Source organism: Vibrio sp. J2-3(2022), from assembly GCF_021725735.1.
Classification (GTDB): Bacteria; Pseudomonadota; Gammaproteobacteria; order Enterobacterales; family Vibrionaceae; genus Vibrio; species Vibrio diabolicus.
In genome coordinates this window covers 1-230,686 of the sequence record NZ_JAKKCK010000001.1, presented here as the reverse complement: position 1 = coordinate 230,686, position 230,686 = coordinate 1, and the positions used below count along the sequence as shown (strand labels likewise).

Below are 230,686 nucleotides of genomic sequence, written 5' to 3'. Positions count from 1 at the left end.
TCGAGCGGAAGCGGAATACGCATCACCGATTCAGAAGGCATCGAGCTGATAGACGGCTTTGCCGGGTTGTATTGTGTGAACATTGGCTATGGCAGGACTGAAATGGCCGATGCTATTTATGAACAAGCCAAAGAGCTGGCGTACTACCATACTTACGTCGGTCATACCAACGAAGCACTAGTGACACTGTCAGATCGCATCATCAAAATGGCGCCTGAAGGCATGAGTAAAGTCTACTACGGCATGTCAGGCAGTGATGCGAACGAAACTCAACTTAAGTTGGTGTGGTATTACAACAATGCTCGTGGTCTACCAGAGAAGAAAAAAATTATCTCCCGTGATCGCGGCTACCATGGCTCAAGTATCGCTTCGGGCTCGATGACAGGGCTGCCTCTCTTCCACGCACATTTTGATTTACCGCTTGAGCGCATCAAGCACACCATGGCGCCGTATTACTATCGCCGTGAAGACGAGAGTATGTCTGAGCTTGAATTCTCTCAATATTGTGCGGATCAACTCGAAGCGATGATCTTGGAAGAAGGCCCAGAAACGGTCGCAGCGATGATTGCGGAACCAGTGCTCGGAACTGGCGGTATTGTGCCACCACCAGAAGGGTACTGGCAGGCGATTCGTAAAGTACTCGACAAATACGATGTACTCTTGATTGCGGATGAAGTGGTCTGCGGCTTTGGCCGCCTCGGCTCCGATTTTGGCTCGCTGCACTACGACATGAAACCGGATCTCATCACGGTAGCGAAAGGGTTAACCTCAGCGTATCAACCGCTGTCTGGCGTGATCGTCGGTGAACGAGTTTGGAGTGTGCTAGAAAACGGCACCGACCAATGGGGCGCTATCGGACACGGTTATACCTACTCCGGTCACCCAATGGGAGCGGCAGCCGCGAACTGCAACCTCGATATCATTGAGCGTGAAGGCTTGGTGCAAAACGCAGCCGAAGTCGGCGCTTACTTGCAGCAACGCATGGCGGAGACGTTTAACGATCATCCATTGGTCGGTGATACTCGTGGCGTTGGCTTGTTGCATGCGTTGGAGTTTTCTTCAGACAAACTCCGCCGAGCACACTTTGATCCAAACTTGAAAGTGGGTCCGCAAATCGCGGCAGCCTGTTTAGAGCAAGGCTTAATCGCTCGTGCCATGCCACATGGTGACATCCTCGGCTTTGCTCCACCGCTTATCGCGAACCGTAATGACATCGACACTATTGTCGACAAAGCGCACCAAGCGGTCAATAAAGTGATGGATAACCTCGTCACGTCTAAACAGTGGCAGCCAAAATAGCCGCGAATTAACCAACTCACAAACCTACCAACGATTACCGCCCTCTCTACCCAATTAGAGGGGGCGGTCCTAAGAGACGTACTACATGGAAACACAAGCAATCTTTGCCGCAAAGAAAGCGATTAACGGATTAGTCAGTCGCACACCATTACTTCACTCACCACTGTTATCGCAACAATATCAATGTGAAATTTGGTTAAAACTGGAAACACTACAACCTATTGGTGCTTTTAAATTGCGTGGAGCGACTCATGCCATGAACAAACTGAGTGAGGAACAAAAACAACATGGCGTCGTCACTTGCTCTACTGGTAATCACGGCCGTGCCGTGGCTTATGCTGGGCAACGACTAGGAGTCCGCACCGTGATTTGTATGTCCAATTTAGTGCCACAAAACAAAGTCGACGCAATTAAAGCATTAGGCGCAGAAGTTCGAATAGTTGGTCAAGCTCAAGACGACGCGGAGCGAGAAGCATTGAGGCTAACGGAAGAAGAGTCGATGACTTATCTCTCACCATTCGAACACCCAGACATCATCGCCGGACAAGGGACCATTGGGCTAGAAATCATTGAAGATCTTCCTGATGTCGACGTCATTTTCGCCGGGCTATCTGGCGGCGGATTGATTGGTGGTATTGGCTTAGCCGTAAAATCAAACAGCAGCAAAGTGAACGTGTATGGCGTTTCCATGGACAAAGGCGCTGCGATGGTAGAAAGCATTAAAGCAGGAAAACCAGTACAAGTGGAAGAGCACGAATCGTTTGCTGACAGCTTAGGTGGCGGCATAGGTTTAGACAATCGCTATACCTTCAAACTCGTGCAAGAAGTCATGGATAAAGCGTTTTTAGTCAGTGAACACAACATCGCCAAAGGCATGGCAGATATTTTCGATGCAGAAAAATTTGCCGTAGAAGGCGCGGCCGCAGTGGGGCTTGCCGCCATTCACCAGCATCAACTGGACTTACGCGGTAAGAAAGTCGTTTTGGTGCTCAGTGGAAAAAACGTCTCTTCAGACACTTTTGAGACGGCATTAAAAATTGGCCGCCAAGTCAAAGAATAACCGAGGTCGTGCGAATGAAAATCTATAATAAATCTCAGATAGAGCGAGTGACTCAGTTAGATCTTAATGCGTTAGCGGCCGTGGAAAATGGCTTCAAAGCACTTGGGCAAGGCAACGTCACCATGCCTCCGATTCTTAGTATGGCAATCGAAGAACATAACGGCGAAGTGGATGTAAAAACGGCGCATATCAAAGGCAATGAGCGCTTCGCGATAAAAATCAGCCCTGGTTTTTTTGATAACCCAAAACTGGGACTACCCAGCCTAAATGGTTTGATGGTGCTCTTTAGCGCGAAAACAGGGCTGGTTGATAGCGTATTGTTTGACGAAGGGTATCTAACCGATGTTCGTACTGCTCTCGCCGGCGCTATCTCCGCGAAATACCTGTCGAACTCAGAAGCATCCAAAATTACGGTTATTGGCAGTGGGCTTCAAGCAGAACTACAAGTCGCTGCAATAAAATTAGTTAGGCCAATCTCCCAAGTGAACATCTGGGCAAGAGACAACACAAAATCGCAGGCTTACAAACAACGTATGGAGCAACGATACGATCTATCCGTATCCGTACACTCCTCTATCCAGCAAGCATGCCAAGAAGCCGACATTATTGTCACGACAACACCATCAAAAGAACCTTTGCTGAATTGGGAAGATATCCCATCCGGAGCACACGTGATCGCTATGGGTTCAGACAGCCCTCATAAACGTGAGCTTGCCACCTCAGTCATCCTAAACGCTGAGCATCTGGTGGTTGATCGAATCAGTCAGTCAGAATCACTTGGCGAATTACGTGGTGTAGACAAACCGCTCACCCGCAGCCTAGTCGAACTTGGCGACATCATTTGCGGCAAGCACCCCTACTCAAGGCGTGTTGACGATGTTTCGGTATGTGATTTAACGGGAACTGGCGTTCAAGACACCGCAATCGCTGACTATACCGCTCAACAACTCACCAGCATTCAATCCACGATGTAACTTATTCCCTGTGACTTTGGCGGTGGGCAACCACCGCACTTTTTGAGGGCCGTAACATGCCAGAGCTCTGTACGTTTCAATCTTTAACCACTCAGTTTGAGTTTTCGGCGGATGTCTCCGCTTATCAACGTTCAATCGGACTCATTCAACTCGCGACCGATTATGTGCTAGAAAACGAATGGCGCGAGCATTTACCCGCAGATGTTCGCTTATACACTTCACGCTTTCTCACCACAGGTACTGTCGATCCTCTGCACTTAACAGACATGCAAAACAGTATCCGCGAGTGTGTACGCACCATCGTGCCAATGTGGCCAATCAACGTCATGGCGTTTGGCTGTACGTCAGCTAGTGTGCTCATTGGCTCCGATCAAATCACTGATTTAATTCGTCAAGAGAGACCCGAAGCCATAACAACTAACCCTTGGCAAGCCGCACTGAGAGCGCTTGAACACCATCAAGCTCAAAGAATCGTTATGCTGACGCCGTATACCAATGACGTCAATCACCCACTTTATGAGTCCATGACCGAACATGGCATTGACGTTCTGGCCTTTGGGTATTTCAATCTCGACTACGATCCCCATATCCCAACCATCGGAGGACAAGACGTAGAAAATGCCTTAGCGCAGCTGCTTGAGTCGATTGATTGCACTGTGGACGCGGTATTTATTTCATGCACGAACATGCGAGTCATGCATCTACTGCCTTATTTCTCAAGCCGCTTTGGTATTCCTGTACTAAGCTCCAACCAAGTGATGCTTTGGGACGCATTGCGTTTGCTTGAGTCCGATAATTTCTCCGACGTGTCATCATCGCCCTTTCCTTGCTGATAAGGACTCGCTAAAATGCACAAAATTGCGCACTAACTGGATGAAACATGGCAAAACTTACCCTTCAAGAACAAATGCTGAAAGCTGGCTTAGTTAATGAAAAGAAACTAAAGAAAGCGAAGAAAGGCTCTAAAAAATCACGCGTTCAAGCACGCGAAGTAAAAGCGGCGGTTGAAGAGAATAAACGCCAACAGTTAGAGCGTGATAAACAATTGAGCGAACAGCAAAATGCCGAGCGTTTGAATAAAGAGATCAAAGCGCAAATCAATCAATTGATTGAGATGAACAAGATCGACTTAAAAGATGGCGATATTAAGTACAACTTCACCCATGGCACCTTGGTTAAGTCACTGTATGTTGATGCTCTCATCCGTGAACAGTTGATTAAAGGCATTCTAGCCATTGCGATTGTCGGTGAAAGCTACGTTGTCATTCCACGCGGAGTAGCGAATAAAATTGCTCAACGTGATGAATCCGTCATCATCGAACAGAAAGAACCAGAATCGGACATTCCAGCAGAAGACGATCCATACGCAGATTTCGTCGTGCCAGATGACTTGATGTGGTAACAACAAACAATAGATGCATCAACGAAAAGAGCCGCTGATATAACATCAGCGGCTCTTTTTTTAATAGAAAAAATACGCTACAGAAATGATGTGCGTTATTGCTTACTTAGTAGCAAATTCACACCAGATGCGGCTAAAAACAGCGAACATCCGCGATTAAAACGTTTCGCCATCTTTGGATTTGAAAACCAATGTCTAAGGTACAAACCAAAAATCGCGTAAATTGAAATGGCGACCATTTCTAAAATCAAAAACGTGGAGCCAAGGGCAAAAAACTGCTCTTGAACGTTGGCGTTCACATCAACAAACTGCGGCAAAAACGCAGTAAAAATAAGAATCGCCTTCGGGTTACCGGCGGCAAGCGTAAACTCTTGTTTCGCAAGCCCTGCATAGTTGCGAGAGTTAGTTAACTCAGAGATCGGGCTCGATTCCGAACGCCAAAGGTTGAATGCAATCCACAATAGATACAACGCCCCCACCAGCTTTAACGCTAAAAACAGCATTTCTGATGTGTACAAAATCACTGCGAGCCCAGAGGCAGACAACGCGATCATGCCAGAAAATGCCGTAATACGACCTAAACTAGCGACAAACGCGGCACGAAAACCGTAACAACGCGCATTATTCATTGCCAATAAGTTGTTTGGGCCTGGAGTCATATTCAGAGCAAAGCAAGCGGGAATAAAAAGGAGGAGCTTCCAAATATCCATGATAAAAAATGGCCTTAATTTTTAGTAATAGCCCGCACCGTAACATTGGCTGCTAGAATGAGTAAATAAAAATTCTACGCTAGAGCATTTCCGCTTCAAACCGAGCTGATCTGGCTTGCGCAATCGTACAGTGCGTTTCTGTCATTAACTCCGCCAAGGTGATATTTGGTTTTTGCGCCACCAACCGAATCAGTTTTTCTTCCAACGGTTCCAGTTTGTCCTGATGAACGGATAACCCTTTCTCCAACTTATTCATCACAAACCTTAGCTCTTCACACTGCCCTGCTTTTAGCTGATCAAGTAACGCTTTTAAGTTCAAAGCTTCTCCAGAAACTTGCCAATGACGAGAGCGCCTAACTCGCTTAACGTCACACCCGCAATCCGCCGCAATGACTTTAATGCGTTTAGCATTCTCACCGCCAATGCGATGAATCAGAGAGGGAAGCGAAACAATAATGTCGTCATCTTTCATCCGTTACTCTCCCACCACTGACACATTCTCTCCAACCCAGGTGAGTAGCTGTTTGGCGGCTTTGGAGAGCACCTGATTTTGGCGCACAATGTAGCCGAAATCGGTGTTTGGAAAACTAGGCAAAGGCGTGACTTCTCGGGAAAGCATTAACCTCGGATCAAGAGAGAAATCCGGCACAATGGCGGTCCCAAATCCTGCTTCTGCCCAGTCGATTTGTGCTTCCACACTGCCCACTTCCATCACGCGATGCTTAGGCAGATTTAACTCAGGTAAAGACGCATCTATCAGCTCACGGGTTCGCGTGTCGTGCCCTAGCAGAATCAACGTCTGGCTCTCTTTTCGATTGTCCTGCCACTCAAAAATGTTATCGCCAAACGCACACCAGTGAATTTGCGTGAGAGGCGTAAAATGCAGCGGTTGACTCTCTTTTTGTGCGATAACAAAGCCGATATCGGCACGCGCACTTTTCACCAAATCCACCGCTTGAGAAGACGTGGTATTGAACAATGCCAAGTCGATACCCGGGTATTCACTTTTGAATTGCTGGAACGGTTTGATAAGCAGTAAACGTGAAACGATATCGCTCGCCGCAATAGAAAGCGTTCCTTGCGTAAGATCGTTGATGGCATTGAGATCCGATTGGCAAATTTGCAGCTCATTGAGCATTCGCTGAGCCGTATCTAACAAACGCTTCCCCGCTTGCGTCAACTGCACTGGATTTCGTTCAATCAATTTCGTGCGCGTGGCTTGCTCCAACTGCTTGATATGCAAACTTACGTTCGGCTGTGTCATGTGCAGTTCCGTCGCTGTTTTGCCGAAATGCTTTACCTCTGCAAGAGTTACGAAGGTTCGCAGCCAGTTCAAATCTAACATTGCCAATTCCGATATGAGATTCTTATCAAGTTAATGAGTATAATTAATTTCTCTTATTATGGCGAACGCCTTAAGATTTTTGCATCTGTTTTTGGAGATTAAATTATGTCGTCTATCGTTGTTGTGGGTGCAAACTGGGGTGATGAAGGCAAAGGCCGCATCGTTGACTTTTTGGCAGAGCAAGCTTCTGCGAGCATTCGTTTCCAAGGTGGTAACAACGCGGGTCACACCGTGGTTAACGACCTAGGTACGTTCAAGCTGCACCAGCTACCAAGTGGCGTTTTCAACCCAGACTGTTTGGCAGTATTAGGTCCGGGTATGGTTATCAGCCCTGCATTGCTGTCTCAGGAGATTGCGGAAGTTGAAGAAGCGGGCGTAAAAGTGAATATGTGCATCTCTGATCGCGCAACACTGTGTCTACCTCTACACGCACTAGAAGATACGCTAGAAGAACAACGTTTAGGCGACAAAGCATACGGTTCAACTCGTCAAGGTATTGCACCTGCGTACGGTGACCGCGTAATGAAGAAAGGCATTCTTGTTGGTTGGTTGAAGCAACCAGAAGTATTGGTTGAACGCCTTCAATTCATGATGGATTGGAAACTGCCGCAACTGCGTGCGCTTTACCCGACGTTCGAGTTCGAGCAAACCGCGGAAGAAATGGCGAACTGGTTGCTAGAGGTGTCTGCACCTTGGCGCGATTCAATTTGCAACGTAACGCTTCCTTTAAAAGAGCTACAAGCAAAAGACAAAACACTATTGTTCGAAGCGCAGCTTGGCGCGGGTCGTGACCTTGTTTACGGTGAGTACCCTTGGACAACATCTTCTAACGTTGTATCAATGTATGCGGGTATCGGCAGTGGTCTTCCGGCACTTCGTCCTGAACGCGTGATTGCGGTTGCAAAAGCATTCAGCTCATCAGTAGGTACTGGTACGTTGATCACTGCAATGGAAGAGCAAGACGCTTTCCGTGAACTTGCAGGCGAGTTCGGTGCAACTACAGGTCGTCCGCGCGATATGGGCTACTTCGACGCAGTCGCTACGAAGAATGGCGTTGAACTGCAAGCCGCAACTGAAATTGCACTAACGAAAGTAGACTGTTTGACTGGCCTTAACGATCTGAAAATCTGTGTTGGCTACGAAGGCGACCACAGCGAAAACCCAATCTGGCCTCAAACTGCATCTCTTGCGCCAATCTACGAGAAGATGGAAAGCTGGAGCGAGGACATCACAGGTTGTCGTAAGTTTGAAGAGCTTCCAGTAGCAGCACAGAAATACGTTCTACGCATTGAGGAACTGATGGGCGTACCAGTAAAAATGGTGTCTGTGGGTCCTGGTCGTGAACAAATGATTATGCGATAAGATGTGAATTAACACATCATTGGCAAGCGGCTTTTATCTGTTCCGGGGTAAAGCCGCTTTTTTTTACACTGTAAACTTTGAAGAAGTTGCACTTCTCCATTCGTGTTTAGTAACCTAATCGCGCCTCCCTTCCCTCTTTATTTATCAATCAATAGATTAGAGCATATAACGCATTGTGCACGTTATTAGTACATCTCACTTGTTAAAGAAGCACGTTATTTAAGTTAATTGTTTGAATTAATGTTCTTTAACTGATTGCTTGATCACGATCTTCATCTGCAATTTGTTGAACTAGCACTCAAAAAATCTAACCCGCTGTTTTTAGGATAGATGAGTTCCCCAACATCCAACCTAACAGCAGGTGATTCCTATGACGAAAAATCTTTTCCGCCTCAGTACGATAACTCTCGGTTTATGCATCAGTTCGTTCTCTTTTGCGCAATCCGATCTTCCGAACATTAAAATTCTTGCCACTGGCGGCACCATAGCAGGCGCAGGTCAATCTGCGACAGAGTCAAACTACACCGCAGGTAAAGTCGGTGTCGAATCATTGATTTCTGCGGTACCTAGCATGACCAACATTGCAGATATTTCCGGAGAGCAAGTGGTCAGTATTGGTTCACAAGATATGAATGATGAGGTATGGCTTAAATTAGCCAAACGCGTCAACGAACTGCTCGCTCAAGATGATGTTGACGGTATCGTCATTACTCATGGTACCGATACATTAGAAGAAACCGCTTACTTCCTTGATCTGACCGTCAAGAGCAAAAAGCCAGTTGTGATCGTCGGTGCAATGCGTCCTTCCACCGCAATGAGTGCTGATGGCCCAGTTAATTTATACAACGCCGTCGTGACAGCCACCGATGAAGATTCTGAAGGGCGCGGCGTGTTAGTCGCGATGAATGACACTATTTTCGATGCGCGAGACGTAACTAAAACAAACACCACTTCCGTCAGTACTTTCCAGTCACCTAACTTTGGTCCTATCGGTTACATTCATAATAGCGATGCCAAATATCAACGAAGCCCAGAGCGTAAACATACGACAGAAACCCCATTCGATGTATCAAAACTCAACACACTACCTAAAGTAGGCATTGTTTATAACTATGCAAATGCGTCGAGCTTACCAGTCAAAGCCTTTGTGGATGCCAAGTTTGACGGTATTGTAAGTGCTGGTGTGGGTAATGGTAACTTGTACCACACGGTCTTTGATGAGCTAGAAAAAGCGAGCAAAGATGGCATTGTTGTCGTCAGAAGCTCTCGCACGCCAACTGGCTCAACGACTTTGGACGCAGAAATTGATGATGATAAATACGGCTTTGTTGCATCAGGCACGCTAAACCCACAAAAAGCACGTATTTTGCTGATGTTGTCACTCACGCAAACGAAGAACTATCAAGACGTTCAGAAGATGTTCCAGTACTACTAAGGAACAATTATATAAGCTGATAATTGATAACCAGTAATACGTAAAGAGGAGGTTGATAGCAACCTCCTCTCATCCAAGTGACTAGCCGAACAAACGGCGTTTCATTCCGGCTCTCTCAAGAATGCGCGTTGAAATTTCTTCTACCGACAATGACGACGTGTTGATGTAAGGAATCGCTTCTCTTCTGAATAAAGCTTCAACCGTGTCCAACTCCAACTTGCATTGCTCTTCACTGGCATAGTCGCTGCCCGACAGGCGATTCTCACGAATCTCATTCAAACGTTCAGGCGTAATGGTTAAGCCAAACAGTTTGTGGCGATGCACCTCGAACTCTGGCAACAAACGCATCATCTTGACGTCTTCGGCAATAAACGGGTAGTTCACCACGCGCAAGCCAAACTGCATCGCCATGTACAAACTGGTTGGTGTTTTGCCGCTGCGCGATACACCAAGCAGAATGATATCAGCCTGTTCCAAGCCTTTCAGTGTAATGCCATCGTCGTGAGCCAAGGTGTATTCGATCGCCGCAATACGGTCAAAATAGGTATCGGAATCTTTCCCTACACTGCGAGAGCGCTGCAACTTCGGGGCGGGAGCCATCTGAATGTCGTCTTGCACCTTTTGTACAATGCTTTCAAGCACATCGTAGCTGTATGCCGGTGCTTCTAGCAGCATTTCGCGTACGTCTGGCACCACGATAGAGAAAAACACCAGAGGTTTGACGCCATTGCGTTGGTAGGAAGTTTCAATTTCTTTTACAACGTCAGCAACTTTGTCCTGGCTTTCTACGAACGGAAAGGTTTTTTCGTTAGGAATGAACGGAAATTGACCGAGAACAACATGTCCTAATGTCTCACATGTTATCGCCGTACCGTCAGAAACATAGAACACATCACGACTTTGGTTATTTATTTGCATTTCTGTTTAATTTTTCAAAATCTTTTGAGTAGGATGGTAAACATAATATTAATAAATCAGTTTGGCTTTCAGTTAGGTTCACCACAGCTTTAAAAATTCTTTTGAATTTTTTTCAGCCAGAACGTAATCGTTTGCCTTTGATATCAATCTAAATGAAGCAATGTATGGTCAAAGTGTAATAACAGCCAACATGCGATTGTTTAGAGCGATTTAAGTCCCCCTACTAAGCTGCAATGTTTCTGGAGAAAGACATGCAAAAGAACACCCTCTGGTTCAATGGCCTATCCATGGATGATGTCGACAAAGTCGGCGGTAAGAATGCTTCACTTGGCGAAATGGTTTCTAACCTAGCGAACGCAGGCGTTTCTGTACCAAATGGTTTTGCGACAACCTCATACGCGTTTAACCAATTCCTTGACCACGAAGGTTTGGATGAGCGTATTCACCAATTACTTGATGAACTAGACGTTGAGGATGTGGAAGCTCTGCGTAAGACAGGTGCAACCATCCGTCAATGGGTATTAGAGGCCCCTTTCCCTGCGGACCTTGAACAAGAAATCCGTGAAAACTACCAAGAACTGATTGAAGGCAACCCTGAGCTTTCAGTCGCAGTTCGTTCATCTGCTACGGCAGAAGACCTGCCTGATGCCTCTTTTGCTGGTCAGCAAGAAACGTTTTTGAACGTGAAAGGCATCGACGCAGTACTAGAAGCAACTAAGCACGTTTACGCTTCTCTATTTAACGACCGTGCGATCTCTTACCGTGTACACCAAGGTTTCGACCACCGTGGTATCTCGCTATCTGCGGGTATCCAACGTATGGTGCGTTCAGACAAAGCTTCTTCGGGTGTAATGTTTACGCTTGATACTGAGTCTGGTTTCGACCAAGTTGTCTTCATCACCTCTTCATGGGGCCTAGGTGAAATGGTCGTTCAAGGCGCAGTAAACCCTGATGAATTCTACGTTCATAAGCCAATGCTTGAAGCAGGTGAGCACCCGATCGTTAAGAAAACATTTGGTTCTAAGTTGATCAAAATGATCTACTCTGACAACCAAGAGATCGGCAAACAAGTTGATATCGTTGATACTTCTGATGAAGAGCGCAACACGTTTTCACTGAAAGACGAAGAGATCAAAGAGCTCGCCAAACAAGCGATGATCATCGAGAAGCACTACCAGCGTCCAATGGACATTGAGTGGGCAAAAGATGGCATCGACGGCAAGCTGTACATTGTTCAAGCGCGTCCTGAAACCGTATGTTCACAAACGGAACAAAACGTGATTGAGCGCTACGAGCTACAAAACAAAGCAGATGTTTTGATTGAAGGTCGTGCAATCGGTCAACGTATCGGTAAAGGTGCAGTGCGTTTGGTTGACTCTCTGGACCAAATGTCATTGGTTCAGGAAGGTGATGTGTTGGTTACAGACATGACTGACCCAGACTGGGAACCAGTGATGAAGAAAGCTTCTGCTATTGTTACCAACCGTGGCGGACGTACTTGTCACGCAGCAATCATTGCTCGTGAACTTGGTATTCCTGCAATCGTTGGCTGTGGCGATGCGACAAGCAAACTGACTGATGGCGCAACAGTGACAGTATCTTGTGCAGAAGGCGAAACGGGTTACGTTTACCAAGGTGAACTTGAGTTTGATGTAAAACGCTCTTCTGTTGATGAACTGCCACTGCTGCCGACCAAAGTGATGATGAATGTGGGCAACCCAGATCGCGCATTCGACTTTGCTCAGATTCCAAACGAAGGTGTTGGTCTTGCTCGTCTAGAGTTCATCATCAACAAGATGATCGGTATTCACCCGAAAGCATTACTTAACTTTGATGCGCAAAGCGATGAGCTAAAAGCAGAAATTAAACAGCGCATTCGTGGTTACAAAGATCCTATCGATTTCTACGTGAGCAAACTGACTGAAGGCATCGCGACTATCGCTTCTGCTTTCTGGCCAAAACGCGTCATCGTTCGTATGTCTGACTTTAAGTCGAACGAATACAGCAACTTGGTTGGTGGTAAAGCCTACGAACCGCATGAAGAAAACCCAATGCTCGGCTTCCGTGGTGCGTCTCGTTACATTTCTCCAGTGTTTGAAGATTGCTTCGAGTTAGAAACTCAAGCTATCAAGCGCGTTCGTAACGAAATGGGTCTGAAGAACGTTGAAATTATGATCCCATTCGTGCGTACACCAAGCGAAGCTGCATCAGTGATTGATTTGCTAGCGAAGTTTGATCTGCGCCGTGGCGACCAGGGCCTTAAAGTCATCATGATGTGTGAACTCCCATCCAACGCGGTACTTGCCGATGAGTTCTTGAAGTACTTTGACGGCTTCTCGATTGGTTCAAACGACATGACTCAGCTAACGCTTGGTCTGGACCGTGATTCTGGCGACGTGGCACATCTGTTTGATGAGCGTAACGCAGCAGTGAAAATCATGCTGAAAATGGCAATAGACGCAGCAACTAAAGCTGGCAAGTACGTGGGTATTTGTGGTCAGGGCCCATCAGATCATGAAGATTTGGCGGAATGGTTGATGGAGCAAGGCATCAGCTCTGTTTCACTAAACCCAGACACCGTTATCGATACTTGGTTACAGCTCGGTAAAGTTAGCAGCAAGTAACGCGCTAAAAACTCAAGCCCTCACACTCCCCTTGTGAGGGCTTTGTTATTCATACGTCATTTCGCAATCAGTTCGTGATTCCTCTCTCAAGATCGCCATTTAGTCAATTTCATTATCAAAGTCTGATGACCTAGAATGAATGATGTATCGACAACTCCAGAGAGAATTTGATGAAAAAGTCTATCGCACTCATTACCACATTGATGCTCCTAGCATCTCCCGCTTACGCAGATTGGGATGATATTTCCAACAAAATGTCTGAGCTAGGCGAAGCGGTTTCTGATACTGCGCAAGATGCTTGGGACGATACCAAAGCCTTTTCAAAACAAGCGTGGCAAGATTTCACGAACTGGTCCGAGGAAGCCATCAATACCGCGGGCGAGTGGACAGAAGCTAGTATCGAGAAAAGCAAAGAATGGATAGATGCAGCCGACAAGAAAATTGATGAACTGATGGAAGGCGACACGCCAGAAGAAGCTCGCCAAGCCGTAAACTTAATGGCGGATAGTGCTTTGCTCAAGTTGTTTAATGAAAAGCCGGAGGCCAAAGCCATTTACGACAACGCTTACGGCTACGCGGTCTTTGATTCTCGTAAATTGTCTTTGTTGTTTCACACCAACTCAGGGTCAGGTGTCGCAATAAATAAGGAAACAGAAAAACGCACTTATATGAATATGTTTGGTTTGGGCGTCGCACTTGGGGCTGGCGGCAAGTTTTACCAACAAGTGATTCTGTTTGAGAGCAAAGAAGACTTTGATACGTTCGTCAACGAAGGATGGGAAGCGACCAGTGAAGCCTCTGCTGTAGCTGGCGAAGACTCAGAGCAACTTTCAAAGCAATTTAACAGTGGCGTCGCCGTTTATCAGTTGAATGCAAAAGGCTTGCTCATCGATGCCAACGTGTCTGGTTCTAAATATTGGGTTAACGAAGAGCTCACCAACTCGCAGTAACGCATAGCAACTAATCGCTTAAACAGAACGGTTGTTATGCACCCTTATCAATAAGTTAACGCAGCTATGACTCCTCAAAACTGAGTACTTGTGCAACTTTCTCATGGGAAGTCACCAGAAGATGGTGACTTCCCTTTCTCGTTGGATGGCTTTTCGTTATGCTTGCCCAAAACCATCTGCGATTCGGTATCCCATGCCTGACAATAACTTTAATAATCTGCTGGCAGAAGCAATTTCTGCTCTTAATACGCCTAACTTTACTCCTAAGCTTATGCGTGTCATTCGCACTCTTTTTCATTTTGATTGCGCGGTTATTTTAGGTTATCGAGAAGGTAAACATCCTATCTATCTCTACGACTCGATTGAGAACGAGCGAGAGTTACTTTTTCAACGCTACCTTACTGACTCATTTCAAAATGACCCTTTTTTTCTCAAACTAAACGAGACAAAGCAACAAGGCGTATTTACGCTCAAAGACGTAGCACGCAAAGGCGTTGATTTTACTTCCTACTGCGAACAGTTCTACCATCAGACAGGGTGGAAAGACGAACTGAGCATGCTAGTCGAAGTCGAACCTGGCCGTTGGGTCATGTTGTACTTCGGGTATATGAATGATGGAAAATACTTTTCTCAACAGCAAATCAATAAATTAAAGCCCTACTTCCCGATAATTCAATCGCTTTGTCAGCAGCACTGGAAACAAACGGAGTTTACCTTTTCTGAGCCTGTTTTTGCCCAGAGTGCTTATTCTGGCAGTATGCGATTAGCCATTGAGCAAGCTTTAGCAACATTTGGCGTAGAATCACTCACTCGTCGCGAGCAAGAGGTGGCTTCACTTCTCGCTCAAGGGTTTGACACCAAAGAAATTGCCGCGCGGTTACACTTAGTTCAAGGCACGGTCAAAAATCATCGAAAACGCATTTACTCGCAGTTAAATGTGTCTTCATTGAGTGAGTTATTCCAGCTTTTCCTCAATCACCTTATTCTCCATTCAAGATAAAAAACTGTCCCTTAAGGGATATATGGAGAAAAGGTGTCGCGTTTTAGTCTGAATACAACAACCACCAAGACAGACAAAAAGAATGACGACACCATTACTGCAAGATTTACAAGATCGTGGCTTGATTGCACAAGCCAGCGATTTGGAAGAAATTCAGACACTTCTCTCACAGCCTCAAACCGTTTACTGCGGCTTCGATCCTACAGCAGGCAGCTTGCACATCGGCCACCTTGTGCCTTTGATTATGCTTAAGCGCTTTCAAGATGCGGGACACCAAGCTGTTGCCTTGATTGGCGGTGCAACGGGCATGATTGGCGACCCGAGCTTTAAAGCGACCGAGCGCAGCCTGAATTCTTCAGAAATCGTCTCAGGTTGGGTTAACGATCTTTCTAATCAAATTCAGCAGTTGATGAATCACCAACTGACCAAGCCAATGATCATGGTGAACAATGCTGACTGGATGAAAGCGATCAACGTCATCGACTTCTTCCGTGATGTAGGTAAGCACTTCTCGATCAATACTATGGTCAACCGAGAATCGGTAAAACAACGCCTGCAACGACCTGACCAAGGTATCTCCTTCACCGAATTTAGCTACGCCCTACTGCAATCGTACGATTTTGCCGAGCTAAACCGTCAATACGATTGTCGTTTGCAAATCGGTGGCAATGACCAATGGGGAAACATCGTCAGCGGGATCGATTTAACTCGTCGTCAAAATGGTGAGCAAGTATTTGGCTTAACTCTGCCACTGATCACCAAATCCGATGGTACCAAGTTTGGCAAAACCGAAGGCGGCGCAGTGTGGCTAGATCCTAGCAAAACCTCTCCTTACGCCTTCTACCAGTTCTGGCTTGGCGCAGAAGACGCCGACGTTTACCACTTCTTGCGTTACTACACGTTCTTGAGCTGCGAAGAAATTGCCAGCATTGAAGCGCAAGACCAAGCAAGCCAAGGCAAGCCACAAGCACAACGTATTCTCGCTGAAGAAATGACGCGATTTGTTCATGGCGAAGAAGGTCTAGCCAGTGCCGAACGCATCACGCAAGCTTTATTCAGCGGTAATGTGCAACAACTCAGTTTGGGTGAATTAAAACAATTGGAGTTGGATGGTTTACCAAGCATTGAGAGCGCACAACAAGATTTGGTTGAGCTGTTGATTGAGTCGGGCTTAGCAAGCTCAAAGCGTGTTGCACGCGAACACATTAGCAACAACGCCATCAGTGTAAACGGAGAAAAAGTGTCGGCTGATAACCCGAGCTTGAGCTTCCCACTGTTTGACCAATACTGGTTACTGCAACGCGGTAAAAAGCACTTCTGCCTCGTAAAGCGTGCCGCTTAACAAAGCATCGGAGTGACACCTCACAAGGCAAATTGATATAGCGAGTTAACTGACAAGACGGTATAAGGTTAGCTCGCTCTAGTATCGGCTGTGCATACCAAAATGATGAGACATTCCATCTTCCATTCGGCCGCCTTTCCAGCCACCAGTACCGAATAAATTAAGCACATCTTGAGCGGTATAATCGGCACCAGAAAAGAAGTCATTCGCCACATCAGAGCGGATGGCTTGCAACTCTGGTTGATTTTCCAAATCAAGATCTTGCGGATTCGCGTACAACGCCAACGCAATTTTTTGTTGGCACGTGCTTAACTCACTGGTGCTCGTCTTTACCTGACCGACGGAAAAGTACTCACGACTGCCGTATCCCACCACCAATCTGGTACTCATTAGCTTAATCACTTTCTTAATGCGGCGACGTTGTATAAATCTCAACATGTTGAAGCCCTTATTTATATTTCGATAATTAATAATAAGTTTTGTATACCACACATCAATACTCTAGAGTGTCAGGGTTTAGCACGGCGCTCAAAGAGTATGGAGTTCAAGAGTGAAAATTGACGATCTAAAACTGTTCACCAAAGTCGTCCAACTTGGCAGCTTTACAGCGGCAGCAAATGCTTTGGATTTGCCACGAGCAAATGTTAGCCGACGCATTGGAGAACTGGAACGTTACCTCGGAACGCAACTTTTTCACCGCACCACTCGCAGCCTTTCGCTGACAAACAAAGGCGATGCCTACTACCAAGATCTGCAAAAAGTGCTCACCTTGCTTGATTCGGCAAACCAGCAAGCCAGTAACGAAAGCATCGAAGTCAGAGGCAAAATCAAACTTGGCCTTCTGCCAGAAACCTATGAACCTCTTCAACCCATTTTGTTTGAATTTCAGGATCAATATCCGCAGGTTGAGCTCGACATTCGCAATATCAACAATGGCTTTATTGATATGTTTCAGCAGGGGTTGGACATCGCGCTGCACGGCGGCATGCTGTTTGATTCAGACATTGTCGCCAGAAAGATCTTAACGCTAGACCGATGTGTCGTTGCCTCACCGAACTATCTTCAAACTCACGGCACGCCCGCTACATTAGAAGAGTTGAGCGATCATCAGTGCATTTGTTTTCGTTGGCCAAATGGCAATGTCGACAACCTTTGGCACTTTCAGGAACAAAACGTAGCGCTCAAACCGAAACTCATTTCCAACAACATCGGCTTTATCAAAAGCTCCACAGTGCTAGACCGCGGCATCAGTTATATCCCAAAACTGTTGGTAAAAAATGAGCTCGAATCCGGTGCATTGGTGCAAGTATTGTCTCAATATGCCGTCACAGAAGAAACGGGGTGGTTGCTCTACCCTAAGCCGAAAACGCTGAACCAAGCTAGCCGGTTACTTATTGAACATTTGTGCAATAAAATTCCAAAACTTTTGTAGTTTACATTTATTGTCATAAAATTCGTGACATTGAATCATGCACACGCATGATTATCTGAACATCTCTGAATTATAAGATGGCGCCGAAATTATGGAGCCATCTTATGAATCATCAAATTAAAACCGCCGCGCTGAGCACTATCGCGCTCTCTCTACTCGGCTGTAATCAAGCTCAACCTCAGGTTGAGGAACCAAGCGCATCCAGACCCGTTCAAGTAATTGAAGTCAACGAAAGGAATGAAGAACTCAACAAATCATTCAGCGGGATCGTAAAAGCAAAAGAAACCGCGTCACTCTCTTTTCGTGTACCTGGCACCGTGGAAAGCGTGTTCGTAAATAAAGGCAGCGTGGTAGAAAAAGGCCAAGTCATTGCCACGCTGGACAAGCACGATTACCAAGTCTCACTAGAAGAATTACAAGCGCGCATGTTAGAAGCGCAATCAGCACACAAACTCGCGAAAGCCGAGTTAAAGCGCGTAAAACAAGCAACTTCTGATGATGCCATTGCCAGCGTAAACTTAGATCGAGCCATCAGCAGCTACGAACGTAGCGTCTCTGCCGTCAAAGTGGTTGAGAAAAACATCCAACGTGCAAAAGATGCCCTACGTTACACCACTCTACGTGCACCATTCCCTGGCATTGTTGCCGACGTTTCTATTGATCCACATGAGCAAACCTTGCCGGGCGGCAGTGTTGTGTCAATTCAGCAAGAAGGCAGCTGGGAAGTCGACATCGACGTGCCGGAAAATATGATTGCGCAATTCGCACTAGGTCAGCCAGCATCGTTGACTTGGTATGATTCGGAGCAATCCTACCGAGCAACCGTGGCAGAAATCGCGCCGAAAAAGCACCTGCTCAAACAAACCTATACCGTCACGCTAGACATCGATTCGATTTCCAGTGCGCTATTCAACGGTAAAGCAGTCACGGTAAACACCGCGCTCAACACCAGCAACTCAAGCCATTGCTTCCCTTATTCTGCAATTTTGGGGGAGAAACAAACTCTTCACGTGAATGTGGTTCGTGATGCGGTTATTCATTCAGAGCCGGTCAATCTTGACTCTATCGACGCATACCAAGCGTGTGTGACCGGAAGTTTTGAGCAAGGCGATTATGTGGTGATCAGCGGTAGCCATTATCTGAGCGAGGGCGATGCCGCCCCAAACCTGACTATCAAGACGTTGTAGGTGCGTATCCATGATCAATTTAGCTGAATTCGCGATTCGCCAACGTAAGTTCGTTCTGTTCTTTATCGTATTGAGCGTGATCGCTGGCATCTATTCTTACTTCGACTTAGGCAAGTTAGAAGACCCGAGCTTTACAGTAAAAACTGCGGTAGTCGTGACCCTTTATCCGGGTGCATCTGCCGAAGAAGTCGAACACCAAGTCACCGATACCGTGGAAACTAAATTGCAGGAAATGGCGGAGTTGGATCGCTTGCGCTCATTGTCTCGCCCCGGTTTGTCTATGGTCTTTGTTGACCTCAAAGAGAGCCTTAATTCCAAAGCACTTCCGCAGGAATGGGACTTATTGAGACGCAAAGTGGACGATGTAAAACTGCAGCTGCCTTCCAGTGCGCAGATCAGCGTAGTACAAGACGAGTTCTCTGAAGTCTACGGCATGCTTTTCTCTATCCACAGCACAGATGCTGCACCAGAAGAGTTGCGTCGCTACGCCGAAGAGCTGCAACGCCAAATCAAAGCCGTCGACGGCATCAAAAAGATCGAGCTACACGGCGTTCAACCTCGCGTTGTACACATCGATATGCCAGACGAGCGCTTGGCTCAATATGGTTTGTCGATCGCACAAGTTTGGAACCAACTGAGCACACAAAACAGCACGTTCGAAGCGGGAAAATTCGATGCCGGTACAGAGCGTATTCGTATTGCGCAAACCAGTGAGTTTCAGTCTCTAGAAGACATTCGCAATTTAATCATCAATGGTGGCACCGGCGAGTTTGGCTCGGGGTTGATTCGTCTTGGTGACATCGCCGACATCACCATGGGTTATCAAACACCAGCATTGGCAGAAAACCGCTACAACGGAGAGCCCGCTGTCACCTTGGCGGTGAGTCCAGTTCAAGGCATTAACGTGGTGTCACTTGGCGATACGATTCAAGACATCATCGCTAACTACCAAGCAACGCTGCCGCTGGGTGTCGACATCTCGACCGTTGCTTATCAACCTGAAGAAGTACAAAAGTCTATCGACGACTTTGTTGGCAACCTGCTTGAAAGTGTCGCGATTGTTTTTGTGGTGTTGTTGGTTTTCATGGGCTTTAAGAGTGCAACCATCGTTGGCGCAAGCTTGCTCCTGACTATTTTGCTCACGCTTGTATACATGAACATCGCCAGCATCGATTTGCACCGTGTCTCGCTAGGTACGTTTATCCTCGCACTGGGCATGTTGGTGGATAACGCCATTGTGATCACCGATATGATGATCGCCAAGCTCAACAAAGGTATCGAGCGAACTCGCGCCGCGATTGATTCCGTCAAAGAAACCGCTGTGCCACTTTTAGGCGCAACTGTCATCGCGATTATGGGCGCAAGCCCAGTGTTGTTCTCCAAAACCGACTCCGCCGAGTTTGCGAGCTCTGTGTTCTACATTGTGGCATCGTCACTGTTGCTTTCATGGCTCGTCGCGATGACGTTTACGGTATTAATGGCGTGGATGTTCATCAAGCCAAAAGCTAACAGCGAAGAGACCAAACCGAGCCGTTATAAACAGTTGGTATTCTGGACGGTGGACAACCCGCGTAAAGCATTAGCCGCTTTGGTTCCGTTGATTTTAATCACCGCCGTGGCAATCCCGTATGTGGCCGTGAACTTTATTCCTCAGTCGGATCGCTCAATTGTGTTTCTCGATTACTGGCTACCCAATGGTGCCAAGATTGAACAAACCTCGGCAGACATGCGCAAAGTTGAAGAATGGTTGGTCGCACAACCAGAAGTGGAAAGTATCTCTAGCTATGTCGGCACCAGTGCGCCTCGCTTCTCGGTAACGGTAGAGCCTGAACCGCTCGACCCTGCCTACGGCCAGATTCTGATCAACACCAAAGACTACGAGAGCATCAGTCACTTGGTAACGCGTGGTGATGATTGGCTGAAAGAGGCGTTTCCGGATGCCGAACCTCGCTTCCGAGCACTGAAGTTGGCAACCAAAGATAAGTTCGCGGTTGAGGTGCGTTTTTCTGGTCCGGATGAAACCGTATTGCATCAACTAGCGGCGGAAGCGAAAACGATTTTTGCTTCAAACCCTGATGCAAAATACATTCGCGATGATTGGCGCCAAGAAAGCAAAGTGCTCAAGCCGATTCTAAACCAAGACAAAATGCGTCAAGCAGGAATTAACCGCGCCGATGTCGCTTTCGCGCTAAAACGCGCATCAGACGGCATGCCGCTCGGACAAATGAACCTGAATGATGAGCTGATTCCAATTCAGTTACGTGGCACATCGCAAAACATGGCGTCACTAGAAACGCTACCTGTGCGCTCGCTACTTGGCTTTAACAGCGTTCCACTTGGTCAAGTGGTGGATGGATTCGAACTGGTCACCGAAGAGAGCATGATTTGGCGACGAGACCGCGTGAAAACCATCACGGTTCAAGCGGGTGTGAGCCGAGACTCCACACCAGCGAATGTAAGAAATGCCATTAAAGATCAGGTTGAAGCTATCCAACTTCCGGCGGGTTACAGCATGGAATGGGGAGGCGAATATTACGATGAAGACAAAGCGGTCACCGACATCATGAAGCAGCAACCAAAAGCAATGCTGATCATGGTGATCATTTTAGTCGCGATGTTCAACGGCTTTAAGCAACCAATCATCATCCTCGCAACGCTACCACTGGCAGCATCAGGGGCTGTGTTTGCTCTGCTTGGATTCGATAAACCATTTGGCTTTATGGCGCTGATCGGAGCTATCACACTAACCGGGATGATCATCAAAAATGGCATCGTACTAATGGATCAAATTGAGCTCGAACGCACAAATGGCAAGAGCTTGTCTGACGCGATCAAAGAAGCCACGGTCAACCGTACTATGGCCATTTCTATGGGTGCGTTAACGACCGCGCTCGGCATGATCCCGCTGCTGTCAGATCTGCTGTTTGACCAAATGGCGGCAACCATCATCGGAGGCTTGGCGGCCGCAACCATATTGTCACTGTTTGTCATGCCGGCACTGTATCGCCTTGCTTATAAAGAAAAAGCACCATCCATACAAACCAACGCTGAGCTAGAGGAGGCGTCATCGTGAAAAAATTCATTCTAACGCCTGTCGTTCTAGCCCTAAGTTTAGCGGGCTGTGCAGTGGGGCCAGACTACCAAGCACCGACCACCAGCATGGCAGAAACCTACTTGAACGCCGAAAATGCAGGGTTGAGTACCGATTCACAACACGTTGAGTTTTGGTGGACTAAGTTTCACGATCCGGTGTTGAATCAAATGGTTCAAGACATGCAGAGCCAAAACATTCCGCTGAAAGTGGCGGCCGAGCGGGTGAAAATGGCCAACAACTATAAAACCATGGTGGAGTCATTCAAGGTACCGACAATTAATCTCGGTGCGGGTTACATGAACTATCAGTTCAGTAAAAATGACTCTTCACTCGGTCCGATATTGAATCCACTCAGTGATGCCGTGCCGGGTCTACCACCTCAAATTGGTAACGTCACCCTAATGGATAATCAGCACGATGGTGTATTTGCAGGCGCGAGTATCGCTTGGGAAGTTGATCTGTTTGGGCGCATTGACCGCCAAGCGAACGCGGCGCATATTCGTCTCGAACAAGCTCAGATTTATCAAAGCGGCTTGAACACAGTGATCACGGCGGATTTGATTCACAACTACTTGCAATACCAAGGTGCAAGCGAGCGCCTTGAGTTGGCAAAGTCGAACTTAGAAGATCAACGACTTACACTCGACCTCGTCGAGAAAGTCGTGCGCAGCGGCTACGGTTCTGATCTCGATTTAGCCCAAGCAAAGGCCACGCTTGCGGCGATGGAATCGCTCGTTCCGCAGTTAGAGATTGCACAACAAGCGCACAAACATCGTTTAGCGGTACTGCTTGGCGAGCCGCTAACGCAAGTCGAAGTTCGCCTGTCAAAACAGCATCGTGTACCTGTCATGCAAGACATGGTGCCAGTCGGTTTACCTTCCGATTTGCTTAAACGTCGTACCGATATTCGCTTAGCAGAGCGAGAAATGGCCGCGCTCAATGAAGAGTTAGCGGCAAGCGTTGCTGATCAATATCCGAAGTTCTTTTTGACGGGCGCTCCGGGGTTGTCGGCGTCAAGCTTTGACGATCTCTTCAGTAGCGATTCTTTCGGTTGGATGGGTGCGGCTGGCGTAAGCTGGAACTTGTTCGATGGGGGGCGTGGCGAGGCGATTGAAGCCATCAACCAAGCGCGTTTTGATTCGGCGACATTGTCTTATCAACATACGGTAGAGGCAGCTTTGGCAGAAACCGAATCCTCGCTGTTTGCTTATGGTCGCAGCCAAGAAAATCAGCGCCGAATCGATGAGGCATTGAAAGCCACCAATAACGCCGTCAACAAAGCCAAGTCACTGTACCGCGCTGGCTTGATTGATCACTTATCGGTTTTGGATGCGCAACGTCAGCAGCGCATGATGCAAGATCAGCGAGTCGCAGCAAAGTTACAAACCGCACAAGCTACGATTGCGCTCTACAAATCGCTTGGTGGTGATTGGACGCTACAACCAGAAGCACAGCCCGAAACGAATGCCAAAGGTTAGGTTTCTTACAAGCCTTACACCTTTGCGTCATAACGGATGCCGTTAAATCGGTTAAAAAGAGGCCACTTAGATGGCCTCTTAGTTTGTGAGGCAAATATTTCTACCACCTATACCCTCTCTCGGTTGTATAATACAGGCTCTGAAATATTTTGTTACGTTACCTCGGTAACACCTGAGATTACAACATGAACAACAGCAGATGGGTCGGCTTTATAGGCGGCACGATTGTCTTACTTAGTACCTTTATCCTCTTCGGATCTTCCGTCCACGCTGCTTGGTACCGAATCCCTGCGGAAGCCATTCATGGTATCGCCTTCACTCTGGCTTTTGGTTTAGGGTTAAACAGCCTACTGGCGTACGCGACGGCAATGCTTACTCTCGCAGCGCTATTCTACATAGGTTTTGTTGTTGGCTACCGTATTCATCAGAAACTTAAATAACCTTCTGTCTCAACCTGAGCTTAATAACGGATACTTGATAACTAAAAAGGGAGCAAAGGCCCCCTTCTCAGATATCAGCATATAGATGCTCTATGCCCGTTTTAATCATTAAGGTGGTATACCCTCAACGACTGCTGCATGCCGAAAACATCATCACCTAAATACTCAACCGTCATTGGAACGTTGGTCAGCAGAGTAAAACTGGAGTCACTGAACCTGCCATCAACATCACTGTCCAAATGAACAAAAAACGTAGGCTTGTCAGCAATCAATGTAATTTGGCTTCCTTCAATAGAGACATCAATATTGGCTTTTGCCATAGGCAAAGTTTTCAGCTCATGAGTGCAAAACCATGTGTTGCTTATTCTGTCTTCACCGATTTGCGCTTCAACATAGAAGAAGCCTGACGTAAGTTCATCCTTCTCAACCGATTCATCCAATTGCCACAAAATCGTATTGCTGTCTGCTATGACCGTTTGTTCTAAGCTCCAACATTGCTTTTCTTCCCCTTGCCAATCTACCCACTTGAGCAGTGCGTTGACGCTTGCGGGCTCTTTGGCATCATTGAGCAAATGCAGACTCAACTTGCCTGTATGCTCGGAAAATACCAAATACTGCGGCGCAAAAAAGCGTTTTGCATGGTAGTGCAACTGCTTCCAACGACCACTGTATTCCAAGCTAGACCAAGAACTGACAGGCCAGTTGTCGTTGAGTTGCCAGTACAGCATGCCGCGACAAACTGGAGAAATGGCACGCCAATGATCGCACGCAGTTTTGATCGCGATTGCCTGCTGAACTTGGCTTAAATACAGCATGTTCTCGAATCCAGAGGGAAAACGGAAATAACGCGTGAACATCTCTGTGATGATACTGTTACCACGAGGATTCTTCTGATGTTGTTCAAAGGTTAGGGACGTGATATTCCAATCTTGCTCCGGGACAAACTGCTTAACTTCTGCAAAAGATGGCCAAGATTGAAAACCAAACTCAGAGCAAAAACGAGGATTCACGTCAAGGTAGGCATTGAATGATTTTCCTGAGTGCCAAACGTCCCAAAAGTGCATATCGCCTTTACTATCATCATGCCACGCGTCACCGAAATCCAGTTCACCATTACACGGGGAACTTGGCCAGAAACGACGAACGCTATCTTGTTCGGTAATCACCTGCTCAATCATGCGGTTGAGGCGATCGTAGTTAACCGTGTATTTGACTTTGTTGTGCTTGGATTCTTCATACCAACCAATAGCTCCAATCACTTCATTATCACCACACCAAAGTGCTATTGATGGGTGCTCTTTAAGCCTCGAGATTTGGTATCGAAGCTCACCTTCGACCTCTTTTAAGAAGTCATTATCAGATGGGTACAGTGAACATGCGAACATCATGTCTTGCCATACTAATAAGCCGAGCTCATCACACAGATTGTAAAAGATCTCGCTCTCGTACTGACCCCCCCCCCACACACGTATCATATTCATGTTGGCGTCAACCGCACTTTGCAAAAGGTTGCGATAACGTGTTTCGCATTCTCGCCCCGGCATTGCGTCAATAGGGATCCAGTTGGCACCTTTAGCATTAATCGGTACGCCATTGACGATAAATTCCATTGCAGAGCCGTGCTCATCAGCTTGGTTATTTAGGGTTAACTGACGCAAACCAATGTTGTGCGTTAACTTTTGCTCTCTGGAAGAAATGGTAATGGGGTAAAGATAAGCTTCGCCATAACCCGATGGCCACCAGCGTTGAGGCTCCGAAATGTGGAACTGGCAATGATAGTGACCACTTCCTTTTGTTTGAATGCATTGACGCTCACCATTAAATTCAACAATCAGTTCATGGCGTTGACTGTCCGTTTCCACTTCAACTAATACATCAAGAAACACACTCTCATCGGCTTGCCATTGCTGCTCTGTCGAAAAGCCTTTGAGCCAAAGCTCATTCACAATGTCGATTTGAATGGGGTCGTAAATACCCGATACCATCAAGCAAATGCCCCAATCCCATCCGGAATGACATTGCGTTTTTCGGATCAAATTCATATGCGGAATTTGATTATTTCCCATTGCGGAAGGGATTGGGAAAGGCAATTTTTTGGCGCGTTCCACACCTTCTATATCGACTCTGGCGAATTGAACAAGAACAGTATTTATGCCCTGTTTTAAATAAGGTTTGATATCAACTCGTTGTTGATTAAACATGTTGCTGCAAGTTAGTGCTAACTCACCATTAATATAGAAAGTTGCCAAGGTATCGACACGAGTTAGCGTCATCCACACTTGCTTGGCAGACAACGTAAACGCGTCGACTTCAAACTCACGCGAGATATGCCACTCACACTCTTCAATCCAACGAACTTTGTTTTCATTATCGGCAAAATAAGGATCCGGAATGCGCTCTGCTTGTAAAAGCGCCGAAATATTATCGCCCGGAATAGACATTGGAATTTCAATATCGGGACGCTGTGGCGAGGTAAGTAACCACAGTCCATTAAGTTCGAAGTGAGCCATTGAGTAAACCTCAGTTTGGAGAAAAAACATGCTTTCTCAATGTAATCCTGAGTAATCCATGCAAAAACAAGGGAAATGTTATTTACATACGAAATGCGGTGCACTTCACGTAAAAACACTTTCCTTTGATCTCTACCCAAAAATCAGCAACTTGGCTAACCTGTTAAAAATTAATCGAAATCTAAGGTTATATTTGCAACTTCGACATGTTAACATCATCGGCTTTTTGAACATCCTCACACTTTTCGTCGAAACGATGTGAGGGGAAATGCACGGCTTCATAGCCCTAAAAAGCGAAGTAATTATGTCAAATATGACGAATGCCGCCTCCCACACAGCGCCTATTCAGGATGCTGACTATTCTGCTATTCATCCCCCATCTCTGCTCAAGCGCCTCGAACTCACCAATCCTGTCTTTTGGTTAAGTGGTAGCTTCCTCACTCTATTCGTTTTACTTGCCCTAACGAATACCGACTCTCTAACCGCAATGGTTAACACCGGCTTCGGCTTTGCTACTAAATATTTCGGAGCTTACTGGCAAGTACTGCTTCTTCTGAATTTCCTTATTGGTTTGGCTCTTGCGTTTGGTCGCACTGGTTATGTGCGTCTAGGTGGTCTAGCGAAACCTGATATTGATAACTTTAAGTGGTTGTCAATTGTACTCTGTACCCTACTTGCAGGTGGTGGTGTGTTCTGGGCCGCTGCTGAGCCTATCGCGCACTTTGTGACTGCCCCACCTTTATACGGTGAAGCTTCACCGAAAACTGCCGCAATCAATGCTCTATCTCAGTCTTTTATGCACTGGGGCTTCTTAGCTTGGGCGATCCTTGGTGGTTTATCTTCCATTGTCTTAATGCACTTGCATTACGATAAAGGCCTGCCTCTTAAGCCGCGTACTCTGCTTTACCCTGTGTTTGGCGATAAAGCCATTAAAGGCTGGATTGGTGATGTTGCTGACGCATGTAGCATTATTGCCGTAGCAGCAGGAACAATCGGCCCTATCGGCTTCTTAGGTTTACAAATTAGCTACGCGCTAAACTCATTGTTTGGCCTGCCAGATACGTTCGTAACGCAAAGCATGGTTATCATGGCAGCGATCCTGATGTATACCCTTTCCGCACTAAGCGGTTTGAGCAAAGGTATTCAAATCGTCAGTCGTTACAACATTATTTTGTCTGTGCTGTTAATTGGTTACATCCTGTTCTTTGGACCGACAAGCTTTATTGTTGATGGCTACGTACAAGGCGTTGGTCGCATGGTAGATAACTTCTTCCCAATGGCGCTTTACCGTGGTGATACGGGCTGGCTAAGCTGGTGGACAGTATTCTTCTGGGGTTGGTTTATCGGTTATGGCCCAATGATGGCGATCTTTATTGCTCGTATCTCTCGTGGTCGTACAATTCGCCAATTGATCATGTCTATTAGCATCGCAGCACCGCTGATTACTTGCTTCTGGTTTAGTATCGTTGGCGGCAGTGGCCTTGCGTTTGAACTTGATAACCCTGGCTTGATTTCATCTGCGTTTGAAGGCTTTAACTTGCCTGCAGCACTGCTAGCGATTACGGGTGAATTACCTTATCCAATGATCATTTCGGTTCTGTTCCTGATCTTAACGACAACATTTATCGTGACGACGGGTGACTCAATGACTTACACAATCAGTGTAGTAATGACGGGCTCAACAGAACCAAACGCAGTGATTCGCTCATTCTGGGGCTTGATGATGGGTATTGTCGCTATTGCGCTTATCTCAATGGGCTCTGGTGGTATTTCTGCATTGCAGTCTTTCATTGTAATTACCGCCGTGCCTGTGTCTTTCATTTTGCTGCCAAGCATTTGGAAAGCGCCTGGCATCGCAAGTAAAATGGCAAAAGAGCAAGGACTAGTTTAAACCGCCTCTCTAACCAATATGCGAAAAAGAGCCCTTCATTGGGCTCTTTTTAATTCTGCACTTTATCCTACGCTATCAATGCGAATCATCACTGCATCTGGACGCCAATACTCGAATTCGCAGTCCATTAATTTGCCATCTTGTTTGTAGTTTACTCGACGAATTTTCAGAACCGGCTGTCCTTCAGCCAAGTTCAACGCTTTAGCGACATGAGCAGGTGCTGACGTTGGAATCACATCAAAACGAGAGCGCTTTGTCTCGTAACCATACTTCTCACGATAAATGCCCGTCAGCGACATGGTGAGGTTCTCGGACAATATGCCTTCAAACAGTGCCGCTTTGAGTACATTTTCAACAAACAATACCGCTCGCCCATCAATAAAACGCAACCGTTCAATCACATAAATTGGGGTAATTCGCTCAACCTCTAACGATTTTGCATATTCACCTGCAGCCATTTCACTTCGTACGTTGAGTAACTTGGTTTCTGCAATACGATGCTGCTCTCTAATCATTTGATGGAAGTGAGAACGAGACAACGGGTTGTAACAGATCCGCTCTGGAGATACGTACCAGCCACGACGCTCTTCTCGGTAGATCAGGCCTTCAGTTTCTAAAGACACCAATGCATCTTTGATAGTGATTCGAGTCGTAGAAAATAGTTCACTGAGCTCTCTTTCTGATGGCAATTTTTGTCCTTCCGACATGATGCCGGAAAGAATCTGCTGCTTTAAGCTGCTTCTAATTTTTCCTAATTGGGTACCAAATTGTCCGGTGCCTGTCGCTCTCATTCTGATCTAGTCCAACGATAATTTGATGAACAACATAAGGCGTGTAAGTAACAAAAATATGACATTAATCAACAGAACACATATTGAGCGTATGAAATATAAGTGCCATAGAAATTCATAAAAACTGTCAAATTACTTGCGCTAAATCGTCACATTCCATCCATAGCATACAAAGCGAACTTACTGACCTAGTCCAGAAGGATGGAGACAATGAAAACTTTGCTAAGTCGTTCAATTACTGCACCAGCGGCAATCATCGCGGTAACGCTTGCAGCACCAACAGTAGCGAAAGAAGCCGATATTGAGTCATTGGTTACCGCAGCACAAAAAGAAGGGGCGGTTTACAGTGTAGGTATGCCTGACAGTTGGGCGAACTGGAAAGACACTTGGGCTGATTTAAAGTCAAATTACAACCTTAAGCACCAAGACACGGATATGAGCTCGGCTCAAGAAATCGCAAAATTCGAAGCTGAGAAGAAAAACGCGACCGCAGACATTGGTGACGTAGGCTTTGCCTTCGCACGTGTAGCGGTTAAAAAAGGCGTCACTCAGCCATACAAACCAACAACTTGGAATGACATTCCAGATTGGGCAAAAGACGAAGATGGTCATTGGGCACTTGCTTACACTGGCACTATTTCTTTTATCTCCAACAATAACCTCGTAAAAGACGCGCCAAAAACGTGGGATGACCTATTAAAAGGCGACTACAAAGTGACCGTAGGTGACGTCGGCGTAGCAGCACAGGCAAACAACGCGGTTCTCGCCGCAGCGTTCGCCAACGGTGGGGACGAATCCAACCTCAAGCCTGCGCTCAAGTTCTTTTCTGAACTCGCGAAGCAAGGTCGTCTTTCATTTACTGATCCGAACATCGCCAACCTAGAAAAAGGCGAAGTTGAAGTGGCGATCATGTGGGACTTCAATGCGTTGAACTACCGCGACAAAATTGACCGCGACCGCTTTACAGTAAGCATTCCTCAAGATGGCTCTGTGATTTCTGGTTATACAACCATAATCAATAAATACGCGAAGAACCCTAATGCAGCAAAGCTTGCTCGTGAGTACATCTTCAGCGATCAAGGGCAAATCAACTTAGCAGAAGGTTATGCGCGTCCAATCCGCACCAACATCACACTGCCTCAAGCAGTGCAAGACAAGCTAATTGCTAATGATCAATACAGCAATGTTCACCCAGTGACTGACTTCTCAGCTTGGGAAAAGTCAGCACGTAAGCTGCCACGTCAATGGCAAGAAAGTGTCTTAATCCACCAGCAATAAGAGTGAGTCGTTATGAGCAATAAGGTCATCCTTGTTGTTCTAGATGGACTGAACTATCAGGTAGCCCGTGATTGCATGGGCTACCTCAATGGTCTTCTAGAACAAAGTCGTTCCCAACAAGAAACTCGCGCAACGCTTTATCCTGTGCAGTGTGAGCTGCCCTCTATGTCTCGCCCACTTTATGAGTGCATTTTAACGGGCGTTCGCCCTGTAGAAAGCGGCATCGTAAACAACAATATCGTTCGTCTATCCAAACACGATTCCATTTTCAGTTTGGCAAAAGCCCAAGGAAAAGTCACCGCTGCGGCTGCCTACCACTGGGTAAGTGAGCTTTATAATCGCGCGCCGTTTGAACCAGCTCGCGATCGTTTCACGCATGATGAAACCCTGAATATCCAGCACGGCTGCTTTTACCATTGGGATCATTATCCTGATGAAGCCTTGTTCCTGGACGCAGAGTATTTGCGTCGAAACTATCAACCTGATTTCTTACTGATCCATCCCATGAATATCGACGATACAGGACATAAATTTGGCCTAGACTCTCGCCAATACCGCAATTGTGCGCGAGGTGCAGACATTATTCTTTCCAACTACATCGAACAATGGCTTGCTGATGGGTATCAAATCATTGTGACCAGCGATCATGGCATGAACAACGATCTTTCTCACGGTGGGATTTTACCTGAAGAGCGAGAAGTTCCTCTGTTTGTCATTGGCGATAAGTTTACCCATCAGGATTGTCATATTAAGCAAACTGATATTTGTGGCACCGTTTGTCAATTGCTAAACCTTGACCACACGAAGCCATACACTCAGGAATTGTTAGCACTATGAGCAGTTCTGTCCTCTCCCCAAGCTCTAGCGAATCTCGCTCAAATTTGGCAAGTACTTGGTTAAAGCGCTTTAAGCCAGCCATTTGGTTAGTGCCTTTCGCGCTGTTTTTCTACCTATTTCAACTCGCACCGATGATTTGGGTACTGTTAAACAGCTTTATCTACGATGGCGAGTTTGCCTTAGATAACTACATTGAAGTGCTCGACTCTGCCTTTATGATGCAGGCGTTTGGCAATAGCTTGTGGTTAGCGGTGTGGTCGAGCATTTTTGGCTTAGCCATTGCGACTTTGTTGGTATCTTCTCTACGCAGAGTCGATTCTAAAGTCCGCGACGGTGTGATTGCGTTTACGAACATGAGCAGCAACTTTGCAGGCGTACCTCTGTCATTCGCTTTTATTATTATTTTAGGCACCAATGGGGCGATTACCCTTTTGCTCAAGCAGTATGGCTTACTCGGTGATTTCGACCTTTATGGTAAATGGGGCCTGCTGGCCATTTACATCTACTTCCAAATCCCGCTGGCGGTGTTGTTGCTCTACCCTGCGTTCGACGCGTTGAGTGATGATTGGCAAGCAGCTGCTGCGCTACTGGGAGCCAAAACATCACAGTATTGGGCGAAAATCGCGCTGCCAGTGCTCTCACCGGCCTTATTCGGTACCTTTATTATCTTAATAGCCAACGCAATCGGCGCATATGCGAGTGTTTATGCGTTGACCTCCGGTAACTATAACGTCATCACAATTCGAATTGCGAGTCTGGTATCGGGAGACCTGTTCCTTGAACCTAATCTCGCCGCCGCAATTTCGGTGATTCTAATGGCGTTACTTGCCTTTATCACAGTGATTAACCAATGGCTCATTTCGAAAAGCTATGCAGGTAGGAAGTAGTCATGCACAACGTTAATACTCGATTCCATAAAACGGTGGTTTATTCCATTGTTGGGATCATGCTCATCCCGATTTTAGCGACCTTTGTCTATTCGCTTTCATCACGCTGGGGCGCCACGGTGCTTCCGGATGGTTTCACTTTTGATTGGTACGTTAAATTGCTGACCGACCCACGTTTCTTGCAAGCGTTTGGGCGTTCGCTGTTTATTTGTATTGCTTCGCTAACCCTCAGTGTGCTTCTGGTTCTGCCAGCGATATTCGTGGTGTTTTACTACTTTCCGAAGCTCGATAAGCTCATGAACGTATTGATTTTGCTACCATTCGCTGTACCACCAGTCGTGTCGTCCGTCGGCTTGCTTCAACTTTATGCTGACAGTGAAATATCTCTTATCGGTACCCCTTGGATTTTAATAGGCACTTACTTCACCATCGCGTTACCGTTCATGTATCGTGCGATTTCCAATAGCTTCGAAGCAATTAACCTCAATGATTTAATGGACGCGGCACACTTACTAGGGGCAAGCACAACCAAAGCGTTCTTGATAGTCATTTTACCTAACCTCAAGAAAGGGCTGATGGCATCGCTTTTCCTTTCATTTTCATTTCTGTTGGGAGAGTTTGTGTTCGCCAATATTTTAGTTGGCACACGTTATGAAACCCTGCAAATCTACTTGTATAACATGCGTCAGACGAGCGGCCACTTTACGTCTGCCTTAGTGATGACCTACTTCCTATTTATTTTTTTCCTGACTTGGTTGGCAAGTCGTTTCAGCCGAGGAGTCAAACAATGAGCTACGTAACAGCGAAAAATCTGACTAAACGTTTTGGTGATAACACCGTATTTGAGGACATTCACTTTAACATCGAGCAAGGTGAATTCATTACGCTTTTGGGCCCTAGCGGTTGTGGTAAATCGACGCTACTTCGCAGCCTTGCAGGGCTTAACCCTGTCGATGGGGGCGAGATTTGGGTTAACGGAGAAGATATCACGCATCAAGTCCCGCAAGAGCGTGGTATTGGGATGGTCTTTCAATCGTATGCGCTGTTTCCCAATATGACCGTCGAAGGCAACATTGCATTTGGCTTAAAAATGAAAAAGCTTGCGAATGATGATATTCGACGTGAAGTGGCTAAAGTCATCAAACTGGTGGATCTGGCAGGTAAAGAAAAACACTATCCACATCAACTTTCTGGCGGTCAGCGCCAGCGTGTCGCTCTCGCCCGAGCGTTGGTGGTGAAACCTCGTATATTATTGCTTGATGAACCACTTTCTGCGCTTGATGCCAAAATCCGCAAACATCTTCGTCAGCAAATCCGAGATATTCAGAAAGAGATGAATCTCACCACTATCTTCGTAACTCATGACCAAGAAGAGGCGATGATTATGTCTGATCGTATCTTCCTAATGAGTAAAGGGGAAATTGTTCAAGCAGGAACACCTGAAGAAATTTATACTCATCCTGCTAACGAGTTTGTGGCCGGTTTCATGGGACACTACAACCTTGTAGAGGCCAATAAAGCCAAGCAACTCTTCAACATTGATACCGAATGGAAAGTAGCGATTCGCCCAGAGTCTATATATGTAAAAGAGCAAGGTCGTCAATATGATAGCCACATCTCAGCGCCACAAGTAGGTACGATCACCAACCACCAGCTTCTAGGTAATGTTATTCGCTACCAAGTGAACGTTGAAGAGTGTGAGCTCACTGTTGACTTGCTTAACCGCTCTTCAGAACGCTTACTAGCGAATGGCAGCCAACTAGAGCTACTCTTTAACCTAAACGAAATTCAACCAGTGAGAGCCTAAACATGTCCAAACCTTTGTATGTTTTTGATATGGATGAAACCCTAATAAACGCTGACTGCGCAATGATTTGGAACGAGTTTATGGTTGAGAGAGGCATCGCGACTGATCCTTTATTTATTAAGGAAGATCAGCGTCTAATGGCCTTATACTCTGAAGGCAAAATGGACATGGAAGATTACCTAGCATTCTCCATGAAGCCACTAGAAAACATGCCGATTGAAGAAGTAAACGCCTTGGTTGAAGAATGTGTTGAAAGCCATATTCTGGCTAAACAGTTTCCTCAAGCCAAAACCCTGATTGAGCAACTGTCTCGTGATGGTATAGATATGGTTATCATCTCTGCCAGCGTCACTTTTTTGGTGGAAGCCGTTGGTCGCCGTCTTAATATTCCAACCGCACTCGGCATCGATTTAATCGAGAAAGACAACCGTTATACTGCTGAAATCGACGGTGTCCCTAGTTATCGTGAAGGTAAAGTCACGCGCTTAAAACAGTGGCTAGAAAATCAGCCTGAGCCTTATTCTGAAATCCATTTCTATACCGATTCAATCAACGATTTACCGCTTTGTGAATACGCAGACTACGCTTACCTGGTAAATCCATGCCCACAACTAAAAGAACACGCGAATCGATCAAATTGGACGCTATTACATTGGAATTAGCCTTCAGTCTTTATAGCAATAAAGGGCAGATAACTGCTGCTCTTTTCCTTTAATTGTCTGGTTATACGTGAACTCAAATTTGAGACCATCGAAAAACAAACACACCAGTAACAAAATGGCGTAAGCCATGTCGAATTATTAAAAATAATGAAGATTTAGCAGTGTGATATGACAAGATTTATATAACCAAAATGGATAAAGAAATGGTCATCTATATCTCATGATGTATTCAAATTCGACAGTCAAGCATTCCAGGAACAATAGAACAACATATTCACAATCCAGACTAACGATAATGAAAACATTGATTTAAGAATTAACATTTTAACAATCATTGCAACAATGTTAACTTTAGCTCCGTTGGTCGCGCTGGTGGTAAGCCTCTCACCAAGCCTATTGTCAGTTTTATATGGACGTTCGACCACCTCCAAAATGAATAGACACCCAATTTGGTGCCCTTTATTACGCCCGCAGAGGAAATTCTTTGCGGGCTTTTTTCTTTAAGTTGAAAGTCAGAGCGCACAGGATCAATTCTATTTGGTCAATCTCTCTACCTTGGAGGTAGTATACGAATCAACAAGCGGAGACAACTCTAGTAACTCTAACACCTTTTTCTCAAAGGTTTCATCAGCACTTCTCACCCAATCTAAAAACTTTTTTTGAGCAAACATAGGCTCGATTTCGTATAAAAACTCGATACTAAAGTAAAACTCATTTTTGATATGCAAATTGTAAACTCTTCGATAGTCCCTCTTATACTCCAAGTTACCTTCTACGTATTTTGAGTACGTTTTCTCTCCAACATCAATAGCCTGGCATTTAATTGGGGGGTAGCTGCGAAGAAACTCTCCTACGAGAAACTCTTCTTTCGCTCTCTTTTTTTCTTCGTTTATCGGCTCTAATCCCCAGCGATGATTTGCGTAATCGTTAGCATCATTCATCATCTCTGTATGATCTCCTTTCTTAGATCCTTCAGGAGACTCTAGAGCATGATAAAACTCCACATACTCTTTTTCTATGAATGAAGATAATTGATTGACAGATCTAATATTCTCATTGGCAGACTTGATCCTTAGCCTAATATATAAACCACCTTGTTTATTTATAGGTAATAGAGGGTTTAATATTTTTTTTTGAAATGAGAAGTAAATAGAAGCCAATTTTATTAACTTTTCATGCCGTTCTTCTTTTGAGTCAACATCGAATTGTTTTAACTCCACAAGATCTTGGTATACATGCCCTTCATATATATTGTTCGGACACTCAAATGACAATACGAAGTCATCTATCTGGAATACATTATGTAGCAAGTTTGAAAAATCTGGCTTTCCTCGAAAGCCATCTTTACAAGTTTTAATAAGGCCCATATTTCTAACTCTTATTCTTTAAATATGCATCAATATCTTTTAAACGTTTACTAGCCATATTAGTACCAGACATCATCAGTTGTCGTCGATAGGATTCAACACCAAAATAGGGTAATGTATGTGGGCTCTCTGTGACCTCTCCATTCATCACCAATCCCAAGAATTTACAACAACGAACGAGACTACTTGCCGATAATGGAGTTTGTCTCGCAGCAATATTTGGGACAATATCAAAGGGATTCGTTCGGGTTTTATTGTAGTTTATCTTCAAACCAAGCTGCTGTGCGTTTTTTCCAATCTTCGTTGTATTGGCCCCTCCTGCGTGCACCACAACTTGTTGATTCAATAGTTTTAAGCTCGGATTCTTTTTCCTTACATATTCAAGCGCAGAGTTAAAAATAATGGCACCTTGACTATGTACTGTCCATTTCACTTGTTTACCCTGCTCTGCACATTGTTTCATTACTGCTGCTAGGTGTTGAGCATTGTGCGAAGTAAAACGAGTTTTGTCATAAACACATTCAATAAGATCCAGCTTCGCATTATCAGAAGGGTTGTGAAACAACGTATACTCTGTTGGCTTATCTTCTTTATATGCCACCTGCGTATGTACTCCCATCAGTGTCGCCGCTTTCTCATAATCATTCAGCATTCCATTTACCGTAGCATGAAGCGTATTGACTTGATGAGTTACTTGAGCTTTAGTGTGGTCCCACTCAGCCAACAATAACTTTGCTTCGTCATTGTTCTGCACCCCATTATACTCACCATTTTTACCTGTTTCTTTCTTCACATGATACATTTGGGTTCTTTGATGTGAATGCTTAAAAATAGACTTACCATGCAATTGTCGATCAAAAGCTATATCATGAATTACAACTTTCCCGTCTCTAAGGATACAAGTTAATAAATAATGATAGTTTTTGAAGGGATACCTAGTTCGAAATATTCGAAGCAATGGATTACGTTTGTGTCTAACTACAGACGGTGTGCTTGGGTTAGATGAAAGAAAATACATTTCTTTGACAACTTGCTTCTGATCATATTCATTCAGAGACGCAAGCATGATGAGGGATTGTCTTGATAAGTATAGTTTTTTATTGCTAAAGAGTGTAGCTGAAAGTCTCACTCTTCCATGTAAGAATTGTTCAATCTCATTAACCGACTTATTACTTAGCCCAATATAATCAAAAGCCTCTTTCCTTTCAATAAACTCCCAAGTCATTACGAATCCCTCTTCAAATAAAAGTGAGGCATATACTAAGGTATTATTAAGGTCAACAAGGAGACTAGATCTTTCTGAATTTCAAATATATAGCATCGCCTCCAATTTAATGAAATCAACAATTTTAAAAATTACATTCATCCCCATCTCGATGATAAATCACTAGATATATACACCTATTGATACGAAGGTTAAGTGCCTTAAGTCACGTTTGAAACAAGAGACATTTAATCATGAACTACCAATTATTGGGGGAACGTACCCATAGATACTAATTATACAGTATACCTTTAACAAAAAAGCCAGCCTTAAAAGGCTGGCAAGTAGAGCAACAAGGTCAGTGCTTACTGCTAACTAGCACTAAACTCGTATTGGATTCATTTTCGTCTGTTAGTCTCTTTATCGGCGGTTATGACTTGCTTGCTTTCTCTTTGTGGCACGTTACCTTTACTAACTGTTCTTGCTCATCTTTAATGTTTTTCACGATACGCTCATCGCGTGCGTGGATGGCATCCATATTCATTTGCTGAATATCTGCTACAGCTTCATGCTTCATTTCAGAAAAGTCCTGACGTAAATCTGAGCTCCACTCCTCTTTGTCTAAAGTGTTAGCAGCAGCGATTGGTGATGACATTACAACAATAAGACTTAGAGTAGATAGAAATACGCTTTTCATAATAAGCTCCTTGAGGATTAGCAGTTCGTTTTAGTTACAATTTATATATTGCACATACGATGCCAACTTTTATTTTGTTATTTTTCAATAACTTAAATAAATCCATATATTCATCATTATCTCCATCTGGTAAATTTCGCTAACCAAGTGTTAAATTAACCAAGAGAATTAAACACGAAAAAGCATTCATAAAAAGAATAGTTTATCAGGAGATTTTCTCGCTGTTCTTTCATCGAATAAATTACGTAACAACCCACTCTAGAACTGCTTTGAATCAAAATACAGAAATAAAAAAGCAGCCCGAAGGCTGCTCCTAATCGTTAACATCAAGCTTGTTAACTCTATATATTTACTTCAACGCTCGACGTCACTGGCGACTTTCTGAAACGATTGATAAAGCGATGAAGAAGCCCCTTAATCGATCTGAAAATATTTTTAATATCTTCAAGCATTAAATACAAACAAGGCACCAGCACTAAAGTCAGAACCGTTGCGTACAACACCGCAAAGCCCAAAGCTACAGCCATTGGTATGACAAAACGCGCCTGCAAGCTCGTTTCAAACATAATCGGCAATACACCCGCAAACGTCGTTATTGAGGTGAGCGTGATCGCTCGAAAGCGTGCACAGCCCGCTTCAACCACCGCTTGTTTGATGTTCATACCCTTTTCTCTCACTTGGTTTACGTAGTCTGTCATAACTAGAGAGTCGTTGATAACCACGCCAGCAGCGGCGATCAAACCAAATGTCGACATCATACTGATATCCAAACCTAGCCAGAAGTGGCCCCAAATCGCCCCCGTCAGACTAAATGGAATGACTGACATTACAATCAAAGGTTGGGTGTAACTTTTTAACGGTACGGCTAACAAGATGTAGACGATGATCATGCCTGCAATAAAGAACAGAATCTGTTCATTACGCTGCGCTGCCTGCTCTTCAATATCACCACCCAATTCCGTTTTCACACTCGGGAAGACTTGCTTCATGTCCGGTAAGATATTGTCGTCAATGACCTTCACGATTTCTTGAGGTTCAACCAATTCTTCGTCTATCGAACCATAGACATAAACGGTTTGATACCCGCCTTCACGTCGAATGCTACTCACGCCCGGCTGCTCGTTGATCTTCACCACATCACCCAGCATGACCTTCTTACCTGCTGGCGTGGTAATCACAGCGTAACGTAATGATGAAAATGCTTCACGTGTCAGTTGCGGGTAACGCACCATAACTTTGATTTCTTCACCATCACGAATAAGACGCTGTGCTTCACCACCGTAGAAGCTGCCACCCACTTGCTCTGCGATCATTGTGAGATCCAGTCCGAGATCGTACGCTACAGGCGCAAGAGAAAGGAGCACTTCTTTGCTTCCTGAATCAATAGAAGATGAAATATCGTATAACCCTTCTTCCTGCTGTAAACGCTCTATCAAGTAACGCCCAGCCTCGTTCAATTCATTAATATTAGAACCAAACAGCAAGTAACCAAACTCATCTCTGTCACCGCCACCCGCGCTCTGCTCGCGGATTTTGATGCTCTTCATTCCAGGAATAACTGGCATAGCTTCACGCCAACGTCGAGCAAGTTCAAATGTATTGAACGGGCGTAATTCCTCATCAACCAATGGCACCAAAACACGGCCTTCGGTGCGGCTTCTGTTGTACGAAAGCACATCACGAATCATGCCTTGACCATGTTCTGCGGTGGTCTCAGATTCAATTTTTTGCATCACTCGTTCGATGGTCTTAAGAGCACTGATTGTTTGCTCGCTTGAAACGGTATCGTTCATTTCAATAGTGATCGCAGGATAGTCAGTAGGCACTTTAGGGTTAGGGATCACCCGAACATAGTTCGAGTTGATCAAAGCCGCGCTGATCAGCAGTAAACCGCAAAACACAGCAAACACGGTCCAGCGCCAATGCGTACATGTCGTGACAAAGTTACGATACGTACCGTTTACAAAGCCAAAAAAACGTTGGTTAAATCGGTCACGCCAGCCACCAGGTTTAACTGGCTTAAAGTGAGTATGTGCGAGGTGAGCAGGAAGGATTAACTTCGATTCAATCAAACTGAAGATCAAACAAAGAATCACAACGCCCGCGATACCATAGAAGAAAGCACTGTCAATACCGCTAGACAACAAGAAAGGGGCAAACACGGCAATTGTGGTTAAAACGCCAAAAGTAGCTGGCGTGGCAACACGTTTGACACCGCGAACCACATTTTCGACGCCACCGCCTTTTTCTTCAATTTCGCTGTAGGCGCTCTCTCCCATCACGATGGCGTCATCGACCACAATACCGAGCACCATGATGAAGGCAAAAAGAGATACGATGTTTACCGTGATCCCTAATGCAGGCATCATCATCACCGCGCCAAGAAAACACACTGGCAGCCCAATCATTACCCACATTGCCAAGCGAAAGCGCAAGAAAATGGTCAGCATAATCGCCACTAGAGCAGCGCCTTGCAGCAAGTTTTTCAACATCATGTCGAGACGACCATTTAAATAATAGGTCGTATCCACTAAGACTTTGAGCTTAACGTCCTGCGGCAATGTCTTATTTTTTGCTTCGATATAATTACGAACAGACTCGGCAACAGGGATAATGTTCTGATCACGAGTCGCTTCAACAGACATGTAGATCGCATTTTGCCCTGAGTATTCAAAGTAGCGCTCTTCTTCCGTAAAGCCATCTTTGATCGTGGCGATATCTTGCAGTAAAACCTTCGCACCATTTGCGCCAAGCTTTACAGGAATATTCCTAAATTCATCACCACGATAGTACTGATTTTCAATCCTTACTGCGATCATCCCTGAGTTTGTTTTGACTTCACCCGCAGAAAAGTTGGCAGAATAACGACTGATCGCTCTGCTGATATCGCTCAACGTCAAGTCGTATTTACGAAGAACAAGTGGATCAACTTCAATCGCTATCTCTTCCTCTGGTGCACTCAAATACACCAACATGACATTTTTGAGTTGAAGTAATTCATCCTCGACTTGCTTAGCAATGGGTTTGAGCTCTTCAAGCGGTCGGTCCCCAACTAACCCCATTTCTATCACATCTTGACGCCACTCAACTTGGTAGACATTGATCGGTTCCATACCGGCAGGTAAGTTGGATAAAGTATCAATGCGTTGATTTACATCATCCAAGACACGCTTGATATCAGCATTAACGTCTACCTCGATAGAGACATACGCGCTACCTCTAGAGGCCGTTGAGACCGTTTTTTTAATCCCGGTGACATCTTTAATCGATTCCTCAACCTTAACGAGAATACTTTCTTCAATTTCTTGAGGTGAAGCGCCAGGATAAGTCGCACGAACATCAATGTAGTTCACCTCAATGTTCGGAAACATCTGCCTTTGAATAAAGAGAAAACTCACCACACCCATGATGATGATGAACACCATCAAAAGATTGGCAGCGACGGGGTTATTCGCAAAATAGGCAATTAAGCCCTTTTGTTTAGTATCTTCCATGACAAACTCCTACTTACTGTACGACGGTTTCGGAGTCGTCACTCTTTTTTGCGATTTGTACCGCCATGCCTTTTTGAGGGTACTCCGGCAAGGTAAGTACCAGCTTATCACTTTGCTCTAAGCCATCCCCCACGAGTAAAAACTCACCTTCTGCTCTCAAGACCGTTACCGTCCGAGGTTGAAGTTGATTCTCACCATTCACTACCCATACCGTGCGATTTTTGACTAATTCCTGTGGCAGGCGATAGATATGCTTTAGCTCCTTACCTGTGAAGCTCACTTCAACGTAGGAGCCAAATTTAATTGGAGGCTGCTGATTATCAATACCATATGGGTCAGCGATTTGAATGACCATGTTAATCATTCGGGTAGCGCTATCAATCATGCCTAAATCACGAACCACTCGACCTTCTCTAGTGGTAGAAAACACACCTTGCTGCGTTACTGTCGCAGTGAGCTCACCAATGGATTCGGGTAAAAATGCACTATCAAAACCGGCAATTGGTACATGCACCTCCGCCACTTCAATGTTATTTAGCGTTGCAACTCGAGAGCCAGATGTGACAAATTGACCAACACCAATGTCACGCTCAACAACCAGCGCATCGTAAGGTGCAACGACTTTGCAATTTTCTAAATCTCTTTTTGCTCGTTTGAGTGCCGCTTGAGCCGACTTCACTTGCGCTTGCGCGCTCAAAACCTGAGGCTTACGTAAATACAGGTCTGTCACTTGCTTATCGCTCAGTCTCTTGGCCTGGCGTTTTGCCACTTCCGCTTTGGCTTGCTCCTCAATCAAGCTCGCACGTGCGCTAGCTAAATTGGCTTCGGCTTGCAAAACCGACGCTTCGTAGTTGTCACTTTCAATCGTGAACAGCACTTCTCCTCGTTTCACGATCCCACCCGTTACAAAATTAGGGTGCCAACTTATCACTTCACCACTGACTTGCGCGGAAAGGTGTGTTTTTTCAAAAGGGACTAACTCACCATGGCTGGTTATCACCACTTTATGATCGGTAGGAAAAAGAGAAGAAGCCTGAACGGTAGGCTCTGTAATGGCATCTTTAGTTGACTCTTTTTCCGGAGCTGTCGCGGCGATTGCGGCATATCCTGCATAAGAGCCACCAACGACAACGAAAGGTAAAAGCCAACGTAATACGGGTTTTGCTAACATCGAAAATCCTTTTTTATTGTTGTTTTCATCACCATGCTTTTATTAAATCTTTGACTCCCTGTAAGCATGATGGTGAGGGAATTACATTTGAATAGACGTCAAAGCAGCGCGTACCTTGCTTTTTCGGTTGCTAACTACAGAGTTATTGCCAATTCAAAGTTAATAAAATTAACAAAAAATTAACCAACTTCGCAACTTGCCCTGACTTAACTCTTCTTTTAAATAGCAAGGGACGTGCCAGGCATTTATTTATTAAAATTCAAATAGTTATTATTACTCAACTATTTTAACCAGTGTGCTATTGGTCATAATCACCAGATATTAGTGATTATGACCAATTCAGACACAATCATAATTAAAATAAATGATTATCTGCGTTCAAAAAGGTGAACTTAATCCCGAGAACATGACAATTCATTGATTAATAGCCCGTTATCCAACCTTGTTGGATGCACGCTGCGGAAACTTAGGTCTATAATTTCTGATAAGTAACACTCTGTAAGACAAGGAAATGTACTTTGTTACATACACTCGCTAAGCTGCTCTTCCCTTCTTTATTCACAATTTTATCGGCATGTTCATCCGTGTCATTGAACGATCCCAGTGAAAAATCCACTAGCTTCCAACTTGGGTATCAAGGTGACTCTGTGCTTGCACAGTACTTTGAAGCTTACGGGAAAGACCCAAAGTCAATCACTGGCTTTTCTCCTTTAAATCAAGGACACGATGCCCTTCTTGCTCGCACCTCTCTAATCGAGTCCGCACAAAAAAGCCTTGATCTTCAATACTATATTTACCGTGGTGACGAAACGAGTCAGCTAATAACGTGGCGCTTGTATGAAGCTGCAAAGCGTGGAGTCCGAGTAAGGCTGTTGCTTGACGATATGCAAAAGCGAAACGATGACGTGATGGCTGCCCTCAATGCACATCCTAATATCGAAATCCGCTTATTCAATCCGCATCAGTATCGCGACTCCCGCTGGTTCGCACTTGCCAGTGACTTTGAACGTCTTAATCGCCGTATGCACAATAAATCTCTGATTGCAGACAGTGTTTCTGCCATTGTCGGGGGTAGGAATATCGGCAATGAATACTTTTCTTTCGAATCACAGGTCGAATTTGGTGATTTTGATCTACTGCTCTACGGTGAGGCGGTACAACAAACTGCAGATCAATTCGACCTCTATTGGAATAGCGCCTATGCGATACCAATGGAATGGATAACACCGGACTCACAACAAATTACCGACCTGGCGATTCAAAAGCAGGTCGACAAACTCCAGCTAGAGGAAAAGTTCTCAACCGGCCGTTATGACTTCACTAAACTGGATATGTACCAAGCTCTCAAACAAGGCAATCTCAAGCTCTACTGGGGAGAAGCAAAAGTATGGTTTGACTTACCCGATAAAGTTGCGACCCGAGAGAGCCAACTTATTGATAATTTAACGGAGCTGGTTAAAAGTGTTGAACATTCATTTGTTCTTATCTCCCCCTATTTCGTCCCAACCGAAGTCGGCACTCAAGCATTGAGTAACGCGGCCAAGCGAGGTGTTGATATCACGATAGTAACCAATAGTCTCGCCTCTAACGACGTGTTTGCCGTGCATGGTTGGTACGCAAAATATCGAACAGACCTACTCGAAGCTGGGGTCAAGCTATGGGAAGTAAAAGCGAGCGCGAAACTCAAAAGCAAGTGGAGCCTAACGGGGAGCAGCAGAGCAAGTTTACACGCAAAAGCAATGACGATTGATGACAAAACTCTGTTTGTTGGCTCGATGAACTGGGACCCACGTTCAGCCGCTTTGAATACCGAAATGGCCGTTGTTATCGAACAGCCAGAATATGTGCAAATGTTTCTAGAACAACTGCCGAATCAATTGTCGAATAACGCCTATGCCTTAACTCTACGCGACGGAGACATTGTCTGGACTGACATAAAAACAGGCAAAGAATATGATTCTGAACCAGAGGCCGGAGTATGGCGAAAAATGGGCGCTTGGTTCTCCGGCATATTGCCAATTGAAGATCAGCTATAACAATTGCCAATATTTCAAAACCTCCCCCGATAAAGCAATACAAGAATGGACACTAGATTTGGGGAAACACAATAAATACAAGGAAGTTCAATGTCAGCACAATGGAACGAGTACTATCAGAAAATTTTAAACCAACCTCACCGCCCAAACGTAGAAAATGCCGTAAACCTACTGAAACTCGAGAGCAAAGTCGCTCTTGATATTGGCTGCGGAATAGGTCGAGACAGTCATTTCCTCCTCGAACAGGGGTTTAACGTTCACGCATTTGATAGCCATGGAGATGCAGTAAAAACTTGTTTAACACGCTTTGAAGGCCAGAAGCGTTTCTCAATTTCACAGTGCTGTTTTACTGAGTTTGACTACCCTCAATGCAGCCTGGTTATCGCGAATGCCAGTTTGTTCTTTTGCCCGGACGAAGGCTTTGAGCAAGTTTGGACCAAAATAGACAGTGCCTTACAACCTGGCGGTATCTTTTGCGGTGATTTCTTAGGAGTAAAAGACTCCTGGGTTGCATCAGAAATGCATCCGAACATTACCGCATTAACGAAAAAGGAAGTGGAAAGTTTATTCGCGGATTACGAACTCATTTCATTGAATGAAAGAGATGAAGACGGAACCACAGTAGTCGGAAGCCCAAAACACTGGCACATGTTTAGTGTGACCGCTCGCAAGCGCTAAAAGCGGTCTCTCAAGAAAGCAGCACTTCAAATCAGTGCTGCTATCAGCGATTAATTGACTGGATACACCACTTCAAAACGTTCCAAAACTAGCGTACGTTTCTCATGCCAATCTATGTTCAACTCATCGCATTCAGCTTTAAAAAATGCAGTATGCGCGTCACGCCACCAGTTTAAGGTTCTATCACCTTCGCCTTCTGCGTAGGCAAACTCTGCGGTTACATCCTCATATTTGCATGTGCTGACATCAGTAATTCGTATTACACAAACGGGGTCCCCGTTCCAATTCATGACGACTTGTAAATGACCCACTTGTGGCATGCTTTCGCCATGCTCTCGATACCAAAGCTCCATACTGCAAGAGGCGGTTTTCTGTCCAATTCGAACCAAATCGGCGCATACGTTGGCGTTGTATTCATCGGCACAATAATAGTCAGCACTAACTGATGGTACGGCTGCTCTTTGTTCTGGTGATAATACTTTTAGATACTGCTCTAAGTAATCCTTAGCTCGCGCGTCCATGCTCACTCCATTAATCATAAATTCGCAAGGAGAATAAAAGATATCTCGACAAATAACCACAAGGAACAAACTGAAAAACAACAAGAATATGACTTTTACGTAGACGACAATTATTTCTTTTGTAATAACTTTGCTAAACGTTTGTGCTATTTGCTATTGTTGCATGGTCTATCTGTACTCTTCTCGTGAAAGGACGTTTTATGCGCTTATTTATTAGTATTTTTTTCTCGCTGATACTTGCCTTGCCGACAATGGCATCGGACGAAAAGTATTCAGAATCGGATCTGTTAGATAGACCATTAATGGAACGCTATATTTTAGATGAGCTAAAAGCACTGCGTCAGGACTATCAGAGCCTAGAAAAACGAATGATCACAGAGATCACCGATCGCGAGCTGACGGTTGCGGATAAATCGTTGAACTATGCCAACGTGACCGTAACCTACTTCTTCTACATCATCGCAGGTGTCGCATCGCTGATCGCCTTTGTAGGCTGGCAATCTCTGCGTGAGTTTAAACACAACACCAAAGAGATGGCGGATAAACGATTAGAAAAGATCGCCCAAGAATACGAGAAGAAATTTGTCGCCCTTGAGCGAGATTTAAAACGCAAAACTCGCATTATCAGTGAAAACAATAAAGAAATTGAGAAAATCAACGAGATCCATAACTTATGGTTGCGTGCGCAAAGCTCACAAACACCAGAGCAACGTATTGAAATCTATGATGAGATCTTGCTGATTCGCCCAGGTGATTTAGAAGCGTTGACTTACAAAGCAGACGCCGCGATGGAAATCAACGAATACCACTGGGCACTAAGCATCTGTAACCGCGTACTTGAAGTCGATTACACCAATGGTCCTGCACTGTATCAACGAGCTTGTGCATACTCTCGTCTTGGCATTGAAGAGCAAGCCATTGAAGACTTGGAACGCGCTATTGAATACAGCCCATCTATTCGTGACTTGCTTGCCGAAGAGCGAGACCTCGAATTGCTGCATGGTAACGAGCGCTTTGAAAAGCTCTTACACCTAGCAAACGAATAATGGAATGAGCAGCATGAGTAGTCACTTTAACTTAGAAGACGCCAGCCAAGTGTTGGTTGGCGCTTTTGCCCTCGCCGTACCCATCTCTTTTTCTGAAGAGGCGTGGCGACTGGGTGAAAGCTTGCCAATGGCAAACCTGCTCATGCTGTTAAGCCTTTCTGTCATTTTCCTCAGTTTTTTCGCCTATCAAAGCGTGTTCCAAAGCCACATCAAAAATCGCGTATCCATTTTTATTTTTCGTGTGGTTATCGCGTACCTCATTGCGGCCGTTGTGGTGGCGTTAGTTCTTTTCTGTCTTGATAAGCTGCCACTAATGAATGAGCCTTTGGTTGCGATAAAACGGGTCATCGTCATCACAATGCCGGCGTCAATGGGCGCGATCGTGGTGGACAGTTTCGACAAAGAATAGGAATAACACCTACTCTTCTAACGTTAAGTTAGAACCCGAGTGGTCTTTGCCTAACACATCTTCTGGGTTTCGCAGTGCGCAGGTTTCTAACGACAAACACCCGCAGCCAATGCATCCGCCCAAATCGTTTTGCAGGGCTTTGAGCTTTTGAATTTTTTGCTCCAACTGTTCATGCCAATGGCTCGCCATGACTTCCCATTGCTGTTTGTTTGGCGCTTGATGTTTCGGCAGCTCATCTAGCGCATGTTTGATTTCTTCTAACGACAACCCCACTTGCTGCGCCGCTTTAATCACCGCAACACGGCGCAAAACGCTGCGGTGGTAGCGGCGCTGATTACCTTGATTTCTCCAGCTCGAAATCAGTCCTTTTTGCTCGTAAAAATGTAGGGCAGATACTTTCACTCCAGAACGTTTTGCCACTTCTCCTACGCTGATTTCCATCCTTGACTCCCTGTGTATCAATTTTGTTAAAAAAATGCTTTACCTCAAGTTTACTTGACGTTTTAAAGTTGCACCATCTTAATTAACGCTAAACCCAGATGGTCTCGAAATAATGCGTTCGGAATGAACAAGTTGGTCGACAAACACAGCACCGTTATAAGTCAACGTTTTGAAATTCAAAGGGAACTTGAGGCAAACATAATGAAAAATAAAACTCAGCCGTACTTAGCTGGCCGCTTCTTTGACAGTATCTCATCTGGCTTGTTCATGATGGCACTGCCATGGGTCATGCTTTCCGAGCCCAAAATGGGCACATTCGTCGCTTTAGTTTCTCTGAGCTGCACCGCGATTTCTTTTCTGGCAACGCCTTTCTTTTCCACTTTAGTTGACCGACACTCACGCAAAGCACTCCTCGTACTCAATCAATGGATTCAATCGGGAATGGCTTTGGTGGTGTTCATTGCTTATTGGTTAGGGTTTGAGTCCCACTGGCTGCTGGCTTTTGCGCAATTGGTGTATTGGGTTTCGAGTAACTTTGCATGGACGACCAACAACGCCTTCACTCAAGAAAATTATCAGCATCACGAATACGCAAAAATTTCGGGTCAGCAAGAAATTGTAATGCAATCCACGACCCTAGGAGCTGGTGCGTTGGGTATTGTTTTGCTTGAAATGTGGGGAATGAAAGAGTTTGCTTTGTTTGCGGCCAGCGCATCCGCTTTAGCGGCGATGTTTTATATTCTGACGCCGTATACCCAACAATTAAGGGCATCAAAGTCCGTTGCTTTCATCGCACAACTCAAAGAGAGCAAACACATATTCCGTCTCGAACCCCGCTTTTATGGCTTTATTCTGCTCTCTTGCCTCTCTTATCCTGCATTGACGTATTTGAGCAAATTGGTGCCGATTTGGTTTTCTGAACAAGGCATCTCTGGCGATTGGTTTGCAGGATTCAACATCAGTTTTGGTCTCGGCTCGTTACTAACAGGTTTCATTGTCACCAAAGTGCTGAGTCGCGCCTCCCATAGCCACATTATGTTTGCTTCGATGGTCATGGTATCTCTAGCGTTTATCGGAATGAGTTTTGCGATAAGCCCGCTGACCATCTTATTGTTTACGGCTCTGTTTGGTGTGTTTAACGCGCTAAATCGCATTGCAAGAGTCAACTGGATGCATCACACCGTAGCGGTTCATCAACGAGGTCGCGTCGATGGCGGCATCAGCATGTTTGCCACCACCATTCAATCTCTCAGTTACGTGTTAATCGCGATGTTGAGTCATTACGAGCTAACACAATACGGTTTTGCAATAGCAGCTGTTGTCATGGTGTTAGCAGTGGTTTTGATGGGATTACTCAGCCGAGACGTCGAGCCGTTTAACGATCTGCCCGTTCATGCGGCTGCAAAGTAAAGCGGTATAAATAGAGATGACGAAAAGGAAGACGACCAACATCGTCTTCCTAATTTTCTACACCAGCACTTTTTTCCTCTATCGCTCATCAGCAAGGTTGGGTATTCTGAGGCGACCAACATGAGCAGAAGGAAATCGCAGTGAACTTAAGACAATTGGAAGTCTTTTACGCCGTTATGCAAGCAGGAACGGTGTCTGGTGCTGCTCGCTTACTGCACGTTTCCCAACCTAATGTCACTCGAGTTCTCGCCCATACAGAACAACAACTGAGCTTCGCTTTATTTGAGCGTGTAAAGGGGCGTCTCGTTCCCACTCAAGAAGCCAAAGCCTTATTGCCAGAGGCAGAAAAGGTCTATCAACAACTCGGACAATTTCGCTCTCTGACCAACAAAGTCAAACAGGGAACTCAACATTTACGAGTCGGTGCCCCGCCTGTTTTGGCCGCACACTTGTTAGCGCCGACTGTCGCGTTGTTGTCGAAAGAGCACGGCATCTCCTTTGAGCTCTTAACGGCCAATCGCGATGAGCTGTGCTCCGGGTTGCTGAAACATGAATTGGATGTCGCCATCGCGTTCGGTGAAGAAACACCACCAGCGATCATGGGGCACGTATTATTGAAAGAAAACTTAGCACTGATCGCTCCTAAAAGCGCAGCGATACCCGTAGAAAAGACCGTCATTTTAGAAGAACTCATCAGTCACGATTTACCCATTATCGGTTTAGATAGTCGAGACCCTCTGGGCTTGCTGTTGCATCAAACCTTGTCAGCGCGTGACGAGCATTATCAACATGCCATCACCGTACGCAGCTACTCCGCAGCGGCTGAACTGGTGAAACACCAAGCAGGATTCGCCATTGTCGATCCATGGACTGCAAAACAATATCGCCAAGATGATGCCGTCTCCGTGCATGCTTTGGAGCCAAACATGTCCTTCTCTGTCTCTATTTTATTTGCAGAGCACACTCCTCAATCCATTGCGACAAAGCAGTTTATCACCGCCCTAAAACAACAGATGGTTTAAAGGTATAACCTGAAGTTATATCTGCCTAACAAATAAGCATTCGGTTTCCTAAATCAGTCTGGCTACATTAATGAGCAATAACGATGACGAAGGGAACCATCATGCAAATTGCTCAACCTTACCTACTCTTTCTTGGCGATGTAACCGATCCACTCGCAGCAAAAACCGCGCGTGGCATATACCAATGGCGACCTGAGATTTGTCTTGGCCAAATCCGCCTGACGCCAGAAACCGTATCGCTTAGTTTAACCGACATGACACTGCAACAAGCGCAGCAGCAAGGAGCAAAAACACTGGTGCTCGGCACGGCAAATCCAGGAGGCGTCATTCCCGAAGCTTGGCAAGCAACCTTACTTGAAGCGGCAGAAATGGGATTTGAAATTGCATCGGGCATGCACCAACGTTTGGCGGAATTTGCTCCTCTTGCCGATCTAGAACAACGCGGATTAACCAAACTGTATGATGTTCGCCATTATGATGCCCCGCTCAAGGTCGGCAATGGCAAAGCTCGCGCAGGCAAGCGAGTACTTACTGTAGGAACAGATTGCTCCGTTGGCAAAATGTACTCTGCCCTCGCCATTGAACACACATTAAAGCGTAAAAACTGTCGCGCAGAGTTCAAAGCAACGGGTCAAACTGGAATTCTCATCGCAGGCAGTGGCATTTCGATTGATGCCGTAGTTGCCGATTTTATCTCCGGCGCAGTAGAAGCGATCAGCCCCGACTTCACCGACCACGATTGGGACATCATCGAAGGGCAAGGTTCGTTATTTAACCCTTCGTTTGCTGGCGTAAGTTTGGGCTTACTTCACGGCGCACAAGCGGACGCTCTGGTACTGTGCCATGAGATTGGTCGCCCGCACATCCGCAACTTACCACATGCGAGCTTGCCAACCATTGAACAAACGATAGAAGCGAATCTGGCCGCTGCTCGCCTAACAAATCCAAACGCTCAATTAGTGGGTATTTGCTTAAACACTTCGGCGATCAGCGAAGAAGATGCAGCCCAGTTATGCCAGGATTGGAGCGACAAACACCAAGTGCCCGTCACCGACCCTGTACGTTTTGGCGTTGATGCGGTTGCAGATAGGCTCCTTACAATTTAAGAAACATTTACGGTTTAGAAAATAACTGCGGTTTAGGGAAAACTAGTGAGATGAAAATTCATGTAGAACCCGTCACGATTGCTATGGCGACACCATTTCGCATCTCTCGCGGCAGTCGGACAGAGTGCCACGTAGTCCGCGTGACAATTGAACATCGAGGCATGATCGCCCAAGGAGAATGCACGCCATACCCTCGTTATGGTGAATCAGTTGAATCGGTAATTAAGGCGATTTCTCACGCCGCGCATGAACTGCAAAGTTTGTACGCCAAAGGTGACGCTGATGTGATGGCTCTCAAAAGCCAGCTTCAATCATTATTGCCCGCAGGAGCGGCAAGAAATGCGTTGGATTGCGCCCTTTGGCATCTTCTTGCGCTTTTGAGCCACAAGCAACAAGTTCACGACCTCTTTACGTTACCTGAGGCGATTGTGACGGCGATGACGGTTTCTATCGATACGCCGCAAGCGATGGCAAAACAGGCGCAAGCTTACCTTAGCCAAAGCGCAAAACTGCTTAAGGTAAAACTGGATGGTGAACACGTGATTGAGCGCGTTGCAGCAGTGCGTGACGCCGCACCGCACACGCAAATTGTCTTAGATGCGAATGAAGCATGGCAAAACCTCGACCTCGCTACGGTATTTGATCAACTCGAACCGTTTAATATCACCATGATCGAGCAACCGTTGCCACAAGACTGCGACGACGTACTCGCCAGCATTCCGCACCACATTCCACTTTGCGCCGATGAAAGTTGTCACACCAGAGAGCAATTGCATCAACTGGTTGGAAAATATGAAATGGTGAATATTAAGCTAGATAAAACGGGCGGGCTCAGTGAAGCATTATTGCTGGCCGACGATGCAAAAAAACTCGGTTTTAGCCTCATGTCCGGTTGTATGTTGGGGACGTCGCTTGCGATGCGTGCTGCGTTACCCATTGCTGCTCAGGCAAGCGTTGTCGATCTTGATGGCCCGGTGTTGCTCGGACAAGATGTAACGCCGAGCTTAGTTTATCGCGACGGCGAAATCGTTCTTTCCAAATAGCCTAAACAATCCAGAGGTTTTGATCGAAAAGTCAGAACCTCTGAGTTTATGATCTCGATTAAAAAACAATCAGCCCCATCATGAAATAAGTCACATAAATTATACGGTTATTACGGCATGCTAAGATTACAGTAGTCCAAGAAGGTGGTCTTATGCATCGAGTCATCCGGAAAATGACATGGAAGACGAATAGGCGGTAATCCCGCCCTACTCCAATGCAGTGCGTGGGTTTCTATAGCAACCCACTTCCTAGCAATTCGTAGGTTTTTCACGCCATCTTGCAAGGAGGCTCTATGCCTATCAACAAAATACGCAATATCGCTTTTGTCGGCCAAACCGGGACCGGTAAAACCACGCTGATAGAAAAACTGCTCTTCACCTGCGATGCCACGCACCATTTAGGCAGCGTAGAAAAAGGCGATACCGTTACCGACTTCGACCCTCAATCCATCCAATATCAACACAGTATTGAAGCAACGCCAGTCGCACTGCGCTGGAATAAACACCGGCTCAATATCATCGACACTCCGGGACAAAACGAGTTACTTGGCCGTACGATCAGCGTCTTTCCTGCCGTTGAAACATCCGCCCTTGTCATCGACCCTCAAACCCCACTAAACCAAACTTCCGATCGCTTATTTACCTTTGCTAAAGAGCAGCAAAAATGTCAGATGATCATCATCAATAAGCTCGATAACCACGGTCATCAGTTAGAGAGATTGATGGAGAACATCGTTGAGCATTTTGGTGACCACTGCTTACCGATCAACTTACCTTCGGCTGACGGGGAATCTGTAGTTGACTGCTATTTCGAACCAGAATTGGGACGAGAAACCTTACTTGCAACGGTAGATGAAGCTCATGAGACCTTGATTGACCAAGTTATCGAAGTCGATGAAGAACTGATGGAACTGTATCTGGAACAAGGTTCCGAACTCACCGCAGAGCAACTGCATGATCCGTTTGAAGAAGCACTGAGAACTGGACATGTGATTCCGGTCTGTTTTGTCTCTGCACAAACCGGCGCGGGCGTCGAGCTTCTGCTTCGTACCTTGGCGGAGATCATGCCCATGCCAAACGAAGGTAACCCTCCTCTATTGGAAAAGAACGGCAAAAAAATCAAAGTAAATTGCGAAACCTTAGAGCACACCGTCGCACACGTGTACAAAGTCAGCGTCGACCCATATATGGGAAAACTTGCCTACTTACGTGTGTATCAGGGTGAAATCAATGCGGGCAGCCAGCTTTATATTGGCGAAAGCAACAAGGCATTTAAAGTTGGGCACTTATATCAACTGCAGGGCAAAGATAGAACCGAGATCCCTCGTGCGCTTGCAGGCGACTTCTGCGTTTTAGCCAAAGTGGATGATCTCGAATTCGATTCAATCGTTCATGACTCTCACGAAGAAGATGGTGTTCAACTCAAAACGTTGGACCTTCCTGACTCCATGTATTCTTTGTGCTTGAAGCCTCTTAAGCGTGGAGATGAGCAAAAATTAGGAGATATGCTGAATAAAATTGCCAGTGAAGATCCTTCGCTGCGCATCGAACATCGCGCTCGCACCAACGAAACCATCATCAGCGGCCAAGGGGAGTTTCACCTCAAAGTCGCATTAGAAAAGATGGCGAACGTGTACAAGCTGGACGTCGAAACCTGCCAACCAAGCGTCGAATACTTTGAAACCATCACCAAACCTGCCGAAGGGCATTATCGACACAAAAAACAAAGTGGCGGTGCAGGCCAGTTTGGTGAAGTGCAATTGAAGGTTCGTCCACTCGAACGTGGCGCCGGATTTAAGTTCATCAACAAAGTGGTGGGTGGCGCCATTCCAACCGCGCTTATTCCCGCGATCGAAAAAGGTATTTTACAAGTACTCGAAGAAGGGGCGATTTCTGGCAACCCAATCAAGGATGTGGAAGTCACCGTTTATGACGGTAAATATCACTCTGTCGATTCAAAAGAAATTGCGTTTGTCATCGCAGGTAAGAAAGCCTTTTTAGACGCGATCAACAACGCTGATCCTATTGTGTTAGAGCCCATTGTCCAAATGGAGTTACACGTCCCAACCACAAACGTCGGTGACGTGTCTGGGGATTTGTCAGGTAATCGAGGATTAATAGAAGGCACCGAACCGATTGATAGCCAATTCACGTTGTTGAAAGCCAAATCGCCAGTAAACGAGTTGCAAGATTACGCTCGTCGATTGCGAGCTATCACGGGTGGTGAAGGCAGTTTTAGTATGACTTTAAGCCATTACGAGCCCGCGCCACCAGCAGTGCAAAAACAAGTCTGCCAAGGCAGTGCTCAACAAGATTAATTCCCTACGATTCAAATCAATCAAATAAAAAAGCGCCCTCAAAATGAGGGCGCTTTTAGGTAAATTAAAATTTATTTATCGAGAGACAAACCGATCTGACTGATTTTATTTTCAAACTCTTCGATGCTGTTCGCTTTGTAAGTCGGAGCACCGTTAAAGTAGCGCGGTTTCTCTGGCAGCATCGCATTTTTCAGCTCTTGTTCTTGATCGACATTGTCATGATAAACCGTTACACGATTTGGAATATCCTGCTTTATTACAGCCATATTGGTTCTCCTTGTTTAAATCGAATATTAAGCGTAGAACGTGGTTAACGATGCGTAAAAGCCACTGTGTAAAATTTAGACACTAGCGACAATTTTATACTCAAACCATTGCATTATTTTGTTTCAATGTTCTCTTTAAGTATTCTTGGAGCACACACCTTTCGCGTTTAAGGTAAGTGAAGGTTCCACCATCAAAAGACAGGATGTCTCATGTCAAAGCAAGAGCTTAACCAGATGGGCAGTGCCAAAGTTTATCTGGTAGAAAAACACGGCATTTCATTCATTGAAAAGCAACAGGTAGAACAGGTTGAGGTCGCTTTTTATCAACACCAGGCTAAACCATTCAATGAACTTGGCATTCTTGTACCTGAGCTCATTGATTACGATCACCAACAAAATACGTTACGAATCGAGTATATCTCGCACTCTGTCAATCAAGAATTCCTGCTTGAAGAGCCGCGCGTGATAGAACAACTAGCTAAAATACATAGACTATCTCCGACATCAAATGGTGTTTATCATCCTCATCAGTGGACACAACCAGCCACTTCCCAAGCTTTAAGCACGCTCAAACTAGACGCAAAAACAGAGCGGTTCTTTTATCAGCTACAAGAGCAATCCGGCCCGCTTTTCAACGCCAAAAATTTGATCTCTGGAGACACCAATGCCGGGAACTGGGGGCGACGAGATAATGGCGATTTGGTGCTGTTCGACTGGGAACGTTTTTCGACAGGGCATATCGCGATAGATTTAGCGCCACTAGTCAAGGGCATGGGCACATTCGAAGATTATCTTGGTGTGGCACATACCTATACCAAGACTGCAAATCAAGGCGATGCGAGTAATTTAGCAAGAACGATTGCAATAGCTAAAACGTGGATGGTGGTAGAAGTTGTGAACATACTGGTCTCGAGACAGAACCCGCAGACCAGTAAATACATTGACTGGTTTAAACAAACCTTACCGAAATGGGCAAAAGATCTTAGCGCTCAGATGACGAGTTAGGTTCGGATATTTGATACAAACGTCTTTCAGGCTCTGCACAAGAGGTTTCACAATTGCACACCTTATCAACACCGACATTATTCAATCCGCCACAACTCCCTTGAATACGCTTGTTGTGGAAAATGACGCCAAGCGACATCAACAAAATGATTGCGAGAAAACCAAGAAAGGTAAATAACCAAACCATATTAACCTGCCTTATTAGCCATCGTCTTTAGCCTAAGTATAGCAGGGCGAGATGTCACTTTAAGTAGCCCTGTTGGTGCTTTCGGTCTTGTCAGCAAGGAGGGTTTGGATTTTTTGCCACCACAACCACAGGAACCGCAACCGCCTTTTGGCTTGTGAGCATTTTTCTTATGATTGTTTGAGGGACGACCTTGAGACGGCTCAATGAGAGGCTCTCTTGGAACCGCAAGTACATCTTCCAATGAGCTACGGGTAGAAAGCCTGAATACTTGCGTGCCACTACGAAGTAATTTGGCTAATGCGCGTTCACCGATATTTCGTACAAGTACAGCATCCACATTGTACTCTTGCAGAGACTGAATTAACTGAGACTTCGCATTGCAACCTGCTTGTGGCATCGAAGCAATGTTCGCTAAGTTTTTTAGCATACCGTCAGTATCAGAATAAATAGCAATATATGGTGCTTTAACAAAGTGGTTTGCCACCCGCTCACCATCATTAGGAATAGCATAAATCATAAGTTTGACTCCTCATCCGGAAAAACTAATGCATGACCTTCAACTAAACTTTTTGCGACTTTCAATCTTGCACTTTTTACTGTGTTACCAAAAGTTTGTCTAGAGACGCCCATCTGTTCAGCAGCTTGCTGCTGGCTAAGACCCTCTAAATCGGCCAAACGCAGTGCTTCTAGCTCTTCTGGTAATATGGCGACTTGCTTCAACTGATGAAATGGCACGCCATTAGGTTTGAAACAATGGTGCGCAGCACGTCCGCATATTCGTCTTTCTATTTTTGGTCTTGCCATCATTATCCCTCGAAAACACAGGGTCAAATTACGCCTTAAACTGGCATATGCCAATAACATTTTTAGCATATGCCAATAAACTAAGTTTGCAAAAATCGACACGATAAATACGTAAGACATCAGGATTAATTAGACATCTAAAAATTTACAAACTTTGGTGACAAACGAGCAAAAAGATCAATTCTAATTATCTAGATAATAAAAACGTTAGTTTGCGCAGACTTTTCATACAAATACGCGCTAATGTATTCATTTTATTGGAGAAGAAAAACTATAATCCGATCAAATCATTCATTTGAACACTAATGATTATTTTATTAAAAGGGTGTCTACCTAAGTAACTATAAAGTGCAGGTCGACCGCATTGAAATGAGCCTAAAGGGTAAAACAATAGATGGAGGACCTATCGAACCACCAATCATTACTTGGTCTACGATCCCAGCTATTCTTGCTGAATCACATCTCTTGAGGGCACCTAGATATATCAGAAAAGGAAGTAAATATGTCTGACTCGAATTGGCTCAGCGAATTCCCAGAAATGGATCGCTCTGATCTTAGAGCGATTCGCAAAACACTCGATGGCGCCTACCGAGATTTCTCTCGTGAATATGGTGAACTTATCGAGTCTCTCTTTGATCCGCTCCTTTCATTTCTTGTCTGGTTTGAAAAACTGCTTATTTCAACACCTTGGGTCGTTGTTTTAGGCGTCTGCACCGCCCTCGTTTATGCCGCTAGTCGCTCTTGGAAACTGGCCATCGCATGTTTTGGCTCACTTATCCTGATTGGCTACTTCGGCATGTGGGAAGACACAATGCGCACGCTCAGTATTATCACGGTGTGTACCATGCTGGCAATCACACTCGGGATCCCTATCGGCATCGCCATGGCGCGCTCTAATCGTATTCAGTCTGTTGTGACGCCATTACTCGACGTCATGCAGACCATGCCGGCATTTGTGTACCTCATCCCAGTTGTGATGTTACTCGGGATCGGCAAAATTCCTGGCCTCATCGCAGTAGTAATCTACGCGATTCCACCTGTTATTCGTTTAACTAATTTGGGTATTCGTTTGGTGGATAAAGAAGTGTTGGAAGCCGCAACCGCATTTGGTGCCAGCAGTAAACAGCGGCTTTTTGGGGTCCAACTTCCGCTCGCAATGCCAACCATCATGGCGGGAATCAACCAAACGATAATGATGGCACTGTCGATGGTTGTCATCGCATCGATGATTGGGGTAAAAGGTTTGGGCCAGCCCGTTCTTAAGTCGATTACCAATCAATATTTCACTCTTGGTCTTTTAAATGGTCTAGCCATTGTCGCCCTAGCGATTCTTTTCGACCGCGCTTCACAAGCGTATGCGAAACGCACTCAAGCCCATCTAGGAGATTTAAAGCATGACTAGTCCACTTATCGAAATCAGCGGTCTGTATAAAATCTTCGGCCCCAAACCCAACAGCGTGATTGAGCGCGTCAAGTTGGGACATAGTAAAGAACACGTGTTGGCGGAAACGGGCCACACGGTCGGGCTAAAAGACATCAACCTCCAAATTAAAAAGGGCGAGATTTTCGTCATCATGGGATTATCCGGTTCAGGAAAGTCCACCATGATTCGCCACTTCAATCGCCTAATCGATCCAACCATGGGACAGATTTTGGTGGAAGGGGTAGATGTCATGCAGCTTTCTAACAAGGAGTTAGAGCAGTTTCGTCGTCATAAGATGTCGATGGTGTTTCAACGTTTTGGCTTATTGCCTCATCGCACTGTTATCGACAACATCGCTTACGGTTTGGAAATTCAAGGAATAAGTAAAGAAGCGCGCTTAGAAAAAGCAAACGAGTGGTTGGATACCGTTGGATTAACGGGTTATGAGAACCAATACCCCGCTCAGCTATCAGGTGGTCAGCAGCAACGCGTAGGCCTCGCGCGAGCGTTGGCAACCAATGCCGAAATACTATTAATGGACGAGGCATTTTCAGCGCTGGACCCACTGATTCGGAGCGAAATGCAGGATCAGCTGGTAGAGCTGCAACAGAAGCTGCACAAAACCATTATTTTCATTACTCATGATTTAGATGAAGCACTGCGCCTTGGCGATCGCATTGCGATCCTTAAAGACGGTGAGCTTGTGCAACAAGGTTCACCAGACGAAATATTGCTGCATCCTGCCGATGAGTACGTTGAAGCCTTTGTAAAAGACGTCAATAGAGCGCGAGCATTGACGGTTGAGACTGTGATGCAGCCACCTTCATATCGCATTGCCGCTAAAACCATTGAAGAAGCGCTCAGTGAGATGAAACGTGTAAAACGTGATTATGCTTATCATGTGACCGATGCAGGCTATCAAGGCGTGATAACGCAACAAGGGTTACTAGACGCGACGAAGTTAGCTCAAACCCCAAGCTGGGATGATGATATCTATGAAGAAGTGCCTATCATCTCTCCCCATTCAGCCATTGAGCAAATATTGACTGAAACCATGTCGTGCGAATACTCACTGCCCGTTGTCGATGAGCATGGTCATTTGAAAGGTGAATTAGAGCGTCGTACTGTTGCTGGTTTATTCGCTGATGAAGACAGCACAAAACGAAGCACCTCACGTTCAAACATCGATAAGGCCTCTTAACTGATTTAATAAAACAGCTCACAGCAATGTAGGCTGTTTTCACTATCTCTGCCCCCCTCTAGATATTTATTTGTAGACTCAAGCTTGATATCCCAATCAACATTTACATTGTTCTGATTTTCCTGACAATTTCATGCTCATATTCGGTTTTATTGACATAGATAGATCATTCTATTGCTTTTTGATGACGCAAATACCTGATAAATGTCTACTATTACTCTCATACAAAATCTTGATTTAAAGAGGGATAAAATGAAAAAAACAATGTTGGCACTAACAGGCGCGGTAATCATTCTTGCAGGCTGTCAAGATGAGAAACCTGCCGAAACAAGCGCAGTTGAAGTACCTCAAGCGACGGAAACTGAAGTCACTACTAGCGCAGAAGTTACTACAGAGACAATTGACACGCTGCCAGTAGCAGAAGAACAAGTCATCACTGAAGAAACATTTGTAGACTCTGAGCATAACGCACAAAATGCCCTGGACTGGAACGGCACATACAAAGGTACGCTTCCATGTGCGGATTGTTCAGGTATCGACATGACCATCACACTAAATCAAGATGGCACTTACGTACTTGAAGAAAGCTACCAAGACAAACAAGACGGTCAGTCAAAGTCTGAAGGCCAATTCACTTGGGATGCAAACGGCAGCATCGTAACGTTGACAAACGAAGATGCGCCAAACCAATACTTTGTTGGTGAAAATGTACTTATGAAGCTAGACATGAATGGCGAAAAAGTAACAGGTGACCTAGCACCGTTATACAACTTAACGAAACAACAATAAGTTCGTATCGATACCTGATAAATAATCTAAATCCGAGCTACCCCAGCTCGGATTTTTTCTTTCCATCGACGGCGGTTGCCTTTCTTATCTTCCTCCTCTGATCTTACATTCCGCTTCTTATCCTGATGGTTCATTACATTTCCATACGCTTTGCTGATAGAGGCTTACAACTTCATTTTGTACAGTGTTCAAAACAAATCAGAACAACTCGGAAAAATGATGAAAAAGACATTAATTGCACTACTAACTCTGACTGCTGCTGGTTCAGCGGTTGCTGGTGATACTTATATTCGTAACGGTAACATCTACAACAATGAAGGTGGCTGGAACGCGGAAGTCGGAGTGGCTCATGGCAGCGATCTTTTCAAAGATCAAAAATACAATACAGCTCCAATTCTAAATGGCGGTTACCATGGTGACGACTTTAACGCCGATCTAAGTGGCATTAACTACCGTTTCTTCGGTAACACCAATGAATTAATCAACATGAGTGCTTACCTTGTTGGCAGTGGTGTCATGCGTGACGGTGATATTGCAAAGAGCCTGAAAGGCACGGATAAACGTCGCTTTGCTGTCGATTTAGGTTTGAACACTGACTTTACGTTAGATCAACACAATGTGATTTCAACATACCTTCAACATGATATCAGTGGTGCTTACAAAGGTTACTTAGCGGGTGCGACTTACTTCCACATTATGAACTTCGGTAGTGTTGATTTTGTTCCTTTTGCTAACCTAACTTATCAAAGTGAAGACTACGTAGATTACTACTTTGGCGTAAAACAACGCGAAGCAAATGCAAACCGCAAAGCGTACAAAGGTGATTCAACAGTAAGCTATGGTTTAGGCTACAAGCTAGTCATGCCAATCAACGATAACTGGCAAGTGAGCCAAATGACACAATACACTCGCCTAGGCAGCGGTATCAGCGATTCCTCGATTGTTGATAGTGCAAACCAATGGGTTGTTGGCGCGAGTGTGTCGTACAACTTCTAACTCTACATTCCACATAAAGCCATCACTGCGATGGCTTTATGTATTCATACTCTGTGCTCACCGTGTCGAAATATGCTAGTTAAAGTGAGCTATCCAGAGACGATGCAAATCGCTATAACCCGTATTTTTCACCTGAACACCGCGCACTTGCTGTGTTTTTGTCACCTCTTCATAGCCAACAAATAAAGGCAAATAAAGATACTGCTCTCGTAACGCTTTTTCTACGCCTAAAAGAGATTGTAAAGATTGAGCATTTGTCATGGCTTCGCGAAGGTTTTCTCGATGGATCAACATCTGGCTTTGATCAAAACTAAAACGCAAACCTGTTGCTATCGATAGCCATTCAAATACGCCATACTCAAACGGCGCTTCCATGACTTCTTCAATTAGGAGCAAGTCCGCTCGATGTGATACGACTTCAGGAAAACTAATGTCATCAATAATGACGATCTCTAGCTCTAATCCCGTCGCCCGAATCACTCGGTGCAACCACTCAGAGTGACGAATTAAACTTGGTATCGTCCAGATTGGCTCAGCTAGCGCTACTTTACCTTGTAGCTTAGGCGTCACAACAGCCTCTGCGATTAGTAAATCTTGCTCTTGAGTCGCTAACTGAATGCTGTCAACGGCACTTTGCGCCTCATAGATTCTCTTTTGCGCATTGATGTAATCGGCGAGTTGATGCCAATCTTCTTTTGCGAGATTAGAGTCCGCGCGTTCACGATAGGTCAAATATGAAAATGCGCTGATTTTTTCCACTTCAACGTGATCAGAGGTTTGGTTAAAACTCAACATATTCAGGGTCTTAACATCACCATGAGACAGCGTAATTTGGTCTAACAATGCGCGCGCTGAAAAATATTCTTTGTGTGCTTGAAGAAGCATACTCTCTTGGTTCCAACCACTGATTTTAAATGGTCCGGTGCCTATGTGGTAAGAATAACCAGAACCGAAAGAAACAACATCTCGACAAAGAATAGAAGCGTGAGGAGTGGCTAGCATGTATGGAAAAAACATGTTCGGATGTTTCAATGTAATTTTTAAGCAGCTCGATGTTTCGGCAATCACACTGTCAATACACTGCCAGAGCTCGTGTACTGGTCCTTTTATTTCCTTAAGTCTTTCGATGCTCCAAACAACATCTTGTATGCTGAGAAGTTCGCCATCGTGACGATATATTCCAGGCCTCAACCATAACGTCATCACATTGCCTTCCATTTTCCACTCATGTGCTAGCGAAGGCTCAATGCCACCATTGGAATTTTGAGTCAGCAAAACATCATAAACACTTTTCGCCACATGCAGTTCAGTATGACGATAAGTATTCGCAGGATCGACCTTAGACACCCAAGGGTAAGAGGAGATCAAAATAGCGTTATTTGACTCATTCAACTGGTTCACTTTTTCAGAGGCAATCGTCAGCGCCCTGACAGCACTTTGGCCGAACCAATCGATAAGTTTTGTTATCGAGTTCATTCTTCCCCGGCCAAGCTCCTCAACCAAAAATTCGGTCATCGCTTGTTGAAGGGAAATAGTAATATTCAGACGACTGGCGTTACTTCTGCCAATTGCAGGTTTCCAATCTACCCAACCGTAAGAGGCAAGCTTTTTCATCACAATAGAAACATTGCGCCTTGACGTACAAATTACCACTTCAAGCTCCGACAGCGTAACGAAGTGATATTGATGAGGTTCAAAGTGCTTTAACAGTAGATCCAGATACCTAAGATTGACATCGTTCACAAAAATTCCTAAGAGTTATTCCAAAGCAAAAAAATAGCACAGGACGCTTAGCAACTAAACTTCCTGTGCTATATCTAAACAAATTCAAAGCTTGGACTCAGCTCGACCAACAGAAGTCAAAAACGTTTACTAAGCCAAGAGGTAACTTGAATAAGTATTCTTAGAAACGGTAGCTCATACCTACAGAGAACACGTTGATGTCAGCATCAACCGTTACTTTTTCATTGCCAAATTTCGCAATGTCTAGCTCAGGCATCATGTATTCCCATTCAACTTGTAGAGCAAAATTTTCTGTAATAGCGAACTCTGCACCTAAACCGTACATGCCTGTTACAGTGCTGTCAGAAATGGTGGTATGGCCTGCGCTACCGTCAATCACAGAGTTGCTAATTTTGAATTCCGCATTGAAGTAAGAAAGACCAGCTTTAGCAAAAAGGTTGAAACGATCACCAATAGGTAGAGTCGCTTTTGGTTGAATCGATAAATACTTCATATCACCAACAGTAACAACTTTGCCGTCTAAAGCATCGTAGCCACCAATGGCTGCCTCTAGAGAAATGTATTCGTTGAATTTGTAACCACCGAATACTTTGCCTGAAAGGCTTGAGTCATCTTCAAGTTTAAGCTTAGTGCTAGCGTTGGTACCACCGCCATTGATAGAGCCATTAACATCACCAAACGATGCTTGACCTACCGATGCACCAACGTAAGGAGCTGCGTTTGCAACAGAACATGTTGCTAGAAGGGCTGTCATTAGCCATGTTTTTTTAAACATTGTATTTCACTGCCTGTTAATTATTGAGGTTGTGTTTTGCCCATCCTTAAGCACGTCATGCTATCCATTTCACTCGGTTTCAAAACCAAGTTGATGTTAATGAATAAAAACTCAATAAAACATGAAATATTTAAACACAACTTTGCCACTTTATTTCTTAATTATGACAATTTAGTCATTTTACAAGCACTGTTGCTTCAACCAATTGGTGAGTTTGATGATTTCCGCCTGCTTGGCTCGGCTCTTTTTATGAATAAAATAAAAGCTGTCCCCCGTCTCTAATCCATGAGAAGGGATATACACCAAATCATGCGCTTTATCTCTTTCATTGAGCATAAAATCATTCGCAAATGCGATGCCTTGGTCATAACGTGCAGCCTCAATTGCCAACAACATATGACTAAAATGTTGAACATCGACATCTTTTGGCAAAGTGTAACCACCCGCTCTGCACCACTCTGCCCAGTCTTTTCCTCTCTCACGATAAATAGAATCTGTCGACAAAATAGGATATCGCCAAAGCGCTTCTGGAATGGGTTGATCTTGTAACTCTTTCCAAATTTTATGGCTGCATACCGGATACAGCGTTTCCGCGTATAACTTCACCGACATATAGTTGCGCTTTGGCTTCTCTACCGTGATAAAGCAATCACCAACGCTATCTGTCTGCTCAGGATCACCAACAACCATATTGAGTGTCAGATCGATTTCCGGATGTAACCGCTTAAAATCAGACAAACGCGGAATAAGCCACTTTACGGCAAGCGAGCTATAAATCGCTAAACGTATGCTGCCTTTGTCCCCTTCTCTCACCTTTTGGCTGGCCATCGCAATAGAGCTAATTGCCGGGCTAATATCCTCTAAATAACGAGCACCAGTATCCGATAAAGAGAGCTTTCTTCCTTGACGAATAAATAATGACTCGCCCAAATAATCTTCCAATAATCGTATCTGATGACTAACGGCACTTTGCGTCACATTGAGCTCTTCAGCCGCAAGCGAAAAGCTAGAGTTTCGAGCGACAGATTCAAAACAGTGAACCGCTCTGAGTGGTGGCAATTTCATTATCTAAAAATCTCATACTTAAACTAATAAATATCACTTCACTTCATCCTATGACATCACCTACTCTTTGGCAAAGAAAGAGGAGAGGAAATAAGTGAAAGTTACATCGGTCGGCGCAGCTATGCTGCTATTAATTGTTGGGAATCTCATTGCGGTGCTTTCGGACTCTTTAATTAAAAGTGTCGGAAATGAAGTGCCTATTTTTCAGTTTGTCTTTTTCCGACAAATTTCCGCAGTGCTTTTCCTACTGCCTGTCTGCTTGCTGACAAAAAAGACTCATTTTCTTGAAGGATTTAAATGGCATGCTGTACGCGCTCACGTGTGGTTGCTTGGTGCTATATTTATGGTTTTGGCGATTTCATCTTTACCGCTCGCAACTGCGAACGCAATCTTCTACGCCGCGCCATTAATCATGCTGCCGCTTGCCGCGATATTTTTTGGCGAACAGCTGTCTAAACAATCGGTCGCGGCTGCGATCATGGGCTTTGCTGGTGTGTTGGTCATCATTCGTCCAGATCAGATCGACTGGGCAGCGATTTCGGCTTTAGTTGTGGCTATTACCCTGGCAATCAATAACTTGCTCATTCGAAAACTGCCAAAAAATCAATCTGTCATGCAAACGTTATTGATGACAAACTTGGCAGGTATTCCCGTGGCTTTCTTACTTGTTCTGATCGAAGCGGAACCTTGGGACTGGAGTGCTTTCCCTGTCGCTGCTGGCTCAAGTTTGTTCATCATGATTTATGCGGCAACATGTGTGATCGCTTACCGCTCGATTGATAGCAACAAAATTGCCAGCGCTGAATACAGTGGCTTAATTGGTGCCGTGTTTGTGGGATTGATCTGGTTTGGAGAAGTGCCAGACATATTCATGGCGATAGGAACAATAATGATTGTTGTGCCGCTGGTTTGGCTTTCTAAACGAGAACGTCGCAAGAAAAAGCTGCAAGCTCAGCAAGAGCGAGAACAAAAAGAGGCGCACGTTACTTAAAATCGCGCTCTACCTCAAAGACTAAAAAAACCGAGTCGTAAGTGCTCGGTTTTTTTATGTAGCTCTAATCCATTCTGATGTAAGCGACCACATGAGATAAAAACTGCCTTGCAAAACGATCATTAAACCGGATGCGATATTCATGATCGGCTTCCGATACTAAACGCCAACCTTCAGCAAAGTACTCTTTTATATCATCGACCGCTTCTTCTTCATTTTTGATGTGTTTCGCGTTCCACTGATAAGTGCAAGAGACAACCATCAGCCCGCCAACCTTGGTGGCTTCTTTTAGAGCGTTGATCACGCTAAGTGGCGACTCACATTGATCAACCACGTTCAAACATACGACTAAATCAAAGCTAGACTGGAGAGTATCGTGCTCAAAAGGTTGGTTAATCAGCATCAAATCAACATGAGCACATTTTTGCACGATATCTCTATTCTCTACCTCTAAAGCGTTTAAGGTGTTCACATCGTGAAGATAAGTTAGCTCGACTCGTTGTTCTTCTATTAATAGTTGCTTCAAGCCATCCATCAACCTATTTGAAGGCTCAACCAGCGTCGCTTCTTTAAGGCTAGGTAAGCGTTGCACTAACTCATAATAGTTTCTTCCCAGGGCCGCCCCAACCTCAAGTAGGGAACACGGCTGAACGCCGCTCTCAAGTGCCGTCTTCGCAATAAAGTCAGCGACTTGGGAACAATGTGGTGATGACAAAAAAGAGAGTGGGACTTGTTTTGAGCGACTGGTTATCGTCTCAATCTGCTTATCTTCGATGAACTTGTCGAACCATTGCGCTTCGAAATAACCAGCTAAACCGCGATCGGTCAGGTAAAAATCTTCCATGTTTTTTCCGTTCGTACTTTTAGAAAAGTGATTGTATCGAACGCTGAAAATTAACTGGTAATTCTGGCTGCACATTCCCGCGGGAAAATAGATGAAAACACCGCTTATGTGAAAAAGCCCTTTCGTCTCAAAGATAAAAGGGCTTGTTAATTACTTCGGTTGAGGAGCTAGTTATTGCGGAAGAACAACTTTGCCATCTTGAATTGGGAACGTTTTTGTCGCTGGCTTGCTCGCTAAGCGAACCGTCGTTGGCGCACCTGAAACTTCATAAGTGACATCGTAACCCACTACTTTTTCAGATGTTGTGTATTCTGTGTGACACTGCTTTTTCGTCGTTGTCACTACATCGCCTTGTTGCACGTTCTCCTGAATCTTACGACCCGTTAATGCACCAGCAATCGTACCAGCTGCAGTTGCAATCACTTTACCTGAGCCGCCACCGATTTGGTTACCCAATGCCGCGCCAGCTGCTGCGCCGCCGACCGTACCAATTATTTTATTATCATCCGTAGGGGCAACTTGCTCCGTTACTACCACGTCTTTACATACTTGGTGTGGATTTTTCACAGTTTCAGTCACCGCTTCAACCAAAGTAATGTTTGCTTGGGTTGGAGCTGGTGGCGTTTTGTCTTTACAGCCTGCTAGTACAGCAACAACTGCCGTTGCAATTGCGATAGATTTCATATTCATGATTTACATCCCAGTATGGTTTGCTTTGATGAGCGGTATAGTAAATCGCAATTAGGAAATCACATCAGGCGAAAACAAACCCTCTGTCATTAACGAGTAAAGAAACACTGTTTTATAAAAGGTACGTCAAGAAACACTCAACAGAATGTCAACTGAGCTAAAACCGTATCATTACTGATTATGATTAGGCTTGATTAACCTATGAGGCTTATTTTTAAGCCAAGCTTAAAAACAGTTCGTCGTCGGTTAAATACTTATGACGGTGACTCAGGTTACGCACGTGCATAAACATAAAATCAGGAAAGCCAGGAGCAATAATGTTGTTTGGTTCCCAGCATACACCACCAACAAACACATATCGCCCTTGCTTGTCATCTTCGTGAAGGGGGTTATTAAGAGGAGAAGAAAACTCTGCGCGACAACCTTCAATCACACAAACAATTTGTCCTTTAAAAAGGCCGATCACGCGCTTAACAAGATTTGCCTTGATGCCACATTTCCATGCTTGACGAGTGGCCATCTCATAGCCATATTTTCGGATCGCTTTCTTTTGCAAATGTACTACTAGGTTCATTTTGACTCCTGATTCAAGCAATTACGCGAAGCCCAAAGTCATAAAAGCAGATAGACGTCTATACCCGAGTAACCTCATGGTACATGGGAATAAACTACGTGATTAGACTGAGTTTAGTGTCCGATGAAAATACACCTTCCACGATGCTGTAACGTATCGATTTACACCAATCATAGGCACATAGCACATCAAAAAAACAACCTCATTTTCGAGTGCTTTCCTACGCTGTATCTGGTTACTTCTGCGTATTACTATAACGAAATCACCCTCTACGTTTGTCTATATAAATTTGTCGTAACGATAGAGGGTGCTTATCAAGGATGGGAGGATAACGCCTACGCATCGATGAGATAGTTTTGACCTTCAGTTTCTAGACGATCAATCAGTTTACGACACTCATTTAAATCAAGAGGTTGCTCGAAGCGGCGCTTGAGGTTCATCAAAAAGAAGATATCTTCACACATGGCTTTCTCAGGTTCGTCACTGATTTTTGCGACTGGTGAACCATTGCACGTGACCATTTTGATCACGATAGAAAGTGGCTGGTAGGCTTCACCCTCTTTATTGACATAATCACCCATATCGTTCGCAAGAAAAGTACCGATACCAAAACTCACCTGAATACGTCCTTGGAAGTACTCGCAAATATCTAACGCTTGTTCGAAGTTAAGTCCGTCGGTAAACACCAGTGTTTTTGTTAATGGGTCTATATTAAGCGACTGGTAGTGTGCAATCATTTTTTCACCCCAGCTATAAGGGCAACCACTATCGTGACGTACACCGAAATACGCATTACTTAGCTCTTCATCAAAGTCTTTAAGGAAGGCATCAATACCAATCGTGTCGGTAAGTGCAATACCTAGTGCACCGTTAAACATTTTTTGCCAACGTTGCAAAGCCACTTTTTGCGAATCTCGCACATTCACCAGAGCTTGATGGCCCATAAACCATTCATGAGCAACGGTACCGATAGGCGTTAAATTCAGTTCTTTTGCTAAGTGGTAGTTGCTTGTTCCTGTCAAACATTCCGGCACTTCCTGGCACAAGAACTCCAACATGGTGCGCTGAGCTTGAAAGGAAAAACGTCGACGCGTCGACATATCAGAAAACTTAAAGTTAGTGATGTTACGACATTTTAGCTCGGATTTTAGGTACCGAATTTTCTCTTCTAAGACGGTGGTAAATTGCGCTACAGGGATATCTGACCAACGCTGACGGCTACGAACTTCAGACACGATACTCATTATGATCGTTTCGTACAAAATAGTATCTCGCCACAAACCATTAATAGTAATGCGTAACTGGCTTGAGCCATCAGCCATGGCTTTATTATGGAAAGAGACATCACTTTGCGGGTTAAACCGGAAATGGCGCAATGCATCAACAAAATCAGGATTCAGGTAAGGCGCGACACGCTTGATGTATTCGATTTCTTCTTGCGTAAATTGAATGTCTTGCAGTTTAAGAACTTCTGCTTTTACCTCTGGTAGCAGTTCAGAGAGATCTTCCTCGCTACGCACAATAAACTTGTATGACACCATCGCATCAGGGTAAAGCGCTGTTACTGCGCTCATCATATTGACTTTGTAGACATCAAAATCCAAAGCGCTTTGAATGATGCGGGAAGAAAATAGTTTGGTGGTCATTAGGTGCCCTTCTACACGCCCTTCCTGGGTATATAACTTTTTGTTACTAACTAATTTGCGTAAACAATAAACACCCATCTATAGTTTGTCAACTTTTGTTACTAACCACTCATTTTTATAAGGTTTTTCTGTCTAGAATTCGCACAAAGATTGTGAATAAGTCAGATTCATTCGTAGATTTATACTCAAGGCGTACTATGAAGCCCTACCGAAAACGTTTCGCACAACTCGTTACTTACCCATTGATTGACCACTTGTTATGCGCTAGATTACTTACAAATCAATATTAGGACCCAACCATGATCGTATCTGTCGACATTATTCCATTCAGGCTATCTGGCTGTGCCGATAAAGGACTGGAAGTGTTGTTGATTAAACGTTCAAATCCAAATCGGCCATACCATGGAGTCTGGGCACTACCGGGCGGATTTGTCTTTGATAAAGACTTAACCAGTGAAGGAGGACGCCCGGCCGATGAAAACTTTGAGGCGGCGCGCCGCCGAATTTGCCGCGAGAAAATCCATACTTACCCTCGTCACTTTAGTGAAGCTTTTATCGACGGTGATCCAAAGCGTGATCCAGAAGACTGGAGCTTAAACATTACGCACTACGCCTTGGTCGATCGTAACAATGTAGAGCAAATCAACAATGCAGGTGTACCAGAGTGCCAACTTAAATGGTTTTCGCTACAGTCTATACTCAATGGAGAAGAGACCCTCGCGTTTGACCATCAAAAAACCATTGAAAAAGCGTGGCAGAAGCTTCGTGCATCCATTGAATACACATCGGTTCTTTTGTTTGCATTAGACAAAGAGTTTTTGGTTGCCGACATCATTTCTGCTTATCAAGAGTTTGGTATTGATATTAGCCGAATGACGATTAAGCGCCGCTTGATAGATTCAGGCGTACTAAAACCCACCAATAAAGTCGCTTCTACCAACAAAGGCAAAGGTGGAAAACCCGCAATGGTATATACGCTGACCAGCGACGAAGTAACCTTTTTTCAAAACTGTTTGCGTGGATAAACGCAGGCAATCAGACAGACAAGGAGTCTGCCATGACTGTTCGAGTAAACTATCAAACTACAGCAGTGATCGACGTTGATCCAGAGAAAGGCTTTAGCGAGTTATGTCCAAATGAACTGCCCGTTGCAGGTGCGTTGGAAATCGTACCGGAGCTTCTGAGTAATCATGCCAAAGGCCGATTAAAACTGGTCAGTCGTGACTTACACCCACCAAAAGCAAAATGGGATGCCGAAACACCAGCCAACATGCTTGAACCCGTCGGTCTAACCAATGTGGATATAAAATGGAACCGCCATTGTGTACTTGGCACAACAGGTTCTGAACTTTTAGACGGTTTACCACCTGTTTTGGACTATGATTTTCAAGTTAATAAAGGCATGGATCCTGATGCGCATCCTTACGGTATTTTCTTCCATGATATTGCCGATACTAAAACGACAGGTGCACATGAATTTCTAAAATTCAACGGGATTGATACCCTAGTGATCGGTGGTCTTGCGCTAGATTTTTGTGTGAAGAAATCCGTCATGCAAGCACTGGATCTTGGCTACAATGTGGTGGTCAACCTTGCTTCAACTCGCGCAGTGCTGCCTGATAATGTTGAAAATGTGCTGACAGAGCTCAAGGATCAAGGCGCATTATTTGTCGAAAAAGCGGATGACATCATCGTAGAAAAATTCGCCTAGAGGCATGAAACAAATGGATAGGGATTTCACCATGCATCAACATGAAAAATTGAATTACGTTGAATTTGGTTCCACCAATATTAACGCTACAAAACAATTTTTTGAGCGTACCTTTGACTGGACCTTTATCGATTATGGTCCTGAATACTCTGCATTTTCAGGACAAGGGTTAGATGGCGGATTCTTCAAATCTGAGTTTGTAAACCAAACCGCAAATGGTGGCGCACTTTTAGTGTTTTATAGCTCAGATATTCAGGCCACGCAGATAAAAGTTGAGCAGCATGGTGGAAAAATTATCCGCCCTATTTTCGAATTTCCCGGCGGCTGTCGATTCCACTTCACCGAACCAAGTGGAAATGAATTCGCAGTATGGTCGGAGAGCCATTAGTACTTACCCCAACACCACTTCCACACCTAGCTTTTTGATTTGCTCAAGGTCGCTTTTCGGAGCGGCTTTGTCGGTTAACAACACCGATATTTCGTTGGTATTGCCAATTGAAGAAGGATAAATCTGTCCAAATTTACTGGAGTCCGTCAGTACGATGTTACGTCTATTCTTTGCCAGAATGGCCTCTGCGATGTCGGCACGCATCATGTCCCGGCTAGTAAAACCAGTGTCTTGGTGAAATCCGTCGATACCCAAGAAAGCCGTGCTGAAGTGAATGTTCTCAATACAGAGTTTGGTGAGCGGGCCAACGAGGCTCTCGCCTTGATGCTGATACACACCACCAAGCAAGATGATGTTGGCAGAGGTGTTACGGATGAGATGGGCGATGTACGCCGATGGGGTAATGATGGTCACATCGCCGCGTTCAGCTAAAGTGCGAGCCAAGAGCGCATTAGCACTGCCGCCCTCGATCAATACGGTTTCGTTTGGTGATACCAAGTCCGCCGCTTTATTTGCAAGTGATTGTTTAATATCGAAACGGACTTCTAATCGGGTATCAATATCATCACTTTGCAATGCGGTAGCTGCGCCGTGTACGCGCTTTAGATAGCCCTGTTGCTCCAGAAAATTCAAATCCTGCCTGATGGTCACGCCCGACACGCCTATAATGTCAGAAAGCTCCGTGACTTGAACGCGTTTACGATCATTCACTAATTGCAGGATTTCATTTTGTCTTGGGTTCACAGGCTCGCTCCTTATTAATGAGCTTGCAGTATACGCCCGAATACTTTCATATGAAAGCAGCCTATGAACGATAGAAATAAGCTAAGTCGCGTTACACCGTAAGCTCAAGACGGTTGCCGTCCGGATCTAAGATGCAGCTTTCGTAGTAACCGTCACCTGTTTGTCTCGGACCGTCGATCCATTGGTAGCCATCATCTACTAAGGTTTTGGTTAATTGATCCACAGCCTGCTCTGATCCTAAAGCGAAGGCAAAGTGTGCTAATCCTGTTACCTGCATCGCATGAGATTTTTCACAAGCGGTCACGCCTTCCATCGACATTAACTCCAATCGTGCTCCACTTTCAAACGAAAGAAAGTAAGATGAAAACTGCTTAGTTGGGTTGTGGTATTTATCGTTAGACACCGCGCTAAAATATTTCTCATAGAAGGCTTTTAACTCTTCCAAACGCTCTGTCCAAATCGCGATATGTTCAATTTTCATTAGGATTCCCCTTAGCTCTTAACTGCGCTCAATCTAACGAGGAAAAGCAGCACAAAAAAGAGAGCAAATCATCACCGAGTTGTTCCTTTTTTATGTCCGAACTGCTCATCGATGAGTCATTAACTCTATGGTTGGAGTTGTGTTTGAGCGAAAGTGATGTCCATAATGGCGCAAAGTTTTACAGGATAAAATGATGGAAGAGATTTACTTCGCAGGCGGCTGCCTTTGGGGCGTTCAAGAATTTATGCGTCACCTTCCCGGCGTAATTAGCACCGAAGCAGGACGAGCAAATGGCACGACGGATAACACTCAATCCGAATACGATGGCTACGCAGAATGCGTGAAAACCCAATTCGACCCTGAACAAGTTTCGGTTGAAACTTTAATGGGGTATCTGTTTGAGATCATCGACCCGCACAGTGTTAACAAGCAAGGTGAAGACGTCGGTGAAAAGTACCGTACCGGTGTTTATAGCCAAAACGAGCAACACCTAACGATTGCTAAAGCGTTTATCGCAGCAAGACCGGATGCCGATAAAATCGCCGTAGAAGTGCTGCCACTCACAAACTACGTGCCAAGTGATGATGAGCACCAAGACCGACTCACGCGCTTTCCAAACGACTACTGCCATATCCCGTTAGATTTGCTGCATAAATATAGAAATTAATGGCCAGCTTTTATCACTGTTTCTATTATCTCAAAACTAAGAGGCGCAACGCCTCTTTTTGCATCCTAACCAGGGCTATTGATCCTCCTCCAGTTCATTTTCATGTCCAGTTATTTATTTCAAAATAACTGGAATATAAATCACATAATAAATTTTATAATATTCCGCATTATTAATGACGGCTATCACACTTAAGATTGAGTGATACAAAAGTATAGTTATTGTTTTTTTTTTACTATTTCCGAAAACCACTTCATTAATTAAATTTGACTCATTACTTCAGTACCAATGAGTCACAAAATGATTACAGAACTAACAAACGTCAATTTAATTAACGGCAACTTTCAAGCAAATAATAAAAAAGAAGTCTTTGAAGAGCTAGCACAGATGCTATTCGAAAATAATCGAATCAGTAGCAAAGAGGCTTTTTTAACCGACATCGAAGCACGTGAAGCATTAAGCGTGACTTCAATGGATGGCATCGCCTACCCACACGCAAAAAGCAAAGCGGTTACAGAGCCTGCAATCGCCGTTGGCGTAAAGCACGAAGGCATCGAGTATGGCGACGAAGAGGGAGTCAAACCGACCGTATTCTTCATGATTGCTTCACCAGATAACGGTGCCGACCACCATATTTATGTTCTTCAAGAATTATTCGGAAAATTTAGCGAAGAGTTTATTGAAGATATTCATAACGCAAAAGACGAAAACCAAATACTAAATATTTTAATTAATTCATAAGGCGTGAAATTATGAGTACAATCACAGCTCAAGCTACTAATAATAGCGATTTCAAAAAACTACTCAGTACCATGAAAGGTCACCTTTTATTCGGTACTTCTCACATGCTTCCATTCATCGTTGCGGGTGGTGTACTACTGGCGCTGGCGGTAATGGCATCCGGTAAAGGTGCGGTTCCTGCAGACGGGTTATTGGCGGATATTTCTAATATCGGTATTAAAGGTCTGGTGCTGTTCCCAATTATTCTTGGTGGCTTCATTGGTTACTCAATTGCAGACAAACCGGCACTTGCTCCAGCGATGATCTCTTCTGGCATCATGGCTGACATGGGCGGCGGCTTCCTAGGTTGTATCGTCGCTGGTTTTATCGCTGGTGGTGTAGTTCTACAACTTAAGAAGATCCCTCTTTCTGCTAACATGACTGCGTTGGGCGCTTACTTTATCTACCCGCTTGTTGGTACGCTTATCTCTGCAGGTATCGTTCTTTGGGGTATCGGTGAGCCAATCAAGATCTTCATGGCTTCTATGAACGAATTCCTAGCTTCTATGGCTGGCGCTTCTAAAGTGGTTCTAGGTACGATTCTTGGTGGTATGACTGCATTCGATATGGGCGGTCCAATCAACAAAGTAGCAACGCTATTCGCTCAAACTCAAGTTGATACTCAACCATGGCTAATGGGCGGTGTTGGTATCGCAATCTGTACGCCTCCTCTAGGTATGGCACTAGCAACATTCCTATTCAAGAAGAAGTTTACTAAGCAAGAGCAAGAAGCAGGTAAAGCAGCAGCAATCATGGGTTCTATCGGTATCTCTGAAGGTGCTATCCCATTCGCAGCAAACGACCCTGTACGCGTTCTTCCTTCAATCGTTGCTGGTGGTATCGTTGGCTGTGTGTTCGGCTTCCTAACAAACGTACTACTACACGCACCATGGGGCGGTTTAATCACAGCACCTGTATCAAGCAACATCCCAATGTACGTTGTGGGTATCGCACTAGGCTCACTAACAACTGCAGTTATCGTTGGCTTCTGGAAACCAGTCGCTGAAGAAGAAGCAGAAGACGAAATCGTAGAAGCAGCACTAGCACAATCTCAAGCGGCTCCAGTGGCAGGCGAAGGCGAGTACGACATCGTAGCAGTAACATGTTGCCCATCTGGCGTAGCACACACATTCATGGCAGCAAAAGCACTAGAGAAAGCAGGTGCGGCAGCGGGTCTGAAAATCAAAGTAGAAACTCAAGGTCAAAACGGTATCCAGAACCGCATCACTGACCTAGATGTAGCAAACGCGAAGCTGGTTATTCTAGCTCACGATATCCAAGTAAAAGACGCTCACCGCTTTGCAAAAGCAAACGTTGTTGAGTGTTCAACGAAAGAAGCGATGCGTAACGCAGCGACTCTTGTGAAAGCTTAAACCTTAAGCTCCTCCCCCTAAGAGCCCTTTCCCCCAAAGGGCTCTATTTATTATAGAATAAGTCAATTCAAATCAATCCCTTCCACTAATGATAGTGTCATTTCTGCCGCCGAAATTTCTTTGCAACCCGACGAATTTTGTCCGCACCACAACGGCGTAAATTCATCTCGGTTTTGCTTCTCCATAAGCGCTCTTAACTGAGTCATTTCAATGGAAGCATATGGGAATTTCGGCGCAGACTCACAGATGTAACCTAGCTCTGACATCGCGCGATTCACAATGCCTCGTGCTGGCCGACCCGAGAAAACATTAGTCACCGCCGTATGCTGCGCGCGCTCACTGGCAATCGCATATCGATGTAAAGACGAGGTTTTTGCCTCATCACACAACAAATAGGCGCTGCCAACTTGAACGGCACTCGCTCCTAATCTCAACGCAGCTTCCACACCGCTTCTATCAGCGATTCCGCCTGCAGCAATAACAGGCAAATTCACCCGTTTGGCGATTTGTGGTAATAACGCCATCAGACTTAATTGAGTAGTTAAATCATCCGATAAAAACATGCCTCGGTGTCCACCAGCCTCCAAGCCTTGAGCGATAATGCCGTCAACGCCTTTTGCTTCCAGCCACAGTGCTTCATCCACTGTGGTCGCTGTCGAAAGGATCTTCCCTCCCCAACCTCTAATTCGCGCTAACAAGTCATCGGCAGGCAAACCAAAGTGGAAACTGATTACTGGCGGTGCAAATGGTTCAATCGCGTCAGCAATATCATGATTGAAAGGCATCCTTGTCGGAGCGTTTGGCTGCTCCTGTACGGTTGCACCAACTTCAGCAAAATACGGTTGCAGCGTTTTTTGCCACTCTTCGTGCTTGTTGGCGTCGTATTCCGGCATCTCATGGCAAAAGAAGTTGAGGTTGAACGGTCGATTGGTCGCCTGTTGAATAAGTTGAAGTTCTTTAACGATGGCGTCTTTATTCAGCATTCCACAAGGTAACGAGCCAAGCCCGCCAACATTACTGACAGCTATGGTCATTTGGCTGTCTTGCACGCCGGCCATTGGCGCTTGAATAATCGGTAACTCTGTTCCCAAAAGTGTATTAAATACCTTATTTATCATGATCTTTCCTTGAAAACTTAACCTTTACCTGTGATGGCTCTGCGCCATAGTTATCCAGACTAGACTTTCACATGATTAACCACTTATAAAGTTAAAGTGATGCATTTGTGCGCTATGCACTTTTGATAGAAATGACAAAGGGAGCACATGGCTCCCTTGATGTAGTGGCGAACAATAATTGAAATGGCTATCGTGCTACATCTGATTCAAGCTCTAATTCTGCAACCGACAGCATGGCAAACTCCTCCTCCGCGGTTGCTGCCACCAATTTGTTGCGGCTGTATAAACCATAATAAACACCACCGATAAGAAACAATCCCATTGTCATGAAAAAGGCAGAGGGATCAAAAGCATAAACACCTGTCATTGCGATCAAAGAAAGCACCAGAGAAATACTCGAAGTGATTACCCCGCCAGGCGTTTTATATGGGCGAGCTAACTCCGGCTGTTTAATTCGCAATAAAATATGGCTCAAGGACATTAATGCGTACGATACCGTCGCACCGACAACTGCCATCGCCAAGATTAAGTCCCCCTCTCCCGTAAGGGAAACCAAGAACCCAAAAACGCCCGGAACCAAAAGCGCACGAGAAGGCACTTTTTTGTCACTGGTTAATGACAAAGTTTGCGGCAAATAACCCGCGCGGGAAAGCGCAAACACCAAGCGACTGTAACCATAAATGATAGAGAAGAAAGAAGCGATAAGACCAGCCAATCCAAGTAAGTTCACGGCCATTGCTATCGTTGAATTGCCTGTAAGCTTCAGCGCGTCAACTAATGGCACCGCGCTATCGCCTATGACCTTTGAACCAACCGCACCAGCCAAAAGAACGACTACCAGAGTTGCGGTTAGTAATAAAAACAACATCGCACCAATGATGCCTTTTGGAACATCTTTCGCCGGATTTTTTGCTTCCTCTGCCGCTAAAGGTACACCTTCAACCGCAAGAAACAACCACATTGCAAATGGCAACGCCGCCCACACGCCATACCACCCAAACGGCAAGATTTCTGTTGCCTGAGCCGTCGCCGGAGCAATATCGAATAAGTTATTAACATCAAAGTGACCAATAAGCACAGCAGCAGTGATTAGAATAGCTAGCACAGCCAAACCGCTGATGACCATCATTACTTTGAGAGCTTCGCCAACACCTGCCATATGAATAGCGATAAAGACGGCGTAGAAAAGTGCGTAAACAACAGGGCCATCGATACCAACCAATTCATTCACTGCTGAGCCAATAAAAATTACTATCGCAGCAGGTGCGAGCGCATATTCAATCAAAACTGATAAGCCCGTGAAAAAGCCACCTGTCGGCCCCATCGCCTGTCTTGCGAAGCTGTAACCACCACCCGCAGCAGGAATAGCTGCAGACATTTCAGCTAAAGACAATACTAGCGTGAAATACATTACTGCCATCGCGATAGCAGCAATAAGAAAGCCTCCCCATCCTGCTTGAGCGATGCCAAAGTTCCAACCGGCAAAGTCACCTGATATAACATACGAGACACCTAAGCCAGCAAGTAAAATCCAACCTGCGGTGCCTCTTTTTAGCTGCCTTTTGGCCAAGTACTCCTGATGTTTAGACATAGTAAATCCTTCTACTTTGATGAAATTAAAAAGTTGTCGCTGTGTTTATCTTCAACGCTTGCGCCACTTGGCTCATTGATATCGGAGCGATCTTTCAGGTTCACTCCTGACAGTTGTAATTTTCGAGCCTCCTTGAGCAAGTAAAATGCGCGTTCACAGGCATTGTCGTAGTTGAGCCCCTGAGGGCGCACATTGGAAATGCAGTTTCTTTGGGAATCTTTAGAGCCTCGTTTAGCCCCCCAAGTGAGATACATACCCATGCTATCCGGAGAAGTTAGACCTGGCCTCTCTCCAATTAAAACCAGCACGGCCTTAGCGTTAAAACATTCACCAACATCATCCCCTACCGCTACTCTTCCTTGCTTTACGATTGTGATAGGTGCGAATTTCCATTGATGTTCATCATCAGCGCTTAAAAGAGAAATCAATCGAGTAACAACAGGCACTGCATGGTTTTGAATTGCGACGGAAGAAAGTCCATCAGCAATAACAATCGCAAGATCAATGTCAGTGTTATGCTCATTTGCTATCGAGTTGAGCGTTTGCCAAGAAGATTCATCGAGCTGCCTTCCTAAATCGGGCCTTTGCAGGTACATAAGCCGATCACTCACTTGGCTGCTCACTACCACTGGAGGCTCTATGGTATTTTCAAGAATCGAGTAAGAGTCCGACAAACCAGCAACGAGAGACTCAATATTCAAACTGCAATGCACTGCATCCATAGCTTGGGCATGATCCAGCTGAAATGAGAGTAACTCGTTGGTTGGTACACTGTTCCCGCTACGACCCAGAGCGATCCGAGCAGAGGTGAAGTCGCGTAACTTGCCCCAAGGGTTGTGTGTGACAACTTCAGACTCATCTTGTGGGGACTGAGCAATGGTGATTACTTTACCCATGAGAATACCCCTTATTCAGTTGGTTAATTGCTCCCGAAAACGAGCGAGAGATTTGCTCACTTAACCGAACGTCTTGCACGCTCTCGAAAATTTGCATCTCCATTAACCATTTTTCAAACTCTGGAGCTGGCTTCAGACCGAGTACTTTTCTTGCGTAAAGGGCATCGTGAAATGAGGTAGTTTGATAGTTGAGCATGATGTCATCAGACCCTGGAATACCCATGATGAAAGAGCACTCGGCCACACCTAACAGTGTCAGCAAATTATCCATGTCATTCTGATCGGCATAGGCATGATTGGTGTAACAGATGTCGCAACCCATAGGTAAACCAAGCAGCTTCCCACAGAAATGATCTTCAAGCCCAGCACGAATGATCTGTTTGCCATCAAACAGGTACTCTGGGCCAATGAACCCAACGACTGTATTAACCAACAAAGGATCGAACTGTTTCGCGACAGCATAAGCACGAGCTTCGCAAGTCTGTTGATCGACCCCATGAAATGCATTCGCAGACAGCGCGGTACCTTGTCCGGTTTCAAAATACATCACATTGTTTCCTACGCTACCTCGATTCAAAGACAATGCCGCTTCATGGGCCTCTTTCAAAATCGATAAGTCTATTCCGAAGGTATCATTCGTTCCTTGCGTGCCACCTATCGACTGAAAAACGAGATCGACTGGTGCACCCATTTCAATGGCTTCGATCGTGTTCGTGACATGAGTTAACACACAAGACTGAGTCGGTATTTGATAGTGTTGAATCACCTCATCCATTAAGTTCATTAACTTAATAGCTTGAGGCACATTATCTGTTGCCGGATTGATACCGATAACCGCATCGCCATTTCCGTACATCAGACCATCAAAAATGGTCGCTGCGATACCGTTGAGAGAATCAGTGGGATGATTCGGCTGTAAGCGAGTAGACAAGCGACTCGGCAAACCAACCGTATTCCGAAAAGCCGTGACAACTTGGCATTTTTTAGCAACGAGAATCAAATCCTGGTTGCGCATAATCTTACTGACTGCGGCCACCATTTCTGGTGTTAAACCTTGACGAATTTTAGCCAACGTTTCACCATCGGCTTCTTCACTCAGCAGCCAATTTCGAAAATCCCCGACCGTCAAGTGCTCAATCGGTTTAAAGGCTTCAAGGTCATGCGTATCGATAATTAGGCGAGTGATATCGTCGCTTTCGTATGGAATAACCGCCTCGTTAAGAAACGTTTTAAGTGGTAACTCAGACAGCGCCATTTGTGCGACTACACGTTCTGCCGCTGACTGAGCACAAACCCCAGCTAACGCATCGCCTGATCGCTCCGGTGTCGCTTTCGCCATCAAGTCAGCTAATGACTTAAAGCTATAGACTTTACTTCCTTGTTGCCGACGATAAGTTGCCGTCATTGCTCTTCCTCTTCACTATTTGGTTCGCTTTTTGCTGAACTATCAATAAGCTTTAAGAAAGTATTGCCAAATGTGTTCCGTAGCGTTATCAAAAACTGGCAACATTTATAAAACACTAATAAACAATGAGTTACATAAAAACTGCTCCAACATGACTCACAAAAAAGGAATGAGCATCACAAGGATGAGTGACCAAACACCCCAAACCGCACCAATGCTGTGCATCCATCACACAAAGGATGCAAACCAACAAGCTGCAAGCCTAATAAACTGGCAACAGGAATACGATCAACTCAGCGATGGCCGATTTTTAGGTCAAATTCGAGAACGACGATTTCCCAATTTCCATGTATTTCGTGAAGACAGTAACCGCTCACTAAGACAGCAATGCAGGGTTGAAGAGGGAGGAATTTGGTTGGGCTTGAGTGCGGAAAATAAGCCGCTACACCTAAATCACAGTCAGTTTAATGCAAGCCAGCTTTTGCTTAGACAAGGCGGTGCAGATTTTGAGTTAATGACACCTGAACAGTTTTCTATCTATGGGATAGTACTCGACAGAAAACTGGTTCAAATCATAGAAAAACAGCTCAAGTTAGACGGTATCGGCTGCAACACACCGCACTTAGCGGGACCAACAGAAAAGCACATTCAACAACTTAAATTCTACTTGGGTACTTTGCTCGGTCCCACTGAGTCGCGATGGTCTGACAGCACACATCAGGTGGTTTTAAAAGACATCGTACTCGAACTGTTCTCAATCAGTTCACCAAGCGCAAGCCACCCGATATCAATCTCTCATCGTCAGCATGTGATGCGCCGCATAAAGCAACAGCTACACGACTTAGATTACAGAACTCCGATCACCGTCAGTGAACTGTGTGACGCTGTGCACGTCAGTCGCCGAACACTGCAGTACACTTTTGAACATTGCTGTAATACTTCGCCAAAGCAATTCATACACCGAATGCGACTGAATCAAGTACGTAGAGTGCTACAAAGCCCTGAAGATAATCGAACAATTGCAGAAATCGCTTTTGACTTTGGTTTTTTTCATCTCGGGCAGTTCAGTCAAAGCTACAAGCGGCTATTTGGTGAGACGCCAACTGAAACGAGAAAATGGGAGTCCAGCAAATAAAATGACAGGCAGTATATTCTTTCAGCTCCTGTGTTGGGGCCATGTTATGCAGTCGCAATGATTTGCTGAAACTTAGCATGAAGCTCTTCAAGTGCCGCTTCAACATCCGGTTCTCCACGGCTCAAGTGCGAGATTAACGTCATAAAATAGCAATCAAAAATCAGCGGTATTTTTCCCTCAAGGACGGAGCTTCCGTTTACAGATTGAAACAAAGCTTGGTTAAACGACTGATAATAATCCAAATCCCAAATCACTTCTTTCAACAATGCTCGGCTCAGCTCAACGTTCGCAAAATAGTAGCGATAGTATTTCTCCGTCAGCGCCAAACCAATGTCGATATCGGTTTTACCTTCCACACTGACTAGCGTTTCTTGGCTGATCTGTTGCAGTTGCGTCAGCATCCCTTCGCGCAAAATCGACAGTTTGGTCGGGAAGTGGCTGAACACCGTACCGTCAGCGACTCCTGCTTCTCTCGCAATCTGCCTTGTGGTCGTCATGTCATAGCCATTCTGAGCAAAAGATGCCCACGCGGCTTTTAGGACTTTGTCTCTGGTTTGTTGTCGCTTCGTCATTGATGTATCTGCTTAATGAGCCTGAAAGGATCATACCTTGAGCGGCTGACATTGACAAATTGAGCGCGCTCAATTATAAAAATGAGCACGCTCAATTTCATATAAAAACAAAAGGAATCGCTCATGTACGTATTAAACAAACTAGGCCAAGGATTGATTTTCTTGCCGACCATATTCTGCTTTTCTTATATTTTAAGACCAATATTGATGGTGATTCTCATCCCAGGTGGGCTCGCACTTTTGACGTTAATCGGTGGGGCAGAAGTCAGAGCAGAACTCAAAGCCATGCTGCTTGAGGAGCTTTTTGGGGTCAGTCCATCGCACACCACCTCGAAAAAAGCGTGAGTGCGCTAAAAACGTTGGCAAGGTTAAGCAAAAAACAAAACGCGCAGGTATCTAGATATCAATACCTGCGCGATATAGATGTTCTGAAAAGAGGACTGGCGTTAGTCAGTATTCATGTTCTGACCGATTCGCCATAAAACGCCACTAGGGTCAAACAAACAACATTCGCGCATGCCCCAAGGTTGCTCGACCAGCTCAGTCAAACGCGAGCCAAATTCCTCATGGCCCACTTTGGATAAGTGCTGATGCCAGCTTTCTGCGTCTTCTACGAGCAAGTGCATCATGAAGTTGTTGCCGTGTTCTGGCTCATAAAAATTCTGTAAAAGAAACGCGCAACTACCTTGAGAGAAGTACGCCACATCACCGAAGTCTGACGCCATATCAAAGCCTATCGCCTCATAAAAACGTTTTGAGAGCGCGTAATCTTTCGCTGGAACAAATGATTTGATTTCAACAATATTGAGGTTGTCCATTTCCAATTTCCTAAGCCTTTTTCCATAAAACTGACTGACGTAATCTCGCTCTACGCCTTCTATTTGCCTTGCGTAATCTGCTGTGATGACAGTGGCACACACTCTGCCATTTGCGTTTGTAACCACGTGATAAATTTATGTTCGAGTTCTGTACGCTTTTTATCTTGACTCAATAAAACGTAATTGCAACCTGATGGAGAAAACCCGAATGGTGCGACCAAATTACCACGCTTAATATCGTCCATGACAAAAGGATACGATCCCATCGCCACGCCTAAGCCATCCACCGCGGCTTGTATGCAAAAATAAAAATGCGCAAATGATTGCTGCCAATCCGCCCAAGCATGTGAGGCGGGTTTGGTCATTTTCGGCGCGATGCTGGGCTTAAAGACTTAATGCGCTTGCGGTCAGAGTTTGAACACAAAAATGCGGCTACTGGAGCCGCATTACAATCCACAAACCTTCGGTCTGATAAGTGAAACGTTTATTGAGTGATAACGGTTAGCGTATCCCAATCAATCGTGAAGCGAATTTGCGCCTCAGTGTAATGGCTCGTTGTGCCTTGATCGTACCAGTTACACGCATTGCGAGAGAAACCTTCTTCAACTTCTTTCATGCCCGCTCGTGCAATCATCTCCGTTTTTGGCTCTTCTCCGCGCTCAAATTCTGGTGTGAACACGTACTGAAATTTCGGTTTGAAACCGTAGATCAAACGCGGCAAGTTCTCTTCTGGTAATAGGTTCTCGTTTGAACAACCTGTGTAGTGGTAAACGCCCGCCCATTTACCGTAGTACTGGTAGTCGTTGGTGTAAATTTGGCTAAGAGAGGTGGTCCACTTAACGCCCATACCGCGTTCCATGGAAGCCTTTGGTTTGGCTGCGGTGACGTAATCCTTACTTGAGTAGCGAGACGTATAAGCCACACCCAGGTCGGTCGTCAACGAGCCAGAAAAACTTGGTGTCGAGCCCGGTGTTGCAGTCGCGGTTAAGCCGATAGACGGAGCAACCGTGGTTGTCGATACGGAAACATCATTGGCTTCGTTTTGCGGTGAGTAATCCTCACTAAATACCGGCGTGCCGCCAGCTTGATAGATACTGTAGTCGAACGCGACTGGGTAGTTTTGAGTAAAACGGTCCACAATCGCAGCATCGTAAGTGTGTTTTACACCCGGATTACCTGGTACATAACCATTCCCTAGAGTGATCACGCGAGCCGCTTTTTTGTCGTTCTTTGAATTATGGAATAACTCAACCAGTAACTTCATTTGCACACGGCTACCACGAAACGCATACGGGAAAAGCTCAGGCTCGCTTTGCATCACGACCTCATAGCTTTTTTTCACGTAACCTTCTAGCGCGATGTCATCAATCAAGACACTTTCTACAACCTTGTTATCAGAAGCAGCGGCAGTAGCGGAAATCCCTAACATTAAGGGAAGCAGTATTTTCTTATTCATTATTTTATCACCTTACTTGGGAACAGTCCCAATTTAAGCTAACACATTGAATAAGTAGCAACAATCAAACGAAAACGATTCACATTATCAATATTTTGACCTACACCCAGAAATGAAAAAAAAAACAGCCAACTTACGCTGGCTGTTTCGATGCAGTTAATGAATGACCCGTGCGTCCCCTTTAAATAACTGAGACAGATCGATAGTGAATATCGTCACTGTCGGACGTTTAGGCAGAGCATTTTCGATCGAAAACTCTGGCCCAGCTGGAACGAGGGGGAAGTGAATAGCCGTCGGCCACGTTGACGAAGCTTCATTACCGCTCGGCTCAGATATTGAGAAAGAAAACGCAGGCAAACGGGTCATAACACTTACCTCAAATGACTGATTCGCGGGCTCAAGCGAGCCCGCTTAGGTTTTGCAATGTTATTGTTGTTTTAACGCTGACTTAATCACTAACGATTGGTAACGTTAGATATCAAGTTCTTTGTCTTCAACGTGGTTGGTGATCATCGCTTCAGTCGTGATCATCAAGCCAGCAACAGACGCCGCGAATTGAAGCGCTGAACGTGTTACTTTCGCAGGGTCCAAGATACCCATTTCGATCATGCTGCCGTATTCACCTGTTGCAGCGTTGTAACCGTAATCGGCATCACCCGCTTTGACAGCATTCGCTACGACTGAAGCTTCGTCACCTGCGTTGGTTGCGATTTGACGAAGAGGCTCTTCCATCGCACGTAGCGCAACTCGGATACCCATGTTTTGGTCATCGTTGTCGCCTTTTAGATCCGCCAATTCTTTCGCGATCTTAGTTAGGGCAACACCACCACCAGCGACAATACCTTCTTCAACCGCTGCGCGAGTAGCGTGTAGCGCATCGTCCACGCGGTCTTTCTTCTCTTTCATCTCAACTTCAGTTGCAGCGCCGATCTTGATCACCGCTACGCCGCCAGAAAGCTTCGCAACACGTTGTTGAAGCTTGTCTTTGTCGTATTGAGAAGTGGTTGTTTCGATTTGTTTTTCAATCGAAGCCACACGATCAGCAATCGCGCTTGCTTCTGCTGCGCCACCCACAATAGTTGTTGTGTCTTTGGTGATGGTCACTTTCTTCGCGCTACCTAGTTGCTCTAGCGTTGCTTTTTCGAGTTCTAGACCGATTTCTTCAGAGATGACCGTACCTGCGGTTAGTACCGCAATGTCTTCCATCATCGCTTTACGGTTGTCACCAAAACCAGGTGCTTTCACCGCCGTCGCACGCACGATGCCGCGCATGTTGTTCACAACCAATGTCGCTAGCGCTTCACCTTCGATGTCTTCAGCAATAATCAATAGCGAGCGAGAAGATTTCGCCACTTCTTCTAGCACTGGCAATAGCTCGCGGATGCTGCTGACTTTTTTGTCCACCAATAGGATGTAAGGGTTGTCTAGCTCTACGCTGCCATTTTCTTGGTTAGTGATGAAGTATGGCGACAAGTAACCGCGGTCGAATTGCATACCTTCAACCACAGACAATTCGTTGTCTAGACCTTGGCCTTCTTCTACCGTAATCACGCCATTGCGACCCACTTTTTCCATCGCTTCTGCAATGATTTCACCGATCGCGCGATCGCTGTTTGCAGAAATGCTACCCACTTGGGTAATGGATTCTTTGTCGCTGCATGGCTTAGACATTTCACGTAGTTTCTCAACCGCCGCTTCAGTGGCTTTGTCGATACCACGTTTTAGGTCCATTGGGTTCATGCCAGAAGCTACCGCTTTAAGACCTTCGTTGATGAAAGATTGCGCCAGTACAGTAGCCGTCGTTGTACCGTCACCCGCTTCATCATTCGCTTTGGACGCCACTTGTTTCACCATTTGCGCGCCCATGTTTTCGAACTTGTCTTTCAGTTCGATTTCTTTCGCTACAGACACACCATCTTTGGTAATGGTTGGCGCGCCGTAAGATTTATCAAGCACAACGTTGCGGCCTTTAGGGCCTAGTGTCACTTTTACTGCGTCCGCCAGTAAGTTCACACCTTTCAGCATTTTTTGACGTGCGTCATTAGCAAATAATACGTCTTTTGCAGCCATAATTATCTCCTCAAAAAACTACTACAAAAATAATTACTCAACGATTGCTAACACATCAGATTCGGACAGAATCAAGTATTCTGCGCCGTCAATTTTCTCGGTTTTCACGCCGTAACCGTCATTGAAAATGATTTGGTCGCCCACTTTGACTTCCATCGCAGCGCGTTCGCCATTTTCAAGGCGTTTACCTAAACCAACAGCAATGACTTTCCCGCGGTTTGATTTTTTCACCGACTGAGAAGTTAAAACGATTCCCCCTTCAGATTTATTTTCCACCTCTTGTCTTTCAACAATTAGCTTGTCATTTAAAGGACGAATTTTCATTTTTAAGTGCCTCCTACTTGGAACCAAAAATAAAAGACAGAATAAACATCAAGATGGATTTGCGAGTCGACCGCTCGCTTTCGATGAGAATAATAAGGTCGAAAAATTGGAGTTCAAGAGGTGGATTTCATAAAAATTTTTTATTGAATTGAATAAAATCTTCTATCGAAAATTTTGACATTCACGACCACTTAAAACCTCTTTATGATGGAAAATGTGTTCAATCAAATCTAGAGTGGTTACATACTCTTAAAAAGGATAATCAAACAATGAAAAAGGTCGTATCTCTGTTTCTTGCAACATTGTGCGTTGGCTTGCTTTCTTTCAGCGTTGCGGCTTCTGAGCGTGCTGAGCAAGGGTGGCAACTGATTGAGAAAGGCGCAATGATTGTCGATGTACGCACGCCGCAAGAGTTCTCTGAGGGGCATGTAGACAATGCGGTCAATTTCCCTCTATCTGAGCTTGATAAACATTTCCAAGACGTCGATAAAGATCAAGCGATCGTATTGTACTGCCGCAGTGGTAACCGCTCTGGTAAAGCGTATCAATATTTGCAATCGCAAGGGTTCACGAATCTGCACAATGCAGGTGGCTTAGAAGAACTGCAAGACGCAAAATAATCATCTCTGTTCTAATTTCAAAAATAAAAGTGCAGAGGGCGTTGCAGACTTATTGCAACGCCCTCTGTTACTAAATAATTCTCTTCCGCTACTACTCTATTTGGGCCCGGCCTCAAACTGAATCAGGTTATCCGATATCTCAAGCCACGGCGCTTTGGACGCGACAAAAATATGGAAATTTGGCTTGTGGGATGGAGCATCATCCAAGACACCTAGGCGAATATTGACAATCCCATTGTTCTTTTTCGAATACAGGCTCGACCCGCAATGGCGACAAAAACATAGCATGGTATTTTCGCTTTTCTGATAAGTCTGAATATCCTCTTTTCCTTTAGTAATGAGCAACTTATCTAGAGCAATACCGCCCGCAGATGAATAGTCAGAGCCAGTAAATTTTCGACATTCCGAGCAATGGCAATTTCCCATGTACTTGAATTCATCTGCCACTTCCAATTTCACCTTACCACACAGACATGAGCCTTTGAGTACTTCCATTTGAGTCCCTTTTTGTTATGAATCTAATTGAATTAGACGAATACACCGACACCATGCCACTGCAATGCGGAAAATTAAAGGCAGGTAATACAGGTTTTCAAAAATGAAACGAAAATGTAAAACACTCTACTCAGAGGAAAGATAGGTGTGCTCAGCACGTGAGAGCCCAAGCTATTGTCGATACAAAAACACCAAGCAAGACGCTTGGTGTTTTCTTAATATTTTGTCTAACACAGTCATCACTCTTAATGAGAGACGCCGTGTTGAGAAAGTGTAGTGCTTAGAAAATGCAGTGCTTAGTAAAGCTGGTAGCTTCGTTTGCACTCCAGTCACCTTTTGGCTTATCTTTCAAGTTCTCACACCATTGCTCGCTGCCCACACCATCTTGAAGAACACAGTGCTTCGCAAAGTCTACTGCGTTGTCTGCTGTCCATTCTGTTTTTGGCTTATCGCGCATGTCGTTACACCAGCCTTCAGTGCCCACTTCATCACTACAAGCGGTTAAAGCAGAAGCCGCCAACATCAGCATGACTAGTTTTTTCATAAATTTAAGGTTCCAGTTGCAAACAATATTAAAATAAAACTCAATCGCTTCAACAAATGCCCATTCAACTGTCTGAACTAAGCAGTCACTTGTTGAAGTGACTTTTGTATCAACTATAACGAAATTATCAGTCTACGTGTTAAGACACCGAAAAATTATTGAGCCAAGCTGCGTAAATGACACCATAAACACCTATAGGCAGCGCGCTTGCGTTAATGCGCTGATCTTAGAAGACCCCGTGCCAAAACATGATAAACGTAACTCTAACGCCATTTGCTCAAAGTGCTCGACTACCGCTTGAGTGCTTATGGTAGCCGCTTTCAAGACTGCGCCCGCTTGCCCAACGAGATTGGCGCCCAAATGTATGGCTTTCGCCGCTTCAAGTCCGTTATGCACACCACCTGAGGCGATCAAAGGTAATGTAGGATGCTGTGCTCGTATTTGAGTCAAACATTTTGCCGTTGGGATGCCCCAATCGCGGAAAAGTTCGGCTGCACGCTGCATTTTCGGGTTATCTTGGCAATAGCCTTCAACCGCGCTCCAACTTGTGCCACCCGCGCCCGCTACGTCAATGGCATCCACACCGGCGTCAACCAATCGCTGCGCAACGTGACCACTTATACCAAAACCGACTTCTTTGATAATGATCGGAACATTCACGCGAGATTTAAGCTGCTCGATAGCGTGTAAGACCCCAATCCAATTATGGTCGCCATTTTTCTGAAACGCTTCCTGCATTGGGTTTACGTGTACAAACAACGCATCCGCTTGAATGGATTCAACCGCACGCTGCGCATTATCAAGTTTACCTTTGTCGCGCAATTGAGCGGCTCCAAGGTTGGAATAAAGCGGCACATCTTTGGCTAAATCACGAATGGTTTTGCCTAGACCTGCGTGTTGGCGCTCTTCTAAGCTAATACGCTGCGAACCCACGCCCATCGCAATGCCTAATTCACTGGCAGCTTCAGCCAAACGACAATTGATCACTTCTGCGTCTTTTGCTCCACCTGTCATTGAGCTAATCAAAAACGGCAGCGCCAATCGGTGGCCAAGAAACTCTGTCGACAGGTCGATCGCCTGAAAGTCACATTCTGGCAGCGCGCAGTGTTCAAACTCGACAGACTCAAAGCCCGCCGTTTTATGCTTCATGCTCATGTCATGATGTAAAACAGCGTCTAGATGTAAATCTTTTCGGTTAGTTTGCGGAGCCATAATGTCACCCTAAAGTAAAACAGTCGCGCAGTATTGCGATCCTTATCAGTAACGTCAATGCGAATTTTCTGAATTCACGAGATTACTTTTCCGAAACCAGTAATGAATCACGACTTACTCTGACATTATAGAAAGAGAAACTCGCCTTCTGTTTTAAACAAGCAGGCGAGTGTTTCTCCAAGTTGAAGTAATCAGCGTGCGAGACACCACGATAAAAATGAGCCGCATACTTCTCTAATTTACTTTGCGCTTTCTGACAGAATCAGAGACACAACGGTACTTGTGGTGGTTGGAGCAAACTGCTCAGGGTCATCACAGAATTGAATTTTTCCTTTTTCTTCAACGTGGAACAACGGCACTACCGAGTTCCCTTTGTGGTGCGCTAAGTAGTCTTGATACGTAAAGTTGTCGCTCAATTTCGTGTGTTTTATCTCTGCACCGCGGCTCAATAAACTGGCCAGCTGCGTATAGCTTACGTTACCGCCCATCAGCAATTTACCGTGGTACTCCTGAGCCACGGAGTGCTTCTCGCTACCATTGCCGTTGGTTTTCACTTTTTGCAAGCAGTGAACTTTATCTTCACCAAACTCGTCGACAAATTGCATGCAAGCCATAATGTTGAAATGCTGATCAGGCGTTAATGCAACGACTTGTCCCACCCCTATCAGGTTCAAATTGTCATCTGCGTGACTAGAAATCGGATTCCCGTAGTAGTAATCCAGCCCCAACATACGAACTTGACTGATGTACTCCCAGTTAGAATCGGTCATCAATATGCGGCGGTCATAGCGTGCCAACGCTTGACCAATTTCTCTGGCTACTCGGTTAGCACCAATCAACAAGAAGCCGCGTGGCGCTGGCTCCGCGACGCCCAACATCAATGCGACAGGACGTGCCGTTGCACTTTGTAAAACAACCGTTCCGATGATCACCATAAAGGTCATAGGAACCAGTAAAATCGCTTCATCAATACCGTATTCGGTCAATTTGATAGCGAAAAGAGACGAAATAGAGGCAGCGACAATACCGCGCGGTGCAACCCAAGACAGGAACAGTTTATCTTTAAGTCTCAAGTTACTGCGGATGGTTGAGAGGAAAATCGACAACGGACGCGACACCAACTGCATAAATACAAACAGCAATAACGCGCCACTACCCAGCGCAGCAAAATCATCCAAGCTGATGCGTGCAGCAAGGAAAATAAATAGGCCGGTGATCAGCAATATGGTCAAGTGCTCTTTAAAGTGCAGAATTTGTTGAATATTGATGCCCTTTGCGTTGGCAAGCCACATACCCATTACAGTAACCGTGAGTAATCCGGCTTCAGACTCGATATGGTTGGAGACGGAAAATACGCCAAGCACAATCATCAAAACCGCAAATGGCTGCAAGTATTCCGGTAGCCACGCACGGCGCATAATCGTTGCGACTGCTGCGCCAGAGGCCGCACCAAGAATGACGCCCACGGCAATGAGCGTCCCGAACACTTCGACGCTATTTATCGCGCTGTGCGATACGATGAACTCATAAACCATCACAACAAAAAGCGCACCGAGTGGATCAATCAAGATCCCCTCCCAACGCAAAATATTGGCAAGCGTACTGTTGGGTCTTACCGTCCGAAGAAGTGGCACGATCACCGTCGGACCTGTTACCACGGTTAAGCTGCCGAACAACATGGCGAGCTCCCAAGTAAAACCGAGGAAATAGTGCGTCGCAATACTGGTTGCTGCCCACGAAATGATGGCCCCGATGGAAACGATACTCCAGACTGAGCCACTCACACCGCGAATTTCTTTAAAGTTTAGGGTCAAGCTGCCTTCGAAAAGAATCACCGCAACCGCCAATGAAACCAACGGAAAGAGCAAATTCCCTAAAATCTCATCTGGATTTAACCACTGCATAAATGTCCCGACAATCAACCCAGCTAGCAGCAAAAATAAAATCGCTGGTAAGCGCAATCGCCATGCCAACCACTGACAACCTAAACCAATGACCCCAACCGCTGATAGAACCAGCGCTTCATTACCCACTTGCATTAATAATTTACCTGTTTTGTCTTTTTTCACGTGAATGCGCTATACCCAAATAACCTCGGGCGTGCGGTTCAATAAGCATGACTTAGCATGCAGACTAAACGGCTTACCTTCGACTCTTCGACAGCATGCCTCTGAAATGCACATTTTTGAGGTCACTTGGGTATCGCATCAGAATTATGAATATAGTTGAACCCCAATGACTTAACGACTCATTTCTGTTCATCAGGTCTTAAAGTGACACACAAATATGTCGCTTCGTCGAATTCATCATTACGCATTGAGTTTCATTATGTAGAATGATTCTTAAAGAAAGCGCGGAACCTAGCACTATATGAAGCTAAGGCAAAGCGCTTGGACTAAGCTTTAGCGTACGTGCTCAAAGTTAAGAATCGTGTGTCACGCGACGTACGCAAGGAGAAATGGATTGTACGTAATACTAGCACTATTCATGGCATTGCTCGCCATCCTCATCGGAGTGAAAGCCGCCAACCGAGCAGCACTTTTAGAAAAAGAGCTAACCAAACTTCGTGAAGAGGTAACATCACTGCGAGTCAGTCTAAATAAGGACTCGAACCAACCAACGCGTCAACAATCCAGCGTTGAAGAGGTAGCAAAAGAGGCAAATTCCTCATCCTCTAAGGAGCATGACCCGATTACCGACCGAGCATCTTATCCAAACACAACACATCAAGCTCAATACCAGGCAAGCGAAGTTCAACTGGACGTTTTTAGTCAAGAACAAGAGTCTATATTGCCAAGTAAAGTTCAGAGCCTGCTTAGCAACATTCAAGAAAACTGGTTGGTTTGGGTGGGCGCGCTGGCAATGCTAATTGGTGGGGGGTATCTCGTACAGGTTATTGGTAGTCACATTGAATTTTCGCCATTTATGCGTGTGTCCTTTGCGTTTGTACTCTCGTTACTTATGGTGCTTGTTGGCGAATGGTTCCACCGCAAAGAACAACAAAATCCTCAACGAGCAACACGAGCCCAAGGCTTTACTTATGTGCCTGCCGCCGTTACCGGAACCGGGCTAACTGGCATTTACTGCACGGTTATCTTTGCGTTTGTTGTTTATCAAATGCTGACGCCTAGTGTCTCGCTTATCATCTTAGCCGCTGCCGCATTTTGCAGCTTGGCTCTATCTTTACAGCAAGGGCCGTTGATGGCGGTGCTTGGTCTGATTGGTGGATACACCGCACCGTTATGGATTGGTGGAAGCGAGCCTAATTACTTCTTACTGGCTGGGTATATCAGCGCGATCTCGGTCGCGGCAACATTGCTAATGCAAAAAGTACGTAGTGCATGGATTTCTCCAAGCATCGCGCTTCCACATGTTGTTTGGATGCTGTTGCTCATTGAAAGCATGCCGCTTGAGACGCTTTTTTCTTGGCTGGCTATTTATCTCTCCATTACGCTCTATCTTATTTTCGCCGTTCCAAGACTGGGTTGGACACTCAATCCTCGTTCTCATCACTGCCAGAATAAGTGGACAAATCCGCCGACCGCTACCTCTCTCGCGATTGCGTTATTGACCTTTTCGGCTGTCACTAGAATGCCAGAATTGGACACACTGCACATGGTGTACTGTTATGCGCTACTCGTTGCGACAGTATGGCTCCCAGCGGTTCGCACAGGTTGGTCATTGCGCGTATTTTTGCCTTCCATATTGGTCTCTGCGACCGCACTTGTTGTCCTCACTGTCGCGTTTGACGCTTTGTATATGCCAGAACATGGTGCCAGTATCTTACTCGCATTGGCCACCAGTATTGCACTGATCTGCTGTCGAACTTATTGCCAGTCACTCAGTGACCGATCGCAACTCAGTGGCGCACTTCTGTTAGTACTGGCTCCAGCAATGAGTTTGATTACGCTGTTTTATGTCGACGAATTTATGCAAGGCTACCTGTGGCACTGGACTGCATTCTGCGCATTGGTGACCGTTTATTACGTTGTACTTGGTCAGCGCTTACATTCGCTAGCATTGGAATGTTCTGCCGTCATGCACGCTTTAATCGTAGGCGTCGCCTTTGTTTGGTTAAGCGATACCTGGTTGACGACAGCAATCTCGATACAAGTTGCGGTAATGGCGCTACAGACGCAATCAGGGTTATTTCGCCCCGCAAGTTGGGCGATTAAAGTGGCGATGGGGATACTGGTCATCCGCCTCACACTTTTACCCTTCATCCCTGAATGGCAACCCGTAGAAGCAGGACATTGGGCTTGGGTTATTGTGAGTTACCTACCGTCTCTCATCATCCTGCTCTATGCTCGAGCCACGCTAAAGCAAGTGGACCTCGAACTGACCAACTGGTTTGAAGGCGCATTTTTGCATGTATTCTTAATGGCGCTATTCACCCAAACCAACTACTGGTTAACTGGGCAGTACGGCTATTTGGGACACCTTGATTTCACAAGCGCCATCGTTTTTGCTAACCAAGCGTTGGTTATGGGTTTGGTGTACAGCTACCGTAGCCAATTTGCACAACGCTTAAGCCGCATCTATGAAGCCTACAGCTACCTGCTTTGGTGTGCCTTCGCATTGCTGATAATTTTGCTTAATACGGCAGAGTCGCCATTGGTGACTGACAACGTCTCAGCCCAAGCTCTTCCCGTCATTAATATGCTAAGCGTCGGCTGGTTGCTGCCAGCTTGCATCCTACTTATCGCAACCTTTAGAGGCTGGAATACGTTACAGGTTCATCGATTTGCGGTTGCTAGTCTAGGCTTTGCACTTGCTGCTATTTGGTTAGGTATGTCTATCCGTCAATTCTGGCAAACCACATCCATGATGTTGTACCAACCGACCAGCATGGCAGAACTGTTCAGTTATTCAGTAGCAGGTTTGCTCGTGGGTGGATTGCTTACTTGGCGCGGTGTGACACACAGAGGGTTGATGATGCAGCGCGTGGGTCTAGTGGTTTTAGCTTTTGTCGCACTCAAAGTATTCTTATGGGATGTTAGTTCTCTGGATGGGGTCTGGAGAGCAATCAGCTTCTTAGGTTTAGGAGCATCTTTAATCGCGCTTGGGTGGTTATTCCAGAAATTGAATCGCTCGGTGGCAAAAGCACTCGAACCATAAACGAATTAAAGAGAGATTCCCGACAATGCACCGTTCTCGTTATTGGGGGGCGATAGCGATGCAAAGCCGGGAATCATTGGAGTGTTCGTTATTTTAGCAACGCAACAACCGTATGACGACGCACGTTTGCTTGTGCATTCAACGCTTGAAAAGTCGAGGTAAACTCACCAGACTTCTGCACAAAACCATCCAGTTTTGCATTCACATCATCCACAGAAAGCTGCGCGGTTTTATTTTGAATTGAGCGCATTTGAGTATTCAACTCTCCATGAAATGCTTTCGCTTCCTGCAAGCTCGTTTGCACTTGTCTTAGGTGCTGGTTCACTTTGGCAATCGTCTGTTTCATACCATCGCGTGACGCCAAATCAAACCCAAGTTCTGCAATACCATCTGGCTCTGACTTTAGATTTAGAACGTTCGGCTGGCCCGCAGGAAAACGGTGCCCTTCGCCCGTGACCATCACTTTCTGCTGCATTTGCTGATAAGCGTTGTCTCTGGCTTCAAATAAAATGCTGCCATCGTCAGCTAATGAGGCACGCATCCCTAAAGCAATCAAGCTTCGGTCAAGCATTTTGACAGTTCGAGCACCATCGGCTTGTCCATCGAACTGAATCATTACCGCTTGACCCTGAGGGAAATCCAAACGAATTTGCTCAGCCTTGTCACTTAAGCGATGCACGTTCAAGCCAGGAATAGAAAAGCGACGAATGTCTGCTTTATCTAGCTTTAAATGCAGTTCGTTGTTGAGCACTTTCTGGCCGTCGAAACGAGCATGCTCCACAACGTTCTGAATGGTGGCTTTAGAACGAACCAATGTATCCTGCAAGCCAGGTACATTTTGCACGCCTTGATTCACCGCTTGCGTCAAACCACGTTTAATTTGAGTCAGCTCTTTGCCAATCACCTGCAACGATTTCGATGCGATCTGCACTGCCGTCGCTTGCTGCTGACCTTGGGTCAGTTGAATCCCAGAGACAGAGTAGGCTGACGCAGTGTCAGCCTGAACTTGCGCCGGGCGCGGTTTAATTGCAGTACTTGAGTCTGCAGAACGGGTCGGCATGATAGAGGCTTGTTCTTGCCCACCCAAGCGTATGCTATGGGGTCTAACCTCTACTGTACTCATTACCATAAAAGAACTTCCTAACCTTATAGACGGTCAAACAACGATAGATCATTGATCTTTACATAGCTCGCTTGCGTTGCTTGCAAAGCCGCCATGTAATTGCTCAAGCGTACCGATGCTTCACCGTAATCCAGAGCTGAGAGGTCACCTGATACTTTATCGACGAACAGTTTATTCTCACCATGAGCACCGCCAACCAAATCTAGGTTATTGTGTCGACCACCAATCTCCGTCATCGTGCCAAGTACGCTTGCCAACGTATCATCAATGGCACTCAGGCTTGCGTCCACTTCAGCTTGGAAATTCGGACTCGGGTTCTCAAATTCTGTAATTAGATTATTCATTTGATCCAGTACGTTTTTGCCGCCACCAAGGTCCAAAATGTCCTTTGCCGTCATGTTGGAATCCATCGTTACACCTTTCGCAATCGTCACGACACGTTTATCGCTGTTGCCCTCGATGACATAACTACCGCTTGTACTGTTTATAGCAGGGGTGTCAGTTTTGGTGCCTGAAAATAGGTAGTGCCCTTCTTCATCCTGAGCATTGAAAGACGACTCAATTGAATCACGATAGCTCTTTAGCTCCGTGATCATACCGGTACGGTCTTGATCAGTCAGTGAGCCATTCGCGCCCCATAATGCAATATCACGCATGCTCATTAGGCTCTCTTTCACTGAGTCTAAATGTGTTTCTTGACTCGAAAGCGTGGTTTTGACGTTTGCGATATTGTTTTGATATTGGGCGATGGCGCTGTTTTCACGATCCAAATTAAGCAGCTTAATCGATGCCATTGGATCGTCCGATAGTTTGGTTAGACGCTCACCTGTCGTCATTTGTTGTAGCACGTGCCCCAGACCTGCATTGTTACCTTGCAGGCTTTGCAGCATCATTTGGCTAAATTGATTGTCACTGATTCGCATCTGGGTTTCCTTTAGAATAACTGCAATACAGAATCGAACAGCTGATTCGCTGTGCTGATCACTTTCATGTTGGCATTGTGTGCATTAGCAAACGTCATTAAGTTAGCCGCTTCTTCATCACTGTTAACGGCACTCACATTGTCACGAGCCGCATGTGCTTGCTTGTTCATGGCTAACTTAGCTTGGTAATCGGCGTCTGCTTGGCGTGCTTTAATCGCGGTTTGACCCACCATAGAACTGAATGCGTCATTCAAACTCACTGAGCCATAGCCAGTCACAGAAACAGGCTTGTTGCTTAAATTAATCAACGACTGCAATACATCCGCATTACCTGGCGTACCATCACTTGAAAACGCAAGCTCACCTGGAGTCAACTCAGTGATATCCAAACTTGCCGCTGGGTTGGCAGGGTCGTAGCTGAACAATGGTTTACCTGGGTTACCATTTAAATCTTGTCCAGTAGCGAGCACAGCGTTGTATTCATCCGCTAATGCTTTCGCCATGTCATTCAAAGCCAATTGGTTTGGTTTTAATACATCGGTTTGATAATCGTTAATCGCACCTAATTTGCCACCAAGAGAGTCACCAATCGCAAAACTTTGGCTTGAGAATGTTACGTGTAAGTCTGCTACGTAAGGGTCACTAGGATCTGGAACGGCTGCGAGTTTGCCATGGTCCGTGCCCATCACAAGTGGCTGACCAGAGGTCAACGTTACCTGAACACTGCCGTCAGGCTGTTCTGTTGTTCTGATTTCGATGGTTTGAGATAACTCGCCGATCAATTTATCTCGTTCATCCATAAGTTGCGATGGGTTGCCACCTGTTCCTTGCATTTCAACCAGTTGCTTGTTTACCTTCGCGATGTTTTCCATGAGGCTATTCGCGTGGTTGAGTGCCGCATTACGCTGATCGCTCATATCTTTATGTTGATTGTGCAAAGACTCGGTCAGCGTATTAAAGCGGCGTGCCAACGCTTCAGATTCGTTGATGATTTGTTGACGGTAAGGGATCGACTCAGGCTTAACCGTGGCATCGTTAAGCGCAGCGTTTAGAGAGTCCAAACCAGCAGAAATACTGAAGCCATCGGCCCCTAGCGTATTTTCCAATTGGCTCATGTTGCTGGTGTAACCAGAAGCGTACGCCGCCATACTGTTAGTTGACCACGTTTGCTTAATCAGAAATTGGTCTGTAACACGGCGAATGCTGGTGACCTCTACCCCTAAACCAGGGCTTAAGCGGTTAGCTTTTCCGTCATCGACTGATGCCATCAACGCTTGTTGACGACTGTAGCCCACAGTATTCACGTTCGCCACGTTTTGTGCCGTTACGTCTAAGGCCACGCGGTTCGCGCCTAAACCTGAAAGGGCAATATTAACTAGGTTCATTTACAGCTCCATTTTCCTGATCAACGGCTGAGAAAACGCGGTAGTCATACCGGCCTCACCGAGCACCTGTTTTACAGAGGCGACGGCTTGAGAGGCGGTATTAAATAAGCTTGAGTTCCCCTCAATCTCGTTAGCATCAAGCTGTGAGATAGATTCAGAATTCGCACCTTTACCATCGTTTGCAGATGAGATGTTACGCGCAGCGTCAAAGGCGACTTCGCGCATAGAGGGGCTAAGTTGCTGGATGAGCATATTGGCAATGCCAGAGCTCTGCTTTTTTGCCAGTTCCATTGCCAGTTGCCCATCGTACATATCGCGGAAAACACCTTGCTGCTGGCTTGCAAACGGGCTGTCTTTATCCGCTAGAACATCGCTGCTGCTGCGCATTTGACGCAGCACCATTTGTAAAAACATCGCCTCAAATTGACCCGCCACTACTTCAAGCGCGCCTTCCTGATCTCGACTCTGCTTGATGTTGGCAAGTGCGCTGTTGTCGTGATACAGCATCGAATTCAGTTGAGTTTGTTCATTGGTACTGTCTAGTTTCATCCTTAACTCCTTAAATCACGACCAATTCAGCGTTCAATGCACCCGCTTCGCTCAGTGCTTGCAGGATAGACATTAAGTCAGTAGGTGTAGCACCTAAGCTGTTTACCGCAGTCACAATAGTGTTGAGCTCCGTGCCTGGAGGCCAAATCACCATTTGAGCTAAATCTTCGTTCACATCAAGATCCGTTTGGTTAACGACTTTCGTATCGCCATTTGCAAACGCATTTGGCTGACTGACTTGTTGTGATTCAGAAATTCGCACGGTTAAGTTGCCGTGGCTCACTGCCGCCTCACTCACTTTGACACTCTTACCGATCACGACCGTTCCCGTGCGAGAGTTAAAGACAATTCGAGCCGGCTTGCGGCCTTCCACGACGCTCATTTCTTCAAGCATCGACATCATCACTACGCGCTGTTGGGTATCTTTTGGTGCACGCATATCAATGCGCGCTTTATTGATCGCAACAGCAACGTTAGGCCCAAAAGTATTGTTAATTTCACGCGCGATATTTTTTGCCGTCGTGAAGCTTGGTTTACGCAGGTTTAAGGTGACTTCATCACGCTGGTTGAAATCAGTTTTGATTTCTCTCTCTAACGTCGCACCATTCGGGACGCGACCTGCCGTTGGCGTATTAACTTCGACTTTGGAGCCGCTTCGCCCTTCTGCAGACAAACCGCCCACCACGACGTTTCCTTGTGCAATGGCATACACTTCACCATCAATACCGCGTAAAGGCGTCAACAATAGCGTACCGCCACGGAGGCTTTTCGCGTCACCAATTGAAGACACGACCACGTCCAAAGTTTGTCCGGGGCCCGCCATTGGATCAACGGTTGCTGTCACGCTCACAGAAGCCACATTTCGTAGCTTAGGGTTCATACTGTCATCAATTTGAACCCCAAACTGACGGAGCATGTTGGTGATAGATTGAGAAGTAAATTTCACTTGGTTTCGGTCACCCTGGCCAGCTAAGCCAACCACCAAACCATAACCAACCAATTGGTTTTCTCGAATGCCGCGTACATCGACCAAGTCCATGATCGGAATTTCCACTTCAGCATGTGAAGTGGTTGGTAATCCCAAGGTCAACACCAATAGGAAAGACGTAAAGAAAGATTGCATTGTCTTCATTAGAAAGGTACCCATGGGCTGTTGAAGAATTGAGTTAGCCATCCGGCTGCGTTGCTGTCAGCCAGAGCTCCGCGACCTGCGTAGGTAATTCGTGCATCAGCAATTCGTTGAGAAGAAACTTGGTTGCTGCGATTAATATCATCCACACGAACAATGCCAGTGAGACGAATAAACTCATCTCCCTGGTTAAGGCGAAGCCATTTTTCGCCACTGATACGCAATACACCATTAGGTAACACCTCGTGTACCGTTACGGTTATAGCACCTTGCAGCTTGTTACCCTGTGAGCTTGAAGCGCTGCCATCAAAGTTGCGGCTGCCATCGACACTAACCCCTAACTCATCGAACGTTTTCGTTCCTATGGTCGGCGCCGCGAAGTTAACCGCTGAGCTTTTGCCAAACTTCGTACCCGCTTTTTTGCTCGATGAGGTTTCTTCTGATAGTTGAACCGTTAACACATCGCCAACTCGGTAAGCACGACGATCCTGAAACAGGGTCATCGTGTATTGGTGACGATAAAGGCTACCAGACTGGGTTTCCGGCAACGTGTAATCGAGCGTTGGTGGTGCGTATTCCTCGGCATTTGGCTCAGGCGGAATAAATTCCTGACGGCCGGCACATCCCACCAGCAACACGGCGGCTACTGCCCAACTCTTAGAAAGCCATTTCATTGCTTTTTCCTTCATCATCACCAATTTCATACTTACATTGATTGCGAAACAAACTTCAGCATGTCATCTGCAGCAGAGACCACTTTCGCATTCATCTCATACGCACGTTGAGTCGTGATCATGTCGACCATCTCTTCCACTACTTGTACGTTTGAACCTTCCAATGCACCTTGCTTGATGAGGCCTGCGCCATCTTCACCAGCAATCAGTTCATCTGCCGGGCCGCTGGCTTCCGTTTCACGGAACAAGTTACCACCCACGGCCTCTAAGCCTGCTGGGTTAATGAATTTTGCGAGTGTGATTTGACCAAGCTGCTGTGGCGTTGGATCGTCCGCCGTCGTTGTTGTTACCGTGCCATCAACACCAACAGAGAATGAAGAGGCATTATCTGGGATCTGAATTTGTGGCTCTAACGGCAAGCCTTGGCTGTTAACCATCAAGCCTTCAGAGTTGACATGGAACTGACCATTACGTGTGTACATGATCTGTCCATCCGAGTTTTCGATTTGAAAGAAACCCTGTCCCATAACGGCAAGGTCCAACTCTTGTGTTGTATTTTGAGTGTTACCTTGCGTAAACACTTTTTGCGTGCCAACTACGCGAACACCGCTACCTAGCTGAATACCACTTGGCAACTCGTTAACTTGGTCTACTTGAGCACCAGGTTGACGCTGAATGCTGTAGAAAAGGTCTTCGAATACAACTCGGTCACGCTTAAAGCCAACTGTATTTACGTTCGCTAGGTTGTTAGAAATGGCAGTCATCTTCGTGTCCTGCGCTGCCATGCCTGTTTTACTTACCCATAATGCTGAATGCATTTTTTATTACTCCTTGCGGGGCGAGACTTATCTCGCCGCCATTAATTTATTACCAGCTTGTGCCAACGTCTCGGCCGTTTTCATCATGCGAACTTGCATCTCGAAGTTACGCGTTAACGACATCACGCTAATCAACTCATCAATGGCAGATACGTTACTGCCCTCGATGTGCTCAGGAGAAAGTTGCACGGTTTCATCGGCAGCGAATGGCACGCCATCTACACTGTGCAGTAGGCTGTCACTCTCTTTTTGAAGTTGGTTCATTTCTGGTTTAACCAACTTCAACGTTCCCGCGACGATTTCTGCGCCACCACCTGGCGGAATCACGGATACTTGACCACGCTCGCTGATTTCAATCTTTTGATAATCAGGCACAACCAAAGGCCCATTTTCACCAAGAACAGGAAAACCGTTGATGGTCATGGCTCCAAAAGTGTCGACTTGGATATTGCCCGCTCGCGTGTACGCTTCGTTACCCGCAGGGGTTTCAACAGCAAGATAACCCTCACCCATGATGGCGACATCCAACGGGCGTCCCGTTTTCATAATGTCGCCAGAATCAAAGCGCGTTGAGGCAGAGTTGGTCACAACCATAGTGCGACCATCAAAACCTGGGCCTTGCATTTCTACACTGCGCACGCGCTCCATATCCGCTCGAAAGCCAGCAGTATCAGCGTTTGATAAGTTGTTTGAACGCACGTGCTGAGCCTTAAGAACTCGACTCGCACCTGACGTTGCAGTAAATAACAAGCTATCCATGCAAAACTCCCATTACACCGCGTTAAACAAAGCTTGAGTTAGCTTGTCGCTGGTAGAGATGGTTTTCGCGTTTGCTTGGTAGTTACGCTGTGCGGTCATAAGCGCCACAAGCTCACTGGTTAGGTCAACGTTAGAACCTTCTAGCGCACCTGGGGTTAAATCACCCAACGTACCTGAACCAGGGACACCCATGATTGGCGCACCAGAGCTAAAGCTTTGAGTCCACGCCGTACCACTCACTTTTGCTAAACCTTGTGTGTTGGCGAAGTCTGCAAGTACAACTTGACCTTGCAGCTGTGATTGGCCGTTAGTGTAGGTCGCGTAAACCATGCCATTACCTTCAACGCGTACACCTGCAAGCTCACCGGATGTGTAACCGTTCGGGCTGTTAGTACTTACGCCGAATTTAGCACCAAACTGCGTGCTGCCTTTCAAGTTAATGTCGACACTCATCGCGTTTGCGCCTGCCGCAGGGAATGAAACATTAAACGGAGCCGTCGGTGAAGAAAGCGAACCGTCTTTGTCAAACGTTACTGGTACCGTTGTCACTGGTGTTGCGCCACCATCCACTTGAACATTCACTTCCCAAGAGTTAGAAGCGGTCTTAGTGAAGTACTGGGTTACCGTGTGCGAGTTACCCAGCGAGTCATAGACTTTTGTGGTGTAAGACGAATTGAATGAGTTTGGATCGTCCGGATTAAACGGCGTTACCGTTTTATCAATGGCAGACGCACTTGCATCAAAGTTTGCAACAAAATCAAGACCGTCTGTCGCTTTTGCATTCAGTGATGACGTAGATACTTGGATATTGCCCACAGAGCCTGTCATCAGGTTGTTGTTGCTATCCACACTGTAACCTTGCAGTTTTGCGCCACTGTTAGCGGTAACAAAGTTATCTTTATCTGTCGCGAATACACCTGAACGCGTGTATAGCGTTTGACCCATGTTGTCTTTAGTGACAAAGAAGCCACCACCGTTGATCGCCAAGTCCATCGCACGGCCAGTTCCTGAGATACTGCCGTCTTTGTCGAAGTTCTGTGAAATTGACGCGACTTCTACACCACCAGGTTGCATGCCGTTGTATACTGCGGAGAATTCTGTGCGGCCACCTTTAAAACCATACGTTGATGCGTTGGCAATGTTGTGACTGATTGTGTTTAGCTCTGTGTTGGTCGCGTCCAGACCACTTAGTGCGATGTTAAAACTCATAAAAAGACCTCTGATTTCCCTATTTGGTTAAGCACCAAACTGAGTGATTTGATAGAAAGGAACGTTGCCAACGCCATGGACATTGACTAATGCTGCGCCGCCAGTATTTGGAATACGCACTTGCTCAACAGTGCCAGCCATGAGCACATTTGGACTTGCTTGCCCTTCTTGCACTTCTACTGCCACTGAGTATTTGCCTGGTTTAAGACCAAGTTCTTCAGGATTAATTGAAAAGTCGACGTCACCTTTGCCGTGAGCACCTAATGGCACTTTAGTAGATTGACCAAACTCATCTTTCACAACTAACGTCACTTGGTTTGAGCTATGAGCGAGTTCGATTTTTCCGTTCTGTACGCCTTCACCAAGCTCAAATTCTTTGGAGTTGACGTAAACAGTTTGTCCGACGAGCCCCGCTGTCGATAGCACTTGCATGTTGTCTAGGAGAATCATGCTCTGTTGCATTGTCTTGGACATATTCTCGGTACTTTGAACTTGAGAGAATTGAGCCAACTGACCAACGTATTCCGTGCCATCAAGTGGGTTAAGTGGATCTTGGTTTTGGATCTGCGCCACCATCAAAGAAATGAATTCGTTCTCTAATGAAGAAGCACTGTTCATATCTTTAGGATTTGGTGCAATGCCATTGTTCTCTTTTGCTTTAGTGCTCACCGGAGCATCAGACGATAAAGGTGTATATTGTGCGAGACTCATTAACTGCCCTGCCCTAATCTAAGCAGACCTTGCTGCATACTTTTCACATTTGATAACACTTCAACATTGGTTTCGAAGCTACGTGTCGCTGACATCATGTCTGCCATTTCAGCCACGACATCGATATCTGGGTAATACACATAACCTTCACCATTGGCCAACGGGTTGTTTGGCTCAAAGCGTTTCTCGGCTTCTCCCGCATTTTTCACAACGTCAACAATGCGAACTTCAGCATTGGGATAAACCCCGTTTTCCGTTGTCAGCTGCGCTTTTTGGTACACAGTCGCGAATACGGGCTTCAGCGCTTTATAAGCGTCATCTGGATTTGCAGACACCGCGTCCGCGTTAGCTAAGTTACTGGCGACCGTGTTAAGACGCACAGTTTGTGCCGTCATCGCGGATCCAGTGATCGAGTAAATATCAGTGAATGACATAATTAACGTCCCTCAATCGCTTTCGTTAAGCCATTAAATTTCATGTTGAGAAACGTCAGGCTAGTTTGAAAGTCCATGTTGTTTTGCGTGAATTTCGCTTGTTCAACACCCAGTTCTACAGTGTTGCCATCTTTGCTGTTCTGGTAAGGCACCGAGTATTGGGCCTGAACCTGAAACTTAGGCACTGGTTTGTTCACACCGCCTGCAGCCACCTGGTTCATTACGGTGGTGAAACTTAGGTCTTTCGCCAAATACCCAGGGGTGTCAACATTTGCTAGGTTACTGGCAAGGACTTTGGTACGCTGAACGCGAAAATTAAGTGCCTCTGGATGTACACCTAAAGCATTTTCAAATGTGATCGCCATGCATCTTCCTTACAGTTGGCTCGAATACGCCAACATACAAACAAGATGCGTGCCATAAAAAATAGTTATATATATCAATGATTTACAAACAAGGATGGAAGCCAAACTTCCGGCTCACGGAAAGCATTAAAAGCAAGGGGAAAGTGCTTACTTCCTCAACATTAATGCTAACTCTGCTTGCTCTAATACCAGGACAAACTTTCGCCAACACCTCTGGCAGAACCCTAAGCGTTGAGGAGATAAAATCCGTTGTAGCAGAGCATTTCAAACAAGAAGTGGCCCAAAATGCTCACTCTAACCAGTGGGGAGAATACCAACTGGATTTCGACATGTGGGTACCAGGCTCGGCGAATCACCTACCTGAGTGTGAGTCGCCTCTGGTCATCACTGGTCGCGACAATCAAGCGTTGCCAGTTGGAAACCTTAAGCGCTCAGTAAGTTGCGATGACATCGCTTCACCCTGGCGAATTAACGTCACGATAAAATCTTCTCTGACACTGCCTGTCTTGGTTGCCACAACCACGGTCGGTCGAAATGAAGTTGTGACTGCCAAGCACGTTAAACTGGAAACGCGCACCATCTCGCGACAAGACGATTTTTATACTCGCCCAGGACAAGCAATAGGCTTAGAAACCTCTCGCCGTTTACGTGCAGGGCAAGTGGTCAACCCATCCAATTTATCGGCTCCACCTTTAATCGAAAAAGGCAATGAAGTCATAGTGATTGCGAGCAAAAATGGATTTAGCGCCAGCACGAAAGGAGTCGCCTTAGAAGATGGTGCGAAAGGGCAACAAATTGAAGTAGAAAACCTAAGTTCTGGCAAGGTCATTAGAGCTGTCGTAACCGGGTTAAACCAGGTTCATACTCAATTTTGATTTTGGACTCAGAGTAACATTTTTTAATTTTGGCTCTCGTCAGTAACGCTGAATTTCGAGTACAAAAAAAAATATTTAATGTTTATCACATCCTAACCGCCTACTTAATTTAGAACATGATGATGAGGACCACAGCATGAAAATCGACAAAGTCGCGGGCGGTCATGTCCCACAAACAAAATTACAGCAAGCAAGCAAACAGCCTGTCGACGTCGTCGAACAGAGCAAAGTACACGAGCCTGCATTTCAAGCGAATACCGTAGCGATAGATCGCGCTCAAGCTGAAATGGCATCACTACCTGATGTTGATATGGACAAAGTAGAACAAGTACGTAACGCATTAGCGCGTGGCGAACTTAGCCTAGATACCAAAGCACTATCAAAGGCGATCATGCAATTCCATACAGGTCACGAGTAATAACACACTAGGAAGAGATCATGGCAAGCGCAGTATCGCAGCGAATTCAACAATTTATTCGCTCAATACCTGAGGATATCAAGCTCTATCAACAACTTATCCCTTTGCTTCAACAGCAAAAAACGTTGTACTTAAAGTTTGATGGTGAGGCACTGAGCAACAATGTTCAGAAACAAATGCCAATACTCAATAAACTTAGCCGCTCAGCCAGTGATAGAAGCCAGTGTATGCGAGAGCTGGGGTTAGCGTGTAATGACGCCAGCGTAAAACGAATTTTCAATGCTTTGCCTGCCCAAATAGGTATGCAAGCTAGAAAACAATGGGCGCTATTGGAAACGTTGGTAAGTCAGTGCCAACAATACAATCAGAGCAATGGCCACAGCTCTGCGGCGTTCCATGAGTTGGTCAGTCAACTCAAACAACCTGTGCAACACACTTATGAAGATAAATCGTTCTAAACGATGTTCGTCTTGCCTACAGATTCAGTCGCCATCTCGGCTGAGTACTGTAGGCCTTTTTATTTTTATCGCCTTACTATCCTGCCTTTCAATCACCTGTCAGGCGAAACCAAGCCCAGCTGATATTCAAACGCAATATCAAGTTTTAGCCCCATACAAACCACAAATTGCCAAACGTCTCGATTCATCCAGCCCGGTAATTCATCACATTTTCAAACAACTGCAAAGCCACTCTTTACCAAAGAGTCTAGCCTTAGTGCCAATGTTGGAATCCTCTTACAACCCCAAAGCCGTTTCTCATGCCAACGCCGCCGGACTTTGGCAACTGATACCAGCAACAGCTCAACGATTCGGGTTGACTGTAGATACAAAACAAGACGATCGCTTTGATACAGAAGCAAGCACAGCTGCAGCACTCAAGTATCTGACGTTTTTATACAACAAATTCGATCAAAACATGGCGCTGACATTAGCGGCCTACAATGCAGGCGAAGGGCGTGTCGCACGCGCTATTCAGCGAGCAGGCAGCAACGACTTTCAGAAGCTCACACTACCTAAAGAGACTCGCCAATACGTTAGTCGATTCTTCGCGCTGGAAAAGTTGATAGATATCGGTCAGTTACAATCCTCATCATTTCAACCTTTACTCTTATTTGCTTCAGATGCTCCGATGGTTTCGCAACCGCTGATCGACTTTAGTCCACTACCTCCGTTGGTCAATTTGTGATAAAAATCACGACAAAATCCAATGTCAGAAAAACGTAAAATTACAAGATCGTGTTCGGCCAATTTGAAAACTCGTGATCTCTATGCAAACGTGTGCAAAAAAGTTGAGGTAAGGTATCTCAAAGATAAGAAAGAGTAGTGGTTTATTAAAAGGTACCCAAATTGCGCTTGCCAATTGGGTAGATATGCGTCACATTGCGTTTGCAAAAAACATGAAAACCAATGGTTGGACCTAATAATTATTTACACACTAAATGTAAAACAGCTATTGTTTTCATAGTTCGAAACAAATTTAAAATATCAAGATGACGCTTCGCTTGCGCGTCTGGAATAAGTCCGGGTTCCGGGGGGGAGTCCGGACTTTTTTTATCGATTTAAAAGCTGACCTATCAACAGAACAATGAGTGGGTAAGTCACTATGAGGCAAGCTAAGTTATTTATAGTAATTCTTTAGAAATCAACTGAAGCAAAAACGTTTCGCGCTCGATGCTCATGCCTTTTTTCGGGCTTTCTGCCATGGTCTTTTCATTGTGCGCTATCGCTTCGTGAATGTTCATCCATACTGGACGCATTCCATTTTTAACTTCATAGTCTTCATAAGCCGTTTCGCCTAACTCACGATCGATTTTACATGTATAGCAATACGACACCATGTGCATTACGTCAGCGTCGTCTTTGTACCAAGGACGAAATTCCTCAAAGATCCCGAAAGGCTTAATACCATGGATATTCTGCGCGCCGGTTTCCTCTTCTAGTTCACGAACTAGTCCAGCAATCACATCTTCACCATCATCAATACCACCACCTGGCAAAGTGTAGTCATGGTAACGCTCTGTATAGAGCAATAACACATCTTCACCATCTAGTACGATGGCGCGTGCCGCATTGCGCTGGAAAATAATTTTGTCGTCCAAGTGCTCAATGTCCGGATGAACGGTCGATTTTAAGTGTCTCATCGAAAATACCACTGTCATGTTTTGCGCGCATATTACCGAACTTCACGCTTTAAATCATCGTTGTCGGTCCAAATGCGTTCAAGACATTGGTTTGAACGCAACGGTTCTAACCTTCGTAACAATCCGCAACAAATAGAAGTGTGACGTGATAACCAGTAAAAGATGAGAATATCTAAATTCTTATACGTCCCTCTTACTTTTAACATCGATAAGACAATAATCTCTGAAAGTTGCCTATAATCAATACAATACTCGCCCACCCCATGCGGAGATAAAGAATGAAAAAGACAAATTTAATGATGGCTATGGCTGCAACGTTGGTACTGGCTGGTTGTTCAACTTACGAAGGTGCCACTCGCTCGACTGAGTATACCTCCGTCGCAAATCCTGCAGCCGTTTACTGTGTTCAGCAAGGTGGTGAGTTGGATACCGTTTCGGAAAATGGCGAACGTGTGACTTACTGCGTGCTGTCTGACGATAATCGTGTCGAGCAATGGGAATACTATCGCGACAATCATAAAGAAAGTGAGAGTGGCGACTACTAAAATTTTTTGTCGACACGCCAGATTCCCTCTATCACTTAGGAGCCTTTAGGCTCCTTTTTTATTTGATTTATCAAAACTTTCTCACTTCATTTTTACATACCTCTGACTTTACCGCATATCGACACTATATCGAACAGTGTTCTATTCTTGACATTCCTCTGACATAACTTTCCACTTGGACAATAAAATCCCAAACACAGATCACACTAATTCACATTTCTTCCACATTTTCTGGAACAGGTGAGCAAGATGAAAACACAAATAGTAAAAGAAGCCGAGTCAGCCCCAAGCAACGTTGTTACTGAAGAGTCAAAGCGCATCATTTATAAATCGAGTTTAAGCGCATTGATGATTGTCGCTATCAGTATTCTCGTTAACCTCAGTCTTCGCCTTGATTATGTCGTGTTGGGTTCAAGCCTTGGTGAGCTTTCCATAACAGAAACACTCCAGCTTGTGATGCTCGCGATTGCATCGTGGTCATTTTTTAGCCTATCTAAACAACAGCCTCAGCTAAAGCATGCGGCCATTTTGATTGCCGGCTTTTTCGCGGTGCTCATTATTCGTGAAACAGACTATTGGACAGACATGATTCGTCATGGTTCTTGGGTTTTCCCTGCGCTCGCTGTCACCGCACTGGCTTGCGCCAAAGCTTACCAAGGTGGTAAAGGTACCATGAACGAAATGGCGACCATCTTAACGGTTCCCCACATGAAACTGTTAATTGGTGCCGTGATGCTATTGTTGGTCTTCTCTCGCTTGTATGGCATGGGCAGTTTTTGGCAACAAGTGATGGACGAGAACTACATCCGTGATGTTAAAAATATTTCAGAAGAAGGCATGGAACTCCTTTGCTACTGTTTGATCGCATTGAGCGCAGTCCGCACAAAACGCGAACTTAGTGAATAGACTCAGGATCCAAGCGGCGGTTCAATGCAGTTAATATCGGATGAACGATCCTTAACGCTTGTTCCGCAGCTCCTACAGATTCATCCAAGGCCGTCATTTCGATGGCCTTTTTCATGTCTTCAATCTGTTGCAAACTATCTTTATCGAGTGGTAAAGCGAGCAATTGCTGAATGGCATGTCTCGCGATCATAAGCGGCTTCTTTCGGACAACCGATAAGTCTCGTAAAAATGCTCCCTGCTTGACCCCTTCTAAATAAACTCGGTAAGTCGTGAGTTCATCCAGTAATAAAAATGCCGCCGCCACAGGCCCTTTATGTGGGTATGGTACGCTGATATGTTTGTTGATATCCAATGGTAAGTTGAGAGTAACGCCCATGGATGCGCACTCAGATTTTAGTACTCGTAATAGTCCCTGCTCATCCATCAAGGTTTGGATTTCTATGATTCGCTCAAGGTGGTAGTCATTCGACAACAACGTGACCTCAACCGGACGCGCTGACCATAACTGGAACAAACCACTATCACACAAAACACGAGAAGCGTAACGCATATTCTGAAACGTATTCAAAGAGCGATTTTCTAAAAGTACTTGATGTTCAGGGAACGGATGCACAGCGACCGCATTTAGAGATTTAAAATAACTGTACATTGCATCTGCTTCAGAAATGCGTTGACCTTGCGTTAATCCACCACAAAAAATAATCGCCGTTCGCTCTGTCGGCAATGACGCAATCGTATTAGATAACGCTTCGACTCTTGTTACCCCTTCAACGGTCAATCTGCTATTGACGAGGCGTTTACCTAAAACGATGACCACATTGTCTAACTTCATTTCAAAATCTCGCGCTTAGTTGGCAGTGTTACAAAAATCTTCTTTCACTCCCGGCCTACAGGCTTTAACATCTAGTTAACAACACTGTTCTAGAGACCTTTATAAAGGTTCACTGCTAAAGGAAGTCAATTATGCTGTCGATTTTCGATATATTTAAGATTGGTGTCGGGCCTTCTAGCTCCCACACTAATGGTCCTATGCTTGCCGGATTCCATTTCACTCAACTAGTTAGCGACTCTATGGCGAAAGTGCATCGGGTGCAAGTGGACCTTTATGGCTCATTATCACTTACTGGTAGAGGGCACCACACAGACCGAGCCACTGTCCTTGGTTTGATGGGAAATAAACCCGATACCATCAAAATGAGTAGCGCTAAAAGTGCGCTACAAAATACTATAGACAACAACACGCTGCTACTCGCTGGTACGCACCAGATTGAGTTTAGCTACGACCATGACATCGTCTTTCATAGTGACAACCTTCCCCTGCATGAAAACGGAATGACGATTACTGCACTAGACGCTGCGGGAGACCAATTGGCGTTTGAAATTTATTATTCCATCGGAGGTGGGTTCATCGCCACCGCTGACGAACTAGAAAACGGCACGCAACAAGATGAAGTCGCGGTACCATTTCCTTTCACATCAGCGGATGAGATGCTGGAAAAAGCCGAGACTAACGGTTTTAGTTTGGGAGGTATGATTCTACAAAACGAACTGGCATTCCGCTCAGATGAAGAAATTAGCCAAAGAGCAGAACAAATTTGGAAAGTGATGTCGCTCTGCATGCAACGTGGTTTCGATACGGAAGGGATTTTAGAAGGTGGTCTCAATGTCACTCGTCGTGCACCAAACCTTTTGAAGAAGCTCGAAGCCAACGCTGCAGTTGAGAATGATCCAATGGAGATCATGGATTGGATTAATCTCTTTGCCTTTGCGGTTAGCGAAGAAAATGCAGCTGGAGGACAAGTCGTTACTTCTCCAACTAATGGCGCCGCAGGGGTTATTCCGGCGGTATTGATGTACTACCATCGCTTCATCAAAGAGCTTGATATTAAACAGCTGAAAGATTTTCTTGCAGTCGCTGGCGCTATCGGCATCTTATACAAAACTAACGCGTCAATTTCCGGCGCCGAAGTGGGTTGTCAGGGAGAGGTCGGGGTTTCTTCATCCATGGCAGCCGCTGGTTTAACGGCGCTCAGAGGCGGCAGTAACGAGCAGATTTGTATTGCTGCGGAAATTGCGATGGAGCATTCATTAGGAATGACTTGTGACCCGATCGGCGGCTTGGTTCAAGTGCCTTGCATTGAAAGAAATGCCATGGGCGCAATGAAAGCCATTAATGCCTCACGTATGGCATTAAAGCGCACGAGCAAATGCCTTATTTCATTAGATAAAGTTATCGAAACCATGTATCAAACTGGTAAAGATATGAACAAAAAATACCGTGAAACTTCCTTAGGTGGCTTGGCCGTCATTCATATGGCACCGCCATGCGAATAGTCAAATAAGCCCGCTATATCATTGCTGGCGATGCACTTCGTCAGCAATTTCCTTTCTCGCAAGACCTCTTTTTATTTGCCAGTAATCCTATAAAACCCCATTAGCCCCAATCAGTAATAAATACAAAAAAATTAAACAAAAACAGAATTAAGCACTGCTTTATTCAAATTGATCTAGAACAACACATTAGCATTTAGCCACCTAAGCATTAGAAAATATAGTGCAGCATTTCCACATTATGCGACAATTATTTCAATACTCAATCTTTCGTTTCATTACTATTTAATAGAAATAACAATACCTACCTTTCTCCGCTAATGTGAGTACAAAATTATGTGGAATAAACTCAATAAATCCATGATGTTCTGCCAAATGATGTTTGGCTTATCATTTTACGGTGTATTAGTAAGTCTAACTCGATTTTTTCTAGAGGATCTAAATTACAACGAAGCCGATACGATGATGATCGTTGGTGCTTTTTCGGCGATCGGACCACTTTTCGCGATCGCGGGCGGCTTTATTGCAGATAAGTTTTTAGGCGCTTATCGCTCACTTTCTATCGCATATTTCGCTTTTGCATCCGGTTACGTATTACTCGTGTTGGGGGCTTCTGCTTCTAACGTTCCACTTTCAATGTGTGGTATTGCGCTCGCCAGTTATGGCCGCGGCCTGATGTCACCCTCTTACCCTAGCCTCTATAAACGAACGTTCAAATCACAAGAAGATTTTGAAAAAGGATACCCAATCAATTATTCAGTGAATAATGTTGGCGCCTTTTTAGGTCAATATTTGTTCCCAATGATTGTCCTTGTGATCGGCTTTAATGGCGGTTTTACCATCTCTGCTGTTATGGCAGCAGCGGCATTGATCATGCTATTGGTATTCCGCAAAGATCTTGTTGGCGTAGCCTCTGAGCTTGATCAAAAAACCGTAAGTTTAAAAAACTGGGTACTTTTTGCATTGATTTCATTGGCAATGATCGCGTTGGTATTTTTCATGTTTTCAAACATGGATATTGGCCAAAATATCGTATACGCCATCGGAGGGGCGGCGATCGCATACTTCATATCTCTGATGCTTAAAGCAAGCAAAGCTGAGTCTTTGAAGATGGGGACCATCTTAATTGTGACCTTGCTGACAACCTGTTTCTTTGTTTACTACGGACAAATGATGACCTCGATGAACATGGTTGCTATCAACACATTAAAAGGCTCTCTATTTGGTTTTATTCCGCTCGAACCAGAAGCAGCAATGGCAATGAACCCGCTTTGGTGTATGGTTGGTGGCCCTATCGTAGCGGGCTTTTTTGGGTTGCTGGAAAAGCGTGATGTCTACCTCTCTACCGCGACAAAAATCGCCTTGGCATTTGTACTGACCGCAATAGCGTTTGGTATCTTGACGTTTGCCGTGACTACCGTGGGTGAAGATGTCGTGATCATGCCAGAAATCTTTCTCGCTATTCACTTCTTCCAAGCGATTGCAGAAGTCATCGTGGGTTCGATGGTCGTAGCGTTTATTCTTTCCGTCGCGCCGAAGCACATCGAAAACTTCTCTGTGAGCCTATTTTCTGTGGCAATCGCATTAAGCGGTATTATTGGTGCTGCATTCTCAACCTCTATCGCGTTAGAGAAAGGACAGACCATCACACAAGACATTGTACAAAACGTATATGGTGATTATTTCCAATTACTCACTGTCCTTGCTGTTGTCATGGTCGCTATCGCAATGGCAGCGTCACTCATTATTCGCAAGATGCTTGATGCGGCGAAAGAAAGCGATACTCAAGCGCAACCAGTCGAGATCGAAGCTGGGGTTGAAGTTCAAAGCTGAGTTTGATGATTTACCTATCTCAAAATATAAAAAATGCCGCGATATTCGCGGCATTTTCTTAACAACAACATGTTCGATTAATCACGTCGACCACGAAGTTCGATTTTTTGTGTAGCAGCATCCGTTTGGATGATTACCCCGCCATAGGCCGTTTCATTTCGACCTTTCAGCGTCAGTTGAGAGTCTGCTCGCTCGACGTCAACCTGATTTTTCGTAGCCATCGTCATATCAATCGTGCCCGTGTATGACCCATCGCCAGCTAATGCTATGTTTGTTGAGCAAACCATCAAACCAAGTGCGATTAATTTTTTCATACGTCACCTCTGTTTTTGTTCTTACTTTCTTTCGATGAAAAAACTGTAACAACAGAAACGTGTTCATACGAGGAAAGTCATCATTTACCAAATGGAAATCCAAACCACTAAATTGATATGACCAAGCCTATTTGCTGTCCACCGTCGCCTTCAATAAACCATAAGATACGACAGCATGCTTAAATTGACCAAACGTTGTCTTTTGTTCAGCAATCCAGAGATATGATTTCTCAGCAGAAGACAAATGAGACGATGTATGAGCATTAATCTGGACATTCAAAACGTATTGGTACTAAAACGGATGTATGAGTTACGTAGCGTCCGATTGGTGGCAGATTCACTCGGAAAGACATCAGGATCAATCAGCAAAAACCTGACAAAAATGAAAGCGCAGCTCGATGACCCTTTGTTCATTCAGACTAAAAATGGCTTTGAACCGACCGCTTTTGTCGAGGCGAACATGCCACATTTTGAACAAATCCTCACCAGTATTGATTCCATCAAACCACAGAGTTTTTCACCCGCTAATTTTGACGGTTCGATCACTATTTATGCGAACACATTGTTTTGGGATTACTTTGGTGACAAGTTTTACTTAGAATTACTAAAACACGCCCCAAAAGCAAAGTTCGCTTGTTTACGTTGGGGGAGCGACGCGAAAAAGCGATTAACTGAGGGTGAAAACGCTATTGCGATTCATTATTTTGATGAGGATCTTCCGCAGTCAATTATTCAAAACGAACTAGGTCGAGGAAAAGCAGTATTTTTTGTTCGAGATAAGCATCCCGCTCAACATTTCCAAGAGCTAGAAAACTACCCCTTTTTACTTTTCAAAACGCCGGGATGGAACGACTACCGATACCCGTTGTTGGAAAGGCTCAATCATATGGGGTTCAGAACCACACCTAAGGTAGAAATTGAACATCCTGCGATGATTCAAAAAGTGCTCCTACAAACGGATCATTTTGGTATAACCATGAGTGGACATGTGCCTAAGGGCTGCCGAAGTATCGCGCTTCCTGGCGGGTTAGAGCTTGATGTTCGCTACGTGATGAGCTGTCGTCGATCACAACAGCAAGCCCCGATAAACCAGTGGTTATTCAATGTCATTAAAGATATCACCCAGCCCTAACCTAAAAGTCCTAGGGTGATGACTTGTCTATGTTTTCTTAGGTACTCGATATCGTTGAGGTAAGCGGTATGATGGCAATCTTCTAGGTTCGCTTGAAACCTATCATCACCTTGAGCTGCGACCCCTCTCATATAATCAACTAACGCGGAGAGTCGATGTGTCATCACCTCCACCAGCTCTTCCCGTTCCAATCTCGAACACCCATAAGCGTCACAGAAGAGTTTTGCACGCTGAATTTGTTGCTCCAAACAGCCCATTTTATCGTGCTCATCGGTTTTAAATGGTGCCCAACCATAGACCGAAAAAGCGACATCCCAAACTCTTGGTGCCGGATGCGCCGTATCAAAATCAAACACACCAACGACAAACTCTCCATGGAGTGCCACGTTATATGGCATGAAATCACCATGACAAATCACCTCTTGTGGTGTTCGTGGTGGCAGCATCCAGTGCAGCGTTTCATTTTGATATTGCTTAAGGAAACCCTCAGATGCATCGTGCATATCGCGTAACATTTTTGCCGCAGATTGGAGCGCGGAAACAGAAGCAATGTTGCCAATCAATGGATAGTTGTCAGTCTCTCCTTCGACATAGCTAACCCACTCTTTTCCTTTCTCAATACCAACCGCTTTAGGGCATGCCGTAAAGCCTCGTGAATGAAGATAGGTAAGTAGCAGATGGACAGTCATCGTCCAATAACTGGCAGGACGAGATATCAAATTCCCTTTTCGATAGATGGCATTTTCTCTACCGCCTTGCATTGTTTCCATAACAGTATCCTGTGTGGATTAAGCGCGCATCAGATAACGTAAAGCTAGATCATCATACACTCAAAGCTTTTAGAGAAGGTTGACTGACCCTATAAGAAACCGCGCATTTTGTTAGGTAAATCGCAAGAATAAGTACCGCTGTAAAAATAGACCGTAAAACATCAAAGGCCTTGTATTAACCATTGGGCAAAGGTGTTTACGTGTGATTTTTCTGATGCTCTAACCATCATATAGTGTGCGCCGGAGCTGGGCATACGCCAATCTCCGATTTGTACTAATATCCCTTGTTGCAACTCATCCTCAACAAGAAAGTCTCTCACCAGCAAGACACCAAGTTGATTAGTTGCAGCTTGAATAGCAAGCAATGAATGTTCAAATTCGGCTATCACTTTGCTCACCTTGCCTTGATAACCTTGGTACGCAAACCATACCTGCCAAGATTCATGATAACCGCCGGTGCAGATTTTAGGTGTTTGAGACAACTTCGTGAGGTCATCAATCGGATTTAACTGAATAAAGCCGGGGCTTGCTACAACGATCCAGTTTTCTTGGGTAAGCTGAATAGCTTGTTGCTCTTGCCAATCGCCATCTCCGTTAATAATTTCTATATCTGCGATCGCACTGGCGTTTGGAACCGTATTCGCGGTTGTCGAGATCTTAAAGGAAACATCTGGAAATTGACGCTGAAAATCGGCCAGCCTTGGTATTAGCCATTGCGAGCAAAAACTGTGGGCGACATGTAAGGTAATTTGCTTGTTCTGTGGGCGAGTAAATAAATGATGGGTCGAGGTTGATAAGGTTTGAAGCACATGGTTAACCACAGGCCAGTATTCTTTTGCTGAGCTGGTCAGCGTAAGGTGCGTACCCTTGCGCTCGAATAATGTTGCATTTAACTGCAGCTCTAGCGATTTCACCTGCTGACTGACGGCCGCACGGGTCACATTGAGCTCCTCTGCGGCTTTAGTGAAGCTCTGTAATCGCGCCGTGGCTTCAAACGCTCGGAGCAAATTAAGCGGCGGTAAACTTTGCATAACACTCTCCCAAATACTCAGTAGCCATGGTATGAACTGGTGATGACAAATTGATGAAAGTGCTGAGTTTGTTAAGCGGGATCAAAAAAGCCAGCGTGATACACGCTGGCTTTTGGAACTGTCTCTTAAGCAGGAATTATTCTGCTTTCTCAGTGGTTTGATATTCAAACGCTGGGACAACTACTTCAACACGACGGTTCATTTGACGACCTTGACGTGTTTCGTTGCTTGCTACTGGGTTAGCTTCACCCATACCTTTCACTGTCATACGCTCAGCCGCAATACCTTTTGCTTGGAACTCGTCAGCAACGGCTTTCGCGCGTTTTTCTGTAAGTTGCTGGTTGTACGCAGCAGAACCCGTCGTATCACTGTAACCCGTGATCTCAACTTGAGCTTGTGGGTAAGTGTTCATCAGATCAACGGTACCAGAAAGGGTCGATGCATCTTTCACTTCTGCACTTTCTAGGTCGAATTGTACTGTCGCTGTTGTTTGAGCAGGGTAAACATGCTCAACAATACGTGTTGCAGGGCGTGTTTCTACTACTTCCTCAACCACTTCTTCTTGAACTACTGGCTCAGAGCCGAACTTGTAGTTAAAACCAATACCGAAGAAATCTGAATCCATATCTTCAATCACGTCATCAGACATATCTTGGTAACGTTGGTATTCAGCACGTAGGCTCCAGTTGTAGTTGATTTTGTACTCAGCACCTAGAGAGCCTGTTGGTACGAAATCTTTTTCGTCACCCGCCATCATGTATGCAGCACCAACTTTCGCGAATAGATTCCAAGAATCCGTTAGCGGTAGGTTGAATTTAGGAGCAAGAGTCAACGCCCAAAGATCACCGTCAACGGTGTTTAGGCCCGGCTTTTTGAAGTTTGCAGTGAAGTCACCAAGGTAATCAACACCGTACTCTGCTGCAACGTACTCGTTGAAGCTGTAGCCCAGGTGCATAGATGCAGCAAAACTGTCGTCGTCACAAGGTTCGTTTAGGTAACACGCATCATTTAGAGAGTTGTAACCTACTTTACCGCCCATGTAAGTGTCAGCAAGTGCAACGTTTGAGATCACACCACCAGCAAGTACAGTAGCCACTGCTATAGCGATTTTTTTCATTATTCTTTTCCTTTTTCTTGTACACAAAGCAACACATCGAGGCAGCATACTGCCGTAAAATATGAAGCCGTAACTTTCTCTTTTCTTCGAACAGAAATAGCTAAATAGCGTAGGAAAGAATCAAAAAATGATATTCAAACGCCAATGACGTAAAACGGAGAAAGATAACCTCAAGACCATCTATTCATGAGCTTCATCCGCATACCCAACCGAGAAATAAAGTCTCGTTGCGTTGGTTTAGCCATAGTCAATTCGTTGCGGAGAATATCACAAAATAGCCAGTTTTCTGTGACGCAAATCACCATAAAAACCCATTTTCTCAAATTTAAGAATCGACATTTAAGCCTGTGAATGGCAACAAATTTTTACAGGAGAGAATGGATATCGAAGGCATAAAAAAACAGCTCATTTAAAATGAGCTGTTTTCGAAATAATGAACAGACGTGAACTTATCGAACTAGATTTTATCCGCCACGGTAAGCGTTGCAGCTAAGACATCTTGCCCAAATAATACACTGCGTTCTGGTGACCAACCATAAAGCGGATCTGGGTGATTGTTGTTGTCTTTAAATGGCATCTCGATCGTGTACGACAGGCATTTGAACTGCTCCGCGACCCAGTTTGAGCCTACCGTCAAATTCGCTTTACCCGGCTCATCTTTATCATAACCAATCTCATCTTGGAACTCAGGTGTAATATTCAGTAACGCTTGCTTAAATGATGCCTCTAAAGTGGCAAGATTTTCATCGTAAGAAGGAATACCTTCTGAGCCAGCGACGAAGTTGTAAGGAATTGCTTCATCACCATGGATATCTAAAAACATGTCAACACCCGTTTCCAGCATACGTTGACGCACAAGGTAGACTTCTGGACTTTTCTCCATAGACGGAGTTTGCCATTCACGGTTCAAGTTCACGCCTACCGCGTTCGTACGCAAGTGGCCGCGAATACCACCGTCTGGGTTCATGTTTGGTACCACGTAAAGCACTGCTTTTTCCAGTAATGCACGCGCAACAGTGTCATTTTCATCCAGTAAACGTTGGATCATGCCTTCCATGAACCATTCAGCCATGGTTTCACCCGGATGTTGGCGTGCAATCATCCAGATTTTCTTTTTGCCTTCTTCCGGCTCACCAAACGTTAGCAAGCTCATGTCATTGCCGTCTAATGTGTGGCCTAATGTTTCTAGTTGGCAGTGGTGCGCACTTTGTGCCATGTGTAACAAGTCTAAATGACGATCGTATGTGTAAGGCGCAAAGTACGCGAAGTAAATTGAGCTACGCTCAGGGATAACAGTGAAAGTCAGCGTGTCGCCATCGAACTCTGCTGGTATACGGAACCATTCTTCACGGTCGTAAGACGCCGCGACATCGTAACCTTGCCACCCTTCTGGATAAGCCGACTTAGCCAAATCAAGCAGTTTGATCGTGTGCGACTGCTCGGCTTCGGTTTCTAGACGGAAATGGAACCACTGGTAGAATTCCGACATATTGTCATTAGGGATTTTAAGTTGGATGTCATTTTTGTCGTCCGCTTTCACTACGTGAATGCTGCCGCTATCGAAGTTGCTGAATACTTTCATTATATTACTCACCTTTTAAATCTGAGCTTGAAAGACAGAGGCTAACACAAGGCTACATCGCCCCCCAATGACTTTCACCGCAAACTGTCTCGTTTGTGGCTAAAGTCTTCAGTTTAGTCGAGCTTATCCGCCTTGCCTGCTGGTCCTGCGAGTTTCGCTAGCCATTTATCCCAAACAAACGGATGTTTCTCATTGTCTTCCGCTTCCTCTTTTCGGCGAACAGCATTTCGTACCATCATTGCTCCCAGCCAACGTATTGGTTCTGGTGGAAAATACCCAAGCGGTCCTTGCGCTAAACCACTTCGCGTCCATTCGTTATCTAGCCCTAACACCAACGACGATAAAATTTTTCCACCCATTCGAGTTTGGGCAACGCCATTACCTGAATAACCAAACCCGTAAAAGACATTACTTTGCTCATCCAATTGGCCAAAAAAAGGAAAACCAGTTGCGGAGCGATCCGAACCGCCAGTCCAAGAGTACTCAAATTCAGCCCCTTTTAAGCGAGGAAAAAGGTGGTCGAATGATTTTTTTAGTAGCGTGTGATAACGCGTCGGCTTGTTAAACATCGCGTCAACTTGGTTGTTGAAAGAGAACTGATTACCGCCTTTACCTAGCATCAAACGGCCATCTGGCGTATCTCGGTAATAATGTACGAAGATGCGTGAGTCCAAGACACTCGAACCCGCTTGCCAACCAGATTGAGACAAAGTATCACCAAGCGGCTTGGTGATCACCATGTCGGAAGAGACCACCACGATACTGTTCTTGAACTGTTTAAACTGCTCCACCATCCATGCATTTAATGCCAACACCACCTGCTGCGCTTGAATGTTTCCTTTAGGTGTACAGACGGTGGCAGGTTTTCCATAATCTAGACGCGTCATTGGCGTGTTCTCATAAACTTCTACACCCAGATCAATAGCAACACGGCGTAACCCTCGCGCGAGTAAGGCGGGTTGTACGTTAGCAGCAACCGGAGAGTGATAGCCTTCAATATGGCGAGGTGAACCCGTATTGGCAAGCAGTTCCTCCACCGAGCAACGACGCCAACTGTTCACATCTAGCCGTTGTAACTCGTCGACAACTGGCTGCATTCCACCTTTCTGAGCCTGATTGGTTGCGGTGTAATAAACCCCTTTTAACGATAATTGCGCATCGATATTGTATTGCTGACAAAAGTCGTCAATCTCCAACACCGCTTGTTCCGACTCTTTTACCAACCAAACAGCATGTTCTTCACCGAATAACCGTTTCAACGTCGGGAACTTGGTAGACCATGTCAGCATACAGCCGCCATTCGCGCCAGATGCCCCACTGCCACACAAGCCCTTTTCGATAACAACCACCTGTTTTTCAGGAGATTGCTGCTTAATCATAATCGCTGTCCAAAGTCCGGTGTAGCCACCACCGACAATAGCAATATCGGTATCAATATTTTGATGTAATGGTTGCGGCGTTTCTGGCTGTTCAGCTTCAATGGCCTGTTTGAACCAGTATGAACTGTGTGTCATCGGATATCCTTGTTAGTGCGTTGCATCGTTTCTGTAAACACTTTACAAACGATGAGCACAATCAACGAGCAAGAATATCTAACGCTGAGCGATAGCAAATGTTGCGCTGAGAGAGTGGAAGTTTCCGCTATCAATGAATACAAAAAAGGGGAGCAGCGCTCCCCAAAACAAACAGCAAGGATATAAATTATCGGAAAATCGAGACCGTCTTACTGGTTAGTATTTACCGGTTTCACGCATGCGGTACTCGTATTGAACATTGAGAATAGGCTGGTATACAACTTGCCCGTCACTTTGCAAGAACTCATTCACCATGACTTTTGAGTCGGTGATAGAAAACGACTGGCGATCAACATACTCTGTAAGGCTTGTAAACTCGTCACGAAGCTGACCTGGTGATTTGCTTTGATAGTTCTGAATCATGTCACGACCCATTTCATAAGCCGCTTGTTTGCTATCCATAACATCACCATGGATCGTTTCGGTATCGTTTGTCCACTGATAGCCACCAGCAAAAACAACAGAAGGTGCAGCAGTCAGAGCAATCATACTTGCTAAAGTCATTAAGCGTTTCATAAACCTCTCCTTACTTACCTTTATATCGGGCCTAAATTGGCTCGATATTTATAAGGTACGTATAAAGACCAGAAACACGTCAAAATAATTTCAAATAACGTTCAATTCTTGTTCAACTCATTTCACTTTAACTTAGCAACACGGCATCATACTCTGCCAACACGAGCATTTTTCCACCTCGTAATCACAACGTTCAAAGTGGCTTCCAAACTGACATTTCCTTACCAACCCATACAATACCTAAGGTCAATTTTCTCTTAGAATCCCAACAAAAGAACAGTGTTCAAAACCTTATATAAACGTCGGGCACACCAAAACCTCCCCTTTTAGTAGTGCTTTGCATTTCCCCCTTTTTCGGGTTCTTCGCTGCTCGTCCGTCGGTTCTTAATTGTGGCTGTTGAGCACACGTTAATCTGGAGTGAAAATGACCGCAAACAAATCCATTTTTTACCATAGCAAATCAATTTACTCAGATGATTATGCTGATGTCTATAAGCCAATTTGGACCTACAGAGCTAAGTTCATCTTGCGCGCACTTTACTACAAACGAGCGTTTAAGCACCTGTCAGATAATATTGAATCGTCATTGCTAAAGATGCTTTGTGCACGTACGCACCGATTTTTAGAAAAACCGTTTCGTCCCTACATCATCAAAAATAACTCAGCGTTCGCTCGTTCAAACCTAGTGGTTGATCACTACAAAACCATTTCAGAGCTGTTTTCTAAACAGACCATTGAAGAGATCTATACCGATTCGACAGGCTTAACATTAACATCATTTGAAATCGACGAGACATTGTACTCTGTGCGATTGGTGTACGAAGCGCGTTACCAAAAAGAAGGCGACATGAGCCTAGTGCTACACAGCGCGGAGGATGGCAACTTCTATACGCTCTCATTTACTCTCGGCCACATAGAATCTGGACGCAGCATTATGATTGGCGGCTTGCAAGGGCCACGCAGCAGTGAAGAGAACAACGCGAAAATTAAAAAGTTAACTCGTAAGCTTTACGGGCAAAGACCAAAAAGCTTGATGGTGAGTTTGCTCACTTTACTCGCGCAAATTTGGGAAGTGAATACGATTCTAGCGGTAAAAACACAATCCCATACTTATGCTGCACGACGCTACAGTAAAGGACGAATCAAAACGGATTACGATGCACTCTGGCAAGAGTTGGGCGGCACCGAATACAACCGTCATTTCTACTCACTCGATGTGAATGCCCCGCGTCGTGATATCGAAGGCATGTCGCGTTCTAAGCGTTCGATGTATCGACGTCGTTACGAATGGCTAGACAATACCAAAGCGGAGTTCATGACAAGGCTACGTTAACCCAACGCACCACATGACGTTTTGTTTTTTCATTTTATGATTCGGAGTTTTTATGTCTTACAAGTACGCCGTTGCATGCTTACTGTCCGCACTTTCCTTAACGGCTCATGCACAACCAACCCAACATGTTGTTGGAGCAAATTTAGGCTACGGTAATGTTAGTTACGATGTGAACAATAGCCATGATGAAGGTGACATGTTCCTTGGTGATGTATATTACCGTTACATGTTCGATCACAACTTTGGTATTGAAGCCGGCTATAAGGGCGCATTTAACGGCATTGGCTCCGTACTTATCAGTCCCTTAACAGAAATCACCGATGTCAGTTATGGCGGGCCTCGACTCAGCGGTTACGCAAGTTACCCTCTGGGAGCTGGCTTTGAGCTTTACGGGAAAGGCGGTATCACTTACTACACGTTAAGTTACACGCTTAAAAACAATGGTCAGAATAAAGAATATGACGAGTCTAGTCTTGGCGGAGAAGCCGCAGCTGGTGTCGCTTGGGCCTATAAACACTTTGGTTTGAACTTAGAGTACAACTACGCCAAGAATAGCGATTTTGATTCTGGCGGTGTGATGTTTGGTGCACAATTGCGATTTTAAAAATTTAGCTGTGCCAAGGCACCGAATCGACATCGGTGCCTTATACCTCAAGCAGAGCTCAATGACATAATGATTCCGCTCAGGATCAACAGCACCCCGACTCCTCGCGTGAAATACCATTTTTCAGCCAACAACCACACGCCCATTAATAAACCAAATACAATGCTGATTTGTCGCAAAGCCACAACAAGGCTGACGTTATCAGTCATAGTCATCGCAAACAGCACCAAGCCGTAGGTGGATGCCATCATGATGCCAGCCATGCTCGCACTTTTGCGAATCATCCAAGCGGTTTGTAGTTCTTGCTGACTCCCCGAAACAATACACCACAATAAAACCGGTACTCCCATAACCCAAAACTGCACGCCTAGATAAAAAATCGCGCTATAGTGGTCGTTAAGAATGGTCGATGTTTGTTGAGTTAGCAGATTCAGTGCTTGCTTGTCCACAACGGAGTAACCCGTCGTGCCAAACGCTGCAATCAACGCCCAAAACACACCCACATTTAGATACTCCCCAAGGGTAATTTGACGAAAACTGGTCACTGGAACTAGGACACAACCTAAAGTAATAAGCAGGAAACCCAACCACTGCTGAGCATTCAACTCATAACCTAAGGCGACGGTGAGTGCGCCCACCATCATTACAGGAAGTGCTCTTGCAATCGGATAAATCACTCCCACATCGGCGTGCTTGTAGGCCACGATCAAACCAACCAAATAGACGATTTGAGATAAACCACTGATAAACAGCATTCCCCAAAACACTTTGGGCAACGTCGCCCAGCCAATGTTAAAGATATACCAAATAAGATAAGGCGTGAGCAGAAGGCAAGCAGATAAACTTGCCGCCATCGTAAACGCGAGCCCTGAACCAGCGTTGCTTTTACCAAGAATATTCCAGCCAGCATGCATAACCGCAGACAATACAACGAGTGCTATTGCCAAGAGATCCATTCCGTTTTCCTGTTTATGATATTTAGATACCCTCAAGGTGCTTGGGTACAACAAAGGCCCCAATATGGAGCCTTTGAATTTGAGATATAAACTGCTCGCCGCCAACTAGACAGATGACCAGCAAACAGAGATTAATTCAGCTCTGCGACAGACTCGATGCTGATGGCATCATGACGCCAGTATTCGATGTCACAGTCAATCAACTCACCATGCTGGTTGTAGTTGATACGTTCAACCACCATTGCAGGCGTACCAGAAGTCGCGCGCAATGCCTGTGCCACCTCACCCAACAAAGTACTAGTCGAAATGCGGTAACGAATTTTTTGATACGTCACACCGTAGTGTTCACGATAAATGTCGGTTAACGAGTTTGATAAATCATAAGACAATAAGTTGGGAAATATGTCTGGTCGAATGTAGTTCGTGACATAAACCACCGGACGCTCTTCTAGGTAACGAACGCGGTCGACACGAAATACGTCTGAAAACGGCTGAAGGTCCAACAAACGAGCGGCCAATTTATTAGCCAAAGTGCCTTTTGCGGCTATCACTTCTGTTTTTGGCACGCGATTTTGCGCTTTCGCCATGTTCGGGAAGTTTAGCGTTTGGGTTGGGTCGTAACGCAATGGCTCAGGTGAGATAAACCAACCTCGGCGATCTTCGCGATAGATTCGACCTTCCGCTTCCAGCAGTGATAAAGCTTCACGCAGAGTGACGCGTGTAGTATCGAACGACTCCGCCAACTTACGCTCTGCTGGCAGTTTTTGACGCGGCGATAGCATGCCCGCTTCAATCTGTTCAACAATCGAATCTTTAATTTTTACGTATTGCACGAAGTGTCCTTATCTTTTGCGCCAAGCTTGTGTGCGATTCTCTAACAATTTACCCAAAGTCATCTGAACAATCTTCGCAATTGCGGCAGCAATCATGATCATCACCGCCATTGCCGCTGCAGCGCCAGTTTGACCTGCATCGTCCATATTCAGAATCGAGACCGAAGCCGGAATCGTATCGGTTGAGTAAAGGAATACTACCGCAGAAGTGGTGGTCAATGCATTAACAAACAAGTAAGTCGCAATGTCCAAAATCGCAGGTAAACACACAGGTAATGTCACTTTAAAGAACAACTTGTATTGAGGAAGCTTCACTGATGCTGCTGTGGCTTCAATCTCCGATGGCAACTGCTTTAGCGCTGTCAGGGCTGTCATGTGACCCACGGTGTAGTAATGCACTACCGTGTTAATCACCAAGAATGCCATGGTGCCATAAAGCACGTTCAAAGGATTGTTCGCATCATTGAAGTAAAAGATGTAACCCAAGCCAAGCACCATACCCGGAACTGCCATTGGCACCACGCTAAGCATTTGCATCACCTGACGAATTGGACCAAACGCACGCCCTTTCTCAATGCAGTAAGCACCGACAAAAATCACAGCGGTACCAATCAGCGCAGTCCAACCTGCCAGCGTTAGCGAGTTGAAGAATGGGCTCCAACCGTAAGTGCTCATTTCAGCAAAGTTGTAGTTGTTTAGCGTCAGTGTTTTGTTCCAAGGCCAGAACGTAACTAACGAGCCATACACCGCCATGCCAAGCACTGCCAACACTGCAATAGAAATGATACTGCAGTAAACCAAACAAATGCTGTCGCGCGCTTTGTTAGGTTCTGGCTGATAAGGTATCGAGCGTGTGTCGAATAAGCTCTTCTGCTTTTTCTGTACCCAGCGGTCTGCGCCGAACGCCATTACCGCAGGGAATAGAAGCATAATGCTGGTCACCGCACCCATGGCAAAGTTTTGCTGTCCCACCACTTGCTTGAAGATGTCAGTCGCCAGAACGTTGTAGCTTCCACCAATCACTTTCGGCACACCAAAGTCCGTGATAACCAGTGTAAAGACGACGATAAGCGTACTGATCAAACCGTATTTCGCCGCAGGTAACGTCACCATAAAGAAGGTTTTGATGGGTGATGTTTTCAGTGCGCGGGCAGCTTCATACAAACGGGCATCAGAAGTACGCAGTGAAGTGGTCAAAATCATCAATGCATGAGGGAAGGTCCAGAAAATCAAACCCATCGAGATACCAATCACGCCGTAAACCGAGTTTCCTAACAGCATCTCTTTGGCAATGCCTTGATTACCGAAAAGGAAGATCAAACTGATCGCCGGCAACAACGAAGGCGCGAGAATCGGCGCAGTACCTAGGATTTGGAACAAACCTTTAAACGGCATACATGAACGAGTCAGAGCGTAGGCATAGCCAAACGCAAGCACACCCACTACCGAGGTCACTATCACGCCCAAAGTGAAGGTGTTACCCACCGACACCCACAAGCTTGAAGAAGAAAAGTACGTCGCAAAGTTTGCCAATCCGACAAATTCGCCATTGGCATTTTGTACACTCTTGGTCAACATTGCCCAAAGCGGCATTAAGATGAACAGCACCATCATGGTCGACAAACCAGCGAGCAAACCGAACAATACTAGGTTATCGCGGCTGACTCGTCCGAGTAGGGATTTTGCTTTGTCTTGTGTGGTCAGGCTATTCATCGTCACTGTCTTCGCATCCATGTTTACACCTACGCTGCTAGCGCTTTATCAACCGAGGGCACGGCGTAACCATGCAGCCCTTCTTCAGCAAACTGGATGTAACGTACATCGCCCGCCTTGATATTGAGTTTTTGAACCGTTTCCACAGGCACATCCACGACGATGGTTTTCGTTGAGCTGTCGTTTTGCAATACGCAATCAATGCGGAAAAACGCCCCTAGAAACTCGGTTGCCGTAACTCGCACTGGTAAAGAGTTGTTGTAGTTTTCAACGAACTTGATGCTTTCAGGACGCACCGCAAGGTCGAAGCGGTCACCACGTTGGATCTTACGATTGGTCAAGCTTGGCGCTGGCATCAAGGTTTCAGCAATGCGCACTTGGGAGTCCGTTGCAACGGAGGTTTCAATAAAGTTCATGCTGCCGACAAACTCAGCAACAAAGCGCGTGGCTGGTTGTTGGTAGATTTCTTGAGGTGTGCCGACTTGCTCAATCACGCCATGGTTCATTACCACGATACGATCCGCCATCGACAACGCTTCATCCTGATCGTGCGTAACCATGATGGTGGTGATGCCCAGCTTGCGTTGCAGCTTACAAATCTCATCACGTAAGTGAACACGTACTTTTGCATCCAGCGCTGACAGCGGCTCATCAAGTAGCAGTAGACCCGGAGATAGCGCCAGTGCACGAGCCAAAGCAACACGTTGTTGTTGACCACCAGAAAGTTGGTTAGGGAATTTCTCGCCAGAGGTTGGAAGACCAATGGTTTCTAGCCAGTAATCCACCTTCTCTAACGCTTCTTTGGTCGACATGCCTTGGTTCTTCAAACCCACCGCAATGTTCTCTTGCACGGTAAGGTTCGGAAACAGCGCGTAAGATTGGAATACAATGCCGAAATCGCGCTTCTCTGGTGGCAGGAATGTGGTCTCTTGACCGTTTTGAAAAATCGCACCAGACGTTGGCAAGTCTAAACCTGCAATAGCACGTAATAGAGTGGTTTTACCGCAGCCAGAAGGGCCAAGAAAACAAACGAACTCGCCCTTTTCAATCGCTAGCGAGATTTTCTTTAATGCAGTGAACTGTCCGAATTGCTTCACTACATTTTCGATATTTAGGTAATGTTGGTTAGTTGACATAACACACGCTCCAAATGGTATATACCAATTTTAGTTTTGGAGTGTTACGTTCCAATGACAAATTTATAGCCAGAAGATGACAAATAGATGAAGGGCGATGAGGTTTGTTTAAGTGGTAATTAGAGATTCCCGACTCGCTCCTTCGTCGCTCTCGAGAATGACGTTGTGGGTGCGAATAGAAGCTCCCAACTTTCTTAAGTCCGTCATTCCAGCGAACCTAGGTGAGACTAGGAATCTACTTTCAGCAAACTCTGAAATAACAGAGAAAACAAAAAATCCACCTCAACCGAGGTGGATTTCAGCATTCTACTCAAAGCAAATTCAATTAAGACTTTGGCTCTGATTTCGCGTCGAACTTCTCAGACCATGCCGCTAGGATCTCTGCACGCTTGCTACCCATTTGCGCGAAGTCCATCTTCGCCATGTTCTCTTGAACGTTCGGGAAGTTAGATACGGTCGCTTTCACGTCTTTATGTGCAACTACTGGGTACATTTCTACGTAAAGCTCGTTTGCCGCTTTAGAGATTGACCAGTCGACAACACGCTTCGCGGCATCCGACTCTTTTACTAGACCAACCGCTTCTGATTCCCAGCCGATGCCTTTTGGCGTGATAACCGCCAGTGGTGCGCCTTGTGTTTTCAGCTTCGCACCGCGGCTTGCCATCGAAATACCGATAGCCACTTCACCCATGCCCGCTTGAACACATGGTTTAGAGCCAGAGTGCGTGTAGTGTGCAATGTTCTTGTCTAAGTCACGCATGTAGTTCCATGCCTGATCTTCACCCATGTTTTGTAGCCAAGCAGAAACCTGCATGTAGCCAGTGCCTGAAGAAGCTGGGTTAGGCATTGCTATGTGACCTTTGTAAACCGGCTTTGTTAGGTCTTCCCAAGACGTTGGTTTAGGCAGATTAAGCTGTTTCGCTACCGCTTCGTTGAAACAAACTGCGTTAAAGAACGCATCGTTACCAAACCAAGCTTGGTTTGATTGAGGGTCGTTTAGGTTCGCATGCAGCTCTTCCAAACCTTTTGGTGTGTAAGGCTTAAGAAGACCTTCATCTTTAAGCAGTGCCATTGACGAGCCAGCCAGACCCCAAACCACTTCCGCTTGAGGGTTGTTCTTTTCTGCCAGCAATTTCGCCGTCATGATACCGGTTGAATCGCGAACCCACTTAATCTTGATATCTGGGTTATCTTTCTCAAACGCAGACTTGTATTTCGCAAGAATGTCAGTTTCGAAAGCGGTGTAAACCGTGACTTCCTGTGCTGCCATTGCGTTCGTAGCTAGCAGAGAGACAAGTGCAGCCAGCGATCCTTTCATCAAACGGTTTTTCATCATTTTCTCCAGTTAATTTGGCTAAGTTTTCATTTGGTCTGTACCAGTTAACGATAACCACCCTACTGAGCCTTTGTGACGAAATCATGACCATTAAATGGCAGTTTTACGAAAATTTGCGATGAATAATCGTTCAATTGATCCGCCATTTTCTGGATATTAAAGTTTTATGAAATTGGAGATTCGCCTATTTACTGCCCTTTTTTTCCTCGCTAGAGTGAACTGGAAATTTGGTGTAGACCAATTTGCCTATTCTGACGGAAATCGAGATGAAAAACGAATACCTACTACTGACTCCAGGTCCTCTATCTACTTCTGAAACGGTACGTGAAGCCATGCTAAAAGACTGGTGTACTTGGGATGATGAATACAACAAAGACATCGTAGAAGTGATCCGCACTAAGCTTGTAAAACTGGCGACTCAACAAGACGGCTACACCAGCGTACTCATGCAAGGTAGCGGCACCGCATCAGTAGAAGCAACGATTGGCAGTGCCATTGGCAAAGATGGAAAATTGTTGGTTGTCGACAACGGTGCTTACGGTGCGCGTATCGCTCAGATCGCTGATTACCTAAATATTCCATGCCATGTAGTTTCCCCAGGCGAAACATCACAGCCACACTTGAACGAGGTGGAAGCTGCATTGGCATCGGATCCTGCGATCACACACGTGGCGATTGTTCACTGCGAGACAACCACTGGCATGCTTAACCCAATTGAGGCATTTGCTTCTGCGGCAAAAGCGCACGGCAAAGTGGTGATTCTCGATGCCATGTCGAGCTTTGGTGGTATTCCTATCGATATCGCTGAGCTAGGCATCGATTTTATGATCAGCTCAGCGAACAAATGTATTCAAGGCGTGCCGGGTTTTGGCTTTGTGATTGCAAAACAAACTGAGCTCGAAAAGTGCCAAGGTCAGGCACGTTCTTTGAGCCTTGATCTTTACGACCAGTGGCACTGTATGGAAGTGAACCACGGCAAATGGCGTTTCACGTCTCCAACGCACACGGTTCGCGCTTTCTACCAAGCATTGTTAGAGCTGGAACAAGAAGGCGGCATTGAAGCTCGTCATAACCGTTACCAAACTAACCAGAAAACACTGGTTGCTGGTATGCGTTCTCTGGGTTTCGAGCCACTACTGAGTGATGACCTTCACTCGCCAATCATCACTTCTTTCTACTCTCCGACGCACAGTGATTACCAGTTCAAAGCGTTCTACACACGTTTGAAAGAGCAGGGCTTCGTGATCTATCCGGGTAAGGTATCGAACGCAGATTGCTTCCGCATCGGCAACATTGGTGAAGTTTACCCAGCAGATATCGAGCGCTTAATCGGTGCGATTGAAAAAGCAATGTACTGGCAAGTTGCGTAAAGCAGCCTTCTGGTTGAGAGAGTGTTATGACTCAGAATATCAAACCGACTCATTTCCGTAGTGAAGGCGATGTCAACACGACACCGGCGCGCCAAGCTTGGAATTCGTCGATGGACGACGAGCGCACGCAAGCATTGTTGAAGCGTGATTCCGAGGTCTTTCTTCATCAAGCCATGTCGACGCCTTGCTTAGATACCTTGGAAGCAGCAGAGGGCATCTACATCCAAGATGCTACCGGCAAAAAGTACATGGACTTCCATGGCAATAATGTCCACCAGCTAGGCTACGGTCACCCGCATGTGATTAAACGTGTGCAAGAGCAAATTGCCAAACTGCCGTTTTCACCACGTCGTTTTACCAACGAGACCGCGATTGAATGTGCCGAAAAGCTCACCCAAATCTGTGGCGGCGAATTGAACCGCGTGCTGTTTGCTCCAGGTGGCACATCTGCAGTGGGCATGGCTCTTAAACTAGCGCGCCATATCACGGGCAACTACAAGGTGGTGTCTCTGTGGGATTCCTTCCACGGCGCATCGCTAGATGCCATCTCAGTGGGTGGTGAAGCGTGTTTCCGCCAAGGTATGGGACCATTAATGGCAGGTGTTGAGCGCATCCCACCAGCCGTATCTTACCGTGGTGCTTTCCCAGCCGCGGACGGCAGCGATGTGCATTACGCCGATTACCTCGAATACGTGATTGAGAAAGAAGGCGGCGTGGGCGCGTTTATCGCAGAAGCAGTTCGTAATACCGACGTACAAGTGCCGAGCAAAGCCTACTGGAAACGCATCCGTGAAATCTGTGACAAACACAATGTCATGTTGATCATCGACGATATCCCTAACGGTATGGGGCGCAGCGGTGAATGGTTTACCTACCAACCTTACGACATCGAGCCAGATATGCTCTGCATCGGTAAAGGTTTGGGTGGTGGCTTAGTGCCTATCGCAGCCATGGTAACCAAAGACAAATACAACACTGCCGAGCAAATCTCCATGGGTCATTACACTCATGAGAAAAGCCCTATCGGTTGTGCTGCAGCACTGGCAACCATGGAAGCCATTGAGCAAGACGGCTTGCTAGATAAAGCCAAAGCCGACAGCCAGTTCATGCGTGAAAAGCTGCTGGAGATGAAAGCCAAATACCCAGTGATTGGTGATGTTCGTGGCATCGGCATGTTATGGGGCATTGAGCTGGTTACTGACCACGAAAGCAAAGCACGCGCGTATGAGGAAGCAGAAGCTGTATTGTACCAATGCCTCAACAACGGAGTGAGTTTCAAAGTATCGCAAGGCAATGTTATTCAACTCAGCCCACCGCTGATCATCACCCGCGAGCAACTAACAGAAGCGTTAGCGATCTTCGAAGAAGCCATCGCCAAAGTGTGTAAAGACTTTAACTACTTTTAGGGTCGATAGACCTCAACAAAAACCAATTTATCCAGAGCGCGGTTCCAACGTGTAGGTAAGCGCTCTAGTAAGCAAGAAAAAGGATTGAACATGAGCAACTCACCAATTCAAGCAGTGATCTTTGACTGGGCTGGCACTATCGTCGATTTCGGCTCTTTCGCGCCAACCAGCATCTTTGTGGAAGCGTTCAAACAAGGCTTTGATTTCGATATCGATCTTGAGGAAGCGCGTGAACCAATGGGGCTTGGTAAGTGGGACCACATCCAAGCTGTGGGTCGCATTCCTGCGGTTGATAAGCGTTGGAACGAGAAGTTTGGGCGCTCAATGACCAGCGAAGACATCGACGCTATCTATGCGGCATTTATGCCTCTGCAAAAAGCAAAAGTGGCTGACCACGCAGAACCAATCCTCAACGCAGTTGAAGTGGTAAACGGTCTGAAAGACAAAGGCATCAAGATCGGTTCTTGTTCGGGTTACCCTCGCGAAGTAATGGATGTACTGATTCCGGTTGCGGCGGATTACGGCTACCAACCAGATTACGTTGTCGCGACAGACGATCTGCCACAAGGTGGTCGCCCTGCGCCGTTTATGGCACTGAAAAACGTGATTGAGCTTGGTGTAACCGACGTTAAAGCATGCGTCAAAGTGGACGACTCAGCACCAGGCATCTTTGAAGGTCACAACGCGGGCATGTGGACGGTAGGTCTGCTGCTTTCTGGTAACGAAGCGGGTCTGACATTTGAAGAATACCAAGCTGCAGACGAAGCAACCTTAGAGAAAGCTCGTGAAAAAGCACGCGCGAAGTTTATCAAGAGTGCACCTCACTACTTAATCGACACCATCTCCGATCTGCCAGAGGTGATCGTAGATATCGAACAACGCCTAGCCGCGGGCGAACGTCCGTAGTTTTCGCTCGCGAATTCAGAATGTAAAAAGCCTCTCCATATTGAGAGGCTTTTTACATTTATGGAAAGAGGAAGTGTCAGTTAATCGCAGTACTTGCTCGACGCTTTAGCTTAAAGCCCATACTGGTTGGCCGTTCTTCTGGCTCACCTTTGATGGCATGCAACAGTTTTTCTGCCGCCTTGGTGCCCATGCGCTCGTAATCAAATTCTGCCGATGTCAAACTTGGGTAAGCATGCTCCCCCATAGAAGAACCTTCAAGGCAAATAATGGCAATGTCGGTCGGGACTTTGAGCACGCGGCGATGGCACTCAAAGAGCGCACCAATTGCTATCTCTTCATGGCTACATACCAGAGCATTCAAACTTGAATCGCGCAGCAATAACTTTGCCAACCCTTCCGCACCTAATTGTGAAGATGGCGCTTCGTGGGTGGTTAAGAAATGGTCCGGTGCAAGGTAGTTCTCAATCATCGCGCTTTGCCAGCCGTGTAGCTTACGTTGCAAAGTGGAGTGATCGCCACGCGCACCAATGAAGCCCACGTTCTTGAAGCCTTGCTCAATCACATGCTTGGTACAGGCTTTACCCACCTCAAAATGGTCAACGCCGATATTGAGGTAGCTCGCTTTCGAACTTAACTCAGCAATTTCCAATACTGGTGTGTTCGAGGCTTCCAAAAGTTGATTGGTTCGTTGGCTGTGTTCATTACCAAACAGCACCACTCCCGCTGGGCGGCTCTCAAGAAATGTCGAAAGCAGTTTCTCTTCTTGTTCTACCGAGTAGTCGCTGTAGCCAAGCAGCAACTGATAACCCGCTTTGTTCAACGCTTGTTGAAAGCTCGGTAAGAAAAGCGCGCACGCTTTTTCAAACAGGGAAGGAATGATAAGAGCGATGGAGTAACTTTCAGCAGACGCCAAAGCCCCTGCCGCTTTATTCGGGATATAGCCGAGCTCATCAACCACTTGCTGAATCTTTTCTCTCAGCTTGTCAGATACTAGCTCGGGCGTTCGTAATGCTCGCGACACCGTCATGGTGCCTACGCCTGCTTGTTTGGCGACATCAGCCAAAGTGACATTGCCGGTACTTCTTCGTTTGCGAGGTTCGCTCATTGTTTTTATTTAATGTTCTCTAATTTCAGCTGCGACATCTTATCACAGCGCTTTAATGGTTTTGATATTAGCGCATTAGAACTCGAACACCAGCACATGAAACTTCGATGCCTGATAAAAATGATAGCGCTATCACAATTAATGGTAGCGCTATCAGATAGCGCTACCATTTGTGATCACTCTCAGGTTTTTCTGGCAAATTGATCGATAAAGTACGCAGCAACAAAACAACAAATCGGAAACATTCCAATGCTACGTGAACTGATTACCTCTGATGTCATTCGCATCCATTCTGACGCAACCGACTGGAAAGATGCGATCGGCAAATCTTGTGAAGCTTTGATTGAAAATGGCGCGATAGAACCAAGTTACGTTGAAGCAATTTACCGCTCGCACAAAGAGCTTGGTCCTTACTACGTGGTAGGTCCGGGCATGGCGATGCCACACGCTCGCCCTGAAGATGGCGTTAACCGTTTGTCTCTTGCCATCACGGTGATTCAAAACGGCGTGAACTTCGATTCTGAAGGTAACGATCCAGTGAAAATGCTGGTTACGCTAGCAGCGACAGACAGTAACTCGCACGTGGATGCGATTTCTAAACTGGCTGAGTTGTTTATGAATGAAGAGCATGTAGAGGCCATCTGCAACGCTCAAAGCAAAGAAGATGTTCTTGCGATCATCGACAAATACTAAGTTTTACTCCTGACATACCCCATTCACAAATGGGTATACCCTCTATAAAAAAGAAAAGGTCTGAATTATGAAAATTATGGTTGTTTGCGGTCACGGTCTTGGCACTAGCCTAATGATGGAAATGAGCATCAAAAGCATCGTAAAAGAATTGAACGTCGATGCCGCTGTGGATCACATCGATCTTGGCTCAGCAAAAGGCACAAGTTGCGACATTTTCATCGGCACAAAAGACATTGCAGAACAGTTGGAAGCTCTTAGCGTTGAGCAACGTATCGTAGCGCTTGATAACATGGTCGATAAAGTCGCAATGAAAGAGCGTTTATCTTTAGCACTTCAAGAGCTTGGCGCTCTATAAGGTGGCGTTATGGAATTCTTCAGTTTCTTAATGAACGATGTCCTATCAGAGCCAGCGGTTCTGGTCGGTCTCATCGCTCTAATCGGCTTAATTGCCCAGAAAAAACCAGTTACCGAGTGCATTAAAGGCACGGTAAAAACCATTCTTGGTTTCATCGTGCTTGGCGCAGGTGCAGGCTTAGTTGTGAGCTCGCTAGGCGACTTCGCGACCATTTTCCAACACGCATTTGGCATTACAGGCGTGGTTCCAAACAACGAAGCTATCGTCTCTATCGCGCAAGAAGCGTTTGGTAAAGAGATGGCGATGATCATGTTCTTCGGTATGTTGGTGAACATTCTGATCGCTCGTTTCACGCCATGGAAATTCATCTTCCTAACCGGTCACCACACACTATTTATGTCGATGATGGTAGCAGCGATTCTGGCATCTAGCGGCATGAAAGGTGTTCCACTGATCGCGCTTGGCTCTGTGGTTGTGGGTTCTGTAATGGTGTTCTTCCCTGCGATCGCTCACAAGTACATGAAGCAAGTTACAGGTTCTGATGACGTTGCGATTGGTCACTTCTCTACCCTTTCTTACGTGCTAGCTGGCTTTATTGGCAGCAAGTTCGGTAACAAAGAACACTCTACTGAAGAGATGAATGTCCCTAAAAGCTTGTTGTTCCTACGTGATACACCAGTGGCGATCTCGTTCACCATGGGTATCATCTTTGTGGTGACGTGTTTGTTCGCTGGCGGTGATTTTGTCCGTGAAGTCAGTGGCGGTAAACATTGGTCTATGTTTGCGCTAATGCAATCCATCACATTTGCAGGTGGTGTGTACGTTATCCTGCAAGGTGTACGTATGGTTATCGCAGAAATCGTTCCTGCATTTAAAGGCATCTCAGACAAACTGGTTCCAAACGCAAAACCTGCACTGGATTGTCCGGTTGTGTTCCCATACGCACCAAATGCGGTATTGGTGGGCTTCCTATCGAGCTTTGCAGCCGGTCTAGTGGGCATGTTCCTGCTGTACGTGATGGGGCTTACTGTGATTATCCCTGGTGTAGTTCCACACTTCTTTGTGGGTGCGGCTGCGGGTGTATTTGGTAACGCAACAGGTGGTCGTCGCGGCGCAATTCTAGGTGCGTTTGCACAAGGTCTACTGATTACTTTCCTACCTGTCTTCCTAATGCCAGTACTGGGTGATCTTGGCTTTGCAAACACAACATTCAGTGATGCTGACTTCGGCATTGTAGGTATCCTACTTGGCCTGATTGTGCGCTAAGCTTTTATTATTATGAATGCAGAATTAGGCTCGTCGGCATTCATCTCTCAAAGGCTCTAGCAGGAAAAGTACTCAAACAAAACGCCCCTCACGTGAGGGGCGTTTTTCATATTGAGGCTATCTTATTGAGACAACAACTTTCTCGTTGGTTCCTGCTCGGTGTATTCAACGGATTCGTTACCAGATAGCTTATCGACGTCCGCTTGTTCGCCGCTCACCACTAGTACCTGTTGCTTCACCAACGCATCAACCACTTTAAGGTTATGTTGACGAAGAAGCGCTCTCACTTCGCTCTCTTTCCCTTTGTGATACTTAACAAAGTAACGCGTAGGTTGTTGCTCAGCTTGTTCAGAACGTTCATCCACGAGCGGAAATCCTTGATTGTTCGCCAAGCTGGCCGAGCTTAGTCCGATTGCCAATAGTGCGGTAGCACTCACCGCAGACAAAGAAAGTAAGGTCAACTTCTTCATAGCCACTCCTTATTGAAAAGTCAGAGTCCAACTGTTGATTGTGCCTGTGTCTCTTCTGGCACTGTCTACCGCTTTTAGTTCCCAAGAACCTTGTGATTCAAAACCAGAGAAATCCGCTTGGAAAGTGGCTTTGATATCGTTAGCGCTGCCGCCAGTATTATCGTGAAGCACGACTTCTCCACCAGTCGGTGAAGTTAGCGTCACTCGTAGGTCACCGATGTAAGTGTGGCTAATATCAACGTCAATACTTACTGTACCTGAATCACCAGAGCGATCGACATCTACTGCGCTGATTGCGCCAGAAGATTTGTTGTCAGGAATCGCAACAGGGCTGGTGTTTGAGAAGCTAGAGTCCGAAGAGCTACCGCCACCGTCAGGACCGTTACAGCCCGCATCCAAGAACAGTTTCGCCGCTTCCGCATTCACTAGGCCGTAACCTGTGCGGTTGTCTCGTCCAGCGACATCAATGTCTGTTGCCGTTTGAACTAGGGCATTACGTACTTGCGCTGCTGTACACGTTGGGTGGTAACTCCACACCAAGCCTGCTACGCCAGTTACATGAGGTGTTGCCATCGATGTACCATTGTAGTACTCGTAATCTTCACCAGAGGTGGTTGAAACCGTAATTTCTTGACCAACATACCCCAGCAACTCTTGACCAAATGCACGGTCAACCGTCACCGAAACCATACGATAAGCGTTGTTTGTGTCTACCAAGAATGGGTTTTGTAAACCAGGTAGTTCAGAGTTGCTGTATACGATTGCAGCTCGCGCACCCGCATTGTAACAAGCCTGAACTGCATCCACTTCTGGGTAGTTACCTGAAGACTGGTTGCCAATACGCTCAGTCAAACAAATTTTGCCCGACATATCACCACAGTTAAAGTTACCGCCAGATACATCACAGCTATCTAGCATTGCTGTTACTGAACCAGCGATTGGATCTGGCACATACGAAGAACCGTTATTGATCAAACGATTGTGAGGGACAATACCGCGATCAAATTGGCTTACGCCATTCAAGGTAATATCAGAAAGTTTACCTTCGCCTACCGTAACCGTTGATAAGATCGCCACACCTGGGCCAGAGATCTCAACTTGATCAGTAGATTGCGAGAACGCCGCATGATCATTTTGGTTATCGACAGCAGCAACAGACATAACTGAATCGTAAGAAGCTGGGTAGCTGTGTGCGGTGTTACCGTCATTACCAGCTGCGGCGATTAGCAGAACGCCTTGATCGTAAATGTTTTGCAGTGCATTTTGCTCAGTTCGGCTTGATTGACTACCACCAAGACTCATGTTCACAACGTTGGCACCATTATCTGCACACGTTTGGATCGCTTTAACAAGTCCAGATGAGTAACCCCAACCTGATTCGTTAAATACTTTCACGATGTGCAAATTCACATTCTGGTTTGGCATCACACCCTTCACACCTTCGGTGTTGGCAATCGCTGCGATAGTACCTGCAACGTGAGTACCGTGGGCGTTATTGTTACCCGGATCGCTCCATGATCCTGTACCACTATCGTTGGTACCTGCAACACGGTTACCGCTTAGGTCGTTGTGCGAGATGTCGTACCCTGAATCGATAATACATACAGTGCGATTACCAGCATTGAAGTCGTCTAACTGTTGAGCATTAACCGCTTCATAACCCCACGGGGTAGTTTCGCTGAGCAAATAGCGAGGCGGATCGACTTCGACATATTCCACATCACTGCGATTACGAAGTGGTTCTAAGTCATCACCATCCAACTCAACGCTGTAAATGGCGCGATTACCTAGTTTTTCCACCTTACGTGCCTTCACCTGTTGTAAAACAGACTCCTGCGCGATTCGTGGTCCCCAAAATGAGTTACCACCCATTGAAGATCGGCTGACTGCATCTTCTTTGAATTTGACGATGTACTTCGTCGGTAACTTAGATTCATCAAATCCCATTGGTGGAGCCGCAAACGCTGACATAGAAGTGGTCAGTGCTATCGCTACGGCAGACAACGAAAATAAGCCTTGTTTTTTACTTGTTGTGTAGTGCATTTGCCCTATTCCTTATTTGAGCTAATTTTTATTCACTATATTCTCATGAAAAGTCATCACCATGATGTTCGCATGAGAGCTTCAGCTATAGTTTATAGGCCAAAAATGCCAAACAATTTGTTTCATGAATATACAACTTTGTACAAAAGATCATTCAATAAACATTTTTAGTTAACATCAAAAAGCATAAACAAAACCTTATAAAGCAATCACTTAATTAAAAAAAAGTGCATGTTAAATTAATGTTAGTGAGTAATTATTCTAAATAATACACATTTAATCGATTGCTATGCTGAATGGATTTTTTGACCGTGGTGCCAAAACTGAAATATTGAATATTTAGTTGTTGACTGTCTTGAGTATTTACTCAGAATTAGAAGGTTTAGTGAGAAAAATTCTCATCTAAATACTGTTATAGCCGAGCGTATTCACGTATTCGGAACCATAACCATTACAAGAAGAGTGAATGATGAAAAAAACAATCACACTATTAACTGCATTACTTCCGCTTGCCTCTGCCGTTGCAGAGGAGCCAACATTATCACCAGAAATGGTTTCTGCGTCTGAAGTGGTCAGCACGCAAGAAAATCAAACCTATACTTACGTTCGCTGCTGGTATCGTACGAGCCACTCTAAGGATGATGCGGCTACCGACTGGAAATGGGCAAAAAACCAAGATGGTAGTGACTTCACTATCGACGGTTATTGGTGGAGCTCTGTTTCATTTAAAAACATGTTCTACACCAACACCTCACAAAACGTGATTCGCCAGCGCTGTGAAGAAACACTAGATCTGGCAAACGAGAACGCAGACATTACGTTTTTTGCTGCTGACAATCGCTATTCTTATAACCACACGATCTGGAGCAATGATGCTGCAATGCAACCAGATCAAATCAACAAAGTAGTGGCTTTGGGCGACAGCTTGTCTGATACAGGCAACATCTTTAACGCTTCCCAATGGCGCTTCCCTAACCCAAACAGCTGGTTCTTAGGTCACTTCTCGAACGGTTTTGTTTGGACGGAATACGTTGCTAAAGCCAAAAACTTACCGCTTTATAACTGGGCAGTTGGCGGCGCAGCAGGTGAGAACCAATACATTGCGCTAACAGGTGTCGGCGAACAAGTTTCTTCTTACTTGACCTACACAAAACTGGCGAAAAACTACAACCCAGCAAACACATTGTTTACGTTGGAGTTTGGTTTAAATGATTTCATGAACTACAACCGTAGCGTGCCGGAAGTAAAAGCGGATTACGCTGAAGCTCTGATTCGTCTAACAGACGCGGGCGCGAAGAACTTCATGTTGATGACACTGCCAGACGCAACCAAAGCACCACAGTTCAAATACTCAACGCAGGAAGAAATTGAAACGATTCGCGCGAAAGTATTGAAAATGAACGAGTTCATCAAAGCACAAGCGATGTACTATAAAGCTCAAGGTTACAACATTTCATTGTTTGATACGCACGCGCTGTTTGAGACGTTAACCTCGGCACCAGAAGAACACGGGTTCGTGAATGCAAGTGATCCTTGTCTGGACATCAACCGCTCATCTTCTGTGGATTACATGTACACCCATTCATTACGCTCAGAGTGCGCGGCATCTGGCGCAGATAAGTTTGTGTTCTGGGATGTGACTCACCCAACCACAGCCACGCATCGTTATGTTGCTGAAAAAATGTTGGAAAGCAGCAATAACTTAGAAGAGTTTCGCTTTTAATAAGACTTTCTTATAGGTTAAACTCTTAATCATCATAAATACTTTGATGATAAAAATGGCCACGAAGTATCGTGGTCATTTTGTTTTCATATACATGAGTCTACTTTTATATTTAAATATAGATGAACAATAATTAAAATACAAAATTCCAAGTTATAAGTATTATAAACAAAACTTTTAAATACCAGCAAACCAGTAAAATCTAAACTTATTCAACATGCAATCAATTTAAATTTCATCATGGTCATTTTTGATTATTGAATTTAAAGAAGAGTTAAGTGACAAGTTAAAAAATACCCACATAACACAGGTAAGACCGAGAGGAGTGTGTCATGTGGGTTTAAACGATAGTTCTCTTGCTGATTCGAACTACCAACGTTGGGATGCAATGGAAATACAAATGACTCAGAGTTTCCATCACGGACACTTTATCGCTGGATTTCCCTCTATTTGTTAGGGAACAGTCAGCACAATAAAAATAGAGAAGTAATACCGCAAAAATAAAAATAGAGGTTTAGGATTTAATTTACACGTAAAATAACTACTATATTCACGCCATGAAGCATTAATAAATTCAACAATAAATATTTATTAAGTTAAATTTACTTATTGTCAGCACACTGTTAGTTTTACTCCTAAATACACTGGTCAGATTTGTTTATTTTACTGATTTTCGTTGCAATACAACTTCTAATTAATTCATGAGAAAAACATGCAGCGACAATTAACTCTTTCACCGATTTATTTATTAATCGGGTTAGCCTCCTCGACGGCGTATGCCGGTGGTTTTCAAATTAACGAACATTCGGCGACGGGTCTTGGTCGTGCTTTTGCTGGTGATGCCGTCATTGGTGATAATGCGTCTGTAGTCAGCCGCAACGCCGCAGCGATGACGCTGTTTAAACAAAGTGCCTTATCGTTCGGTGTCACTTACGTCAAACCTGACGTTACCGTAAAAAATGCGCAATATCATCGAGCTAATATTAATGCAGATGTCAATGTTGGTATGGGCGGTTTTCCTCCGTCCCCTCAAGTTGACATTACCCCGTCCTTCTCTCAAACCGTGACCGACATTGATGACGTCGATGGCGTTGGTCAACCAGCCGTTGTACCCAATTTTTACTTTATTCACCCTATCAACGACGACTGGTATCTAGGCTTATCGGCATACTCCAACTTCGGAACCGACATGGAGTTTAAACCAAACTATGGCGCACCTGTTTTTGGCGGTGTCACCAGCGTAGCGAGTGTCAACCTTGGTGCAAGCTTGGCATACAAGGTGAACGACCGTTTTAGTATCGGTGGTGGTATTGATGTGATTTACGGCTCTGGTGAGCTGTACCGCGACATGGACGTGGGTGTTTGCGTTGGTGGGAACATCCTTGGAAACGAACTAGAACAACGTTGTGGATCCGTAAAAGGCAACACACTTGATGTGGAAGCTGGCGGCATTGGGCTTGGCGCGAACATTGGCATAATGTACGAGTTTAACGAACGTCATCGCTTAGGTTTGAGCTACAAACACAGCCCTAACATTAATGCCAAGGGTGACATCCACTTTGCTGGCGAATCGTACGACTCGCTTGCCATGCCGCTACCGGATATTGCGGAGTTTTCCGGTTATCACCGCGTCTTACCTAAATTTGCCCTGCACTATTCTGTGCAGTGGATTGGTTGGTCAGCATTTGACAGCTTGAAAGCTGATGATCAGTTGCTAAAAGATTTTCAGTGGCAAGACTCCGCGCACTACTCCATCGGTGCGACTTGGTACGCCAATGAACGTTGGACACTTCGCACGGGTTACATGTTCGACAAAACACCTGTCGATGAGCTGACTTCGCTTTCTATCCCAGATTCGAACCGTCACTGGTTATCCGCGGGGGCCTCTTACCAATGGTCATCAGATACCACGGTTGACATCGGCATGACGTACTTGATTGGTGAAGATGTCAACGTAGAAGAGTACGCGTATGAAGGTGTTCCTGCACCGATGGTGACGGGCGTGACCCATTCAAATGCGTTCCTAATTGGTGCCCAACTCAGCCACCGTTTCTAATTTGTCAGGCAGTGATCAAACCTCTAGGTCATTGCCTTGTAACAACGCTTATCAAAGCGACCGAACAGAGACATTATTATGAACAAAACACTACTTGCTTTTTCACTCTCACTTCTCACTCTAAGCGCTGCTCAGGCTTCGGAATGGGGCTATGGCAATGACAAACACGGGCCAGAGCACTGGGGAGAAATCGCCAAAGACTGTGCTACCACAAAAAACCAAAGCCCAATCAACATCGACAACCCTGCCGATGCAAAACTGGAAGCATTGAACCTTTCGTACACTGGTCAGGTCATTGGTTTAACCAACAATGGTCATACGCTGCAAGCGCAAGTGAACGGACGTAACAGCTTCACCATCGATGGCGAGACGTTCGAGCTGCAACAGTTCCATTTCCACACACCTTCAGAAAACCAAATCAAAGGCCGCCAATATCCACTTGAAGCGCACTTTGTACACGCCAACGCAGACGGCGAGTTGGCGGTAATTTCGGTGATGTTTGATGCAGGCGATCAAAACGCAGCGCTGTCTAAACTGATCAACGCAATCCCACAAGAGAATCAAACCACGTTCTTTAAAGATACGTTTGAGATTAACGACTTACTGCCAAAAACTGCAAACTACTATCGATTTAACGGCTCCTTAACCACACCACCATGTTCAGAAGGTGTGCGCTGGTTTGTGCTTAAAGACACTCAAACCTTATCCAAAGATCAAGCCGCGAAACTGATGGAAGTCATGGGACAAAACAATCGTCCGCTGCAACCGCTAAATGCGCGCGTTGTACTTTCTAACTAATCGCCAAATCCGATAAGGGGCATCGTATTTGCTCCTTATTTGATTCGCTCTAACCTCACTTCGTTACAGGAACCCCCAATGAAAACTCCATCTGTTCTGTCACTCTTACTCGCACTCGCCCCGACACTCGCCTTCTCTCATAACCTTTCTGTCGGTCAAACCACCCCTTCCGTCAGCATTGATACCTATGGCGAAATGACGCTGCGAGGAGACGATGTGGCTTATCAACCTTGGGCAACTCAGCAGATGTTAGGCAAAGTCCGTGTGATACAAGCCATTGCAGGTCGTAGTAAAGCTAAAGAGATGAACGCGCCGCTGATGTCAGCAATCACTGCCGCTCACTTTCCTGAAGATCAGTATCAGACCACAACCGTGATCAACCAAGAAGACGCCATTTGGGGAACCGGTACATTTGTTAAATCGTCGGCAGAGGACAGCAAAAAGACATTCTCTTGGTCTTCCATGGTGTTAGACAAAAATGGCGTATTAGCAACAACTTGGGATCTACAGCAAGAAAGTTCTGCGATTATCGTACAAAATAAACAAGGCGAAGTTTTATTCGTGAAAGAAGGGGCTTTAACTCAAGACGAAGTCACACACGTCATCGAACTGATTAAACAGAATATCTAAACCTAAGGTAAGGAAAAGCTATGAAACTGTTCAACACCATCGCACTCTGTCTTTTAGCGGCTGTAGCCTCTTTCCAATCGGTTGCTGGAGACAACGATTGGGACAAGATTGCAGATAAAACCGTCAGTTTTAAATCGGAAACCGACACAGTCAATCCACTGTCCCCATTTGCTAACGCTCGTTTCAGCCACATAAAAATCAAATGTACGCAAGGTACGGTCGATCTGAAAAGCGTTAAAGTAATCATGAAAGATGGTCAGGAAAAGACGTTCGACAGTTTAGGTGTTCTGACTAAAGGCATGTCATCAAGAAGCTTAAGCCTACCAACAAAAGATAACGCGAAGTTAGACAAAATCGAGTTGAACTATGAATCGGTTGGCAGCACTGCACTGCAAGTCGCGGGGGTGACCAAAAAAGCGCAAGTGGAAATCTTAGGTAAGAAAATCGACGAGTAAGCGATGGCTCAACGAGCTCACCCAAACTAAAAACAGCGGCACTAGGCCGCTGTTTTCATTAAAAAATCATCATGGATAACTAAATGAATTTCTTCAGCTTCGCCAAACCATAAGCAGCGATGGTGACACAATCTTTAATCGTGCCGTCGATCATCATCTGTTCGAACTCCTCAACAGAAAAAGCGCGAGTGATCAAATCCTCTTCTTCACTGTCGAGTTGATTACCCACGTCCGTTAAATCACTGGCGAAGTAGACGTGACATGTCTGATTCAAAAAGCCGTATGCGATAAACTGCGCGCCGACATACGCCATTGCGCTCGCCTGCATGCCCGTTTCTTCACGCAGCTCGCCTTTGGCAAGCTCAAGGTGATCCGCATCTGGGTTTGATTCCCACGCCCCTTGTGGGATCTCCCAACAACGTTGACCTACGGTGTAACGGTACTGCTGAACCAGGTGAATCATCCCGTTATCGATAGCCAGAATCGCAGCACAATCAGGTTTGTCGACCACACCATAGATGCCCTCTGCGCCGCTCGGACGTAAAATTTTGTCCTCACGCACCGTCATCCACTTATTCTGGTAAACGACTTTGCTGTCTAGCTGTTTGATGTCTGGCATGGTTATTCCTTGATTTTTCTGAGGGTTACTGCGGAATAATACCCGATTCGGTTACGCCACCAAAATGTTCTTTAGTTCACTCAAAGACTCAACGGTGTAATTTGGTGCGATACGCTCATCGACACTTGCGCCTGTGGTATTTAACCAGCAAGTTTCAATACCAAAGTTATTGCCACCAAGAATATCGGAATGCAGGTTGTCACCCACCATCAGTACGCGCGTTTTGCATGGGTTGCCCATTTGCTGCATCGCGTATTCAAAAATACCTAAGTCCGGTTTTGCTACGCCCACTTGTTCAGAGATCACCACTTTATCGAAATACTCAGTCATCCCTGTGCGCTCAAGGCGAATTGCTTGCAACTCTGTAAAACCGTTGGTGATGATGCCCATTTTAGCTTTGCCTTGCAGCGCTTCCATCAGCTCTTTTGCACCTGGCAACAAACTGCAAATATCGGCCATTGCTTCTAAAAATGCGCTATTGAGATCGGCTGTTGTGGTATTCAACTTCTCAGCCCACTCGGTAAAGCGGTTATGTTTTAGCTCATCTGCCGTTACTTTGCCGTCTTGGTAATCCACCCAAAGCGGTTTGTTTACGGTTTGGTAATGAGCAAAATCTTGTTCAGTAAAATCTACGCCTTTGCGAGAAAACATAAGCTGCAAACCTTTGAAAGCATCAAAGTGGAATAAGGTTTCGTCAGCGTCAAACAGGATCCAATCGTACTTCATTTTCTTCTTCCCAAAATCAAGGTCGTAATACTGATGCATAGTCTAGATTGTTTTCTTCTTGAAGATAATCTCTATAATTGGAAATTAATTGTATCCTTATGCTCAACAATAAATGCTTCACGATGATAGGAGATTGATGTGAACGCGATTGCCTCCCTGCCCGTTTTTGTTGCTGTTGTCGAATGCGGCAGCTTTTCCCTTGCGGCCAAACAGCTGAATCTGACGAAATCGGCGATCAGCAAACGCATCAACCAACTAGAAGACGATTTGGGCATTCGTCTCCTTAATCGAACTACGCGTAAGCTGAGCCTGACCGAAGCGGGAGAACGCTATTTTGAGTACGCCTCTCTAGCGCTCAACCTAGCCCAGCAAGGCGTGGACGCGGTATCGGAGCTACAAGGTTCTCCACAAGGTCGGCTCAAAATTACCGTGCCGATGTCTTTCGGTGTGCTACATATCGCGCCTTTGATCAGCGAGTTTCTCGCTCGTTACCCGAAAATTGAAGTGGATTTAAACCTCGAAGACAAAATGGTCGATTTGGTTAAAGACGGTTTTGATTTGGGGATCCGTATTGGTGAACTCACCTCTTCCAATCTAATCGCAAAACGTCTCGCCCCTTGTAAAAGTGTGCTTTGTGCCTCACCAGATTACTTAGCGGAGTTTGGCACACCACAAAAACCAAGTGATTTAGTCAGTCACAACTGCCTGCGCTATTCCTATTTCCGTGGCGGCGTCGAATGGATGTTCATCAACAACGGCAGCGAATACAAGGTGCTTCCAAAAGGAAACTTTATCGTCAATAACAGTGAAGCCATTCGCCAGTTGCTGTTAAGAGGTTCGGGCATTGCGCAACTGCCAACGTTTATTGCAGGAAGAGACTTTGCCGCAGGAAATCTAAAACCGGTGATGGAAGAGTATTATCTACCAGAACACGCCATTTATGCGGTGTTCCCTGAACGCAAGCACATGCCGTTGAAAGTAAGAGCCTTTATCGATTTTATCAGCGAAAAACTCGGCACAGATTTACCTTACTGGGATCGTTACAACAGCCCAGAAAAATAACCATATTGATGATAAGTGAGTGAGATTTCACTACTGACATGTTCTGACATTCCATCCGCGTAACCTTATTTGGAACTCAACAGGCAATCCGCCAAAACTAATAAGGAATCACAATATGGAAACCGTTATCGAAACTGTGCAATTTCGTCTAACCGCAGGCACAACAGAGCAAGACGTGATCGCCGCTGCCAAACAGTCACAAACGTTTGTGAAGAATCTGCCAGGCTTTTTGTATCGCTCACTCAGTCACGAAGCGACGGACGATGTGTGGACAGACATCATTTACTGGCGTTCAATGGACGATGCCAAACAGGCGGGAAAACAGCTTAAGCAAGCCGCTGAATTTCAGCCTCTGTTATCGATGATTGACTGCGAAAGTTTCGAGCTTAAACATCACAACTTAAAAATGTGCAGTGAGCTAGAGAAGTAATCAGCCACACTACCACTAACAACCAGTAGGTCTAGATAAGGAACATCATGAGCAAATCAGAACGACTGTTTGAGCTACTGACGCTTTTGCGCGCAAAGCGTTACGCCGTGACAGCGAAAGAGCTCGCAGAAAGAATGGAAGTCAGCGAACGTACGATTTATCGCGATATTCAGTCGTTGCTTAGTTCTGGTGTTCCTATTCAAGGTGAAGCAGGTGTCGGCTACCTGTTGCAAGCGGGCTCTCATCTGCCGCCTTTGATGTTCTCAGAAAAAGAGATGATGGCGCTTGAACTGGGTATGCGGATGGTTCGAGCCTGGTCGGATGCCGAACTCGCCGAAGCGTCTCATTCTGCGTCCACCAAAATACTTTCGGTATTGCCCGATAAGCTCAAACAACAAGTGGAAGATTGTCCGCTGATTGTGCCCGATTATCATACCCAATCCGAGACTGCCAAACGAGGGCAGCTTCTGCGCCACGCGATTGATCATCAGTTTAAGGTCAGTTTGGATTACCAAGATGAAAGCGGACAGGTGACCGAGAGAAAAATCCAACCGTTAGGCCAGTTCTTTTGGGGCAAAGTCTGGACGCTGGTCGCCTGGTGCGAATTGCGCGATGACTACCGCCAGTTCCGCCTCGACCGTATACAAGCACTGCGTATGCACGATGAAGAGTTTCAGAGTGCGGAAACCAAATCTCTCAAACATTATATTGCGCAGTATGAATCGAAAGATTGAGTGTTTTTCATCCCTCCATCACAAGGATTCTAAATTGCTCTGCTCAATGCGCGATATTTGGAAAGGCACATTTGGTTAAACTAATGTTTCATTTTTAACAGATGCGCAACTAACCTAAGATCGTTAACTTAAGTAGCACGTCAACCACACCGGAGCGTGAAGCTATGAAAGTACTGATTCAATACACCCAAGCAGGGAAATATCGAGATCAAGCGTGGGAGTCTTTAACTCTTCGATCTAAAGGTGATATGCAGGCCGTTACCCCTTCTTATGCAGCCCAACTTATCGAACAAAGCAAAGCGACACTTGTGAGGACAGAAGATCAACAAATCGTTATTCATCCATAACCGACTATTAGCCTTGTTTAACCAACCTTTGTTAGTTACGCAAGGCTTACACCTCGCCATTACACGTTATCAATTTTATATACGACCACCTATATTTACAAAAAACCAATAAGATAGTTCTTATTTTCATTCTCGACATTCTTCTAAAACGCCCTTCCATTCATAGCTAAGATATAGGCTATCTGTTAGTCTCTTTATTTCTTCATGATAAATATTAGGATATTGATATCCTATAAATAGGATAAACCTTGAAAAAGCATCGGTTTATTATAAGGACAGGTGTAATATGCAATTGATCTGGAACATTATTGGATACTTAATGTTCTCTGGTGTATTAGTTATTTTTTTCCAGACATTCTTTATAGGTATCATGCACCTTTTAATGCCAAAAGACATTGTCAATAGCTACTTTAAAGAACCTTATTTTAACACTTTCGAACTAACTCTATTTACAGGTTGGCCTTACGCATTTTTCCGAACATTGATGTTTGTTCGTTTAATCGTTCAACCTAACTCAGGTGAAAAACGAAAGTTACCCGATGTATCCCAAGAGGTGCCTAGATGGTACCGTCTATTATCCTTCATATTAATATGGGTAATTATGATAAACTCTACAATGTTAACGCTTGTATTTTTTATCGCAGGTTTCTTAGCACTAGCGGATCATTTATGATATTGACTTATCCAGTTAAATCCAACATCACAATTTAAATGTAAATAACGACACTAACAATTGCACGTAAATGACAAATATATCATCCAATTTGGATATTTTTAAAATGAAAGTCTAGAATGTAAAAAAATAAACTTCCTAAATATAGTTTTTTGTTAGTATCTGAGCAAATTAATTATTAGCTAGAGGTGCTCTATGTCGGGATTATTTGAGTATAAAATAAAAACTCATGATAACTTATCATCAATTATATTAAACATGTATGGTGCTCCATATGGTAGCAAGGACTATCAGAGAGTGCTGACTCATATAATGACATTGAACAAGCATATTTCAGATCCTAACCGCATTAAAGCAGGCGATATCATTTGGTTATCAGCTCTACCCAAATCAAGCACCCAACTTAACACTCAACGTAACAATGCTTTACCTCCTAAAAGTATCGCGAAGCTAGGGACTTACCCAGCGTCTAAACCTCAAATATCTAGTTCTCCGCCCCATAAAGTTTTGCCTCCCAATATTCTCAGCTACAATCAACCTCCAAAATCGATCTCAAATCAAGTTCCACCACAACATGCTGATATGTTTTGGGCGTTAGCATGGTTAGAAAACAACGCCAATATGATTACTATTCCAGGAGGTACCTTGATGGGTGCTACAGGAAACTTGATGAGTAAAGGAAATATTAAGCTCATTGAGAATATCAACGACCTTTACGCAAACTATAAAAACGGAGTAATAAGTAAAGGACAATATGATGGTCGACGTAAGAAACATCTAGACCTACTAAAGAAAAATGTTGGCCCTATGGAAAAGCTGTTGTTTGGCAACAAAACGACTCACCAGTCTATTCGTATTGCTCGAAGTGGAGGATTACCAGCTAATGCTCATATAGTTAAACAGGCCGAAAAACTGAATAAAATAGCTCAGGCATCTAAAGTTGGCGGACATGTTTTAGTAGGTGTTGGTCTAACGGCTTCCTGTATTCAGATCGCGAATACACAAGACCAACATGAGAAGAATGAAATTTTTGTTGAGTCAATAACTAGCACAGCTGTAGGAATGGGTACCAGCGCGTTAGTCGGTCTATTTTTAGTATCAAATCCTATTGGTTGGGGGACTGCTATTGTACTCGCTGCAGGTTCAACGGCTGTAGGCTACGCTTCCGGCAAAGTGGCAAAAGGCTTTTATAATTCAAGTGAAAGCAAGCCAAACTTAGTCGCTAGTACTGGAATAGAAGCTATATGCAGCAAGTAATCACATTTCTTTTTTACACTTTAATGACTGGTGTGGTTATTATTTTCTTACAAACCATTTTTATCGGTGTCATGCACTTTCTGATGCCAAAGAAGATTGTTGGGAACTATTTTAAAAAACCATATTTTAATGAATTTGAGCTTTCTCTATTCACGGGGTGGCCTTACGCATTTTTCCGGACATTGATGTTTGTTCGTTTAATCGTCCAACCTAGCTCAGGTAAAAAGCGAAAATTACCTAATATTTCTGGAGAAGTACCAAAATGGTATCGTTATTTGTCGATTCTATTACTAGTTATTATCATTGTTAACTCTGTTGTCGTTGCCCTGACTTTATCAATTGGGGCCGTTCTTTTAGCAATTGAGTGAGGAATTAACACTTAAATATAACGATGTACTCGACGAAGAGAGTTCAGGCAGAACTCTCTAATCGCCAGTGTTTTGCCAACAGCTCTCTACTCTTCTTCGTTGAGACGACGAATCAACTTAGCTGGTGTGCCTCCATATAGACAATCTGGCGGCACATCATGGTTAACGACTGAATTCGCCGCAATGACTGAGCGAGCACCTATCGTCACACCTTGGTTAATGACGGAGTTACCGCCAATCCACACATCATCTTCAATCGTGATAGGTTTACAAAACGTCTCCCAACGTCGGCGACTTCGGTAATCAACAGAATGAGAAGCCGTATACAATTGCACGCTTGGACCGATTAGCACGTGGTTCCCGATAGTAATTTTAGCGCCATCAAGCATGACCACATTCATGTTGATAAAGGTTTCTTCGCCGATTTCGATGGTTTTACCGAACTCGCAATGGAAAGGTGCTTGAACAATGCAAAGACCCGCTTTGCCAAACAGCTGTTTTTGTAATTCGTCGCGCTGACTTTCGTCGGTATTGTTATTGAGCGCTCTAAGTGCTTGAAGGGCATGACTTCTAATTGCGTCAATTTCTTTGTCCATGCCATCAAAGATTTGACCAGACATCATTTTTTCGAGTTCTGTCACTGGGAGACTCCTACAACCTGCAATTACTACTTTCAGATTAATCACACGGTACGTGAATTGCGGAATAAAAAAAGAGAAAAGCCTGCACTTTTCCCTTTCCTGTTTTTATATTTTGTGGAGTCTGTCGACTTACACGATTTCCCAGCTGTGGGTCATCTCAACACCTTCACCTAGCATTAAGCAAACCGAGCAGTATTTTTCTAGCGAGTCAGCCGCCACTTTTGCTACGACTTCTGGGTCAAGCTCGTCACCTGAAACTTCAAAGTGGATATTCACTTGCGTAAAGATACGTGGTGCGGTTTCACGACGCTCTGTGGTTAGCTTGGCATTAACTGACAAGACCTTTTGTCCTGCCGTTTTCAAACCGTCGACAACATCGACAGAGCTACAGCCACCAGCGGCCATTAGTACCATTTCCATTGGGCTTGGTGCCGTTGCACCGCCATTGCCATCCATCACTACGGAGTGACCCGACTGAGATTGCCCAAGGAATTTAAAATCTTCTACCCATTTAACTTCTGCTTGCATGATTTACCTCATTTAGCATCGCTCGTTGAAGACATCGTTGCCCTATCAAGCGGTGTATTTCGTGTCGATACTTTAGCTTTCTCGCATAAAAGGGCAACGGAATTTTCAACATTGCTGTAATTTTTTCGCTCGGTTGCCTTTCTCTATACGTAACACTTTTTATTTCAGTCACACTTTCTACGAAAAACAACGTTGAGGTAGCTATGAAGAATATATCTAAGTTATTGGTCGGATTCTCTTTCGCACTTCCTGTCTTGTTTCTACTTTTGAGTAAAGCAGGCACCGCCGATACGATGGATAAGATGAAGGCTTCAGAGAATGCAGAAATCGCCACACTAGCTGGCGGCTGTTTCTGGTGTACAGAATCTGATTTGGAACAGTTGACTGGCGTAGTCGATGTCATATCAGGCTATTCTGGTGGTCATGTTGAAAACCCAACTTATCGCCAAGTTTCATCAGGTAAATCAGGTCACATAGAAGTGATCGAAGTTAAGTACGATCCAAAAGTGGTTAGTTACGAGCAAGTGTTGGACTACTTTTTTCGTCATATCGATCCTACTGACGATAAAGGCTCTTTTGTCGACCGTGGCCCACAGTATCGCCCTGCTATTTTCTATCATAACGCGGAACAAAAGCAGATCGCAGAACAGTTTATGATGGAAATCGACAAAGCGATGATCTATCCAAAACCGTTGAAAACAGAACTGATCGAGTTTGAGAAGTTTTATCCTGCAGAAGAGTATCACCAAGACTACTACAAAAAGAGCAGCTTAAAGTATAAGTATTACCGCTATGCGTCTGGTCGAGATAAATACTTGGATGAAGTATTTGGTGATGATCGTAAAGAGACCCCAAAAACGCTTCGTCAGTTGATCGAAGAAAAAAAGTTGATATCAAAAGTGAAAGCGTACAGTAAGCCTGCTAAGTCCGAGATCAAATCAAACTTAACAGAGTTGCAATACTACGTAACGCAAGAAGAAGGCACCGAGCGTCCGTTCGACAACGAATATTGGGACAACAAAGAAGCGGGGATTTACGTTGATATCGTAACTGGTGAGCCGTTGTTTTCTTCTACCGATAAATACAAATCGGGGACGGGTTGGCCAAGTTTCACTAAGCCAATTAACCCAGGTTACATCGTTGAAAAAACCGATTACAAGCTGATTTATCCAAGAACGGAAGTTCGCAGTAAGTTTGGCGATTCTCACCTTGGTCATGTGTTTAAAGACGGTCCGAAGCCAACAGGATTACGCTACTGCATGAACTCTGCGGCAATGAAGTTTGTGCCTGTAAGTGAAATGAAAACGCAGGGGTATGAAGAGTATCTGTATCTCTTTGATAAATAGTTCGTATTCATTCAACTTCAAGGGCATACGATGGCGAATGGGGAGGACCAGATGAAAGGTTTTAAAACACAATTACCAACCAAAATCTGCTCTGTTTGCCATCGCCCATTTTCTTGGAGAAAGAAATGGGCAAGAAATTGGGACGAAGTCGTTTACTGTTCTGAGCGCTGCCGAAGAAACAAATCAGTCAAAAGTTAGAACCACAAAAACTTTATGCCACACTGCTAGCCTTATTTTCCAAGGTTACTTTGCCCAGACCAAGCTGCGCTTCACCAAGGTAACAAGGCACCATCATAAGCCCAAAATGCCCCACTATCCTGCGGGGTTGCTTTGTCAATCAATCCCCATAAGTCTCGCGCGACACGCTCTGGCCTAAACAGCTTTCCTTCAGGTACATTCGCTTGAAAAGGTGCCGACAAAGCCGTATCTGTTGTGCCTGGGTGAAGAGCGAGTACAGTCCCGTGTTTGACCATTCTCCGCCATTCAATCGACATGGTTTTGAGGAACATATTTAACGCGGCTTTCGATGCACGATAGCTGTACCAACCGCCTAAGTGATTATCACTAATACTGCCAACTTTGGCCGAAATGGTCGCAAACTTGGGGTTGGTACTGCGTTTTAACTTGGGCGTGAAGTATTTCGCCAACAGTAAACTCGGCAAAGTATTAACCATGATGGTTTGCTGAAAAAAGTCTGCGTCGAGCGAGCTAAGATTCTTCTCAGGACCTTTATCTTGGGTATGCAACATACCAACGCAGTTCACCAACCAATCAACATGTTCAATTTGCTCACTGAGTGCTTTCACCTGCTCGTCCTGCGATACATCCACTTGATGCCAAAATACATTTGGGTGTTGCCAATCTGGTTGGTGATTACGATAAGTGGCATGCACGCGAGCTTGGGGAAAGCGAACTAGCGCTTGTTGAACGATCGCCAATCCAATGCCGCCATTTCCACCAACGATCAGTATGTCCATTACAAGCTCTCCAAGTTTTCCATATAGTGCTCTGCGGTATCTAATATCGCTTGGCGTTGCTGCTCTTCCATATTGTCCCAAGATCGGAAAATCATCCCTATACGTGGATTCGTTGCTAAGCGTTTGTCGTGTTTGTTCATAAAGCGCCAATACAAGCTGTTAAACGGACACGATCCTTCCCCGCTCCTCGCCTTATTGTCGTAATGGCAACCCTTACAGTAGTCGCTCATTTTGTTGATGTAAGAGCCACTCGCCGCATACGGTTTGGTGCCAACAATCCCACCATCTGCAAACAGTGCCATACCGCGCGTATTGGGCATTTCTACCCATTCAATCGCATCAACGTAGATACCGAGATACCATTCATCCACTTGGTCTGGGTCGATCTCGGTTAATAAACAAAAGTTACCGGTTACCATCAAGCGCTGAATGTGGTGCGCGTAAGCGTAATCAAGAGACTGGCCAATCGCGTTGCGCATACAGGCCATTTTGGTTTCGCCGTTCCAGAAGAAGTCTGGCAGCTTTCTACTCGCTTCCAGTTCATTCTTTTTCGGGTAATGAGGCATGTTCGCCCAATAAACGCCTCTGATGTACTCTCGCCATCCCAAGATCTGACGAATAAAACCTTCTACTTGAGAAATGTCTATGTCGGCATTGGCATGAAATGCCTTAAGTGAAGCGTCAATCACCTCTCGCGGATTCAGCAGCTTGCTGTTCAGCGAGAACGAAATCCGGCTGTGATACAAGCTCCATTTAGCCTCGTGCTGACCTGTCATGGCGTCTTGAAAACGACCAAACAATGGCAAACAGACCTGACAAAAATGCGCGAGTAAAGACAAGCTTTGAGAGCGATTTACTGGCCAAAGTAAATCACCATTTAATTTACCTATGGTTTGAATGTTGTGCCGACCTAAGCGCTCGACAATATCACTGACGTCATGACTAAACATTAATGGCTTTGGCAGCTGTTCAATGTCTTTTGCTTTAAGTTTATTTCGGTTATTGGCGTCGTAGTTCCACTTTCCACCAATAGGCTTACCGTCTTGCATCAAAATGTTGAAACGCTTACGCATACGGCGATAAAAGTGCTCCATCATGATGTGTTTACCTTGGGGAAACTGCGATTCTATTTCCTCAAACGGTAACAAAAAGTGTTCCGAATCGACGCTGCGCATCACGACCCCATCAAGCTTTAGTTTGGCTAACTGCTCTAGTAAACGGTATTCGTCGGGGCGTTGATATTCAAACTTACTTGCACCAACTTCACTCACGTAGTGTTGTAAGACTTGCGCAAGATCCTCGAAAGATTGTGTGTCATCCAACGTAAGGTGCAAAACTTGATGCCCTTCTTCCTGCAGCTCGTTGGCAAAATTCGCCATCGCAGAGAAAAAAGCGCACACCTTTTGAATGTGATGCGTAACGTAAGTGTTTTCTTGTTTTAACTCAGCGACAAGGTAAAGCACCGAGTCGTCTACACGTTGAAACCACGAATGCTCGCTATTAAGTTGGTCACCAAGAATGAGCCGAACCGTCTCGTAATGCATCGGTTATCTCCCGCTCTCTTTTTTTGACGCAATCGGCCAATCCACCATATCGACACTATCAAGATGTACGCCTACGCATCTCCCCTGCCATTTGTCGATAAATGAAAAATCTGGATCATAAATTTGTGTCTGCTTTTCTAGATTAAACTGACGTGAGCCACGTGGGTCAGCGCCAACACCAGCTAAATACTGCCAGTTGCCCCAATTAGAGCCGACATCGTAATCAATCAACTGAGTTTCAAAATAAGCAGCACCGTAGCGCCAGTCGAGTCCGAGTTCATGAACCAGACAACTCGCGACCAGTTGGCGCCCTCGGTTAGACATATAACCCGTTTTATTAAGCTGATGCATACATGCGTTAACGATTAGAAAAGGTGTCTCGCCTTTCTTCCACTGCTTAAAGCGTTGCGCATAAAAGCTGGTCAGTGGTGGCTGGTTGGCGATACCGCCAAATCGAAACAACTTCTGTTGATACTTTCTCGCGTACCAATAAAAGTATTCCCGCCACAACAACTCGAAATAGATCCAATAGGTTGAATCATTTGCTCCGTTCTTCCGCTCATATTGTTTGAGCATGGCATAAATGATTGTAGGAGAGACGCAACCATGAGCTAACCAAGGTGAAAATTTAGTTGAATACTCCACCCCATCAAGCCCATTGCGCGTCTGTTTATATTCGCTCGCTAAACTTGAAGCAAAATAGCGTCGACAATGTTCAAGACCGCTCAGTTCTCCGCCATCAAATGCTGGTTTGGTGTCAAAGTAATATGTCGTGGCGGTAGGAAAATTCATACCTGAAGGTTCTGGCGGTAAAGCATGAACGCTCTCGTAAGGTTGAGAGAGGTCTAAACCTTCGACCTGCTTTCTAAATTTCGTGAAGGTCGCAGGCAGTTGCCTTAATTCAAATGGCAACTGTTCTTCGCACAACAAAGTGCGTATCGCTTGCTGTTTGATGTTCACATGGGGAGTGCCTTCAATTGCACGCTCTAGAGCCTGTTGCTCATCCGAACCAGCAAACGCATCAGCATAAATATGAGTGATACCGAAATGACTGATGGCATATTTGATCGCTTGATAGGGCGTCAGTTCAACCGTCCATAATCGTTGCCCCAATTTAGCTAAAGATTGATTAAGTTCATTAAGCGATGCCTCGAGAAACTGCAATTTCGCACGCCCTAAAGAGGTCTCCTGCGCAAAGTGCTGCAAGTAAGGTGTCACCGAGGGGCGACAATACAAACAAATTAACTCATCCATTTCTGCACAAGCGTCTATCAACAGCGGATTGTCATGCAAACGCAGGTCATTAGTGAACCAATACAATCCTATTTTCTTATCCAAGTCGCACCCTCTTTTTGTAAACTCGGAGTCCCGCGTTCTTGTTGCAAATAGCCTAAGCGCTAAGTCTTTTATTCCACTCGTTGTTGTACGGGCAATAGAGCTTTACGATCATTAGGTTACTGACAATCTCACTAAACCGATTGGCTGGTCATCTTAGAGCCCTTAACACCAAAACATCGTTTGCACATGTTTCATACTAAGATTTTATAAAATTAAAATTTGGCGATATTGATAACGGTCTTAATCACTCATTTTTTATATAAACCATGCAAAAATGATAAAAATTAAAGCGATATTGGTTAATATCCGTTAATCTAAGTCCAATTCCATTTTGCTAGTACCATCGCAGAAATGACCGACGAGTTTAAAAAATCGACCGCTAATTTGAAAAAAGCGGTCCCACTAATGATCAAAAATCATGTTGCTGCCACGCCAGCCAACTATGCGCTTTGGTATACCTACGTTGACAAGACCATTCCTGAACTCAACTTTGAGTTGGATACGGTGTTAGAAAACTACGGTATCTGCCCGCCTGCAACCAATAAACAGCTTTATAACAACTATGTTGCCAGTAAAGCAGAAACTAGCCTTGAAGATCTTAGAACCAATGTAGAAGTTCTGCTGCATGAAGTGTCCAGCTCGATGAGCGATACACTTTCAGATACTTCTTCCTTTTCTGAAATGGTAGACAAAAGTTTTAATAAGCTAGAAAAAGTTGAAGACAACAGCTTAAGTATTGAAGAAGTGATGGTGGTGATTCGTCAACTTGTCGCAGAGTCACACGAAATTCGTCACTCGACAAAGTTTTTGAATAGCCAATTAACTAATGCGAGTGAAGAAATTTCTCGCCTCAAAAATCAGCTGGCTGAAGTACAGCAAGACGCATTATTTGATGGTCTATCCAACCTTTACAACCGTCGAGCTTTTGATAAAGATCTGTCTTCGCTTATCGCATCAAATCAAGCAATGACCTTGATCATGCTTGATATCGACCATTTCAAGTCATTTAACGACAATTACGGCCATCTTTTCGGCGATACGGTGCTAAAAGCCATTGCCCGTCGACTACAACAAAGCTGTCGAGATGGAATATGCGCGTATCGTTTTGGTGGTGAAGAGTTCGCTTTAATTGTGCCCAATAAGTCTCTGCGAATTGCTCGCCAATATGCAGACACCCTACGCCGCATGATAGAAAAACTGCGCATCAGAGATAAGCGTTCTGGTACACAAGTTCACAGCATTACCGCTTCTTTTGGGGTAGCAGAATATGAGGTGGGTGATACACCTGAAGCTCTGGTCAATAAAGCCGATAAGCAACTTTATGAGGCAAAACAACTCGGTCGTAACCGCGTAATGCCCATTTAAATCAACTTGTTATGTAAGCTTGGTTAATAGGACCGACTTTTTCGAAATAGAATAAAAACCCCGCACTATTGAGTGCGGGGTCTATTTATCTGGCGCTTCACATCTTAATCGACACTGTAGCAGTAGCTTAGAATATAGTCGTCACCGTTTTTCGCAGTGTATTCTTTATCTTCGCTGCATGCCATCGGCTTACCTTTTTTGTCGCCTTTGATTAGGCTGATCCAGTGGCGCATCGCCGTCGGCGCATTACCCGTTAGTTCAGGATTAAACGTAGTGCGTGTTTCCAGTTGAATGTCATCAATATCCATCAACTCCACACAACCGGTGCCTTTATGACAGCCAAATAGCACTTCTACGTGGTTACCTGAATCGTCTTTAAACAAGATCGATTTTGGATCTTCTTTCTCACCCGTATACGCCACAAAGTGTTTTGGGCTTTTCAGGCCGCTGTGTGTGCCGTCTTTGAAGTAAGCCAATACATGGCGGTAATCAATTACGTAACTTGATACATCTTGGTGCGACCCGTTCTCCAATGGGAACATGCGGTCTAGTAGTTGCTTCGCTTTTACTTGCTTCTCGCTCTGCTGCTCAGCACTTACCGCTTCGACGGCAAATACAGCTTCAGCGATAAATGGGCGTTGTTGTTGTTGCATCTCTTTTTTATCGAAGTTCAGCATATTCATCGTCATATCCTCGCACTTAAAAAAACTCGTCCTAGAGTAAAAACTTAATTCCTTCGTTTAAGTTTCAGGCAATTCTGTGAAGTTGATGGTTAATTTCCTTGCCTGCTTATTATGTAGATTAGCGAAATATTGACTACAATTTCACAACAAAAATTTTACAATGTGAATTTTACAAAATGTCTGTGTCAAAAAGCCTTATTCGTCAGTCCCATTTTCTAGGTACGAAAATTCGCAACCTAAGGAAAAACAACCATTTAACGATGGAGGATTTATCTGCACGCTGTGTAAGGATCAATCCTGAGTACGCACCGTCGGTATCTTACCTTTCGATGATAGAGCGCGGAAAACGCGTTCCGAGTATTGATATGCTCGAAGTAATCGCGGAAGTTTTTCAAAAAGATCCTGCGTGGTTTTTAGATGATGAACCGGAATTAGAGGCCATTACCCCCAACAAAGGGAATCGTGGCGGTATCAACGGTATGGCATTGGAGCCGAGCTTTTTGTTCTCCAATGATATTCTCCAAATCGCGATTCCAGAGATGTTGTCTCAAACGGGTATTACTGGACGTCAATTCGCCCACTTGTTGATCCGTGCGCACCAAGAGAACCATCAAAACCATTTTCCTGATTTAGAACGCGCTGCCGAAGAGGTCGGCTTGAAACGCCTGAATCTATCGGTAGAAGATCTGATAGATATTGCGAAAAGCATGGGGTTGGATATTCGCTGGGTAGACCGAGCACCACAGGATGTGATTGATGAACTGGGCGTCAGCGCCAAACAGTTGATTACGTCTTTTATGGAGCCACCTGGTACCATTTATCTCAATAAACGAATGCGTGACTACCCAACCCGATTGAAATATGACTTGGCGGTATACATCGGCCATCGCGTGCTCCATAGCAGTGATGCAATGAATAACGTTTTATCTATTGGGCATCAAAACAACTGGGAGCAAATGGACAGCCCAGTTTCCAACTCTGAGCTCAACTCGCAAGATATCCTACAAGCTTGGCGCGATTTTGAGTCCAGCTTTTTTGCTGGTGCCTTGCTTTGCCCCAAAGTACCATTTCGTCAGTTGCTTGACCGTTCCGGTTACGAAATTGATGTTCACAAAAAGGCCGGCGTTTCTCCTTCCGTTGCGATGCGTCGTATGACCGTGGTTTCTCCGTACCCTCATTGGCACTACTTTGATGCCTATGGTCCGGGCAAGTTGAAAGCGGTATATCGTGGAAATGGCATCCCGCTTCCTTGGGGCAATATGCGCAAAGTGAACGATCCTTGCCAACACTGGGCCGTATTTAGACGTCTAGCCCAACCTTTGGATACCAGTTCAGCGCAAATTTCGATTTTGAATGTGGGCGACGAGCCACGTATTTACTGTTGTGAATCAGTCAACGTATTTGACCCTGCGGGGAACAACCGAGTGTTGTGCGCGGGGATAGATTTAAACCCTGCGATTTCTGCACAAGGTGGTGATGCGGTTTCTATTGCGGAAGAGCTGAAGTCACTTTGTGTCGCTTCCGGCGGAAGTAGTGTCATTCCTCCCCACATCAAAAAAGACTTAACAACCATCGCTAAGATATTAAACATCAATTGGATAGAACGAGGTATTCAAACCCAAGCTAGGCTAATCTGCTCAAGAGGGGCCGTTTGTCCAAGGCAGCCTAGTTGTTACAGTAAGTGCGGAGAAGCCGATGAGACAGGTGACGACGTGAATATTATTGGTCTCTAGAAAGAAAAAACGCCAATCACAATAATCGTGATTGGCGGTATATACTTGTGAACAATGTGTATTCACTAACAACGTCAGTTGGCTAGGTGACCCTCGGCTTAATAAGGGTCACTCTAGATAAAGCACGATGCGTGCCAACTTTAAAAAGGCCGTTTTTTAATAGATCCAGATGCATATCGTTGCTTTATTGACCATAAATTTCGCAAACTGCATTTGCAAAATGCAATAACATGCAAATATGCCACTTCATGCACTGCTAATAATGACTCTCTCAGCAAAGAGTCTATTAACATGTAAAGTCATATATTCTTATACCCAAATGATGGTGAGATTTCGGATTCTTAACCTTACCACTGCTCCAAAGCCCTGATTGAAACTGGGCTCAGGTTCATCCGCCATGTTTTTGTTGATACATTCTCTCATCGGCTATTTTCATCATTTGCTCTGGAGATGACATGTCCGGATCAAATATCGCGTACCCAATGCTGGTTCTCAGGTAAATGAGCGCTTCATCGTAAATCACGGGCGTCGAACATAAAGCTAACCTGAGCTTTTGTAGCAGAGACTGAACATTTTCTTCCGTCCCAGGGTTATGAACGACAACTAAAAACTCATCACCTCCCATTCGGGCCACTATATCTGATTTACGCAGAGAGCTTCTCACTCTTTCAGCCGTAGCGACTAAGACCTTGTCGCCTGCGTCATGACCATAGGTATCGTTAATATGTTTAAACCTATCCAGATCTATATTGATTAAGGCGAAGCTGTAACGCTTTTTGTAACGTTTCGCTATTTCAAACTGCTGCTTGTAAAACTTCATAAAATAGCGACGGTTTGGTAAGTGCGTCAGTTCATCATGCAGTGCTCTATCATCCGCAATGGTGTATAAGCGATAAATCGCAATAAGCGCGAGGCTCAGTGCAAAAACAATGGGATAACCGATAAGCCTTGCTAAATAAAGCTGATGCCAAGGAATTTGACGGTCGAGTTTGTCTCCGGAGAAAACCACCATACTCCATCCACCATAAGGAAAATGAACCATTTCTTTCGCGTATGGCTTTTTGGTTTCACTCAGTGCGCCAAAGAAAACGTCACCAAAAGCACCGCCACTGTCGTAACCACGAATCATCAAAGGGTAGCGATAAGAGAAATCGATCACGCCAGTTTCTCGCATCAGAGCATCAAAATTAATCACCGCACTGATCACACCCCAATAATCCTGGTTCAACGGTGGATCAAGAAAAACCGGAACCCGCACGATCAAGCCTTTGCCGCCTTGAATCAAGTTGACAGGCCCTGCTATAAATATTTCTTGTATATCCTTAGCTTTTTGCACCTGTACCCACTGCTGTGGCACCGTTCGGTAATCGAGGCCGATTAAACGCTCATTACCTTGGCGGGGAAATATATGACTGATAACATCATTCTTCGCAATGCCAATGATCGTAATATGTTTGCTTTTGCTCAGGATGCGGTGAGCCGCAATATTCAATTCGTCTTCTTGGTTTTTAGGCAGTAAAGTAATGAGTGTCGCCAAGGTACTGGCTTTATAGATATCCGCCATAAGTACCGCTTCCAAATTGGAACGGAGGGTGGAAAGTTGCTCTTTGGCCTCAACTTGAACTCGCTCTTGGTGAAGCTCTTGCTGATTTCGATGCAACAGCTCAATAACCCCAACGCATAAAGCGAAAAAACTGAGGAAGAACAATGCAAAATAGCATCGCTTTCTGGGTAAATAACGCATTTTCTCCCCACAACTCGTATATCGTTACGAGATTTTTATTTATTGTTAAAATTCTTATTATCACAAGAATAACCAATCCCAATCGGAAAGGTAACAGTGATTAAAATTTTTTATGTTTTAGGTATGAGATGATGCATCAACAAGGCGATTTATTTGGCGGTACTCAGTGGCAAGAAGTAGAAAGGGGTAAACTCTATTACGATCCTTACTTTCTTAGCCATCTAGAAGCGGAGCACTACTTTGACCAACTTCTGGAAACACTGCCATGGCATCAAGAGCGCATTACCATGTTCGGCAAGTCAGTACTTCAACCTCGTTTACAAGCGTGGCACGGTGATGCAGCATATACTTACTCAGGCTTAACCATGCAGCCTCACCCTTGGACTCCTGAGTTAACTCAGCTCAAAGTGCGCTGTGAGACGATTGCGGATGTAGCCTTCAACTCTGTACTTGCCAACCTATACCGACACGGCCAAGATTCGATGGGCTGGCACCAAGACAATGAACCAGAGCTAGGTAGAAATCCGGTTATCGCCTCTTTGAATTTAGGTGAAACACGTCGATTTTTGCTCAGAAATTTACATTGTAAAACTGAGATTGAATATGAGCTTTCTCACGGCTCCTTACTGGTTATGGCTGGCGAGCTCCAACATCACTGGAAACACTGTGTACCAAAAACCGCGAAAACCAAAGGTGAACGTATCAATCTGACTTTTCGACAGATTTTTAACTATTGACTCAGCTTTTACATTCTTAATTAATATTGATGGTAGGTTTAGATTCAGGACTTCATAGGGAATGGATTTATGCGTATCAAACCTCTTAGCTTAGCGGTCTTACTCTCTTGCTCACTTACCTTTGCTGTTCAGGCATCACAGGAAGAGATACCGCTCCTAGATAATGCTCAATCAGCACAGTTGATTCGTAATACCTACGAGCAGGAACTGTTCACTTTACCTGCGTTTAAAGAGGGGCACTTTGGCTTACGCATGTACCGCCAGACATTAGATGAGAAATATCACGCTGCCGTTTGGACCGACATGGCACAAGTAGCTAGCCGATTAAACCGATTTGCTAATGAAGTCGTTGAACCTGAAGATATTATTCTTTATTCATCACAAAGATTGACCGCGTATCAAGAGAAAGAAAGTGAGCGAGGGCAACGACGCTATACCGTCACTAAACACCATCCTGAATATCTTTATCTTGGCGTGGATTTGCTTGGCGCAATGGCAAGAGCAAACGAATATGGTCTGAAACATAAGCAAGACAAGACGCTAAGAAAGATCCTGAGGCGCTACGATTTCTCGCGTTACGTTACGGACAAAGAAATGATAGAGGCGTGGGCAGCTCAGCTCGCAAACCAAGTCTACTGGCTTCGCCAGCTAGGCGAGCAAGATGTGGTCGACGAATTCACTCAAACCTTCCGTAACACCTACCCTGACGATAAAGATAAGATGCTTTCAGCTCAGCAGTATTGGAACAAACTCTATGGTATGACGCACATCATCTTTGCCGACTCACAGTACTATCAAGAACGAGTAAGCGAAAAGAAACACCAATGGATTTATGATTACTTTCGCAACAACATCGACACTATCCTACTGCGCGCCAAAGAAGACGTAATTGCAGAAGTCGGCATTTCGTTTTTGTTAGCAGGCTTGGATCACGATCCGGTCGTCGAGAAAACCCGCCAAGCCATTCGTCACGCAATCAACGCTGAAAAAGGGATGATTCCATCGGTCGATGGGAGTTTTGATCTCAAGTACGGCGAGCACCGTAACGTGCTAGCCATCATGCTGCTCGATTGGAAAGGGGTACATAAAGCGCCAACTTATCAAGAGCACCCTGACGCTTTTAAATCAATACCCTACGGCTTAATACCTAAGCCTTAGAAATAATAAAACCCGCCATTTAGGCGGGTTTTTAGTGTGCATCTTCAATCTAAATTAGAGCGAGATGAAAATGCCCGCTAAACACGCACTCATCAGGTTAGCGAGTGTGCCAGCAGCAACCGCTTTTAGGCCTAAACTTGCTACATCTTTGCGGCGCTCAGGTGCCATCACGCCGATAGAACCCAGCTGAATCGCAATTGAGCCAATGTTTGCAAAGCCACACAACGCAAAAGTGATGATGACTTGAGTATGCTCAGACAGCGTCGCTTTGTGCTGTACAAAATCGATAAACGCGACAAATTCGTTCATCACAACTTTCTGACCAATGTATGAACCCGCAGCAAGGATTTCGTGGCTTGGCACACCAATCAACCACGCTAGAGGTGCAAACAAGTAACCAAAAATCGCTTGTAGCGTCACACCAGAGAAACCAAGTATGTCACCTAAGTTTTCTAGTCCCGTGTTCACCATCGCGATAACACTAACAAAAGCGATAAGCATGGTACCAACAGCAACGGCCACTTTCATACCGCCCATAGCACCGCTTGCTAGCGCATCAATAACGTTGCTTTCTTCTGATTTATCTAGCTCAATATCGTTGTAATCGCTTGGCGTTTGGCGTTCAGGAACAATGATTTTTGCCATCATCAAACTACCTGGAGCTGCCATAAAGCTTGCCGCAATCAAGTATTTTAGGTCAACACCTAAACCGGCATAACCACCAAGCACACTGCCCGCCACTGAAGCCATACCACCAGCCATCACAGCAAACAGTTCAGAGCGAGTCATGTTCGAAAGAAATGGACGAATAAGAAGTGGGGACTCGCCTTGAGATAAGAAAATGTTACCTGTTGCAACCAGAGACTCTGCTTTGCTGGTGCCCAAGAACTTCTGGATAGCACCGCCAATAAATTGAATCACTTTTTGCATAATGCCCAAGTAGTAAAGGGCGGAGATAAGAGCACTGAAGAAGATGATGATAGGAAGGACACGAATAGCGAAGATAAAGCCAGAAGAAGCGAGGTCACCAAAGAGGAATTTAATCCCCTCATCAGCAAAGCTGAGTAGCCCCGCGACACCATTACTTAAACTCGCCAGCGCCGCCTGACCTAACGGGAAATAAAGCACTAAGGCAGCAAATCCCATTTGTAGCATCAAGGCGCGAGATACGGTTTTCCAATTAATGGAAGAACGGCCCTCAGAAAGTAGGAAAGCACAACCTAGCAGTGCAACAATACCAAATAGACTAAATAGAACACTCATGAGCTGGACCTACTGAACGTTGAAAAAGAAAAAAGAGCCAAAGGAATTGGCAGAAGAAAGGGACAACGCAGCGAGTGATAACTCGCCTTCAGATCCAGAATGTAGACAGAACGAATAGTTCGACATCTTATTTTTACCTTATACAAGCAATTGAACGTAGCTGGTCCGGTCCGTGGGGTCATTCACTGCTGGCGAGCGTATTGCTTGGCCTGCTCCATGTGACGGCTTGTATGGGTAAGGGTCCTGAACAACTAAACCCTAATTCCCGCTTAAACGGGACGCAAGTATAGCCAACAAAAAGAGATATTCATCACATTTATTTACGCAAACGTTCAAGCGTTCAAAATTTAGGCAAAAACGTTCTTTTGTCGTCATACTGTTAATAAAAGTAAGGGCATAAGGACAGACTTTGATGGTAAAAAACGCAAAAGTGACCAATAAATACGCAATCAAACTCGAAAGATCCAAAATTCGTCATTTTGCTCTCGCCAACAGATGGATTTTGGTTATACAATTCGCGGTGCTTCTTTTCGAGGCCTCTGAGTATTCAGAGCATCATGATGCCGAGATGGTGAAATTGGTAGACACGCTAGCATGAGGTGCTAGTGCCTTTGGTGTGAGGGTTCGAGTCCCTCTCTCGGCACCATTATCCTTCTTCCCTAATTTTGTTCGAGTGTAATGCAAAGTTCTAAGCAGGCAAGACAGTCTACAGATGCTAACCAACTTCTGAGTGAGCTTGCGGTTCACGCTTTATTGCACCTGCACTTTAAAATTCACGCGTCCTCAGATGGCCTCTCCCTTAAAGAGCGTAACGACTTACTGCAGAAATGGCTGAAGCCAAAACTGAAGAGTAATCGCTATAAGCTGATTAAAAAGCCGTTAAAGTCTTTGACTCAACGGGCAAAAGGCGAGAACGGAAATCTGGAAGCGTTACTCGAACGTTGCGTGGGTGCAGATAAACCAAGTAACCCTCAACCTGATCTAGATAGCTACTTGCTGTTGATTAACGAGATTGAGAAGAAGTTGGGGACTACTATATTATTATCTCGACCGGAAGACGTCGACTTATCTCACGACCAACACGGCTGTTTGCTATGTGTGCTTTCTGAGAACTTAAATCAGCATTTCGATGATAATAACGCCCTAATCGCTCCTATTTCGATGCTGTTCCGCGGACCAATGAGTCAACGCTCACTTTTCCTTGGCAGTATTTACGCCAGTGGCACCTTCAATTATGAAGTGCAGTACCAGGACGATCAGTTCGTTCGTATTACATTAGAGTTGGCGTAAGTGTAACGCTAAGAAACAAATCGAAAAAGGCCGCGAAACTCGCGGCCTTTTGCTTTTCTATATTCAAACCTTAATTAATCGATTTCTTTAAACCGAGCAGTAAAGTGGCGCAGCACTGGTGGTTCATACTCAAAAGTGAGCCCTTTTAACTCATGTGCACGATTTTTCAGTTCGATAATCGCATCCGCAATGTAATCCATATGGTCGTTTGTGTAGACACGGCGTGGAATGGTCAAACGCATTAATTCTAACTCTGACGCTTTTTGTTTACCTGTTTCAGGGTCACGACCAAGCAGCAGCGATCCTATCTCTACTGCTCGAATGCCCGCTTCCAAGTACAAGGCATTACACAATACCTGCGCAGGGAACTGATCCGTTGGAATATGTGGCAAAATCTTCGCTGCATCCACAAACACCGCGTGACCACCCGTTGGGTATTGAATTGGAATACCTCCTTCACGTAAGCGCTCACCTAAGTATTGAACTTGGCTAATTCGGTAGTGAAGAAAATCTTCATCTGCCGCTTCATACAAACCTCGAGCGAGCGCTTCCATATCACGCCCAGCCATACCACCGTATGTCACAAACCCTTCCATGGGTACACAACGTGTCTGCACTGCTTGGAACAACTCTTTATGATCGCGAATACAACACATACCACCAATGTTTACCATCGGGTCTTTCTTAGCCGACATGGTGAGCATATCGCCGTATTGATACATCTCGCGAATGATTTCCAGAATCGATTTATCTTCGTACCCTTCTTCACGCTGCTTAATAAAGTAGGCGTTCTCACAGTAACGAGCCGAGTCAATCACCACTGGAATATCGTACTTGGTTGCGATTTCGTACACGCTGCGCATGTTTTCCATCGACACAGGCTGGCCACCGGAACTATTACAAGTAATCGTGGTGATAATCGCACAAATGTTATGCGAACCGTGCGTTTCAATTGTTGCCACCAGCTTATCGATATCAAAATTGCCCTTCCAATCATAAGGCGTAGTGGTGTCGAATGCTTCTTCCGTTACCACGTTAATCGCTTTACCGCCATTGAGTTCAATGTGACCCGCTGTGGTATCAAAATGGTAGTTCGAGATAAATACTGGCGTTTCACCACCACGCACCTGACGCATACGCTCAATCAAAGCTGGGAACAAAATTTGCTCGGCACCACGCCCTTGGTGCGCAGGCACGGTGAGCTTATAACCGAAGAAGTGCTCCACTGCATCACATAGGTTGTAGTAATTTCGGCTACCCGCATAGGATTCATCCCCCATCATGATGCCAGCCCACTGATTATCGCTCATGGCACCAGTGCCAGAGTCAGTCAGCAAATCGATATAAACATCATCACTACGAAGAAGAAATGGGTTATAACCCGCTTCTTTTAACGCGACTTCACGGTCTGCCAAAGTGGTCATTTTGATTGGCTCAACCATTTTGATACGGAAAGGTTCTGGAATACGTTTCATTGTTAACTTCCTTATACGCATTGTCCTACGCGCTATCACGTAAGACTAAAAAACAAATAGATAAAATGCTTTTCAATGCGGTTGCATTGAGGAAATCAACGAGAAGAGATTTTACTAAGAAGAGATAAGCAGTAGTCTAGGTTGTACCAGAACGACAGCACCAAACGGCTATCGAGAATATCCTTTATTCTCATCGTCTTCGCCCTCCTGATAAAAATAAAAAGCCAGAAACCCCATGTTTCTGACCTTTTCAATATAGTGCAGTTTTCAATCAATTTTCAGTGAGGTCACCCTCATTTTAAGAAGGTCTCGCCCTTTTCATTCTGCGTTTGATATTACTTTCTTTGACTAAATAATCGAAAAGTGGCGCGAATAAGTTAGCAAATAGAATCGCTAACATGATGCCTTCTGGATACGCTGGGTTCAGCACTCGGATAAAAATCGTCATCACACCGATTAATAGTCCGTATGCCCATTTACCGTTATTGGTAAAAGCCGCCGAGACGGGATCTGTCGCCATAAAGAAGGTACCAAACGCAACCCCACCAATCACGAAGTGCCAGTAGAACGGCATGGAGAACATTGTGTTAGAGTCCGAACCGATCGCACTCAATAATAATGAAGCCGCCACTAAACCAACCAACACGCCTGCAACGATTCGCCACGACGCAATCTTCATAAAAATAAGAACCAAGCCTGTTAGTGTAATTAACAACGTGGAGACTTCACCCATCGAGCCTGGTAAATTACCAACAAAAGCATCTCCCCATGAAATTGGCTCTCCCGTCATATTATTTATCAAGGCACTTTGCCCACCTTCATACCATTGGCTAAGTGGAGTAGCGCCAGAGTAACCATCAGCCGCGACCCATACCGCACCACCAGACATGTTGGCAGGATAGGCAAAGTATAAGAACGCGCGCCCTGCTAAAGCTGGGTTTAGGAAGTTTCGCCCCGTACCACCAAAAATCTCCTTCGCCACAACAATACCGAAAGTGATACCTAAAGCCGCTTGCCACAGTGGAATTGTCGGAGGAAGGATCAGTGCAAAGAGTATAGAGCTGACAAAAAAACCTTCGTTCACCTCATGCTTGCGCACAATAGCAAACAGAACTTCCCAAAAACCACCAACGATAAACACCGTCGCATAAACGGGTAGAAAGTAAGTAGCACCAAGCCACATTTTACTTACCCACCCCGCTTGTGAAACCGCATCTAACGAGCCCCATACCCAACTCAGTTGCCACGAAGAAGCCAGCGCTTGCTGAGCTGAGGCTTGATCCATTCCATACAACAAAGCACCGCTGGACTGCTGACCTATGTTGTACATACCCCAGAACATGGCAGGGAAGACCGCCAGCCACACCATGATCATAATACGTTTTAAATCGATGCTATCTCGAACGTGAGTCATGCCCTGGTTAACCTTACCAGGCGTGTAAAAAATGGTTTCGACAGCTTCGAACAATGGATAGAACTTGTGATACTTCCCACCAGGGCCAAACTTAGGTGTCGCTTTCTCAAAGTAGTGTTTAAGGCTCATAACAACTCCTCCTTTATCTAAAAGATGGTACGCACTGCCGTAAAAAGCGATCGTTTTTTAATCTCTTAGCCTTCCTTCTTCGTATTCCATTTTGTTCGTCGCTCTTCCCTCATCTCTTCTAATTCGGCGAACTGTTAATTCGAAACTTAAAAGGGAATGCCCATGGATACACTCGCCATCGATTTAGCCAGATTCCAATTTGCCTTTACTGTCTCTTTCCACATCATTTTTCCAGCGTTTACGATTGGTTTGGCAAGTTACCTCGCCGTGTTAGAGGGCTTGTACTTAAAAACGGGCAACAAACAGTACATGCAGATATATAAATACTGGCTCAAAATCTTTGCCATCAGTTTTGGTATGGGTGTGGTAAGTGGCATCGTGTTGAGCTATCAATTCGGGACCAACTGGAGCGTATTTGCCGACAAAACAGGCCCAGTCTTAGGCCCGTTAATGGGATATGAAGTTTTCACTGCGTTTTTCCTCGAAGCTGGTTTTTTAGGCGTGATGCTCTTCGGTATGGATAAGGTAGGCAAGAAGCTCCACTTCGCCGCGACTTGTATTGTTGCATTCGGGACGTTTTTGTCTGCGTTTTGGATACTTTCGGTCAATAGCTGGATGCAAACACCAACGGGCTACAGTATCAACGAAGCCGGACAGTTTATCCCAGAAGATTGGTGGGCGATTGTCTTCAACCCTTCCTTCCCTTATCGGCTCGTTCATATGTTGCTCGCCGCTTACCTCACTACCGCCTTTGTTGTAGCGGGCGTTGCCGCTTATCACTTACTAAAAGCAAACCATAATCCACTAGCCAGAATTATGTTCTCGATGGCAATGTGGATGGCAGCCATCGTGACACCAATTCAAATCGTTGCTGGAGACATGCATGGATTAAACACCCTTGAACATCAACCCGCCAAAGTCGCCGCGATGGAAGGGCACTATGAGTCTCACCAAGGCGCGCCATTGATCCTCTTCGGTATCCCTAACGATGAAGAAAAACGTATGGAATACGCACTGGAAATCCCCAAACTCGGTAGTTTGATCTTAACTCATGACCTCAACGGTGAAGTGAAGGGATTAGATGCTTTTCCAGAGGAGGAACACCCTCCTGTCTCTATCGTTTTCTGGTCTTTCCGAGTAATGGTCGCGCTTGGTTTTGGCATGCTTGTTATTGGTTTGTGGAGCCTATGGCTAAGAAAACGTCGCAAACTTTTTGATTCAAGGGCACTTCAACGTATTTGTGTCCTGTTTGCCCCAGCGGGGTTCATTGCAGTTTTAGCAGGCTGGATAACCACCGAAGTCGGTCGCCAGCCTTACACCGTATACGGTCTTTTAACCACAGCCAATTCGGCATCGCCTATTGATGCCGCCGCGGTGAGCGTCTCCCTGACGGCGTTCATCGTGGTTTACTTTGTGGTTTTTGGAGCTGGCTTCTTCTATCTCCTGCGTTTGATGCGCAAATCTCCAACTCGTTATGAAGAAGGCTTAGACAGCCGACTTCCTGATGGCACGAAAACCGATGCCATCACACACTCTAACCATCTAACCTAGGAGGCTAGCTCATGGATTACGCATTAATTTGGTACGCTTTGATTGGGCTCGCCGTTCTGATTTATGTCGTGTTAGATGGCTTTGATCTCGGTATTGGTATCCTATTCCTCAGCGCTAATGACGATGAAGAGCGCGACATGATGATGAACAGCATCGCTCCTGTTTGGGATGGTAATGAAACTTGGTTAGTTCTTGGCGGTGGTGGGCTTTTTGCCGTGTTCCCCCTCGCCTACGCGGTCATTATGCCAGCACTCTATGCTCCCCTGATTTTAATGCTGCTCGGGCTAATTCTGCGCGGGGTTTCTTTTGAGTATCGCTTCCGAACACAACGCGGAAAGTTTTTATGGGATAGCGCTTTTTTCATTGGTTCACTCACCGCGGCATTGATGCAAGGCATTATGCTTGGAACCCTGCTCCAAGGTATAGAGGTTAGTGAACGAGCATACGCAGGTGGATGGTTTGATTGGCTTTCGCCGTTTAGCATATTTTGTGGCTTGGCGCTTGTTTGTGCTTATATTCTGCTCGGTTCATGCTGGTTATTAATCAAGCTTCCAGAAGAGCTGATGGGGCGCTATTACGTGGTCGCGCGACGATGGGGACTAGCGATGGTAGCCTGTATATTCATCGCCAGTTTGTGGCTGCCATTGAGCCAAAATATCGTATTTGAACGTTGGTTCTCATTACCAAACTCGCTGCTGTTTTTCATTTTACCAATCATTGCAGCGGCACTCATTTGGCAGCTATTCAAAGCCTTACTCGACCACAAAGCTGTTCGTGCCTATGTACTTGCCATCGGCCTGTTTCTTGTTTCCGCGATGGGTTTCGGTGTCAGTACATTTCCTTACTTGGTTCCCTTCGCACTCACTTATCAAGACGTCGCCGCGCCAGATAAAAGTTTGGCATTTTTACTTGCCGGTACGGTGGTATTACTTCCTCTGATCATAGCCTACACGGCTTATTCGTATTGGGTTTTCCGCGGTAAGATGAAACGTGGAGAGGAATATCACTAATGAAACTAAAACCCATTTTGTGGTTCATTGGTATTTGGCTGGCAAGCGTGGTCGCCTTGTTTATCGTCAGTTCGCTGATACGAGCTGCGATATTGTAGGCCAAGAGTCTACTGCACCACATCTGAAGCCATTGAGGTCTATACTCAAGCAAGGGTAAAGCAACGGAGTGTTTTTATGACCTTAAAGCAAATTCTGGCAACTTTGATTCCTTTGACAGGTCTACTGTTTTCACCAAATGCATTGTCCGTAGACAAGCAGATGTCATCCGCCATGAAAAGTAAAATGCGGTCTATTTGCTCCACAAAAGACGATCAGGGCCATTGGCAAGTTGCTCAAGCTACTCCTGACGCTAGACGCTCACTCAACATGGTGCTTTATCAAATGAATGCCGATGATAAATTGAAAGCGATTCATGAAGTGAGAACGAAAATGGTCGGCGGAACCCATTATGCATTTGAGTTCGAGTTGCAAGATGGCCAAGTCTGGAACGCGATAGTCCTGCACAGTGCCCGAGGCGATTACATGATCGAAAGACACGCCAAGAAAGGTGAGCTTTGCTCCAAAGAGCAATAAACACTACAGCTCTACAGTCAAAACAGTAAAGGCGACTGAGTCAGTCGCCTTTACTGTGGGTATGTTTAGGTATCGCTTCAAAAGCTTGGGAAAAGTAATAGCTTTTAACCTGAGGTCTAATCAAATCACAAGCTAACCCAAGGTCATCATGCTTTGTGAAAGGTAAATGTTCTGATAGAACCTCTTTTGACTTTTTATCAACCGTTTTAAAAGATTCAATAATTCTTAGAGGAACGTGAAACTGATGATCTCTCACGAGAAAGAAATAGTATTGGAGGTGCTCGCCATATGTCGCAGCGTTATTAATCTCGCTACCAATTTTCACAGCTTCAACACGACTGCCTTCACAATCAAATTTAAACACATTGGTAATTTCTGCTTCCATAGAGCCTGGTACATAAACGATATAGCCAGCACTGAGCTCATGACCAATTAATACATAGCTCTCGTCGCGCTCATGCAGTTGATACGCAAAAGAATGAAATGCACTACAAAGTAAAATGAATCCAAGCCGTTTCTTCATTTTGTCTTCAACTCATTTATGACTTTACGTACGAAGTTTGCCTTAGCATCCGTATATTTTTCGATGGTAATTTCAGCTTGTTCCACCAAAGAAAGTTTTAGAGAAACATGAGGAAAGTGCGCAATACCTAGTACCATATCGATAATAGGTTTGGCAGGCATATCCAAAATGGCAGTACTGCCAATATGCTCGATTTGAGTTGACATCATCTCCGTCACTAACGCCAGTTCATATCGGCTGCGTGCAAAATCCTGTCGCCATGCAGGATCATGTTTAACAACACCTACGTTGTAATTGGCTAAACCTAATTTCATCCATCCCTCTCCTAATAAACCCAAATATCATAAGAAGGAAATTATCCAATCACCAAAGTAAAAGCCAAACTTCCGGCACACCCGACACTATTACTCAACAAATAGAGTCATCTCTGGTGTACTTTTGGTTTGGCTTTCTACTGTTAAACCGTCTCGGTTTTTGCCTCTATCTTCTCATTCACCTTATCGCAAATGTACTCCCCAATAGGCATTGCCGATGTCGCTGCGGGAGAGGGGGCGTTGCAAACATGCAAGCTTCTTGCGCTCTCTGCAAACAAGAAGTCATGAACCAAAGTGCCATCGGATAACACTGCTTGCGCACGAATACCCGCAGGATATGGTTTGAGATCGTCTACCTTGATGCTAGGGCAGTATTTGTTGACCAACTTGAGATAGCCCGGCTTCCACCAAGAGTTCTTAAACTCATCCAATCCGGTTTTGAGATGCTTTTGTGTCACCTTCCAGAAACCGGAGAAGCTGAGCATCTGCATGGTATCTTGCAGGCTAAAGTTAACCTTGTCGTACCCTTCTCGCTTCCAACCTTGCACCGCATTTGGACCTACGGTCACACTGCCATCAATCATACGAGTGAGGTGGACACCCAAAAAAGGCAAATCAGGGTCGGGAATTGGATAAATAAGATGATTCACCACTTGGTCGTGTTTGCTATCTAAGCGATAGTATTCACCGCGATAAGGGATGATCTGAAAGTCAGTTGGAATACCCATCATCTTAGTCATACGATCCGCCATCAAGCCGCTGCAGGTGATCAAGAATTTGGCATTGAGCTGCATGGTTTGACCGTCTGAAATGCAGGTCAGTTGGACTTCCTCGTCCTTCTCTTCGGCAGCCACCACTTTGGTTCTCAAGCTGATTTGACCGCCGAGCTTTTTGAACTCTTCCGCCATCTGCTCAGTGACCAAACGATAATCGACAATACTGGTGGTTTTGACATAAATCGCGCCCAAGCCTGTGATGTTTGGTTCAGCCAGTTTGAGTTGAACTTCATCGAGTAGCTTTACGTCGATACCGTTGACATGGCAGCGCTCATAAAGGGCATTCATACGTTCGACTTCTTGCTCATTGGTCGCAACCAACAACTTGCCACAGTTCTCCACCGGAATATCGTGCTCAGCACAGAACGAAATGGTTCGCTCTACCCCACGCTTACAAAAATCGGCTTTTAAGCTGCCCGGTGCGTAGTACACCCCAGCATGAATCACGCCGCTATTGTGTCCGGTTTGGTGCCTGGCAAAACCGGACTCTTTCTCAACCAATAAAATGGATTTGTCTGGGTGACGTTGCTGCAGTTGCCATGCTGTCGACACGCCAACGATACCGCCACCAACAATGATGTAGTCATAGACTGATTTCATACGACCTCTTATAAAACCGATAGTTGAGATTGTTGCAATTTGAACTTGCGACCACTGTAAATGAACACCGCGACAAATACCGCGCAGCTTGCCACACGAACCAACATTGGGATGTCGTGCCAAACCAGCAATGTACCCACCACTACCAACAAGAGACGCGTCAGAATGTGTAGAGGACCTTCCAAGTAACCTTCAATCGCACCAATCAATGCATAGGTACCGATGATGGCAAAGAAGCCCACGGTAATGACTGACGTCACATCCCAACTGACTAAGCCTGTGTAAGCAATCAACAGCGGCACAAGATACAAACCTTTGGCGATTTTCCACGCCATCAGGCCGGTACGCATTGGCGGTGTTTTCGCGATGGTTGCCGCAGCAAATGCGGTCAAACACACAGGAGGAGTCACGTTACTGTCTTGCGATAACCAGAAGATGATGAGGTGAGCAGCCAGCAACGCCAAGCCTACTGCTTCCATACCCAAACTTTGCTCTATTAGAGTCTCCATAAAGTCCGCAGGTACTAGCGCCACCATTTCTTTCGCGGTTTCCAACGCCATTGGTGCATTAAGCAGTTCCAGCTTTTCTGGCGCCGCCAACATAAAGATGGCTTTTGCTTGTTCAGGCAATTGACCTGACACCATCAATTCAAGCAATTGGTTTTCCGCAATCAACTTGTAAAGCGCAGGGGCAGACAGTGTACCCAATACAATATACGCCGCTGTCACGGGTAAACCCATACCCAAAACAAGAGAAGCGAGCGCAATCAGAACGATCATGATGAACAAGTCACCATTCGCCCAACCGTCGATCATCAGTGAGAAGGTGTTGCCGATACCCGTTGTGCTGATCACGTTGATCACCAAACCGATACCCACCAGCAATACGGCTGTTGTTGCCATGTTTTTCGCGCCTTGTGAAAGTGCTTCGATGATCGCTTTTGGTCCCATCTTGTGATCTTTCGAGAACCAAGAAGCCACCACCACAGAAATGATCGATAGACCAGCAGCGTAAGTCGGTGTAAAACCTTGAACCAACAAAGTAACCAATACCGCCAGTGGGATAAGATTGTGCCAACCGCTGATGAGCACTTTAAGTAATGATTCATCGCTGGTAGTGATCTTCTGAACGCCGCTGCGTTTGGCTTCGATACGCACAAAGAACGCCACAGACAAGAAATAGATAAGAGCAGGAATGAAAGACACCGCGATGATATCAACATACGGAATTTGCGTGTAAGACGCCATGATGAAAGCACCCGCGCCCATCACTGGTGGCATCAACTGACCACCTGTCGACGCAGCCGCTTCAACGCCCGCCGCGAAGCGCGAAGGGAAACCTGCTTTTTGCATCAAAGGAATACTGATAACACCGGTTGAAACCGTATTTGCCACACTCGATCCAGATACTGAGCCCATCAAACCGGAGCCAATCACAGCAATAAAACCGGGGCCGCCGATGATTTTGCCTGCCGCAGCACGTGCCACATTGATGATGTAATCACCGACACCAGAGCGAACAAGAAACGCACCAAACAGAATGAACATGAATACGAATGTCCAACTGATGCGCGAAATAGAGCCAAACATGCCCTCAGAAGAATAAAAGCTACGGTAGAGCAAAGTTTCCATGCTCAAACCCGGGAAATGGAAAATGCCTGTTGCCCACTTACCCCAAAGCACAACGTAACTCAAACACACCACAATCAGCACTGGAATAAACCAGCCCATGGTGCGTCGGATCAGCTCAATAACAATCAAAATTGCCATGATGGCAAAGACCCAATCGCTGGTCACGAACTTCACGCCACGTTCATACAGCGCATCTTCGGCATACGGAATGTAGAGCAAACACGCGACCGCACCCATAGCAATTAACACATCAATGCCGAGCGCAACCTTACTCTGCTTGAGAGAGATATGAGCCGGATACCAAAGCGCACAAATCACCGCAAAACCAGCAAAGTGGGTCGCGGAAATCCATAACTCCGGTAACGTCGATAAGGTATTAAACCAAATGTGCAAAGCAGACAACACCACGCCAAACACTGTGATTGTGGTGGTTACCCACGGAAAATCTGTGCGCGTGGGCAGCTCAAATTTCTGCAATTCCTTTTCTATTGAGTCGCTCATCTCATACTCCAAGCTCTGGCGGCTTTTTCCATCTTAGATATCGGTAGGGATAAAATGCCCCGAGCCGAAACTCAGGGCGAAGTTGGCGTTATTTCGCCATTAGGTCTGATGGGATTTCGATGCCCATTTCTTTGTAGTAACGCGCCGCACCTGGGTGAAGAGGCACTGGCAAGCCAGCAATCGCTTTTTCCATTGCCATTGCTTTGGTTGCTTTGTGGATGCCTTGTAGGAAAGGCAGGTTTTCGTAGATCGCTTTGGTTAGCTGGTAAACGTCTTCTTCCGAGATATCTTCACGAACTGCCAAGAAGTTTGGCTGTGCAATGGTGGTGATCGGCTTATCTAGACCCGGATACGTGTTCGCTGGGATCTCGTACTTCGTCCATAGGTTGTAGTTGCCGTTCGCCTTTTTGATTTGCTCGTCAGTAAACGAAAGAATCGAAATGTCTTTACCCAGCGCAGCAAAAGCTTGAGTGACCGCACCAACAGGTACACCTGCAGGCGTGTTCATACCGTCAATGGTGCCGTTTTGAAGTGCGCTCGCACTGCCGCCGTAACCCATGTAAGCAAGGTTGAATTTATCAGGGTCTACCTTCAGACCTTTCATGATTTGGCGACCCGAGTTCTCAGTACCAGAATTCTTCTTACCGATAGAGAACTTTTTACCGTCTAGGTTGTTCAGATCTGTCACCGTGCCAGTTTTTGCTAAGTCAGAACGAACAATAAAGTGCTCAACGTTTTGCCACAGCATAGAGACTGAACGCAGCTGCTCTTGGCGACCGCTTTTCTCATAAGGACCTTCGCCAGACCAAGCCCATGCACCGTAAAGACCTTGTAGAATTGCGAACTGTGCTTCGTTTTCGTTCAGCAGTTTGACATTTTCACCAGAGCCCGCAGAGCTGATTGCAGAAAGGGAGAAGTGGTGCTTTGGTGCCAATTTCACTTTGCTTAACGTCGCCAACGCTACGCCCACAGGGTAGTAAGTACCACCTGTCGATGCCGTTGCAAGAATGTAGCTACGATCCTCTGCGGCAGCGTTAGCAGCAATACCAAAAGAAGTCACAGCGACAGCCAAAGCTTTTACCAGCTTATTCATTTTCATTATTACTCTCCGTGTAGTCGTTTCACGATTGGGGATTTACATCATGTTAAATCTTTATTAACAACACATTCCCTAGAGCAATTGAAATGCCAACTTTTAACCCTTTGTATTTATTGAACTAAGTGCTAAAAGACATCAAAAATGAGCAAAATCATGCTGATTTGATAGCAAAGTAATGAGCAAAATCTTGCTCATTGAAGAGAAGAAGGTTGCACGCCTAGATCGCAAAAGGTTAATAAAATGTGATCAAGACAAAATAAATGCACGATTCACTAATAAGCAATATTTTGCCGATGCAATTTTGGATTGAACTGCAACTAATGAGTATCTTAACAATAAGAAGAAAAAGCGCATCATTCTAAACTGCTCACTTTATCAGCGGAGGTTTATAGCCTAAACGACTACAAATAGCACAAAAAAACAGCAAAACAAGCCATGTTACAGAAATGAAAAGTCATTTATTCTAGTTTTGAATTTAAAAAGCAGTTCGATCCACCAGTTCAGAAACAAACATTGACCGTATCAACTTATTTTCTACTTCGGGGTTGTGCCAATAGCCCTATGTTCGTTAGGGTAACAACACGCCAAGGCAAACGTATTCCTTGGTTTTTTTTCGTCATTAAGGATCACCCATGTCAGCAACTGCGCAATTACAATTCGCTTTAAAACGCCCATCTGGCGTTGCTGCAGCGATCCTCCTGCTCTCTCTGGAACTGATTCAGAGCTGACAGGCTATATCTTAACTTTCTGTCAGCTTGAGAAGAAGCTGACGGGAACACCACATACTCCTCCCATTCCTTTCAGTTTCTTCCAAGCGAAACATAAGAGGAATAACAATGTTAAGCGCACGCAATATCGCCGCTTTGGGCTTCATGACTTTCGCCATGTACTTAGGCGCGGGTAACCTGATCTTCCCTCCATTTTTGGGTTACCAAGCAGGTGAAAACTTTCTGAGCGGGATGTCTGGCTTCCTCTTAACGGGCGTAGGTCTGCCTGCAATGGCACTGGTGATGGTCGCTATCGTAAACGGTTCAGACAAATTAACCGCTGCCCTACCTAAACCTTTGGCGACCAGTTTTTGGGTAATGGTATTTATCGTGATTGGTCCTGCGTTCGTGATTCCGCGCGCAATTACCGTGGCTTACCAATTCAGCTTTGCGCCAATGTTTGGTGATGCCGCTTTGGTGCCTTTCACAATTGCTTTCTGTGCTATCACCATTCTATTTGCCCTATATCCGGGTAAGTTGGTCGACAACCTAGGCAAGATCTTAACGCCTGCATTGATGGCTATCTTAATCATCATGTCTGTGACTGCTTTGGTTTCTCCTGCAGGCGAGCTAACTGCCGCAACGGGACCATACGTATCTGGTGCATTTGCTGAAGGCTTGACTCAAGGCTACATGACCATGGATGCGCTAGGCTCTATCGGTTTTGGTTGGATCATCTTCCGCGCGATTCGCAGCATGGGTGTGGATTGCCCGAAAGCCACCGCAAAATACACGCTAATCGCAGCTTTGATGTACGCGGTTGCCATGGCATTTGTTTACATCTCATTGGCTTACATTGGCTCAACAAGCTCATACTTAGGTTCTGAATTCAGTAACGGTGGCGACATCTTAACAGCGTTCACCTTCAACCACTTTGGTGCGTTTGGTTCACTACTACTAGGTGCCGTGATGGTATTGGCTTGTTTGACTACAGCTATCGGCGTAACCACTGCAGGCAGTGAGTTCTACGATAATACTTTCAGCAAAGTGAACTACAAAGGCTGCGTTATTACGACCATGGTATTGGCTGGTTTGATCGCCAACGTAGGTCTGGAGCAACTATTGGCTATCACATTGCCAGCGGTTGTGGCGCTTCACCCAGTAGCAATTGCGTTGATGATCATGGCACCAGTGCGCAACAAGATGTCGCAAATCATGGTCGTCGCGACGGCGTTCACTGCTCTAGCGTTTGGTTGTGTTGATGCGCTGCACATCCTCGGTTACATGCCAGATTCCACCGATGAGTGGATGGGTAATTACATGCCTCTGTACAATGACTTTGCTAGCTGGATTATGCCTAGCGTATTTATGATGATTGTTGGTCTGTTGTTTACGACGAAAACCAACCAAACCGAACAATTCGAGCTGGTAAATGAATAGCCGTTTAACATAAGACATCACTCAATAAGTAAGTTAATATGTAGTTCGCTTATTGATATCAGGCAAAGGAGTTGCCTGAACTATGGATTGATGTGGAGCGCTTATGGACAATCAGTATTTAGACATCAGAACGCTCAACTTTATCGTTATTCTGTTCTCTTGCATTTACTCAATCAGTCTACTTTGTTACCAATACACACAGAAAAAAATCAAAGGCTTAAAGACTTTTTCTCTCTCGCTATTATTTATTGGCTTTGGGCCTTTTTTACTGGGATTTAGAGGCTCCGCACCAGATTGGCTTACCATCGTCATAGCGAATACGCTCATATTAATCGGCTTCTTGCTTACGCTTTACAGCGTGAGCATTTTTCGTCAATTCCCTCTAAAACTGGCCCACTCACTCGCTTTTTTAACGCCCATTTTCAGCGGTTCGTTTTATTATTTCACTTTCCATGACCATTCAATTAAAAGCCGTATCATTTACTTAAGTGTTTATATCTGCATCGTTACGTTTTTTAGTGGGATCGCCATGCTGAAAGGCACCAAGCAAGACCAAAAACTCCCAACCATAGTGATGGCGTGCTCCTTCTTTTGCTTCAGTATTTTTATGGGCTTCAGAGCACTTTGGAGCGCTTTCGCCAATGAAGTGCCAAATTTTATGACCGCAGGTTTTATCCACCAGATGACGTTTTTACTTAGCATCTGTCTGATTGTCGCTATGAGCTTTAGCATGTTGTGGCTAATTAATGGCCGCTTGATACAGTCAATCAATGATCTCTCACATTTAGACGCCCTCACAGGGCTTCATAATCGTCGCGCGATGGAAGAAATTGTTCCAAACCTTGTTAATCAAGCGCACAAACGGAAGCAATCAATAAGCATCATCATGACCGACATGGACGAGTTCAAAGCGATTAATGATCACTACGGCCATACGGTAGGCGATTCCGTCATGGCTACGATTGCCGCTATCTTTAAGAAACACCTCCCAGAGTCAGCTTGCACAGTACGATTTGGTGGTGATGAGTTCATGATTGTTTTACTTGAAAAAGCACAACGCGCCAAAATTGTTGCCGAGCAAATTCGCCTGGCGGTGGAAACTGAAGCCTCATTGCAGTCATTCGAGAATGAGATCACCATGAGCTTTGGAATCAGTGAGTTATCTGAGGGACAATCGCTTCACGAGGTCGTTGCTGAAGCAGACGAAGCGCTGTATAGCTCTAAACATACGGGCAGAAACCAAGTCACCTTGTTTGGAGAAGAGAAAGGCCTAACTTATAAGTTTGTCCCAACTCCCTCAAAGAGCGCTTAATCATATTTGTGACGCCCATAGCGGTAAATCAGCTTAAAAATTGCGTTAAGTATAATCAGAGCGATTTAAACCAAACTTTTGCATCTTTTGATTCAAAGTTCGACGAGGTAAATCCAACTCCTGCATCACCTCGTTAATGCGTCCGTGATGCCTGACCAATGAATCATGCAGCACCTTGCGCTCAAAATTGTGTAATTGAATAACCAGAGGAACACCCACTTGCGTCTCCTCCGTGGTTGACGAAGGACGGCTAGAGAGAATTTCCATCACAGATACCGTTTCATCCAAAGCAAAACGCATAGCCACGTTTCGCAGCTCTCGAACATTCCCAGGCCAAGCGTAGGAAAGCACTGCGTTTCTGTCGGCATCACTCAATGGTCGGGTTTCAGGGTTAGTTTGCAAGGTGAAGTGCTCAAACAAAATCAGTGAATCTTCTTCTCGCTCACGTAATGGTGGCAAATAGATCTGCGCCACATTGAGTCGATAATACAAATCTTGACGAAACTCATCATGATCATTGAGATCTTCTTTCGCGGCGGCGATCACTCTCAAATCAACCGAGATCTGTTGATTGCCTCCAACGCGCTCAACTGTATGTTCCTGTAATGAACGCAGCACTTTCACCTGCATGGACAGCGGCATACTCTCGATTTCATCAAAGAATAAGGTGCCTTTATCCGCGTATTCCAATTTGCCAATGCGCTTTTTACCCGCTCCGGTAAATGCCCCAGCTTCATGCCCAAACAGCTCACTTTCAAACAGGTTCTCAGGAATGGCGCCACAGTTGATTGGCACAAAATGATGGGTTCTGCGTTGGCTTTCATTGTGCAAACTGGTCGCCACCAGCTCTTTACCACACCCCGTTTCACCGTAGATGATCACGTTAGTATCGATTTTCGCCAGTTTCGCAACTTGCTCGCGTAATTGCTGCATCACTCGACTTTGACCAATGAGCACCTCTTCTAAACCACTCACGCTGGCTAGATACTCTTGGCGGTGAAGCGTCGATGTTTGCGCGCGGTGGCTCTCGACCGCATCTGTGACGCGTTGAGACAAACGCTCCGGCTGGAAAGGTTTTTCAATAAAATCAAACGCGCCGTTTTGTAGCGCATTCACCGCCATATCCACATCACCATGACCAGTAATTAGTATCATTGGTGTTGGAATGTGATTCGCAATAAGGCTCTCTAAAATCGAAATTCCATCAGTATCTGGCAAACGAACATCACTAACTATCGCATCAAACTCTTGGTTCAGAATGGCGGTTTTACCTTCCTCCCCCGAGCTAAAAGCTATGACGTCAAACCCCGCCAATTGCAGCCATTGGCTTGTTGCTTGACGAACGATGTCATCATCTTCAATTAGGGCGATACGCGGAATGTCGTCAAAAGTCATGAGTTACTGCCTGATCGGTGATAGAAGTCTTTGCTAAAGTTAGCAAAAACCATGCTATAGAAAAGGAGCTAGATCCCACTTCTTAATCACAATTCTTTAACATCCAATCAGTTAAGCGCACTCTTTCACTACCAACTACGATAACTATGTTCAGCCAAACGGAGCTCGTATGCAGCGCACTAAGAATGGGAAAATGTGGCTAACCGCCGTATTGATCAGTGCGCTGGTGATCTTTTTCTACGGTGCTAGCCGAGAGGTGGCCCATCAATGGCTGAGCGTCCAAACTCAACAAGAAGCACAACAGAAACTCCTCGACTACATTGGTGAAGTCCGCCGAGCATTAAAACGTTTCTATCACCTTCCCTATCTCGTCACGAATAACCCAGAAACAATTTCGTTTGTGAAAGGTAATTTAAACTACTACGAGCCACTTCAAGCACAACTGACACAGCTCGATAAAGCCGCGAATACAGAGGGCTGGTTGATACTTTCAACCTCGGGAGAAGTGTTGGTATCGAGTCTGATCGATGAACGGTTCAGCCGCTCTGACCGCCGTGCGATTGTCGAACAAATACAACGTCAGGGAGAAGGCGTCTCACTGGTGAATAAAACAAAAGGTTCTAGTCCCCTTTACTACCTCTCTGCACCAATTTTTGATGGTTTGGAGATAGCGGGCATCGTTGTTGTTCAAATCAACCTGAGTTTGCTAACGGAGCAGACCATCACCAGCCAAGACATCATCACGCTACAAAATCGCCATCAACGCTTCTTCCTCTCCAGCAGTACAAACTATAACGCCGACTGGTTTAATGAACCGAATAACCAAGCCAAAGTCGAAACTCAAACGCTGTATGACAATACGGTGATTCATTTCTGGACTCTCAATCAGCAGCGCTACTTTGCACACACAGTAAAGCTGGACGACTTAAACTGGTTTGTCAGTTACCTTATTCCGACCAAACCTGTTCAGCAAACTATTAGTGTCATTGGATGGAGCATCGCAGCGCTCCTCCTGCTCCTTATCCTGTTGGTCATCATTGGTTTACAGCGTCGACAAAAACATCTCAATCAGCAGCGTATTCAAGCCTTACTAGAAGAATCGCAACGCCGACTTAAACAGATGATCAATAAAACACATGTTGGTTTGTTGTTGATTGACGAACAAGGTCTATTGTTCGACCTCAACCCAATGGCAAAACGCCTTTTTTGTCTTCCTGAAAGTGTGAATCGTCATACCTTCGCTTGGGAGTTATTTGATGCAGGTAATTCAAATTCGACCACACTCACTTTGCTTAGAGATCTGCCAAAGCATAAGGAACTGGCAGAGATTAGCGCTGTAGAAACCATGGCGAGACGCAGTGATGGCAGCGTATTTCCTGTACTCTTTTCACTCACTAGCTTCCCATGGCACGGTGAGCAGTATTTCCTTGCTACCATAATCGACATTAGCAAACGTAAAAAAGCGGAACAATCGCTGCAGCTGATTAACCAAGAGCTCGCTCAAAGGGTGGAAGAGCGAACTCAAGCTTTAAAACAAGCCCAAGAGCAATTGATTGAATCAAGCAAAATGGCAGCATTGGGCAGAATGTCGAGCGCGATTACCCACGAGTTAAACCAACCATTGACTGGCCTGCGTACCCTTTTAACCACCAACGAGTTGCTAGCAGAACGTGGACAAACAGACATGATGAAAGCCAATAACAAGTTGATTCAAAAGTTGATTGACCGCATGGCAAGCATGACCAGTCAGCTAAAAACGTTTGCCTACAATAAACCAGAAACACTGCACGAGATATCGCTGACAAACGCTTTAGAAGAGACGCTACGCGTCTATCAATCTCAACTCGCGAAGGTAGACGTTCGGGTACGCATTCCCAACGACTTACCCAATATCATTGGCGAAGAGCAACGCCTACAACAAGTGCTCGGCAACCTAATTTCCAACGCATTAGATGCGATGAAGGAAACCCAAGATCCACAGTTAATGATTGCCGTTACACCCACTACCGATAATGTTGAGGTCGTGGTAAGTGATAATGGGTGTGGGGTACCTTCAGACCAACTCGATACCATGTTCGAGCCTTTCCAAACCAGTAAAAAAATTGGTGAAGGACTGGGGTTAGGACTTTCCATCACCGCCAACAATATGCGAGATATGCAAGGGAAAATCAGTGCGCAGCTCAACGCTGATAAAGGCATGTCCTTCACCTTAATGTTTGAGCTCGCTCCTCATCGTAGCTAATCCAACGCCATCCACCTCTCCAGCTTTTCTCCACACAATTAAAGAGCAATAAATCTTAATCAACTTTATAAAGCGAGTTGCCTAACCTACGCTTAACTTGATGAATCGCCACATGCTATTCATCAGCACAATTTTTGGTGGTTGACACCAAGTTTTAGCTCCCACCATCTAATTTATTGATAAGTAATTATTTAAAGTAAGAATGGATGCGTTATGAGAAAACTAACTTTAGCAGCAACAGGGGCGCTTTTTATTTTATCACCTCACGCTTTTGCAGCACCTTACGCAGCAGACGCTCGAAGTCACGGAATGGGAAATACAGGCGTCGTTTCCGCTGACTATTTAACCGCTCCTCTACACAACCCAGCCCTAGGCGCTCTCTATCGAGAAAATGACGATATCGGCCTACTCATTCCTGCTCTCGGCGTCAATATTCACGATGAGGATGAAGCTTTATCAGCCGTTGATGATGTTCAAGACCTTTACGATAGTATTCAGGGCATTCCCACACCTGCGAACGAAGCCGAACTTAATCGACTACTCGATCAATTAGATAAGAGTGCTCCAGTCGTCATTAACGGAGGTCTGAGCCTCGCGATTGCGATTCCGACACGCTACATGTCGGTAAACCTTTTTAGCGCTGGTTATGTGGAGATACTTGCGGCACCCGATATCTCAGATTCAACAAACACCGCAGATCGATACCTCAATTCTGCCGTCGACCTAGCGGCTTTCGGTAGTGCGGAATATGGCGTTGCCTTAGCTCGCGCATACACGATAGGTGGGCAGCAATTCGCATTTGGTATTACGCCCAAATACCAACAACTTAAAACCTATACGCAGCGTACAACACTAGATGACTTTGATATCGAGGATTACGACAAAAGTGAAGTATCAAAGAACACGTTCAATATGGACCTTGGGGTCGCTTGGTATCACAACGCATTTAGAGCTGGTCTCTCGTTAAAAGACGTCTTCGAGCAAGATATAGAAACAAAACTAGGCAACTATACCTACGAACTCACGCCACAAGCGACCCTTGGTATCGGCTATGTCGGGGATTATGTCGCTCTGAGCCTAGACGCCGATCTCACCAAACAAAAGCGCTTTAAAGAGCTCGACGATGACACCCAGTTTATTCGCGTTGGTATCGAGGGGAATGCTTGGGGATGGGCGCAACTCCGCGCTGGTTATGAAGTTGACCTAGAAAATAATCTCGATAACTCGGTGACAGGTGGCATTGGCATCAGTCCTTTTGATGTGATCAGTGTAGACCTCGCTGGGTCTTACGCTGGCGATAACCAGTTTGGCGCGGCGGCGAATTTAGCATTTACGTTTTGAATACGAATGCCAACCTAAATTCACTTAGGTTGGCATTGTTAACAACCATCCTATATCTCAATGTTTATCATTACTGACGTTTGGTGATGAACTGATAAAAACACGATCTCGCTACAAGTATCGAGATGTCTCCTACACTATTCTCAAGCAATAAATCCACAAACATTTCCTAAATATAAAGAGTGAGAAACATGATTAAGTTTCCAGATAATTTCCTTTGGGGTGGTGCCATTGCGGCCAACCAGGTAGAGGGGGCATACAACCTTGGGGGGAAAGGTTTATCAACATCAGATATGTTGCCAAACGGCATTCTAAGCCCGCATCAAACGCGTGAAGAACGAACGCCTGGTATCAAAGATCTTGCGATCGATTTCTACAATCGCTATCCAGAAGATATTGCCCTGTTTAAAGAGATGGGATTCACCTGCCTGCGCTTGTCCATCGCTTGGAGTCGTATTTTTCCTAATGGTGATGAACTGGAGCCAAACGAAGAAGGACTGGCGTTTTACGACAAAATTTTTGATGAGCTAGCGAAGCACGATATCCAGCCTTTCGTGACCTTATCTCACTACGAAATGCCTTACGCACTGGTTGAGAATTATGGTGGTTGGAGCGATCGTCGAGTGATCGAGTTTTTCGAGCGTTACGCTCGCACCGTGCTGGAACGCTACAAAGACAAAGTGAAGCTGTGGCTTACCTTTAACGAAATCAACATGTCACTTCATGCGCCATTTACGGGAGTGGGCTTGCAAGAAGACGCCTGTGAACAAGACATTTATCAAGCGATTCACCACCAGCTTGTAGCAAACGCGAAAGCGGTAAAACTGTGTCAGCAAATCGTACCAAACGGCAAGATTGGTAACATGCTGCTTGGCGCAATCAACTACCCATACACCTGCAACCCTGATGATGTGCTTGCTGCTATGCATGAAAACAATAAGTGGTTGTTCTTCGGTGATGTGCAGACTCGTGGTCAGTACCCAGGCTACATGAAACGTTACTTCCGTGAAAACGGCATTGAAATACAAATGGAAGCTGGCGACTTAGAAGAAATTGCATCGGCCAGTGTCGATTTTATTTCCTTCAGCTACTACGCAAGTGGCTGTGCGAGTGCCGATCCGAAACAGAAAGAAGTGGGTAACATCGTCGATAGCGTACCAAACCCATACCTTGAAAAGAGCCAATGGGGCTGGTTGATCGATCCAAAAGGCCTGCGCGTTTTGCTTAACTTCCTTCACGATCGTTACCAAAAGCCGCTATTTATCGTCGAGAATGGCTTAGGCGCTCGCGATGAATTCGATGAAAACGGGGAAATCCAAGACGATTATCGAATTTCATACCTTAATGATCATTTGGTTCAAGCACACGAAGCGATTCTTGATGGCGTTGAGTTGATGGGCTTCACCAGCTGGGGGCCAATCGACTTGGTGGCTAACTCAACAGCCGAAATGAGCAAGCGTTACGGTTATATTTATGTCGATCGTCATGATGATGGGCAAGGAACGCTAGAGCGTAAACGCAAGAAGAGCTTCTACTGGTATCAAGACGTGATTCGTACTTCAGGCGGTTCATTGAAAAGCTAAGCCTGTTGTCTGGATATAAAGTGCGACTGGGCATTCGCCTAAACAATCAAGCCCTGCATTTGCAGGGCTTGAATTTTAAGGTGTTAATGCATTTAGAGATTAAACTGCAATCTCTCCACCGTCTTCACGTCGAATGACAACCGTCGCAGCTCGTGGACGCACAGAAACACCAGCAGGCGTTTCTTCGGCGGCATCTTCACTGTATGGCCAGTTGCCTGGGTGCTGAATATTCACAAACAATGATTTGTAATCAGGGCTGATAGTAAAGCCTGTCACTTCACAACCATTTGGTCCGACAAAGAAACGTTTAAGCTCTGCTTGGTTATCCGCACCAATCACTGCTTGGTCACCATTCTCATCTGTTAGCTTAGATGGCACAACGGCCAACATTTGATCATTAGTGTAAGACGTAACTTCATCTGCGCCGTTATCGGTCTGAATCCACAAAATACCACGGCCATCAAACGCTAATCCGTCAGGGCTAGCAAACTGGTTTAGCTCATTCAGGCCAGAACGGTTGGTATCTGCATCACCATTTGCTGGCGAACCAAAGACAAAGATATCCCAAGTAAAGTCTGTAGCTGAAGCCCCTTCATCCCAACGAATAACGTGACCAAACTTATTATTCAAACGTGGGTTCGCAGGATTGGTTTCATCTGTACGGCGCGTATTGTTCGTCAATGTTAAGTAAACCGAACCTGTGAATGGATCAACCGTACACCACTCTGGGCGATCCATTGGGGTTGCCCCAACGAGGTCAGCCGCGCCTGCCGTATTAATGATAATTTCAGCCAATGAGTTAAAGTGCTCCGCTAACGTACCACCAGATTTTGTTACGCTATCAAGCGTCAACGGCAACCAAGTACCTGTACTGTCTTCATTGAAACGCGCAACATAAAGTGTGCCTTCGTCCATGTACTTATCGCCTGTCGCTAGGCGGTTTTCCGAGTTTGCATCTGCTGGATCCCACGATGCCGCAGATTCAAATTTGTATAGGTACTCAAAGCGAGAGTCGTGACCAGAGTAGAATACCACTGGTTTGCCTTCTTCAAGCTTACCAAACGTACAGCCTTCGTGACGGAAACGACCTAGTGCAGTACGCTTTTTCGCACGCGAGTTTTGCGTGTAAGGGTCAATTTCGACGATGTAACCGTGACCATTGGCTTCATTACGGTAATCATCCATTGCACTTGCTCCTGTTGGAGCCACGTTAAAGCGAGAGAACTCATCGAGACGCTCTTCTGCATTTCCTGAAAGTGTTTCCCACAAGTAGCGTGTGCTTTGGTCATCAACACCAATGCGATCTTGTTCTTCTGTACGAGTCCCGGCGTTAACAAAGTAACCTGGCCAGTTCTCTTCACACGTTAAGTACGTGCCCCACGGCGTATAGCCGTTGCCACAGTTGTTTAACGTACCACGCGCTTGGCTGCCATCTGGCGAGAAACGAGTGACGGTTAGTGACGTGTGCGCGACCGGGCCAGATAAGTCCATTGCTGTCGCACCAGTGTAACGGCGGTTTAGTGGATCGGTATCGACTAGCTTCCACATGTTGTCTTCAAGCTGAATACGAACCACTGATACACCGTGCGCGTTAATCTCTTTACGCACTTCATCTACAATGGTACGTACGCCATTTTCAACCGTCGGACCGTTTGGATGCAGTGCTGATGTATCAATGTACTCGTGGTTGATGCAAAGCAGACCGTCGGTCGTACTGTCATTTAATGGGAAAAAGTGCATGCCATCATGGTGCATGCCCAACGCGTTAAGTTGGTCTGAGCTGGTATTGCTGCCATCATTTTTCCACGCGCTGCCTTGTGCATTAAGTGGTGTTCCCCAAGGTACCAATACTTGTGCGGTGTAGCCTTGTGGAATTGAAACGGCGTCAGTGAGTGAGCCAGGGATAGATTCAAAGTTAAGAACGGCTTTAGATACTCCCGAGCCACTGCTTACTGTACTTCCTGAGTCAGACGAATTACAACCAACCAATCCGAAAGCACCAAACGCTGTCATCGCACTGATACCTAAACCACCTTTTAGAATGCTGCGTCGAGATAGGCTCGCTTCTAATACTTCTTCAAATGGTTTGTTTTCACTTTGGTTATAACGCGTCGCGTCAAAGGTTTCCTTGCTCATTTTTACTTTCCCGATCTTATAGTTTAATTAATAAATAAGTGATTAGTTGAACGGCAAGAAGTTTGGAGAAGAAAAATGACAAAAGTGCTTAAAACATATGAAACTTGTGTTTCAGCAGTGCAGCAAACTCAGCAGCGTTACCAATTGAGCAATTAAGTTTTGGTCACATAATCACCAACTGTATCGCTTCACTCTGATTTTACTTGGGCTAAAGTGTGATAGAAGGTATAAGGTGTACGAATTCAAATCATCTACGAGAGATAATCATGAAATTAGACAAGATCGATAACAAGAGCCGTCGTATCCGTAAAAAGCTGTTCTTAGGTGAGTTCGCAATCCTGGGTTTCGAGATCAGCTGTGAAACAGACATCAACGACTTCGACCGTTACGATGCATTCGTTGATGACTTTATCGACTATATTGATGGGCTTGGCCTTTGCTTCGGCGGCGGTGGTCTAGAACTGTTTGAAGGCTTCCTATGCTCCACTGACCGTTACGGCAGTGCTACTGAAGAGCAAAAAGCACAAGTTATTGCATGGTTAGAAGCACGTCCAGAAGTGAAAAGCGCAAAAGCTGGCGACTTGGTTGACGCAAACTACCTGTAAGTAACAGAGTCATACTGACAATAATAAAAAGCTGGTCTCCGGACTGGCTTTTTTACTTTTGGAAGTGTGTGATAGTAAAAGTAGAGTGCTGGGAGGTTGTGCGGAGTGAATGTGATTGTGGCGTTTTTTGAGCTGGCAATCAGCGGGAAACGGCGTTCCACTGCCAGCTCGTGCCTTTAGGTATCATTAACTATGATTTTTTAGCTGGTGCGTCTTTCGTGTCTTTCCAGTATTGAATACGCACACGATGTAGCTGAGCTCTTCTAGTCTTTTTCATAGTAAAATCCCTCATCTTATATAAGTAACGCTCCTTATGGAGCTTATTGTCTAAGGTCGAATCCCCTTCAATCTATAAGGGAACCAATTATTTAACCGTGACCAATTTCACAACATAATGATAATTACCGATTTCTTGCAGTCATCTTTGGCTAGTAAACGGCGTATTATCTCTCTGACACGGTTAACTTACTCACCAGATATGACAGAAAAATGGCAATCAAGTTCCCTATATTATCTGTCACTGAATCTTAATAATGATTCCTGAAAAATTTTGCAAGTAAGATATCAATTGCCCATCACTTTCAGCCGAGTAACTCTTTTCGCGTTCGTGATCGCAGTTGTGTGCGACCCAATTAAGGCTGGATTCGCTGCTGATATTGCTGACGGTACTCGCGTGGCGTAAGCCCTTTATACGTTTTGAAGTGACGATTAAACAGGGCTTGGTTTCGATACCCTACTCTCTCAAACACAATTCCAATCGGCAAAGGCGTTGATTGCAGCAAATCTGCGGCATGATTGATCCGCAATTTCATTAGGCGTTGGCTAAACGGCTCTTTAAAGTGCTTTTGAAACAATCTTGTGACCGCACTGTCACTCAGTGATAAATGGTTCGCCAAGTTCGCGAGCGTCACTTTGCTAGCAAAGTGCTGTTCGAGATACGCGTTGACACTTGCCACTCGTTCTCTTTCCTGTAATTCGTGTTCACTCATCGATAAGTAAGAGTGAGTCATCAGTGTTTTCGCCCCTTCATCGTGAGCAATCAGAGACAAAACATGGAGAAATCTCGAGAGTTGCTCCATTGCAGGAAACGTCATGAGCTCATGTAGAAGATCCACAACGTGCTGAGCTGTCCGCTCAGAAAAAACCACACCTTTGTTGGCCGCCTTTAAAAGCGGATCAAGCTTTCTAAGCTCTGCGCAATAGAACATCAAATTGGCAATCCACTCACGCTTAAACCAGATCACATGAGTCTCGCACTTGCTCTCGACCAATGTGGAATGAATAGAGTGAGGCACACCTGGAGCGATCAATAGCATTTGGTTGTGAGTCACTTCTAATTCGTGATGACCAATATGCAAACTGCCAGTGAAGTGACGATGGATGACTAATTCAAACACATCATCGTGAAAATGGAGATCGTACTCTTTTTCTGGTTCATCAATGCGACGATAGCGCCAAGAAAAACCTGGTCTTTGCGGTACTTTTTCGATGTGTGCCATTGGCTACTCCACAAAATAGTATTGTTTCACGCTCAAATAATATCAGTATTGCCAGCTTAATTTTCATCACGCCGAAATAGTATTGATATTAAGCGGCATACTATCAACTTTGTGTCGTCACGCTCCTTATTGTTGCCTTGAAAGACAAGATAACTAAGGAGACTTTCATGAGTCACTTCACTGTCAAGCTACGCCAAGTCCTGCACAAAACACGTGATGAATGGGCAACATTCGCCATCAAAGAAATGGAAATTCCACCTGACACTATCGCCAAATTTTATGGCTACAAATCGAGTTGTGATCTTGAGCAAATTCTTAAACAGGATGAAAACGACGCCAATTCGGACATTTGCTCGACATCTTGTGCGACATCTCTTACAAGCAATGTAAGCAAAACGACCATCATTGACTGAGACAAAATCGAAAAATCAATATAAAGCATTGAAAATTATAACTTATACTATTTCAAACAATATTCGCTGCCAAAGTTTTTTTACCTAGCTAATTGAGAGTAATCAGCAAAACATCAATACTGATTGTGTCGACAGGATGTTGGCGGGAACAGGAAAAAAGCCTAATGGACTAGGTATCTTCAGGATGAAGATTTGGTAGCTTAGGATGAGTTATCAGCAAGGATGTAGTTAAGCTCTAGGATAGAGTTCGCCCGTCAGGATGATAGGCAAGAATGGACACCGCTAGGAAGGCGATGAACAAGGAACTCGGTTAAAGGACTTAGCCACAATCAAGGATAGATGCAGGGAGCACCTATAGTAGCCGGATTGCTGCGAAAGAGAATAAACCCCGTCTGGGAAACCAGGCGGGGTTTTATTTTGTCTGCTATTTATTATTCACAAGGCACCCGATTCTCTTGCGTCGATTTATTTCGTGCCGTGCTATCATTTTCTCTACGTCTTTCAGCAAGCTCACAGCAAATCTCACATTATGCTTAATCCTGTTTGGTTACATACATTTAAGACATTGATTGAAGTCGGTCATTTCACACAAACGGCAGAAAAACTTTTTATGACCCAACCTGGTGTCAGCCAACACATCAAAAAGTTAGAGCAAAGTTGTCAGCATGCGCTGATCAAACGTGAAAACAAAAGCTTCGAATTAACAGAGCAAGGTCGGATTGTTTACGCCTACGCGCTGGAGTTAGAAGAAAGAGAGAAAGCGTTGCTCGAAGAACTCAGTTTTGATGATGCATTTTCAGGTCACTGTAAACTGGCCTGTTCTGGCGCAATGGCATTGATGCTGTATGGCCCTCTTTTAGAAAAGCAAAAACAGCACCCAGGCTTATCGCTGCATTTAGAAGCCGCACCCAATCACTCGATTCTCAATGCAATAACGGAAGGAAGCATTGATATTGGAATCGTAACTGATGTTCCTCACAAAGGTTTATTTCACAGTGAAAGAATTGGTAAGGAGCAGTTGTGCTTAGTCCTACCTAATCAATACCGCGAAAGGCAGATAACACCACAACTCTTGCACGACTGTGGTGTCATTGCCCATCCTGATGCCAAGCACTACATGACGCTGTTTTTTGACCAATGCGCGGAACAAGAGCTCCAAGAAATTAAGATGAGCGATTTACCATTATCCGGCTACGTGAATCAATTAAGCCAAATTTTACTACCTGTGAGTAAAGGGCTCGGCTTCACCGTGCTGCCTCAAAGTGCTGTCGACAACTTCCCACAAAAAGATACCTTGCACATCGCACAACTGAAAAACACCGTGTGTGAAGAGTTATTTTTAGTTCGCAAACGCAGTCGTGTTCTGCCACTGCGCTATCAAACAATTAAAGATGTGTTATTGGACGTCATCACAAACTCAAAACAAACTCCAGAATAGCCTAGCGTTTTAATCGTCGTAATCCGTTTGCTTAAAAAAATCCACAGACAACTTCCGGCTTACGACGCTGATAATGCCCGATGATTCAACAAATTATTTTTGTCGTAACGACGAGTTTTTTTCGTTTTCTTCTCGCGAGAAAAAAACCTAAGGTGCGCACCTCTAACGAAGTGGTTGTCCAACCACACATCTAAATCGTTGAAGTCAGTAGGTAATATCACCTAAATATCACATACCTGCTGCATTCTATACTCTATACTTATATTTTTAATTTGGTACTGACTTACTAAGGAATTGCCATGCGTATTGCTATTCTCTCTCGTAATGAGAATTTATATTCAACCATGCGCCTAAAACAGGCAGGTGAAGAACGTGGACATCAAGTAGACGTCATCGATACTCTGCACTGTTATATGGACATTACGAGCAACAACCCTAAGATCCGCTATAAGGGTGAAGAATTGCCACAATACGACGCTGTGATTCCTCGCATCGGTGCATCCATCACATTCTACGGTACCGCGGTTGTACGTCAGTTTGAAATGATGGGCACATTTTGTGTCAACGAATCGGTCGCGATCAGCCGCTCTCGTGACAAATTACGCTCGTTGCAACTGTTATCGCGTAAAGGCATCGGTTTGCCGCGCACTGGCTTTGCTCACCACCCTGACAACATTCAGGACGTGATCAAAAATGTTGGTGGCGCACCTCTAGTGATTAAATTACTAGAAGGTACTCAAGGCATCGGTGTTGTGCTTGCTGAAACCAACAAAGCAGCGGAAAGCGTGATCGAAGCATTCATGGGGTTGAAAGCAAACATCATGGTGCAAGAGTTCATCGAAGAAGCTAAAGGCGCTGACATACGTTGCTTTGTTGTCGGTAATAAAGTGATTGCAGCGATGAAGCGCCAAGCGAAAGAAGGCGAGTTCCGCTCTAACTTACATCGCGGCGGCTCTGCACAGTTAGTGCGACTAAGCAAAGAAGAACGCGCTACTGCGATTAACGCGGCAAAAGTCATGGGGTTAAACCTATGCGGTGTAGATATCCTTCAATCTAAAAACGGCCCAGTGGTAATGGAAGTGAATTCTTCACCAGGTCTTGAAGGTATCGAGCTCGCTACAGAAAAAGACGTTGCTGGTATGATTTTCGACTTTATCGAGAAAAACGCAAAACCACACGCAAACCGTACTCGTGGTAAAGGTTGATAATTGTTTGAGTGAGAGCCTGCTTAGTAGGCTCTCGTATTACTCATCGCTAGGATGACACTATGAATCAGAAAATGATCATTGGGAACGCCGAAGCTATTTGCTTACCTGAGTTAGGGATTACTCACCTTGAAGCGCGCATTGATACGGGCGCACAAACATCTTCATTGCATGTAGATAACATTGATTGCTTTGAAAAAGATGGTCAGTCTTACGTTGCATTCGATCTGCACCCGGATGTTTATCATTTAGAACAAGTGGTTCGCTGCACAGCGAAGCTAAAGGCAAACCGTAAAGTGAAATCTTCAAACGGTACCTTTGAACATCGCTGCGTTATCACCACCATGCTGCGCATGGGTGACAAACAATGGCCAATCGACATTACGTTGACCAACCGTGAAAAAATGACTTACATGATGCTGTTAGGTCGTCAGGGCATGGCAGACAAAGTGCTGGTAGACCCTAGCCAATCTCATTTATTGGCATCTTAACCCCGTAGCTTCAGATGAGTGATCGAACGTTTTTGTTGAGCATCACTCGTCTGGCTTTATCTTCGCCTACTTCCTACGAAATAGCGCAAACAACAATCCCTTCGCTTTAACCTTTGTGACGCGCCAATGGGTCATCGGCTTAGTCGGCGCAGTATGCAGAATGTGCTGATACGCTTTCTCATCAAAAGTCACCTCTCCCCCATGCGCCAAAAGCAAACATTGCGGATCCATCTCAAACACACGCTTTAATGATTGGCGATATTGGTTTGGATGAAATATGGGAAACGGCGCAATCAGGTGTTTCTTAACCTGCACCATCAAATCCGCCACATACAATACATCTTGTTCAGAATGATAAACCGACAAATCTCTATCGGTATGTCCCTGCGTTTCTAGCACCTGCCAATCATCAAACCCCGGAATACACTCACCATCGATGAGTTCGATATCTGGCTTTAACTTGCGCGAATACCACAGGTTTTGCTTTGGTTTACGCATCCGGTTTGCCATCCAGCGCGCTAACATCAAATCGGTCAAATGCATTAGCCAACCGTCTACACCGCTATACCATTGGCTCTCTCGCTTTGCGGCCAATAGCTTACATCCAGTTAAATCACGCAGTTTGTGCGCGCCACCAGCGTGGTCTGGATGCATGTGAGTTACAACGACCAACTTTAGGTCAGAAAAAGGACGATGGAGTTGATGTTCAATAAAATCTTTAAGGTGAGGAATGTCTGCTCGACTTGCACCATCAAGCAACATTAATTTATCGGGATATTCGGCGAGATACATGGTCTGAATGTATCCCTGAATTCTGTGCAGCTGCAAAATATGTCCTTATTTGAGTAAGATTTTTCATGACCGCTTCCATGCAGGTCAGACCAACTATAACAGCTGAATGGACGCACTGGTAAACAAATGTTCACATCAGCGCACGACAAGAAATCATAATCGAGATGATAGATTTTAATCATTAGACTCAGCGGCACTTTTATCCGTTAATGCGCGCACACGGAGTTCGTGTCAGGGTATGAGGTTAATGCCTCATGATTTGCTTTTTTGTACTTTTCCTTCTAATTAATTAAGGACTTAAGTACATTTTTGTGAGAATCGAGTTGGAAAAAGCAACTAAATTAGACCGCATCCGCGCGGACTACAACGTTCACTACTGGAGCCAAGGTTTCTACGGTATTGATGACCAAGGCGAGGTTTACGTATCACCTCGTAGTGATCGTGCACATCAAATCCCTTTCAGTGCCATTGTAAATGAGCTAGAAGCGAAGCAGTTAAATCTGCCTGTATTAGTGCGCTTCCCGCAAATCGTGCACCAACGTGTGCATGGAATTTGCCACGCTTTCAACCAAGCAATTGAAGAATACCAATATCCAAACAAATACCTGTTGGTGTACCCAATTAAAGTAAACCAACAACGTGAAGTGGTGGATGAAATTCTAGCGAGCCAAGCTCAACTAGAAACCAAACAGCTTGGTCTTGAAGCGGGTAGCAAGCCAGAATTGTTGGCAGTACTTGCATTGGCTCAACAAGGCAGCTCCGTGATCGTGTGTAACGGCTACAAAGACCGTGAGTATGTGCGTCTTGCACTGATCGGTGAAAAGCTGGGCCACAAAGTATTCATCGTACTAGAGAAGCTTTCTGAGCTGGATCTGGTGCTAGAAGAAGCGAAAAGCTTGGGCGTAAAACCGCGCCTTGGTTTGCGTATTCGCCTCGCCTCTCAAGGTGCGGGGAAATGGCAAGCAAGTGGCGGTGAAAAATCGAAATTTGGTTTGTCTGCATCGCAAGTGCTTAGCGTTATTGAACGTCTGAAACGCGAAGGCAGCCTAGATGCGATGCAATTGGTTCACTTCCACCTTGGCTCACAGATGGCAAACATCCGTGACGTACGTAATGGTGTGAATGAGTCCGCACGTTTCTACTGCGAACTGCGCGCACTGGGTGCAAACATCGAATACTTCGATGTGGGCGGCGGTTTGGCAGTCGACTACGACGGCACACGCAGCCAATCATCGAACTCAATGAACTACGGCCTTGCAGAGTACGCACGTAATATCGTCAACACAGTGGGCGACGTGTGTCAGCAATACGAACAACCGATGCCAGTGATCATATCTGAATCCGGTCGTTCACTGACAGCGCACCACGCTGTGTTGATTTCTAACGTAATTGGTACAGAAACATACCAACCGGAAGAAGTGCATGAACTTGGCGCAGATGCTCCACTTTTACTACAAAACATGTGGCGAAACTGGGAAAACTTACAAGATGGTACAGACGCTCGTGCGTTAATTGAGATCTACAACGATACCCAAAGTGATTTGGCAGAGGTACACTCTCAATTCGCAACTGGCGTGCTTAACTTGGAGCAACGTGCGTGGGCAGAACAACTGTCACTGCGCATTTACTTCGAACTAAGCCGCAAGATGAGCACTAAAAATCGCTTCCACCGTCCGATTCTGGACGAGTTGAGCGAACGTCTTGCAGATAAGTTCTTCGTGAACTTCTCTCTCTTCCAATCTCTACCAGATGCTTGGGGTATTGATCAGGTGTTCCCTGTTCTACCACTTTCTGGCCTTGGCGATGCGGAAGAGCGTCGTGCGGTAATGTTGGACATCACCTGTGACTCTGATGGCGCGATCGATCACTACGTTGATGGTCAAGGCATCGAGAGCACGCTACCTGTACCAGCTTGGAGCAAAGACAAACCATACCTAATGGGCTTTTTCCTAGTAGGCGCATACCAAGAAATCCTTGGTGACATGCACAACCTATTTGGTGACACCCACAGTGCAGTAGTCAATGTTGATGAACACGGTCAATTTGAGATCAGTTACATCAATGAAGGTGATAGTGTAGAAGACATGATGCGCTACGTTCATATCGACGTGGATGCGATTCGTGACAATTACAAACAATTGGTTTCCCAAAGAGTTGAAGCCAATGAACAAGCACAAATCCTAGCAGAACTAGAACAAGGTCTAGCGGGATACACCTATTTAGAGGACTTCTGATATGAATGATTTGTTTACTAAAACCGATTATTCGCTTTACTCCAACTCTATGTCGTTTTTACGTCTACCGTACATTCGTAATCCGGTATCGGCAGACGCAGACGTTGTGGTGCTAGGGGTTCCTCTGGACATGGCTACATCTGGTCGTCCAGGCGCACGCATGGGGCCAGATGCGATTCGCCGTGCCTCAGTCAACTTGGCATGGGAAGGTAAGAAGTTCCCGTGGGACTTCAACGTATTGGATAAGCTGAAAGTGATCGACGCGGGTGACCTCGTGTTCGATTGCGGTGATGCGGAAGATTTCACTTACCGTCTAGAGGCGGCAACCAGTGAAATTCTAAAAAGCGGTAAAACCATGTTGGGATTGGGCGGTGACCACTTCATCACACTGCCTATCCTGCGTGCCTACGCGAAGCATCATGGTCAAATGGCTCTGATTCACTTTGATGCTCATACGGATACCTACGCAAATGGCAGTTCATACGACCACGGTACAATGTTCTACCACGCGCCGAAAGAAGGTTTGATCTCTGCGAAGAACTCCGTACAAATCGGTATTCGTACTGAATACAAACAGCAGGATCACGGCTTTAATGTGATTAATGCGATGCAAGCGAATGACATGTCGGTGAACGAGATCTTAGAAGAGATTCGTCGTACCGTCGCAGATAAGCCAGTGTACGTTACTTTTGACATCGACTGCTTGGACCCAGCCTTCGCACCGGGAACAGGTACACCCGTTTGTGGTGGCTTGAACTCAGACAAAGCGCTGAAAATTATTCGTGGCTTAGCCGGTATGAATATTGTGGGTATGGATGTTGTAGAAGTATCGCCTCCGTACGACCACAGTGATGTTACCGCATTAGCGGGAGCAACCATCGCACTAGAAATGCTTTACGCATACGCATCTGGTCGCGAATAAACATAATCATTTCTAAGGGAGCTTCGGCTCCCTTTTTATTCATGGTGCCTTCTCTAGTCTTTTCTTCGTTCGAACCATGTCTTGCTCTGGCTAACCAAAACAATTCTTCTCCCCTCGGTTTTAACCATAAAAACCAATGACCTATAAGTGGACTTACATTCACAACAATTAAGAGATTTAACGTAATTCAACAAAGAAAAGCAGCCTGTTTCCGAACGCAAATTAAGATTAGTTTTTCTAATCCATATTATAGATTTTTATCTTGCTCAACTTCACACTTTTCGATTGCTAATTGTACACGCAAAGACTAATATCTCGCGCAAATAGCCCCGTAACACCAAAAGTCTGTTGGCACTCTGCATTAGAGCGCTAAGGGTTTTTACGTCTTAAATTTTTTGGAGAGATACGCAAATGTCTGCTTCGTTTCCATTAGCGAAACTTACCTTTTTAATCGCAATATTGACTGCCGTGGGTCAAATGACCCAAACAATGTACGTGCCTTCAATCGGTCATATGGCGGGTGAGTTTTTGGTGTCTGCGTCATCACTTCAAGCTGTGATGGCTTGTTACCTGATTCCATATGGCTTATCGCAATTCGTGTACGGTACGTTATCGGACCGCTTAGGTCGCAAGCCAATCATCATAGCAGGCCTACTTATCTACATCGTAGGTACATTGGTGGAGCTCTTTGCACACCAATTTGAATGGTTCTTGATTGGTAGTTTCATCCAAGGTTTAGGTATTGGCTGCGGTGGTGCGATGTCACGTACTCTGACTCGCGACTGCTTTGAAGGTTCTGAGCTACACAGAGCAAATAGCTTAATCAGCATGTGTGTGATTTTCTCACCATTGTTGGCTCCCGTACTTGGCGGCTACTTAACCGAAGCGTTTGGCTGGCGCTCTAGCTACCTATTCTTAGCGCTGTTTGGCATTGCAGTGGTGATTACCATGATGACCAGCATGATGGAGACGCTACCAAAAGAGAAACGCAAGTTCGAACCAGTAGCCAAAAGCTACAAACACGTTTTGTCTGACCGCCGCTTCCAAGGCTTTTTGATCTGCCTAGTTGCGACGTTTGCTGGCGTAGGTGTGTTCGAGGCAGCAGCTGGGGTATTGCTAGGTGGTGTATTGGCATTACCAGCAACAACGGTAAGTTTGCTGTTTATCTTACCGATCCCGGGTTACTTGGTGGGTGCCGGCTTATCTAGCTACATCGCGCAGCGTCGCTCTGAGCGTCGTGCTTTAAATGTGGGCTTGGTATCGATTTTTGTTGGTTCAGCTATTGTGCTCATCCCTGGCTTGTTTGGTTTAACCACGGCGTTAACGCTGGTTGGTGGCGCAACCGTGTACTTTTTGGGTGCGGGTATCCTATTCCCAGCCGCAACAACCGGAGCAATTGCGCCATTCCCATACCATGCAGGAACAGCAGGCGCGACATTGGGTGGCATGCAAAACTTGGGAGCAGGTATTGCGACCTTGCTTGCATCACTATTTCCAGCGCATAACCAGATGCCACTAGGTGTTTTGATGATGGCAATGTCGGTAATTGCAATGCTTGGGCTCATGTGGGTAAATCGAGCGCACAACCACTCAAACGAAGTGCCGCAAGTCATCTGATCATTATCGACTAACGTTCAAAATCCAAAAGGGACACACTAAACTAGTGTGTCCCTTTTTCATATCACACTATATCGATTTACCGATGAGAATGATTTAACTTTCGAATTGATATTTGTTAAAAATAACAGCTGCTTACACAATGTGTTTTCAGCTCCCTTCAAATTGAGTAGCCAACTCGGAAATATTGAGAATTCTCACTTTTTCGGCACACCCCATAACAAAGAATGGACAACTGAAAACCACTAACGAAATGAAAGCCCAGCCCTCAGGATGAGGCCACTTGGGTGTATAATAAGGACAAAAACAGATGCGTTTCACTTTAACTACGTTGGCCGTCTCGGTCGCGCTTGTCGCCGGATGCAGCAATCAAGGAACTCCCAGCATGACTCAATACTCCCAATCACAGATCGTTGCTCAACAAACTCAAGCTCCGGTTGCGAAAAAAGTCCCTCACGCGATGACTATTCATGGTGATACTCGCGTTGATAACTACTACTGGATGCGTGACGACGAACGTAAAGATCCGGAAATTTTGCAGCACCTAGAGCAAGAAAATCAGTATGCGGAAACCGTTCTCAAGCACACTGAAGCTCTTCAAAATGAGCTATTTGAAGAAATTAAAGGTCGCATAGCAAAAGACGACAACTCCGTTCCTGTGCGTAAAGGCAACTACTTCTACTCAAGTGAAGTGACCGGAGATAACGAATACGAAGTTCACCTTCGAGCTAAAGACTTTGCAGGCAAAGACAAGCAAGTCATTTTAGATGTCAATGAACTTGCAAAAGAACATGAGTTCTTCAGTATTGGCGGCTTGTACGTTAGTCCGAATGAAAACTTACTAGCGTATGGCGAAGATACATTAAGCCGCCGCGTTTACACTCTTAAGATCAAAGACCTGAAAACAGGCAATTACCTACAAGATGAAATCGAAGGCGCCTCAAGCGCGATTGCATGGCAGAACGATAACAACGCCTTTTACTACATCAAAAAAGATCCACAGACCTTGCTGGGCTACCAAGTGTATCGTCATGTTTTAGGCACGCCACAAAGCAGTGATGAGTTGATTTTTGAAGAAACCGACAGCGCCTATTACACCTCACTAAGCAAAAGCAAAGATGGCGAAGATATTTATATCTGGCATTCCAGTACAGAAACCAGCGGCGTCTCCATCATCGATGCGAACAACCCTAAAGCAAAGGCGAAGCCTTTTTATCCTCGTGAAAATGGCATTGAATACAGCATTTCTAAGCTAGGCGATTGGTATTACATTTATACCAACTATCAAGCCGTGAACTTCCGTTTGATGAAAGTTAAGCAAGAAGAGATGCACGATCGCTCTAAGTGGCAAGACGTGATTGCCGCAGACGACAACACTCAACTTGTCGACTTCGAGCTATTCGATGATCACCTCGTCTATGAGCAGCGCTCTAACGGCCTAGCAAGCGTCACTGTACGTCAGCTCTCAACAGGAAAAGAATTCCCCCTCACATTTAATGACGATGCGTTTGCAGCCTATTTGACAGGTAACCTAGAGCTGGATAACGAGAAAGTTCGTATTTATTACAGCAGTTTAACCACTCCAGGAACCTACTACGATTTCGATCTAAAAACGGGCGAGTCAGAAATCATGAAGCAAACACCTGTACTTGGTGATTTTAATCCTGACAATTACCAATCAGAACGCATTTTGATTACAGCCCGTGACGGTAAAGAAGTACCCGTTTCTTTGGTGTATCGTAAAGACTTATTTAAGAAGGATGGTACGAATCCACTCTACCAATATGGTTATGGATCTTATGGTGCAACCATTGAGCCAACTTTCCGCTCGACACGTTTGAGTCTATTAGACCGCGGCTTTGTTTACGCCATCGCTCACATTCGCGGTTCTGAAATGCTTGGCCGTCCTTGGTATGAGGATGGTAAAAAACTCACCAAGCAAAACACATTCAACGACTTTATTGATGTAACTAAAGGTTTGGTTGAACAAGGCTACGGCGCGAAAGATAAAGTCTTCGCTGTTGGTGGCTCTGCAGGTGGTCTCTTAATGGGGGCAGTCATCAACCAAGCACCAGAATTGTATCGCGGTATCGGTGCACATGTTCCGTTTGTGGACGTGGTAACCACCATGCTCGATGAATCAATTCCATTGACCACCAATGAATATGATGAATGGGGTAACCCAAATAACAAAACATACTATGACTATATGTTGAGTTACTCGCCTTACGACAACATCAAGGCGCAAAACTACCCAAACATGTTGGTAACGACTGGCTTGCACGACTCTCAAGTACAGTACTTTGAACCAATGAAGTGGGTCGCCAAACTTCGTGAAATGAAGACTGACGATAACGTTTTGTTGTTCAAAACCGATATGGAAGCCGGACACGGCGGCGCATCTGGTCGATTTAAGCGCTTGAAAGAAGATGCGTTAGAGTACGCGTTCTTCCTCGATTTACTCGATAAAAAATAAGCGTATTAATAGAACTGCATCTCTAACAACAAAAATGCCCGCAACTTGCGGGCATTTTTTATAGACGCGCTCTCTAAACAGAGAGTTGGGGTACCTAAGACATCATTACCAGTGTCTCTTATAGCCAACGGAAAGCAGAAAGAAAAACGCCTACTCACAACGAGTAGGCGTTAACACAATAAATGTGTTTAGGCAGTAGAAACTGGCCTATTTATTAGAAGTAGTAACGAGCACCTAGAGTCCAGTAGTCGTTCTCTTCGCTAGTGTAATCGTTACCTAGGTCAAACTGGTAAGCAGCAAACGTTACGAAAGCAGGAGTTACAGCGTACTCTGCTTGTAGCGCAGTTTCGCTTGAAACTGTCTTGTTGTCTTCTTCGTCTTCTACGCCTTCGTAGTTAACGCTGAATGTCCAATCGTTCACGCCGTATGCCAAAAGAGCTTCAATTTGAGAAGTCTCTTTACGCATCTCGTAGAAGTAATCGTTCATACCGTATACTACTGCTGCGTATAGACCTGAACCGTACTGACCGTAGTTTACAGAGAATAGGTGTGATTCAGCGTTCTTAGTACCTAGAGTCGCGTTTTTAACATCACCGCCGCTGTATACGTAGCCTAGGCCAAAGCCAGCTACAGAACCGCTCAGTGCAACTTGACCACGTTGCTCGTATGTTGTTGCATCTGAAGTTTGCTCACCTTGCCAACCTAGACCTAGGTTGAAAGCAAAGCCTTCACCAAATTCAAAACCTTTACGGTAGCTAAGCATTTTATCAGCACGAGCTGAGCCTAGGTTGCCGTGGTTGTCGTACAAAAAGTCGTTCGCAAACGCGATTGGTAGATCCGCAACACCAGCGACATCGTAGTAAGGTGACCATTGAGTACCTGCAACAAGGCGACCGTACTGCTCGTGAGTTGCACCGATGTAACCTAGACGAGTTTTGAATGACTGTTCACCACCATTTAGGTAGTTAAGCGCCCATTCGCCTTTAGCGTCGATAGTGATACCGTTGCCAATGTCTTTCTTACCCGCGACGTTAATACGTGGAGACACTTGATGAACTTTCACATCTTCCTCGTAGTACTCACCCACGCCAACTGAAACGTGACCGCCGATCGATAAAGATGTACCATCGCTGTTATAAACTTCTGCTGCGAAGGCCTGTGAACCACATGCTAGTGCCGCCACTGCAACGGCTAGAGTTTTCATTTTCATTGTTAACATCCGTATAGTTGTTTGTACCGGTTCGCTTAGAGACAGATTAAATCCGAATCAATCGCAACGAACACATAACAAAGTAGTAATGAAATAGAAATGAAACAAACACTTTCTTATGCAACCAGTGGTATTAATGCTCGCATTTTGAACTAAGTCACAAAAAAATAGGGAACTTTTCATTCCCCATCATAAAATCTGTGGCTTTTTACGTGTCACATCTCCCAACGTGCGAGTGGCTTCTCAGTTTTGATACCCTTACTGCCCCAGCGGTCAATAACATCAATTTGCAGTATACGACTCGGTTTAATAAGCGATGTCAAGGTTTTCGACGGTCGTTTATCCGTAACTAACCATAGCGTTTTATCTTGTTCAAACTGAGCTTTTAAAGATAATTTGTCTTCTTCTGTCCACTCGAGTTCTGGCTTAAATTCGCGCCCAACCACAAACAATTGGTTGCCAGAGGCAAAGTCCTCTAGTGACTCACTCATCAGTACCACTGAATCGATGCCTTTATCGAAGATCTCTGCCTGTTGTTGGTTGAGCAGTTCACGCACATTGAGCATAAAAGCCTGTTGATTCGTTTGAATCGCCTTTTGGTGCTCAGGATATACACGTTGTAGATCCTCTCCAACAATGCCCGCCATTCGGATTAAGTTTGTAGGGTTCAGCCACGCGTACTTCGATGTTGACCCGTTTTCCAATGTCAGTACTGCAACTCCTTGAGCTCTAGGAGAAATGGCCTGCGATGCATCGATTTCAATCAAGTGAATGTTGCCCTGTCGAGCGTAAACATAAGTCGGGTCTTGTTTCCAAATCGCACCAAGAGTAATAGCAACCGTCGCGGCTTGACCCGCTTGCTTAACTTGCTCTGTACCTTTATTTGCGAACCAGTTCTCAAGACGCTCAACGCCGTAACGCTTTGGAGGCAGATACTGAGTCTCTATCCCTGTACCTTTCATGAGTTGCTCAGACAACATGTACGTGACGGGAGTGCTGGTTAAAATGTCTTTGGCGCTTGCCAACGATGGAAGTGTCGTCGCTATAACCAAACCAAAAGTTATCGCTAATTTTTTTATCTTCATGTTCATTACTTTATAAAAAGGGTTACGCTTTTTGGATAATTCGGTAAACCGTTGCTGTTAGGAAAAATGCCGCAGAAACAATGATGATGGATGCGCCTGATGGCACTGGTAGCTCAAGCTCCATCGGCAGTATGGTTCCGACTAAACACGCAATGGTTGCCAATAAAGAAGAAAGGAGAACGAAAGTGCCCATGCGTTTAGTCAATAACCTAGCCGTTGCTCCAGGAATCAGTAGCAATGCACCAACCAATACCGCGCCAATAATCTTTACCGCGGCGATGGTGACCAAGGTGATCATCATGACAAATAAGTAATCATAAAAGCTGGTATTAAAGCCGCGTACACGTGCAATATCCGGGCTGATACAAGTCAGCAAAATGCGGTTAAACGTAGGAATAAGAAGCAGTAATATGATCAAACAACTGATCGCTAAAATAAGGATATCGTTGTCCGTCACAGTTAAGATCGAGCCAAACAACACGTTCTCCAACATGTGAATGTTGATCTTACGAGCAACGTACATTAACAGCGCAGCACCAACCGCTAACGCTAGCGCAAGAAAAACCCCAACCAGTGTGTCGTAAGGTACATTTGTACGATTACGAACAAAGTGAAGCAACAGCGCAAAAATCATACAAAAGCTAAACAATCCGATGATCGGATTCTCTGGCGGCTCACCGAGCAACACACCAATCGCGATTCCGGTAAGCGCAGCGTGCCCAACCGCTTCAGAGAAAAAAGCCAGTCGCTTGGCGATGACTAATGTCCCAAGACCACCAAGTAACGGTCCTAATATCAGCGCTGCCACAATTGCGTTCACCATGAAGGCATAAGAAAAGCTATCGCTTAACCACCCAGCTTCAACGCCGCTAACCGCTAACTCTCGTAACCAATCCATTATGCAGCCTCCACTTTTGCTGTGTAGTGCTTGAATAATGTTTCTATACGATCAGGACTTAACACATCTGAGTGGTGCCCTGACGCCACAATTTGACGATTTACGACATGGACCTGCGCGTCTAAACGGCGCACTGCGGTCACGTCATGGTGTACTGCCAGTACCGTTTTGCCTTCTCCAACGACTTCATGAATCAAACCTTCAAGGTACCGAACACCTTGCTCGTCCATCCCAGTTGTAGGTTCATCTAAAACCAATAAATTGGGCTCATCCAGTAAAGCTTGCGCAAACAAAACACGCTGTTGCTCTCCGCCAGAGAGTTGCCCCATACGACGATCGCAACGCGTTGCCATGCCCACACGATCCAGCTGGGCCAGAGCATGTTGAGTTTGCTTTGTTTTACGTCGCCAAAATAGAGGGATACGGGTTTGATTAAGCAGCACAAAATCCATCACGGTTAACGGGAGGCTTGCCTCGAACATCGCCTTTTGTGGTACATATCCTATCTTACCCGATGCAGCTGATTGCTCTGGCCAATTGAGTGCAATGTTTCCCGAAAATGGTGTTAGCCCAAGTATCGAACGAAGCAAAGAGGTTTTCCCACCACCATTCGGCCCCATAATCACGTGGCATTTCGCACTCTCGAATTCAGCGTTGATGTTCTGCAAAATAATATTGTCGGCGTATTTCAGGCCCACGTTATTTAAGGAAACGGAAGGACCTGTCATTACGCCTTTTCCCCTGCTCGCTTGCTCGCAACAAACTTCATTGCTTCAATGAGCGTTTCTACGTTATCTCGCATCTCAACCTCGACTTTATCAGCCTCATACTCACCGTGAGTCATGTGAGAAAAGCGATAAAGCTGCACCCCAGTCGCCTCTTCGATGGTATCAACAAAACGGTTCGGCATATTGAGCTCATAAAACAGCACATCAATACCCGATTCACGAATTTTCTCAATCGTTTCCTGCAACTGACTGGCACTTGGTTCAACACCATGAGCAGGCTCAATGACAGCTGCGACGTCAACACCAAATTCCTGAAGGATATAACCGTAAGCATTATGGGTTGTCGCCACCTTCATACCAGCCGTGTCCAACTCACCAAGAGACAACATTGCATCACGCTTCATCAGGCGGAAAGTTTTCGCGTATTTACGAGCATTTTGGCGATAAAAAGTAGCGTTGTCTGGGTCCAGTTTACTTAGCTCACTCGCGATGGTGTAAACCTTTTGAATAGTGGTCGATAGACCAACAAAGGTGTGAGGGTTCACTGCACCTTGACCAACTGACTGCCCCATCGCCGGTAACAGAGGCACTTCTTTGTTTGCTTGGATAACCACGAGATCATCACGCTGAGAGGCTTTGATCACTTTCAGTGCAAAATCGTCATGACCAATACCATTGATCACTATCGCATCCATTTCATTCAAACGCTTAAGATCATTGGGTTGCGGTAAATAGTTATGAGGGTTAAAACCAGCATCGACCAGAGGAATGATGTTCGCCTTGTCATCAACAACAGCTTTGACATAGCTGTAATAAGGTTGAAGCGTAATACCAATACTGAGTTTATCGGCAGCAAAGCCAGTAGAAGACACCGTCAATAACACGGTGGCTGTAAGAATACGACGTAAAAGAGAGCGTTTGATCATAGTAGTTATCAATTATGTTGTCTTAATGGGCGTGAGAATGGGAAGAAGAGGAATCTGACAGAACGATTTGTTGCCAGCCATGCTGGCGGCGTTTTGCTAGATCGCTTAGTACCTCCGCATTTAACGATCGGCTAGAATCACTAAACCAAATATCAGCTTGAGAGCCACGGCTATCCAGAAGCATAGAGGCAGAACCTTGGGCATTTTTCTTCATGCCAATGTAGACTCCGTCATCGATTCGTTTCCACTGATGAGACCCTTTGCGCTTCCAATTTTGGTCTTTTACGAATGGAGCAATCCAAAGCGCCTCCATGTCAGAGACCTCAGGCCAAGTTCCAGTTTCTAGCTGCAAATCACGAATCTCTTCATGAGCAAGCTTAAGTTCAGCGATCAAACCCAACTCGTTTTGATGTAAGTCCGTGATTAAAACTTGATGAGCCTGTATGTCTGACTTTTCAGTCGCAACCTGATGATGGGGCATAAGTATGGCTGCAAAACCGAGAATCGCTGCGATAGTCAGTGCGACCCACTTTCCTTCTCGGTTACCATCATCGGGACGAACTTTCTGTACACTCATTTCTCTTTCAGCTCAACGATATCCACTTCCACCGGGCTTTCATGTCCGGCATCAAATACCAAATAGAAATCTGTTTCAGGGTGAGTAAATTCTGCGATGGAACGCTTATCTGTTTTTTCTTTGGCGATCAGATTGTCGTCGTAATCGTACATTTCGACATCGTAGTCGACCGCTGTCGATCCATCCGAGTAGCCCGCTTCACAAATCACTTTATCTTGCGCCAAGTGACAACTCATCAGAGGGAAGTGTGCAGCAGCGTGAAAAGAAGCAAATCCAGAAAAAAGCAAAGCAGCTTTGAGAAGAGAAGTGTTATTCATGATGATTCCAAAATGGCCCAGCGATTGCTGAGCCTAATTCGATTAGTTAAGTTGAGTTTCAAACGTAAGGTGAACATTGGCACTCGCTTTATCCGCCAATGGATTATCTTTTAATTCACCTTTGTAGTTCGCTTTCATTAAGTAGCGCCCTGCGACCTCTGGCGTGAAGATCACTTTGCCATCTTCATCACTCACCACATCGATTTGTTCTTGATGGTTTCGGTACATGGTGCCTTCACGTGTGATCTCCGCTGTGACGCCCTCTTGTGGCTCACCATTGAAGAAAAACTGGAAAGTGACTGGTTCACCTTCAATGATATCCGATGGATGCGTGACCGGCTTCATCTCCAGCATTTTGCCTTCAATCTCCAACGCTTTGTCCGTTGGCATACCAACCGTAATGTAGCTTTCTGCTCGGGTGTAGCTTAGTTGAGTAACCACATCACGCGCCTGTTCTGGAAGAACATCATGACGCTCAGCTTTGTTTGCTCGCGCCCATTTCACCGTATCACGACGACCCGCTTTGTATTGGGTGTAGTAGCTCGGCTGATTATTGATCGCGACTTTGTGCGTGCCTTCTTCCGTAAAAAAGAAATCAAACATAGAACGACGTTTGCCACGAACAACAAAGTTAGGACGCTCAGAACGGCCATCCGGCATCACCACGAACGCTTGGTCACTACCCGCAGGCTTATCAAAAACAAACGTTCCGTGAGAAGCAGTAACATCAAATGTCAGCCAGTCACCGCCTTCTTTTGAAACCGTAAAGTGAGAAGGCAGAACCCAACGTGGATGCGCTTGTGCGGTGGTTGTTGCAGCCAATCCCATTGCCATTACACTCGCCAATGCCACTGCTTTCATTTTGGTTTTCATTGTTTGTCCTTTAATCACTTAACTTGATAATTGACGGTGATGACACCCGTCTCTTGTGTTGGTTTAAGCTCATAGCGCACTTCACTGTCCGCTAGCGTTATTTTTTGACGTAAGTAGTTTCGCCCACCATGTTCACGAACAACTTCGACGTACAACGTGTAATTTCCTTGCTCCAAACGCTTTCCTGCATCATTGGTTCCGTCCCAGACAAAACGGTACTGTCCAGCAGGGCGCGTTGCAGACGTCACCGCATCAACAAGTTCACGATCATAACGACCCGCTTTTCTCCACCAGCTGCGCAGGTCTTTTAGCCATTCGTCTTTTCCTACCCATAGCTGAATGGTTTTAACCGGTTTACGCTGGTCATTTTCAACCCACACCGCCACATAAGGGCGTGCGTACATTGAAGTGTCTATCTTTGGAAGTTCGAATTCGAAATCGATCTTCGCGTTATCTGGTAGAGGAGCCGCAGAAAGAGAGAAAGGAGCAAAAGCCGCGATCAAAGCGGCTTTACAAAAGTGATTACGGCGGAAAAATCTTCCTGTGTTCAACATAAGTGTTCTCTAAAAAAGCTGTTATGGAACAGCAACAAAATAAATCACGAGCGACAGTAACGTACCAAAGCTCATCCATTGCATTGACGTTCTAAGCGTCTTCTTCTTAGGCAGTAATAAGCACACACCTGTTAGAACAAAAAACACCATCAAAAGCGCAGTGACGTCGATAAACCACTTCCAAATCCCACCACTGTTGCGTCCTTTATGTAGATCGTTCAGCAGCGCAACAATACCGTAGTGCGTCGTTTCAACCTCTGCCGCACCGGTGGTAATATCAATAAAGACCGTAGCGTTATAACCTGGGCCTTTAAAATCCATAGACAGCTCTCCGAGTAACAACTCACCTTGCTCAACTTCGGTATACACATCTAGTGCGGAGGGAGTACCGCGAAGCTCGGTTTCTTTAGTCAAGAAAGCAAGCAGTTCTTCACGGTTAGGTTGAAAAGTATCTGAATGTGAAAATAGCACTGAGTGTGGAACCGTAAGAGTATGTTGTTGAATGATAGGTTCACGGCGTTCAAATAATTCGGGGCGATTGAGGGTAATACCAGTTATTGCAAAAAACAGCGTAACTAAGAGAAGAGCCATCGAAATATAGATATGTAGGCGGCGAGCCCAAGTTTGAACACCTTTGCTTTTAAGCAACATAGAAACAATCATCACCAATAAATGTGGGGCATAATTTAGGTGATAATCATTCGCATTGGCATTTAATTTACATTGTTTACTTTCTCAATTCAGCTTGGCTGGCGCATATTGTAACTATTTGAGCCAATATGAGTGACCAATTGCCTACCCTCTAGAGAATAACCCTCTCAATTTTAATGACTCAAAATTTAATGATATTTCCAATACTAAAAAGTGGGATAGACTCCACCAAAATGCGCCGTTATGTATATTTAATGAAAAGCTTAAAAGCTATCGATAAACTAGATAAAAAAGGTAAGCTAAGAAGTTAGTGTAGGGTTAGATAGAGAAGATTTTCTGATGCTAGCCAAACGTTATGGTGCAGTTCAGAAGGAAAAATATGAACAAGAATGTTGGAATAATTCTCTTATCACTTTTCTCAAGTGTCACTTTCGCAAGTGAAAAGTTTGAAGCCAGTTTGTTTAACAACGTAAGCCAATCTATCGATAATTATGGTGCTAAGATAAAGCTGTGCGAATCTATGGCAGACCAGAATACACCTGACAAACAAACCCTAGAGTATTCAAAGAAGCATATAGAAGCATTAACTCCTGTTCTGCCGTTTTTAAGCGAGAAAGCTTTTGAGGCTTGTGTATTAAAAGAGAAGCAAGAGCTAGCATATTATCTATTAATAGCAAAAAATAACGCTTCAAGAACCTCAACATTAAAGCTTGTAGAATCGACTGAAAGCCTAACTTTTCATATCGAACCTACATCGAGAGAAAAGTTTGAAACACTGAGCAAGGTACATCAAGAATATATAGAGAAAAGCCCTTTTTTCTCCCGACCATTTGATGCATTAGCTTTTTATGAAAAGCTCATACCATAAATAGCCTTTATGACTTTAGACAAAAAAATACCCGAGACTGAGCTCGGGTATTTAATAAAAATGTTCGCTATGAGTTCTGCGTCGATTCTACTTTGCGTAGCTGTGATAGATACTTAACCCAACTCTTTGCCTGATTCGACGGTTTAATCTCATTCGCTCTTTTGGCATTAGCGAGCGCATCGTCAAACCGCTTAAGTTTGTAGTAAGCGCGAGTTTTGATAAGTGCGACATCCGCCTTACGACCACTGACCTTATCGAGCGCGGCAAGGGCATCTTTATAGTGGCCTTCTTGCACCAATAATTGAGAATAGTTCCAGTAATACTGTCGGTCTAACTGAGCAGCAACACGCCAACTATCGATAGACTCTTCCCACTCTTTTGCCATTTGCCAATACGTCGCTTGCTGAGCTTTCAGTTTACTATTCGAGTTTACATCCTCTAGCTCGTTCATCACCAACGCAGCTCTCTCAGGAATACCTCGTTTCGCGTACAATTGTGCCAGCAGCTTTAAGTCATCTTGGCTAAGTTGTAATCCTTTCAGTTTTGCCAAAGCCAAAGAGTCCAGAGCACGTTTGTTGTCATCAACACGCAGGTAAAGAGCAACAAGCTGACGCCACCATTCAATTCGCTCAGGTTCAATCGCGATCAATCGTTTGATGGTCGAGATTGCCGGCTTCCACTTTTTCAGTTCTAGCTCAGCAGAAAGCTTTATCGACAATGCGCCAAGCTTGTCTGGCTGACCAAACCTCTCATAACGAGCCATTGCTGAAAGCACTTTCTGCCACTGACTCAGTTGATAATGAGATTGGGAAATACGCAGCCATAGCTCATGCGCTTTTTGACCTTTAGGAATGTTTTTGCTCAAGGCATAGTAATGAGGTAACGCCTTAGAAAAGCGTTGCTCGTTCAGCAGTATATCTGCCAACATTTTTCGGGTTTGCCATGCTTGCTCATCTTGTAGCAAACCACTATTGACTGCCAACTCAAGTTGCTTAATCGCCGCTTGAGTTTGCTCGTTCTGCCAGTAAAAAATACCCAACATTCGAGTGACATAAGCTTGGTCATATCCACGAGAAAGCTCCATAGCTTCAAGAGATGAAATCGCTTCTTTTAGTTTCTCCTCTTGAGCCAAGTTATGTGCTCGTTGAACTCTCGCGGCAGTGTATTGGCTTAACTCACTGGCAATAGTTGAGAGTACACTCAGACTTAATACCGTACCGATTAAGAATTTTTTCATCATTTGGCTAACTTGAACTCCACTTTAGCGGTTTGTCCATACTGCTCAATTGACACACCATCCTCAACTTTTGGCTGATACTTCCATTTTTTAAGCGCACGAATCGCTTCTCTTTCGAACATACGCTGTGGCTCAGCCTCGATCACTTCAATATCTTTTGGTCGTCCCGTAGCGTCGATCGTGAAACGCATAATGACATAGCCTTCAACTCTACGTTTCAGCGCCTTACTTGGATAACGAGGATCAACACGATACAACGGCAGTGCTTGTTGGTTACCCATTGTTCCCTTCAAGTTTGGCGCGCTGATCGCGATACCTTCAAGAGCAGTGTTCAAACCTAAAGCACTGACTGGCGTCATCTGGCTCATTGGCTCCATTTGAGTGTCAGCTTGAGACAGATCCATTGGCTCCGGCGCTTGGGGTGGTTCTGGTTGCTCCGGCACTGAACGTTGACGACGCTGCACGTCTGCTTCATTCTCTACCATCACCATATCAAAACGAACGGCTTCTGAAGCTTCTGGCGCACGCTGGTTGCCTTTATCAACCATCCACGCCATAAAGCTAAACAAGCTCACAGAAATTAACAGTGATGCTGGTAGTGCAAGTAACAGCCTGCCCATTAAGGTTTCTCCGCCGCCAATGCAATGTTTTTCACACCTGCCGCCTTTGCAGCGTCCATCACTTTCACGACAGTGCCATTATAAGCATGCTCGTCAGCTTGGATAACTAACGAAGCATCAGGCTGATCAAGTAACAAGTGCTCAATAGAGGCCTCAACACGCTCAATATCAACCACTCGTTTGTCGATGTACACGTCATTTGCTGCCGTTACTGCGATAAAAATGCCCGCATCTTTTTGGCTTACCACATTAGAAGCCTGAGGGCGGTTCACTTCTACACCGGATTCACGTACAAACGAACTGGTCACAATGAAGAAGATCAACATGATGAAGACGATATCAAGCATCGACGTTAAATCGACTTGAGCTTCATCTTGTTGGTTAGGTCTGCGTCCGAGTCTCACTTTTGACTCCTTAAAGATTGTTCTAACTGGATAGCTTTTCGTTCACACACTTTGCTAAGGCGAGCATGAATAAACATGCCCGCCAACGCTGCTACCATACCCGCCATGGTTGGCAGCGTAGCAAGTGAGATACCTGAAGCCATCAATTTCGGATTGCTGCTGCCTTGCGATGCCATTACGTCAAACACCGTAATCATGCCCGTCACCGTCCCTAACAACCCTAGCATTGGGCAAACCGCCACAAGCAGCTTAATAGTCGATAGGTTTTGGCGCAGTTCGATTTGCGCTTTTGCAATCCATCCTTCACGGATTTGATGCGCGTACCAAGAGTGGTGCTCTGATCTTGCTTGCCACTGCTCACAAAGCTGTTTCTTTACCCCAGGGAAAACCGTTGTGAGATAAATAACTCGCTCCATAACCAACAGCCAGCACACCGCCACGACGGCAGCTAACCACCATAGGATTTGACCACCTTGCTGCATAAAGCTCATCAAGGTTGTGGCCCAATCCTCACTGATCAAACCCAATGTGTTGAGTAGGATCTGCTCCATTACGCTGCGTTCTCCGCTAAGGTGTTAGAGTGACTTTTGTTGCTCGGCATATCACGCTCAGCTTGTTCTGCAACTAAACCGATACCTTGCTTTTCTAAGATACTGCGAATATTTTCTGCTTGAGAGCTCAATACGTTGTGCGCCAATAACAATGGCATGGCTGAAACAAGGCCAAGTACAGTAGTTACAAGCGCCATCGAAATACCACCCGCCATTACTTTCGGATCACCATTACCAAATTGAGTGATGACTTGGAAGGTTTCGATCATACCCGTTACCGTGCCCAGTAGACCAAGCATAGGGGCCAGCGCAGCAAGAAGCTTCAGCATCGACAATCCTTTTTCTAGGTGGGTTTGCTCATCAACAACGGCTTCCAAAAGACGTAGCTCTAACGCTTCTACGCTGCGATGCTTATCTTTCTGATACACCGCAAGCACACGACCCAAAGGGTTGTCTCCTGGCTGTGCTGGAGTTTTCAGTTGCTTCATGATTTTCTGGCGCGAAATCATCAGAGATGCACCACGTACGAGAGCAATCAATAGGCCGATAGCTAATAAACCAAGGATGATTTTACCGACAACGCCGCCTGCATTTAGGCGATCAGCCAAAGTCGGTGAGTTTGCGAGCTGCTCAAGAAGAATGCCGCGTGACGGGTCAATGACAAGCGCATCAATGTCACCAGAGGAAATAGTATTCGCTGTTGGACCGCTTTCAGGCTGACGAAGATAGTTTACCGCATCTCCGCGTTGACCATTCCACTTAACGTAGCCAGTGTCATCCAGCAGCGCCATAGAACCAAGACGAACACCATTAACCGTTTGTTCACGACCTTCGCCATTTAGCAGTGTGAAAGAGACGTTTGCCATCTCACCACTTGCTTTGATTTGTTCTTCCATGCTGCGCCACATCGCCTGAAGTTGGGTCAACGTTGGCAGTGATTTAGCTGCAACAATAGCATCGATATCTTTCTGATATGAATTTGCATCAACACCCGTTACTGAGCTCTTGAGCTCTGACTCTAGCTCTTTTGCGTTCTGGCGAACGACGCCAAATAGCTCACCTAAGCTCCCGGTTTCTAGACGTAGCTTTTCTTCTAGCTGCGCCAGTTCCGCTTCGTTTTCACCGAAAGTAACACTTAATGAGTCCGCTTCTGCTTGAAGAGCCGCTCGCTCCGCGGCCAATTTATTCTTTATAGCCTGTAGCTCTTGCTCTGTTTTCTTAAAACCTGATTCACGCGCGACATTGTGCGATTGCTGTTGACGATTTTCTTGCTGCGCCTTTTGTAACAACGCATCACTAGCAAAAGTTGTATGAGGCATTAATGCGGCTGTCGAGATTAGTGCAACCGATAACCATTTTTTCATCATTTATTTGTCCTCCGCAGCGGTTAACGACACTGGCAGAGTTAACATACTCGGCGCGATCTGTTTATTCGCCATAGCGAACGCTTTATCTAGCTCTGATTTTTGCTCAGAACCCACTTGTTGCCATGCTTGTTGTTGCTGTGACCAGCTCCAGAATGTCTCACCAGATAAGCTACGTGCTACCAAAGACAAACGCCCTAAATAGAGAATGTCCGCCTCCACAGCTTCATTGTCACCCAGGTTAATCTTGCCTTGGTAAACGCCAAGCTTGGTGCCGTAATCCATTTCAATTTGGTACGCTTCTAAAATACGACGAAACTTCTCTGCATCCGCAACGTCTGCACGCGTCATCATGGAATCCAGCTTTGCTATTCGCTCCTCACGTTGCGCTTTGCGTATAGGCTTGTCGTTAGCGACGAGCACTTTTAAGCCCTCAAGCATGTGATACATCAAAGGCACGACACCTTGACGAGTTTGAGCAATCTGCTCAATTTGCTCGTTCAAGCTATCAACTTCTTGATTTTGGCTCTCAACAAGGCTTGCAAGATGATCGCGATAAATCTTCAAGTTACCGACTTCCTCTTGCAGCTGCTCAATTTCAGCTTCTAGAGTAAGTGATTTTTCTGCGCTTGCATCAATACGTTTTTGGCTTACCGCCGACGACTGGTTTGTTTTACTCTGCACAGCTTGTGCATCGTTTAAGTTCGCCGCGTGAGCGGGAATCAAAACCGATGATATCAACAGAGCGATACTTGATTTCATTAGATTCATACGAGTTATATTTCTGTGTTCCAAAAACGACCAAAGGGGAAGACTACCCTTCCCCTTTAATAATCAAATTGTTATCAGTACTTGAACTGGATTGTTGCCATGTAGTTGCGGTCTTCTCCAACCACAACCCCACTCGCACCTTTTTGCTCGCTATTCGTGCTACCACCACCTGCGAAGTAGTCGGTATCGAATAAGTTCTCTACATTGAATCGAGCAATGATATCCAAGTTTTCATCGTACTTATGTTTGTATGACACGCCCATATCAACGCGAGCGTAGCCATCTTTCTTGAAGGTGTTCTTTGCATCACCGTAGCGATCACCTTCATAAATCAAACCAAGGTTTAGGTTCGTATTGTCTTGAACCTTGTAGCTAGACCATAGACTTGCCGAGAACTCTGGCACATCTACAGGGCGGTTACCCTCGAATTTTTTATCCGCTTTCGTCAACTCTGCATCCAAATACATTGCAGAAGCGGTTAGCGACAACTCAGGGGTCACAAAACCTTGGGCCATTAGCTCAGCACCTTTGTGTACTTGCTCACCACCTTGAGTTTTCTTATGTAGAACCTTATTACTAGCATCTTTACCACTTTCAACATCTAGCGACATGTTCTCTAATGTGATATCAAACACAGCACCTGATACAAATAAGCGCTGATCAAACAGTTCCCACTTCGTACCGATTTCATAAGAAATTCCGCGCTCTGCATCTAGCTTCTCGCCATCGTTCACGTAAGTTTTGCCACGACCACTGCTGACTTCACCTTGCGGCATAAAGCTTTCAGAGTACTGAACGTAAACCGAGCCATTCGTCGCGGGGTGGAAAATTACACCAAATTTTGGAGAAACCTGGTTTTCAGTCAGGTCATCATCACGCTTTTCGTCATAACGAACACCTGCAAGCACTTGCCAGTAATCATTAATCGTCATCATGTTTTGCGCGTAGATACCCCAAGTATCGTGCTCGCTTGTGGACTGTTTAACTTTCCCAGAGTAGCCAGGACGAGGCACTGACTGACCGGCTTCTATACTTATAGGGTTGTAATACTTTTGGAAACGGTCATAGGTATACTCTAGATAGTTCGCACCTACCAAAAACGTGTTATCTGTACCAAACAGAGAAAAGTCCGTCGTCACATCTATATATGCAGTATCAAACACCCAATTATCTTTGCGTTCGTTACCAGAATGGTCGATCTTAGTATCTTGGTCATAAGTATCGAAACCTGGGTAAGACTCTACATCAAAACGCTTAAAGTCTTGGCGGTTGTAACCCGCTTTTACGTTTACATTGTCAGTCACTTGAGCATTAATATCGATGCCATAGTTTTCTACATCGTTATCAATTTCAGACCACTGCGCATCCCAGATATACTTATCACCGCGAACCGCTTTGCCGTCAATAATGTATGCACCAGAATCCACACTACCATCGTCTTTCGTGCGATCGTAATGCGCTGACACCATAAAGTTGTCGGTGATGTCGTACTCAACCACTAGGCCCGCAACCGTACGATCCGTTTCTGGCTCGGTACCATCGCCGTAGCTGCGCCAAGAGCCGTAGCTTTCTTTGGCAAAAATTGCGCGCGCGCGCAGTGTCTCTGCATCATTTAGCGCGCCACTCACATCAAGCACCGTGCGTGAGTGATCATTCGAACCTAGATCTTGACTCAAACTAGCTTGTGTTTGAGTTGTTGGTTTTTTCGAAACCATGTTTACCAAGCCACCCGGCTCAGATTTACCGTATAGCAAGCCTGATGGACCTTTAAGCACTTCAACACGCTCTAAAAGCTCAATTGGCTGACGGTAGTGTGACCAGTGTTGACGGCCATCACGAAGAAAACCGTCTGAACTGCTAAGTTCAAAACCACGTAGAGAGAAACGTTCGCGGTTACGGCTTGTACCACCCGCGCTAACACTTGCATCGTTACGTAGCACTTCACCAAGTGTACTTGCACGCTGCTCATCAATTACCGTTTCATCGATAACCGCTACTTGTCCTGGCGTTTCCAGTTGCGTCATTTCCATGCGCATTGCTGTACTGTTTGTATCCGCCTTGTAGCCGAACTCTCGACCTTCTACAACTACATGTTCGTCTGTTTGAACGTCCGCCACTGCAGGTGTTGCTAACACCGTACCGATCACTAGCGCCAAATGGCTCTTAGTAAACATATCCTTTCACTCCGATTATTATTTTTCGGGTCACATGCTTGTTGAATGCGATTCCCTCTTAATTATTTCGCGGGTGAATATAAGTGATAAGTATTACCATTTGCATTAAATTTACATTCTTTGCATTTGCAAACTTTTGTAAAGTACTCTCTGATGATGAGCCACAATAACGTGATAGATATCACGGTTAATAAGACTTAACCATACTTACTGCTTGAACACCAAAGTAACACTCAGACCTCCTTGTTCACGATTTTTCGCCGTAACGGATCCACCCATAATGCGCATGGACTCTTTGACAATCGCGAGACCTAAACCATAGCCGCCAAGCTTCTTATCTCTTGATGCATCTAAGCGAGTAAACGGGTCAAAAATATCGACCAACTTGTTCTCTGGAATACCTGGCCCATTGTCGGATACAGACATGGAAATCAATTGCTGCCCATCTTTGACATGATTAGCCAGAGAAACTTCTATCTGAGATGCTTGCCCTGAATATTTGATGGCATTTCCAACAAGGTTATTCAAACAACGAATGATGAGCGTTTCTTCGCAAAAAGCTTTGGCGCATGTTGCTTCTGAACGGAATGACAATGTTTGTTCTGGTTTTAAATCGATTTTGCATCGCTCTACTTGCGGTGCGAGCAACACCTCTAAATCACGGCGTTTCGCACCTTTGTCGAAACGCGCATTTTCCAAGCGACTGAACTCCAAGATATCGCTTATCAAATGGTTTAGCTCTTTAGCTTCATCTTCTAGCCTGGTCACCAAGCTTTGCTCGTTCTCCCCAACTCGCTTCCGCAAAAGGTGTAGAACTAAATTCTGTCTTGCTAACGGCGTTCGGAGCTCGTGGGAGACATCTCTTATAAGCAATCGCTGCTTTTCGGCAAGAGAATGAATTTGCTGTGTCATGTGGTCGAAGTCTTGCGCCAGCTCGTTAAACTCGCGCGTATTCGATTTTAACTCTTTCACCACACTGACATTAAAGTCGCCGTTAGATAGCTTTTTGCTTGCTTCTCTTAAGCGATCAAGCGGCTGTTGTAAGTTGCGTGCCATTAGCAATGAGAACAACGCCAAAATAACTACCGCAATCACCACTTTGAGAATAGAGAAATATAAAATGAAGTCATGTGCGGGATGCAGTCGATGTGGCAGTTGAATCACCAAACTATTATCTTTAACCAAAGGGATATTGATAATCGGGCGATTTACCTTTCCCTCAAGTTGATCATCAATACTTCTTTTAAATTGAAGTTTGAACTCGAAGTGTGGATGCATTAAACGGTGAGTGACGGGTTGCTGGTGCTCATTCAGCACAAACAGATAAAAGTTTTGCGCGTTCGCCCAATCCGCAAGTTCGTCCATATCTCCGTGCTCAATCAGCACATTGGCTTGATGTGCAAGATCGAGCATTTCTTCTCGCACACTGTCCGGCACTTTTAGTATGGCTTTCACGAGAGCTTGCTCCGCCATTGCTTGTACGACCAAAATACTTATCACAATTGCAGTCATATAACTAAACAACTTAAACGCTAAGCTGTCTTTACGTTTCGCGATAAAAGGTGGGCACGTGAGCTTCATTAATTGTTTACAGCCTCTAGGTAGCTGTAACCTTTGCCACGGAAGGTTTTGATATGTTGCTTAGAGAGCCCTGCTTCTACTAGCTTGCGACGTATATTACTGATGTGCATATCAAGGTTGCGGTCAAAAGGGCTTAGCTCTTTCTTTAATACTTCGGTTTGGAGTTCCGCTTTTGAAATCACCACACCTTGGTTTTTGACTAAATAGCTCAGTAATTCGGCTTCCGTGCTTGTGAGTGGTAAGCTATTGAGCTGATCACTGATCGTTTGAACGGTACTGCACATCGCCTGACGTTGGCGCTCTAAACCAACACGACGAAGAATCGCTTTGATGCGCATCAGAAGCTCAGCAACATTAAAAGGCTTTCCTATATACTGATCGGCTCCCGCTTGGTAGCCATCAAGCATCGAGTTTTCATCATTAAGAGCAGTAAGCATTAGAATAGGTGTCGCGAAGCGTTGACAGATTCTACGGGCAACTTGCATGCCGTTAAGGTTTGGTAACATGACATCAAGCAGTACAAGATCTACCGGCGTTTTTTCCATATATTGCAAAGCACTTTCACCGCAATGTACAGAAGAGACAATATAGCCCTCCTCTTGCAAAACTGCTTCTAATAGCTCACACAAAGGAACGTCATCATCCACTATCAAAACTCGAGACATTACCACTCACCATTCAAATAAAAATGGTTCGCATTCTATTACTCATTTACAAATTAAACAACTACACATCCTAGGGCTTTAGTACAAATAGCTCTATAGCAGTAGACCGGAGTGCTAAGCTAACTAGCACCTGATAATGACGGTAGATCAAGGCGTTAGCTTCGTCTCCTTAGCGACATTTTCCACGATGTGTTTTAAGTGGGCGCTGATCGTTTTTAATGTGACAAGCTCCTCTTCAGTGAAGGGATGCATCAGAACTGAATTTGCTCCGTTTTTTCCAATAACCGTAGGTAGGCTGAGAACAACATCATGCAAACCATATTGCCCCGACATCATCGTACCGACGGGCAACACCGATCGTTCGTTAATCGTCACGGCTTGAATGATTCGAAAGACACTGGCGGCAATGCCATGAACGGTGTTCTGCTTACGCCGAAAGATTTCGTATCCCGCCTGTTTCACCGCCTCAAGAAGTGCGTGCGGATCAATTCTCTCAATGTTATGGGTATCGCAGTAATAGTCGGCCGGTTGCCCAGCGATAGAAATTAAGCTCTTAGGAGTAAAGCAATGGCTACCATGCTCTCCTAATACATAACCAAACACGTTCTTCGGGTCTAGGTCTACACGGCCAGCAACAATACTCATTAAACGAGCGGTATCAACTACACAGCCACTGCTAATAACTTTACCAGGCTCAAAACCGGTGTTGGTGACAATAAAGTGCGCCACGATATCGCATGGGTTTGACACAACAATCAACACCGCATTTGGCGCTACACGTTCTATTTGACGCGCAATATCAACTCCAATTTGAGCATTAACCTCAGCAATATCTAAACGAGTTTGTCCTTGTTTAATCTGCGTACCAGCGGTGATAACAACAAGAGAGGCTTCGAGTAAATCTAAGTAATCATTCGACGGCATAATGCGTGTGTTTTTTGAAAAAGTCAGTGCCATCGTGTGACGAAAATCAAACACTTCACCCTCGGCACGTTCTAAATTTTTATCAAGTAGAACAAGCTCACTAAAACCACCCAGAGTGAGTAAGTAATTACATACTCCCACACCAACAGCTCCTGCACCAATAACACCGATCTTCATATTTCTCTCTCCCGATAACCATGATGCACTCGCAACTACCTTGCTCTTTAAAAATGAGCGGCAGGAGAATAAAAGTCCAACTTTGGTTCATGATTCGACAGGAGTGCTTCCAACGACCTACCTTGACGAATGGGCGATGTAGCTTTTATTAAGACGATCTGACAACATGCACCTTGAGGTATATCTTCAAAGCAAAAAACGAGTACAATCTGCTCATAACAAAGCTGAAGATGAAGAACATGGAAACATTAGTAATTGGTCATCGTGGTGTTGCTGGCTCATACCCAGAGAATACAAAAGTGAGCGTTCAGGCCGCCATTGACCTCGGATTAAATTGGGTTGAAGTTGATGTACAACCGACCAAAGATAATGTTTTAGTGGTTTGCCATGATCACACCATAAATCGATGCAGTAATGGACAAGGGCGTGTCGATGAACTGACTCTGGAAGAGTTAAAGGCGTTGGATTTTGGTAGCTGGTTCAGCGCAGATTTTTCAGGTGAGAAAATCATGACATTAGATGAGCTGCTCACTTTAGCTACTGAGCACAAGCTTAACTTGAATATTGAAGTTAAGGTAGATCGCCACCCAGCAGAAGAAGTGGCACAAGCTCTCGCCAACGTACTAGCAAAAAGTCCCATGCCGCAAGAGAAGGTACTACTCTCCAGTTTTAGTCATGATGTCATTAGAGCGCTGCATAAATACTGCAATGAGTATCGATTAGGTGTATTGAGTGAATTCTTAACGAGAAAAGATAAACGCCTTTTGGAAGAAGTTAACGCCTATAGCTGCAACCTAAACATTAACTGGGTTCGCTCGCGCCAAATAAACAAACTCCAGCAGGCGGGTTACAAAGTGATGTGTTATACAGTGAACAATCCAAACAAACTGAAGTACCTACCTCAGTTAGACGGTATATTCAGTGATCATCCACAACGCTTTATGCCATAGCACATACCACCTTGAGCTTCAGAGGCACCATTTCGTTACCACTCAATCTGAATTGGTGTCCCCATCTCTACAAGCTGGATAAATTCATCCATCTCTTCATTGGTAATCGCAATACACCCATTGGTCCAATCAAAGCTTTGGATATAAATCGGCAACTGACTCTCACCGTTTTTTAAACCATGAATTTTGATGTTCCCTCCTGGGGACACACCTCGGCGCTTCGCTTCCAACGTATCAATCGCATCAGGGTAGCTAATATGCACAGAACGATAAAAAGCCGAGTCTTCTATGACGTAATCTAAGGTGTATTCGCCCTCAGGTGTACGATTGTCTCCCTCTTCTTGTTTATGCCCTTTAGGGTTCGCTCCTAAAGCAATGCGGTATTCTTTTAGTATTGTGCCTTGTTCCATTAAATACATTCGACGCTTTGACTTGTCGACTTTAACAAAATCTACAGCATGGACGCCAGAAGCCAACACACAACACAAGAACATAGAGCACCATTTCACTGACATTGCCGGAACGCCTAACCTAACTAAAGTGAACAAGAAAAGAGCGATTATGCTAGTCAGTTAGCGCCCGTAAAGCAAACAGTATCTAGGGTAGAACCTGTATTACCCCAGGAGCTAAAGGGATGAACGCACAAGTGCAGAATCGTAAGATAATACTCATTGAAAGGCGTGATCGTTATCGTTGTTTGATATGGCAAAAGTTAAAGAGAAGATTTCTCTATTCATTCCGCCTAAGTTGCATTACTTTATAAGTATATTTATTTATAAAGTCCGCACTTTTTGAGAGGGAACCATGATTAATATTGCTTTTTTTAGTGCAAAATCCTACGACGAGGCCTCTTTTAATAAAATTAAAAATAACCGAAATTTTGAATTCCACTATCACGACTTCCGGCTAACCGAAAAAACCGCCAAAATGGCACATGGTTGCGATGTCGTGTGTGCTTTCGTCAATGATGACCTTTCAGCTCCCGTTCTTAAACAGCTTTCTCTAGGCGGAACTAAGCTTATTGCCATGCGCTGCGCGGGTTTTGATAAAGTTGATCTACAAGCCGCTAAAGAACTTGGCTTACAAGTGGTTCGAGTTCCTGCTTACTCACCAGAAGCGGTGGCTGAACACACAGTCGGTTTGATGATGTGCCTAAATCGTCGCCTTCACAAAGCCTACCAACGTACACGTGACGCCAACTTCTCGCTAGAGGGCCTAGTTGGCTTTAACTTTTACGGGAAAACCGTTGGTGTCATTGGTACAGGTAAGATTGGTATCGCGACGATGCGTATCTTCAAAGGGCTTGGCATGGAGCTGCTTTGCTATGACCCTTACGAAAATCCATTAGCACTAGAAATGGGAGCGCGTTACTGTTCGCTTGAAGAAATCTACGCTAATGCGGATATTATCTCTCTCCATTGTCCAATGAGTGAAGAAAACTATCACCTATTGAACGAAAAAGCCTTCGCGCAAATGAAAGATGGTGTGATGATCATTAACACTAGTCGAGGCGAGTTGCTGGATTCACTAGCGGCGATAGAAGCCTTGAAACAAGGTAAGATTGGCGCGCTTGGTCTAGACGTGTATGACAATGAAAAAGACTTGTTCTTCCAAGATAAATCTAACGATGTCATCGTAGACGATGTTTTCCGTCGCTTATCGGCTTGTCATAACGTGCTGTTTACTGGCCACCAAGCATTCTTGACTCACGAAGCACTTAATAATATTGCCTCAGTTACGCTCGATAACGTCGAAGCCTTTTTCTCTGGTAACGTATCGGGCAATGAACTGATTAACTAAAGCCAGACAATCGAGAAGTATAGTAGAGCGTGTGATCTCAGCTATGCTATACTTCTCGACTATTTAAAATTTGAGCCAAATTACCATGAGCATAAAAACTGATATTCAAAAGCTGCACAACCGTTTAGATACATGCCAACGTAAACTTGATGCGGCACGTTCTCGTGGTGATCACGAAATGATTACAAAGTTCACGGATGAAGTAGAACAGCTAACCAAAAAGCTTAACCAGTTAAAGCATAAGCAAAACTATGAGCTGAACAAAGAACGTAAAAGCTTACTTGATATGCCATTCTCTCGTGAAATCACCAAAGCAGAACAAGCGGACATCGGCAAACTGAAAAAACGCGTACGCGGCTTAGTAATCGTTCACCCACTAACAAAAGTTGGTAAAGAGCTTCGCCTCGATGTCATGACAGGCTTTGCGCCAAAAGAGTTTTAAACTCATATTAATACTCGTTGAGCCTAAGCATTTGCTTGGGCTTTTTATTTTGTACTGCTTCATTAAATGTCATCGAAATATCAACCCATAAGCTCCTAAAAAGGCCAGCGACAAAAGCCACGGACCTATTTTCAACCAATACCGTCTGCATTACATCTCAACGCTACGACAGTTGCTGCAACTTGTGCTCCACAACGGGGTCATTCGGAACTAACTGCTGAGCCACTTCCAAAAGTTGTACTGCATCTTGCGGATTGTCATGCTCATGCTTCATCGCAATATCAACAAGTGGCTGAATATCGATTTGCGCTTGATGCTCCTTCACATGTTCTTTCTTTTCTTCAATTAGCACATTATGAGCGGTACTCAGTAGGCTCAAACGATGTTGTGAACTCGCATTCGCCTTGTTAAGACACTGATAGTAATCTTCTTTTAATCGCAGCGTTTTAGTCTGATGACGAAACTGCGCTATATCTATCTTCTGATAACGTATAAAGTCTACAGCCACTTGCTTATAAAAACCGAATTTATTCAAATACGTCGCGTGTGTACCATGTCCCATACCGAAGACTCTCAAGTGAGTGAGCTCTGGGTAGCGTTTGGCGTGAAGACGATCGATTTCATTGGTTGGATCATAAATGATGTAACCTTTTGCATCTCCAAGGTCGAGGTCGTGGTACTTTCCTTCCCAATCAAATTGTTGGGCAAGTTCAGTACTTGGCCTGTCATCCCATGGCACTAGCACTTTGTTTTTTGTACTGACCGGGTGAAACATCAATACTTGATCCAACTTTAATAGATTGGAAAAAGCGCCAATAGCAAAACCACCGCGGCTAAGGCCATAACCTAAACGGCATTCAAAAGGCTCAAGTAATGTCGATAACTGCTCTAGAAAGAAAATCAAATTACGGCTGCGAAACCAGTTACTTTTCCCAAGGTGCTGAAAAGAAATAATATTTACTTTTTGTTTCTGGGCTAATCGATAGCCCCAAGGCGCAAAGTCTGAGTGTAAGTCCTGTACTTGTAGATTCGTACCAGCAGGGGAAAAGGTGAACAACAGCGGTTTATTTCGGTCGACAAACTCATACTTAACAAACACATCATCAAGTAAGTCCTCCCCGGACATCGGTAGCCTGGTTTGCTGTTCTTCACGAGAAAGAGCCAGCCATTCATCCAACCAGTACAGTAACTTCATTAATCCTCCATCTAAATTGCGCCTAGCAATTGTGTTAAAAATCTAGTTTTTAGTGTGTGATCATCTCCCCCTGGTTACAGGGGACTCTGATATCAGTCCTCTTTTAAAACAAAGCGTGAATTTGCTTATTAAATTGGTCAATATCTATGGTTTGATGACGAACAAACTCCTTCGCCACCAGATTAAAAAATTCTAATTTATCTAATTGTGTGGATTGAGTGCCGTGCCCCATACCGACGACTTTTAAATGAGTTAGCTCTGGGTAACGTTCAGCATGAAGACGATCAATACGATTGGATGGGTCATAAATAATATAACCTTTGGCATTGCCCAAATCTCGATCATGGTAGCCGCTTTCCCAAGCAAACTGCTGAGCAAGCTCAGTGCTGGGCCGATCATCCCAAGGCACTAAAGCTTTATTTTTTGTGCTCACAGGATAAAACAACAAAAGATGTTCTAATTTCAGCATGTTAGCGAACGCGCCAATTGCAAAGCCACCTCGACTTTGCCCATAACCCAAACGACATTGGAAGGGATGAAGCAACTCAGACAGCTGCTCCAGAAAGAAAATCAAATTCCGACTACGGAACCAATTACTTTGTCCTAAATGTTGAAAGGCAATAATGTTTACTTTTTGTTGTATTCCGAGCTCGTAGCCCCAAGGAGAAAAATTCGGAGTTAAATCTTGTACCTGCACATCAGTGCCGGAAGGAGAAAATGTGAACAACAATGGCTTGTTAAGATCGACGAGTTCATACTTCACAAATACATCATCAAGTAAATCGTAGCCAGAGATAGGTAAAGCCATCTCTTGTTCTTGTTGAGTAAGCGCTTGCCATTCATCTAACCAGTAAAGTAGCTTCATTTTTTCTCCAAGTGCATCCGCAGTATTTAGACTGAAACTCTATCAAAATGCTTTTAAGCATCCCACGTTGAGACTTAACAAAGCTCTACTTAAAGCCTAAATGACCTATGAAAATGTCTTCGATTGCAGATATTACTGCGTAAACTAAACCCAAAGTGAGTACGCTAAAGAACTTAGAGAAAGGGCCGGAGAAAAGCCAATTAGAAGTTTTCGATAACAGCTGTTAAAAAACAGCAGATACAAAAAAACCGCTGTAAGAACAGCGGTTTTTTAAAGGTGGCGGAGAGATAGGGATTTGAACCCTAGATACGCTATTAACGTATGCCGGTTTTCAAGACCGGTGCTTTCAACCACTCAGCCATCTCTCCACAAATTGTCACTAAAACTTAGTCTTATACTATCGATGCTAATTTTTAGTTTTGCCTTAAGTTATCTCAATTAAGATAAAACTTGAAAGCGATATTTAAAGCCTGGCGATGTCCTACTCTCACATGGGGAAGCCCCACACTACCATCGGCGCTATTTCGTTTCACTTCTGAGTTCGGCATGGAAGTCAGGTGGGTCCAAAACGCTATGGTCGCCAAGCAAATTCTTTAATTCGGAAAGCTGTTTCTTAATTCTCGTTCTTACACATTCAATGTTCTTTCATTGAGTCCATCAAAACCCCTTGGGTGTTGTATGGTTAAGCCTCACGGGCAATTAGTACAGGTTAGCTCAACGCCTCACA

219 protein-coding genes, 2 tRNA genes, 1 rRNA gene and 1 pseudogene (1 of these 223 cut by a window edge) are annotated in these 230,686 nt (G+C 45.1%); 106 read left to right on the top strand and 117 right to left on the bottom strand.

Features of this window, described 5'->3' with window-relative positions; all coding sequences use genetic code 11:
* From L3V27_RS01115 to L3V27_RS01095, 5 genes are all read left to right on the top strand, one after another.
* A protein-coding gene (locus L3V27_RS01115) for an aspartate aminotransferase family protein (protein WP_199804230.1) crosses the window boundary here: on the top strand, positions 1–1,299 show its 3' portion. 108 nt of this gene lie to the left of the window's left edge; only the last 1,299 of its 1,407 coding nucleotides appear in the window; its start codon lies beyond the left edge, outside the window; the stop codon is at positions 1,297–1,299.
* 85 nt (positions 1,300–1,384) lie between these two features.
* Positions 1,385–2,359, top strand: coding sequence for a hydroxyectoine utilization dehydratase EutB (gene eutB, locus L3V27_RS01110; RefSeq protein WP_237310769.1), 975 nt, complete (start codon positions 1,385–1,387; stop codon positions 2,357–2,359).
* 14 nt (positions 2,360–2,373) lie between these two features.
* Positions 2,374–3,333: a cyclodeaminase gene (locus tag L3V27_RS01105; RefSeq protein WP_237310768.1), complete on the top strand. Its 960-nt coding sequence runs from the start codon at positions 2,374–2,376 to the stop codon at positions 3,331–3,333.
* Between the two features lie 56 nt (positions 3,334–3,389).
* Positions 3,390–4,166 carry an Asp/Glu racemase gene (locus L3V27_RS01100; RefSeq protein ID WP_114323418.1) on the top strand — a complete coding sequence of 259 codons (777 nt, stop codon included), beginning with the start codon at positions 3,390–3,392 and terminating at the stop codon, positions 4,164–4,166.
* Between the two features lie 47 nt (positions 4,167–4,213).
* Positions 4,214–4,735 carry a DUF2058 domain-containing protein gene (locus L3V27_RS01095; protein WP_006741387.1) on the top strand — a complete coding sequence of 174 codons (522 nt, stop codon included), beginning with the start codon at positions 4,214–4,216 and terminating at the stop codon, positions 4,733–4,735.
* A gap of 95 nt (positions 4,736–4,830) precedes the next feature.
* Here L3V27_RS01095 and L3V27_RS01090 read toward each other — a convergent pair whose 3' ends face one another.
* The 3 genes from L3V27_RS01090 to L3V27_RS01080 all read right to left on the bottom strand — a co-directional run bounded on the left by L3V27_RS01090 (position 4,831) and on the right by L3V27_RS01080 (position 6,790).
* A complete protein-coding gene (locus L3V27_RS01090; RefSeq protein WP_006741386.1) occupies positions 4,831–5,445 on the bottom strand; it encodes a LysE family translocator in 615 nt (204 codons plus the stop codon).
* 79 nt (positions 5,446–5,524) lie between these two features.
* Positions 5,525–5,917: a ribosome recycling factor family protein gene (locus L3V27_RS01085; protein WP_237310767.1), complete on the bottom strand. Its 393-nt coding sequence runs from the start codon at positions 5,915–5,917 to the stop codon at positions 5,525–5,527.
* 3 nt (positions 5,918–5,920) lie between these two features.
* Entirely contained in the window at positions 5,921–6,790 is an 870-nt protein-coding gene (locus tag L3V27_RS01080; RefSeq protein ID WP_006741384.1) for a LysR family transcriptional regulator, read from the bottom strand.
* A gap of 105 nt (positions 6,791–6,895) precedes the next feature.
* Between L3V27_RS01080 and L3V27_RS01075 the strand changes: the two genes are divergently transcribed.
* Both L3V27_RS01075 and ansB read left to right on the top strand, forming a co-directional pair.
* The gene (locus tag L3V27_RS01075; RefSeq protein WP_104973443.1) at positions 6,896–8,152 is read left to right on the top strand and encodes an adenylosuccinate synthase; all 1,257 of its coding nucleotides are present in this window, start codon (positions 6,896–6,898) and stop codon (positions 8,150–8,152) included.
* 370 nt (positions 8,153–8,522) lie between these two features.
* On the top strand, positions 8,523–9,587 hold the full coding sequence (gene ansB, locus L3V27_RS01070) for an L-asparaginase 2 (protein ID WP_237310766.1): 1,065 nt from the start codon (positions 8,523–8,525) through the stop codon (positions 9,585–9,587).
* A gap of 81 nt (positions 9,588–9,668) precedes the next feature.
* Here ansB and L3V27_RS01065 read toward each other — a convergent pair whose 3' ends face one another.
* Entirely contained in the window at positions 9,669–10,505 is an 837-nt protein-coding gene (locus tag L3V27_RS01065) for a pyruvate, water dikinase regulatory protein (protein WP_029830623.1), read from the bottom strand.
* A 251-nt stretch (positions 10,506–10,756) separates the two neighbouring features.
* On the opposite strand from L3V27_RS01065, the gene ppsA reads away from it, so the two are divergent.
* The 4 genes from ppsA (at position 10,757) to tyrS (ending at position 16,421) form a co-directional block, all read left to right on the top strand.
* Entirely contained in the window at positions 10,757–13,129 is a 2,373-nt protein-coding gene (ppsA, locus tag L3V27_RS01060; RefSeq protein ID WP_237310764.1) for a phosphoenolpyruvate synthase, read from the top strand.
* A gap of 170 nt (positions 13,130–13,299) precedes the next feature.
* Entirely contained in the window at positions 13,300–14,079 is a 780-nt protein-coding gene (locus L3V27_RS01055) for a hypothetical protein (RefSeq protein WP_237310762.1), read from the top strand.
* Between the two features lie 193 nt (positions 14,080–14,272).
* The gene (locus L3V27_RS01050; protein WP_046876144.1) at positions 14,273–15,079 is read left to right on the top strand and encodes a helix-turn-helix transcriptional regulator; all 807 of its coding nucleotides are present in this window, start codon (positions 14,273–14,275) and stop codon (positions 15,077–15,079) included.
* Between the two features lie 82 nt (positions 15,080–15,161).
* Complete coding sequence (gene tyrS, locus L3V27_RS01045) at positions 15,162–16,421, top strand: tyrosine--tRNA ligase (protein ID WP_237310760.1); 1,260 nt, start codon at positions 15,162–15,164, stop codon at positions 16,419–16,421.
* Positions 16,422–16,499: 78 nt separating this feature from the next.
* Here the strand turns inward: tyrS and L3V27_RS01040 are convergent, their stop codons facing one another.
* Complete coding sequence (locus L3V27_RS01040; RefSeq protein WP_237310759.1) at positions 16,500–16,859, bottom strand: DUF6559 family protein; 360 nt, start codon at positions 16,857–16,859, stop codon at positions 16,500–16,502.
* A 112-nt stretch (positions 16,860–16,971) separates the two neighbouring features.
* On the opposite strand from L3V27_RS01040, the gene L3V27_RS01035 reads away from it, so the two are divergent.
* From L3V27_RS01035 to L3V27_RS01015, 5 genes are all read left to right on the top strand, one after another.
* Positions 16,972–17,853 (top strand): LysR family transcriptional regulator, encoded by an 882-nt coding sequence (locus tag L3V27_RS01035; protein ID WP_005392703.1) that lies wholly within the window; start codon positions 16,972–16,974, stop codon positions 17,851–17,853.
* Between the two features lie 104 nt (positions 17,854–17,957).
* Positions 17,958–19,040 carry an efflux RND transporter periplasmic adaptor subunit gene (locus L3V27_RS01030; protein WP_237310758.1) on the top strand — a complete coding sequence of 361 codons (1,083 nt, stop codon included), beginning with the start codon at positions 17,958–17,960 and terminating at the stop codon, positions 19,038–19,040.
* 10 nt (positions 19,041–19,050) lie between these two features.
* Positions 19,051–22,113 (top strand): efflux RND transporter permease subunit, encoded by a 3,063-nt coding sequence (locus L3V27_RS01025; protein WP_237310757.1) that lies wholly within the window; start codon positions 19,051–19,053, stop codon positions 22,111–22,113.
* Complete coding sequence (locus tag L3V27_RS01020) at positions 22,110–23,612, top strand: efflux transporter outer membrane subunit (protein ID WP_237310756.1); 1,503 nt, start codon at positions 22,110–22,112, stop codon at positions 23,610–23,612. The genes L3V27_RS01025 and L3V27_RS01020 overlap by 4 nt, the downstream gene beginning before the upstream one ends.
* 185 nt (positions 23,613–23,797) lie before the next feature.
* Positions 23,798–24,052, top strand: coding sequence for a hypothetical protein (locus L3V27_RS01015; RefSeq protein ID WP_046875806.1), 255 nt, complete (start codon positions 23,798–23,800; stop codon positions 24,050–24,052).
* Between the two features lie 101 nt (positions 24,053–24,153).
* Here the strand turns inward: L3V27_RS01015 and L3V27_RS01010 are convergent, their stop codons facing one another.
* Positions 24,154–26,562, bottom strand: coding sequence for a glycoside hydrolase family 2 protein (locus L3V27_RS01010; RefSeq protein WP_237310755.1), 2,409 nt, complete (start codon positions 26,560–26,562; stop codon positions 24,154–24,156).
* A 304-nt stretch (positions 26,563–26,866) separates the two neighbouring features.
* Between L3V27_RS01010 and L3V27_RS01005 the strand changes: the two genes are divergently transcribed.
* The gene (locus L3V27_RS01005) at positions 26,867–28,453 is read left to right on the top strand and encodes a BCCT family transporter (protein ID WP_005392697.1); all 1,587 of its coding nucleotides are present in this window, start codon (positions 26,867–26,869) and stop codon (positions 28,451–28,453) included.
* A gap of 62 nt (positions 28,454–28,515) precedes the next feature.
* Here the strand turns inward: L3V27_RS01005 and L3V27_RS01000 are convergent, their stop codons facing one another.
* A complete protein-coding gene (locus L3V27_RS01000; RefSeq protein ID WP_085569182.1) occupies positions 28,516–29,244 on the bottom strand; it encodes a UTRA domain-containing protein in 729 nt (242 codons plus the stop codon).
* A 210-nt stretch (positions 29,245–29,454) separates the two neighbouring features.
* Here L3V27_RS01000 and L3V27_RS00995 point away from each other — a divergent pair, with 210 nt between their 5' ends.
* Genes L3V27_RS00995 through L3V27_RS00970 form a run of 6 tightly spaced genes read left to right on the top strand, consistent with a single transcriptional unit; the run spans position 29,455 to position 34,715 of the window.
* Positions 29,455–30,522 (top strand): ABC transporter substrate-binding protein, encoded by a 1,068-nt coding sequence (locus tag L3V27_RS00995; protein WP_005392695.1) that lies wholly within the window; start codon positions 29,455–29,457, stop codon positions 30,520–30,522.
* Positions 30,523–30,534: 12 nt separating this feature from the next.
* Positions 30,535–31,359, top strand: coding sequence for an alkaline phosphatase family protein (locus L3V27_RS00990; protein ID WP_085343276.1), 825 nt, complete (start codon positions 30,535–30,537; stop codon positions 31,357–31,359).
* A complete protein-coding gene (locus tag L3V27_RS00985) occupies positions 31,356–32,246 on the top strand; it encodes an ABC transporter permease subunit (RefSeq protein WP_085343277.1) in 891 nt (296 codons plus the stop codon). The genes L3V27_RS00990 and L3V27_RS00985 overlap by 4 nt, the downstream gene beginning before the upstream one ends.
* Positions 32,247–32,248: 2 nt before the next feature.
* Positions 32,249–33,037 (top strand): ABC transporter permease, encoded by a 789-nt coding sequence (locus tag L3V27_RS00980; protein ID WP_237310754.1) that lies wholly within the window; start codon positions 32,249–32,251, stop codon positions 33,035–33,037.
* Positions 33,034–34,053, top strand: a complete 1,020-nt coding sequence (locus L3V27_RS00975; RefSeq protein WP_005373862.1) for an ABC transporter ATP-binding protein — start codon at positions 33,034–33,036, stop codon at positions 34,051–34,053. Before L3V27_RS00980 ends, L3V27_RS00975 begins: the two co-directional genes overlap by 4 nt.
* A gap of 2 nt (positions 34,054–34,055) precedes the next feature.
* Positions 34,056–34,715, top strand: a complete 660-nt coding sequence (locus L3V27_RS00970; RefSeq protein WP_237310753.1) for an HAD family hydrolase — start codon at positions 34,056–34,058, stop codon at positions 34,713–34,715.
* A gap of 533 nt (positions 34,716–35,248) precedes the next feature.
* On the opposite strand, the gene L3V27_RS00965 is transcribed toward L3V27_RS00970, so the two are convergent.
* The 5 genes from L3V27_RS00965 to L3V27_RS00945 all read right to left on the bottom strand — a co-directional run bounded on the left by L3V27_RS00965 (position 35,249) and on the right by L3V27_RS00945 (position 42,648).
* A complete protein-coding gene (locus tag L3V27_RS00965; RefSeq protein WP_237310752.1) occupies positions 35,249–36,082 on the bottom strand; it encodes a DNAase in 834 nt (277 codons plus the stop codon).
* 4 nt (positions 36,083–36,086) lie between these two features.
* Entirely contained in the window at positions 36,087–37,307 is a 1,221-nt protein-coding gene (locus L3V27_RS00960) for an alpha/beta hydrolase (protein WP_053808078.1), read from the bottom strand.
* A gap of 409 nt (positions 37,308–37,716) precedes the next feature.
* Positions 37,717–37,983 (bottom strand): hypothetical protein, encoded by a 267-nt coding sequence (locus tag L3V27_RS00955; RefSeq protein ID WP_046873807.1) that lies wholly within the window; start codon positions 37,981–37,983, stop codon positions 37,717–37,719.
* Between the two features lie 341 nt (positions 37,984–38,324).
* Positions 38,325–41,477 carry an efflux RND transporter permease subunit gene (locus L3V27_RS00950; RefSeq protein ID WP_237310751.1) on the bottom strand — a complete coding sequence of 1,051 codons (3,153 nt, stop codon included), beginning with the start codon at positions 41,475–41,477 and terminating at the stop codon, positions 38,325–38,327.
* Positions 41,478–41,490: 13 nt separating this feature from the next.
* The gene (locus tag L3V27_RS00945; RefSeq protein WP_237310750.1) at positions 41,491–42,648 is read right to left on the bottom strand and encodes an efflux RND transporter periplasmic adaptor subunit; all 1,158 of its coding nucleotides are present in this window, start codon (positions 42,646–42,648) and stop codon (positions 41,491–41,493) included.
* A gap of 518 nt (positions 42,649–43,166) precedes the next feature.
* Between L3V27_RS00945 and L3V27_RS00940 the strand changes: the two genes are divergently transcribed.
* Both L3V27_RS00940 and L3V27_RS00935 read left to right on the top strand, forming a co-directional pair.
* Entirely contained in the window at positions 43,167–44,684 is a 1,518-nt protein-coding gene (locus tag L3V27_RS00940; protein WP_046873810.1) for a phospholipase D family protein, read from the top strand.
* Positions 44,685–44,774: 90 nt separating this feature from the next.
* A complete protein-coding gene (locus L3V27_RS00935) occupies positions 44,775–45,362 on the top strand; it encodes a class I SAM-dependent methyltransferase (protein ID WP_237310749.1) in 588 nt (195 codons plus the stop codon).
* Positions 45,363–45,412: 50 nt separating this feature from the next.
* Here the strand turns inward: L3V27_RS00935 and L3V27_RS00930 are convergent, their stop codons facing one another.
* A complete protein-coding gene (locus L3V27_RS00930; protein WP_237310748.1) occupies positions 45,413–45,883 on the bottom strand; it encodes an ASCH domain-containing protein in 471 nt (156 codons plus the stop codon).
* Positions 45,884–46,083: 200 nt separating this feature from the next.
* On the opposite strand from L3V27_RS00930, the gene L3V27_RS00925 reads away from it, so the two are divergent.
* On the top strand, positions 46,084–46,929 hold the full coding sequence (locus L3V27_RS00925) for a tetratricopeptide repeat protein (RefSeq protein ID WP_172605937.1): 846 nt from the start codon (positions 46,084–46,086) through the stop codon (positions 46,927–46,929).
* Between the two features lie 13 nt (positions 46,930–46,942).
* Positions 46,943–47,338: a DUF2391 family protein gene (locus tag L3V27_RS00920; RefSeq protein WP_005373896.1), complete on the top strand. Its 396-nt coding sequence runs from the start codon at positions 46,943–46,945 to the stop codon at positions 47,336–47,338.
* A 9-nt stretch (positions 47,339–47,347) separates the two neighbouring features.
* On the opposite strand, the gene soxR is transcribed toward L3V27_RS00920, so the two are convergent.
* A complete protein-coding gene (soxR, locus tag L3V27_RS00915; RefSeq protein ID WP_005392679.1) occupies positions 47,348–47,779 on the bottom strand; it encodes a redox-sensitive transcriptional activator SoxR in 432 nt (143 codons plus the stop codon).
* A gap of 201 nt (positions 47,780–47,980) precedes the next feature.
* Between soxR and L3V27_RS00910 the strand changes: the two genes are divergently transcribed.
* The 5 genes from L3V27_RS00910 to fusA all read left to right on the top strand — a co-directional run bounded on the left by L3V27_RS00910 (position 47,981) and on the right by fusA (position 54,678).
* On the top strand, positions 47,981–49,189 hold the full coding sequence (locus L3V27_RS00910) for an MFS transporter (RefSeq protein ID WP_237310747.1): 1,209 nt from the start codon (positions 47,981–47,983) through the stop codon (positions 49,187–49,189).
* A 140-nt stretch (positions 49,190–49,329) separates the two neighbouring features.
* Positions 49,330–50,211: a LysR family transcriptional regulator gene (locus L3V27_RS00905; protein ID WP_237310746.1), complete on the top strand. Its 882-nt coding sequence runs from the start codon at positions 49,330–49,332 to the stop codon at positions 50,209–50,211.
* Positions 50,212–50,312: 101 nt separating this feature from the next.
* Positions 50,313–51,317 (top strand): N-acetyltransferase DgcN, encoded by a 1,005-nt coding sequence (gene dgcN / locus L3V27_RS00900; protein ID WP_237311543.1) that lies wholly within the window; start codon positions 50,313–50,315, stop codon positions 51,315–51,317.
* Between the two features lie 50 nt (positions 51,318–51,367).
* The gene (dgcA, locus tag L3V27_RS00895) at positions 51,368–52,360 is read left to right on the top strand and encodes an N-acetyl-D-Glu racemase DgcA (protein WP_237310745.1); all 993 of its coding nucleotides are present in this window, start codon (positions 51,368–51,370) and stop codon (positions 52,358–52,360) included.
* 293 nt (positions 52,361–52,653) lie between these two features.
* Positions 52,654–54,678 (top strand): elongation factor G, encoded by a 2,025-nt coding sequence (fusA, locus tag L3V27_RS00890; protein WP_237310743.1) that lies wholly within the window; start codon positions 52,654–52,656, stop codon positions 54,676–54,678.
* A 71-nt stretch (positions 54,679–54,749) separates the two neighbouring features.
* Here fusA and L3V27_RS00885 read toward each other — a convergent pair whose 3' ends face one another.
* Complete coding sequence (locus L3V27_RS00885; RefSeq protein ID WP_005392673.1) at positions 54,750–54,944, bottom strand: hypothetical protein; 195 nt, start codon at positions 54,942–54,944, stop codon at positions 54,750–54,752.
* A 210-nt stretch (positions 54,945–55,154) separates the two neighbouring features.
* Here L3V27_RS00885 and L3V27_RS00880 point away from each other — a divergent pair, with 210 nt between their 5' ends.
* Positions 55,155–55,949: a phosphotransferase gene (locus L3V27_RS00880; protein ID WP_237310741.1), complete on the top strand. Its 795-nt coding sequence runs from the start codon at positions 55,155–55,157 to the stop codon at positions 55,947–55,949.
* On the opposite strand, the gene nqrM is transcribed toward L3V27_RS00880, so the two are convergent.
* From nqrM to L3V27_RS00865, 3 genes are read right to left on the bottom strand one after another with little or no spacing between them, the layout of a single operon-like run.
* Positions 55,927–56,136: a (Na+)-NQR maturation NqrM gene (gene nqrM, locus L3V27_RS00875; protein ID WP_005392671.1), complete on the bottom strand. Its 210-nt coding sequence runs from the start codon at positions 56,134–56,136 to the stop codon at positions 55,927–55,929. The genes L3V27_RS00880 and nqrM overlap by 23 nt on opposite strands.
* Position 56,137: 1 nt before the next feature.
* Positions 56,138–56,653, bottom strand: coding sequence for a NifB/NifX family molybdenum-iron cluster-binding protein (locus tag L3V27_RS00870; RefSeq protein WP_237310739.1), 516 nt, complete (start codon positions 56,651–56,653; stop codon positions 56,138–56,140).
* Positions 56,650–56,940 carry a DUF134 domain-containing protein gene (locus tag L3V27_RS00865; protein WP_237310738.1) on the bottom strand — a complete coding sequence of 97 codons (291 nt, stop codon included), beginning with the start codon at positions 56,938–56,940 and terminating at the stop codon, positions 56,650–56,652. The genes L3V27_RS00870 and L3V27_RS00865 overlap by 4 nt, the downstream gene beginning before the upstream one ends.
* A 502-nt stretch (positions 56,941–57,442) precedes the next feature.
* Here L3V27_RS00865 and L3V27_RS00860 point away from each other — a divergent pair.
* The 4 genes from L3V27_RS00860 to ompV all read left to right on the top strand — a co-directional run bounded on the left by L3V27_RS00860 (position 57,443) and on the right by ompV (position 61,349).
* Positions 57,443–58,342: a proline/glycine betaine ABC transporter permease gene (locus tag L3V27_RS00860; protein WP_046873819.1), complete on the top strand. Its 900-nt coding sequence runs from the start codon at positions 57,443–57,445 to the stop codon at positions 58,340–58,342.
* On the top strand, positions 58,335–59,564 hold the full coding sequence (locus L3V27_RS00855; RefSeq protein ID WP_237310736.1) for a glycine betaine/L-proline ABC transporter ATP-binding protein: 1,230 nt from the start codon (positions 58,335–58,337) through the stop codon (positions 59,562–59,564). Before L3V27_RS00860 ends, L3V27_RS00855 begins: the two co-directional genes overlap by 8 nt.
* A gap of 252 nt (positions 59,565–59,816) precedes the next feature.
* A complete protein-coding gene (locus L3V27_RS00850; protein WP_074189815.1) occupies positions 59,817–60,353 on the top strand; it encodes a copper resistance protein NlpE in 537 nt (178 codons plus the stop codon).
* Between the two features lie 219 nt (positions 60,354–60,572).
* Entirely contained in the window at positions 60,573–61,349 is a 777-nt protein-coding gene (ompV, locus tag L3V27_RS00845; RefSeq protein WP_005392665.1) for an outer membrane protein OmpV, read from the top strand.
* Between the two features lie 75 nt (positions 61,350–61,424).
* On the opposite strand, the gene L3V27_RS00840 is transcribed toward ompV, so the two are convergent.
* From L3V27_RS00840 to L3V27_RS00830, 3 genes are all read right to left on the bottom strand, one after another.
* Complete coding sequence (locus L3V27_RS00840) at positions 61,425–63,092, bottom strand: ABC transporter substrate-binding protein (RefSeq protein ID WP_237310735.1); 1,668 nt, start codon at positions 63,090–63,092, stop codon at positions 61,425–61,427.
* Between the two features lie 160 nt (positions 63,093–63,252).
* Positions 63,253–63,867 (bottom strand): outer membrane beta-barrel protein, encoded by a 615-nt coding sequence (locus tag L3V27_RS00835; protein WP_005373936.1) that lies wholly within the window; start codon positions 63,865–63,867, stop codon positions 63,253–63,255.
* Between the two features lie 180 nt (positions 63,868–64,047).
* The gene (locus tag L3V27_RS00830) at positions 64,048–64,932 is read right to left on the bottom strand and encodes a LysR family transcriptional regulator (protein ID WP_005392662.1); all 885 of its coding nucleotides are present in this window, start codon (positions 64,930–64,932) and stop codon (positions 64,048–64,050) included.
* 94 nt (positions 64,933–65,026) lie between these two features.
* On the opposite strand from L3V27_RS00830, the gene L3V27_RS00825 reads away from it, so the two are divergent.
* Positions 65,027–65,923, top strand: coding sequence for a DMT family transporter (locus L3V27_RS00825; protein WP_046873824.1), 897 nt, complete (start codon positions 65,027–65,029; stop codon positions 65,921–65,923).
* Between the two features lie 64 nt (positions 65,924–65,987).
* On the opposite strand, the gene L3V27_RS00820 is transcribed toward L3V27_RS00825, so the two are convergent.
* The 4 genes from L3V27_RS00820 to pncB all read right to left on the bottom strand — a co-directional run bounded on the left by L3V27_RS00820 (position 65,988) and on the right by pncB (position 69,677).
* A complete protein-coding gene (locus tag L3V27_RS00820) occupies positions 65,988–66,767 on the bottom strand; it encodes a methyltransferase-like protein 9 (RefSeq protein WP_237310734.1) in 780 nt (259 codons plus the stop codon).
* Between the two features lie 171 nt (positions 66,768–66,938).
* The gene (locus tag L3V27_RS00815; protein WP_005392659.1) at positions 66,939–67,457 is read right to left on the bottom strand and encodes a glycine zipper 2TM domain-containing protein; all 519 of its coding nucleotides are present in this window, start codon (positions 67,455–67,457) and stop codon (positions 66,939–66,941) included.
* A 214-nt stretch (positions 67,458–67,671) separates the two neighbouring features.
* Positions 67,672–68,031 carry a hypothetical protein gene (locus L3V27_RS00810; protein ID WP_006741341.1) on the bottom strand — a complete coding sequence of 120 codons (360 nt, stop codon included), beginning with the start codon at positions 68,029–68,031 and terminating at the stop codon, positions 67,672–67,674.
* Between the two features lie 335 nt (positions 68,032–68,366).
* Positions 68,367–69,677: a nicotinate phosphoribosyltransferase gene (gene pncB, locus L3V27_RS00805; RefSeq protein WP_237310733.1), complete on the bottom strand. Its 1,311-nt coding sequence runs from the start codon at positions 69,675–69,677 to the stop codon at positions 68,367–68,369.
* Positions 69,678–69,976: 299 nt separating this feature from the next.
* Between pncB and L3V27_RS00800 the strand changes: the two genes are divergently transcribed.
* The 3 genes from L3V27_RS00800 to L3V27_RS00790 are packed head-to-tail and all read left to right on the top strand — an operon-like array spanning position 69,977 to position 71,776.
* Entirely contained in the window at positions 69,977–70,702 is a 726-nt protein-coding gene (locus tag L3V27_RS00800; protein WP_065646362.1) for an NUDIX domain-containing protein, read from the top strand.
* 32 nt (positions 70,703–70,734) lie between these two features.
* Positions 70,735–71,388: an isochorismatase family protein gene (locus tag L3V27_RS00795; protein WP_237310732.1), complete on the top strand. Its 654-nt coding sequence runs from the start codon at positions 70,735–70,737 to the stop codon at positions 71,386–71,388.
* Between the two features lie 31 nt (positions 71,389–71,419).
* Complete coding sequence (locus L3V27_RS00790; RefSeq protein ID WP_048624733.1) at positions 71,420–71,776, top strand: VOC family protein; 357 nt, start codon at positions 71,420–71,422, stop codon at positions 71,774–71,776.
* 3 nt (positions 71,777–71,779) lie between these two features.
* Here L3V27_RS00790 and L3V27_RS00785 read toward each other — a convergent pair whose 3' ends face one another.
* Both L3V27_RS00785 and L3V27_RS00780 read right to left on the bottom strand, forming a co-directional pair.
* Positions 71,780–72,520, bottom strand: coding sequence for a DNA-binding transcriptional regulator YciT (locus L3V27_RS00785; RefSeq protein WP_053808097.1), 741 nt, complete (start codon positions 72,518–72,520; stop codon positions 71,780–71,782).
* 91 nt (positions 72,521–72,611) lie between these two features.
* Positions 72,612–73,001 (bottom strand): VOC family protein, encoded by a 390-nt coding sequence (locus L3V27_RS00780; protein WP_237310731.1) that lies wholly within the window; start codon positions 72,999–73,001, stop codon positions 72,612–72,614.
* Positions 73,002–73,194: 193 nt separating this feature from the next.
* Between L3V27_RS00780 and L3V27_RS00775 the strand changes: the two genes are divergently transcribed.
* From L3V27_RS00775 to L3V27_RS00765, 3 genes are all read left to right on the top strand, one after another.
* On the top strand, positions 73,195–73,668 hold the full coding sequence (locus tag L3V27_RS00775; RefSeq protein WP_193447441.1) for a peptide-methionine (S)-S-oxide reductase: 474 nt from the start codon (positions 73,195–73,197) through the stop codon (positions 73,666–73,668).
* Positions 73,669–73,968: 300 nt separating this feature from the next.
* The gene (locus L3V27_RS00770) at positions 73,969–74,409 is read left to right on the top strand and encodes a PTS sugar transporter subunit IIA (protein ID WP_237310730.1); all 441 of its coding nucleotides are present in this window, start codon (positions 73,969–73,971) and stop codon (positions 74,407–74,409) included.
* A gap of 11 nt (positions 74,410–74,420) precedes the next feature.
* A complete protein-coding gene (locus L3V27_RS00765; RefSeq protein WP_237310729.1) occupies positions 74,421–75,821 on the top strand; it encodes a fructose-specific PTS transporter subunit EIIC in 1,401 nt (466 codons plus the stop codon).
* Between the two features lie 62 nt (positions 75,822–75,883).
* Here the strand turns inward: L3V27_RS00765 and L3V27_RS00760 are convergent, their stop codons facing one another.
* The 4 genes from L3V27_RS00760 to L3V27_RS00745 form a co-directional block, all read right to left on the bottom strand.
* Positions 75,884–76,939 carry a nitronate monooxygenase gene (locus tag L3V27_RS00760; protein WP_237284833.1) on the bottom strand — a complete coding sequence of 352 codons (1,056 nt, stop codon included), beginning with the start codon at positions 76,937–76,939 and terminating at the stop codon, positions 75,884–75,886.
* Between the two features lie 187 nt (positions 76,940–77,126).
* Entirely contained in the window at positions 77,127–78,530 is a 1,404-nt protein-coding gene (gene eat, locus L3V27_RS00755; protein ID WP_006741326.1) for an ethanolamine permease, read from the bottom strand.
* Positions 78,531–78,541: 11 nt separating this feature from the next.
* A complete protein-coding gene (gene eutC / locus L3V27_RS00750; RefSeq protein WP_237310727.1) occupies positions 78,542–79,426 on the bottom strand; it encodes an ethanolamine ammonia-lyase subunit EutC in 885 nt (294 codons plus the stop codon).
* The gene (locus tag L3V27_RS00745; RefSeq protein WP_237310725.1) at positions 79,419–80,831 is read right to left on the bottom strand and encodes an ethanolamine ammonia-lyase subunit EutB; all 1,413 of its coding nucleotides are present in this window, start codon (positions 80,829–80,831) and stop codon (positions 79,419–79,421) included. Before L3V27_RS00745 ends, eutC begins: the two co-directional genes overlap by 8 nt.
* A gap of 184 nt (positions 80,832–81,015) precedes the next feature.
* Here L3V27_RS00745 and L3V27_RS00740 point away from each other — a divergent pair, with 184 nt between their 5' ends.
* Positions 81,016–81,966, top strand: a complete 951-nt coding sequence (locus L3V27_RS00740) for a helix-turn-helix domain-containing protein (protein ID WP_237310723.1) — start codon at positions 81,016–81,018, stop codon at positions 81,964–81,966.
* Between the two features lie 44 nt (positions 81,967–82,010).
* Here L3V27_RS00740 and L3V27_RS00735 read toward each other — a convergent pair whose 3' ends face one another.
* A complete protein-coding gene (locus tag L3V27_RS00735) occupies positions 82,011–82,538 on the bottom strand; it encodes a TetR/AcrR family transcriptional regulator (protein ID WP_237310722.1) in 528 nt (175 codons plus the stop codon).
* 123 nt (positions 82,539–82,661) lie between these two features.
* On the opposite strand from L3V27_RS00735, the gene L3V27_RS00730 reads away from it, so the two are divergent.
* Positions 82,662–82,883, top strand: coding sequence for a hypothetical protein (locus L3V27_RS00730; RefSeq protein ID WP_005395272.1), 222 nt, complete (start codon positions 82,662–82,664; stop codon positions 82,881–82,883).
* 101 nt (positions 82,884–82,984) lie between these two features.
* Here the strand turns inward: L3V27_RS00730 and L3V27_RS00725 are convergent, their stop codons facing one another.
* The 6 genes and pseudogenes from L3V27_RS00725 to L3V27_RS00700 all read right to left on the bottom strand — a co-directional run bounded on the left by L3V27_RS00725 (position 82,985) and on the right by L3V27_RS00700 (position 87,206).
* On the bottom strand, positions 82,985–83,356 hold the full coding sequence (locus L3V27_RS00725) for a VOC family protein (protein WP_139060793.1): 372 nt from the start codon (positions 83,354–83,356) through the stop codon (positions 82,985–82,987).
* Between the two features lie 59 nt (positions 83,357–83,415).
* A pseudogene (locus tag L3V27_RS00720) lies at positions 83,416–83,685 on the bottom strand (LysR family transcriptional regulator); the annotation flags it as partial.
* 155 nt (positions 83,686–83,840) lie between these two features.
* Positions 83,841–84,812, bottom strand: a complete 972-nt coding sequence (locus tag L3V27_RS00715; RefSeq protein WP_225460856.1) for a leukocidin/hemolysin toxin family protein — start codon at positions 84,810–84,812, stop codon at positions 83,841–83,843.
* A gap of 156 nt (positions 84,813–84,968) precedes the next feature.
* Entirely contained in the window at positions 84,969–85,178 is a 210-nt protein-coding gene (locus L3V27_RS00710) for a hypothetical protein (RefSeq protein WP_005395278.1), read from the bottom strand.
* Between the two features lie 105 nt (positions 85,179–85,283).
* A complete protein-coding gene (gene groL, locus L3V27_RS00705; protein WP_237310721.1) occupies positions 85,284–86,882 on the bottom strand; it encodes a chaperonin GroEL in 1,599 nt (532 codons plus the stop codon).
* Positions 86,883–86,915: 33 nt separating this feature from the next.
* Positions 86,916–87,206, bottom strand: a complete 291-nt coding sequence (locus tag L3V27_RS00700) for a co-chaperone GroES (protein WP_005373989.1) — start codon at positions 87,204–87,206, stop codon at positions 86,916–86,918.
* Positions 87,207–87,475: 269 nt separating this feature from the next.
* On the opposite strand from L3V27_RS00700, the gene L3V27_RS00695 reads away from it, so the two are divergent.
* The gene (locus L3V27_RS00695; protein WP_046873837.1) at positions 87,476–87,826 is read left to right on the top strand and encodes a rhodanese-like domain-containing protein; all 351 of its coding nucleotides are present in this window, start codon (positions 87,476–87,478) and stop codon (positions 87,824–87,826) included.
* Positions 87,827–87,922: 96 nt separating this feature from the next.
* Here L3V27_RS00695 and L3V27_RS00690 read toward each other — a convergent pair whose 3' ends face one another.
* The 4 genes from L3V27_RS00690 to L3V27_RS00675 form a co-directional block, all read right to left on the bottom strand.
* Positions 87,923–88,321 carry a GFA family protein gene (locus tag L3V27_RS00690; RefSeq protein WP_237310720.1) on the bottom strand — a complete coding sequence of 133 codons (399 nt, stop codon included), beginning with the start codon at positions 88,319–88,321 and terminating at the stop codon, positions 87,923–87,925.
* A 280-nt stretch (positions 88,322–88,601) separates the two neighbouring features.
* Positions 88,602–88,865: a DUF3012 domain-containing protein gene (locus L3V27_RS00685; protein WP_005395285.1), complete on the bottom strand. Its 264-nt coding sequence runs from the start codon at positions 88,863–88,865 to the stop codon at positions 88,602–88,604.
* A 192-nt stretch (positions 88,866–89,057) separates the two neighbouring features.
* Positions 89,058–90,077, bottom strand: coding sequence for a type 2 isopentenyl-diphosphate Delta-isomerase (gene fni / locus L3V27_RS00680; RefSeq protein ID WP_006741316.1), 1,020 nt, complete (start codon positions 90,075–90,077; stop codon positions 89,058–89,060).
* A gap of 239 nt (positions 90,078–90,316) precedes the next feature.
* Positions 90,317–92,116 carry a sodium:proton antiporter gene (locus L3V27_RS00675; protein ID WP_237311541.1) on the bottom strand — a complete coding sequence of 600 codons (1,800 nt, stop codon included), beginning with the start codon at positions 92,114–92,116 and terminating at the stop codon, positions 90,317–90,319.
* A 424-nt stretch (positions 92,117–92,540) separates the two neighbouring features.
* On the opposite strand from L3V27_RS00675, the gene L3V27_RS00670 reads away from it, so the two are divergent.
* A complete protein-coding gene (locus L3V27_RS00670; protein ID WP_237310719.1) occupies positions 92,541–95,195 on the top strand; it encodes a DUF2339 domain-containing protein in 2,655 nt (884 codons plus the stop codon).
* Positions 95,196–95,283: 88 nt separating this feature from the next.
* Here L3V27_RS00670 and L3V27_RS00665 read toward each other — a convergent pair whose 3' ends face one another.
* From L3V27_RS00665 to flgB, 12 genes are read right to left on the bottom strand one after another with little or no spacing between them, the layout of a single operon-like run.
* A complete protein-coding gene (locus L3V27_RS00665; protein WP_012842382.1) occupies positions 95,284–96,324 on the bottom strand; it encodes a hypothetical protein in 1,041 nt (346 codons plus the stop codon).
* Between the two features lie 17 nt (positions 96,325–96,341).
* Entirely contained in the window at positions 96,342–97,241 is a 900-nt protein-coding gene (gene flgL, locus L3V27_RS00660; protein WP_237310718.1) for a flagellar hook-associated protein FlgL, read from the bottom strand.
* Positions 97,242–97,252: 11 nt separating this feature from the next.
* Positions 97,253–98,626, bottom strand: a complete 1,374-nt coding sequence (gene flgK / locus L3V27_RS00655) for a flagellar hook-associated protein FlgK (RefSeq protein WP_005395291.1) — start codon at positions 98,624–98,626, stop codon at positions 97,253–97,255.
* Positions 98,627–99,175 carry a rod-binding protein gene (locus tag L3V27_RS00650; RefSeq protein ID WP_005395292.1) on the bottom strand — a complete coding sequence of 183 codons (549 nt, stop codon included), beginning with the start codon at positions 99,173–99,175 and terminating at the stop codon, positions 98,627–98,629.
* A gap of 10 nt (positions 99,176–99,185) precedes the next feature.
* The gene (locus L3V27_RS00645) at positions 99,186–100,307 is read right to left on the bottom strand and encodes a flagellar basal body P-ring protein FlgI (RefSeq protein WP_031780462.1); all 1,122 of its coding nucleotides are present in this window, start codon (positions 100,305–100,307) and stop codon (positions 99,186–99,188) included.
* Positions 100,307–100,978, bottom strand: a complete 672-nt coding sequence (flgH, locus tag L3V27_RS00640) for a flagellar basal body L-ring protein FlgH (protein ID WP_005395295.1) — start codon at positions 100,976–100,978, stop codon at positions 100,307–100,309. Before flgH ends, L3V27_RS00645 begins: the two co-directional genes overlap by 1 nt.
* 32 nt (positions 100,979–101,010) lie before the next feature.
* A complete protein-coding gene (gene flgG / locus L3V27_RS00635; protein ID WP_005395297.1) occupies positions 101,011–101,796 on the bottom strand; it encodes a flagellar basal-body rod protein FlgG in 786 nt (261 codons plus the stop codon).
* Positions 101,797–101,823: 27 nt separating this feature from the next.
* The gene (flgF, locus tag L3V27_RS00630) at positions 101,824–102,555 is read right to left on the bottom strand and encodes a flagellar basal-body rod protein FlgF (protein ID WP_006741308.1); all 732 of its coding nucleotides are present in this window, start codon (positions 102,553–102,555) and stop codon (positions 101,824–101,826) included.
* Positions 102,556–102,567: 12 nt separating this feature from the next.
* Positions 102,568–103,764: a flagellar hook protein FlgE gene (flgE, locus tag L3V27_RS00625; protein WP_046873843.1), complete on the bottom strand. Its 1,197-nt coding sequence runs from the start codon at positions 103,762–103,764 to the stop codon at positions 102,568–102,570.
* Between the two features lie 27 nt (positions 103,765–103,791).
* Positions 103,792–104,475, bottom strand: coding sequence for a flagellar hook assembly protein FlgD (flgD, locus tag L3V27_RS00620; protein ID WP_005395303.1), 684 nt, complete (start codon positions 104,473–104,475; stop codon positions 103,792–103,794).
* Positions 104,475–104,909 (bottom strand): flagellar basal body rod protein FlgC, encoded by a 435-nt coding sequence (gene flgC, locus L3V27_RS00615; RefSeq protein ID WP_005395305.1) that lies wholly within the window; start codon positions 104,907–104,909, stop codon positions 104,475–104,477. Before flgC ends, flgD begins: the two co-directional genes overlap by 1 nt.
* 2 nt (positions 104,910–104,911) lie before the next feature.
* Positions 104,912–105,274 (bottom strand): flagellar basal body rod protein FlgB, encoded by a 363-nt coding sequence (gene flgB / locus L3V27_RS00610; RefSeq protein ID WP_005395306.1) that lies wholly within the window; start codon positions 105,272–105,274, stop codon positions 104,912–104,914.
* Between the two features lie 77 nt (positions 105,275–105,351).
* Here flgB and flgA point away from each other — a divergent pair, with 77 nt between their 5' ends.
* From flgA to L3V27_RS00590, 4 genes are all read left to right on the top strand, one after another.
* On the top strand, positions 105,352–106,149 hold the full coding sequence (flgA, locus tag L3V27_RS00605; protein WP_006741306.1) for a flagellar basal body P-ring formation chaperone FlgA: 798 nt from the start codon (positions 105,352–105,354) through the stop codon (positions 106,147–106,149).
* A gap of 136 nt (positions 106,150–106,285) precedes the next feature.
* Positions 106,286–106,567, top strand: a complete 282-nt coding sequence (gene flgM / locus L3V27_RS00600; RefSeq protein ID WP_134645399.1) for a flagellar biosynthesis anti-sigma factor FlgM — start codon at positions 106,286–106,288, stop codon at positions 106,565–106,567.
* Positions 106,568–106,587: 20 nt separating this feature from the next.
* Positions 106,588–107,025, top strand: a complete 438-nt coding sequence (flgN, locus tag L3V27_RS00595; RefSeq protein ID WP_006741304.1) for a flagellar export chaperone FlgN — start codon at positions 106,588–106,590, stop codon at positions 107,023–107,025.
* Positions 107,006–107,752, top strand: a complete 747-nt coding sequence (locus L3V27_RS00590) for a lytic transglycosylase domain-containing protein (RefSeq protein WP_046873845.1) — start codon at positions 107,006–107,008, stop codon at positions 107,750–107,752. The genes flgN and L3V27_RS00590 overlap by 20 nt, the downstream gene beginning before the upstream one ends.
* A gap of 436 nt (positions 107,753–108,188) precedes the next feature.
* Here the strand turns inward: L3V27_RS00590 and L3V27_RS00585 are convergent, their stop codons facing one another.
* Positions 108,189–108,707: an NUDIX hydrolase gene (locus L3V27_RS00585; RefSeq protein ID WP_005395311.1), complete on the bottom strand. Its 519-nt coding sequence runs from the start codon at positions 108,705–108,707 to the stop codon at positions 108,189–108,191.
* 278 nt (positions 108,708–108,985) lie between these two features.
* On the opposite strand from L3V27_RS00585, the gene L3V27_RS00580 reads away from it, so the two are divergent.
* Both L3V27_RS00580 and L3V27_RS00575 read left to right on the top strand, forming a co-directional pair.
* Positions 108,986–109,252, top strand: coding sequence for a DUF333 domain-containing protein (locus L3V27_RS00580; RefSeq protein WP_005395313.1), 267 nt, complete (start codon positions 108,986–108,988; stop codon positions 109,250–109,252).
* A gap of 249 nt (positions 109,253–109,501) precedes the next feature.
* Positions 109,502–110,158, top strand: a complete 657-nt coding sequence (locus L3V27_RS00575) for a hypothetical protein (protein WP_085343320.1) — start codon at positions 109,502–109,504, stop codon at positions 110,156–110,158.
* Here L3V27_RS00575 and L3V27_RS00570 read toward each other — a convergent pair.
* Positions 110,148–110,990 (bottom strand): YdcF family protein, encoded by an 843-nt coding sequence (locus tag L3V27_RS00570; protein ID WP_237310717.1) that lies wholly within the window; start codon positions 110,988–110,990, stop codon positions 110,148–110,150. The genes L3V27_RS00575 and L3V27_RS00570 overlap by 11 nt on opposite strands.
* A 131-nt stretch (positions 110,991–111,121) precedes the next feature.
* On the opposite strand from L3V27_RS00570, the gene L3V27_RS00565 reads away from it, so the two are divergent.
* Positions 111,122–112,492 carry an L-serine ammonia-lyase gene (locus tag L3V27_RS00565; protein ID WP_237310716.1) on the top strand — a complete coding sequence of 457 codons (1,371 nt, stop codon included), beginning with the start codon at positions 111,122–111,124 and terminating at the stop codon, positions 112,490–112,492.
* Between the two features lie 333 nt (positions 112,493–112,825).
* The gene (locus L3V27_RS00560; RefSeq protein WP_199804201.1) at positions 112,826–114,322 is read left to right on the top strand and encodes an MFS transporter; all 1,497 of its coding nucleotides are present in this window, start codon (positions 112,826–112,828) and stop codon (positions 114,320–114,322) included.
* Positions 114,323–114,399: 77 nt separating this feature from the next.
* Here the strand turns inward: L3V27_RS00560 and L3V27_RS00555 are convergent, their stop codons facing one another.
* Positions 114,400–114,636, bottom strand: coding sequence for a hypothetical protein (locus tag L3V27_RS00555; protein ID WP_005395322.1), 237 nt, complete (start codon positions 114,634–114,636; stop codon positions 114,400–114,402).
* 256 nt (positions 114,637–114,892) lie between these two features.
* Between L3V27_RS00555 and L3V27_RS00550 the strand changes: the two genes are divergently transcribed.
* Entirely contained in the window at positions 114,893–115,768 is an 876-nt protein-coding gene (locus tag L3V27_RS00550; protein WP_053808124.1) for a LysR family transcriptional regulator, read from the top strand.
* Here the strand turns inward: L3V27_RS00550 and L3V27_RS00545 are convergent.
* From L3V27_RS00545 to L3V27_RS00520, 6 genes are all read right to left on the bottom strand, one after another.
* Positions 115,765–116,538: an aminoglycoside phosphotransferase family protein gene (locus L3V27_RS00545; RefSeq protein WP_104973391.1), complete on the bottom strand. Its 774-nt coding sequence runs from the start codon at positions 116,536–116,538 to the stop codon at positions 115,765–115,767. The two genes, L3V27_RS00550 and L3V27_RS00545, sit on opposite strands and share 4 nt — an antisense overlap.
* A gap of 161 nt (positions 116,539–116,699) precedes the next feature.
* Positions 116,700–117,569, bottom strand: a complete 870-nt coding sequence (locus tag L3V27_RS00540; protein WP_104973390.1) for a LysR substrate-binding domain-containing protein — start codon at positions 117,567–117,569, stop codon at positions 116,700–116,702.
* 136 nt (positions 117,570–117,705) lie between these two features.
* Entirely contained in the window at positions 117,706–118,686 is a 981-nt protein-coding gene (locus tag L3V27_RS00535; RefSeq protein ID WP_005395330.1) for an OmpA family protein, read from the bottom strand.
* Between the two features lie 457 nt (positions 118,687–119,143).
* On the bottom strand, positions 119,144–120,268 hold the full coding sequence (locus L3V27_RS00530; protein WP_053808127.1) for a M14-type cytosolic carboxypeptidase: 1,125 nt from the start codon (positions 120,266–120,268) through the stop codon (positions 119,144–119,146).
* A 113-nt stretch (positions 120,269–120,381) separates the two neighbouring features.
* Positions 120,382–121,782, bottom strand: a complete 1,401-nt coding sequence (locus L3V27_RS00525) for an FAD-dependent oxidoreductase (RefSeq protein ID WP_237310715.1) — start codon at positions 121,780–121,782, stop codon at positions 120,382–120,384.
* Positions 121,783–121,998: 216 nt separating this feature from the next.
* Entirely contained in the window at positions 121,999–122,358 is a 360-nt protein-coding gene (locus L3V27_RS00520) for a DUF3316 domain-containing protein (protein ID WP_005395335.1), read from the bottom strand.
* Positions 122,359–122,782: 424 nt separating this feature from the next.
* Here L3V27_RS00520 and L3V27_RS00515 point away from each other — a divergent pair, with 424 nt between their 5' ends.
* Positions 122,783–123,691, top strand: a complete 909-nt coding sequence (locus L3V27_RS00515; RefSeq protein ID WP_237310713.1) for a VirK/YbjX family protein — start codon at positions 122,783–122,785, stop codon at positions 123,689–123,691.
* A gap of 52 nt (positions 123,692–123,743) precedes the next feature.
* Positions 123,744–124,295: a porin family protein gene (locus L3V27_RS00510; RefSeq protein ID WP_047008000.1), complete on the top strand. Its 552-nt coding sequence runs from the start codon at positions 123,744–123,746 to the stop codon at positions 124,293–124,295.
* Between the two features lie 47 nt (positions 124,296–124,342).
* Here L3V27_RS00510 and L3V27_RS00505 read toward each other — a convergent pair whose 3' ends face one another.
* The 5 genes from L3V27_RS00505 to L3V27_RS00485 form a co-directional block, all read right to left on the bottom strand.
* A complete protein-coding gene (locus tag L3V27_RS00505; RefSeq protein WP_237310711.1) occupies positions 124,343–125,251 on the bottom strand; it encodes an EamA family transporter in 909 nt (302 codons plus the stop codon).
* Positions 125,252–125,382: 131 nt separating this feature from the next.
* A complete protein-coding gene (gene phnR, locus L3V27_RS00500) occupies positions 125,383–126,084 on the bottom strand; it encodes a phosphonate utilization transcriptional regulator PhnR (RefSeq protein ID WP_053808131.1) in 702 nt (233 codons plus the stop codon).
* A gap of 9 nt (positions 126,085–126,093) precedes the next feature.
* Entirely contained in the window at positions 126,094–127,818 is a 1,725-nt protein-coding gene (locus L3V27_RS00495) for a putative 2-aminoethylphosphonate ABC transporter permease subunit (protein ID WP_237310709.1), read from the bottom strand.
* 8 nt (positions 127,819–127,826) lie between these two features.
* The gene (locus L3V27_RS00490; RefSeq protein WP_005395343.1) at positions 127,827–128,933 is read right to left on the bottom strand and encodes a putative 2-aminoethylphosphonate ABC transporter ATP-binding protein; all 1,107 of its coding nucleotides are present in this window, start codon (positions 128,931–128,933) and stop codon (positions 127,827–127,829) included.
* A 325-nt stretch (positions 128,934–129,258) separates the two neighbouring features.
* Complete coding sequence (locus tag L3V27_RS00485; RefSeq protein WP_029830462.1) at positions 129,259–130,269, bottom strand: putative 2-aminoethylphosphonate ABC transporter substrate-binding protein; 1,011 nt, start codon at positions 130,267–130,269, stop codon at positions 129,259–129,261.
* A 266-nt stretch (positions 130,270–130,535) separates the two neighbouring features.
* Here L3V27_RS00485 and phnW point away from each other — a divergent pair, with 266 nt between their 5' ends.
* From phnW to phnX, 3 genes are all read left to right on the top strand, one after another.
* Positions 130,536–131,639: a 2-aminoethylphosphonate--pyruvate transaminase gene (gene phnW, locus L3V27_RS00480; RefSeq protein ID WP_237310708.1), complete on the top strand. Its 1,104-nt coding sequence runs from the start codon at positions 130,536–130,538 to the stop codon at positions 131,637–131,639.
* A gap of 26 nt (positions 131,640–131,665) precedes the next feature.
* Positions 131,666–133,045 (top strand): aspartate aminotransferase family protein, encoded by a 1,380-nt coding sequence (locus tag L3V27_RS00475; protein WP_237310706.1) that lies wholly within the window; start codon positions 131,666–131,668, stop codon positions 133,043–133,045.
* Positions 133,046–133,135: 90 nt separating this feature from the next.
* The gene (gene phnX / locus L3V27_RS00470) at positions 133,136–133,951 is read left to right on the top strand and encodes a phosphonoacetaldehyde hydrolase (RefSeq protein ID WP_047007994.1); all 816 of its coding nucleotides are present in this window, start codon (positions 133,136–133,138) and stop codon (positions 133,949–133,951) included.
* Positions 133,952–134,027: 76 nt separating this feature from the next.
* Here phnX and L3V27_RS00465 read toward each other — a convergent pair whose 3' ends face one another.
* The gene (locus L3V27_RS00465; RefSeq protein ID WP_237310704.1) at positions 134,028–135,056 is read right to left on the bottom strand and encodes a LacI family DNA-binding transcriptional regulator; all 1,029 of its coding nucleotides are present in this window, start codon (positions 135,054–135,056) and stop codon (positions 134,028–134,030) included.
* A gap of 249 nt (positions 135,057–135,305) precedes the next feature.
* Here L3V27_RS00465 and L3V27_RS00460 point away from each other — a divergent pair, with 249 nt between their 5' ends.
* From L3V27_RS00460 to L3V27_RS00450, 3 genes are all read left to right on the top strand, one after another.
* A complete protein-coding gene (locus L3V27_RS00460) occupies positions 135,306–135,749 on the top strand; it encodes a PTS sugar transporter subunit IIA (RefSeq protein ID WP_237310701.1) in 444 nt (147 codons plus the stop codon).
* A gap of 67 nt (positions 135,750–135,816) precedes the next feature.
* Positions 135,817–136,104: a PTS sugar transporter subunit IIB gene (locus tag L3V27_RS00455; protein ID WP_226420326.1), complete on the top strand. Its 288-nt coding sequence runs from the start codon at positions 135,817–135,819 to the stop codon at positions 136,102–136,104.
* 9 nt (positions 136,105–136,113) lie between these two features.
* Positions 136,114–137,370 (top strand): PTS ascorbate transporter subunit IIC, encoded by a 1,257-nt coding sequence (locus L3V27_RS00450; RefSeq protein WP_047007992.1) that lies wholly within the window; start codon positions 136,114–136,116, stop codon positions 137,368–137,370.
* A 122-nt stretch (positions 137,371–137,492) separates the two neighbouring features.
* Here the strand turns inward: L3V27_RS00450 and L3V27_RS00445 are convergent, their stop codons facing one another.
* Positions 137,493–137,840: a hypothetical protein gene (locus tag L3V27_RS00445; protein ID WP_005395359.1), complete on the bottom strand. Its 348-nt coding sequence runs from the start codon at positions 137,838–137,840 to the stop codon at positions 137,493–137,495.
* Between the two features lie 9 nt (positions 137,841–137,849).
* Positions 137,850–139,883, bottom strand: coding sequence for a S8 family serine peptidase (locus L3V27_RS00440; RefSeq protein WP_237310699.1), 2,034 nt, complete (start codon positions 139,881–139,883; stop codon positions 137,850–137,852).
* A 466-nt stretch (positions 139,884–140,349) separates the two neighbouring features.
* Between L3V27_RS00440 and L3V27_RS00435 the strand changes: the two genes are divergently transcribed.
* The 5 genes from L3V27_RS00435 (at position 140,350) to L3V27_RS00415 (ending at position 145,545) form a co-directional block, all read left to right on the top strand.
* Positions 140,350–141,606 carry a type 2 secretion system lipase gene (locus L3V27_RS00435; protein ID WP_005395362.1) on the top strand — a complete coding sequence of 419 codons (1,257 nt, stop codon included), beginning with the start codon at positions 140,350–140,352 and terminating at the stop codon, positions 141,604–141,606.
* Between the two features lie 712 nt (positions 141,607–142,318).
* On the top strand, positions 142,319–143,662 hold the full coding sequence (locus L3V27_RS00430; RefSeq protein ID WP_237310697.1) for an outer membrane protein transport protein: 1,344 nt from the start codon (positions 142,319–142,321) through the stop codon (positions 143,660–143,662).
* 78 nt (positions 143,663–143,740) lie between these two features.
* Positions 143,741–144,460 carry a carbonic anhydrase family protein gene (locus tag L3V27_RS00425; protein ID WP_020841751.1) on the top strand — a complete coding sequence of 240 codons (720 nt, stop codon included), beginning with the start codon at positions 143,741–143,743 and terminating at the stop codon, positions 144,458–144,460.
* Positions 144,461–144,538: 78 nt separating this feature from the next.
* Entirely contained in the window at positions 144,539–145,090 is a 552-nt protein-coding gene (locus L3V27_RS00420; protein ID WP_237310695.1) for a YtfJ family protein, read from the top strand.
* Between the two features lie 20 nt (positions 145,091–145,110).
* The gene (locus L3V27_RS00415; protein WP_005480927.1) at positions 145,111–145,545 is read left to right on the top strand and encodes a hypothetical protein; all 435 of its coding nucleotides are present in this window, start codon (positions 145,111–145,113) and stop codon (positions 145,543–145,545) included.
* 79 nt (positions 145,546–145,624) lie between these two features.
* On the opposite strand, the gene L3V27_RS00410 is transcribed toward L3V27_RS00415, so the two are convergent.
* Together L3V27_RS00410 and yjjG are read right to left on the bottom strand one after the other, a co-directional pair.
* Positions 145,625–146,164, bottom strand: coding sequence for an NUDIX hydrolase (locus L3V27_RS00410; protein ID WP_005393699.1), 540 nt, complete (start codon positions 146,162–146,164; stop codon positions 145,625–145,627).
* Between the two features lie 51 nt (positions 146,165–146,215).
* Positions 146,216–146,890: a pyrimidine 5'-nucleotidase gene (yjjG, locus tag L3V27_RS00405; protein ID WP_029800868.1), complete on the bottom strand. Its 675-nt coding sequence runs from the start codon at positions 146,888–146,890 to the stop codon at positions 146,216–146,218.
* A 138-nt stretch (positions 146,891–147,028) separates the two neighbouring features.
* Here yjjG and L3V27_RS00400 point away from each other — a divergent pair, with 138 nt between their 5' ends.
* The 6 genes from L3V27_RS00400 (at position 147,029) to L3V27_RS00375 (ending at position 151,761) form a co-directional block, all read left to right on the top strand.
* Positions 147,029–147,952, top strand: a complete 924-nt coding sequence (locus L3V27_RS00400; RefSeq protein ID WP_237310693.1) for a LysR family transcriptional regulator — start codon at positions 147,029–147,031, stop codon at positions 147,950–147,952.
* Positions 147,953–148,067: 115 nt separating this feature from the next.
* Entirely contained in the window at positions 148,068–148,382 is a 315-nt protein-coding gene (locus L3V27_RS00395; RefSeq protein WP_029861917.1) for a hypothetical protein, read from the top strand.
* Positions 148,383–148,429: 47 nt separating this feature from the next.
* Complete coding sequence (locus tag L3V27_RS00390) at positions 148,430–149,116, top strand: YafY family protein (protein ID WP_005497912.1); 687 nt, start codon at positions 148,430–148,432, stop codon at positions 149,114–149,116.
* Between the two features lie 164 nt (positions 149,117–149,280).
* Positions 149,281–149,463, top strand: a complete 183-nt coding sequence (locus L3V27_RS00385; RefSeq protein WP_237310691.1) for a hypothetical protein — start codon at positions 149,281–149,283, stop codon at positions 149,461–149,463.
* 868 nt (positions 149,464–150,331) lie between these two features.
* Complete coding sequence (locus tag L3V27_RS00380) at positions 150,332–151,393, top strand: glycine zipper family protein (protein WP_237310689.1); 1,062 nt, start codon at positions 150,332–150,334, stop codon at positions 151,391–151,393.
* Positions 151,381–151,761: a hypothetical protein gene (locus L3V27_RS00375; protein WP_047008157.1), complete on the top strand. Its 381-nt coding sequence runs from the start codon at positions 151,381–151,383 to the stop codon at positions 151,759–151,761. The genes L3V27_RS00380 and L3V27_RS00375 overlap by 13 nt, the downstream gene beginning before the upstream one ends.
* An 86-nt stretch (positions 151,762–151,847) precedes the next feature.
* Here the strand turns inward: L3V27_RS00375 and L3V27_RS00370 are convergent, their stop codons facing one another.
* Together L3V27_RS00370 and L3V27_RS00365 are read right to left on the bottom strand one after the other, a co-directional pair.
* Positions 151,848–152,402, bottom strand: a complete 555-nt coding sequence (locus L3V27_RS00370) for a sugar O-acetyltransferase (RefSeq protein ID WP_005393677.1) — start codon at positions 152,400–152,402, stop codon at positions 151,848–151,850.
* Between the two features lie 129 nt (positions 152,403–152,531).
* Entirely contained in the window at positions 152,532–152,930 is a 399-nt protein-coding gene (locus L3V27_RS00365) for an OsmC family protein (RefSeq protein WP_005393675.1), read from the bottom strand.
* A 203-nt stretch (positions 152,931–153,133) separates the two neighbouring features.
* Between L3V27_RS00365 and msrB the strand changes: the two genes are divergently transcribed.
* Both msrB and L3V27_RS00355 read left to right on the top strand, forming a co-directional pair.
* Positions 153,134–154,276, top strand: coding sequence for a peptide-methionine (R)-S-oxide reductase MsrB (gene msrB / locus L3V27_RS00360; protein ID WP_048624689.1), 1,143 nt, complete (start codon positions 153,134–153,136; stop codon positions 154,274–154,276).
* Between the two features lie 51 nt (positions 154,277–154,327).
* Positions 154,328–154,474, top strand: a complete 147-nt coding sequence (locus tag L3V27_RS00355) for a DUF2256 domain-containing protein (RefSeq protein ID WP_074189751.1) — start codon at positions 154,328–154,330, stop codon at positions 154,472–154,474.
* A 71-nt stretch (positions 154,475–154,545) separates the two neighbouring features.
* On the opposite strand, the gene L3V27_RS00350 is transcribed toward L3V27_RS00355, so the two are convergent.
* Genes L3V27_RS00350 through L3V27_RS00340 form a run of 3 tightly spaced genes read right to left on the bottom strand, consistent with a single transcriptional unit; the run spans position 154,546 to position 158,135 of the window.
* Positions 154,546–155,253, bottom strand: coding sequence for an SDR family oxidoreductase (locus L3V27_RS00350; protein ID WP_005393660.1), 708 nt, complete (start codon positions 155,251–155,253; stop codon positions 154,546–154,548).
* A complete protein-coding gene (locus L3V27_RS00345; protein WP_124007467.1) occupies positions 155,253–156,797 on the bottom strand; it encodes a cryptochrome/photolyase family protein in 1,545 nt (514 codons plus the stop codon). The genes L3V27_RS00350 and L3V27_RS00345 overlap by 1 nt, the downstream gene beginning before the upstream one ends.
* Before the next feature lie 3 nt (positions 156,798–156,800).
* Positions 156,801–158,135, bottom strand: coding sequence for a DASH family cryptochrome (locus L3V27_RS00340; protein ID WP_237310688.1), 1,335 nt, complete (start codon positions 158,133–158,135; stop codon positions 156,801–156,803).
* Between the two features lie 351 nt (positions 158,136–158,486).
* On the opposite strand from L3V27_RS00340, the gene L3V27_RS00335 reads away from it, so the two are divergent.
* Positions 158,487–159,500, top strand: a complete 1,014-nt coding sequence (locus L3V27_RS00335; RefSeq protein ID WP_005393654.1) for a GGDEF domain-containing protein — start codon at positions 158,487–158,489, stop codon at positions 159,498–159,500.
* A 104-nt stretch (positions 159,501–159,604) separates the two neighbouring features.
* Here L3V27_RS00335 and L3V27_RS00330 read toward each other — a convergent pair whose 3' ends face one another.
* Positions 159,605–160,183: a malate synthase gene (locus L3V27_RS00330; RefSeq protein ID WP_005393653.1), complete on the bottom strand. Its 579-nt coding sequence runs from the start codon at positions 160,181–160,183 to the stop codon at positions 159,605–159,607.
* Positions 160,184–160,359: 176 nt separating this feature from the next.
* Here L3V27_RS00330 and L3V27_RS00325 point away from each other — a divergent pair, with 176 nt between their 5' ends.
* Positions 160,360–161,916 carry a DUF3612 domain-containing protein gene (locus L3V27_RS00325; RefSeq protein ID WP_080955914.1) on the top strand — a complete coding sequence of 519 codons (1,557 nt, stop codon included), beginning with the start codon at positions 160,360–160,362 and terminating at the stop codon, positions 161,914–161,916.
* 388 nt (positions 161,917–162,304) lie between these two features.
* Here the strand turns inward: L3V27_RS00325 and L3V27_RS00320 are convergent, their stop codons facing one another.
* Positions 162,305–163,660 (bottom strand): diguanylate cyclase, encoded by a 1,356-nt coding sequence (locus L3V27_RS00320; protein ID WP_164665369.1) that lies wholly within the window; start codon positions 163,658–163,660, stop codon positions 162,305–162,307.
* Between the two features lie 131 nt (positions 163,661–163,791).
* Here L3V27_RS00320 and L3V27_RS00315 point away from each other — a divergent pair, with 131 nt between their 5' ends.
* The gene (locus tag L3V27_RS00315) at positions 163,792–164,397 is read left to right on the top strand and encodes an alpha-ketoglutarate-dependent dioxygenase AlkB (RefSeq protein WP_237311539.1); all 606 of its coding nucleotides are present in this window, start codon (positions 163,792–163,794) and stop codon (positions 164,395–164,397) included.
* A 69-nt stretch (positions 164,398–164,466) separates the two neighbouring features.
* Complete coding sequence (locus L3V27_RS00310; protein ID WP_006741264.1) at positions 164,467–165,555, top strand: DUF3541 domain-containing protein; 1,089 nt, start codon at positions 164,467–164,469, stop codon at positions 165,553–165,555.
* Between the two features lie 54 nt (positions 165,556–165,609).
* Here L3V27_RS00310 and L3V27_RS00305 read toward each other — a convergent pair whose 3' ends face one another.
* Positions 165,610–166,818, bottom strand: coding sequence for a NupC/NupG family nucleoside CNT transporter (locus L3V27_RS00305; RefSeq protein WP_005393641.1), 1,209 nt, complete (start codon positions 166,816–166,818; stop codon positions 165,610–165,612).
* A gap of 562 nt (positions 166,819–167,380) precedes the next feature.
* Between L3V27_RS00305 and L3V27_RS00300 the strand changes: the two genes are divergently transcribed.
* Both L3V27_RS00300 and L3V27_RS00295 read left to right on the top strand, forming a co-directional pair.
* Positions 167,381–167,464, top strand: a tRNA-Leu gene (locus L3V27_RS00300).
* Positions 167,465–167,496: 32 nt separating this feature from the next.
* Complete coding sequence (locus tag L3V27_RS00295; RefSeq protein ID WP_104973361.1) at positions 167,497–168,108, top strand: DUF2913 family protein; 612 nt, start codon at positions 167,497–167,499, stop codon at positions 168,106–168,108.
* 74 nt (positions 168,109–168,182) lie between these two features.
* Here L3V27_RS00295 and L3V27_RS00290 read toward each other — a convergent pair whose 3' ends face one another.
* Entirely contained in the window at positions 168,183–169,583 is a 1,401-nt protein-coding gene (locus tag L3V27_RS00290) for a tryptophanase (RefSeq protein WP_237310687.1), read from the bottom strand.
* A gap of 298 nt (positions 169,584–169,881) precedes the next feature.
* Complete coding sequence (locus L3V27_RS00285) at positions 169,882–171,126, bottom strand: NADH:ubiquinone reductase (Na(+)-transporting) subunit B (protein WP_237310686.1); 1,245 nt, start codon at positions 171,124–171,126, stop codon at positions 169,882–169,884.
* Between the two features lie 162 nt (positions 171,127–171,288).
* On the opposite strand from L3V27_RS00285, the gene L3V27_RS00280 reads away from it, so the two are divergent.
* The 4 genes from L3V27_RS00280 (at position 171,289) to L3V27_RS00265 (ending at position 174,260) form a co-directional block, all read left to right on the top strand.
* Complete coding sequence (locus tag L3V27_RS00280; protein ID WP_237310685.1) at positions 171,289–172,677, top strand: cytochrome ubiquinol oxidase subunit I; 1,389 nt, start codon at positions 171,289–171,291, stop codon at positions 172,675–172,677.
* Positions 172,678–172,688: 11 nt separating this feature from the next.
* Entirely contained in the window at positions 172,689–173,687 is a 999-nt protein-coding gene (gene cydB / locus L3V27_RS00275; protein WP_237310684.1) for a cytochrome d ubiquinol oxidase subunit II, read from the top strand.
* Complete coding sequence (locus L3V27_RS00270) at positions 173,687–173,785, top strand: DUF2474 family protein (protein WP_080955913.1); 99 nt, start codon at positions 173,687–173,689, stop codon at positions 173,783–173,785. Before cydB ends, L3V27_RS00270 begins: the two co-directional genes overlap by 1 nt.
* 76 nt (positions 173,786–173,861) lie before the next feature.
* Positions 173,862–174,260, top strand: coding sequence for a cystatin (locus tag L3V27_RS00265; protein WP_237310683.1), 399 nt, complete (start codon positions 173,862–173,864; stop codon positions 174,258–174,260).
* Between the two features lie 40 nt (positions 174,261–174,300).
* Here L3V27_RS00265 and L3V27_RS00260 read toward each other — a convergent pair whose 3' ends face one another.
* The 5 genes from L3V27_RS00260 to L3V27_RS00240 all read right to left on the bottom strand — a co-directional run bounded on the left by L3V27_RS00260 (position 174,301) and on the right by L3V27_RS00240 (position 179,704).
* Positions 174,301–174,783 carry a hypothetical protein gene (locus L3V27_RS00260; protein WP_005393627.1) on the bottom strand — a complete coding sequence of 161 codons (483 nt, stop codon included), beginning with the start codon at positions 174,781–174,783 and terminating at the stop codon, positions 174,301–174,303.
* Complete coding sequence (locus L3V27_RS00255) at positions 174,780–175,097, bottom strand: GrpB family protein (protein WP_237310682.1); 318 nt, start codon at positions 175,095–175,097, stop codon at positions 174,780–174,782. Before L3V27_RS00255 ends, L3V27_RS00260 begins: the two co-directional genes overlap by 4 nt.
* Before the next feature lie 143 nt (positions 175,098–175,240).
* Complete coding sequence (lhgO, locus tag L3V27_RS00250) at positions 175,241–176,473, bottom strand: L-2-hydroxyglutarate oxidase (RefSeq protein ID WP_237310681.1); 1,233 nt, start codon at positions 176,471–176,473, stop codon at positions 175,241–175,243.
* Between the two features lie 8 nt (positions 176,474–176,481).
* On the bottom strand, positions 176,482–178,605 hold the full coding sequence (locus L3V27_RS00245) for a TRAP transporter permease (protein ID WP_237310680.1): 2,124 nt from the start codon (positions 178,603–178,605) through the stop codon (positions 176,482–176,484).
* A gap of 88 nt (positions 178,606–178,693) precedes the next feature.
* Positions 178,694–179,704, bottom strand: coding sequence for a TAXI family TRAP transporter solute-binding subunit (locus tag L3V27_RS00240; RefSeq protein ID WP_237310678.1), 1,011 nt, complete (start codon positions 179,702–179,704; stop codon positions 178,694–178,696).
* Between the two features lie 836 nt (positions 179,705–180,540).
* Between L3V27_RS00240 and brnQ the strand changes: the two genes are divergently transcribed.
* Together brnQ and L3V27_RS00230 are read left to right on the top strand one after the other, a co-directional pair.
* Entirely contained in the window at positions 180,541–181,851 is a 1,311-nt protein-coding gene (brnQ, locus tag L3V27_RS00235) for a branched-chain amino acid transport system II carrier protein (RefSeq protein ID WP_237310676.1), read from the top strand.
* 103 nt (positions 181,852–181,954) lie between these two features.
* Entirely contained in the window at positions 181,955–183,163 is a 1,209-nt protein-coding gene (locus L3V27_RS00230) for a diguanylate cyclase (protein WP_237310674.1), read from the top strand.
* A 45-nt stretch (positions 183,164–183,208) separates the two neighbouring features.
* Here L3V27_RS00230 and L3V27_RS00225 read toward each other — a convergent pair whose 3' ends face one another.
* Complete coding sequence (locus tag L3V27_RS00225; RefSeq protein WP_005393614.1) at positions 183,209–184,558, bottom strand: sigma-54 dependent transcriptional regulator; 1,350 nt, start codon at positions 184,556–184,558, stop codon at positions 183,209–183,211.
* A 169-nt stretch (positions 184,559–184,727) separates the two neighbouring features.
* On the opposite strand from L3V27_RS00225, the gene L3V27_RS00220 reads away from it, so the two are divergent.
* From L3V27_RS00220 to ascB, 3 genes are all read left to right on the top strand, one after another.
* Complete coding sequence (locus L3V27_RS00220) at positions 184,728–186,800, top strand: ATP-binding protein (protein WP_237310671.1); 2,073 nt, start codon at positions 184,728–184,730, stop codon at positions 186,798–186,800.
* Between the two features lie 213 nt (positions 186,801–187,013).
* Entirely contained in the window at positions 187,014–188,141 is a 1,128-nt protein-coding gene (locus tag L3V27_RS00215) for a conjugal transfer protein TraF (protein WP_006741246.1), read from the top strand.
* A gap of 191 nt (positions 188,142–188,332) precedes the next feature.
* Positions 188,333–189,724 carry a 6-phospho-beta-glucosidase gene (gene ascB, locus L3V27_RS00210; RefSeq protein WP_237310669.1) on the top strand — a complete coding sequence of 464 codons (1,392 nt, stop codon included), beginning with the start codon at positions 188,333–188,335 and terminating at the stop codon, positions 189,722–189,724.
* A gap of 99 nt (positions 189,725–189,823) precedes the next feature.
* On the opposite strand, the gene L3V27_RS00205 is transcribed toward ascB, so the two are convergent.
* Positions 189,824–191,860 carry a PhoX family phosphatase gene (locus tag L3V27_RS00205; RefSeq protein ID WP_237310668.1) on the bottom strand — a complete coding sequence of 679 codons (2,037 nt, stop codon included), beginning with the start codon at positions 191,858–191,860 and terminating at the stop codon, positions 189,824–189,826.
* A gap of 266 nt (positions 191,861–192,126) precedes the next feature.
* Between L3V27_RS00205 and L3V27_RS00200 the strand changes: the two genes are divergently transcribed.
* Positions 192,127–192,465, top strand: coding sequence for a 50S ribosome-binding protein YggL (locus L3V27_RS00200; RefSeq protein ID WP_005393599.1), 339 nt, complete (start codon positions 192,127–192,129; stop codon positions 192,463–192,465).
* A gap of 632 nt (positions 192,466–193,097) precedes the next feature.
* Here the strand turns inward: L3V27_RS00200 and L3V27_RS00195 are convergent.
* Positions 193,098–193,964, bottom strand: a complete 867-nt coding sequence (locus tag L3V27_RS00195; protein WP_006741243.1) for an AraC family transcriptional regulator — start codon at positions 193,962–193,964, stop codon at positions 193,098–193,100.
* A gap of 167 nt (positions 193,965–194,131) precedes the next feature.
* On the opposite strand from L3V27_RS00195, the gene L3V27_RS00190 reads away from it, so the two are divergent.
* The 4 genes from L3V27_RS00190 (at position 194,132) to L3V27_RS00175 (ending at position 197,511) form a co-directional block, all read left to right on the top strand.
* Positions 194,132–194,377, top strand: a complete 246-nt coding sequence (locus tag L3V27_RS00190) for a hypothetical protein (RefSeq protein ID WP_046873894.1) — start codon at positions 194,132–194,134, stop codon at positions 194,375–194,377.
* 529 nt (positions 194,378–194,906) lie between these two features.
* Positions 194,907–195,815: a LysR family transcriptional regulator gene (locus L3V27_RS00185; RefSeq protein WP_237310667.1), complete on the top strand. Its 909-nt coding sequence runs from the start codon at positions 194,907–194,909 to the stop codon at positions 195,813–195,815.
* Positions 195,816–196,114: 299 nt separating this feature from the next.
* Positions 196,115–197,020, top strand: coding sequence for a 30S ribosomal protein S6--L-glutamate ligase (rimK, locus tag L3V27_RS00180; protein ID WP_005393586.1), 906 nt, complete (start codon positions 196,115–196,117; stop codon positions 197,018–197,020).
* A 62-nt stretch (positions 197,021–197,082) separates the two neighbouring features.
* Positions 197,083–197,511 carry a RimK/LysX family protein gene (locus tag L3V27_RS00175; protein ID WP_005393584.1) on the top strand — a complete coding sequence of 143 codons (429 nt, stop codon included), beginning with the start codon at positions 197,083–197,085 and terminating at the stop codon, positions 197,509–197,511.
* 66 nt (positions 197,512–197,577) lie between these two features.
* Here L3V27_RS00175 and L3V27_RS00170 read toward each other — a convergent pair whose 3' ends face one another.
* Complete coding sequence (locus tag L3V27_RS00170) at positions 197,578–198,303, bottom strand: MBL fold metallo-hydrolase (protein ID WP_048625145.1); 726 nt, start codon at positions 198,301–198,303, stop codon at positions 197,578–197,580.
* Positions 198,304–198,626: 323 nt separating this feature from the next.
* Between L3V27_RS00170 and speA the strand changes: the two genes are divergently transcribed.
* The 4 genes from speA to L3V27_RS00150 all read left to right on the top strand — a co-directional run bounded on the left by speA (position 198,627) and on the right by L3V27_RS00150 (position 205,552).
* Positions 198,627–200,537 (top strand): arginine decarboxylase, encoded by a 1,911-nt coding sequence (gene speA / locus L3V27_RS00165; RefSeq protein WP_161444533.1) that lies wholly within the window; start codon positions 198,627–198,629, stop codon positions 200,535–200,537.
* Position 200,538: 1 nt separating this feature from the next.
* Entirely contained in the window at positions 200,539–201,459 is a 921-nt protein-coding gene (speB, locus tag L3V27_RS00160) for an agmatinase (RefSeq protein ID WP_005393578.1), read from the top strand.
* Between the two features lie 411 nt (positions 201,460–201,870).
* Positions 201,871–203,076, top strand: coding sequence for a multidrug efflux MFS transporter EmrD (gene emrD, locus L3V27_RS00155; RefSeq protein ID WP_237310666.1), 1,206 nt, complete (start codon positions 201,871–201,873; stop codon positions 203,074–203,076).
* 310 nt (positions 203,077–203,386) lie between these two features.
* Positions 203,387–205,552, top strand: coding sequence for a S9 family peptidase (locus tag L3V27_RS00150; protein WP_237310665.1), 2,166 nt, complete (start codon positions 203,387–203,389; stop codon positions 205,550–205,552).
* A gap of 214 nt (positions 205,553–205,766) precedes the next feature.
* Here the strand turns inward: L3V27_RS00150 and L3V27_RS00145 are convergent, their stop codons facing one another.
* From L3V27_RS00145 to L3V27_RS00100, 10 genes are all read right to left on the bottom strand, one after another.
* Positions 205,767–206,762: a porin gene (locus L3V27_RS00145; protein ID WP_006741232.1), complete on the bottom strand. Its 996-nt coding sequence runs from the start codon at positions 206,760–206,762 to the stop codon at positions 205,767–205,769.
* A gap of 215 nt (positions 206,763–206,977) precedes the next feature.
* Positions 206,978–207,847: a zinc ABC transporter substrate-binding protein gene (locus L3V27_RS00140; RefSeq protein ID WP_104972217.1), complete on the bottom strand. Its 870-nt coding sequence runs from the start codon at positions 207,845–207,847 to the stop codon at positions 206,978–206,980.
* A gap of 22 nt (positions 207,848–207,869) precedes the next feature.
* Positions 207,870–208,745: a metal ABC transporter permease gene (locus tag L3V27_RS00135; protein WP_104972216.1), complete on the bottom strand. Its 876-nt coding sequence runs from the start codon at positions 208,743–208,745 to the stop codon at positions 207,870–207,872.
* Positions 208,745–209,473, bottom strand: a complete 729-nt coding sequence (locus tag L3V27_RS00130) for a metal ABC transporter ATP-binding protein (RefSeq protein ID WP_104972215.1) — start codon at positions 209,471–209,473, stop codon at positions 208,745–208,747. Before L3V27_RS00130 ends, L3V27_RS00135 begins: the two co-directional genes overlap by 1 nt.
* The gene (locus L3V27_RS00125) at positions 209,473–210,399 is read right to left on the bottom strand and encodes a zinc ABC transporter substrate-binding protein (RefSeq protein WP_237310664.1); all 927 of its coding nucleotides are present in this window, start codon (positions 210,397–210,399) and stop codon (positions 209,473–209,475) included. The genes L3V27_RS00130 and L3V27_RS00125 overlap by 1 nt, the downstream gene beginning before the upstream one ends.
* A 22-nt stretch (positions 210,400–210,421) precedes the next feature.
* Positions 210,422–210,976: a DUF6162 family protein gene (locus tag L3V27_RS00120; protein WP_047007956.1), complete on the bottom strand. Its 555-nt coding sequence runs from the start codon at positions 210,974–210,976 to the stop codon at positions 210,422–210,424.
* On the bottom strand, positions 210,973–211,293 hold the full coding sequence (locus L3V27_RS00115; RefSeq protein WP_046873904.1) for a hypothetical protein: 321 nt from the start codon (positions 211,291–211,293) through the stop codon (positions 210,973–210,975). The genes L3V27_RS00120 and L3V27_RS00115 overlap by 4 nt, the downstream gene beginning before the upstream one ends.
* Before the next feature lie 42 nt (positions 211,294–211,335).
* Positions 211,336–212,166: a DUF4198 domain-containing protein gene (locus L3V27_RS00110; RefSeq protein WP_237310663.1), complete on the bottom strand. Its 831-nt coding sequence runs from the start codon at positions 212,164–212,166 to the stop codon at positions 211,336–211,338.
* A 14-nt stretch (positions 212,167–212,180) separates the two neighbouring features.
* Positions 212,181–212,720: a DUF2271 domain-containing protein gene (locus L3V27_RS00105; RefSeq protein WP_006741224.1), complete on the bottom strand. Its 540-nt coding sequence runs from the start codon at positions 212,718–212,720 to the stop codon at positions 212,181–212,183.
* Between the two features lie 21 nt (positions 212,721–212,741).
* Positions 212,742–213,371 carry a PepSY-associated TM helix domain-containing protein gene (locus L3V27_RS00100; protein WP_237310662.1) on the bottom strand — a complete coding sequence of 210 codons (630 nt, stop codon included), beginning with the start codon at positions 213,369–213,371 and terminating at the stop codon, positions 212,742–212,744.
* 379 nt (positions 213,372–213,750) lie between these two features.
* Here L3V27_RS00100 and L3V27_RS00095 point away from each other — a divergent pair, with 379 nt between their 5' ends.
* Positions 213,751–214,239 (top strand): hypothetical protein, encoded by a 489-nt coding sequence (locus tag L3V27_RS00095; RefSeq protein WP_237310660.1) that lies wholly within the window; start codon positions 213,751–213,753, stop codon positions 214,237–214,239.
* Positions 214,240–214,306: 67 nt separating this feature from the next.
* On the opposite strand, the gene L3V27_RS00090 is transcribed toward L3V27_RS00095, so the two are convergent.
* The 10 genes from L3V27_RS00090 to L3V27_RS00045 form a co-directional block, all read right to left on the bottom strand.
* Positions 214,307–215,479 carry a hypothetical protein gene (locus L3V27_RS00090; protein WP_237310658.1) on the bottom strand — a complete coding sequence of 391 codons (1,173 nt, stop codon included), beginning with the start codon at positions 215,477–215,479 and terminating at the stop codon, positions 214,307–214,309.
* Positions 215,476–216,096 (bottom strand): energy transducer TonB, encoded by a 621-nt coding sequence (locus L3V27_RS00085; RefSeq protein ID WP_006741220.1) that lies wholly within the window; start codon positions 216,094–216,096, stop codon positions 215,476–215,478. Before L3V27_RS00085 ends, L3V27_RS00090 begins: the two co-directional genes overlap by 4 nt.
* Positions 216,096–216,500: a biopolymer transporter ExbD gene (locus L3V27_RS00080; RefSeq protein WP_005374257.1), complete on the bottom strand. Its 405-nt coding sequence runs from the start codon at positions 216,498–216,500 to the stop codon at positions 216,096–216,098. The genes L3V27_RS00085 and L3V27_RS00080 overlap by 1 nt, the downstream gene beginning before the upstream one ends.
* Positions 216,497–217,051 carry a MotA/TolQ/ExbB proton channel family protein gene (locus L3V27_RS00075; protein ID WP_006741219.1) on the bottom strand — a complete coding sequence of 185 codons (555 nt, stop codon included), beginning with the start codon at positions 217,049–217,051 and terminating at the stop codon, positions 216,497–216,499. The genes L3V27_RS00080 and L3V27_RS00075 overlap by 4 nt, the downstream gene beginning before the upstream one ends.
* Positions 217,051–218,418, bottom strand: coding sequence for a MotA/TolQ/ExbB proton channel family protein (locus L3V27_RS00070; RefSeq protein WP_164665345.1), 1,368 nt, complete (start codon positions 218,416–218,418; stop codon positions 217,051–217,053). The genes L3V27_RS00075 and L3V27_RS00070 overlap by 1 nt, the downstream gene beginning before the upstream one ends.
* The gene (locus L3V27_RS00065; protein ID WP_237310656.1) at positions 218,419–219,186 is read right to left on the bottom strand and encodes a DUF3450 domain-containing protein; all 768 of its coding nucleotides are present in this window, start codon (positions 219,184–219,186) and stop codon (positions 218,419–218,421) included.
* A 74-nt stretch (positions 219,187–219,260) separates the two neighbouring features.
* On the bottom strand, positions 219,261–221,360 hold the full coding sequence (locus tag L3V27_RS00060; protein ID WP_237310655.1) for a TonB-dependent siderophore receptor: 2,100 nt from the start codon (positions 221,358–221,360) through the stop codon (positions 219,261–219,263).
* A gap of 207 nt (positions 221,361–221,567) precedes the next feature.
* On the bottom strand, positions 221,568–222,941 hold the full coding sequence (locus L3V27_RS00055) for a sensor histidine kinase (RefSeq protein ID WP_237310654.1): 1,374 nt from the start codon (positions 222,939–222,941) through the stop codon (positions 221,568–221,570).
* A complete protein-coding gene (locus L3V27_RS00050) occupies positions 222,941–223,606 on the bottom strand; it encodes a response regulator transcription factor (protein ID WP_046873911.1) in 666 nt (221 codons plus the stop codon). The genes L3V27_RS00055 and L3V27_RS00050 overlap by 1 nt, the downstream gene beginning before the upstream one ends.
* A gap of 147 nt (positions 223,607–223,753) precedes the next feature.
* A complete protein-coding gene (locus tag L3V27_RS00045) occupies positions 223,754–224,707 on the bottom strand; it encodes an L-lactate dehydrogenase (RefSeq protein ID WP_237310653.1) in 954 nt (317 codons plus the stop codon).
* Between the two features lie 239 nt (positions 224,708–224,946).
* Between L3V27_RS00045 and L3V27_RS00040 the strand changes: the two genes are divergently transcribed.
* Complete coding sequence (locus L3V27_RS00040) at positions 224,947–225,657, top strand: glycerophosphodiester phosphodiesterase family protein (protein ID WP_048625142.1); 711 nt, start codon at positions 224,947–224,949, stop codon at positions 225,655–225,657.
* Positions 225,658–225,692: 35 nt separating this feature from the next.
* Here the strand turns inward: L3V27_RS00040 and L3V27_RS00035 are convergent, their stop codons facing one another.
* Entirely contained in the window at positions 225,693–226,172 is a 480-nt protein-coding gene (locus tag L3V27_RS00035) for a L,D-transpeptidase family protein (protein WP_237310652.1), read from the bottom strand.
* 289 nt (positions 226,173–226,461) lie between these two features.
* On the opposite strand from L3V27_RS00035, the gene L3V27_RS00030 reads away from it, so the two are divergent.
* Together L3V27_RS00030 and L3V27_RS00025 are read left to right on the top strand one after the other, a co-directional pair.
* Complete coding sequence (locus tag L3V27_RS00030) at positions 226,462–227,457, top strand: 2-hydroxyacid dehydrogenase (RefSeq protein WP_054866878.1); 996 nt, start codon at positions 226,462–226,464, stop codon at positions 227,455–227,457.
* A gap of 85 nt (positions 227,458–227,542) precedes the next feature.
* Complete coding sequence (locus L3V27_RS00025; RefSeq protein ID WP_005374274.1) at positions 227,543–227,899, top strand: YibL family ribosome-associated protein; 357 nt, start codon at positions 227,543–227,545, stop codon at positions 227,897–227,899.
* Positions 227,900–228,062: 163 nt separating this feature from the next.
* Here L3V27_RS00025 and L3V27_RS00020 read toward each other — a convergent pair whose 3' ends face one another.
* From L3V27_RS00020 to rrf, 4 genes are all read right to left on the bottom strand, one after another.
* Positions 228,063–229,094 (bottom strand): cytosolic protein, encoded by a 1,032-nt coding sequence (locus L3V27_RS00020; protein WP_074189713.1) that lies wholly within the window; start codon positions 229,092–229,094, stop codon positions 228,063–228,065.
* A 103-nt stretch (positions 229,095–229,197) separates the two neighbouring features.
* Positions 229,198–229,959 carry a cytosolic protein gene (locus L3V27_RS00015; RefSeq protein ID WP_237310651.1) on the bottom strand — a complete coding sequence of 254 codons (762 nt, stop codon included), beginning with the start codon at positions 229,957–229,959 and terminating at the stop codon, positions 229,198–229,200.
* Between the two features lie 277 nt (positions 229,960–230,236).
* Positions 230,237–230,327, bottom strand: a tRNA-Ser gene (locus L3V27_RS00010).
* A 100-nt stretch (positions 230,328–230,427) separates the two neighbouring features.
* A 5S ribosomal RNA gene (gene rrf / locus L3V27_RS00005) occupies positions 230,428–230,544 on the bottom strand.
* Between the last annotated feature and the right edge of the window lie 142 nt (positions 230,545–230,686).

Coding starts and splice junctions, on each gene's coding strand:
- eutB (WP_237310769.1), top strand. CDS start 1,385: ATGGAAACACAAGCAATCTTTGCCGCAAAGAAAGCGATTAACGGATTA.
- L3V27_RS01105 (WP_237310768.1), top strand. CDS start 2,374: ATGAAAATCTATAATAAATCTCAGATAGAGCGAGTGACTCAGTTAGAT.
- L3V27_RS01100 (WP_114323418.1), top strand. CDS start 3,390: ATGCCAGAGCTCTGTACGTTTCAATCTTTAACCACTCAGTTTGAGTTT.
- L3V27_RS01095 (WP_006741387.1), top strand. CDS start 4,214: ATGGCAAAACTTACCCTTCAAGAACAAATGCTGAAAGCTGGCTTAGTT.
- L3V27_RS01090 (WP_006741386.1), bottom strand. CDS start 5,445: ATGGATATTTGGAAGCTCCTCCTTTTTATTCCCGCTTGCTTTGCTCTG.
- L3V27_RS01085 (WP_237310767.1), bottom strand. CDS start 5,917: ATGAAAGATGACGACATTATTGTTTCGCTTCCCTCTCTGATTCATCGC.
- L3V27_RS01080 (WP_006741384.1), bottom strand. CDS start 6,790: ATGTTAGATTTGAACTGGCTGCGAACCTTCGTAACTCTTGCAGAGGTA.
- L3V27_RS01075 (WP_104973443.1), top strand. CDS start 6,896: ATGTCGTCTATCGTTGTTGTGGGTGCAAACTGGGGTGATGAAGGCAAA.
- ansB (WP_237310766.1), top strand. CDS start 8,523: ATGACGAAAAATCTTTTCCGCCTCAGTACGATAACTCTCGGTTTATGC.
- L3V27_RS01065 (WP_029830623.1), bottom strand. CDS start 10,505: ATGCAAATAAATAACCAAAGTCGTGATGTGTTCTATGTTTCTGACGGT.
- ppsA (WP_237310764.1), top strand. CDS start 10,757: ATGCAAAAGAACACCCTCTGGTTCAATGGCCTATCCATGGATGATGTC.
- L3V27_RS01055 (WP_237310762.1), top strand. CDS start 13,300: ATGAAAAAGTCTATCGCACTCATTACCACATTGATGCTCCTAGCATCT.
- L3V27_RS01050 (WP_046876144.1), top strand. CDS start 14,273: ATGCCTGACAATAACTTTAATAATCTGCTGGCAGAAGCAATTTCTGCT.
- tyrS (WP_237310760.1), top strand. CDS start 15,162: ATGACGACACCATTACTGCAAGATTTACAAGATCGTGGCTTGATTGCA.
- L3V27_RS01040 (WP_237310759.1), bottom strand. CDS start 16,859: ATGTTGAGATTTATACAACGTCGCCGCATTAAGAAAGTGATTAAGCTA.
- L3V27_RS01030 (WP_237310758.1), top strand. CDS start 17,958: ATGAATCATCAAATTAAAACCGCCGCGCTGAGCACTATCGCGCTCTCT.
- L3V27_RS01025 (WP_237310757.1), top strand. CDS start 19,051: ATGATCAATTTAGCTGAATTCGCGATTCGCCAACGTAAGTTCGTTCTG.
- L3V27_RS01015 (WP_046875806.1), top strand. CDS start 23,798: ATGAACAACAGCAGATGGGTCGGCTTTATAGGCGGCACGATTGTCTTA.
- L3V27_RS01010 (WP_237310755.1), bottom strand. CDS start 26,562: ATGGCTCACTTCGAACTTAATGGACTGTGGTTACTTACCTCGCCACAG.
- L3V27_RS01005 (WP_005392697.1), top strand. CDS start 26,867: ATGTCAAATATGACGAATGCCGCCTCCCACACAGCGCCTATTCAGGAT.
- L3V27_RS01000 (WP_085569182.1), bottom strand. CDS start 29,244: ATGAGAGCGACAGGCACCGGACAATTTGGTACCCAATTAGGAAAAATT.
- L3V27_RS00995 (WP_005392695.1), top strand. CDS start 29,455: ATGAAAACTTTGCTAAGTCGTTCAATTACTGCACCAGCGGCAATCATC.
- L3V27_RS00990 (WP_085343276.1), top strand. CDS start 30,535: ATGAGCAATAAGGTCATCCTTGTTGTTCTAGATGGACTGAACTATCAG.
- L3V27_RS00985 (WP_085343277.1), top strand. CDS start 31,356: ATGAGCAGTTCTGTCCTCTCCCCAAGCTCTAGCGAATCTCGCTCAAAT.
- L3V27_RS00980 (WP_237310754.1), top strand. CDS start 32,249: ATGCACAACGTTAATACTCGATTCCATAAAACGGTGGTTTATTCCATT.
- L3V27_RS00975 (WP_005373862.1), top strand. CDS start 33,034: ATGAGCTACGTAACAGCGAAAAATCTGACTAAACGTTTTGGTGATAAC.
- L3V27_RS00970 (WP_237310753.1), top strand. CDS start 34,056: ATGTCCAAACCTTTGTATGTTTTTGATATGGATGAAACCCTAATAAAC.
- L3V27_RS00965 (WP_237310752.1), bottom strand. CDS start 36,082: ATGGGCCTTATTAAAACTTGTAAAGATGGCTTTCGAGGAAAGCCAGAT.
- L3V27_RS00960 (WP_053808078.1), bottom strand. CDS start 37,307: ATGACTTGGGAGTTTATTGAAAGGAAAGAGGCTTTTGATTATATTGGG.
- L3V27_RS00955 (WP_046873807.1), bottom strand. CDS start 37,983: ATGAAAAGCGTATTTCTATCTACTCTAAGTCTTATTGTTGTAATGTCA.
- L3V27_RS00950 (WP_237310751.1), bottom strand. CDS start 41,477: ATGGAAGATACTAAACAAAAGGGCTTAATTGCCTATTTTGCGAATAAC.
- L3V27_RS00945 (WP_237310750.1), bottom strand. CDS start 42,648: ATGTTAGCAAAACCCGTATTACGTTGGCTTTTACCTTTCGTTGTCGTT.
- L3V27_RS00935 (WP_237310749.1), top strand. CDS start 44,775: ATGTCAGCACAATGGAACGAGTACTATCAGAAAATTTTAAACCAACCT.
- L3V27_RS00930 (WP_237310748.1), bottom strand. CDS start 45,883: ATGGACGCGCGAGCTAAGGATTACTTAGAGCAGTATCTAAAAGTATTA.
- L3V27_RS00925 (WP_172605937.1), top strand. CDS start 46,084: ATGCGCTTATTTATTAGTATTTTTTTCTCGCTGATACTTGCCTTGCCG.
- L3V27_RS00920 (WP_005373896.1), top strand. CDS start 46,943: ATGAGTAGTCACTTTAACTTAGAAGACGCCAGCCAAGTGTTGGTTGGC.
- soxR (WP_005392679.1), bottom strand. CDS start 47,779: ATGGAAATCAGCGTAGGAGAAGTGGCAAAACGTTCTGGAGTGAAAGTA.
- L3V27_RS00910 (WP_237310747.1), top strand. CDS start 47,981: ATGAAAAATAAAACTCAGCCGTACTTAGCTGGCCGCTTCTTTGACAGT.
- dgcN (WP_237311543.1), top strand. CDS start 50,313: ATGCAAATTGCTCAACCTTACCTACTCTTTCTTGGCGATGTAACCGAT.
- dgcA (WP_237310745.1), top strand. CDS start 51,368: ATGAAAATTCATGTAGAACCCGTCACGATTGCTATGGCGACACCATTT.
- fusA (WP_237310743.1), top strand. CDS start 52,654: ATGCCTATCAACAAAATACGCAATATCGCTTTTGTCGGCCAAACCGGG.
- L3V27_RS00885 (WP_005392673.1), bottom strand. CDS start 54,944: ATGGCTGTAATAAAGCAGGATATTCCAAATCGTGTAACGGTTTATCAT.
- L3V27_RS00880 (WP_237310741.1), top strand. CDS start 55,155: ATGTCAAAGCAAGAGCTTAACCAGATGGGCAGTGCCAAAGTTTATCTG.
- nqrM (WP_005392671.1), bottom strand. CDS start 56,136: ATGGTTTGGTTATTTACCTTTCTTGGTTTTCTCGCAATCATTTTGTTG.
- L3V27_RS00870 (WP_237310739.1), bottom strand. CDS start 56,653: ATGATTTATGCTATTCCTAATGATGGTGAGCGGGTGGCAAACCACTTT.
- L3V27_RS00865 (WP_237310738.1), bottom strand. CDS start 56,940: ATGGCAAGACCAAAAATAGAAAGACGAATATGCGGACGTGCTGCGCAC.
- L3V27_RS00860 (WP_046873819.1), top strand. CDS start 57,443: ATGTCTGACTCGAATTGGCTCAGCGAATTCCCAGAAATGGATCGCTCT.
- L3V27_RS00855 (WP_237310736.1), top strand. CDS start 58,335: ATGACTAGTCCACTTATCGAAATCAGCGGTCTGTATAAAATCTTCGGC.
- L3V27_RS00850 (WP_074189815.1), top strand. CDS start 59,817: ATGAAAAAAACAATGTTGGCACTAACAGGCGCGGTAATCATTCTTGCA.
- ompV (WP_005392665.1), top strand. CDS start 60,573: ATGAAAAAGACATTAATTGCACTACTAACTCTGACTGCTGCTGGTTCA.
- L3V27_RS00835 (WP_005373936.1), bottom strand. CDS start 63,867: ATGTTTAAAAAAACATGGCTAATGACAGCCCTTCTAGCAACATGTTCT.
- L3V27_RS00830 (WP_005392662.1), bottom strand. CDS start 64,932: ATGAAATTGCCACCACTCAGAGCGGTTCACTGTTTTGAATCTGTCGCT.
- L3V27_RS00820 (WP_237310734.1), bottom strand. CDS start 66,767: ATGGAAGATTTTTACCTGACCGATCGCGGTTTAGCTGGTTATTTCGAA.
- L3V27_RS00815 (WP_005392659.1), bottom strand. CDS start 67,457: ATGAATATGAAATCTATCGCAATTGCAACGGCAGTTGTTGCTGTACTA.
- L3V27_RS00810 (WP_006741341.1), bottom strand. CDS start 68,031: ATGAACCTAGTAGTACATTTGCAAAAGAAAGCGATCCGAAAATATGGC.
- pncB (WP_237310733.1), bottom strand. CDS start 69,677: ATGACCACCAAACTATTTTCTTCCCGCATCATTCAAAGCGCTTTGGAT.
- L3V27_RS00800 (WP_065646362.1), top strand. CDS start 69,977: ATGATCGTATCTGTCGACATTATTCCATTCAGGCTATCTGGCTGTGCC.
- L3V27_RS00795 (WP_237310732.1), top strand. CDS start 70,735: ATGACTGTTCGAGTAAACTATCAAACTACAGCAGTGATCGACGTTGAT.
- L3V27_RS00790 (WP_048624733.1), top strand. CDS start 71,420: ATGCATCAACATGAAAAATTGAATTACGTTGAATTTGGTTCCACCAAT.
- L3V27_RS00780 (WP_237310731.1), bottom strand. CDS start 73,001: ATGAAAATTGAACATATCGCGATTTGGACAGAGCGTTTGGAAGAGTTA.
- L3V27_RS00775 (WP_193447441.1), top strand. CDS start 73,195: ATGGAAGAGATTTACTTCGCAGGCGGCTGCCTTTGGGGCGTTCAAGAA.
- L3V27_RS00770 (WP_237310730.1), top strand. CDS start 73,969: ATGATTACAGAACTAACAAACGTCAATTTAATTAACGGCAACTTTCAA.
- L3V27_RS00765 (WP_237310729.1), top strand. CDS start 74,421: ATGAGTACAATCACAGCTCAAGCTACTAATAATAGCGATTTCAAAAAA.
- L3V27_RS00760 (WP_237284833.1), bottom strand. CDS start 76,939: ATGATAAATAAGGTATTTAATACACTTTTGGGAACAGAGTTACCGATT.
- eat (WP_006741326.1), bottom strand. CDS start 78,530: ATGTCTAAACATCAGGAGTACTTGGCCAAAAGGCAGCTAAAAAGAGGC.
- eutC (WP_237310727.1), bottom strand. CDS start 79,426: ATGGGTAAAGTAATCACCATTGCTCAGTCCCCACAAGATGAGTCTGAA.
- L3V27_RS00745 (WP_237310725.1), bottom strand. CDS start 80,831: ATGACGGCAACTTATCGTCGGCAACAAGGAAGTAAAGTCTATAGCTTT.
- L3V27_RS00740 (WP_237310723.1), top strand. CDS start 81,016: ATGAGTGACCAAACACCCCAAACCGCACCAATGCTGTGCATCCATCAC.
- L3V27_RS00735 (WP_237310722.1), bottom strand. CDS start 82,538: ATGACGAAGCGACAACAAACCAGAGACAAAGTCCTAAAAGCCGCGTGG.
- L3V27_RS00730 (WP_005395272.1), top strand. CDS start 82,662: ATGTACGTATTAAACAAACTAGGCCAAGGATTGATTTTCTTGCCGACC.
- L3V27_RS00725 (WP_139060793.1), bottom strand. CDS start 83,356: ATGGACAACCTCAATATTGTTGAAATCAAATCATTTGTTCCAGCGAAA.
- L3V27_RS00715 (WP_225460856.1), bottom strand. CDS start 84,812: ATGAATAAGAAAATACTGCTTCCCTTAATGTTAGGGATTTCCGCTACT.
- L3V27_RS00710 (WP_005395278.1), bottom strand. CDS start 85,178: ATGACCCGTTTGCCTGCGTTTTCTTTCTCAATATCTGAGCCGAGCGGT.
- groL (WP_237310721.1), bottom strand. CDS start 86,882: ATGGCTGCAAAAGACGTATTATTTGCTAATGACGCACGTCAAAAAATG.
- L3V27_RS00700 (WP_005373989.1), bottom strand. CDS start 87,206: ATGAAAATTCGTCCTTTAAATGACAAGCTAATTGTTGAAAGACAAGAG.
- L3V27_RS00695 (WP_046873837.1), top strand. CDS start 87,476: ATGAAAAAGGTCGTATCTCTGTTTCTTGCAACATTGTGCGTTGGCTTG.
- L3V27_RS00690 (WP_237310720.1), bottom strand. CDS start 88,321: ATGGAAGTACTCAAAGGCTCATGTCTGTGTGGTAAGGTGAAATTGGAA.
- L3V27_RS00685 (WP_005395285.1), bottom strand. CDS start 88,865: ATGAAAAAACTAGTCATGCTGATGTTGGCGGCTTCTGCTTTAACCGCT.
- fni (WP_006741316.1), bottom strand. CDS start 90,077: ATGGCTCCGCAAACTAACCGAAAAGATTTACATCTAGACGCTGTTTTA.
- L3V27_RS00675 (WP_237311541.1), bottom strand. CDS start 92,116: ATGCAAGTGGGTAATGAAGCGCTGGTTCTATCAGCGGTTGGGGTCATT.
- L3V27_RS00665 (WP_012842382.1), bottom strand. CDS start 96,324: ATGGTAATGAGTACAGTAGAGGTTAGACCCCATAGCATACGCTTGGGT.
- flgL (WP_237310718.1), bottom strand. CDS start 97,241: ATGCGAATCAGTGACAATCAATTTAGCCAAATGATGCTGCAAAGCCTG.
- flgK (WP_005395291.1), bottom strand. CDS start 98,626: ATGAACCTAGTTAATATTGCCCTTTCAGGTTTAGGCGCGAACCGCGTG.
- L3V27_RS00650 (WP_005395292.1), bottom strand. CDS start 99,175: ATGAAACTAGACAGTACCAATGAACAAACTCAACTGAATTCGATGCTG.
- L3V27_RS00645 (WP_031780462.1), bottom strand. CDS start 100,307: ATGAAGACAATGCAATCTTTCTTTACGTCTTTCCTATTGGTGTTGACC.
- flgH (WP_005395295.1), bottom strand. CDS start 100,978: ATGAAATGGCTTTCTAAGAGTTGGGCAGTAGCCGCCGTGTTGCTGGTG.
- flgG (WP_005395297.1), bottom strand. CDS start 101,796: ATGCATTCAGCATTATGGGTAAGTAAAACAGGCATGGCAGCGCAGGAC.
- flgF (WP_006741308.1), bottom strand. CDS start 102,555: ATGGATAGCTTGTTATTTACTGCAACGTCAGGTGCGAGTCGAGTTCTT.
- flgE (WP_046873843.1), bottom strand. CDS start 103,764: ATGAGTTTTAACATCGCACTAAGTGGTCTGGACGCGACCAACACAGAG.
- flgD (WP_005395303.1), bottom strand. CDS start 104,475: ATGAGTCTCGCACAATATACACCTTTATCGTCTGATGCTCCGGTGAGC.
- flgC (WP_005395305.1), bottom strand. CDS start 104,909: ATGTCATTCACTGATATTTACTCGATCACTGGATCCGCGATGACGGCA.
- flgB (WP_005395306.1), bottom strand. CDS start 105,274: ATGGCGATCACATTTGAAAATGCTTTAGGTGTACATCCAGAGGCACTT.
- flgA (WP_006741306.1), top strand. CDS start 105,352: ATGATTTACAAACAAGGATGGAAGCCAAACTTCCGGCTCACGGAAAGC.
- flgM (WP_134645399.1), top strand. CDS start 106,286: ATGAAAATCGACAAAGTCGCGGGCGGTCATGTCCCACAAACAAAATTA.
- flgN (WP_006741304.1), top strand. CDS start 106,588: ATGGCAAGCGCAGTATCGCAGCGAATTCAACAATTTATTCGCTCAATA.
- L3V27_RS00590 (WP_046873845.1), top strand. CDS start 107,006: ATGAAGATAAATCGTTCTAAACGATGTTCGTCTTGCCTACAGATTCAG.
- L3V27_RS00585 (WP_005395311.1), bottom strand. CDS start 108,707: ATGAGACACTTAAAATCGACCGTTCATCCGGACATTGAGCACTTGGAC.
- L3V27_RS00580 (WP_005395313.1), top strand. CDS start 108,986: ATGAAAAAGACAAATTTAATGATGGCTATGGCTGCAACGTTGGTACTG.
- L3V27_RS00575 (WP_085343320.1), top strand. CDS start 109,502: ATGAAAACACAAATAGTAAAAGAAGCCGAGTCAGCCCCAAGCAACGTT.
- L3V27_RS00570 (WP_237310717.1), bottom strand. CDS start 110,990: ATGAAGTTAGACAATGTGGTCATCGTTTTAGGTAAACGCCTCGTCAAT.
- L3V27_RS00565 (WP_237310716.1), top strand. CDS start 111,122: ATGCTGTCGATTTTCGATATATTTAAGATTGGTGTCGGGCCTTCTAGC.
- L3V27_RS00560 (WP_199804201.1), top strand. CDS start 112,826: ATGTGGAATAAACTCAATAAATCCATGATGTTCTGCCAAATGATGTTT.
- L3V27_RS00555 (WP_005395322.1), bottom strand. CDS start 114,636: ATGAAAAAATTAATCGCACTTGGTTTGATGGTTTGCTCAACAAACATA.
- L3V27_RS00550 (WP_053808124.1), top strand. CDS start 114,893: ATGAGCATTAATCTGGACATTCAAAACGTATTGGTACTAAAACGGATG.
- L3V27_RS00545 (WP_104973391.1), bottom strand. CDS start 116,538: ATGGAAACAATGCAAGGCGGTAGAGAAAATGCCATCTATCGAAAAGGG.
- L3V27_RS00540 (WP_104973390.1), bottom strand. CDS start 117,569: ATGCAAAGTTTACCGCCGCTTAATTTGCTCCGAGCGTTTGAAGCCACG.
- L3V27_RS00535 (WP_005395330.1), bottom strand. CDS start 118,686: ATGAAAAAAATCGCTATAGCAGTGGCTACTGTACTTGCTGGTGGTGTG.
- L3V27_RS00530 (WP_053808127.1), bottom strand. CDS start 120,268: ATGAAAGTATTCAGCAACTTCGATAGCGGCAGCATTCACGTAGTGAAA.
- L3V27_RS00525 (WP_237310715.1), bottom strand. CDS start 121,782: ATGACACACAGTTCATACTGGTTCAAACAGGCCATTGAAGCTGAACAG.
- L3V27_RS00520 (WP_005395335.1), bottom strand. CDS start 122,358: ATGAAACGCTTAATGACTTTAGCAAGTATGATTGCTCTGACTGCTGCA.
- L3V27_RS00515 (WP_237310713.1), top strand. CDS start 122,783: ATGACCGCAAACAAATCCATTTTTTACCATAGCAAATCAATTTACTCA.
- L3V27_RS00510 (WP_047008000.1), top strand. CDS start 123,744: ATGTCTTACAAGTACGCCGTTGCATGCTTACTGTCCGCACTTTCCTTA.
- L3V27_RS00505 (WP_237310711.1), bottom strand. CDS start 125,251: ATGGATCTCTTGGCAATAGCACTCGTTGTATTGTCTGCGGTTATGCAT.
- L3V27_RS00495 (WP_237310709.1), bottom strand. CDS start 127,818: ATGGATGCGAAGACAGTGACGATGAATAGCCTGACCACACAAGACAAA.
- L3V27_RS00490 (WP_005395343.1), bottom strand. CDS start 128,933: ATGTCAACTAACCAACATTACCTAAATATCGAAAATGTAGTGAAGCAA.
- L3V27_RS00485 (WP_029830462.1), bottom strand. CDS start 130,269: ATGATGAAAAACCGTTTGATGAAAGGATCGCTGGCTGCACTTGTCTCT.
- phnW (WP_237310708.1), top strand. CDS start 130,536: ATGAAAAACGAATACCTACTACTGACTCCAGGTCCTCTATCTACTTCT.
- L3V27_RS00475 (WP_237310706.1), top strand. CDS start 131,666: ATGACTCAGAATATCAAACCGACTCATTTCCGTAGTGAAGGCGATGTC.
- phnX (WP_047007994.1), top strand. CDS start 133,136: ATGAGCAACTCACCAATTCAAGCAGTGATCTTTGACTGGGCTGGCACT.
- L3V27_RS00465 (WP_237310704.1), bottom strand. CDS start 135,056: ATGAGCGAACCTCGCAAACGAAGAAGTACCGGCAATGTCACTTTGGCT.
- L3V27_RS00460 (WP_237310701.1), top strand. CDS start 135,306: ATGCTACGTGAACTGATTACCTCTGATGTCATTCGCATCCATTCTGAC.
- L3V27_RS00455 (WP_226420326.1), top strand. CDS start 135,817: ATGAAAATTATGGTTGTTTGCGGTCACGGTCTTGGCACTAGCCTAATG.
- L3V27_RS00450 (WP_047007992.1), top strand. CDS start 136,114: ATGGAATTCTTCAGTTTCTTAATGAACGATGTCCTATCAGAGCCAGCG.
- L3V27_RS00445 (WP_005395359.1), bottom strand. CDS start 137,840: ATGAAGAAGTTGACCTTACTTTCTTTGTCTGCGGTGAGTGCTACCGCA.
- L3V27_RS00440 (WP_237310699.1), bottom strand. CDS start 139,883: ATGCACTACACAACAAGTAAAAAACAAGGCTTATTTTCGTTGTCTGCC.
- L3V27_RS00435 (WP_005395362.1), top strand. CDS start 140,350: ATGATGAAAAAAACAATCACACTATTAACTGCATTACTTCCGCTTGCC.
- L3V27_RS00430 (WP_237310697.1), top strand. CDS start 142,319: ATGCAGCGACAATTAACTCTTTCACCGATTTATTTATTAATCGGGTTA.
- L3V27_RS00425 (WP_020841751.1), top strand. CDS start 143,741: ATGAACAAAACACTACTTGCTTTTTCACTCTCACTTCTCACTCTAAGC.
- L3V27_RS00420 (WP_237310695.1), top strand. CDS start 144,539: ATGAAAACTCCATCTGTTCTGTCACTCTTACTCGCACTCGCCCCGACA.
- L3V27_RS00415 (WP_005480927.1), top strand. CDS start 145,111: ATGAAACTGTTCAACACCATCGCACTCTGTCTTTTAGCGGCTGTAGCC.
- L3V27_RS00410 (WP_005393699.1), bottom strand. CDS start 146,164: ATGCCAGACATCAAACAGCTAGACAGCAAAGTCGTTTACCAGAATAAG.
- yjjG (WP_029800868.1), bottom strand. CDS start 146,890: ATGAAGTACGATTGGATCCTGTTTGACGCTGACGAAACCTTATTCCAC.
- L3V27_RS00395 (WP_029861917.1), top strand. CDS start 148,068: ATGGAAACCGTTATCGAAACTGTGCAATTTCGTCTAACCGCAGGCACA.
- L3V27_RS00390 (WP_005497912.1), top strand. CDS start 148,430: ATGAGCAAATCAGAACGACTGTTTGAGCTACTGACGCTTTTGCGCGCA.
- L3V27_RS00385 (WP_237310691.1), top strand. CDS start 149,281: ATGAAAGTACTGATTCAATACACCCAAGCAGGGAAATATCGAGATCAA.
- L3V27_RS00380 (WP_237310689.1), top strand. CDS start 150,332: ATGTCGGGATTATTTGAGTATAAAATAAAAACTCATGATAACTTATCA.
- L3V27_RS00375 (WP_047008157.1), top strand. CDS start 151,381: ATGCAGCAAGTAATCACATTTCTTTTTTACACTTTAATGACTGGTGTG.
- L3V27_RS00365 (WP_005393675.1), bottom strand. CDS start 152,930: ATGCAAGCAGAAGTTAAATGGGTAGAAGATTTTAAATTCCTTGGGCAA.
- msrB (WP_048624689.1), top strand. CDS start 153,134: ATGAAGAATATATCTAAGTTATTGGTCGGATTCTCTTTCGCACTTCCT.
- L3V27_RS00355 (WP_074189751.1), top strand. CDS start 154,328: ATGAAAGGTTTTAAAACACAATTACCAACCAAAATCTGCTCTGTTTGC.
- L3V27_RS00350 (WP_005393660.1), bottom strand. CDS start 155,253: ATGGACATACTGATCGTTGGTGGAAATGGCGGCATTGGATTGGCGATC.
- L3V27_RS00345 (WP_124007467.1), bottom strand. CDS start 156,797: ATGCATTACGAGACGGTTCGGCTCATTCTTGGTGACCAACTTAATAGC.
- L3V27_RS00335 (WP_005393654.1), top strand. CDS start 158,487: ATGACCGACGAGTTTAAAAAATCGACCGCTAATTTGAAAAAAGCGGTC.
- L3V27_RS00330 (WP_005393653.1), bottom strand. CDS start 160,183: ATGAATATGCTGAACTTCGATAAAAAAGAGATGCAACAACAACAACGC.
- L3V27_RS00325 (WP_080955914.1), top strand. CDS start 160,360: ATGTCTGTGTCAAAAAGCCTTATTCGTCAGTCCCATTTTCTAGGTACG.
- L3V27_RS00320 (WP_164665369.1), bottom strand. CDS start 163,660: ATGCGTTATTTACCCAGAAAGCGATGCTATTTTGCATTGTTCTTCCTC.
- L3V27_RS00315 (WP_237311539.1), top strand. CDS start 163,792: ATGCATCAACAAGGCGATTTATTTGGCGGTACTCAGTGGCAAGAAGTA.
- L3V27_RS00310 (WP_006741264.1), top strand. CDS start 164,467: ATGCGTATCAAACCTCTTAGCTTAGCGGTCTTACTCTCTTGCTCACTT.
- L3V27_RS00305 (WP_005393641.1), bottom strand. CDS start 166,818: ATGAGTGTTCTATTTAGTCTATTTGGTATTGTTGCACTGCTAGGTTGT.
- L3V27_RS00295 (WP_104973361.1), top strand. CDS start 167,497: ATGCAAAGTTCTAAGCAGGCAAGACAGTCTACAGATGCTAACCAACTT.
- L3V27_RS00290 (WP_237310687.1), bottom strand. CDS start 169,583: ATGAAACGTATTCCAGAACCTTTCCGTATCAAAATGGTTGAGCCAATC.
- L3V27_RS00285 (WP_237310686.1), bottom strand. CDS start 171,126: ATGAGCCTTAAACACTACTTTGAGAAAGCGACACCTAAGTTTGGCCCT.
- L3V27_RS00280 (WP_237310685.1), top strand. CDS start 171,289: ATGGATACACTCGCCATCGATTTAGCCAGATTCCAATTTGCCTTTACT.
- cydB (WP_237310684.1), top strand. CDS start 172,689: ATGGATTACGCATTAATTTGGTACGCTTTGATTGGGCTCGCCGTTCTG.
- L3V27_RS00270 (WP_080955913.1), top strand. CDS start 173,687: ATGAAACTAAAACCCATTTTGTGGTTCATTGGTATTTGGCTGGCAAGC.
- L3V27_RS00265 (WP_237310683.1), top strand. CDS start 173,862: ATGACCTTAAAGCAAATTCTGGCAACTTTGATTCCTTTGACAGGTCTA.
- L3V27_RS00260 (WP_005393627.1), bottom strand. CDS start 174,783: ATGAAGAAACGGCTTGGATTCATTTTACTTTGTAGTGCATTTCATTCT.
- L3V27_RS00255 (WP_237310682.1), bottom strand. CDS start 175,097: ATGAAATTAGGTTTAGCCAATTACAACGTAGGTGTTGTTAAACATGAT.
- lhgO (WP_237310681.1), bottom strand. CDS start 176,473: ATGAAATCAGTCTATGACTACATCATTGTTGGTGGCGGTATCGTTGGC.
- L3V27_RS00245 (WP_237310680.1), bottom strand. CDS start 178,605: ATGAGCGACTCAATAGAAAAGGAATTGCAGAAATTTGAGCTGCCCACG.
- L3V27_RS00240 (WP_237310678.1), bottom strand. CDS start 179,704: ATGAAAATGAATAAGCTGGTAAAAGCTTTGGCTGTCGCTGTGACTTCT.
- brnQ (WP_237310676.1), top strand. CDS start 180,541: ATGTTAAGCGCACGCAATATCGCCGCTTTGGGCTTCATGACTTTCGCC.
- L3V27_RS00230 (WP_237310674.1), top strand. CDS start 181,955: ATGGACAATCAGTATTTAGACATCAGAACGCTCAACTTTATCGTTATT.
- L3V27_RS00225 (WP_005393614.1), bottom strand. CDS start 184,558: ATGACTTTTGACGACATTCCGCGTATCGCCCTAATTGAAGATGATGAC.
- L3V27_RS00220 (WP_237310671.1), top strand. CDS start 184,728: ATGCAGCGCACTAAGAATGGGAAAATGTGGCTAACCGCCGTATTGATC.
- L3V27_RS00215 (WP_006741246.1), top strand. CDS start 187,014: ATGAGAAAACTAACTTTAGCAGCAACAGGGGCGCTTTTTATTTTATCA.
- ascB (WP_237310669.1), top strand. CDS start 188,333: ATGATTAAGTTTCCAGATAATTTCCTTTGGGGTGGTGCCATTGCGGCC.
- L3V27_RS00205 (WP_237310668.1), bottom strand. CDS start 191,860: ATGAGCAAGGAAACCTTTGACGCGACGCGTTATAACCAAAGTGAAAAC.
- L3V27_RS00200 (WP_005393599.1), top strand. CDS start 192,127: ATGAAATTAGACAAGATCGATAACAAGAGCCGTCGTATCCGTAAAAAG.
- L3V27_RS00195 (WP_006741243.1), bottom strand. CDS start 193,964: ATGGCACACATCGAAAAAGTACCGCAAAGACCAGGTTTTTCTTGGCGC.
- L3V27_RS00190 (WP_046873894.1), top strand. CDS start 194,132: ATGAGTCACTTCACTGTCAAGCTACGCCAAGTCCTGCACAAAACACGT.
- L3V27_RS00185 (WP_237310667.1), top strand. CDS start 194,907: ATGCTTAATCCTGTTTGGTTACATACATTTAAGACATTGATTGAAGTC.
- rimK (WP_005393586.1), top strand. CDS start 196,115: ATGCGTATTGCTATTCTCTCTCGTAATGAGAATTTATATTCAACCATG.
- L3V27_RS00175 (WP_005393584.1), top strand. CDS start 197,083: ATGAATCAGAAAATGATCATTGGGAACGCCGAAGCTATTTGCTTACCT.
- L3V27_RS00170 (WP_048625145.1), bottom strand. CDS start 198,303: ATGTATCTCGCCGAATATCCCGATAAATTAATGTTGCTTGATGGTGCA.
- speB (WP_005393578.1), top strand. CDS start 200,539: ATGAATGATTTGTTTACTAAAACCGATTATTCGCTTTACTCCAACTCT.
- emrD (WP_237310666.1), top strand. CDS start 201,871: ATGTCTGCTTCGTTTCCATTAGCGAAACTTACCTTTTTAATCGCAATA.
- L3V27_RS00150 (WP_237310665.1), top strand. CDS start 203,387: ATGCGTTTCACTTTAACTACGTTGGCCGTCTCGGTCGCGCTTGTCGCC.
- L3V27_RS00145 (WP_006741232.1), bottom strand. CDS start 206,762: ATGAAAATGAAAACTCTAGCCGTTGCAGTGGCGGCACTAGCATGTGGT.
- L3V27_RS00140 (WP_104972217.1), bottom strand. CDS start 207,847: ATGAAGATAAAAAAATTAGCGATAACTTTTGGTTTGGTTATAGCGACG.
- L3V27_RS00135 (WP_104972216.1), bottom strand. CDS start 208,745: ATGGATTGGTTACGAGAGTTAGCGGTTAGCGGCGTTGAAGCTGGGTGG.
- L3V27_RS00130 (WP_104972215.1), bottom strand. CDS start 209,473: ATGACAGGTCCTTCCGTTTCCTTAAATAACGTGGGCCTGAAATACGCC.
- L3V27_RS00125 (WP_237310664.1), bottom strand. CDS start 210,399: ATGATCAAACGCTCTCTTTTACGTCGTATTCTTACAGCCACCGTGTTA.
- L3V27_RS00120 (WP_047007956.1), bottom strand. CDS start 210,976: ATGAGTGTACAGAAAGTTCGTCCCGATGATGGTAACCGAGAAGGAAAG.
- L3V27_RS00115 (WP_046873904.1), bottom strand. CDS start 211,293: ATGAATAACACTTCTCTTCTCAAAGCTGCTTTGCTTTTTTCTGGATTT.
- L3V27_RS00110 (WP_237310663.1), bottom strand. CDS start 212,166: ATGAAAACCAAAATGAAAGCAGTGGCATTGGCGAGTGTAATGGCAATG.
- L3V27_RS00105 (WP_006741224.1), bottom strand. CDS start 212,720: ATGTTGAACACAGGAAGATTTTTCCGCCGTAATCACTTTTGTAAAGCC.
- L3V27_RS00100 (WP_237310662.1), bottom strand. CDS start 213,371: ATGTTGCTTAAAAGCAAAGGTGTTCAAACTTGGGCTCGCCGCCTACAT.
- L3V27_RS00095 (WP_237310660.1), top strand. CDS start 213,751: ATGAACAAGAATGTTGGAATAATTCTCTTATCACTTTTCTCAAGTGTC.
- L3V27_RS00090 (WP_237310658.1), bottom strand. CDS start 215,479: ATGATGAAAAAATTCTTAATCGGTACGGTATTAAGTCTGAGTGTACTC.
- L3V27_RS00085 (WP_006741220.1), bottom strand. CDS start 216,096: ATGGGCAGGCTGTTACTTGCACTACCAGCATCACTGTTAATTTCTGTG.
- L3V27_RS00075 (WP_006741219.1), bottom strand. CDS start 217,051: ATGGAGCAGATCCTACTCAACACATTGGGTTTGATCAGTGAGGATTGG.
- L3V27_RS00070 (WP_164665345.1), bottom strand. CDS start 218,418: ATGATGAAAAAATGGTTATCGGTTGCACTAATCTCGACAGCCGCATTA.
- L3V27_RS00065 (WP_237310656.1), bottom strand. CDS start 219,186: ATGAATCTAATGAAATCAAGTATCGCTCTGTTGATATCATCGGTTTTG.
- L3V27_RS00060 (WP_237310655.1), bottom strand. CDS start 221,360: ATGTTTACTAAGAGCCATTTGGCGCTAGTGATCGGTACGGTGTTAGCA.
- L3V27_RS00055 (WP_237310654.1), bottom strand. CDS start 222,941: ATGAAGCTCACGTGCCCACCTTTTATCGCGAAACGTAAAGACAGCTTA.
- L3V27_RS00050 (WP_046873911.1), bottom strand. CDS start 223,606: ATGTCTCGAGTTTTGATAGTGGATGATGACGTTCCTTTGTGTGAGCTA.
- L3V27_RS00045 (WP_237310653.1), bottom strand. CDS start 224,707: ATGAAGATCGGTGTTATTGGTGCAGGAGCTGTTGGTGTGGGAGTATGT.
- L3V27_RS00040 (WP_048625142.1), top strand. CDS start 224,947: ATGGAAACATTAGTAATTGGTCATCGTGGTGTTGCTGGCTCATACCCA.
- L3V27_RS00035 (WP_237310652.1), bottom strand. CDS start 226,172: ATGTCAGTGAAATGGTGCTCTATGTTCTTGTGTTGTGTGTTGGCTTCT.
- L3V27_RS00030 (WP_054866878.1), top strand. CDS start 226,462: ATGATTAATATTGCTTTTTTTAGTGCAAAATCCTACGACGAGGCCTCT.
- L3V27_RS00025 (WP_005374274.1), top strand. CDS start 227,543: ATGAGCATAAAAACTGATATTCAAAAGCTGCACAACCGTTTAGATACA.
- L3V27_RS00020 (WP_074189713.1), bottom strand. CDS start 229,094: ATGAAGTTACTGTACTGGTTGGATGAATGGCTGGCTCTTTCTCGTGAA.
- L3V27_RS00015 (WP_237310651.1), bottom strand. CDS start 229,959: ATGAAGCTACTTTACTGGTTAGATGAATGGCAAGCGCTTACTCAACAA.